This is a genomic window from Ralstonia sp. R-29 (assembly GCF_049913345.1).
Classification (GTDB): Bacteria; Pseudomonadota; Gammaproteobacteria; order Burkholderiales; family Burkholderiaceae; genus Ralstonia.
In genome coordinates this window covers 2,899,971-3,126,024 of the sequence record NZ_CP184377.1, presented here as the reverse complement: position 1 = coordinate 3,126,024, position 226,054 = coordinate 2,899,971, and the positions used below count along the sequence as shown (strand labels likewise).

The window sequence follows — 226,054 nt, the reverse complement described above, 5'->3', positions numbered from 1 at the left end:
GCCATCGTGTCGTACCGCAGCCGTGCGCCGGAAGCGTCCAAGCTGCCGATCACCGTGGAGCGCAAGCTGTACCGTCTGGAGCCGATCGATGACACGCCGGCCAAGCCGGACCCGAAGGCGCCCAAGCAAGCGGCTGCTGACACCAACAGCAGCGGCATTGCCTTCACGGCCAAGCTGGTCAAGCCGGGCTCCGCCCTGGATAGCAATGCGCTCTATGTTGACGAGGTGGTGCTGACGCCGCGCCAAGGCACGTACCGCTACGGCCTGGTCGAAGTGCCGCTGCCGCCAGGTGCCGAAGTGGAAGCCACCACCTGGGGTATCCAGATCGACGGCCTGAAGGGTGAGCCGAACGAAGGCAACGGCCCGCAGGCGTTCGAGCGCAAGGCTGCCTACGAGATGGGCCAGCTGTCGTACAACCAGCCGGTGCCCACGCTGGAGCGCCCGACCGTGCTGCGCCAACTGGTGCGCTTCTCGCTGCCGGGCCGCTTTGCGCTGCCGCCGGTGCGCTACTTCCGCATGTACCAGCCGGAAGCCAAGGCGTTCCAGGGCGACGGCAAGACAGCCAGCTATCCGTTCAAGGTGGAGTGACGCGGCCATGCGCTTCGGCCTGCTTGCCCGTAGTGTGCTGACCGGCCTGATCTGGGCTGGCGGTGCACTCATGCCGGGGGGGCAGGCCAACGCCGCGCCGGTTACCGAGCCGCTACGCTACGCCATCTTGCAAGGCGACGAAGCCAGGCTCTGGCAATTCAGTGCGGACTCAGCCGGCGGCACACCGCAAGCCATCGCACTGTCACGCGACACCGAAACACCGCTGGGCAGTGTCTGGAAACTCTTCGTCTACAGCTACCTCGTCTCGCGCCGCATCAACACGCCGGATTACACGTGCCACGGTAACGACGCCGAAGAGGTCTACTGCTGCACCGCCGGCAACAGCATCGACCGCGAACGCGCGCTCATCCAATCGTGCGGCCGCTATTTCGAGCCTGTACGTCTGGGGCTGGACCGCGCGGACTGGCGCCGCTTCTGGCAGCAGGCCGGCTCCCCCACCTGGCTGCGCGACCTGCGCGCGATGCAGCCGACACAGCGTGTTCCCGTCGCCGATCTGCTGACCGCTTTGCGCACCGTGCCCACTGAAGGACGCGAGACCGCTGCGCAAACGCTTATTTCCGTACTGACCGTTGGGCGCGGGGAGGGCACGGTCTCGAACTTTGGTGGTCTCCTGCGCGCCAAGACCTGGACCATGCCCGACCCACAGCGCCCCGGCGCGTCGATTGGCGGTGCGGCAGGGTGGCTGGCGGATGGCTCGCCCGTGTGGCTGGGCGGCGCTGGTTCGAGCAATCAGGTGCTGGCCGCCGCCGCGCCGCGCCTGACCCCGCTGATCGAGCAGACCCCCGTGCCCGACGATGATGCTTGCGTGGCGGTCGACTTTTTCGCGCGCTATCCCATCCGCGAGGTGCGCGACGCCAGCGGCAAGCCGGTCGCGCCGGGGCGTCTCGACGGCCGCTATACCGTGCGCTTCGTCAACGGCAACGCCCTGCCCATCGAGAGCAAAGGCGAATTGACGCTGGCCCGCACGAACAACGCCGCAGTCATCACCGGTCGGCTGGGCATGAACGACTACGTGGCCCGCGTGGTGGAGCGCGAAGGCGACCTCGCTGAACCGCAGGCGGCCCGCGCCCTGGCGGTGGCGGCACGCAGCTATCTTGTGCAGCACGCCTCGCGCGACAAGGGCTGCTACCGCATCGCCGACAGTTCGCGCACGCAGCGTGTGCTGCCGCGCCCACCGGCCGCTGCCGCACGCAACGCGGCCGAATTCACCGACACGCTGGTGCTGACCGGCGCGGCTGTGCAATACCACGGCACGATCAGCGCCAGCGGCCAGATGAGCTGGACGGCTGCGCGCGCCGCCGCCCAGCGCGGCCAGGGTTTTGACGCCATTCTTGCGCAGTGGTGGCCGCAGGCGACGCTCACGTCGTTCCAGAGTGCGGTCGCGGGCGATTGCTCGCCGGTGGCGGGCGCGCAGCAGTGGTTGCAGGCGCAAGCGCCGCGCTGGTCTGCGCGTTTGGGCGCCGAGCCCGGTTTTGAGAGTCCGCCGTTGCCGGCTGTGTGCGTCGTACACGAAGGCCGGCCGTACGCCGATGCGCGCCGCAACCGGCTCTACGTCCACCGCCTCGCCACCGAGGAAGACCGCATCGCGCTGACGCATGAATATCTGCATCTGGCCTTTGCGCGGCACCCGCGCGGGCAGGACGAACAGTTTGTCGAGGCGACGGCGCGTCGCTTGATCCGTGGGGAGGGGTTGCTGTGAAGAAAGGGATGACGCGCCTGGGGTTGGGCGCCACTGCGTTGCTGCTGGCCGCTTCGGCGCTGGCAGAGCCGGTGGCCGACCTGGAGGGCCCGATCGGCGGCTGGCGTAACAGCAAGCTGACCAACGAGCTCGAGCAGTACACCGCGGCGTACCCAAAGCCGCCGGTCGACCGCGGCGCGCAGAAGTACCGCACGCTCATCGCCGGACGCATTCGCGCAGCGGGCAAGCAGCGCCGCCCGCCGGTGCTGGTGGTGAACGGCAACGCCATGCCGCTCTATGGCGACAGCGAAGGCCGATTCGCGCGCCCATGGGCGTTCGGCCCCGGCTCGAACAGCGTCGAGATCGTCAGCCCCGATGGCCAGTCGCGCCAGCGCCTGCAGTTCTACGAGGCGGATACCACCAAGACGTCGGCCAAGCTGCGCGCCATCCTCACGTGGGACGACCCACGCGCCGAAGTCGACATGCACGTGATCTCGCCGATCGGCGATCACGCGTTCTGGGCGCAACCGCTGCTGTCTGACGGTGGCGGGCTCGATGTGGACAGCGTCGACGGCGCCGGGCCCGAGATCTTCTCCACCGCCGCCCCGCGCCCTGGTGTGTGGCTGTTCTACGTGAACTACTGGGGCAACTTCAACGCGGGCGGCTACAACTTCGACGAAAAGGCGCACGACCGCGATCTCATCACCGCGCAACTGACGCTGATCTATAACGAGAACACGCCCAACGAGCGGCGCGAATTCGTCACCGTGCCGCTGCGCAAGATCGGCGAGCTGGCGTTGATGAAATCGATCCGCTTCTGAACACCATGACGCACGCTTTCCACCGCCTCGCGCTTGCCATTCCCCTCGCTCTGGGCGCGGTGAGCGGCGCGCTGGCTCAAGCCGATTCCAGCAATATCGAGCTCACCACGCCCATCAACGGCTGGCGCAACTCCGCGGGCGATGATTCGCGCTACACGCAGGACGTGCACTATCCGGCCGTGTCGGTCTCGACGCCGCAAGGGCAGCGCACGACATCGATGATTGCCGGGCGCATCCGCAACACCCCCAAGGTGACGGCCCCCGCAGATGACAGCAAACCGCGCCGCCGCCGAGGGGCAGATGGCTCCTCGGTCGGCACGCTGGTCGTCAACGGGGTGGCGATGCCGCAGCGCATCGAAGCCGACGGCACGTTCTCGCGCCCCTACGCATTCGGCGCGGGCAGCAACAGCGTCGAAGTGCGCAGCGCGCGCGGTGATGCCAAGCGCGTGCAGTTCTATGACAGCTACACCGGCAAGCAGCGTCCGCGCCTGCGCGTCGTGCTCTCGTGGGACACCGACGGCACCGACCTCGACCTGCACGTGATCTCGCCCGACGGCCAGCACGCCTGGTTCGGCAACCGCGTGGCCCAGAACGGCGGCGCGCTCGACGTGGACGTCACCACCGGCTACGGCCCCGAGATCTACTCGAACCCTGCACCCGTGCCCGGCACGTACCTCGTCTATGTCAACTACTACGGCAGCGGTAGTGACAACAGCATCATCACTACCGCCACTGTCAGCATCATCACCGACGAGAACACGCCATCCGAGCGCCAGCAGACGTTTGTCGTGCCGATGCGCAAGGCTGGTGATCTGACGTTGCTGCGTAGTTTTACCGTGAAGTAGAGCGCAGGCGGATGCTTCATACGTTGGCCCGCGTGCTCATCGCGGCAACGACGTTGTTTGCAGGTTGCCATGCGCAGGCAAGCACATGGGTATGGGCCTGGGATCGCACCGAAGATTTGCGGTGGTTGCCGCCCGAGGTTGGGGTGGCATGGTTCGCAGCCCATATTGATGTACGCAACGACGCCTTGACCGTGGTCGGTCGACGCGCTGTCTTGCGCGTCCGGCCCGGTGCGCGACTACTGCCAGTCATACATATCGAAGCCTTTGATCCGCGCTATCCGGCGGTGTTGGATGGGCCTGCCGTTGCCCGCTGGGCCGATACATTGGCCGAGGTGATCCGCCGACTCAACGTGCGTCGCGTCCAACTGGATTTTGAGGCGCGCGCAGGCCAGCGCGATTTCTATCGCCGTGTGCTGATAGCGCTGCGCGCAAGGCTCTCCAGCGACATTACGCTTTCCATGACTGCGTTGGCCTCCTGGTGCGGGGATCCTGCATGGCTCGCCAGCTTGCCGGTGGACGAAATCGTGCCGATGTATTTCCGCATGGGGCCCACGGAGCGCACCCTGTGGCGCCGCCGCATGGCTGCGGCAGAGACGTTGCCCTCGGTGTGTCGGCATGCCGCCGGGATTTCGATCGATGAGTGGTCCGCCATGAAAGACGACGCCGGACCGAGATTTCATGAAGCGTTGACCAGTCGGCCGTTATATATGTTTGCGCCGCGTCCGTGGCGGCCGGCGATGCTGCACGATTTGCCCCTCATTCATGAAGCCCCTGATGCGCTTGCGTTCCTCCATGCAACTCTGCCGTGACCTTCGACGTGTGATGCTGACAGGCATCACGCTTGCCGCCACACTGACAGTGCTAACCGCCCATGCGTCTGGGGGTGAACCCGGAACGGCCCGGTTGGTCCCCACCTCGCATATTCAGCCCGAGCCGGAAGCGCTCCAGGGGTATCTGCACGGCAAGCTAGGCATCCTCTGGCCCGAATATGACAGGCCGTATCTGATGATGGCTTACCGCCAAGCGGAGGGCCTGCGCCCGCTGTCGGATGCCGATGCCCAGCGCGTGCTTGCCCCAAAGATCAACGGCGTTGCGGGCGGAAAGTTTTACTACGGGCCTTCCGGGAATGCCTTGGCTGCATGGGGAGCGGCGCGCAAGGCTTTGGGTTTGGCGGAACTGCCGTATCCGCTGTCAACCGGTTGGCGCTCCCTAGGGAGCTACGTCAGCGTCGACAACTGCCAGCCTGGCGCGTTTGCCATGGCTACACAAACGCTCGCCGACCGCATGCGAGAGCATGGCAACGATGTCGCGGCCGTGAAGCAATGGGTCGCATCCCAGGACAGCGTCTTCTCGTGGTGCGAAACCTCCGGCGACCAACGCGTTGCCATGCCAGAGTTGGGGCAAGACGCACCGGCTTGGCTGGTGAAAGACCGCGCTTATCAGTCGGCTGCGACGCTTCTGTATCAAGGGAAGTTGGACGAGGCGGCAAAGGCATTCGATGCGATTGCCGCCGATCAGGCGTCGCCCTGGCGTGAATGGGCTGCGTATCTGTCTGTGCGGGCCTGGTGGCGACGGCATTTCAATGACCCCGAGGGTTACCCGACTTTTACGACCGACACACCGGACTGGACCAAGCACCCGATCGCAAAACGCCTCAAGCAACTGGAAGCCTCTGCCAAGAACCCGCAGGTGGCGCGGGCAGCAGCGGGCCTCTACATGGCGGTGGCGGCACGCTATTCACCCAAGGCAACGTATGACGCGCTTTGGCGGCGCATGCGGAGTCAGGAGCCGGTGGATGACATGACCGATTGGGTGTCCGATATTCGGTGGATGTGGGCGCTGTTGCCCGCCCGTGATTACGCAGATGATTGGCTGTTTGCGACCCGGGCGCAGTTCTCATGGGGCGGCGCGAATCAGGACGGCGTGGCTCGCGTCATGGCGCTGACCAAAGCCCAGCGCAATCGACCCATCTGGCTGGCCAGCGCACTGATGACAGTCACGCCGCAGACGCCGGGGCTCAGTGAGCTGGTCGAGGCAACGCGCAAGACCAAGCCGGATACCCCGCTATATATGCACTTTGCCTAGCACCGTGCTCGCCTTGCGCTTGCGAGCCGCGACTATGCCGGTGCGCGCGCTGAGCTGGCCACGGTGCGGCCGTTGCTCAAGGACGAGGCACTGGGTACGCGTCAGGCATTTGACCAGCTTGAAATGATCGTTGCGCCATCGCTTGATGAGCTGTCGCGCCATCTGGTTCGCACTGCGGTCGGGCGGGACATGATTTCCTACGGCGACTTCAACTCCTTGGAGACCGTGCCGCCGGATCAGCGGGACAATCTGCTGGACACGGAAACGCGCAACTGGATGGTTGCGCAGCTGAACGGCAAGGAGTTGCTGGAGCTGGCTCGTGATCTGCGCTTGCCAGCCTTTGTGCGTCGGGATATTGCAGGCGAAGCGTGGCGCTGGGGCGCGTGGAGGCCCGACGCAGCCCTTGAGCGTGAGGCGGCAGCGACGTGGGCCGAGTTGGCGGGCAAGCGGGCAACTTCAGAGGCGATCGGCAGCGGCAAGCTTGAAGAGATGCGTTTTCAAATGGCGAGAGCGCTCCTGCTCGGCGAGGTGTCTCGCCTAAGGCAGCTTGACTACACGAGCATGCCCCGCGGCTATGCAAGCGCTGCTGTCACCGAGCCGAGCGTGACATCGCACTGGGATACCCCACCCGCGTTCCACAATGAAGCCCGTCAGAAACAGCAGGCAGCGGATCTGGCCGCGCTTGAGCCTGCCAACGAGACCAACTGGATGGGCAAGCAAATCTTGCCTTGGATGCGCGCCAATCCGAAATTCGCGGAAGGGCCGGCCATTCTCGAAAAGTTGGTTTATGCGTCGCGTTACGGCATGCCGGACACGGCTACGTCTCGCCAAGCGTTCCAGTTGCTCCATCAGCAATACCCGAAAAGTCCTGAGGCGCAGCGAACGCGATATTTCTATTAACAGCGTGACCGGCCGCGAGCGCTTGAGCTCATGGTCGGGCACCATCCGAGCCCGTCGACTGCCCACCGTCCGGCGGGGTTTGTCACAATAGCGGTTTCGCCCAGCCCCGCGTGACACCGCGCGCACCTGCCGTCCCGATGTACGACTCCCCCGCCATAGACCACGCGCTGCAGGCGCTGCCCGACGACACCGCTGCCGCCACGCGTGCCGTGCTGCACGACGTGTTCGGCTACAGCGCCTTCCGTGGCCCGCAGGCGGAGATCGTCACCCACGTGGCTGATGGCGGCGATTGCCTGGTGCTGATGCCCACGGGCGGGGGCAAATCCTTGTGCTATCAGATTCCCGCGTTGGTGCGCCATCGTCGCGGGCAGGGCGCGGGCATTGTCGTGTCACCGCTGATTGCGTTGATGCAGGATCAGGTCGCTGCGCTGGAAGAAGCCGGCGTGCGCGCCGCCTACCTGAACTCCGCGCTGACCGGTGCCGAGGCCGCACAGGTCGAGCGCGATCTGGCAGCAGGCCGCCTGGATCTCGTCTACGTCGCGCCCGAGCGGCTGATGACGCCGCGCTTCCTCGATTTGCTGGAGCGCTCGCGCATCGGCCTGTTCGCCATCGACGAGGCGCATTGCGTGTCGCAGTGGGGGCACGATTTCCGGCCCGAATACATCCAGCTCTCCGTGTTGCATGAGCGCTTTCCGGATGTGCCGCGCATCGCGCTCACCGCCACAGCCGACGCGGTCACGCGCGACGAGATCATCGAGCGACTCGCACTCACGGGCTCGCGCGTTTTCCTTTCCAGCTTCGACCGCCCGAACATCCGCTACACCATCGTTGAGAAGGACAGCGCGCGCAACCAGCTCCTGCGCTTTATCCGCGCTGAACACATGGACGGCGACGCGTGTGACGCGGGCATCGTCTACTGCCTCTCGCGCAAGAAGGTGGAGGAGACCGCGCAGTGGCTGGCGGAGCAGGGCATTCGTGCGCTGCCGTACCACGCCGGGATGGATTCCGAGGTCCGCGCCCGCCATCAGGCCATCTTCCGCAAGGAGGAGGGCGTGGTGATGGTCGCGACCATCGCGTTCGGCATGGGCATCGACAAGCCGGACGTGCGCTTCGTCGCGCATCTGGATTTGCCGAAGAGCCTGGAGGGCTACTACCAGGAAACCGGCCGCGCCGGCCGCGACGGCATGCCTGCGAACGCATGGATGGCCTACGGCCTGGCCGACGTCGTACAGCAGCGCCGCATGATCGACGAGTCCGAGGCGGACGACGTGCACAAGCGCGTCTCCACCGCCAAGCTCGAGGCGCTGCTTGGCCTGTGCGAAGCCGCAAGCTGCCGGCGCGTGGCGTTGCTCGCCTACTTTGGCGAGAGCAGCGAGCCGTGCGGCAACTGCGACACGTGCCTCACACCCCCGCAAACCTGGGACGCCACGCGCGAGGCGCAGATGGCGCTCTCCTGCGCCTACCGCGTGCAGCAGGCCAGCCGCGTGAGCTTTGGCGCCGGGCAACTGATCGACATCCTGCGCGGCAATGCCACCGAACGCGTCAAGCAGTGGCATCACGAAACGCTCTCGACCTTCGGCATCGGCAGCGAACTGTCGGAAACCGCATGGCGAAGCGTGTTTCGCCAGTTGGTCGCGCAGGGTTTGTTCGCCGTCGACCATGGCGGCCATGGGGCGCTGATCCTCACCGATGCGGCGCGCCCCGTGCTCAAGGGCGCGCAACCGGTGATCCTGCGTCGTCAGGCGGAGAAGGTGCGTGGCACCTCATCATCGTCGGGCAAGAAGGAGCGCCGTGCCGATCCAGCGGCGGATCTGTCGGTTGAGGCGCAGACGCGCTGGCAAGCACTGCGCGCTTGGCGTGCGCAGACGGCGAAGGAGCATAGCGTGCCCGCTTACGTGATCTTCCACGACAGCACGCTGGCGCGGATCGCCGAAACCGATCCGGACTCGCTCCACGTGTTGGGTGAGTTGCCGGGCATTGGGATGGCCAAGCTGGATCGCTATGGGCAGGCGCTGCTCGACGTCTTGGAGAAGTGCCGCGAGCAGGCGTAGGTCGGTTCAACTCGGCAGCGGCCCCATGACGCCGGTGCGCGCCAGATGGTCGCCGAGAAAATCGACAAACGCCCGTACCTTCGGCAGTAGATGCACGCGCTGCGTGAATACCGCGTGCAGCGGGACTTCGCGCGCGGTGTAGTCGGTCAGCACAGCCTGCAAGCGCCCCGCGGCAATATCGTCGCGCACCAGATACGCCGGCCCCAGCGATACCCCCAGGCCGGAGCGCGCCGCTTCGCGCAGCACGAGGCTATTGTTGGCCAGCATCGATCCATTCACGTGCGCGACGTGGCGCTGACCCGCGGTGTCCGTCAGCACCCAGTCATACGGCCCGTCGTAGTTGGCATAGACGAGGCAGTTGTGGCTTCGCAGGTCATCCGGCGTGCGTGGAATGCCGCGCGCGCGGAAATACGACGGCGCGCCGTAAATCGCATGCGCGCAATTCGCCAGCCGCCGCGCTACCAATGAGGAATCTTCCAGCACGCCGATGCGGATGGCCACATCGATGCGGCCGGCGACGAGATCGGCGTAGCGGTCATTCATGTCCAGATCGATCTGCACGGCGGGGTAGCGCGCCTGGAATGCGCCCAGCAGCGGCGCGAGCAACGTCACCGCAAACGACGCCGGTGCCGACACCCGCAGCGTGCCGCGCGCTTCGTCGCGCAGGGCCGTGACGGCTTGCTCGGCCGTGTCGATCAGCGCCAGGCCCTCGCGGCTTTTCTCGAAGAAGGCGGCGCCCGCTTCGGTCAGCGAGAGACGGCGCGTGGTCCGCTGCAGCAAGCGCGTGTCCAGCCGAGTCTCCAGCCGCGCCAGTGCCTTGCTGATCACGCCGCGCGAGACGCCCATGGCGTCGGATGCAGCCGACAGGCTGCCGCGCTCCACCACCTGCACGAAGATGACCACATCGGAGAGTCGGTTCATATTTGCGCGATTGCGGAAACAATATAGCGCCAAAGGCTACCTTAATCTGCGCGAATCGGCTGGCTAGGATGGGGCGTCACGTTCTAGCCCTGTCCACTGTCCATCATGACTACCGAAGCCCCCACTGTTGTGCTGTCTGCCTCCTCCGCCGACCGCTTGCCGCAAGGTGCCACGCCGCTGTTCGCTGCGGCGGTCGGGCTCATCGTCATCAACCTGTTCGGCATCCAGCCACTCGTCGCGGAGATCGCTGCCAGCATCGGCTGGACCACGGCCGCCACCGGCCTGCTGGTGACCGCCACACTCGTCGGTTACGGCATCGGCCTGTTGCTCTTGATGCCGCTGACGGACCTGCAGGACAACCGCCGCCTGGTCTCGCGCACGCTGTGGGGCGCGGTGGTGTCGCTGGCGCTGACCACCGTCGCGCGTAATGGCCAACTGCTGATGCTGGCCGCGTTCGCCATCGGCCTGACGTCGACCGTCATCCAGATGCTGATCGCGCTGGCCGGACGCTTGGCTGCCGACCACCGTCGCGGACGCGTGCTCGGCGACATCATGATCGGCCTGAACCTGGGCATCCTGCTGTCGCGCCCGGCCGCCAGCCTGATCGCGGCGCAGTGGGGGTGGCGTGCTTTCTACGGCGCTTCTGCGGTGGCGATCGGCGTGTTGGCGATAGTTCTGCCGCGCGTCATGCCGACCTTCGTGCCGCCGCGCGCGCTGTCGTATGCGGCGCTGCTGGCTTCGTGCGGCCGCTTGCTCCGTACGGAACCCCTGCTGCGCCGGCGTGCCGCCACACAGGCGTTGCTGATGGCCGCATTTACCCTGTTCTGGACGGCGGTTGCGCTGCGGCTGGCGGCGGCGCCGTTCCATCTGTCGCAAAGCGGCATCGGCATCTTTGCGCTGTGCGGCGCTGCGGGTGTGGTGGCAGCGCCGGTGGCCGGGCGCTTGGCAGATCGGGGCCTGGTGCGCCAGGGCACGCTGCTCGCGCACGGCAGCGCGGCAATTGGGCTGCTGCTGGCGCTGGCTTCCGCTTGGCTGCCCGGGCTGACGGTCCCCGTCATGCTGGCGATGCTGGTCGTGGCTGCGTTGCTGCTCGACTTCGGCGCGATCGGCGATCAGGCGCTGGGCCGTTACACGGTCAACACGCTGGCACCGGAAATACGCGGGCGTGTGAATGGCCTATACACCGGGGCGTTTTTCTTCGGTGCCGCAGTGGGAGGCGGCTTGGCTGGGGCAGTATGGTTCCGTGCCGGCTGGGTCGGCGTATCGGTCGTTGCGCTTGGGTTTGTTGTGGCCGCCGCACTCGTATTCCTGTGGCCAAGTGCCACCTCACGTGCCATCCGCGCCACACCGCGCCGCTGCTGACCTGCACCGCGCGTCGCCAGAGTGGCGGCGCGCTTGACGCTTGCCGGCCACCCCGCTATAGTGCCAGATTCGAGTTTTTGGCTTCTGGTTTCGCGCGTCCATACTCGGCCAAGCGCCGTGTGCGGCATCTGAACCAGACGGGCTCGCGCTCTTTGGTCTCGATCTGTTCCCGCAGATCTTCTCTTCAGAGCGTTCTGCTCGCCACTTCCATAAAACCCGATTGCGCCGATTGCCTCACTTGTGAGGCTGCCACGTCATGTGGTCCGGCGATTTTTCAAAAACCAAGCTGGATTGAACAATGCCAACTATCAATCAATTGGTTCGCAAGCCCCGCGTCTCGGAAAAGCTGAAAAGCAAGAGCCCGGCGCTTGAGAACTGCCCGCAGCGTCGCGGCGTGTGCACCCGTGTGTACACCACGACGCCGAAGAAGCCGAACTCGGCACTGCGTAAGGTCGCCAAGGTGCGCCTGACCAACGGTTTCGAAGTCATTTCGTACATCGGCGGTGAAGGCCACAACCTGCAAGAACACAGCGTCGTGCTGATCCGCGGCGGCCGTGTGAAGGACTTGCCGGGTGTGCGTTACCACATCGTGCGCGGCTCCCTTGACCTGCAAGGCGTCAAGGACCGTAAGCAAGCACGTTCGAAGTACGGCGCGAAGCGCCCGAAGAAGAGCTAAGTCGTCAGTGAGATCGGTCCGCGCGTGTTGTGCAAATGCGGGGTCACGGTCTTGTCATGAGCAGGCGGTACAACGGTGCGTTTTTTGACCGCACTGGCACCGTCGAGTAAGTGGTCACCCGGCTCAGATTGTTGAAAAGCAAGCTAGTTGGTGGCCGGAGAACCGAAGCGGTTCTCAACTGAACAGAGAAGGAAAGAAGATGCCACGTCGTCGTGAAGTCCCCAAGCGGGAAATTCTGCCGGACCCGAAGTTCGGCAATGTGGAAGTCGCCAAGTTCATGAACGTCCTGATGCTGGACGGCAAGAAGTCGGTGGCTGAGCGTATCGTCTACGGTGCGTTCGACCAGATCGAGAAGAAGGCAGGCAAGGCGCCCATCGAGGTGTTTTCGGTTGCCATCAACAACATCAAGCCGGTGGTGGAAGTGAAGAGCCGCCGCGTTGGTGGTGCTAACTATCAGGTGCCGGTCGAAGTCCGGCCGTCGCGTCGTCTGGCATTGGCGATGCGTTGGCTGCGGGAAGCTGCGAAGAAGCGCAGCGAGAAGTCGATGGCCCTGCGTCTGGCTGGTGAACTGCTCGAGGCCTCGGAAGGCCGCGGCGGCGCCATGAAGAAGCGCGACGAAGTGCACCGCATGGCTGAAGCCAACAAGGCGTTCTCGCACTTCCGCTTCTAAGCGACGCGACACGTTGTTGGTTGCTGGGCGGGCTGTGTGCGCACATCTCGCCCATTTGTATTAGGGGCGCTTGCCATTTGGCAGCGCCCCGTTGACGAATCAGAGGATTAACCGTGGCTCGTAAGACCCCCATTGAGCGCTACCGTAACATCGGTATTTCCGCTCACATCGACGCCGGCAAGACCACCACGACCGAGCGGATCCTGTTCTACACCGGTGTGAACCACAAGATCGGTGAAGTGCATGATGGCGCCGCCACCATGGACTGGATGGAGCAGGAGCAAGAGCGCGGCATCACCATCACGTCCGCTGCGACCACCGCCTTCTGGAAGGGCATGGGCGGCAACTACCCCGAGCACCGCTTCAACATCATCGACACCCCGGGCCACGTGGACTTCACCATTGAGGTGGAGCGTTCCATGCGTGTGCTGGATGGCGCGTGCATGGTGTACTGCGCAGTGGGTGGCGTGCAGCCGCAGTCGGAAACCGTCTGGCGCCAGGCCAACAAGTACAAGGTGCCGCGTCTGGCGTTCGTCAACAAGATGGACCGTACCGGCGCGAACTTCTTCAAGGTCTACGACCAGTTGAAGACCCGCCTGAAGGCCAACCCGGTGCCCGTCGTGGTGCCGATCGGCGCTGAAGACGGCTTCCAAGGCGTCGTCGATCTGCTGGAAATGAAGGCGATCATTTGGGACGAAGCCAGCCAGGGCGTGAAGTTCGAATACCAGGACATCCCGGCCAATCTGGTGGACGTTGCCAACGAATGGCGCGAGAAGATGGTCGAGTCGGCTGCTGAAGCCAGCGAAGCCCTGATGGAAAAGTACCTGGGTGGCGAAGAGCTGACCCGTGCTGAGATCGTCAAGGCGCTGCGCGACCGTACCATCGCCTGCGAAATCCAGCCGATGCTGTGCGGCACCGCGTTCAAGAACAAGGGCGTGCAGCGCATGCTCGACGCCGTGATCGACTTCCTGCCGTCGCCGGTCGACATTCCCCCGGTCCAGGGCACCGACGAAAGCGACAACGAGAAGAAGCTCGAGCGCAAGGCTGACGACAACGAAAAGTTCTCGGCACTGGCGTTCAAGATCATGACCGACCCGTTCGTTGGTCAGCTGATCTTCTTCCGCGTCTACTCGGGCAAGATCAATTCGGGCGACACCGTGTACAACCCGGTGAAGCAGAAGAAGGAGCGTCTGGGCCGTATTCTGCAGATGCACGCCAACCAGCGCGAAGAAATCAAGGAAGTGCTGGCCGGTGACATCGCCGCTGCAGTGGGCCTGAAGGACGCCACCACGGGCGACACGCTGTGCGATCCGGCTGCCCCGATCGTGCTCGAGCGCATGGTGTTCCCGGAGCCGGTGATCTCGCAGGCTGTCGAGCCGAAGACCAAGGCTGACCAGGAAAAGATGGGCATCGCCCTGAACCGCCTAGCCGCTGAAGATCCGTCGTTCCGCGTGCGGACCGATGAAGAATCGGGCCAGACCATCATTTCGGGCATGGGCGAGCTCCACCTCGAAATTCTGGTCGACCGCATGAAGCGCGAATTCGGCGTGGAAGCCAACATCGGCGCGCCGCAAGTTGCCTACCGCGAAACCATCCGCAAGAAGGTTGAAGACGTCGAAGGCAAGTTCGTCAAGCAGTCGGGCGGCCGCGGTCAGTACGGTCACGCTGTGATCACGCTGGAACCGGCAGACGACGAGGCGAAGAAGGCTGGCAAGAACTTCGAATTCGTCGACGCCATCAAGGGCGGTGTGATTCCTCGCGAATACATCCCGGCGGTCGAGAAGGGTATCGTCGACACGCTGCCGGCCGGTATTCTGGCGGGCTTCCCGGTGGTGGACGTGAAGGTCACGCTGACGTTCGGTTCGTACCACGATGTGGACTCGAACGAAAACGCGTTCCGCATGGCCGGCTCGATGGCTTTCAAGGAAGCCATGCGCAAAGCCACGCCGGTTCTGCTTGAGCCGATGATGGCTGTGGAAGTGGAAACGCCGGAAGACTACACGGGTACCGTGATGGGCGACTTGTCGTCCCGCCGCGGCATCGTGCAGGGCATGGACGACATGGTGGGCGGCGGCAAGATCATCAAGGCCGAAGTCCCGCTGTCGGAAATGTTCGGTTATTCGACGTCGCTGCGCTCGCAAACGCAAGGCCGCGCCACGTACACCATGGAATTCAAGCAATACGCTGAGGCACCGAAGAACATCGCCGAAGCTGTGATGGCCGCCAAGGGTACGAAGTAATCAACGTGTTTGGGCGACGCGCATGTGCGTGTCGCCCGCATCCAAATCTAGTAATTAGCCGATTCCGAATTGAGGAGCTGACATGGCAAAGGAAAAGTTCGAGCGGACCAAGCCGCACGTGAACGTTGGGACGATTGGTCACGTTGACCACGGCAAGACGACGCTGACCGCAGCGATCGCGACCGTGCTGTCCGCCAAGTTTGGTGGCGAAGCGAAGAAGTACGACGAAATCGACGCTGCACCGGAAGAAAAGGCACGCGGCATCACGATCAACACCGCGCACATCGAGTACGAAACGGCCAACCGCCACTACGCACACGTTGACTGCCCGGGCCACGCCGACTACGTCAAGAACATGATCACCGGTGCCGCCCAGATGGACGGCGCCATCCTGGTGTGCTCGGCCGCTGACGGCCCGATGCCGCAAACGCGTGAGCACATCCTGCTGGCCCGCCAGGTTGGCGTGCCGTACATCATCGTCTTCCTGAACAAGTGCGACATGGTGGACGACGCTGAGCTGCTGGAACTGGTCGAGATGGAAGTGCGCGAACTTCTGTCGAAGTACGACTTCCCGGGCGACGACACCCCGATCATCAAGGGTTCGGCCAAGCTGGCGCTGGAAGGCGACAAGGGCGAGCTGGGCGAAGTGGCCATCATGAACCTGGCCGACGCACTGGACACCTACATCCCGACGCCGGAGCGTGCTGTTGACGGCACGTTCCTGATGCCGGTGGAAGACGTGTTCTCGATCTCGGGTCGCGGCACCGTGGTGACCGGCCGTATCGAGCGTGGCGTGATCAAGGTCGGCGAAGAAATCGAAATCGTCGGTATCGCCATGGACGGCGACAAGCCGAAGATCGACAAGACCACCTGCACGGGCGTGGAAATGTTCCGCAAGCTGCTCGACCAAGGTCAAGCAGGCGACAACGTAGGTATTCTGCTGCGCGGCACCAAGCGTGAAGACGTTCAGCGTGGCCAAGTGCTGGCCAAGCCGGGCTCGATCAAGCCGCACACGGAATTCACGGGCGAGGTCTACATCCTGTCGAAGGACGAAGGCGGCCGTCACACCCCGTTCTTCAACAATTACCGCCCGCAGTTCTACTTCCGTACGACGGACGTGACTGGCTCGATCGCCCTGCCGGAAGGCAAGGAAATGGTCATGCCGGGTGACAACGTGTCGATCACCGTCAAGCTGATCGCCCCGATCGCCATGGAAGAAGGTCTGCGCTTCGCAATCCGCGAAGGCGGCCGTACCGTGGGCGCTGGCGTCGTTGCCAAGATCCTGAAGTAAAAGGCGGATCGATGCGCCGTTCCTCGTAAGGGGGTGGCGCATCGCCTGTTGCATCGCTCTTTCAATTTCCCGGCGGCCTGGCCGCCATGCTCTTTAAGGAAACATCATGCAGAACCAAAAGATCCGTATCCGCCTGAAGGCTTTCGACTATCGCCTGATCGACCAGTCGGCCGCTGAAATCGTCGAAACCGCCAAGCGCACCGGCGCGATCGTCAAGGGCCCGGTGCCCCTGCCAACCCGCATCCAGCGTTTCGACGTGCTGCGTTCGCCGCACGTCAACAAGACCAGCCGCGACCAGTTCGAAATCCGCACGCACCAGCGCCTGATGGACATCGTCGATCCGACGGACAAGACCGTCGACGCGCTGATGAAGCTGGACCTGCCGGCTGGCGTGGACGTCGAGATCAAGCTGCAGTAAGCAAGACAACGCTGCCGAATCACTTCGGCAACGGGCAAACGGCGAGCCAAGTGCTCGCCGTTTTGCTTTTTGACGACGGATGTTGTGCTGCACGCCACGCCCGGTCGCACATTCCACGGCGGTGCTTGCAGATTGTCCGCAACCGGGATATAGTGTAGGGCTACCCCTTTAGTCAAGGGGAGTGGGCTGGCCATTTTGGCCGCGCGCTGTCTCTTTAGGCGCAGTCCAGTTCAAGATTCGTAGTATCAATCAGCCCCGGCCAATCGCAGCTGGGAATGGAGCAAACCATGAGCCTTGGCCTTGTAGGTCGCAAGGTTGGCATGACCCGTATTTTCACGGACGACGGCGATTCGATTCCCGTCACCGTGCTCGAGGTCGGCGACAACCGCGTGACGCAAATCAAGACGGACGAGACCGACGGTTATACCGCGGTTCAAGTCACCTTCGGCACCCGACGCGCCAGCCGCGTCACCAAGCCGCTGGCGGGTCATCTCGCCAAAGCCGGCGTGGAAGCGGGCGAAGTCATCAAAGAATTCCGAGTGGATGCCGCTCGTGCCGCTGAATTCCAGCCGGGTGCGAACATCAGCGTCGACCTGTTCGAAGTTGGCCAGAAGGTCGACGTTCAGGGTGTGACGATTGGTAAGGGCTACGCCGGTACCATCAAGCGTTACAACTTCTCGTCGGGCCGTGCCACGCACGGTAACTCGCGCTCGCACAACGTGCCGGGCTCGATCGGTATGGCGCAGGATCCGGGCCGCGTGTTCCCGGGTAAGCGCATGACCGGCCACATGGGTGACGTCACCCGTACCGTTCAGAATCTGGAAATCGCCAAGATCGACGCAGAGCGCAAGCTGCTGCTGGTCAAGGGTGCGATCCCGGGCGCCAAGAACGGTCAAGTCATCGTCACGCCGGCCGTGAAGGCTCGCGCTAAGAAGGCATAAGGAGCAAACGCATGGAACTGAAGCTGCTCCAGGACAACGGTCAACTCGGCGCTGGCGTTGCTGCCTCGCCGGAAGTGTTCGGCCGTGACTACAACGAAGCCCTCGTTCACCAGATCGTCGTCGCTTACCAGGCCAACGCTCGTAGCGGTAACCGTAAGCAGAAGGATCGTGAAGAGGTCAAGCACACGACCAAGAAGCCGTGGCGCCAAAAGGGTACGGGCCGCGCCCGTGCAGGTATGAGCTCCTCCCCGCTGTGGCGCGGGGGTGGTCGTATCTTCCCGAACAGCCCGGAAGAAAACTTCTCGCAGAAGGTCAACAAGAAGATGTACCGCGCCGGCATGCGCTCGATTTACTCGCAGCTTGCCCGTGAAGGTCGCATCAACGTCGTTGACAGCCTGTCCGTCGAAGCCCCCAAGACCAAGCTGCTGGCTGACAAGCTCGGCGCCATGGGCCTGGATTCGGTGCTCGTGATTACCGATAACCTGGACGAAAACCTCTTCCTGGCATCGCGCAACCTGGCGCACGTGCTCGTGGTTGAGCCGCGTCACGCTGACCCCCTGTCGCTCGTGCACTACAAGAAGGTGCTCGTGACGAAGGGTGCCGTCGCGCAGATCGAGGAGTTGCTGAAATGACGCAAGTTGCCAAGAACGACCATCGCCTGATGCAGGTGCTGCTGGCGCCCGTGGTGTCTGAAAAGGCAACGCTGGTGGCCGAGAAGAACGAACAGGTCGTGTTCGAAGTGGCTCCCGACGCCAACAAGATCGAGGTGAAGGCTGCCGTTGAACTGCTGTTCAAGGTGGAAGTCGCTTCCGTCCAGATCCTGAACCGCAAGGGCAAGCAAAAGCGCTTCGGTCGCTTCATGGGTCGTCGTAACCACGTGAAGATGGCCTATGTCTCGCTGAAACCGGGCCAGGAAATCAATTTTGAAGCGGAGGCCAAGTAATCATGGCACTCGTCAAGACCAAGCCGACATCGCCGGGCCGCCGCTCGATGGTGAAGGTCGTCAACCCCGACCTTCACAAGGGCGCGCCGTTCGCTCCGCTGCTGGAAAAGCAATTCCAGAAGTCGGGTCGTAACAACAACGGCCACATCACCACTCGTCATAAGGGCGGTGGTCATAAGCATCACTATCGCGTCGTCGACTTCAAGCGTAACGATAAGGACGGTATCCCGGCCAAGATCGAACGCCTGGAATACGACCCGAACCGTAGCGCCAACATCGCGCTGGTGCTGTTCGCTGACGGCGAGCGCCGCTACATCATCGCCCCGAAGGGCGCTGTGGTTGGCCAAGCCATCGCCAACGGCTCGGAAGCGCCGATCAAGGCCGGTAACAACCTGCCGATCCGCAACATCCCGGTCGGTACGACGATCCACTGCGTGGAAATTCTGCCGGGCAAGGGTGCTCAAGTTGCCCGTTCGGCAGGTACGTCCGCCGTGCTGCTGGCTCGCGAAGGCATCTACGCTCAAGTGCGTCTGCGCTCGGGTGAAGTCCGCCGCGTGCACATCGAGTGCCGCGCGACCATCGGTGAAGTCGGCAACGAAGAACACAGCCTGCGCCAGATCGGCAAGGCCGGTGCAACCCGTTGGCGCGGTATTCGCCCGACCGTTCGCGGTGTGGTGATGAACCCGGTGGATCACCCGCACGGTGGTGGTGAAGGTAAGACCGCAGCTGGTCGTGATCCGGTGTCCCCGTGGGGCACGCCGACCAAGGGCTACCGCACCCGTCGTAACAAGCGCACGGACAGCATGATCGTCCAACGCCGTCACAAGCGTTAATCGGTAGGTAGGAGCTAAGAAATGACTCGTTCCGTAAAGAAAGGTCCGTTCATCGACGCCCACCTGCTGAAGAAGGTGGAAACGGCGGTGCAGACGAAGGACAAGAAGCCCATCAAGACTTGGTCGCGTCGTTCGACCATTCTGCCGGACTTCATCGGCCTGACAATCGCCGTTCACAACGGCCGTCAGCACGTCCCCGTGTACGTCACGGAAAACATGGTTGGCCACAAGCTCGGCGAATTTGCGCTCACGCGCACGTTCAAGGGCCACGCTGCCGACAAGAAAGCGAAGCGATAAGGGGCAATCATGGAAGTTAAAGCGATTCATCGCGGCGCCCGTATCTCTGCACAGAAGACGCGTCTGGTTGCTGACCAGATCCGCGGCCTGTCGATCGAGCGCGCACTCAACGTGCTGACGTTCAGCCCGAAGAAGGCGGCTGGCATCGTGAAGAAGGTGGTTGAGTCCGCCATCGCGAACGCCGAGCACAACGAAGGCGCCGACATCGACGAGCTGAAGGTCAAGTCGATCTACATCGACAAGGCAACCTCGCTCAAGCGCTTCACCGCGCGTGCGAAGGGCCGTGGCAACCGCATCGAGAAACAAACCTGTCACATCACTGTGACGCTGGGCAACTAAGGGGTCACGATGGGACAGAAGATTCATCCGACTGGCTTCCGTCTGGCTGTCAGCCGTAACTGGGCTTCGCGTTGGTACGCAAGCAACACCCAGTTTGCCGGCATGCTCAAGGAAGACATCGAAGTTCGCGAGTTTCTGAAGAAGAAGCTGAAGAACGCTTCGGTGGGCCGCGTGGTCATCGAGCGTCCGGCCAAGAATGCACGTATCACCATTTACAGCTCGCGTCCGGGCGTGGTGATCGGCAAGAAGGGCGAGGACATCGAACTGCTGAAGGCAGAACTGCAGCGTCGCATGGGCGTGCCCGTGCACGTGAACATCGAAGAAATCCGCAAGCCGGAAGTCGATGCTCAGCTGATCGCCGATTCGATCACGCAGCAGCTCGAGCGCCGCATCATGTTCCGTCGCGCAATGAAGCGCGCGATGCAGAACGCGATGCGTCTGGGCGCCCAAGGCATCAAGATCATGAGCTCGGGCCGTCTGAACGGTATCGAAATCGCCCGTACCGAGTGGTACCGCGAAGGCCGTGTGCCCCTGCACACGCTGCGCGCCGATATCGACTACGGCTTCTCCGAAGCGGAAACCACCTACGGCATCATCGGTGTCAAGGTGTGGGTGTACAAGGGTGACCACCTCGGTCGCAACGACGCACCCGTCGTGGAAGAGCCGAAGGAAGACGAGCGTCGCCGCCGCCCGGGTCGCCCGGAAGGCCGTCGCCGTGAAGGCGATCGCCCGGCCGGTCCGCGTCGCGGTGCTGGTGCAGGTGCCCGTCGTGGCGCCGACGCCAAGACTGGAGAATAAACATGCTGCAACCTAAGCGCAGGAAGTACCGCAAGGAGCAGAAGGGCCGTAACACCGGTATCGCCACGCGCGGTAACGCCGTGTCGTTCGGCGAATTCGGCCTGAAGGCGATGGGCCGCGGCCGTCTGACCGCACGTCAGATTGAGTCGGCCCGTCGTGCGATGACCCGTCACATCAAGCGTGGCGGCCGCATTTGGATCCGGATTTTCCCGGACAAGCCGATCTCGAAGAAGCCTGCCGAAGTCCGTATGGGTAACGGTAAGGGCAACCCGGAATACTACGTGGCTGAAATTCAGCCGGGCAAGATGCTGTACGAAATGGACGGCGTTGGCGAAGAACTGGCACGCGAGGCATTCCGCCTGGCCGCTGCCAAGCTGCCGATCGCGACCAGCTTCGTGGTGCGTCAGGTCGGAACGTAAGGAGCACACACCATGAAAGCATCCGAACTGCGCGACAAAGATGTCGCCGGGCTGAACCAGGAGCTCTCCGAGCTGCTGAAGGCTCAATTTGGCCTGCGCATGCAAAAAGCGACGCAACAGCTGCAGAACACCAGCCAGCTGAAGAAGGTGCGTCGTGACATCGCGCGCGTCCGCACCGTGCTGGGCCAGAAGGGGAACCAGAAATGACTGAAGCCGCAACGTCCCTGAAGCGCACGCTCGTCGGTCGCGTTGTCAGCAACAAGATGGACAAGACCGTCACGGTCCTGATCGAAAACCGCGTCAAGCATCCGCTGTACGGCAAGTACGTGGTGCGCTCGAAGAAGTACCACGCGCACGACGAAGCCAACCAGTACAACGAAGGCGACAAGGTTGAGATCACGGAATCGCGTCCGCTCTCCCGCACCAAGTCTTGGGTGGTGTCGCGTCTGCTTGAAGCTGCACGCGTGATCTAAAACAACAGCGGAGTAGTTTGCTGTTGCAAGACCGAGATTATGTGATATAGTCTCGGTCTTTCCCTTTGAGAGAGTTGCTGGCGGCTAAGCTGGTGGCGCTGTAAGGGGAAAGGCGAATGGGCCAGGCGGCAATCGCCGTCGGGCAGCTACCGACTTCAAGTTGATCAACCCAATCGCAGTTGGCGCAATGCCAGCAGCCGGCGGGACCAAGACTGATCGCCTCTGCGCATTGTGCGTTTGGCGAATTAAGTTGGGACGAGAACACCATGATTCAGACAGAAAGCCGGCTCGAAGTGGCCGATAACACGGGTGCGCGTGAAGTCATGTGCATCAAGGTGCTGGGCGGTTCGAAGCGCCGCTACGCCAGCGTCGGCGACATCATCAAGGTCAGCGTCAAGGATGCTGCCCCGCGTGGTCGCGTGAAGAAGGGCGATATCTACAACGCTGTGGTGGTGCGTACCGCCAAGGGTGTGCGCCGTCCTGACGGCTCGCTCATCAAGTTCGACGGCAATGCCGCCGTGCTGCTGAACACCAAGCTTGAGCCGATCGGCACCCGTATCTTCGGGCCGGTCACTCGCGAACTCCGTACCGAGCGCTTCATGAAGATCGTGTCGCTCGCGCCGGAAGTGCTGTAATCGGAGGCCGCATGAACAAGATTCGCAAGGGCGATCGCGTCATCGTCCGCACCGGTAAAGACAAGGGTAAGCAAGGTACCGTGCTGTCCGTGCTCGCTGAGCACGTGACGGTGGAAGGTGTGAACGTTGCCAAGAAGCACGTGCGCCCGAACCCGATGCTGGGTACCTCGGGTGGTGTGGTCGACAAGGTCATGCCCATCCATATTTCGAACGTTGCGCTCGTGGATGCCAATGGCAAGCCGTCGCGCGTCGGCATCAAGGTTGAAGGCGGCGTGAAGACGCGCGTGCTGAAGACCACCGGTGCTGCCGTCGGCGCTTGATTCTGGGCGATAGAGAGGAGTTGAGCATGACTGCACGTCTGCAAGAGTTTTACAAAGAGAAGGTTGTGCCGGAACTGATCAAGCAGTTCGGCTACAAGTCCGTGATGGAAGTGCCGCGCATCACCAAGATCACCCTGAATATGGGTCTTGGCGAAGCGATCAATGACAAGAAAGTCATCGAGCACGCCACCGGCGACCTGATCAAGATCGCTGGCCAGAAGCCCATCGTGACGAAGGCCCGCAAGGCTATCGCCGGCTTCAAGATTCGTCAGGGTTACCCGATCGGCACGATGGTCACGCTGCGTGGCCAACGCATGTACGAATTCCTGGACCGCTTCATCACCGTGTCGCTGCCGCGCGTGCGTGACTTCCGCGGTGTGTCGGGCAAGGCGTTCGACGGTCGTGGCAACTACAACATCGGTGTGAAAGAGCAGATCATTTTCCCCGAAATCGAGTACGACAAGATCGACGCACTCCGTGGTCTGAACATCAGCATCACGACGACTGCGAAGAACGACGAGGAAGCGAAGGCGCTCCTCAATGCGTTCAAGTTCCCGTTCCGTAATTAAGGGGTTACCGTGGCTAAATTGTCTCTGATCGAACGCGAGAAGAAGCGTGCCAAGCTCGTGGCCAAGTACGCTGAAAAGCGCGCCGCTCTCGAAGCCATCGTGGCAGACCAAAGCAAGTCGGAAGAAGAGCGTTACGAAGCGCGTCTGAAGTTGCAAGCATTGCCGCGCAACGCGAACCCGACTCGTCAGCGCAACCGCTGCTCGATCACCGGTCGTCCCCGCGGTACGTTCCGTAAGTTCGGCCTGGCGCGTAACAAGCTCCGTGAGATCGCCTTCAAGGGCGAAATCCCGGGTCTGACGAAAGCCAGCTGGTAATCACGCACAGGCTACAGGAGAAACAGTATGAGCATGAGCGATCCGATCGCCGATATGCTGACGCGTATCCGCAACGCGCAAGCGGTGGAAAAAGCGTCGGTGGTCATGCCGTCGTCGAAGCTGAAGGTGGCAATCGCCACCGTCCTGAAGGACGAAGGCTACATCGACGAATTCGCCGTGACCGAGCAGGGTGGCAAGTCCACGCTGACGATTGGTCTGAAGTACTACGCCGGCCGTCCGGTCATCGAGCGCCTGGAGCGCGTCTCGAAGCCTGGTCTGCGTGTGTACAAGGGCCGTAACGAAATCCCGCAAGTGATGAACGGCCTGGGTGTTGCCATCATCTCGACCCCGCAGGGTCTGATGACGGACCGCCGTGCCCGCGCAACCGGTGTCGGTGGCGAAGTCATTTGCTACGTTGCCTAAGGGAGGGGAACCATGTCTCGCGTAGGTAAGGCTCCCATCGCGCTGCCCAAGGGCGCCGAAGTCAATTTCGCTGGTGGTCTGCTGACCGTCAAGGGCCCGCTGGGCACGCTGACGCAGCCGATTCACCAACTGGTTAAGGTCAACACCGACAACGGCACGATTACGTTCGAGCCGGCAGACGAGTCGCGTGAAGCCAATGCGTTGCAAGGCACGATGCGCGCCCTGACGGCCAACATGGTCAAGGGTGTGACGACGGGCTTCGAGCGCAAACTGAACCTGGTCGGCGTGGGTTACCGTGCTTCGCTTCAAGGCTCCGCCCTGAAGCTGCAACTCGGTTTCTCGCACGACGTGATCCATGAGATGCCGGAAGGCGTGAAGGCGGAAACGCCGACGCAAACCGAAATCATCATCAAGGGTTCGGACAAGCAGAAAGTTGGTCAGGTCGCTGCTGAAGTGCGTGGCTATCGTCCGCCTGAGCCCTACAAGGGCAAGGGTGTGCGCTACGCAGATGAGCGTGTGATCCTGAAGGAAACCAAGAAGAAGTAAGGTGCACATCATGAACAAAAATGACTCGCGTCTGCGCCGTGCACGTCAGACCCGCCTGAAAATCGCGGAACTGAACGTCGCCCGTCTGGCTGTGCACCGTACCAACCTGCACATTTATGCGCAGGTCTTCTCGGAAGACGGCACCAAGGTCTTGGCTTCGGCCTCGACGGCGGAAGCCGAAGTCCGCAAGGAACTGAACGGCAACGGTGGCAACACCGCTGCTGCGACCCTGGTGGGTAAGCGCATCGCCGAGAAGGCGAAGGCTGCCGGCATCGAAGCTGTGGCGTTCGATCGCTCGGGTTTCCGTTATCACGGTCGCGTAAAGGCTCTGGCCGACGCGGCTCGCGAAGCTGGCCTGAAGTTCTAAGCCGGCATAGAGGATATCGTCATGGCAAAAATTCAACCTAAGGTCCAAGGGGACGAGCGCGACGACGGTCTTCGCGAGAAGATGATCGCGGTCAACCGCGTGACCAAGGTGGTCAAGGGCGGCCGGATTCTCGGTTTCGCCGCTCTGACCGTGGTCGGCGACGGCGACGGTCGTATCGGGATGGGCAAGGGCAAGGCGAAAGAAGTGCCCGTGGCCGTGCAGAAGGCAATGGACGAAGCCCGTCGCAAGATGGTCAAGGTCCCGCTGAAGAACGGTACGCTACAACACGAAGTGGTTGGCAAGCATGGCGCCGCTAAGGTGCAAATGATGCCCGCGAAGGACGGTACTGGCGTGATCGCCGGTGGCCCGATGCGCGCCATCTTCGAAGTGATGGGCGTGACGAACATCGTGACCAAGTCGCACGGTTCGACCAATCCTTACAACATGGTGCGCGCAACGCTGGACGGCCTGCGCAAGATGAGCACCCCGGCTGAGATTGCCGCCAAGCGTGGCAAGTCGGTCGAAGAGATCCTCGGCTAAGCCGAAGGGATAGGTGAACGATATGTCGCAGAAAACCGTGAAAGTCCAACTCGTGCGTAGCCTGATTGGTACGCGCGAAGACCACCGCGCTACGGTGCGTGGCCTGGGCCTGCGCCGCATGAACTCGGTGTCCGAATTGCAGGACACGCCGGCAGTGCGCGGCATGATCAACAAGGTGTCCTACTTGGTCAAGGTCATCGGCTAAGGCAAGACGGAGAAGAACATGCAACTGAATAACCTGAAGCCGGCAGCCGGCGCCAAGCACGCCAAGCGCCGCGTCGGTCGCGGTATTGGTTCGGGCCTTGGCAAGACGGCTGGTCGTGGTCACAAAGGTCAGAAGTCGCGTTCGGGTGGTTTCCACAAGGTCGGCTTTGAAGGCGGCCAGATGCCCCTGCATCGTCGTCTGCCCAAGCGTGGTTTCACCTCGCTGACCAAGGAATTCACCGCTGAAGTGCGTCTGGGCGACCTGGCGGGCCTGCCGATCGAAGAAATCGATCTGCTGTCCCTCAAGCAAGCCGGCTTGGTGGGCGAAATGGTCCGCAGCGCGAAGGTGATCCTGTCGGGTGAAATCGACAAGAAGGTGACCCTGAAGGGTATCGGCGCAACGGCTGGGGCGAAAGCCGCAATCGAAGCGGCTGGTGGCTCGCTGGCCTAATAGCCTGCTGTTTCACACTGACGGAGCATCCGTTTGGCCACGGCGAAACCTAATGTGATGTCCCAGGCCAAGAACACGGCCAAGTACGGCGATCTTCGCCGTCGGCTGGTGTTCCTGGTTCTGGCACTGCTGGTGTATCGGATCGGCGCGCACATTCCTGTGCCTGGCATCGATCCGGATCAACTGGCGCAGCTTTTCCAACGGCAGTCGGGCGGCATCCTCGGGATGTTCAACCTGTTCTCCGGTGGCGCGCTGTCGCGGTTCACGGTGTTTGCGCTGGGGATCATGCCGTATATCTCTGCGTCGATCATCATGCAATTGCTGACGATCGTGCTACCGCAGCTGGAATCGCTCAAGAAGGAAGGTCAAGCTGGCCAGCGCAAGATTACGCAGTACACGCGCTACGGCACGGTTGTCCTGGCGACGTTTCAAGCGCTTGGGATTGCAGTGGCACTCGAAGCACAGCCCGGTCTGGTTCTGGATCCGGGTCTGGTGTTCCGAGCCACCGCAGTGATCACGCTGGTGACGGGCACGATGTTCCTGATGTGGCTGGGTGAGCAGATTACCGAGCGCGGTCTGGGCAACGGGATCTCGATCATCATCTTTGGCGGGATTGCAGCGGGTCTGCCTAACGCCATCGGCGGGTTGTTTGAGCTGGTGCGTACGGGGTCGATGGGGATTTTCTCCGCGATCCTGGTGGTGGCCATCATTGGCGCGGTGACTTTCGTGGTGGTGTTCATTGAACGCGGCCAGCGCAAGATCCTCGTCAACTACGCCAAGCGGCAGGTTGGTAACAAGATTTATGGCGGTCAGTCGTCGCATCTGCCGCTGAAGTTGAACATGGCTGGGGTGATTCCGCCGATCTTCGCATCGTCGATCATTCTGTTCCCGGCCACGATCGCAGGCTGGTTTACGGCCGGTAACTCAACGAATCCAGTTACACGATTCGTCAAGGATCTGGCAGCAACGCTGTCGCCGGGTCAGCCGGTGTACATCCTGCTGTATGCGGCGGCGATCATCTTCTTCTGTTTCTTCTACACGGCGCTGGTCTATAACAGCCGCGAAGTAGCGGATAACCTGAAGAAGAGTGGGGCGTTCATTCCGGGCATCCGTCCGGGCGAGCAAACCACGCGGTATATCGACAAGATTCTGGTGCGTCTGACCCTGGCGGGTGCGATCTACATCACGCTTGTGTGTCTGTTGCCGGAGTTCTTGGTGCTGCGCTGGAATGTGCCGTTCTACTTCGGTGGGACGTCGCTGTTGATCATCGTGGTTGTCACGATGGACTTCATGGCGCAAGTGCAGTCCTACGTGATGTCTCAGCAGTACGAGTCTTTGATGAAGAAGGCGAATTTCAAGGGAAACCTGACGCTCCGTTAAAAGAGCGGTCGCACGAAGCTAAAAGACATGGCTAAAGACGACGTGATTCAGATGCAGGGCGAGGTGCTGGAAAACCTTCCCAATGCAACGTTTCGCGTCAAGCTAGAGAACGGCCACGTAGTGTTAGGCCATATTTCCGGCAAGATGCGCATGCATTACATCCGCATCTTGCCCGGGGACAAGGTGACGGTCGAATTGACCCCGTATGATCTGTCCCGCGCGCGCATCGTATTCCGGGCGAAGTGAGCGGACTGGAATTGAAGGAAGAGGAAAATCATGAAAGTGCTGGCTTCTGTTAAGCGCATTTGCCGCAACTGCAAAATCATCAAGCGCAAGGGCGTGGTGCGTGTGATCTGCTCGTCGGACCCGCGTCATAAGCAGCGCCAAGGCTAATTTCGCAAAGAGGATTGACGAATGGCACGTATCGCAGGGGTCAACATCCCCAACCACCAACATACCGTGATCGGCCTGACGGCTGTCTATGGTATTGGCCGCTCGCGCGCTCAGAAGATTTGCGAGGTGACCGGTGTCCCGACCGACAAGAAGGTCAAGGACCTGACGGACGCTGACCTGGAAAAGCTGCGTGACGAAGTCAACAAGTTCACCGTCGAAGGCGATCTGCGCCGTGAAACGACGATGAACATCAAGCGCCTGATGGATCTGGGCTGCTACCGCGGCGTGCGCCATCGCAAGGGCCTGCCGATGCGTGGTCAGCGTACCCGCACGAATGCCCGTACCCGTAAGGGTCCGCGCAAGGCCGGCGTCGCGCTCAAGAAGTAATCCGTCGGGTAAAGGATAGGAACTATGGCAAAAGCAGCGAATACCGCCGCCCAGCGCGCGCGTAAGAAGGTTCGCAAGAACGTCGCCGACGGCATCGCGCACGTTCACGCGTCGTTCAACAACACGATCATCACGATCACCGACCGTCAGGGCAACGCCCTGTCGTGGGCGACGTCCGGCGGCCAAGGCTTCAAGGGCTCGCGCAAGTCGACGCCGTTCGCGGCGCAGGTCGCTGCTGAGAGTGCTGGCCGCGTGGCGCAGGACCAAGGCATCAAGAACCTGGAAGTGCGCATCAAGGGCCCGGGCCCGGGTCGTGAATCGGCCGTGCGCGCACTGAACAACCTGGGTATCAAGATCGCCGTGATCGAAGACGTGACGCCGGTGCCGCACAACGGCTGCCGTCCGCCGAAGCGTCGTCGCATCTAAGTAATTCGACCGGCTGCGCCAGTTGCTGGCGAGGCTGGTCCGCGGGTGCTATACTTGCCCGCTTGCCTGTCTTCCGGGTTTTCCGGAAGGCGGGTTTCGTCTTTTCATAAGCCCACTGTTCGTCACGATTCCGTTGGGAATCCGGTGATGGACCATCCGCGGAGTTTGTGCTGCGGATGACTGACAACAAAGGAACGCAACGTGGCACGCTATACCGGCCCCAAGGCGAAACTGTCTCGCCGCGAAGGTACTGACCTTTTTCTGAAGAGCGCGCGTCGCTCGCTCGCCGACAAGTGCAAGCTGGACAGCAAGCCTGGTCAGCACGGCCGCACTTCCGGTGCCCGCACCTCCGACTACGGCAACCAGCTGCGTGAAAAGCAGAAGGTCAAGCGCATCTACGGCGTGCTGGAGCGTCAATTCCGCCGCTACTTCGCTGAAGCTGACCGCCGCAAGGGCAACACGGGTGAAACCCTGCTGCAACTGCTGGAATCGCGCCTGGACAACGTCGTCTACCGCATGGGCTTCGGCTCGACCCGGGCTGAAGCACGCCAGCTGGTGTCGCACAAGGCGATCCTGGTGAACGGTCAAGCGCTGAACGTGCCGTCGGCCCAGATCAAGTCGGGCGACGTGATCGCCATCCGCGAAAAGTCGAAGAAGCAAGTGCGTATTGCTGAATCGCTTACGCTGGCTGAGCAGACCGGCTTCCCGATCTGGGTTGCTGTGGATGCCAAGAAGATGGAAGGCACGTTCAAGCAAGTCCCGGATCGTGCAGATATCGCCGGCGACATCAACGAAAGCCTGATCGTCGAATTGTATTCGCGTTGATGACGAGGCCCGTACCGCAAGGTGCGGGCTCGTGCGCCTTTTGGGGACGCTCATCGTCTACGACATTGTGTTCGCGCGCTGGGCATCGCTGGGGCGTCGATCCAATCCGAATCGTTACGTGCCGCAACGCGATTGCGGCACGCGCGTCTTCCGTCATGCGTTTCGTGGCGGATTCTTTTTAGTCCCCGTCAGCCTTATCGGTGTAACGAGCCGAGGGTATTGAAATAGGACAACCTAATGCAAACAGCACTCCTGAAGCCCAAAATTATTGCGGTTGAGCCGCTTGGCGATCATCACGCGAAGGTCGTCATGGAACCGTTCGAGCGCGGCTATGGCCACACGCTCGGTAACGCGCTGCGCCGCGTGCTGCTGTCGTCGATGGTCGGCTACGCTCCGACCGAAGTCACGATCGCTGGGGTCGTCCACGAGTATTCCACCATCGATGGCGTGCAGGAAGACGTCGTCAACCTGCTGCTGAACCTGAAGGGCGTGGTGTTCAAGCTGCACAACCGTGATGAAGTCACGGTGTCGCTGCGCAAGGAAGGCGAGGGTGTGGTGACCGCTGCCGATATCGAGCTGCCGCACGATGTCGAGATCATCAACCCGGGTCACGTGATCGCCAACCTGTCGGCTGGTGGCAAGCTGGATCTGCAGCTGAAGGTCGAGCAAGGCCGCGGCTATGTGCCGGGTAACGTGCGCAAGTTCGGCGATGAGTCGAGCAAGGTGATCGGCCGCATCGTGCTGGACGCGTCGTTCGCGCCGGTGCGCCGCGTGTCGTACGCCGTTGAGTCCGCGCGTGTGGAACAGCGTACCGACCTCGATAAGCTGGTGATGAACATCGAAACCAACGGTGTGATCTCGCCGGAAGAAGCGATCCGCCAGTCGGCTCGCATCCTGGTGGATCAACTGTCGGTGTTCGCTGCCCTGGAAGGCACCGAAAGCGCCGCCGAAGCCGCCGCCGCCCGCGCACCGCAGATCGATCCGATTCTGCTGCGCCCGGTCGATGACCTGGAGCTGACGGTGCGTTCGGCCAACTGCCTGAAGGCCGAAAACATCTACTACATCGGCGACCTGATCCAGCGTACCGAGAACGAGTTGCTGAAGACCCCGAACCTGGGTCGCAAGTCGCTCAACGAGATCAAGGAAGTCCTCGCTTCGCGTGGCCTGACGCTCGGCATGAAGCTCGAGAACTGGCCGCCCGCAGGTCTCGAGAAGTAATTGCAAGTTGTCGGCCGGTGCGTGTGCATCGGCCGGTCTTCCCGCCGTTGCTGTCTGAGCGGCCTATTGTTAAAGCTACCGGCCCGCGCCTCGCAAGGGGTGATAGAAGAGCTGGTCAAACACTCTTAAGAAGGAATCATCATGCGTCACCGTCATGGTTTGCGGAAACTGAACCGCACCTCGTCGCACCGTCTCGCGATGCTGCGCAACATGTCCAACTCGCTGCTGCAGCACGAGCTGATCAAGACCACCCTGCCGAAGGCCAAGGAACTGCGCAAGGTTGTCGAGCCGCTGATCACGCTGGCCAAGAAGGACACCGTTGCCAACCGCCGTCTGGCATTCGCCCGCCTGCGCGACCGCGACATGGTCACCAAGCTGTTCACGGAACTGGGCCCGCGTTTCGCGACCCGTCCGGGCGGCTACACCCGTATCCTGAAGTTCGGCTTCCGCCAGGGCGACAATGCGCCGATGGCACTGGTCGAGCTGCTGGACCGTCCGGAAGTTGCTGAAGCGGTCGACGCCGAAGCTGCCGCCGAATAAGGTCAGCCTAGATTTCCTGGTGTGACACGACGTCGCGCCGGGTGAGCCGCCAAATGCGTGTTTTCATGCGCATTACAATGAAGCCAGGATTCGCATCCTGGCTTTTTTGTTATCTGCGTCGGGTCTTCTTTCAACCCCGGGCGCGCGTGTGGAGAAGGGATGTCTGACGGAACCGATGTGCTGCTCGTCTTGACCAACGTGCCTGATGCCGACAGCGCCGACCGGGTGACTAAATTCGTGTTGGAATCGCGGGTGGCGGCCTGTGTCAATCGCTTGCCGGAGTGCGCTTCGACGTACTGGTGGAACGGTGTGTTGGAGCGCGCAACCGAGATCCCCTTGCTGATCAAGACCACACGAGCCGCCTACCCAGCGCTGGAGGCCGCGGTGTGCCAGGCGCATCCGTATGAGGTGCCTGAAATCATCGCTGTGCCAGTGGTGGCAGGTTTGCCGGCCTATCTTGCGTGGGTGGCTGGCGAAACGCGCCCCGCTTCTGTTTGATGTCCGATTGCCGTTGATATGACTTCCTCTTCGTTTCCGTCGATGCGGCGCGTGCTGCAACTGCTGATGTTGCTGATGGCTGTGGCGATGCTGCGGTCGCCTGCCTACGCCGGAGATGAGTTCCTGCCGCCTGAGCAGGCTTTCCGCTTTTCCGCCACGCAGTTGGACGGACAAACCGTTGAGGTCAAGTTCGGCATCGCCGACGGCTACTACATGTATCGCGAGCGGCTGGCTGTCGCTGCGGATCCGGCAGGGGTCACCTTTGCGCCGCTCGAGCTCCCCGCGGGCAAGATCAAACACGACGAGAACTTCGGCAAAGAGGTGGAAACCTATCGCCACGAACTCGTCTTCTACGTGAAGGCGCAAAACGCCTCCATGCCGTTCACGCTGATCGTCACTTCGCAAGGCTGCGCGGATCAGGGGCTGTGCTATCCGCCGATGAAGAGCCGGTTCCAGGTCCGCCAGGCAGCTGCTTCGGCCGTGCCGGTGGCGCCGGCCGCCACGACGGCGGATGGCATCGAGCCTGAAGGCAAGCAAGGACGTATTGCCAGCACACTCGACAGCGGCAACCTCGGCGCGATCGCTGCGCTGTTCTTTGGTCTGGGCTTGCTGCTGACCTTTACGCCGTGTGTGCTGCCGATGTTGCCGATCGTGTCGGCCATCGTGGTGGGAGAGCACGCCACGCGCATGCGGGCGGCATTCGTGTCGGTGGCCTACGTGCTCGGCATGGCCATCGTTTATACAGCGCTTGGCGTGGCCGCCGGCCTGGCAGGCCAAGGACTGCAGGCGGCGCTGCAGAATGCCTGGGTGCTGGGCGCCTTTGCATTGCTGATTGCGCTGCTGTCGTTGTCGATGTTCGGCTTGTACGAGCTGCAGTTGCCGGCGGCTTGGCATCACCACTTGACGCAAGCGTCCAACAAGCTCAGTGGAGGTCAGGTGGTGGGGGCTGCCGTCATGGGTGCGCTATCTGCCTTGATTGTGTCGCCGTGCGTGACCGCACCGCTGGCTGGGGCGCTGGTCTATATCTCGCAGACGGGCAACGCCGCGGTGGGCGGCACGGCGCTGTTCGCGCTGTCCATGGGGATGGGCGTTCCGCTGATTCTCGTGGGCGTGGGCGCGGGCAATCTGCTGCCGCGTTCGGGGCATTGGCTGGTGGTGACCAAGGCGGTCTTTGGCTTCATCCTGCTGGCGGTGGCCTGGTACATCGTGCAGCCGGTGCTGCCCTCGTGGGTAGCAATGGTCGGCTGGGGTGCGTTGCTGATCGGCGCGGCCGTGTTTCTGCGAACGTTCGATTCGCTGCCCGATGGCGCAGGCAACGTGCAGCGCTTGGGTAAGGTGATCGGCGTGGTGCTGGCGCTGGCCGGCGCGGCCCAGTTGGTGGGCGTGGCCGCAGGCGGGCGCGATCCGCTGCAGCCGTTGGCGGGCGTGCTGCGCGCCTCAACGATGACGAGCGCATCCACGTTGACCTTCAAGCGCGTGAAGAGCGTGGCTGAGCTCGATGCTGAGGTGCGCAACGCCAGCGCAGCGGGCAAACCTGTGATGCTCGATTTCTACGCCGAATGGTGTGTGAGTTGCAAGGAGATGGAGCACCTGACGTTCGCCGATGCGCGGGTGCGCTCGGCGCTCGCCGATGTGGTGTTGCTGCAGGCCGACGTGACGGCCAACAACGCAGATGACCAGGCGCTGCTCAAGCGCTTCGGTCTGTTCGGCCCGCCTGGCACGATCTTCTTTGATACGCAGGGTCGCGAGGTTCAGGCCCGCGTGATCGGCTTTGAGCGTGCCGACACGTTCCTCGCCAGCCTGCGCCGCGCGCTAGGTGCAAGCGGCGCAGCACAGACGGCGAAGGCTTCCACCTGATCAGCCGCGCAGCAACCGGGCGGCGTCCAATGCGAAGTAAGTCAGGATGCCATTCGCGCCAGCGCGCTTGAACGCCAGCAGCGACTCCAGCACCACCTTGTCGTGATCCAGCCAGCCGTTCTGCGCGGCGGCTTTCAGCATCGCGTATTCACCACTCACCTGATAGACGTAGGTCGGGAAGCGGAACTCATCCTTCACGCGCCGCACGATGTCGAGGTACGGCATGCCGGGCTTGACCATCACCATGTCGGCGCCTTCGGCGATGTCGAGCGCCACTTCGCGCAGCGCTTCATCCGAATTGGCCGGGTCCATCTGGTAGGTCATCTTGTTGCCCTTGCCCAGGTTGGCTGCCGAGCCCACCGCATCACGGAACGGGCCGTAGAACGCTGAAGCGTACTTGGCCGCGTAGGCCATGATGCGCGTGTAGATGTGGTCGTCGTGCTCCAGCGCCAGGCGGATCGCGCCGATGCGGCCGTCCATCATGTCCGACGGCGCGACGATGTCCACACCTGCCGCGGCTTGCACCAGTGCCTGCTGCGTCAGGATCTCGACCGTCTCTTCGTTGAGCACATAGCCGTTGGCATCGAGCACGCCGTCCTGGCCGTGACTCGTGTACGGATCGAGCGCCACATCGGTCAGGATGCCCAGCTCGGGAAAGCGTGCCTTGAGCGCTTTCACCGCACGCGGGATCAGGCCGTCCGGGTTGGTAGCTTCAATGCCGTCCGGCGTCTTGATCGACGGCTCGATCACCGGGAACAGCGCCAGCACCGGAATGCCCAGTTGCACGCATTGCTCGGCCACGCTCAGCAACACGTCGACCGACACGCGTTCGACGCCGGGCATCGACGGCACGGCCTGGCGCACATTGGTGCCTTCGAGGATGAAGACCGGGTAGATCAGATCGTCGGCGGTGAGGCGCGATTCGCGCATCATGCGGCGGGAGAAATCGTCGCGGCGCATGCGGCGCGGACGATGATCGGGGAAGCTCGAGATCATTTCAGCAGACCCTAAGAACACACTGTGAACTTTGAAAACTTTCTTGGCGATTATCCCTCTTACGCTCGGACAATGCGCCAGCGACGCTGATGCAGCGTCCCCCGCGGCTCCTCCCTGACGCGGGTTCCCATCGATGGCTCGATGGGGTCGTTACCCCCGTTGCGCGTTTGGCGACGGGGTTTTTTTTGCCGGTTCGGCAGATGGTGTGGACTGCGGCGCCGGCTCCAGTGCCTCGGGCAGGCACAGCCAGCCTGCGACAATTCGCTGCGCCTCTTCGATGCCGCGACGCTTCAGGCTCGAGAACAACTGCACGGTGAGCGACACGTCGCCCTCGATCTGCGCGCGGTAATCGGCCAGCACCTTGCGTGCCGCCATCAGCGCGCGCGAGGCATCGTTGTTGGTCAGCTTGTCCGCCTTGGTGAGCAGCACGTGAATCGGCTTGCCCGTGGGCAGGAACCACTCGACCATCTGGCAATCGAGATCCGTGAAGGGGCGGCGCGCATCCATCATGATGACCAGGCCAGCGAGCTGCTGGCGCGCCTTGACGTAGTCGCCCAGCAGGTGGACCCAGTGCGACTTGGTCTCGCCCGGCGCTTCGGCATAGCCGTAACCTGGCAGGTCGACCAGGAAGCCGAGCGGGTCTTCCGCCTTGGCCGGCATCACCGAGAAGTAGTTGATGTGCTGCGTGCGACCAGGCGTCTTACTGGAGAACGCCAGCCGCTTCTGGTTGCACAGGATGTTGATCGCGGTGGATTTGCCTGCGTTGGAGCGGCCCGCAAACGCGACTTCCGGCACAGCGGTTGCCGGTAAATCACGCAAATGATTGACGGTGATGAAGAAACGGGCTTGATGCAGAAGCGACATGCGCGGCAGTACCTGTAGACTGCAGTTCAGAACTGCGTGGTTGCTGCGCCGCGAGGTCGCATTGCAGAGGCGTTATTGTACAATACGCCGGTTTACGGACGTCCCCACCAGATCCGTCGCAGGACCGCCCCGAGGCCCGGGCCGGTCCGTTTTCATGCACGGTTCCGGTACGAGGAGAAGGGGATGCCCGGCGCCGCAGGGTCCGGCATTAGGCGGCGCACGCAGCATTCGAAAACAATCTAACAAGGTGTGCGAATGAACCGCATCGCGAACGTTTTGGCTGTTGCAGCGCTGTCCCTGGCATCGGCTTTCTCCGTGGCCCATGCCGAAGAACAAAAAGTCGCCAAGGCGGATGCGGCGCGCGGCGAGACGATCTTCAACACCGGTGTTCCTGCCAACGGCGTGCCCGCGTGTACCAGCTGCCACGGTGCCGGCGGCAACAGCGCGATGAACGTCAACCCCAAGCTCGCGGGCCAGCACGCCGAGTACATCGAAAAGCAACTCAAGGATTTCAAGGCCAAGACCGAGCGCAACCAGCCGGTCATGTCGCTGTACGCCAGCGCGCTGTCCGATCAGGATATGAAGGACGTTGGCGCCTACCTGGGCAAGCAAGCCGCCTGGAAGCCGGGCTCGGCCAAGAACAAGGACACCATCGAGCTGGGCCAGAAGCTATATCGCGGCGGTGATGCCAAGCGTGGTATCGCAGCGTGCGCGGCCTGCCATGGTCCGACCGGTGCCGGCATCCCGGCACAGTATCCGCGTATCGCCGGCCAGTTTGCCGAATACACCGAGGCGCAATTGGTGGCGTTCCAGAACGGCACGCGCAAGAACAGTGTGCAAATGCATGATCTGGCAGGGCGCATGACGGCCGATCAGATCAAGGCCGTGGCGGACTACATCGCCGGTCTGCGCTAATCCGCCGCACCCGACCGTCGTTTGACGGTCGCACAATCAACAAGAAAACAGGGTGGCAATGCGCCTGGCATCGCCACCCTGTTTTCGTTTCTGAATAGCGTTGTCCCGCATGACTTCTGCCTCCACCTCCGGCGTTCAGATCCGCACCCGTCGCCGCGCGCTGCGCGAAACGGTCGAGCTGCTGTCGTCGATGCGCTTTGCGATCAGCCTGCTGACGGTGATCGCCATTGCCAGCGTGATCGGCACGGTGCTCAAGCAGAACGAGCCGTATCCGAACTACGTCAACCAGTTCGGGCCGTTCTGGGCCGATGTGTTCCGCTCGCTGACGCTGCCCACGGTCTACAGCGCGTGGTGGTTTCTGCTGATCCTGGCGTTCCTGGTGGTGTCGACCTCACTGTGCATCGTGCGCAACGCGCCGAAGATGCTGGCCGACATGCGTACCTGGCGCGAGAACGTGCGTGAGGGCAGCCTGCGAGCGTTCCACCACAAGGACGAATTCGACACGCAGGCCGATACTGCTACCGTGACGGCCCGTCTGGCGGCGCTTGCGCAGAATCGCGGTTTCCGCATCAAGGCGTTTGCCCGCGACGGCGGTGCGACACTGATTACGGCAAAAGCGGGCTCCGGCAACAAGATCGGCTACATCCTAGCGCACACGGCCATCGTCGTGATCTGCATTGGCGGGCTGTTGGATGGCGACATGATGATCCGCGCGCAGATGTGGTTTGGCGGCAAGTCGCCGATCAAGGGCAATGCGGTCATCAGCGAGATCGGGCCGGAGCATCGCCTGTCGACGTCCAATCCGGGCTTTCGTGGCAATGCCTTCGTGCCGGAAGGCTCCACCGTCAGCACGGCGATCCTGAACATTGGCGATGGCGCGCTGATCCAGGATCTGCCGTTCATGATCACGCTCAAGAAGTTCACGGTGGAGCATTATTCGACTGGCATGCCCAAGCTGTTCGCCAGCGACATCGTCGTGACGGACCGCCGCACCGGCAAGCAGACCGATGCACGTGTCGAGGTGAACAAGCCGTTTGTGGTTGACGGCGTGGCGATCTACCAGTCGAGTTTTGAAGATGGCGGCTCCAAGCTCAAGCTGATGGGCTTCCCGATGCAGGGTGCCGACGCGAAGACCTTCGCGCTGTCCGGCGCGGTGGGGCAAAACACCAAGCTGACCGGCCACGGCGCCGACTACACCGTTGAGTTCAGCGATTTCCGCCTCATGAACATCGAGACGGTGACGGACGCCTCCGGCAAGCCCGATGCGCGTGGCGTCGGCAAGAAGGGTAGTGCGGATAGCGGCCTCCGGGCTGAACTCGGCAACATCACCAAGATGACGCAGGATCGTGATCTGCGTAACGTCGGGCCGTCTGTGCAGTACAAGCTGCGCGATGCTAACGGCCAGGCGCGCGAGTTCAGCAACTACATGCTGCCGATCACGCTGGACGGGCAGTCGGTGTTCCTCGCCGGCGTGCGCACGCAGCCGGACGAGCCGTTCCGCTATCTGCGCATTCCCGCAGATACGCAAGGCACCGTGAACGAGTGGATGCGCCTGCGCGCCGCGCTGCAGAACCCGGCGCTGCGAGGCGAGGCGGCGCGCCGCTTTGCGTTGCTCTCCATGCCGGGCGACGACCGCGCCACGCTGCGCCAGCAATTGACAGAAAGCGCTCAGCGCGCGCTCGACCTGTTTGCCGGCGCTGTCGCCGAAAAGGGCGTCCCTGCCGATGCGCAAGGCGGCTTTGCTGCCATGGCGACCTTCCTGCAGAAGTCCGTGCCCGAAGGCGAGCGCGAGAAAGCGGCCGACGTGCTGATGAAGATCATCAACAGTTCGATGTGGGAGTTGTGGCAACTGGCGCGCGCGCAAGATGGCTTGCCTGCGCCTGCCGTCGACGCCGCCAGCAGCCAGTGGCTACAGAGCGCAATCAACTCGATCTCCGACAGTTTCTTCTACGGCGCGCCCGTGTATCTGCAGCTCACCGACTTCCAGCAGGTGCAGGCCAGCGTGTTCCAGCTCACCCGTGCGCCGGGTAAAAACATCGTGTATCTTGGGTCGTTGCTGCTGGTGCTGGGCGTGTTCTCGATGTTCTACGTGCGGGAGCGCCGCTGGTGGCTGTGGGTCCGCCCGCACTCCGGCGAGTCTGCTGACGCCACCCCCGGCGCCCATGTGCTGACCGCCATGTCGACCACACGCCGCACGCTCGATTTTGACCGCGAGTTCGAGCGCCTCAAGCACGATGTCCGCGCCGCCGCGGGCGCCACTGACACACGCAGCGACGCCTCCGCGGCAGACGCTGCCCCAAAATCAACGAAGTGAGCAGGTGATGGACGCGACCAATCCCCCCAAACTGTCTGCAGCGACCGTGGCGACCGCTGATCTGGGTGCGTTGGAGCGCCCGTCGTACTTCCGCCGCCTGGGCTGGTTCGACTGGCTCTTTGCGCTGTTGCTGGCGGCCGGCGCCGGCTACGCCTTCTCGCGCTACGGCGCCTATATGGATGGCTACGAGCGCGGCATTCTCGTTGCCGCCGTGCCGGCCTTTGCATGGCTGGGCTGGACGTGGAAGCCGGTGCGTATGCTGATGATCGGCATCGCCGTGCTGGCGTTGTTTGGCGTCTCGCAGTACAGCGGTGCCAATGGCCCGGAGCTTGCCCGCGCCGAACAAGCGTTCTTCCTCAAGTATTTCCTCGCCAGTCAGTCGGCCATCCTGTGGATGAGCGCGCTGATCTTCCTGTCCACGCTGTTCTTCTGGATGGGGCTGGTGCTGCGCTGGGAGGCGGGCAGCTCGATCGGCAGCTCGATGTGTTGGGCGGCGGTGGTGCTGGGCCTGACCGGCATGCTGGTGCGCTGGTACGAGTCGTACCTAGTGGGCGCGGACATCGGCCACATTCCCATCTCGAATCTGTATGAGGTGTTCATCCTCTTCACGCTGATCACCTCGTTGTTCTATCTGTACTACGAGCAGCGCTACAAGACGCGCGCGTTGGGGCCGTTCGTGATGCTGGTGGTGTCAGCGGCGGTGGGCTTTCTGCTGTGGTACACGGTGTCGCGCGGCGCGCAGGAGATCCGGCCGCTGGTGCCGGCGTTGCAAAGCTGGTGGATGAAGATCCACGTGCCGGCCAATTTCATCGGCTACGGCACGTTCGCGCTGGCGGCGATGGTGGGCGCGGCATACCTGCTCAAGGAACATGGGATGCTGGTCGACCGCCTGCCCTCGCTCGAAGTGCTGGACGATGTGATGTACAAGGCCATCGCCGTCGGCTTTGCGTTCTTTACCGTCGCGACGATCCTGGGTGCGCTCTGGGCGGCCGACGCTTGGGGCGGCTACTGGAGCTGGGACCCGAAGGAAACCTGGGCGCTGATCGTCTGGCTGAACTACGCGGCTTGGCTGCATATGCGGCTGATGAAGGGGCTGCGTGGGCGCATGGCGGCATGGTGGGCGCTGGTCGGGCTGCTGGTGACGACGTTCGCCTTCTTGGGCGTGAACATGTTCCTGTCGGGCCTGCACAGCTACGGCGAGCTGTAATTCGCCGATCACAAAATTTCCTCAGCGGACTGGAATAAAGACGCGCCCAGCGTGTTTACTGCTCTGTGAGGGCACCTCGTTTTCCCCTTACCGTGCCCTCCACCCCAAGGAGAACAAGATGAGCCAGTCCGCAGCTTCCATTCAGTCGTTCCGTCCACGCATGGCGTTGGCCGGTGCCGTGATGCTTGCCGCCCTCGGTTTGGCCGGCTGCAGCAGCATGGGCATGGGGATGTCCTCCACACCGTCGGCCGTCAAGGTCACCAACGGCACCCTGACTGACCAGCACGGCATGACGCTGTACACGTTCGATCGCGACGCCGCCGCCGGCAAGAGCGCATGTAACGGCAAGTGCTCCGACAACTGGCCGCCGCTGGCCGCCAATGACGCCGACCAACCTTCCGGCGACTACACCATCATCACCCGCGACGACGGCAAGAAGCAGTGGGCCTATCACGGCAAGCCGCTCTATCTGTGGAGCAAGGACAAGATGCCCGGCGACCAGACGGGTGATGGCTTCATGAACGTCTGGCACATCGCCAAGCCATAAGCGCTCCGTCCTCGCTCGCGCCGACATGTCCGATCTGGCGAGCCGGCTGATCGCGCTTACGCCGCGACTGCGCCGGCACGCGCGCGGTCTGGTGCACGATGCCAGCCGCGCCGACGACCTCGTCCAGGACACGCTGGAACGCGCCTGGCGCTACCGCTGGCACTTCCAGTTCCGGCCCCGGCTGGGCGGTATGGGCGAGGGGGACGGCCTGTTCGCGTGGTTGCTGACCATCATGCATCGCTTGCACCTCAATGCCGTGCGTCGGCCCGACCGGATCGAGTTGACCGACGCACCGCCCGACATCCCCTTCGAAGAGGACCCCGGCCTGCGGCGCGATCTGCTGCGCGCGCTGGCGACGCTGCCAGAAGACCAACGCGCTGTGCTGCTCCTCGTGGGTCTGGAGCAGTTCGCCTATCAGGAAGCCGCCGATGTGCTGGGCGTGCCGCTGGGCACGGTGATGTCGCGGCTGTCGCGCGCACGTGAGCGCATGCGGGTGGCACTCGACGGTGCGTCCGCGCCCCGTTCCTCCGGTGATAGCAGCCCAGCGCTGCACCGCGTGAAGTGAGGCCGACCATGTCTGCCATCCACATCGACGAACTCCACGCCTACGCCGATGGGCGCTTGCCCCCCGCGCGCCGTGCCGCGGTGGAGGCGTACTTGGCTGCGCACCCCGCTGCGGCGGCTGAGGTCGCCGCGTGGCGTCAGGCCGATATGCAGTTGCATCGCGCGCTGGATCCGCTGCTGAACGAGCCCGTGCCCCAGCGCCGCATTCCTGCGGCGATCCTCGCGGCTGCGCAGCGCCCGGCAAGAGCGGGGTTTGGCGCGATGCGGGGCTGGGGCATGGTGGCGGCCGGCGTCGCGTGCCTCGCCCTTGGCACTGGAGCAGGTTGGCTAGGTCGAGGCGCCCTGGAGCGCACGGTGCCGATGCAACGCTTTGCCAACGACGCACTCGTATCGCACGTTGTCTTCTCCCCTGAGTCGAAACACATGGTGGAGGTGCCGGCCAATGAAGAGGCACACCTCGTCACTTGGCTGTCGCGGCGCCTGGACGCGCAACTGCACATTCCTGACCTGACGCCGCTCAGCTACCGGCTGGTGGGTGGGCGCCAAACCGTATCGGCAGATATGCCCACGGCCATGCTGATGTACGAAGGGCCGGGCGGCACGCGCATCTCCGTGCAATTGCGTCGCATGCCGAACAACCGCGACACCGGTTTCCGGCTGGAGACCTTGGCACCGGACAACCGCGTGCTGCAGGCGATCCACCCGACTGCCGATCATCCGCCGCCGATGGCGTTCTACTGGGCCGATCGCGGCTTGGGGTTTGCGGTCTCGGGCCCGCTGTCGCGCGGGCAGTTGCTGGAGGTGGCGCAGGTGGTCTACCGGCAGTACGGCGAATTCACCGCGCCGGTGCCTAGGAAGGAATAGCGCCACTTTTTTTTTGCCCGCGCTGTCAGGTTGGCGGCGCGGGCACGACCAACGCACATGGGACAGCGTTCCCGCACAACGAGGACCACCGATCATGCTGATCAAGACCGACCGCTGGCTGCACGGCGAAGACATCCCCGCCAGCGAGATCACGCCCCAGCACATCTTTGAGCAGCGCCGCCGCTTCCTGGCCGCCGCCGCCATGGGGACCGCTGGTGCGGCACTCACGCCGTGGGCTTCGCGCGAGGCGTTTGCTGTCAGTGCGCCGCTGGCCAAGCTGGCCGCCAAGCCCAACCCCGCCTACACCACGGTCGAGAAGGCCACGCCCTACGACCAAGTCACCACGTACAACAACTTTTACGAGTTCGGCACCGACAAGTCCGACCCGGCGCGTTACGCCGGCACGCTGCGCCCGCATCCGTGGCAGGTCAGCGTGGAAGGTTTGGTGAAGACGCCCAAAACCTACGATTTGGACGACCTGATGAAGCTCGCGCCGATGGAGGAGCGCGTCTACCGCCTGCGCTGCGTGGAGGGGTGGTCGATGGTGATTCCGTGGGCCGGCTTTCCGCTGGCGGAGCTGATCAAGCGGGTGGAGCCGCAGGGCAGCGCCAAGTACATCCAGTTCATCTCGCTGGCTGACAAGCGCCAGATGCCCGGCATCAGCAGCCCGGTGCTGGAGTGGCCGTACAGCGAGGGCCTGCGCCTGGACGAGGCGATGCACCCACTGGCGTTGCTGACCTTCGGCCTCTACGGCCAGGTGCTGCCGAATCAGAACGGCGCGCCGGTGCGCGTGGTGGTGCCGTGGAAGTACGGCTTCAAGAGCGCCAAGTCGATCGTCAAGATCCGCTTTGTCGACAAGCAGCCGCCCACCAGCTGGAACATCGCCGCAGCCAACGAATACGGCTTCTACTCCAACGTGAACCCGACCGTGGATCACCCGCGCTGGAGCCAGGCCACCGAGCGCCGCATCGGCGAAGACAAGGGCGGCTTCGGCGGCCTGTTCGCGCCCAAGCGCAAGACGCTGATGTTCAATGGCTACGACCAGGTTGCGCCGCTGTACGCGGGCATGGACCTGCGCAAGAACTTCTGAGGACGACATGAAACTGCTGCCGCCCATGCTGTCGCCCAAGCAACTGCGCGTGGTGAAGATCGCCGTGTGGTTGGTGGCGCTCGTGCCGTTCCTGCGCATCGTGTTCCTGGGCGCGACCGATCAGTTCGGGCCGAACCCGCTGGAGTTCGTCACGCGCTCGACCGGCACGTGGACGCTGGTGCTGCTGTGCTGCACGCTGGCCATCACGCCGCTGCGCCGGCTCACGGGCATGAACTGGCTCATCCGCCTGCGCCGCATGTTGGGGCTCTACACGTTCTTCTACGGCACGATCCACTTCCTGATCTGGCTGCTGGTCGATCGCGGGCTCGATCCGGCGTCGATGCTGAAAGACATCGTCAAGCGGCCGTTCATTACCGTGGGCTTTGCGGCGTTCGTGCTGATGATCCCGCTCGCTGCCACGTCCACCAACGCGATGGTGCGGCGCCTCGGCGGCAAGCGCTGGCAGTGGCTGCATCGTCTCGTGTACGTGACGGGCGTGCTCGGCATCCTGCACTACTGGTGGCACAAGGCCGGCAAGCATGACTTTGCCGAGGTATCGATCTATGCGGCCGTGATGGCGGTGTTGCTGGGGCTGCGCGTGTGGTGGGCATGGCGTGGCGCACGGCAGGGTGCCATGGCGGGCGGTGCCATGCCGGCGCGCGATTGATCGATGCGGATCCCCAAAGAAAAAGCCTCGCGGTTGCGAGGCTTTTTTCTTGCGGTCAGGCCGGCTTATGCCGGGAACAGACGCTCACCGCGGATCAGGTCTTCAAAGCACTCGCGCTCGCGTGCCAGGTGGACCTTGTCGCCATCGACGATGACTTCCGCCGCGCGGTTGCGCGTGTTGTAGTTCGAGCTCATCGTGAAGCCGTACGCGCCGGCCGACAGAACGGCCAGCAGGTCGCCGGCTTGCACGGCCAGCGAGCGATCACGGCCGAGCCAGTCGCCCGATTCGCACACCGGGCCGACCACGTCGTAGACGACCGGCGCGCTTTCGCCTTCTCGCACTGCAACGATGTGGTGATACGCCTCATACATTGCGGGACGCGCCAGATCGTTCATGGCCGCATCGACAATGCAGAAGTTTTTGCTGGCACCTGGCTTGAGGTATTCGACACGCGTCAGTAGCAGACCAGCGTTACCCACCAGCGAGCGGCCCGGCTCGAACAGCACGGTGCGATCGCCAAAGCCGCGCTGCTCGACGCGATCCAGCAGCGTGCGTGCAAAGGCGGTGATATCCGGCGGCGTCTCATCCGTGTACGTGATACCCAGGCCGCCGCCCACGTCGATGTGCGACAGGCGGATGCCCTCGGCGTCGAGCTTGGTCACCACGTCGAGCACCTTGTCCAGCGCATCGAGGTACGGCGACACCTCGGTGATCTGCGAGCCGATATGGCAATCGATGCCGACCACGCGCAGGTTGGGCATTGCAGCGGCTGCGCGGTAGGTCGGCAGCACCTCGTCAAACGCCACGCCAAACTTGTTGCCCTTCAGGCCCGTCGAGATATACGGGTGGGTCTTCGCATCCACGTCGGGGTTGACGCGCAGCGATACCGGCGCGGTCTTGCCCATTGAGGCGGCTACGTCGTTCAGGCGGTGCAGCTCGGGGATCGACTCCACGTTGAAGCACGCCACGCCGACTTCCAGCGCGAAGCGCATTTCGTCCGCGCTTTTGCCCACGCCCGAGAACACGACCTTTGATGCCGGCGCGCCAGCCGCCAACACGCGCTTGAGCTCGCCGGCGGACACGATGTCGAAACCTGCGCCAAGCTGCGCGAACACTTGCAGCACGGCCAGGTTCGAGTTTGCTTTCACGGCGTACTGCACGTGCGCGTTGCGACCCTCGCACGCGGCGGCATAGGCACGATAGTTTGCTGTGAGCGCAGTGCGCGAATACACGTACGTGGGCGTGCCGAACTGCGCGGCAATCGCGTCGAGCGCGACGCCTTCGATCATCAGCGCGCCTTGCTGGCGGATCAGGGACTCGGACATGAGCGGGAGCATTCAAGGCGTCGCGCCAGATTTGGTGGGCGACGCCGGTTGGGCAAAAGAGGCGGGATCAGCGATTGGCGGGCACCGCGCTGGCGGCGTCCGCAGCCGGTTTGGCGCCCGGCACCGGGGGCTGCGGCACGGCGTTCGGGCCGGCGATGCCTGGGTCGGTTGTTTCGGGTGCGGTCGGTGCAGACGGCACCTTGGGCATGTACAGCGGCCCGCGAATCCCGCAGCCGGATAGGCCTGCAACCGTCAGGGTCAGGCCGACAATGGCTACAATGGCGGCGGTTCGTATCATCGGATGATGGTGCAGAAAGAGATGCCCAAGGATGTGTCCCTTGCGGCGATCGGAGTCATATGGGGCAAGGCGCCAACGGGTCAGAAACTGCCTGCGTGCCGCGCCCGCGCAAGATTTTGGAGTGTAGCATGCCCCCCCTGAGCGAATCGGAGTTCCTGGCCCTGGCCGATGCCGAACTCACCCGCATCGAAAGCATTGTTGAAATTGCTGCCGACGAGTCGGATGCCGACATCGAAGTCACCCGCACCGGCAACGTGCTGACGCTCGAGTTTGACGATGGCTCGAAGATCATCGTCAACAGCCAGGCACCCATGCAGGAACTGTGGGTGGCCGCGCGCGCCGGCGGTTTCCACTTCCGTCGCGGGGATGACGGCCGCTGGCTCGATACGCGTAGCCAGGAAGAGCTGTACGTCGCGCTGTCGCGCTATGTCAGCCAACAGTCCGACGTGGATGTGACGCTGGCCGCCAACTGAACGCAGCGTTCACGCCAAAAGAAAAGCCGCCCCGAAGGGCGGCTTTTTCGTGCGCAGCCGGTCTTAGTTGCCGCGGAACATGTCGAGAATCTTCTGTTTCTCCTGCTCCGGCGTCGGTGCCAGATTGATGCCCGGCTGCTGCGGTTGCTGGTCGCCGCCCGGCGCTTGCGCACCCGGCATTGCGTCACCCAAGCCCACCGACGCCACGCCCTGGCCATTGGCGTATTCCTCGTAGGCCCAGTCGCCGGCCATCTGCACCACGCCTTCCGGCGGCTGGCGATCGGTCTCGGGCTGGCCCTTGAGGGCGTAGCTCATGTAGTTGATCCAGACCGGCAAGGCCAGGCCGCCACCGGTTTCTCGATCACCCAGGCTGCGCGGGTTGTCGTAGCCCATCCAGGCAATCCCGACCAGCTTGGGCGTGTAGCCGCAGAACCAGGCGTCGAACGAGTCGTTGGTGGTGCCGGTCTTGCCGGCCATGTCGTTGCGGCCGAGCTTCTGCTTGGCGAGGTAGCCCGTGCCGTTTGCGACCACACTGCGCAGCAGCGAATCCATGATGAAGTCGTTGCGCGGGTCGATCACGCGCACGGCATCCTTGCCGGCTGTCATCGGGTGCGCTTGCTGGATGACGGTGCCGCGCGCGTCGACCACGCGGTCGATGATGTACGGGTTCACGCGGTAGCCACCGTTGGCGAATACTGAATACCCGCCCGCCATCTGCAGCATCGTCACCGAGCCGGCGCCCAGCGCCATTGGCAGGTAGGCCGGGTGCTTGTCTGCCTCGAAGCCGAAACGGGTGATGTACTGCTGCGCGTATTGCGTACCGATCGAGCGCAGGATGCGCACCGACACCAGGTTCTTCGATTTCTGCAGCGCGCGGCGCATCGTCATCGGGCCGTCGTAGCCGCCGCCGTAGTTCTTGGGCTCCCACACCTGGCCGCCGGTGTCGCCGGTCGGGATCGACAGCGGCGCATCGTTGATCACCGTGGACGGCGAGAAGCCCTTGTCCACCGCCGCCGAATAGATGAATGGCTTGAAGCTCGAACCCGGCTGGCGCCAAGCCTGCGTGACGTGATTGAACTTGCTGCGGTTGAAATCGAAGCCGCCGACCATCGAGTAGATCGCGCCCGTCTGCGGGTCCACCGAAATGAAGCCCGAGGCCACTTCCGGCAGCTGCGTGATCGACCACTTCTGCGTCTTGGTGTCCTGGATCACGCGGATCACGGCGCCCGGACGCAGCTTGATCTTCGGCTGCGCGTTCGCTGCCAGCGCCGCCTGGGCAAAGCGCAGGCCGTCCCCCGCCAGGTCGATCGTTTCACCGGAGAGCATGGTCGCGCGCACCAGCTTGGGCGCCACGCTCACCACCACGGCCGATTGCAAATCGTCGCTGCCCGGATGTTCGAGGAGCACGTCGTCAATCGCCTGTTCCCGCTCATCGGCATCGCTGGGGAGGTCGATGAACGCCTCGGGCCCGCGATAACCATGGCGGCGCTCGTAGTCGAGAATGCCGCGACGCACCGATTGATAGGCCACGTCCTGATCGCCCTTGCGCAGCGTGGTGTAGACGGTCAGGCCGCGCGTGTAGGTCTCTTCGTGGTACTGCGTGTACATGAGCTGGCGCACCATTTCGGCGACGTACTCGGCGTGCACGTCGAACTCGTGGCCTTCGCTGCGTACCGGCAGTTGCTCATGGATGGCCTGGTCGTACTGTTCCGGCGTGATGTAGTGCAGGTCGCGCATGCGCTGCAGGATGTACTCCTGGCGCACCTTGGCGCGCTTGGGGTTCACCACCGGGTTGTATGCGGAGGGCGCCTTGGGCAGGCCGGCCAGCATGGCCGCCTCAGCCAGGGTGATGTCCTTGATGTTCTTGCCGAAGTAGATCTGCTCGGCGCTGGCAAAGCCGTACGCGCGCTGGCCAAGGTAGATCTGGTTCATGTACAGCTCGAGGATCTGGTCCTTCGTGAGGCTCGCTTCGATCTTGTACGAGAGCAGCATCTCGTAGAGCTTGCGCGTGTACGTTTTCTCGCTCGACAGGAAGAAGTTGCGCGCCACCTGCATGGTGATGGTCGACGCGCCTTGCGACATGCTGCCGCGCAGGTTGGCCAGCCCGGCGCGCAGCACGCCAATGAAATCTACGCCGCCATGCTCATAGAAGCGATCGTCTTCGATAGCCAGCACGGCGCGCTTCATCACGTCGGGCATCTGCGTGATCGGCACGAAGCTGCGGCGCTCTTCGCCAAATTCGCCGATGAGGACGTTGTCGGCGGTGTACACGCGCAGCGGAATCTTCGGGCGGTAATCGGTGATGGCGTCCAGCGACGGCAGGTTGGGCGCGGCCACCAGCAGGGCATAGCCCACCAGCAGCGCCCCGACGACCCCCAGAGCAACGAGCAGGCCGAGCATCCAGAGAAGCAGGCGCGCCCACAACGGGCGTCGGGCTTTGGGCGGCTTGGGCGAAGCAGGGGTGGTTTGGGCAGTAGCCATTACAGGGGCACCGGGGGTGTCAGTCAGCGTGGCCGCGATTATATCGTCGGGACTCGCGCCCTCCCGGACGTGCGGGCGTAACAGCCCGTAACCGAGCGCGTAACCGCTGTCACGTCGGTGGCGCCACGGCCACTTATGCTGCGCATGCGGCACTCATGGCGGGCGCGGCGTGCGCTTGCGGCCCCAGGATTCAAGGTGGGCAAGAATCCGCCGTTAGAAGTAGACGAAGCGGAAAGCAAGTCAGACGAAAGGGGTATCCCCCGACCGTGGGGTTTTGACAACGCTTTACGAATCGGCGCCTGCGAAATGCTCTGCGGCCAGTCGGAGCGTTTGCCTGTTCTAAAGGATTTTGTGAGAATCCAGCAGCAAATCCATGCAGGCTAAGGCGCACGTTGGACGTAGATCGGGCGCCTGGGTTCAAAAATATATAAACGGTGGGGTGTCTCTGTGCGACGGGGTTTGTTGTCCGGCCTGCTGCGCCGCAATATCGTCGGGATAGATATCGGGTCTTCCAGCGTCAAGGTGGTGGAGTTGTCCGCCAACGGCAAGCAGGGGGATTTCCGACTCGAGAAATGCGCAAGCGAGCTCATTGAACGCAGTGCCGTCGCTGACGGCAATCTGGTCAATATCGATGCGGTGGGCAGCGCGCTCAAGCGTGCCATTGCCAAGGCCGGTATCCGCAGCAAGGATGCCGTGCTCGCCATTCCGTCCAGTCTGACGGAATCGCAGACCGTCAGCCTGCCCGACAACCTGACCGAAGACGAGCTCTTCGTGCAGGTCGAGAGCGAGGCCAACCGGCTGTTTCCGCCCTCGCAGAACGTCAATTTCGACTATGTCGTGATCGGCCCGTCCGAAACCGAAGGCGGGGTCGGCGTGCGCGTGACGGCCACTGTGGCCGAACGCGTGACGGAGCGCGTGACTGCTGCCGAGATGGCCGGCCTCAAGCCGATCGTCATGGATGTGGAAGAAAACGCCATCCAGCGCGCCATGACCCACATGCTGTCGGTCAAGTACGACGCCACTGAAACCGAAATGCGCGACATGCCTGTGGTGGCGATGTTCCACCTCGGCGGTGCACACTCGCATGCGCTGTTCTATCAAGGCTGGAAGGAACTGTACGAGCAGCCGCTCTCTGGCTCGGGCGACCAGCTCACGCAGAGCATCTCGCGCCTGTTCTCGCTCGACCTGCTCAAGGCCGAGGTGAAGAAGCGCAAGAACACCCTGCCGGACGAATACCGCAGCCAGTTGCTCAAGCCGTCGCTCGAAACCCTGGCGATGGAAATCAGCCAGGCGATCCAGAATTTCATGTCGACCTCGAGCGTCGGCCGGGTGGACGAGATTGTGCTGTCTGGCGGCCATGCATCGTTGCTGGGTGTGCAAACCGCCATTCAGCAGCAGACGCAGATCAATACGACGCTGGCCAATCCGTTCGCCAACATGGGCGCGGCCAAGAACGTCAATGCGCGCTATCTGCAGCGTGATCTGCCGGCGTACATCGTCAGCGCGGGCCTCGCCCTGCGCGGGCTGCAATAAGGAGGCCCCATGGCGAATGAAAGCGCGACTGCCGTGAATGCACTCCCCAGCGTCAACCTGTTGCCGTATCACGCCGAGCGGCGTGCGGGTAAGCGCAAGAAAGTCTTTATGAGCCTCGGTGCCGCGGCGGCCGCCGGTGCCGTGGTGGTGTTCCTGGGCGGCATGGTGATCGATCACCAGACCGAAGAGGCGCAGCGCATCAACACCATCCTCACGCAGAAGAACGCGGAGATGGATAAGCAGATCACCGAGGTCAACACCCTCAAGAAGGACATTGAAGATCTGCTGCAGCGTCAGCACGCTGTGGAGAGCCTGCAGAACCAGCGCAACCGCCCCGTGCAGCTCCTGGAAGAGTTGGTGCGCCAGGTGCCGGACGGCATTTATCTGACGTCGCTCAAGCAGGAAGGTGACCGTTACACCGTATCCGGTGTTGCTCAGTCCAACGAGCGCGTGTCGGATCTGCTGCGCAACCTCGGTGCGGTGCCCTGGCTGGACTCGGCGGAACTCGGCGAGTCGGTGGCCACCACCATGACGAACAACCTGAAGGAACAGCGTCGCCTGTTCAACTTCACCATCCGCTTCCAGTGGAAGGCCGAGGTGGAAACGCCGGCTAAGCCCGGTGCAGCCAGCGCAGTGGCGGGGAAATAACCATGGCTCTCTCGACCGAAATCTCGCTGGAAGACATGGTCAGCCAGTTCCGTGGCCTGAACCTGAACGAGCCGGAAACCTGGCCGACCGCACCGCGCATCCTGTTCATGATCCTGGCCGCCGTGCTGGTGATCGGCCTGGGCTGGCAACTGTATTGGAGCGGCAAGTTTGACGAGCGCGACGCCAAGCGCAGCGAGCAGGAAACGCTGAAAAGCGCCTACCAGACCAAGCTGGCCCAGGTGGTGAACCTCGAAGCGCTGCGCAAGCAGAAGGCCGAGGTGGAGCAGCGCGTGGCCAAGCTCGAACTGCAACTGCCGAACAAGACTGAAATGGACGCGCTGCTGGCCGACGTCAACCACGCCGGTATCGCACGTGGCCTGACGTTCGATCTGTTCCGCCCGGCCGCAGCCGTGATCAAGCCGTACTACGCGGAGATCCCGGTGGCGGTGAAGGTCAATGGCCGCTACCACGACATGGCGCTGTTTGCGGCCGACGTTGCCGCGCTGTCGCGGATCGTCACGCTGCAGAACATCGCCCTGACCGGCAACAAGGACGGCAGCATGGTGATGGAAGCCCGTGCCGAAGCCTATCGCGCGCTCGACGCCGATGAGCAAGCCGCCCAGCGCAAGGCCAATGCCGCCGGCAAGGGAGGCGCCAAATGAAGGGCCGCACCATGAGTCGCCGCCGGATGTCGCATCTCGTGCGCTTGTCACCGCTGTGCCTGGCTGCCGTGTTGACGGCGTGCGGCGCGAGCGAGGACGACGAGTTGCAGCAATGGATGCAGGAGGCCCGCCAGCACGTGAGCACGACCGTGCAGCCGCTGCCGCAGCCCAAGCCTTACGCGCCGCGTGAATACACGACCACCAAGCAGACTGACCCGTTCAGCGTGCAGAAGGTGGCCGAACTTTCGCGCGCCCAGAACGAATCGCCGGAGCCCAATCGCCGTCGCGAACCGCTGGAAGACTATCCGCTGGAAGCCTTCAAGCTGCTCGGGACGATGAAGCGCAACGGTGAGGCGGAAGCCGTCCTGTCTGTCGGGGACAAGACGCAGCATGTGCATGTGGGGCAGTACATCGGACAAAACTATGGTCGCATCGTCCGCATCGGAGACCAGGAACTCACCCTGCGTGAACTGGTGCGCGAAGGCACGGCCGAATGGAAAGAAAAAATGACGACCCTGAAAGTTCAGGAGAGCGCGCAATGACGATGCGTCTTGTGAAGGGCGGCCTGTCGCAGGCAACCCGAGTGGCCCGGGGGGGCGCAGCTGCATGGCTTTCGCTGTGCATGTTCATCATGGCCGGTCAGGCGATCGCGCAGCAGGCTGCGACAGCGCCTGTGGCAGCGTCCGGCAACGCGATCGAAAAGGTGGAGCAGGCCTCGGCCGGTGAATCCACCGTCGTGACGATCACGCTGAAGAGCGCACCCGCCCAGAAGCCGGTGGAGTTCAGCACGCAGCAGCCTGCCCGCATCGCCATCGACTTCTTCGGCGCCGGCTTTGCCCAGGGCCGCGCAAACTATCAATATGGCGGCAAGCTGCTGCGCTCGGCCAACGTGGTGCAGATCGGCGATCGCACCCGTGTCGTGCTCGATCTGGCGCGCCAGACGCAGTACAAGTCCGAAGTGCGCGGCAACCAGTATGTGCTGACACTGGAAGCGGCCCCGGTTGCCGCTGCCGTGGCAGCGCCGACCTTCTCCGCGCCCACGCCGGTGGCTGGCGCAGAGCGTCCGGCTGTGCGCAACGTTGATTTCCGCCGTGGCGATGATCTGGCCGGCCGTGTGGTAGTCGACCTGTCGACGGCCAACTCGGCCATCAACATCGCCCAACAAGGTCAGAACCTCGTGGTCGATTTCGTTGGCGCAACGCTGCCGCAGTCGCTGCGCCGCCGCTATGACGTGAGCGATTTCGGGACGCCCGTGCAGTCCATGCGCGCCACCGACAATGGCACTGGCGCACGCCTGATCATCGAGCCGCGCGGCAACTGGCAATACAGCTCGTACCAGACCGACACGCAGTTCGTGGTGGAAGTCCGCCCGACCAAGGAAGACCCGAACAAGCTGATCTCGGGCCCGGGTTACCGCGGCGAGCGCCTGTCGCTGAACTTCCAGAACATCGACGTGCGTTCGCTGCTGCAGGTCTTTGCCGACTTCACCAATCTGAACATCGTCACGAGCGATAGCGTGACGGGAACCCTGTCGCTACGTCTCAAGGATGTGCCGTGGGATCAGGCGCTGCAGATCGTGCTGGACTCGAAGGGTCTGGCATCGCGCCGTAACGGCAACGTGCTGTGGGTTGCGCCGCGCGGTGAGCTGGCCACGAAGGAAAAGGCCGAGCTGGAATCGCAGCAGCAAGTCACCGAGCTGGAGCCGCTGCGCAGCCAAGTGTTCCGCCTGAACTATCAACGTGCGGATGATGTGCGCAATATGCTGCTGGGTACCGGTGGCGCAGGTGGCGGCGCTGCGGCAGGTGGCACGGCATCGCGCGTTCTGTCCAAGCGTGGTTCGCTGACGTCGGACGCCCGGACCAACCAGCTGTTCGTGTCGGATATCCCCAGCAAGCTGGAAGAGGTGCAATCCTTTATCCAGAAGATCGACATCCCGGTTCGCCAGGTGATGATCGAGGCGCGTATCGTCGAGGCGGATGACACGTTCAGCCGTAATCTCGGCGCCAAGCTGGGCTTCGCGTCCAAGACCAACGGTGCTGGCTACGGTAATACGTACTCCAACGTGCTGTCGCCAGTGACGAAAGACGCAATCTGGGACAACAGCCCTGCACTCAGCTTCCCGGCCAACGGCATCAACGGCGTGAACGCTGCCAGCGTGGCGGTGAGCTTGTTCAATGCCGGTGCCGGCCGCTTCCTGGCGCTGGAACTGTCGGCGCTGGAAGCCGACGGTCGCGGCAAGATCGTCTCCAGCCCGCGTGTGGTGACTGCTGACAACGTCAAGGCACTGATCGAACAAGGTACGGAGATTCCGTATCAGCAGGCGACCTCTTCCGGCGCGACTTCGGTGTCGTTCAAGAAGGCCAACCTGAAGCTCGAAGTGACGCCCAAGATCACGCCGGATGGCAACATCTTCCTGGATGTGGACGTCAACAAGGACAGCGTCGGTATCCAGACTACGAATGGCTTTGCCATCAACACCAAGCATGTGCAGACACAGGTGCTGGTCGAGAATGGCGGTACGGTCGTCATCGGCGGTATCTACACGCAGAACGAACGGACCGACGTGAACAAGGTGCCGCTGCTGGGTGATATCCCGGTGCTGGGCAACCTGTTCAAGAGCACGAATAAGATCAACGACCGCACCGAGTTGCTGGTCTTCCTGACGCCGCGCGTGCTGTCCGATCAGCTCTCGCTGAAGTAATCAGCGTCCGGAATTTGTTCCGTCAAGCCCGGCCTCCTGTGTGGAGCGCCGGGCTTTTTTGTGTCCTGCGGTTCGGTTTGTGCGGGATGGTGTGCAAATGCCACTACAATCAGGCTCAAACTCCTGATTCCACGCGATTTTGTCTGTTCCCAACGTTTTTTTCGTCGGCCTGATGGGCGCCGGCAAGACCACGGTTGGCCGGGCCATTGCCCGCCGGCTCGATCTGCCGTTTTTCGACTCCGACCACGAGATCGAAGCGCGTTGCGGCGTTCGCATACCGGTCATCTTCGAGCACGAGGGCGAAAAGGGTTTCCGTGATCGGGAAACCCACATCATTGACGAGCTGACCGCGCGCAACGGCGCGGTCGTTGCGACCGGCGGCGGCGCCGTGCTGCGGCCCGAGAATCGCGCCTTCCTGCGCGAGCGGGGCACGGTCATCTATCTGCGTGCCAATCCGCATGACCTGTACCTGCGCACGCGCCACGACAAGAACCGACCGCTGTTGCAGACAGAAAACCCGCGTGCCCGGCTCGAAGAGTTGCACGCAATCCGTGATCCGCTGTACCGCGAGGTGGCGCACTTCGTCATCGAAACCGGCAAGCCCACCGTCGCCCAGCTTGTTAATATGGTGCTGATGCAACTCGAGATGGCCGGCATTGTGGCGCCATCCGCTGGTTCCTCCACCTCCTCGCAAGTCTCCCCCCAGTCATGATTACCGTTGATGTCGACCTTGGCGATCGCGCCTATCCGATCCATATCGGGTCGGGGTTGCTGACCCAGGCCGCGCTGTTTGCTCCCCATATTCGCGGTGCGCGTGCCGTGATCGTCACTAACGAGACGGTTGCGCCGTTGTATGCGGCCAAGGTTGAAGAAGCCATCCGTTCGCTGGGCAAGGCCGTCGACACGGTTGTGCTGCCCGATGGCGAATCGTTCAAGAAGTGGGACACGCTCAATCGCATTTTCGACGCGCTGCTGACGGCGGGTGCGGATCGCAAGACCACGCTCATCGCCCTGGGCGGCGGGGTGATTGGCGACATGACGGGTTTTGCCGCGGCTTGCTACATGCGTGGCGTGCCGTTCATCCAGGTGCCGACGACGCTGCTTTCGCAAGTCGATTCGTCGGTCGGCGGCAAGACGGGTATCAACCACCCGCTGGGCAAGAACATGATCGGTGCGTTTCACCAGCCGCAGGCCGTGCTGGCCGACATCGACACGCTGCGTACCTTGCCACCGCGCGAGCTGGCGGCTGGCATGGCAGAGGTGATTAAGCATGGCGCCATTGCCGATGCGGATTACTTCGCGTGGATCGAACAGAACGTCGCCGGCCTGAACAACTGCGATACCGATTTGATGGCCGAGGCCGTGCGCGGTTCGGTGCGTATCAAGGCGTCCGTCGTTGCCCAGGACGAACGTGAATCCGGCTTGCGTGCGATTCTGAATTTCGGCCACACCTTCGGCCACGCCATCGAGGCGGGCCTGGGCTACGGCGAGTGGCTGCACGGCGAAGCCGTCGGCTGCGGCATGGTGATGGCCGCCGATTTGTCGCATCGTCTGGGCTTTATCGACATCGATACGCGCAACCGCATTACCGCGCTCACGCGTGCGGCCAACCTGCCGACGGTGGCGCCGGATTTGGGCGTCGATCGCTTCATCGACCTGATGCGCGTGGACAAGAAAGCCGAAGCCGGTGAGATCAAGTTCGTGCTGCTGCGCAAGCTGGGTGAGGCCTTCGTGACCACGGTGCCCGACGCAGACTTGCGCGCCACCTTGCAGCACGCCGTGCTGCGTCCCCCCACCGAAGCCCCTGTCGCCTGACACCAGAAGAGATGGCCCGATGAACGATCGACTCGATATGCCGCCTGCACCGTTCGATCTTGAGGGCCATCTTGCGCCGTATGCGGCGCATGCGGCGCAGACGCGCGGCCGCGTGCATGCCGAGCCGCCGTCGACATCGCGCACCGAGTTCCAGCGCGACCGCGATCGCATCATCCACAGCACTGCGTTCCGCCGGCTCGAATACAAGACGCAGGTCTTCGTGAACCACGAGGGCGACCTGTTTCGCACGCGGCTCACGCACAGCCTGGAAGTCGCGCAGATCGCCCGTTCGATTGCGCGCAGCCTGCGCTTGAATGAGGACCTCGTCGAAGCGATTTCGCTCGCGCATGACCTCGGCCACACGCCGTTCGGCCACGCCGGGCAGGATGCGCTGAACGATTGCATGAAGCCCTACGGCGGTTTCGAGCACAACCTGCAGAGCCTGCTGGTGGTGGATCGGCTGGAAGAGCGCTACGGCGGTTTCGACGGTTTGAACCTCACGTTCGAGACGCGCGAGGGCATTCTCAAACATTGTTCGCGTAACAACGCCGCCACGCTTGGCGACCTGGGCCGGCGCTTTCTCGAAGGGCAGCAACCTTCGCTGGAAGCGCAACTCGCCAACCTCGCCGATGAGGTGGCCTACAACAACCACGATATCGACGACGGCCTGCGTTCCGGCCTGATCACGCTGGAGCAGTTGGAAGATGTGCCGCTGTGGGTGACCCATCGGCGCGACGCTGAAGCCGCCTTCCCGAATGTGGGTGGCCGACGCCTCATCAACGAAACCATCCGCCGCATCATCAATGCGCTGATCGTCGACTTGATTGCCACCACGCGCACCAACATCGGGGAGGTTGCGCCGCAGTGCGTCGATGACGTACGTGCGGCGCCCGCGCTCGTCGCCTTTTCCGAGTCGATGCGCGAAGAGGCGCGCGTGCTCAAGCGCTTCCTGTTCGACAACCTCTATCGGCATTACCTCGTGATGCGGATGTCTGCCAAGGCGCGACGCATCATCGACGATTTGTTCTGCGCGTTTCTTGATGATCCGCGCCTGTTGCCGCCGCAGTATCAAGCGAAGGCCAGCCCTGATGAGCAGCCGCGCTGGATCGCGCATTACATCGCCGGCATGACCGATCGCTATGCCATCAAGGAGCATCGCCGCATCTTTGCAGTCGATACAGTGTGAGTCGGATATCGGACCATTCTGAGTGACGCTGCCCCGGGGCGGAACCTACGATGGCGAGGTTCATTTTCCGGGGTCAATTGATGTCACGCCTTCTTTTCGCACTGCTGGCGGTTTCCGCGTTCAGCGTTCATGCCGCCAGTCCGGCGGATCATTTCGACTATCAGCACCAGGCCGAATGGCACGCGGTGCACGATGCCTTCCAGTCGCCCATCGACATCCGCACGGCCGACGCCGTGGCCGCCGATGAGGACGAGCCGGACGTCATTCAGCCGCGCTATGGCTCGGTCAAGGCCACCGCGGTCGACACGGGCCATGCGCTGCAGGTGAACGTGCCCGGCGGCGACGTCAAGATCCGCGGTCGGCACTTCACGCTGCGCCAATTCCATTTCCACGCGCATAGCGAGCACACCGTCAACGGCAAGTCGTACCCGGGGGAAGTGCACTTGGTGCACACCGCAAAGGACGGCCGCATGGCGGTGATCGGCGTGATGCTGGAACCGGGCGCAGCCAACCCCGCGCTCGAAGCCGTGCTGCAGGCCGCGCGCAAGGGCGAGGCGCATGATGTGGCGTCTGTTGCCGCCGGCGCACTGCTGCCAAAGAGCGATGCCTACTATCACTACCTTGGCTCGCTGACCACGCCGCCGCTGACCGAAAATGTCGAGTGGTACGTGCTCAAGCAGCCGATTACCGCATCACCCGAGCAATTGGATGCGCTGCGCAGCTTCTACGCGGACAACTTCCGCCAGCCCCAGCCGCTGGAAGGCCGCGTTGTCACGCAGTTCGATCCGGCCGCGCTCAAAAAGTAAGCGCCCAAAAAAAATGCCCGGCCGCCCCAACGCATGCCGGGCCGAACGTGCCAACCACCGTCGACGAGCGCCCCCGCCGTCGACGACCCCTGCGGCACGTCGGAAAGTCGATCAGAAGACGTTTGTTTTGCTGATCGTCTCCCTCAGAATCGATAGCCCAGGCCGATACCCAGCAGCCACGGATCGACCTTGACCTTGCTGATGGTCTGGCCGGCCAGCTTCACGTCAGCGCTGATCCAGGTCTTTTTCAGGTCGAGGTTGAAGTAAAGGTGTTCGGTCAGGCGATAGTCGAAGCCGGCCTGCAGTGCCGGGCCAAAGCTGTTCTTGCTCATTTCTAGCGGGCCGACACCCGGCACCTGCAAGTCGACATTCGAAATGCGCGTGTAGTTGATACCCGCGCCCACGTAAGGCTTGAAGCGCTTTTCTGGCGTGAAGTGGTATTGCAGCGTGAGCGTCGGCGGCAGGTGGCGGAAACTGCCAATCTTGGTCGGCCCGCCCAGCGCGCTTTGCGTGACGGTCACGTCGTGCTGCTGCGGGTACGTCAGGATCAGTTCCGTGGCGATGTTCGGCGTAAAGAAGTACGAGATATCCAGTTCAGGGAACGCCTTGTTGTTGATCTGGATGGCGTCGTCCGGGATGGCAAGCGCGGGCACTGCATCGGACTTGTTGGCGGCGGTCAGATTGACGGCGCGCAGGCGCACCATCCAGTTACCCGTTGGCGCCGGCAGATCGTTGCTCTGCGCAAAGGCGGTCGGGCTGACGGTGGCTGCCAGAAACCCGGCGGCTGCGGCTACGGCGGCTAGGCGAACAAAAGCCATGAAACGCTCCCTGTGTTGTTGTCTCGTGGATGTGATGGGAGCCAGTCTCGCGGGGAAGTCGCCCGGTCGATTTGCGCCGGATCAATTTCATGGTGATGCCGAACGACTCTGCGGCCGCCGATTTGACGGCACGCAAATCCGCCGGGGAACGCGGCCGATTCTCGTTGCGCCTCAGCGACAACTGCTTCGCAACCGTTTGCTGCTCAAATAAATGGGGACAGAAAAGACGCGGCCGCGATAGGATGAGCGCTTTCTGTCCCTCCTTTTGCCCATGGCTCGCTTGCCTCGCCTCAGTCCGGTCGACGTTCCTGTGCACGTGTTGCAGCGCGGCAACAATCGGCAGGCGGTTTTCCGCACCGATGAGGACTATGCGTTCTACCTGGACACGCTGCGCATGGCCGCGCGGGAACACGATTTCGCCATTCACGCGTTCGCGTTGATGCCGAACCACGTGCACCTGGTTGGCACGCCGAAGGTAGCGGACAGCCTGTCGCGCACGTTGCAGGCGGTAGGCCGGCGCTATACGCGCTACTTCAACGCGGCGGCTGACCGTAGTGGCACGCTGTGGGAAGGGCGCTTCCGCTCGACCGTGCTGGACCCTGCGGAATGGGTGTTGCCGATGCTGCTGTATGTGGAGTCCAACGCCGTTCGCGGCGGCGTGGTCGCCACTCCGGAAGAGGATCGGTGGAGTACGTATCGTCATCACGTCGGCATTCAGTCCATCCCGTGGGTGAGTGACCACTATTGCTATTGGCGGCTTGGAAACACGCCGTTCGAGCGCCAGTCCCGCTATCGAACGCTCTGGCATGAAGGCCTCGGGTCAGACCAGCTCGAGATCATTCGCCAGCATGTGCATAGCGGCTGGCCGCTCGGTAGTGAGGCTTTCTTGGCCACACTGGCGCGTGCGGGTGGTCGGCGAGTCGCGCCCCTCCCGAAAGGCCGGCCGCCGCGTAAAACCGCAGAAGTGGGGACGGAGGACGCGGCATCGGTGGAATAGGCGGGGGTCACGTCGGCTCACTGCAGGTGCGTCGATCCGCACCAAATTAATCTGTCCCCACTTATAAACCCGCACTACAAGCGTGCATTTATTAATTGAATCCGACCCCATTTAAAACCTTTTGCGTGTTACGGGACGCTCTTTTATATTCGTTTCACCCCGCATTCATGGTGCGGCGCGCCATTGGTCGTTTTGCCCGCATTCCGCACCACGCGAGGGGCTTTCTACGGCGCGCAGTACCGACAACATCGGAAGATCGCCGTGGAACAACACTCTTTCCCCACTCAGCCGTCGGCGCCGTCGGCCCAGGGTCTGTACGACCCGACCAATGAACACGACGCTTGCGGCGTCGGCTTCGTCGCCCACATCAAGGGCAAGAAGAGCCACGAGATCGTCCAGCAAGGCTTGCGCATCCTGCACAACCTCGACCACCGGGGCGCCGTCGGCGCCGACCCGCTGATGGGCGACGGCGCGGGCATCCTGCTGCAGATTCCCGATCAGTTCTTCCGTGAAGAGATGGCCAAGCAGGGCATCAACCTGCCGCCGGCCGGCGAATACGGCGTCGGCATGATCTTCCTGCCGAAGGAACACGCCTCGCGCCTGGCTTGCGAACAGGAACTGGAGCGCACCGTGCGCCTGGAAGGCCAGGTCGTGCTGGGCTGGCGTGACGTCCCGGTCGACAAGACCATGCCGATGTCGCCCACGGTGCAGAAGACCGAGCCAGTGATCCGCCAGATCTTCATCGGGCGCGGCCGCGACATCATGACCACCGACGCCCTGGAGCGGAAGCTGTATGTGATCCGCAAGACCGCCAGCCACGCGATTCAGGCGCTCAAGCTCAAGCACGGCAAGGAATACTTCGTGCCGTCGATGTCGGCGCGCACGATCGTCTACAAGGGCCTGCTGCTGTGCGAACAGGTGGGCCGCTACTACCAGGATCTGGCTGACCCGCGCACGGTGTCGGCACTGGCGCTGGTGCACCAGCGTTTCTCGACCAACACGTTCCCGGCCTGGGAACTGGCGCACCCGTACCGCATGGTCGCGCACAACGGCGAAATCAACACCGTTAAGGGCAACGTCAACTGGATCAACGCGCGTACGGGCGGCATCTCGTCGCCGGTGCTGGGTGCGGATCTGCCCAAGCTCTGGCCGCTGATCTATCCGGGCCAATCGGATACGGCATCGTTCGACAACTGCCTCGAACTGCTGACGATGGCCGGCTATCCGCTGGCACAGGCGATGATGATGATGATTCCGGAGGCGTGGGAACAGCACACGCTGATGGACGACAACCGCCGCGCTTTCTACGAATACCACGCCGCAATGATGGAGCCGTGGGACGGCCCCGCCGCCATCTGCTTCACCGACGGCCGCCAGATCGGCGCGACGCTCGACCGTAACGGCCTGCGCCCGGCGCGTTACTACGTGACCGACGACGATATGGTCGTGATGGCTTCGGAAGCCGGCGTGCTGCCGATTCCCGAGTCGCGCATCGTCAAGAAGTGGCGCCTGCAGCCGGGCAAGATGTTCCTGATCGACATGGAGCAGGGCCGCATCATCGACGACAAGGAGCTCAAGGACAACCTGGCCAACGCCAAGCCGTACAAGAGCTGGATCGACGCCGTGCGCATCAAGCTCGACGAGCTGGAAGCCAAGCCGGAAGACGTGGCCGCCGAAACCAAGCCGGCCGCCAAGCTGCTCGACCGTCAACAGTCGTTCGGCTACACGCAGGAAGACGTCAAGTTCCTGATGGCGCCGATGGCCGCCAACGGTGAAGAAGCCGCCGGCTCCATGGGCAACGACAGCCCATTGGCCGTGCTGTCGAGCAAGAACAAGACGCTGTACAACTACTTCAAGCAGCTGTTCGCGCAGGTCACGAACCCGCCGATCGACCCGATCCGCGAAAACGTGGTGATGTCGCTCGTCTCGTTCATTGGGCCGAAGCCGAACCTGCTCGAGCTGAACAACATCAACCCGCCGATGCGTCTTGAAGTGAGCCAGCCCGTGCTGGACTTCAAGGACATGGCGAAGATCCGCAACATCGAGCACTACACCGGCGGCAAGTTCATGGCTTACGAGCTGAACATCTGCTACCCGGTGGCCTGGGGCAAGGAGGGCATCGAAGCACGCCTGGCCTCGCTGTGCGCCGAGGCTGTCGATGCGGTCAAGTCGGGCTACAACATCCTGATCGTGTCGGACCGCGCGGTCGACGAAAAGCAAGCCGCCATTCCGGCACTGCTGGCCACGTCCGCTATCCACCATCACCTGGTGGATGCGGGCCTGCGCACGAGCACCGGTCTGGTGGTCGAAACGGGTTCGGCGCGTGAAGTGCACCATTTCGCGCTGCTGGCGGGCTACGGCGCGGAAGCCGTGCACCCGTACCTGGCGATGGAAACGCTGGCCGAGCTGGCTCCGAGCCTGGGCGTGACGGCAGACAAGGCCGTCTACAACTTCACCAAGGCGATCGGCAAGGGCCTGCACAAGGTGATGTCCAAGATGGGCATCTCGACGTACATGTCGTACACCGGCGCGCAGATTTTCGAAGCGATCGGCCTGTCGCGCGAGCTGGTGGACAAGTACTTCCACGGCACCGCATCGAACGTGGGCGGCATCGGCATCTTCGAAGTGGCAGAAGAAGCGCTGCGCCTGCACCGCGACGCCTTTGGCGATGCACCGGTGCTGGCCAACATGCTGGACGCTGGCGGTGAATACGCCTACCGCGTCCGCGGCGAAGAGCACATGTGGACCCCGGATTCGATCGCCAAGCTGCAGCACGCCACGCGCGCGAATTCGTACCAGACGTACAAGGAATACGCGAACCTGATCAACGACCAGAGCAAGCGCCACATGACGCTGCGCGGTCTGTTCGAATTCAAGGTGGACCCGGCACGCGCGATTCCGCTGGAAGAAGTGGAATCGGCCAAGGAGATCGTCAAGCGTTTTGCGACTGGCGCCATGTCGCTGGGCTCGATTTCGACCGAAGCGCATACCACGCTGGCTGTGGCGATGAACCGCATTGGCGGCAAGTCGAACACGGGCGAGGGCGGTGAAGACGAACGCCGCTATCGCAACGAACTGCGCGGCATTCCCATCAAGCAGGGCACCAAGCTGTCGGACGTGATCGGCCGCGAAGTGGTCGAGCGCGATCTGGAACTGCAAGAGGGCGATTCGCTGCGCTCGAAGATCAAGCAGGTGGCGTCGGGCCGCTTTGGCGTGACGGCTGAGTACCTGGCTTCAGCAGATCAGATCCAGATCAAAATGGCCCAGGGCGCCAAGCCTGGCGAAGGCGGTCAACTGCCTGGTCACAAGGTCACGGACTACATCGGCAAGCTGCGTTACGCGGTGCCGGGCGTGGGCCTGATCTCGCCGCCGCCGCACCACGACATCTACTCGATCGAAGATCTGGCGCAGCTGATCCACGACCTGAAGAACGTGAACCCGCGTTCGGACGTGTCGGTCAAGCTGGTGTCGGAAGTGGGCGTGGGCACGGTGGCCGCAGGTGTCGCCAAGGCCAAGGCCGATCACGTGGTGATCGCCGGTCATGACGGCGGCACGGGCGCTTCGCCGTGGTCGTCGATCAAGCATGCTGGTACGCCGTGGGAACTGGGCCTGGCTGAGACGCAGCAGACGCTGATGCTCAACGGCCTGCGCAACCGCATTCGCGTACAGGCTGACGGTCAGATGAAGACCGGCCGCGACGTCGTGATCGGCGCGCTGCTGGGCGCCGATGAATTCGGCTTTGCCACCGCACCGCTGGTGGTCGAGGGCTGCATCATGATGCGCAAGTGCCACCTGAACACCTGCCCGGTGGGCGTGGCGACGCAGGATCCGGTGCTGCGCAAGAAGTTCTCAGGCAAGCCCGAGCACGTGGTGAACTACTTCTTCTTCGTGGCCGAGGAAGTGCGCGAAATCATGGCGCAACTGGGTATCCGCTCGTTCAACGAGCTGATCGGCCGCGCGGATCTGCTGGACACCAAGGCCGGTATCGAACACTGGAAGGCACGCGGTCTGGACTTCGCGCGCATCTTCTATCAACCCGCCAAGAAGGAAGGCGAGCCGTGCTACCAGGTCGACGTGCAAGACCACGGCCTGGACCGCGCGCTGGATCACCAGCTGATCGAGAAGGCCAAGGCCGCGATCGAGAAGGGCGAACGCGTGTCGTTCATCCAGCCGGTGCGCAACGTCAACCGTACCGTGGGTGCGATGCTCTCGGGCGAAGTGGCCAAGCGCTACGGCCACGAAGGTCTGCCGGATGATTCGATCCACGTGCAGATGCAAGGTACGGCCGGTCAGTCGTTCGCGGCGTTCCTGGCGCACGGCGTGACGCTGGATCTGGTGGGCGACGGCAACGACTACGTGGGCAAGGGCCTGTCGGGCGGCCGCGTGATCGTGCGCCCGCCGCATGAGTTCCGCGGCGAGCCGACCAACAACATCATCGTTGGCAACACCGTGCTGTACGGCGCGCTGGCCGGTGAGGCGTTCTTCAACGGCGTGGCCGGCGAGCGCTTCGCGGTGCGTAACTCCGGCGCCACCACGGTGGTGGAAGGTACGGGCGACCACGGCTGCGAATACATGACCGGCGGCACCGTCGTCGTGCTGGGCGCCACCGGCCGTAACTTTGCGGCAGGTATGTCGGGCGGCGTGGCCTACGTCTATGACGAAGACGGCCTGTTCGACAAGCGCTGCAACACGGCGCAGGTCGCGCTGGAATCCGTGCTGTCGGCGGCAGACCAGGAGAAGGCGCATACGCAGGCGACCTGGCACAAGGTCGATGGCGAACGCGTGCTCGACGAGCAACTGCTCAAGGCGCTGGTGGAAAAGCACTTCCGCTACACCGGCTCCGAGCGCGCCAAGGAACTGCTGGCCGACTGGAGCAACGCACGCCGCCGCTTCGTCAAGGTCTTCCCGACCGAGTACAAGCGCGCGCTGACCGAGATGTACGAGCGCGAACAGGAAGCCGGCCGCGAACAAATCGCCGCCTGATTCCAAGCGACCTGGCGGGTGGTGATCTCACAAGACCCATCGCCCGCCATCACTGAACAAACGCAACCTCACAAGACAGGCTCGACCGCCTGAACAGCACGGCTGTGCCGGCAAGGTCGAGACAGGAAGGACACCATGGGCAAGGCGACCGGTTTTCTCGAATTTCCCCGCCAGAACGAGGGATACGAAGCGCCCGAAGCGCGCGTGAAGCATTACAAGGAGTTCGTGTTCGCACTGGCGGACAACGAAGCCAAGATCCAGGGCGCACGCTGCATGGACTGCGGCATTCCGTTCTGCAACAACGGCTGCCCCGTCAACAACATCATCCCGGACTTCAATGACCTGGTGTATCGCCAGGACTGGAAGACCGCGATCGAGGTGCTGCACTCGACCAACAACTTCCCCGAGTTCACGGGCCGCATCTGCCCGGCACCGTGCGAAGCGGCCTGCACGTTGGGCATCAATGAACTGCCGGTCGGCATCAAGTCGATCGAGCACGCCATCATCGACAAGGCCTGGGAAGAGGGCTGGGTCGCACCGCAAGTGCCGAAGCACAAGACCGGCAAGACCGTGGCCGTGGTTGGCTCGGGCCCCGCTGGCATGGCCGCTGCGCAGCAACTGGCACGCGCCGGTCACGATGTGACGCTGTTCGAAAAGAACGACCGTATCGGCGGCCTGCTGCGCTATGGCATCCCTGACTTCAAGCTGGAAAAGGCGCAGATCGACCGCCGCATGCAGCAGATGGAAGCCGAAGGCGTGACCTTCCGCACTGGCGTGATGGTGGGCGACAAGACCGTGCCGACCGGTATCGTCAACGACGCACGCGAAACCATCGCTGCCGACGACATCCTCAAGCAGTTCGACGCCGTCGTGCTGACGGGCGGTTCGGAAGTGCCGCGCGATCTGCCGGTGCCGGGCCGCGACTTGGACGGCGTGCACTACGCGCTCGAATTCCTGATCCCGCAGAACAAGGAAGTGGCCGGCGACGCGCCGAACCCGATCCGCGCAGACGGCAAGCATGTCATCGTGATCGGTGGCGGCGACACGGGTTCGGACTGCGTGGGCACGTCCAACCGCCATGGCGCAGCATCGGTCACGCAGTTCGAGTTGCTGCCGCGTCCGCCCGAAGAAGAGAACAAGCCGCTGGTGTGGCCGTACTGGCCGATCAAGCTACGCACGTCGTCGTCACATGACGAAGGCTGCGAGCGCGACTGGTCGGTTGCCACCAAGGAACTCATCGGCGAGAACGGCCGTGTGACGGGCCTCAAGGCTGTCCGCCTGGAATGGAAGGACGGCAAGATGAGCGAAGTCGAAGGCAGCGAGTTCACGCTCAAGGCCGATCTCGTGCTGCTGGCGATGGGCTTTACCAACCCGGTCGGTGGCGTGCTGGATGCCTTTGGCGTGACCAAGGATGCTCGCAACAACGCACGCGCCTCCACCGAGGGCGACAACGCCTACGCCACCAACGTGCCGAAGGTGTTTGCCGCCGGTGACGTGCGCCGGGGCCAGTCGCTGGTCGTGTGGGCCATCCGCGAAGGCCGCCAAGCTGCCCGCTCGGTGGACGCATTCCTCATGGGCCATACGGAACTGCCGCGCTGACCACGCGGTTGACTGTCTGACCCAGGGCTCGCTTCGGCGGGCCTTTTTCTTTGGGGCGGCCGTCGCTTCATGGTTTACATCGACATGGTTTACATGGGTGCAGGGCGGATGGGCAGATTTCTAGAATGAGATTTCCCTGAGACCCCCCACCCCCATGCAAGCCTGCGCCAGCAATGTGCCCGCAGATGTTCCCGGCGCGCCGGACATGCGCCGACGCCGCACCATAGGGTGGCTCGCAGCGTTGCCGGTCGCATTGGCGCTGCCGGCCCGCGCCGAGCTGCTGGGCTATGCGTCGCAACCGCTGCGCCTTGTCGTGCCGGCCGCAGAAGGCAGCGTATTTGATGCCCTGGCCCGGGCGCTAGCCGTGCAGCTGCAGCAGCAACTCGGCCGCCCAGCCAATGTCGAGGATCGCCCCGCCGCCAATGGCATGGCGGCCGGCGAATCGGTCGCGCGCGCCGCATCCGATGGTCACACCTGGTTGCTCCACCAAACCACGTTCGTCACACAGCCCGCGCTGGAGCCCGCGCCCTACGACCCGTTGCGCGACTTCCTGCCCGTCGCCATGGTGGCGACGCTGCCGCTTTTTCTGGCCGTCGACGCCCGCCTGCCGATTGGCTCCGTCACCGATCTGGTCGCCCTGGCGCGCGCGGAATCGGTCAGCGTCAATTGCGGTTCGGAGGCGTTGGGCTCGTGGTCGCACCTCGTCGCCGAGCAGTTCGTCCGCGACTACGCGATCCACGCGCCGCATGTTTCGCTCAAGGGCGAAGCCGGGGTCGTACAACAGGTGTTGGCCGGGCGCATGACGGCGTGCTTTGCCAGCTATCCGAGCTTGGCGATGGGCGTGGCGGGCGGGCAGTTGCGCTTGCTGGGCGTGACCGGCGCTGCGCGTTCTCCTTTCGCGCCGGATGTCCCCACCTTGCGCGAAGCCGGGCTGGTGGGGTTCGACCGCAGCGCTTGGGTGGGGGTGTTCATGCCGGCACGCACGCCGAAGGTCCTGTCGATCCGCGCGGCGAGCGAGTTGAGGCGCGCGTTAACCGCAAGCGATGTCCGCGCCACTTTGCGCGCCGGTGGCTTCGAGCCGGAGTGGGATGCCCCCGAGACCTTCGCCCAGGCCATCCGCCGAGATGCCAACCATTGGCAGACGCTGGTCCACCAGGCCGATCTGCGCCTGAGCCGCGGCGAATAGGTCGATATCGACCGCACTTGTGCAGGCTTTTCAGCGGTTCGCAAGGCGTGAACACCCGCTGCGCAGCGCTTCAGCCACACAAACTGTAGGTAAGCATGGCGTGACTGACGGGCTACGCGGGTTTCCACCTATAATGGCGGCCCGTACCAAATCGGTACGACTAGCGAACACAATAAGACGCGGCACGCATCCCGCCGTGAGATAACCGAGCTTCCCGTACCCAAACGCCACCGTGTCCACCCAGCCTTCCACTGCCGTTGTCGAGCTCGACCAGGTCGATTTCGCCTACCAGCCGGGTGAACGGCGGATTCTGTCCGGCCTGTGCATGCGCGTGCCCAAGGGCAGCGTGGTGGCCGTCATGGGCGGTTCGGGCTGCGGCAAGACGACGATCCTGCGCCTGATTGGCGGGCAGGTCGGTGCCGCCGCAGGTACGGTTCGCGTGCTGGGCCAGGATATCGGCGCCATGGACAAGCCCGCGTTGTACGCGGCGCGTCGCCAGATGGGCATGTTGTTCCAGTTCGGCGCGCTGTTCACCGACATGTCCGTGTTCGACAACGTCGCATTCCCGCTGCGTGAACATACCGAGCTGCCCGAGCCGCTGATCCGCGACTTGGTGCTGATGAAGCTCAACGCCGTCGGTTTGCGCGGTGCACGGGATCTCATGCCGTCGCAGATTTCCGGCGGCATGGCCCGGCGCGTGGCGCTGGCACGTGCCATTGCGCTGGACCCGTCGCTCATTCTCTACGACGAGCCGTTCGCCGGGCTCGACCCGATCTCGCTGGGCCTGACCGCCTCGCTTATCCGCAAACTGAACGACGCGCTGGGCGCGACCAGCATCATCGTCTCGCACGATGTGCAGGAAACGTTCCACATTGCGGATTACGTCTACTTCATCGCCAACGGTGGCATCGCCGCTGAGGGCGCACCGGCAGACCTGATGGCCTCCACCGACCCGTTCGTGCGCCAGTTCGTGCACGGCGAGGCGGACGGCCCCGTGCCCTTCCACTATCCGGGCGCATCGCTGACGGATGATTTCGGCTTGGGCAAGAACGGGGGCGCGCAATGATCTCGACGATCGGCTCCCTGGTGCGCTCGCTCATTGGCCGCCTTGGCTATGGCGCGCGCATGCTGGCCACGCTGTTTGCGGCCTCGGGCGATGTGCTGCGCCGTCCGCGCCTGGTGATTGAGCAACTGCGGTTCATCGGCAACGATTCGTTCATCATCATCGCGGTGTCGGGGCTGTTCGTTGGCTTCGTGCTGGGCCTGCAGGGCTACTACACGCTCAATCGCTATGGTTCGGAGCAGGCGCTGGGCCTGCTGGTAGCGCTGTCGCTGGTGCGTGAACTGGGGCCGGTGGTGACCGCGTTGCTGTTCGCCGGCCGAGCCGGCACGTCGCTCACGGCCGAGATTGGCCTAATGAAGGCCGGCGAACAATTGATCGCCATGGAAATGATGGCGGTCGACCCGCTGGCCCGCGTGCTGGCACCGCGTTTCTGGGCGGGCTTGATCGCCATGCCGTTGCTGGCCGCCATCTTCAGCGCCGTCGGTATTCTGGGCGGATACTTCGTCGGTGTTGGCCTGATCGGGGTGGACCCCGGCGCGTTCTGGTCGCAGATGCAGGCCGGCGTGGACGTGATGGACGACGTCGTCAACGGCGTCATCAAGAGTGTGGTGTTTGGCGTGGCCGTGACCTTCATCGCGCTGTTCCAGGGCTATGAGGCCAAGGCGACGCCCGAGGGCGTGTCGCGCGCCACCACGCGCACGGTGGTGATTGCGTCGCTGGCCGTGCTGGCGCTGGATTTTGTGCTGACGGCGTTGATGTTCAGCTAAACATCATCCCTCTGGCTGTCGTTCAAAGAGAAAAGATCATGCGTAAGAGCCTCCTCGATTTCTGGGTCGGACTGTTCGTGCTGGTGGGCATCGTGGCGTTGCTGTTCCTGGCGCTCAAGGCCGGCAACATGAGCGCGTTCTCGTTTGCCAAGAGCTACCAGGTGAAGGCCGCCTTCGACAACATCGGCGGCCTGAAGGTGCGTGCGCCGGTCAAGAGTGCCGGCGTGGTGGTGGGGCGCGTGTCGCAGATCCTGTTCGACGACAAGACCTACCAGGCGACCGTCGTGCTCGACATGGATCAGCGCTACCAGTTTCCGAAAGACAGCTCGGCCAAGATCCTGACCTCGGGTCTGCTGGGCGAGCAGTACGTTGGCCTGGAGCCGGGTGGCGATTCGGCCATGCTGGCCGGCGGCAGCAAGATCACCATGACGCAGTCGGCAGTGGTGCTGGAGAACCTGATCAGCCAGTTCCTCTACAGCAAGGCGGCCGATGCCGGCGCGGGCAGCAGCAATGGCGGCAGTGCCGGCGGCGCCAAGCCCGCTGGGGGCAGTGGGAGTCAATAAACCATGAAAACAACAACATCCATCCGAACGCTGCGCGGCTTAGCACTGGCCGTGGCTGCGGGCGCCTCGTTACTGGCAGGTTGCGCCGCGGGGCCGAATGCCAATCCGGCCGATCCGATCGAGCCGTTCAACCGCGAAGTTTTCCGCATCAATGAAGACCTCGACAAGGGCGTGCTGAAGCCGGTTGCGCAAACCTATGTTGACGTCGTGCCGTCGCCGGCGCGTACGGCCGTGTCGAACTTCTTCTCCAACGCGGGCGATGTCTATTCGGCCGTCAACAACCTGCTGCAACTGAAGGGCACCGCCGCGCTGGAAGACACCATGCGGGTGGCCATCAACACCGTGCTGGGCCTGGGTGGCCTGATCGACATCGCTTCAGACGCTGGCCTGCCCAAGCACAAGGAAGATTTCGGCCAGACGCTGGGCGTGTGGGGCGTGCCGGCTGGCCCGTACATCGTATGGCCGCTGCTGGGCCCGAGCACGGTGCGTGATACCGCGGGCTTCCTGGTCGACTGGCAGATGGATCCGCTCACGTATTTCAACGACAGCGCGATCACGTATTCGCTGGCCGCTCTGCGGGTGGTGGACGTGCGTGCGAACCTGCTCGGCGCCAGCAATGTGTTCGAGCAAGCCGCTGTCGATAAGTACACCTTCATGCGTGATGCTTATCTCCAGCGTCGCCGCTATCTGATCTATGACGGCAACCTGCCGGAAGACCAGGACGGTAAATCCTCCCAGGATACGGGTGACGCGACGGTCTCGCCGTACCACCGCTTTACGCCCAATTGGCCGGTGTTCCGCCGCTGATGGGCCATTCGTAACAACGTTGCCTCAACGGTGACAAGGCGTAAAACGGGGCCCTGATTCGCGAACTTGCGCGCGGATGCCCCGTTCTAACAGCCACCCAATCATCGCAGCGGCTCAGCCGTATGCGAACCAAGAACCACATAAGAAGGACGCGATATGTTGAAGAATGTTTTCCGTTCCGTGTTTGCTGGCCTGGCGCTGACTGCCGCTGTAGCGGCGGCTCCGGTCCAGGCCCAAGAGGCTGATGCGCAATCGACCGTGAAGGCGGCCGTGGACGATGTGCTCACCACCATCAAGGGTGATCCCGAACTGCGCGGCGGCAATATGACCAAGGTGTACCAACTGGTCGACCAGAAGATCGTGCCGCGTGCCGATTTCAAGCGCACCACGCAGATCGCCATGGGGCGCTTCTGGAGCCAAGCGACGCCCGAGCAGCAACAGCAGATTCAAGACGGTTTCAAGACGCTGTTGGTCCGCACCTACGCCGGCGCGCTGTCGAACGTGAAGAACCAGACCGTGTCGTACAAGCCGTTCCGTGCCGCAGCCGATGACACCGATGTGGTGGTGCGTTCGACCGTGAACAACAACGGCGAGCCGGTGGCGCTGGACTATCGCATGGAAAAGACGGGCAATGGCTGGAAGGTGTACGACATCAACATCAGCGGCCTGTGGCTGTCGGAAACGTACAAGAACCAGTTTGCTGACGTCATCAGCAAGCGTGGCGGCGTGGCCGGCTTGGTCAGCTTCCTGAACGAGCGCAACGCGCAGCTCGAGAAGGGTCCGGCAAAGTAAGCGGCCTTCCGGTAGAATCAAAACAGCGGTCGACTCTGGCCGCTGTTTCTTTTTCTGACGCATCGACTCTTCGCCATGTTGACCTTGTCCGGCCCGCTGACCCAGCTTGAAGCGCCGCGCGTGCTGCGCGAGGGCGAGGCGCAGCTCAGCCAAGCGCGTGGGGCGGGCGTTGCTACTCTGCGCGTTGATTGCGCGGGCTTGTCGCGGGTCGATTCCTCCGCGCTGGCGGTGCTGCTGTCCTGGCAGCGCACGGCGCAGACGGCCGGCATCGCGCTTGACATCGCAGGCGCCCCGCAGGCGCTGTCCAACCTTGCCACGCTTTACGGCGTGGAATCTCTGCTGGCGATTGCGCCGGCGTCTTCCGCAGCTCCCCATCACGCACGACATTGAGGCGGCGTCCGGTGCGGGGCGGTTTGCCCCACCATCGCGATGCCGCGCTCACAGTGGCGTTGGCACGGCGCCGCAAGCCGGTGCCGACGTCGGTTGGTGCAGTTCCCCTATAATTCTGGGTTTGTCGCTCTGCCGTCGCCACGTGCGACGTCTGCGTCCGTGAGGATCGTGTCGATCTACAGCCGCGGGATGCGCAGAGTAGTTCACTTTGTCGGCCATGAAAGCCATCGAAATCGCTGACGTCCGCAAGCGCTACAAGTCGTTGCAAGCGCTCAAGGGCGTGAGCCTGTCTGTTGAGCAGGGCGAGTTTTTCGGCCTGTTGGGCCCCAACGGCGCGGGCAAGACCACGCTGATCTCCATCCTCGCGGGCCTGAATCGTGCCGATTCCGGCAGCGTGCGCGTGCTCGGCCACGACGTCGTTTCCGACTACCGCACGGCGCGCCGCAAGCTCGGCGTGGTGCCGCAGGAACTGGTGTTTGATCCGTTCTTCACGGTGCGCGAAACGCTGCGCCTGCAGTCGGGTTATTTCGGCCTGACCAAGAACGACGACTGGATCGACGAGGTCATGGCCAACCTGGACCTGACAAACAAGGCTGACGCCAACATGCGCGCGCTGTCGGGCGGCATGAAGCGCCGCGTGCTCGTTGCGCAGGCGTTGGTACACCGCCCGCCGGTGATCGTGCTGGACGAGCCGACCGCCGGCGTGGACGTCGAACTGCGCCAGACGCTGTGGAAGTTCATCTCGCGCCTGAACCGCGAGGGCCACACCGTCGTGCTGACCACGCACTACCTGGAAGAAGCTGAATCCCTGTGCGACCGCATCGCCATGCTCAAGTTTGGCGAGGTGGTGGCGCTGGATCGCACAGCCAATCTGCTGTCGCAATTTGCGGGGCTGCAACTCGTGCTGAGCTTCTCGAACGGGACCTTGCCGGCGTCGCTGGAAGGTCTGCGCCAGCCGGGCAACCACGGTGAGCGCAGCGTGCGCCTGCGCCTGTCGGGCTACGGCGAGGTCGAACAGATTCTCTCCACTTGCCGTCAAGCCGGGTGCGAGATCGACGACATGGAAATCGCCAAGGCTGACTTGGAAGACGTGTTCGTGCAGATCATGCGCCGCGAGGGCGGTATCTCCGCTGTGCCGCAAACACCTGAGACCGCACTGGAGCCTGCAGCATGAGCGCCATTCCTGAGACGCTGCCCGGCCGCTGGGTCGGCTTCCGCACGCTGCTGTACAAGGAAGTGCTGCGCTTCTGGAAGGTCAGCTTCCAGACCGTGGCCGCGCCGGTGCTGACCGCGCTGCTGTATCTGCTGATCTTTGGCCACGTGCTGGAAGATCGCGTGAAGGTGTTCGATCAACTCAGCTACACCGCTTTTCTGGTGCCCGGCCTGGTGATGATGAGCGTGCTGCAGAACGCGTTTGCGAACAGTTCGTCGTCGCTCATCCAGTCGAAGATCACCGGCAATCTGGTGTTCATCATGCTGCCGCCGCTGTCGCACTGGGAGATGTTTGGCGCGTATGTGTGCGCCTCCGTCATCCGTGGCCTGGCCGTGGGCACGGGCGTGCTGATCGTGACGACGCTGTTTGCGCACCTGCACTTCGCGCAGCCGCTGTGGATCATCGTCTTTGCCGTGCTGGGCGCCGCTGTGCTCGGTACGCTTGGGCTGATCGCCGGCATCTGGGCCGAGAAGTTCGACCAGCTCGCGGCGTTCCAGAACTTTCTGATCGTGCCGGCCACCTTCCTGGCGGGCGTGTTCTATTCGATTCATTCACTGCCGCCGTTCTGGCAGGCGGTGTCCCACGCCAACCCGTTCTTCTACATGATCGACGGCTTCCGCTACGGCTTCTTCGGCGTGTCCGATGTGCCGGTAGCGACGAGCCTCGGCGTGATGCTGATCGCGCTGGTCGTGGTGGGGGGGATTGCCCTGCAGATGCTGCGCACGGGCTACAAGCTGCGCCATTGATGCGTCCATAAAACCAACACGACGCACCACCCTAACGTTTTTGGAGAAGGGACGGCCATGTTGCCCACACCCGAACAAGTCAAGCAGTACATCGAAACCGGCCTGCCGTGCGAGCACCTCGAAGTCGAGGGCGACGGCCAGCATTTTTTTGCCACCATCGTCAGCGCGCAGTTTGAAGGCAAGCGGTTGATCCAGCGTCACCAGCTCGTCTATGCCGCATTGGGTGATCGCATGCGCGCGGAGATCCACGCGCTGTCCATGAAGACGCTCACCCCGGCGGAGTGGCAATCCTGATGGCCGAGCTTGATCCCACTGTTGTTACCGCTGAACCCGATTCCGACCTGGCGCTCGCTGAGCGCCCCACCCAACGTGCTCGACGAGACGTCTCGCTCATGGACAAACTGCTGATCGAAGGCAACGGCCCGCTGTCGGGCGAAATCCGCGTGTCTGGCGCCAAGAACGCCGCGCTGCCCATCATGTGTGCTGCGCTGCTGACGGCCGAGCCGCTGGCGCTGAGCAACGTGCCGAACCTGCAGGACGTGCGCACGATGCTCAAGCTGCTGCGCCAGATGGGCGTGGAGGGCACGCAGAACGGCAACGACGTGACGCTTGATGCGGCCACCATCGACTCGCCGGAAGCGTCGTACGACCTGGTGAAGACCATGCGAGCGTCGATTCTGGTGCTGGGCCCGTTGCTGGCGCGCTTCGGCCACGCACGTGTGTCGCTGCCGGGCGGTTGCGGCATCGGCGCGCGTCCGGTCGATCAGCACATCAAGGGCCTGCAGCAGATGGGTGCTGAGATCGTCATTGAACACGGCTACATCGAAGCCAAGCTGCCTGAAGGCGCCAAGCGCCTGCGTGGCGCCCGCATCGTCACCGACATGGTGACCGTGACCGGCACCGAAAACCTGCTGATGGCCGCCGCGCTGGCCGACGGCGAGACCGTGCTGGAAAACGCCGCACGCGAGCCGGAAGTGACCGACCTCGCCAATCTGCTCGTGAAGATGGGCGCGCGTATCGAGGGCATTGGCACCGACCGCCTGGTGATCCAGGGTGTGGAAGCGTTGCATGGCGCCGAGCACACGGTGATTGCTGATCGCATCGAAGCCGGCACGTTCCTGTGCGCCGTGGCCGCGGCCGGCGGCGACGTGACGCTGCGCGACGTGCCGCCGGGCATTCTCGACGCGGTGCTCGACAAGCTGCGCGAAGCTGGCGTGACGCTCACCACGGGCGACGACTGGATTCGCGTACAGATGACGGGCCGCCCGAAGGCCGTGAGCTTCCGTACGTCGGAATACCCGGCGTTCCCAACCGATATGCAGGCGCAGTTCATGATGCTCAACGCCATCGCTGAAGGCTCTGCCACGGTGACGGAGACGATCTTCGAAAACCGCTTCATGCACGTGCAGGAACTCAACCGGCTGGGCGCCAATATCGTCATCGACGGCAAGACGGCGGTGGTGACGGGCGTCGAGCAACTGTCGGGCGCGACCGTCATGGCGACCGATCTGCGTGCCTCCGCCAGCCTCGTCATCGCCGGTCTGATCGCGCAGGGCGAAACGCTGGTTGACCGCATCTATCACCTCGACCGCGGCTACGACCGCATCGAAGACAAGCTCTCCGCTGTCGGCGCCAAGATCCGCCGCATCCAAGCGTAAGGTAAGGAACCTGCAGGCCATGAACGCATTCCAGTCCGCCTCCAACCAGCTCACGCTGGCGCTGTCCAAGGGCCGCATCTTTGAAGAGACGCTGCCGCTCCTGAAGGCCGCCGGCATCGAGGTGACCGAAGATCCGGAAACCTCGCGCAAGCTGATCCTGCCGACGTCGGACCCAGCGCTGCGCGTGATCATCGTGCGCGCTTCCGACGTGCCGACCTATGTGCAGTACGGCGCGGCGGACTTCGGCGTGGCCGGCCGCGACGTGCTGATGGAGCACGGCATGGCGGGCTTGTATGCGCCCATCGATCTGAACATCGCCCGCTGCCGCATGTCGGTGGCGGTGCCCAAGGGCTTCGACTACGCCAACGCGGTGCGCCAGGGCGCGCGCCTGTCGGTGGCGACGAAGTATCTGAATACCGCGCGCGAGCACTTCGCCAAGAAGGGCGTGCACGTCGACCTGATCAAGCTGTACGGCTCGATGGAGCTGGGCCCGCTGGTGGGCCTGGCTGACGCCATCGTCGACCTGGTCAGCACCGGCGGCACGCTGCGCGCGAACAACCTCGTCGAGGTGGAGGAGATCGTGCAGATCTCGTCCCGACTGGTCGTCAACCAGGCTGCGCTGAAGCTGAAGCGCGAGCGGCTGGCGCCCATCCTCGACGCTTTTGAGCGCGCCTCCGCCCAGAGCGAGCGCGTTGGGGAACCCGCATGAGCCTGACTCTCCGTAAGCTGGATTCGGCCGACGCCGGATTCGCGGCGCAACTGCGCCAAGTGCTCGCCTTCGAGGCGAGCGAAGACGAAGCCATCGACCGCGCCGCCGCGCAGATCCTGGCTGACGTGAAAGCCCGCGGCGATGCCGCCGTGCTGGAAGCTACGCAACGCTTTGACCGTATCGAAGCGGAAAGCGTGGCTGCGCTGGAACTGTCGCCGACCGTGATGCAAGCCGCGCTCGACGGCCTGGAGCCGAAGCGCCGCGCCGCCCTGGAAGCGGCCGCCGCCCGTGTGCGTGCGTACCACGAGAAGCAGAAGATCGAATGCGGCACGCACAGCTGGGAATACGCAGAAGCCGACGGCACCGTACTCGGCCAGAAGGTCACGCCGCTGGATCGCGTTGGTATCTATGTGCCGGGCGGTAAGGCAGCGTATCCGTCGTCCGTGCTGATGAACGCGATTCCGGCACGCGTGGCCGGCGTCAAGGAAATCATCATGGTGGTGCCCACGCCAGGCGGCGTGCGCAACGAACTGGTGCTGGCTGCGGCCTGCATCGCCGGGGTGGACCGTGTGTTCACCATCGGCGGCGCGCAGGCCGTGGGTGCGCTGGCCTATGGCACCGACACCGTCCCCGCCGTCGACAAGATCGTCGGCCCGGGCAATGCCTATGTGGCGGCTGCCAAGCGCCGTGTGTTCGGCACGGTTGGCATCGACATGATTGCGGGGCCGTCGGAAATCCTCGTCATCTGCGATGGCACGACCGATCCGGATTGGGTGGCGATGGACCTGTTCTCGCAAGCCGAGCACGACGAGCTGGCCCAATCGATCCTGCTGTGCCCGAACGCTGAGTTCATCGCGCAGGTGGAAGCCAGCATCAACCGCCAGCTTGAAGAGATGCCGCGCCGGAGCGTGATCGCCGAGTCGCTGTCGGGCCGTGGCGCGCTGGTCAAGGTGCGCGACATGGAAGAGGCGTGCGAGATCGCCAACGACATCGCGCCCGAGCACCTGGAGATTTCCGCCGAGAACCCGCGCCAATGGGCCGAGCGCATCCGCCACGCCGGCGCGATCTTCCTCGGCAAGTACACCAGCGAATCGCTGGGCGACTACTGCGCGGGCCCGAACCACGTGCTGCCGACCTCGCGCACGGCGCGTTTCTCGTCGCCGCTGGGCGTGTACGACTTCATCAAGCGTTCGAGCCTGATCGAGGTGAGCGAGGCCGGTGCGCAGATGTTGGGCGAGATCGCCGCCGAGCTGGCCTACGGCGAAGGCTTGCAAGCCCACGCCCGCAGCGCCGAATACCGCCTGACGCCCAAGTCCGCCAAGTCCGAATAACGCCTGCCGCATCACAATGACCGCCGCCCCAGCCCAGCCTTCGCTTGACGACCTGCTTGCCCGCATCGTGCGCGACGACGTTCGCGCCATGGGCGCGTATCACGTGCCCGACGCCACCGGCATGGTCAAGCTGGACGCGATGGAGAACCCGTACCCGCTGCCGGCCATGCTGCGCGACGCCCTCGGCAAGCGCTTGGCCGACGTGGCGCTCAACCGCTACCCGGTGCCGACCGCCGACGCACTCAAGGCGCAGCTCAAACGCGTGATGCACGTGCCGGCCGGTGCCGAAGTGCTGCTGGGCAACGGTTCGGACGAGATCATCAGCCTGATCGCCATCGCAGCCGCCAAGTCTGGCGCGACGGTGCTGGCGCCGGTGCCGGGCTTCGTGATGTACGCGATGTCGGCGCAGTTGCTGGGGCTGAAGTTCGTCGGCGTGCCGCTCAAGGCGGACCTGACGCTGGACCGCGAGGCGATGCTGGCTGCCATGGCCGAGCACCAGCCCGCCGTCATCTACCTGGCGTATCCGAACAACCCCACCGGCAACCTGTTCGACGCCGCCGACATGGATGCCATCATCCGTGCCGCACGGGGCGCGGTGTGCCAGAGCCTCGTGGTGGTCGACGAGGCCTACCAGCCGTTCGCGCAGCACAGCTGGATGCCGCGCCTGCCGGAGTTCGACCACCTGCTGGTGATGCGCACCGTCTCCAAGCTGGGCCTGGCCGGTATCCGCCTCGGCTACGTAGCCGGCCACCCCAAGTGGATCGCCGAGATCGACAAGGTGCGCCCGCCGTACAACATCAATGTGCTGACCGAGGCCACCGCCCAGTTCGTGCTCGATCACGTGGATGTACTCGATGCCCAGGCAGCGACTCTGCGTGCCGAGCGGACCAAGCTGATCGATGCGCTGGCTGCGCTGCCGGGTGTTGAAGTCTTCCCGAGCGCCGCCAACTTCATCCTAGTGCGCGTACCCGATGCAGCGGGAATGTTCGATCGCCTGCTAAAACGGCGGGTTCTCATCAAAAACGTCAGTAAAATGCACCCGTTGCTGGCCAACTGTCTGCGCGTGACGGTCAGCCATCCCGAAGAAAACGCGCAATTTATCGATGCCTTTGCCGCATCGCTGCAGGAAGCCCCATGAGCCGCCCCACTGGTCGCCGAGTTGAGGTCACTCGCAACACCTCCGAAACGCAGATCCGTGTCGCCCTTGATTTGGACGGCACGGGCAAGCAGACGCTGAACACCGGCGTCCCTTTCCTCGACCACATGCTCGACCAGATCGCCCGCCATGGCTTGATCGATCTGGACGTTTCGGCCACCGGCGACACCCATATCGACGATCACCACACCGTGGAAGACGTCGGCATCACGCTGGGCCAGGCCGTCGCCAAGGCAGTTGGCGACAAGAAGGGTATCGTGCGCTACGGCCATAGCTATGTGCCGCTGGACGAAGCCCTGTCGCGCGTGGTGATCGACTTCTCCGGCCGTCCGGGCCTGGAGTTCCACGTGCCGTTCACGCGGGCGCGCGTCGGCAGCTTTGACGTGGACCTGTCCATCGAATTCTTCCGCGGGTTCGTCAACCATGCCGGCGTGACGCTGCATATCGACAACCTGCGCGGCATCAACGCGCATCACCAGATCGAAACCGTGTTCAAGGCCTTTGGCCGCGCACTGCGCATGGCGGTTGAGCTGGACCCGCGTGCTGCCGGCACCATTCCGTCGACCAAGGGCGCGCTCTGATCCACCGCATCGGCCTGGCCGAGCGTTTCTGACTCTACGACCCGGCCACCGATCCCATGGATCTGACCAAGAGCTTTTTCTCGCTGCTCGCGCTGATCAACCCGATCGGCGCGATCCCGTTCTTCATCAGCCTGACCGAGAGCCAGACGAATGAAGAGAAGCGCCGCACCATCAAGGTCGCGTCGATTTCGGTGGCAATCGTGATTGGCCTGTCGGCGTTGCTGGGCGAGCAGATCATCGGCTTTTTCGGGTTCTCCGTCGGCTCGTTGCAGGTGGGTGGCGGGATCATCATGATTATGATCGCGCTGAACATGCTGAACGCGCAGACCAGTCGCATCAAGGCCACGCCGGAAGAAGAGGGCGAGGCCGGCGCTAAGGCGAGCATTGCTGTCGTGCCGCTGGCGATTCCGCTGCTGACGGGCCCGGGTTCGATCAGTACGGTGATCGTCTATGCGGGCAAGACCAAGCACTGGTGGGAGCTGCTGCTCCTGGCAGGCGTGGGTGTGGCGATTGCCGCCGTGGTATGGATCGTGCTCCGCGCCGCCGAGCCGATCGCCCGGGTCATTGGTCGCACCGGCATCAACGTCGGTACGCGGCTGATGGGGCTGATCCTGGCGGCGCTGGCCGTGGAATTCATTGTTGACGGGCTGAAAACCCTGTTGCCCGTCCTGCGGGCTTAATAAGTGAAGTCATGACTAAGATCGCAATCGTCGATTACGGCATGGGCAATCTGCGCTCGGTGGCGCAGGCCCTGATGGCCGTGGCCCCGGAGGCGGATGTGCGCATCAGTGCGCAAGCCGACGAAATTCGTGCCGCAGACCGCGTAGTACTGCCGGGCCAGGGCGCCATGCCCGACTGCATGGCCGCCTTCGACCAATCCGGCCTGCGCGAAGCCGTGTTGGAGGCCTCCCGCACCAAGCCGATGCTGGGCGTGTGCGTGGGCGAGCAGATGCTGCTGGAGCGCAGTACCGAGGCGCGTGTTGGCCAGCAATACACCCCCGGGCTCGGCCTGATCAAGGGCGAGGTCATCCGTTTTGACCTCGACGGCCAGTTGCAACCGGACGGTTCCCGGTACAAAGTGCCTCAGATGGGCTGGAACCGCGTGCACCAGAGCCGGGCTCACGCCCTCTGGGAAGGCGTGCCCGATCAGAGCTACTTTTATTTCGTGCACAGTTACTACGCACGCCCAGCCAATACCGAAGAATCGGTGGGCGAGACCGAATACGGCGTGCGGTTTACCTGCGCCATCGCCCGGGATAATATTTTTGCCACACAGTTTCACCCGGAAAAAAGTGCGCAGGCCGGCCTGCAGATCTACCGGAATTTCGTGCACTGGAACCCGTGAACTCGGCTTCACAGTCGCAACCGAATCCTTTTTTGCCCGCTTCTTTTCCCATTTAACCCCACCCCCTCAACTTTGTCGTTACGACTATGCTGCTCATCCCGGCCATCGACCTGAAGGACGGTCAGTGTGTGCGCCTCAAGCAAGGCGATATGGATCAAGCCACCGTGTTCTCGGAAGACCCCGCTGCCATGGCGCGGCATTGGGTCGAGCAGGGCGCGCGCCGCTTGCACCTCGTCGACCTGAATGGCGCTTTCGCGGGCAAGCCGCGTAACGAGGCGGCCGTCAAGGCGATCCTCGCCGAGGTGGGCGACGAGATCCCCGTGCAACTCGGCGGCGGCATCCGCGACCTGGGCACCATCGAGCGCTGGCTCGACGACGGCTTGTCGTACGTGATCATCGGCACGGCGGCGGTCAAGGACCCGGGCTTTCTGCGGGACGCATGCACGGCATTCGGCGGCCACATCATCGTCGGGCTTGATGCCAAGGACGGCAAGGTGGCGACCGACGGTTGGAGCAAGCTCTCCGGCCACGAAGTCGTGGACCTCGCCAAGAAGTACGAAGACTACGGCGTCGAAGGCATCATCTACACCGACATCGGCCGCGACGGCATGCTGCAGGGCATCAACATCGACGCCACCGTCAAGCTGGCACAGTCGGTGAAGATTCCGGTCATCGCCAGCGGCGGCCTGTCGAACCTGAAGGACATCGACCACCTCTGCGCGGTCGAAGAGCATGGCGTGGAAGGCGTGATCTGCGGCCGCGCCATCTATTCGGGCGACCTGAACTTCAAGGAAGCGCAAGCCCTCGCGGACAAACTCGGCGCGGCCTGATCGTTGATCCAGCCGTGCTCACCGGGTGCTGCGGCACCCGACTCATCATGCTAGCCAAACGAATCATCCCCTGCCTGGACGTGACCAACGGCCGGGTGGTCAAGGGCGTCAATTTCGTCGAATTGCGCGACGCGGGCGACCCCGTCGAAATCGCGCGCCGTTACGACGAGCAGGGCGCCGACGAAATCACCTTCCTCGACATTACTGCCACATCGGATGGCCGCGACCTGATGCTGGGCATCATCGAAGCGGTGGCTTCGCAGGTGTTCATTCCGCTGACGGTCGGTGGCGGTGTGCGCGCGCTGGAAGATGTGCGCCGCCTGCTCAATGCGGGCGCAGACAAGATCAGCATGAACTCGTCGGCGGTGTCGAATCCGCAGCTCGTGTCGGACGCCAGCGCCCGGCACGGTGCGCAGTGCATCGTCGTGGCCATCGACGCCAAGAAGGTGTCGGCCGAAGGCGAAGCGCCGCGCTGGGAAGTCTTCACGCACGGCGGCCGCAAGGGCACGGGCCTGGACGCCGTAGCCTGGGCGCGCGAGATGGCACAACGCGGTGCGGGCGAAATCCTGCTCACCAGCATGGATCGCGACGGCACGAAAGCCGGCTTCGACCTCGAACTCACGCGTGCCGTGTCCGATGCGGTGCCGATACCCGTGATTGCCTCGGGCGGTGTCGGCAACCTGCAGCACCTGGCAGACGGCATCAAGCTCGGCCACGCCGATGCGGTACTGGCCGCGAGCATCTTCCACTACGGCGAATACACCGTCGGCCAAGCCAAGCAATACATGGCTGAGCAAGGCATTCCAGTACGGATCGGACTATGAGTAAGAAGTGGCTGAACAAGGTCCACTGGGACGACAACGGTCTCGTGCCGGTGATCGTGCAGGAGCAGGGCAGCAACGACGTCTTGATGTTCGCCTTCATGAACCGCGAGGCGCTGCAGAAGACCGTGGAAACCGGCGAGGCCGTTTTCTGGTCGCGCTCGCGCAAGCGTCTGTGGCACAAGGGCGAAGAATCCGGCCACATCCAGAAGGTGCACGAAATCCGCCTGGACTGTGATGAAGACGTGGTCTTGCTCCGTGTCACCCAAGTTGGCGGCATCGCCTGTCATACTGGCCGCCACGCGTGCTTCTTCCAGAAGTTCGAGGGCAACGTGGAAGACGGCGATTGGCACACCGTTGAGCCCGTGCTCAAGAATCCTGACGACATCTACGCCGGCAAGCCCGGCCATAACCATGAGTGACACTCTGCGCCGCCTGGGCGAGGTGCTCGAATCCCGCAAGCTCGCCAACGGCGGCGACCCGGACAAGAGCTACATCGCCCGCCTGTTCCACAAGGGCGACGACGCCATCCTCAAGAAGATCGGCGAAGAGGCCACCGAGACGGTCATGGCCGCCAAGGATGCCCGCGCCGCCGGCATGACGGACGAAGCGCGCAGCAAGGTCGTCTACGAAGTGGCCGACCTGTGGTTCCACACCATGGTGCTGCTGTCGCACTTTGATCTGACGCCGGACGACGTCGTCAACGAACTCGCACGCCGCGAAGGGCTCTCGGGCCTGGAAGAGAAAGCGTTGCGTAAGTCGCAGGCACGCGATGCTGCGGGTGAGTAAAGCGGCAGGTGACTGACTACGGTGACGAATCGTCGCAGGGAGGCAGCGTGGACAAATACGGAGCGGCAGTGGTGATGACGGACGACGCAGAACGCCTGGCCGGACTGCGGCGCCTGACGCATATTCTGTATGCGCTGTACGCCATTTACTGGCTGACATTCGGCTGCACAGCTCTCGTCGCCATCATCATCAACTACGTGAAGCTCGATGATGTGCGCGGCACGCTGTATGAGTCGCACTTCCGCTGGCAGATCCGATCGTTCTGGTGGTCCGTATTATGGGGAGCCATCGGTCTTTTGCTGGCATTCTTCCTGATCGGCTTTGCCATCCTGTGGGTTCTGGGCATTTGGATGCTGTATCGTATTGTGAAAGGCTGGCTGTATCTGAACGATGGCAAGCCGATGTACGCGAACCAGTAACATCAACCAATGGCGCTGCCACCGCTGCGGCGCCGCTTGCTGTATTTCACGTGGGAGTAGGACATGGGTTCCTTTAGCATTTGGCACTGGCTGATCGTGCTGGTGATCGTCATGATGGTGTTCGGCACGAAGAAGCTGCGTAACATCGGTTCGGACCTCGGTGGTGCCGTGAAGGGCTTCAAGGACGGCATGAAGGAAGGCGCTGCGGACGACAAAACGGCCGCCCCGCAACAGACCGCCGGCCAGCCGCCGCGCGAGCTGCACGACTCGACGACGATCGACGTCGAAGCGCGCGACAAGTCCAAGCAAGGCTGAGCACCGGCGCACGCTGACCGATGATCGATCTCGGCATTTCCAAGCTGGCGCTGATTGGCATGGTGGCGCTCGTCGTCATCGGGCCGGAGCGCTTGCCCAAGGTGGCGCGCACCGCTGGCGCCTTGCTCGGCCGCGCGCAGCGCTACATCGCGGATGTGAAAGCTGAGGTGAGCCGCGAAATCGAACTCGAAGAACTGCGCAAGATGCGCACCGACTTCGAGCAGGCCGCGCGCAATGTCGAGCAGACCATCCATCAGGAGGTTAGCAAGCACACGACGGAACTCAACGAACGCCTGAACGAGGCGCTTGGCGATCCGTCGTTGCAGACGTCCACCTCCGCGCCCGACTGGCGCCCGGCACCGGGCAAGTCGCGCAACGGCCGCAACAGCTGGCGCAACAAGCAGTTCTCGATGCCCAAGTGGTACCGCCAGAAGCAGGGCGTGCGCATGTGGGCGCAATCGGGCGCGGCGCGCGTCAAACGTCATCGTCCGCCCATCGTTGCCGCGCAGTCGCGCGGGCGTTCCTTTTTCGAATGATTCTTCGAGCACCCACCGCTGGGTGCTCTGACCGCATCCCCTTCCAGCCGACATGAGTGCCGCTCCGCTCGATCCGCAATCGCCCGAGGACGGCGCGCAGGAAACCTTCATCTCGCATCTGGTTGAGTTGCGCGAGCGCATCGTCAAGGCTGGTGCGGGCGTACTGCTGATCTTTTTGGGTCTGGTCTACTGGGCGCCGGATATCTTTAACCTGTTTTCGCGGCCGCTCATTCAAGCGCTGCCCAAGAACGGCCACATGATCGTGACGGACGTCACCGGCTCGTTCTTCGTACCGATGAAGGTGACGCTGCTGGCCGCCTTCCTGATCGCACTGCCGTGGGTGCTGTACCAGGTCTGGCGCTTTGTGGCGCCGGGGCTGTATTCGCACGAGAAGCGGATGATCATGCCGCTGGTGGTGAGCAGCTATCTGCTGTTCCTGTGCGGCGTGGCGTTTGCGTATTTCCTCGTCTTCCCGACGGTGTTCAAGGTGATGGCGCACTACAACGCGCCGCTGGGGGCGGAGATGTCGACCGACATCGACAAGTACCTCAGCTTTGCGATGACCACCTTCCTGGCCTTCGGCATCACTTTTGAGGTGCCGGTGGTCGTGATGGTGCTGGTGCGCTTTGGCATCGTGAGTCTGGAGAAGCTGCGCCAGGCGCGGCCGTACGTGGTGGTCGGCGCATTCATCATTGCGGCCGTTGTGACGCCGCCGGACGTGATGTCGCAGTTGCTGCTGGCGGTGCCGCTGTGGCTGCTGTACGAGCTGGGGCTGATCCTGGCGGCGGTTTTCTTGCGCAAGACCGTGGCGCCGGAAGAAGACCCGGAGCATCTGCCGGTGGTGAAGGACTGATCCACCGTCGCTCAAAAGAAAAGGCAGCCGAGGCTGCCTTTTTTGTTGCCGTTGAAACCGCTTACGCGGCGTACAACCAGAACTGCTCGCGCGGGAAGGTCAGGGCGTACTGGCCGTCGGTGGGGGCGCTGCTGGCGTAGGCGCGCAGGCCCGTGCCGGTGGCGCCGCTTGCGCGGAACAGGCACTCCCAGCGGTCACCCAGATACATGCGCGTCGCCAGCGGCAGGTGGATCGTGTTGTCGGCGTTGTCCTGGCCGACGCGCACCTGTTCCAGGCGGATCACGCCGTGCGCAGCTGCGCCCGGTTTCAGGTCTCCACGCGCGACGCCCCAGAGCGACCAGCCGCCCGCCTCATCAACCAGCCGCGCCATACCGTCACGCACCTCGGCGATCTTGCCGTTGACGCGGTTGTTGCTGCCCATGAACTCGGCGGTGAAGAGCGTTTGCGGCGCGCCGTACATCTCTTCGGGCGTGCCCTGCTGCTCGATCACGCCGTTGTTCAGCAGCAGGATGCGATCAGACATGGCCATCGCTTCGCTCTGGTCGTGGGTGACCATCAGCGCCGACAGGCCCAGGCGCACGATCAGCTCGCGCAGGAAGGCGCGGGCTTCTTCACGCAGCTTGGCGTCGAGGTTGGAGAGCGGCTCGTCGAGCAGGATCACGGGCGGGTTGTAGACCAGCGCACGGGCAATCGCCACGCGCTGCTGCTGGCCGCCGGAGAGCTGGCTCGGGAAGCGCTCGCCCAGATGGCCAAGGCCCAGTTGCTGCAGCACGGCCTGCACGCGCTCCTTGATCTGCGCGGACGGCGTCTTGCGCAGCTTGAGCGGGTAGGCAACGTTCTCGGCCACGGTCTTGTGCGGCCACAGCGCGTACGACTGGAACACGAGACCCAGGTTGCGCCCCTCGGCCGGCACGTCGAGCTTCTTGGCGCCGTCGAACATGACGCGATCGCCGATCTGGACGGTGCCCTGGCTGGCCTGTTCGAGGCCAGCGACGGCGCGCAGCAGCGTGGTCTTGCCCGAACCGGACGGGCCCAGCAGCGAGACGACCTCGCCCTTCTGCAACTGCATCGAGACACCCTTGAGGACCGGGTTGTTGCCGTATTGCAGGTGCAGGTCGTTGACAGTGAGTTCAATCATGGAGCTTGACTCCGAAACGCAGTGCGATGCCGAGGCCGACGGCCACCAGCACGATATTGACGAAGGACAGCGCGGCGACGATATCGATGGCGCCGCCCGCCCACAGGGAAACCAGCATCGAGCCGATTGTCTCGGTGCCCGGCGAGAGCAGATACACACCGGTCGAGTATTCGCGCTCGAAGATCAGGAAGATCAGCAGCCACGCACCGAGCAGGCCGTAGCGCGTGAGCGGCACGGTTACGTCGCGCGTGGTGCGGGCGCGGGTGGCGCCGACCGAACGCGCGGCTTCTTCCAGTTCGGGGCCGACTTGCAGCAGCGCGGCCGAGATCAGGCGCAGGCCGTAAGCCATCCACACCACCGTATAGGCGATCCACACGCTGAAGATCGTGCTGCGCAGGTCGCGCAGGCTCGGCACGATGTGCTCGATGATCCAGTTGGCGAAGGGCAGGCTGCTGTCGGTGAGGGCGGCCTCGACCCAGTTCGGCACGAACAGGAACACCCACAGGAACGCCAGACCGGCCAGCAGACCCGGCACCGCACGCGGCACCAGCACGCTGTAGTCGAGGAAGCGCGTCCAGCCATCCGGCTTGCGGTGCATGGCCAGGCCGATGCAGGTGTAGCAAGCCACGGCGATCGCACCGCCGATCACGCCGATCAGCACCGTGTTGACCATCGCGCGCAGGAACTGCGGCTGTTCGAAGATCTGATGGAACGCTGTGAGTGACACGGCTTCCGTGAGCGACACACCTTCACCCCAGTTCGACACGAAAGCGCGCAGTGCAATGCCCGACAGCGGCACCACCACCGAGATGAAGAACCACAGCACCACAACGGCCCACGCCGGCCAGCGCCACGAACCCAGCGGCAGCGGACGGCTGCGCGTGACCTTGCCCTTGACCGTGACGAAGCGGTTGGCCGAGCGCAGCATGTAGCGTTGCAGCAGCACCAGCGGGAACGTCACCATCACCAGGCAGACTGCCACGGCCGCCATCAGGTGATAGGCCGGCGTGCCGAGCTTGTTGGTCAGCTTGTACAGGTACGTCGCCAGCACGAGGTGGCCTTCCGGATCGCCCAGCACCAGCACCAGGCCGAACACTTCGAAGCCCAGGAAGATCACCAGCACGGCTGCGTACAGCAGGGCGGGGCGCACCATCGGCAGGCTCACGTTGAGCATCACTGACAACGGCGAGGCGCCCGAGATGCGCGCGGCCTCTTCCACGTCCGAGCCCAGGCTGCGCAGCGCAGACGAGACATACAGATACACGTGCGGCACATGCGTCAGGCCCGCGATGATGATGATGCTGGTGAACGAATACACGTTCCAGGGCACGCCACCGAAGATGTGCTTGAACCAGATCGTGTAGAAGCCGACCGGGCCGGCCGACACCACGTAGCCAAAGGCCAGCACCATCGGCGAGACGAACACCGGGATCATCAGCAGCGGCTCGATGATGCGGCGGCCCGGCAGATCGGAGCGCACCATCAGGAACGCCAGGATGCCGCCCAGCGGCACCGAGATCACCGCCAGGCCGAGGGCCAGCGCGGCGGACTTTTCGAACGCGTGCCAGAAGTCCGGATCATCGAAGATGAAGCGGTAAGCATCGAGCCCCGCCAGTGCGTCCGGCATGAAGAACGGCGCAGACAGAAAGCTCTGGTAGAAGATCAGCGCCAGCGGCGTGAAAATCGCCAGCGCGGTAAGCAGGATGACCACGCCGCGCGGCAAAGCCTGTCCCACACGCGTCCAGGGCGAGCGCTTGGGGAGGGCTTGGGCAGCGGCGGCACGGTCTTGCGCTAGAGAACGCATGGTGCCTCCAAGAGTAGCCGGCGCCAGATGCGGGCGGCGCCGGCTGCATTTGTCTAAATGCGGGTCAGATGAGAGGAATCGTGATCAGCGAATCAGCAGATCAACGACCGGCGGCGGTGCGCCATTGCTTGATGAAGTCCAGGCGCTTCTTCGGCTCCAGGAAGGTCAGGATCGACTCATCCACCGGGATCGGCTTGATGGTGTTGCCCAGAATCTTCTTCAGGCCTGCAGCGGTGGCTTCGCCCGATACGTCTTCACGCAGCGAGTGCAAGTCCGACTTGTTAGCAAGGATGTCCTGGCCACGCTTGGACAGGATGTAGTCCAGCCACAGCTTGGCAGCGTTCGGGTTCTTCGCCTTCTTGGCAATCATCGCCACGCGCGAGACCACCAGCGTGTAATCCTTCGGATACACGATGCCGATCGACGGGTCTTTCTTGGCACGCGCCATCGCGTACGAGCCGAGGATGTTGTAGGCGATCAGGTTTTCACCCGAGGCCACGCGCTCCATCATTGTGCCGGTGGACGACTGCAGCACGAGGTTCGGGCCGACGGCCTTGATGAAGTCGAAGTATTGCGGCGAGTCCTGGTTGTCCTGCGCGGCCATCATGAAGCCCACGGCGGACTTCTCGATGTCGTACGTCGTGACCTTGTTCTTGAAGCGATCGCCCTGGCTGCCGACCAGCTTGGCGAGGTCCGCGTGGGTTTGCGGAACTTCGCTGTCCTTGATCAGGCGCTTGTTGTACAGGAACACGGCCGGCTCGTACGTCGTGCCGTAGGCCAGGCCCTTGTACACGGCCCACTTCGGCAGGTTCGGCACCTCGGGCGAGTCGTACTTCATGGCGTAGGTCTGCGCGAGCTTGAGCTGCGAGTCCATCGACGAGTTCCACATCATGTCAGCCGAGGCGCCGCCGGCAGCCTGCTCGCTGATGAAGCGGTTGTACAGCTCGCTGCTGTTCATGTCGTTGTACTCGACCTTCACGCCGGGGTAGAGCGACTCGAAATCCTTGATCAGCGGGTCCGCGGCCTTGGTGTCGGTCGTAGCGTAGACGACGACCTTGCCTTCCTTCTTGGCGGCGGCGATGGTGTCGGCGTAGTTGGCCGGGTAGCCGGCCGGAACTTGGGCGAACGCGGCGTTGCTGAGGGTCAGCGCGGCAGCGGCAATGGAAGCGAGGGCGGTCTGCGCGATGGGCGCAGGCAGAAAGCGGCCACGAAGCATGGGTTTGTCTCCTGTTTGCTTGTGATGGTGTGGGGCCGACTGCTTATGGTGTGCAGTTCAGACGGAGGGCCCCAGGTGCGGCGCAGTATAGAAGTCGCGCGCTTTCGTCACGCTTTCATTATGGCTGCTGCGTTGCAGCATGCTCAGGAACAGTAGTTAAGGCCGTCAGCGGCACGCGAATGCGCGCTGACAGGCCCACGCCGCCGTGGTCATTGGGCTCGCCATCGGCCAGTTCGATCTGCCCCCCGCTGCGTGCGGCATACGCGCGCGCGATGGCCAGGCCGAGGCCCGATCCCTCGGCGGCGTAGCGGCCATCCTTGGGGGCATTTTTCAACTTCGCCGGGCGATTTCCGCCCTCGTGCGCGCGGCGAAAGCGCTGGAATGCATGGGCGCGTTCGTCGGCGCTCATGCCTGGGCCAGTGTCGTCCACGCAGACGAGCGCGGCATTGCCATCGGCCGTTGCGCGCACGGTGATGCGCCCGCCGGCCGGCGTATAGCGGATCGCGTTATGCACGAGGTTGGAGAGCGCCTCGCGCAGAAAGGCCGGGTAGCCTGTGACGGGGAGATTCGCATCGTGGCCACCGTCATCCCAGCCGAGATCTTGCTGTTTCTCGCGCGCCAGGGGCAGCGCATCGAGCACCACATCGCGCGCCAGCTCGCTCAGGTCGAAGGTTTCGGGCGGCGCATCCTGCCCTGCGTGGCGCGCGCGGGCGAGCGCCAGCAATTGCGTGGTCAGCCGGTTGGTCGACTGCAGGCGCGCGATGATGGCCGACAGGCTTTCGCGCACGCGTACCGGGTCCGTCTCGCGCAGGGCGTATTCCGCCTGGGTCAGCAACACGGCCAGCGGCGTGCGTAACTGGTGCGAGGCATCGGCGAGGAACTGGCTCTGCGCCTCGGCAAGCTCCTCATAGCGAAGGATGTGATGGTTGATCGCTTCCACCAGCGGGCGAACCTCGGTGGGCACGTCGGTGGCATCGAGCGGGCGGAGGTCATCCGAGGCGCGCACGCCGATGCTGCGCGCCAGGCGATTGAGCGGCCGCAGCGCGACCGTTACGCCCAGCCACAGCAGCGCTGCACTCACGGCCACCAAGGCCGCATCGCGCAACAGCGTGCCGCGCCAGACCGCCTGTTGGAGCGCCCGCCGCGTTTCGATGGTCTCGGCCACTTGAATAACGATGCGCGCCGGCAGCCCCGGTTGGTACAGCGGCTTGGCCACGGCGGCAATGCGTACTGGCTCGCCGTGATACGTCGCGTCGTAGAAGAACTCGGTGTCGTTCTCCAGGCGTGTGGTGGGCAGCGGGAGGTCGTCGTAGCCGGTGAGCGCGGCTTCTGTGGGTTTACCCGGCGCGGGTTCGAAAGCGACGCGGTAGTAAACGCTGCTCTGCGCCGTCGATTCGAACATGGAGAGCGCCACGTACGGCACGTTGACCTGCACCTGTCCGCGTTCGATCGTCACGCCGTTCTCGATGGCGCGTACCGAACCGAGCAGGGCGCGGTCGTACGCCCGGTCTGTCGCACCGCGCAGCGCCTGGAAGGCGGAAACGATATCGATGGCCAGCACGCCAACCAGCCCCGGCAGCAGCAGCCACAGCAATGTCAGTTTCAGGCTGCGCGGCAGCCGGGCGAAGCGTCGCATCATGCGGGGGTGCTGTCGGCGGTGGCGCCGGCATCGCCCGCATCACTGGCGCCGGCTTCGAGCATGTAGCCCAGTCCACGCACGGTGATGATCTGCACACCGGTGCCCGCCAGCTTCTTGCGCAGCCGGTGCACGACCACCTCGACCGCGTCGGGGCTCGAATCGCTATCCAGATTGAAGACCTTGTCGAACAAGTGCACCTTGGCGATCGGCTGACCGGTCTTGTGCAGCAGCGCCGACAACGCGGCGTGTTCGCGCGGCGTGAGCGACAGCGGCTCGCCCGACAGCAGAAATGCCTTGCGTCCGGTGTCGAACTCCAGTGGCCCGCAACGCAAGCGCGGGAAGGCCCGGCCACGGCTGCGGCGGATCAGTGCCATCAGCCGCGCCTCCAACTCGGACAGCGCGAACGGCTTGGTGAGGAAATCGTCCGCGCCCGCGTTCAAGCCGCGCACACGCTCATCCAGCGCGCCCTGCGCGGTGAGGATCAGCACCGGCGTGCGATCGTCGCGCGCACGCATGTCGGCCAACACCGCAAAGCCATCCTTGCGCGGCAGGCGCAGGTCCAGCACCACTGCATCAAATTCTCCAGAGCCGAGAAATGCCTCGGCCAACACGCCATCGGCAGCGCGCTCCACCACGAAGCCGCTTTGCGCCAGCGCGCGCGCCAGCCACGCCGCCAAGTCTTCCTCGTCCTCCACCAGCAAAATCCGCATCGGGTGTCTCTCAATATCGTTCGATCCGCTTTTTCATGATAATGCGTGGCGCCCGCATCCCGATCCCCCTTCCTATTCGATGCGGCTGAGCTCCATGTCGTCCATTTCGAATTCCCGTCGCCGCTGGCTTGGTCAGACTGCCGCGTTGCTGGCCGCAAGCGGCGCCACGTCGTTTGGCGCGCGGCAGGCGAGCGCACAGTGGTTGGGTCGTCCGGCGCCCGAATTGCCTTCGTACTATCCACACGATTACGGCGCCATGGTCGACGCCGCGCGCAAGGAAGGCCGCGTCACCGTTTACTCGACGACCGATTTTTCCGCCGCGCACCCGCTCATCCGCGCGTTCGAGTCCCGCTACCCTGGCATCACCGTCGACTACCGCGAGCAGAACAGCGACGACATCTACCGCCGCTTCCTCGCCGAACTCGGCACCAAGTCGCCGGGCGCCGATGTGGTCTGGAGCTCGGCGATGCCCGAGCAATTCAAGCTGGTGAACGATGGACACGCGCTGCCGTATGCCTCTCCGGAGCGCCCCTATCTGCCCTCCTGGGCGATCTGGAAGAACGAGGCGTACGGCACGAGCTACGAGCCGATCGTCTTCGTGTACAACGCGCGCCAATTGCCGGCGGAGTTGATTCCGTCCACCCACGCCGACTTCGCCCGCATCCTCAACAGCCATCGCGACTTTCTGCGCGGCCGCGTGGCGTCGTACGACATTGAGCACTCCGGCTCCGCCTTCCTGTTCGCGGCCGAAGACGCGCGCACCACGCCCGTGTTCTGGGAGGTTGCCAAGGCACTGGGTGGCGTCAACGTCAACTTGTACATCACCACGGCCGCCATGCTCGAGCGCGTCGCCTCCGGCGAAAGCCTGCTCGCCTATGACGTGATCGGCTCCTACGCCGCCCGCTACGCCGATCGCAACCCCGCGCTCGCCGTTAAGATGCCGACCGACTACACCTTGGTCGCCACGCGTGTCGCCTTCATTGCCCGCAGAGCCGCCCGGCCAAACGCCGCGCGCCTCTGGCTGGACTTCATGCTCTCCCGCGACGGCCAGAGCGTGATGGCGGACCGGGCATTTCTGTTCTCCCTGCGCCAAGACGTCGAAACCGGCTTGACCGCCAAGCGCCTGCTCGCCGAACTTGGCAATACGCACCGCCCGATCCCCGTTGGACCGGGTTTACTCGCCCATCAAGATCAGCTGCGCCGTGCCGATTTCCTAAAGCGATGGCACGCGTCGCTCGGCCGCCTATAAAGAGTCTTATTAATCACTTTTAAACGGCGGCGTGGCCAGAAGGCGACAATTTGGAACTGTCACGAAACGCCAAATTTGTTGCGCGGGAGCGTCCTGCAATCGCCCGCCAATCCCCACGCCATCGCGCAAAAAGCCGGTCGGAACCCCCGTTCGAGGGGCCTTTTTGCGTGTTGCCCATGAGCAACAACTTGGCCGCAAATCGCGTCCCAGAGCCAAAAAGGGTTTCCAGAATCCGATATCGCTGGCCCATAATGCGGTCAGACGTGAGGTATCTGCGTCGTCCATAAGGACAGTCAAGATTTCCCAATCAGTTGACAAGGAAAGTGTCGATATGAAGATGAAACTGTTTGCAGCTGCTGTTGCAGCTCTGGCCGCCAGCGGCGCCTATGCACAATCCTCCGTGACCCTGTACGGCGTGGTCGACGCTGGTCTGACGTACGCAAACAAGGTGCCGAACACCACCGGTGGTGGCAGCTCGCGTTTCGGCCTGGATTCGGGCGGCCTGTCGGGCTCGCGTTGGGGCCTGCGTGGCGTTGAAGACCTGGGCGGTGGCCTGAAGGGTATCTTCAACCTGGAAAGCGGCTTCAACCTGGACACCGGCGCGTCGGGTCAAGGCGGTCGTCTGTTCGGCCGTAACGCTTACGTTGGTCTGCAAGGCCAGTGGGGTCAACTGACCCTGGGTCGTCAGCAAAACCTGCTGTACGACTTCTCGCTGATCTATGACCCGATGGCAATCGCCACGCGTTACTCGCTGGCTTCGCAAGACCAGTACTTCTCGGGTCGCGCTGACAATGCCGTTAAGTACGTTGGCACGTTCGGTGGCCTGGGCGTTTCGGCTCTGTACTCGTTCAACCGCGATGGCAACGAGCAAGCTGGCCTGAACAAGCTGGGTCGTGAGTGGAGCCTGGGCGCTAACTACGCTGGCGGCCCGTTCGGCGTGGGCGTTGTGTACGACCAGTCGAACAACACGACGGCAGCTCTGGTTGACAACAAGGAACAACGCGCCACGATCGCTGGCACGTACGCCTTCGGCCCGGCCAAGCTGTACGCTGGCTACCGTTGGTACAAGGCTAACTACGCACAAGCTGGCCAGTCCGGCAACCTGCGTTCGAACCTGTACTGGGCAGGCGTTGGCTACCAAGCTACCCCGGCTCTGTCGCTCACCGGCACGGCTTACTACCAACAGTTCAAGAACAGCGCAACGGGCAACCCGTGGCTGTTCGTGGTCGGCACCGACTACGCTCTGTCGAAGCGCACCGACGCCTACTTCAACGTGGCCTATGCTAAGAACAGCGGCGGCTCGGGTCTGGGCGTGATGGGCCTGAACGACGCTAGCTACGCTGGCACGACGCTGACGAACGGCAACCAAGTGTTCTCGAACAGCGCCAACAGCAACAACCAGATCGGCGCTACCGTCGGTCTGCGTCACAAGTTCTAATTTGACGCGTTCGTAAGAGCGCATCGAATTAAACGGTTAAACGCCGATCCCGAAAGGGGTCGGCGTTTTTCTTTGTGCGTGTTATTCGAGGCGTTTCTGCGGGGGAGGGGCGATCGGTGCTGCTGCGTCGCTGCTAAGTGTCCAGCGATCGCGTGGCCGCGGCGGTAATGCGGTGGTAGGGCGATGTAGCCTCGAGCGCTGCTTGCGGCTTCCCAAGCGCGCCGAGCAGAATCAGATGCGCTTTTGGCAGAGGGCGGAGGTTGCGCTGCGCTCAGAGGGCGCTGTGGCTGGCATCCGTTTGGCTGCGTTCCATGGTGGCTTTGTCGGCGGCATGGTCCCCGAAGGCGCCGGCGTGGTCCCGTCTGCGCACCAATAAAAAACGGCGGCTCATCTGGCCGCCGTTTGTGTGTTCCGAACCCTTCGCTTACTGTTCTTCCTCGTCCGGAGAAGGCATCGGTACGTTACGTCGCGTGGGCGGTGGGCGCTTGCCGACAAGGATCGTCAGTTCGACAGCCTTGCCCTTGCGCGACACCGTGACCTTCGCTTCTGCACCCGGCTTGAGCTGCGCAATACTGTTGAGCAGCGCCGTCGTATCGAGAATGGATTCACCGTTGACGCTGGTCAGGATGTCGCCCGGACGCAGGCCTGCGCGATCCGCTGGCCCGCCCTGGACCACTGCGGCGATCAGTGCGCCATCCTTGCGAGACAGCCCGAACGACTCCGCAATCTCCGGCGTCACGTCTTGCGGTTCGACGCCGATCCAGCCGCGCACCACGCTGCCCGTCGAGATAATCGATTCCATCACCTGCTTGGCCAGCGATACCGGAATCGCGAAGCCAATACCAAGCGAGCCACCCGAGCGCGAATAGATGGCCGTATTGATGCCCAGCAGGTTGCCGTCAGCGTCGACCAGCGCACCGCCTGAGTTACCAGGGTTGATGGCCGCATCGGTCTGGATGAAATTCTCGAAGGTGTTGATGCCCAGATGGCTGCGACCAAGCGCCGAGACAATGCCCATCGTCACGGTCTGGCCCACGCCGAACGGGTTGCCGATGGCGAGCACGACATCCCCGACGCGCACGTTTTCCAGGCGGCCCAGCGTGATGGCCGGCAGGTTCGGCAGGTTGATCTTCAGGACAGCAAGGTCGGTTTCGGGGTCGGAGCCGACCACCTTGGCGTTGGCCTTGCGGCCATCGGTCAGTGCCACCTCGATCTCATCCGCGCCGTCGACCACGTGGTGGTTCGTTAGAATGTAGCCTTCCGAGCTGACGATCACGCCGGAACCCAGGCTGGCCGTGGGTTCCTGGCGCTGTTCAGGCGCGCGATCGCCAAAAAAGAAGCGGAACCACGGATCTGCGCTGGCTTGTGGGTTGCTGCCGCGTTTAGGCGCATTCTTGCTGCTGAAGATGTTGACCACCGCCGGCATTGCCACCTTGGCGGCTTCCGCGTAGGAGTTGCTGGAGGTGCCCCCGTGGCCGATTGGCGCGACTTCCTTGAGTGCGACGATGGGCGAGCCGGACTGCACTGCCAGCTTGCCGCGCTGCAGCCACTCGGGCTTGAGGGTGGCGATCACAAACCACACGGCCAGCACGACCGTGACGGCTTGCGCGAAAAACAGCCAAAAGCGGCGCAACATAGGGCGAAATTGAGTCGAAATGGATCGAAAAGAACTTGAATTGTACTTGAACGACCTGTTGCAGGCGGCCCGTTTTCGGGACTACTGCCCCAATGGTCTGCAGGTGCAGGGGCGCGAAACCGTCGCCCATATCGTGACCGGAGTCACCGCCAGTCTCGCGTTGATCGAGGCTGCCATCGACGTGCACGCCGACGCCATCCTCGTGCATCACGGCTATTTCTGGAAGGGCGAGGACGGCCGCGTTGTGGGCCAGAAGCATGCGCGCCTGAAGCAGCTCCTGGCGCATGACCTGAACCTGTTTGCGTACCACTTGCCGCTGGACGCGCACCCCGAACTGGGCAACAACGCGCAGTTGGGCGCCTTGCTGGGCATCGAGCCGCAAGGCCGGTTTGGCGACGATGAGCTGGGCTGGATTGGCGTGCTGCCCGAGGCCACCACGTTGGGCGCGTTCGCAGAAACTGTGACAGCTCGGCTAGATCGGGTGCCGCTGGTGATTGGTGGGCTGGATCGCCCGGTGCGGACGGTGGGTTGGTGTACGGGCGGCGCGCAAGGCTGGTTTGATGCGGCGGTGGCCGCCGGCGTGGACGTCTACCTGAGTGGCGAGGCCTCCGAGCAGACCACGCATCTGGCGCGCGAATCGGGTGTCGCCTATATCGGGGCCGGTCACCATGCCACCGAGCGTGGCGGTGTCCGGGCGCTCGGCAACCACCTCGCCGAGCGCTTTGGGGTACGTCACACCTTCATCGACATTCCGAATCCGGTGTGACACCGCTTCCGGTTACTGCTTGTTCTTCAGGCTGTCGCGAATCTCGCGCAGCAGCACAATGTCTTCCGGCGTTGCTGGGGCGGCTTCGGGTGCCTTGTTGGATTCGGTCACGCGCGTGATGGCGCGCACCATCAGAAACACGATAAACGCCAGGATCAGGAAATTGACCGCCACGGTAATGAAGTTGCCGTAGGCGAAGACTGGCACGCCCGCCTTCTTCAGGTCTGCCAGCGTGTTCGCCACCCCCGGGGGCACGTCGGCTAGGGCGACGAACAGATTCGAGAAGTCCAGCTTGCCGATCACGCGCCCGATCAGCGGCATGATCAAATCGTTGACCAGTGAATCGACGATTTTGCCGAATGCCGCGCCGATGATCACACCCACCGCCAGGTCGATCACGTTGCCGCGCATCGCAAACTTCTTGAAGTCTTCTATCAGTGCCATCGGTTTTCTCCGGATTGTTTGATTCGAGACAAACGATCAAGCTAGCGATCGGTTGACCTGAATTGTTGAAAGCGGACTTGCAGGAGAGATGCCGAAGCCTTGTCAGGACTGGGCTGGCGGGTGATCGGCGTGTCTACTATATCTGCAAGAAGCGCTGCCGGCGACCGCTATCGTCGGCTTGGTACGCTCGGGTATAATTTTTGGTTGACGCGAATCTATCTTGGTTTCTTGATTTCTCACCCTGGGGTCTTGAATGAGTGACCAGCAAAACGTGGACAAGGGTCGCCGTAATCTATTGATTGCGACGTCCGTGGCTGGTGGTGTGGGAGGGGTTGCAGTTGCGGCCCCTTTCGTTTGCACATTCGCACCATCTGAAAAGGCCCGTGCAGCGGGCGCGCCCGTAGAGGCAGACGTGAGTGACCTGGCCCCCGGCCAGATGAAGGTGGTGGAATGGCGCGGCAAGCCGGTCTGGTTGCTCAAGCGCACGCCCGACATGCTGGAATCGCTCAAGAAGACCGATAACGAAGTCGCCGACCCCAAGTCCGACGTGCCCTTCACCATGAAGACGCCGGACTACTGCAAGAACGAAACCCGCTCCCGCGCCGAACACAAAGACCTGCTGGTCGTGGTCGGCATTTGCTCCCACCTCGGTTGCTCCCCGTCTGGCCCGTTTCCCGCAGGCGCCAACGTGCAGCTGGCTGGCGACCCCGGCTTCGTCTGCCCGTGCCACGGCTCCACGTTTGACCTGGCTGGTCGCGTGTTCAAGAACAAGCCCGCACCGCAGAACCTGGACGTTCCGCCGTACATGTTCCTGTCGGACACGAAGCTGGTGATCGGTAAAGACGAGAAAGGAGAGGCTTGATCATGGCCGAGAAGAAGGTGGAGACAACCGGGCTGCTGGGCTGGATCGACGCACGCTTCCCGGCATCCGAGCTGTGGAAGGCGCATCTGTCGGAGTACTACGCGCCCAAGAATTTCAACTTCTGGTATTTCTTTGGCTCGCTGGCACTGCTAGTGCTGGTGATCCAGATCCTCACCGGCATCTTCCTGGTGATGAACTACAAGCCGGACGGCACGCTCAACGCCGCCGGCATCCCCGTCGCCTACGCGAGCGTGGAGTTCATCATGCGCGAGGTGCCGTGGGGCTGGCTGGTGCGCTACATGCACTCGACCGGCGCGTCGGCGTTCTTCATCGTCGTGTATCTGCACATGTTCCGCGGCATGCTGTACGGCTCGTACCGTAAGCCGCGCGAGCTGGTCTGGATCTTCGGCTGCCTGATCTTCCTGTGCCTGATGGCCGAAGCCTTCATGGGCTATCTGCTGCCGTGGGGCCAGATGTCGTACTGGGGCGCGCAGGTGATCGTGAACCTGTTCTCCGCCATTCCGCTGATCGGCCCGGACCTGTCGCTGTGGATTCGCGGTGACTACGTGGTGTCGGACGCGACGCTGAACCGCTTCTTCTCATTCCACGTCATCGCGGTGCCGCTGGGGCTGCTGGGCCTAGTGGTGGCGCACGTCATCGCGCTGCATGAAGTGGGCTCGAACAACCCGGACGGCGTGGAGATCAAGGCCAAGAAGGACGCGCGCGGCATTCCGCTCGACGGCATTCCGTTCCACCCGTACTACTCGGTGCACGACATCGTGGGCGTGGCGGTGTTCCTGTTCATCTTCAGCGCGATCGTGTTCTTCGCGCCGGAAATGGGCGGCTACTTCCTCGAGGCCAATAACTTCATCCCGGCAGATTCGCTCAAGACGCCACCGCACATCGCGCCTGTGTGGTACTTCACGCCGTTCTACTCGATGCTGCGCGCGACCACGTCGGACTTCCTGCCGTGGCTGTGGGGCTTCATCGCCATCATGCTGGGCCTGCTGTTCGCCCGCACGAAGAACATGAACGTCAAGATCGTGGCCGTGGTCGTGGCCGTGATTCTGGCGCTGGGGTTCAAGTTCATTGACGCCAAGTTCTGGGGCGTGGTGGTGATGGGCGGCTCGGTGGTGATCTTCTTCTTCCTGCCGTGGCTGGATCAGTCGCCGGTCAAGTCGATCCGTTATCGTCCGGGCTTCCACAAGGTGCTGCTGATTCTGTTCGTGATCGCGTTCGCAGTGCTGGGCTACCTGGGTATCCAGCCGCCGAGCCCGATCGGTTCGATCATTTCGCAGATCGGCACCATTCTGTACTTCGCGTTCTTCCTCGCGATGCCGATCTGGAGCCAGATCGGGACGTTCAAGCCAGTGCCTGAGCGCGTCACGTTCACGCCGCACTGATAGAGCCCGCGCACAAGGACCCATGAAGGACACAAGAATGAAAAAGCTGCTTGCGATTTTCGCCTTGGCCGGTCTCGTGTTTGCCGCGCCTGTGATGGCCAACGAGGGCGGCGTGCCGCTCGATCCGGCACCCAACCAGTCCAGCGACACGTCCGCGTTGCAGCGCGGCGCCAAGCTGTTCGTCAATTACTGCCTCAACTGCCACGGCGCCAGCGCCATGCGCTACAACCGCCTGCGTGACATCGGCCTGACCGAAGAGCAGATCAAGCAGAACCTGCTGTTCACGTCGGACAAGGTCGGCGACACGATGCACATCGCCATGGATCGCGAAGACGCCAAGAAGTGGTTTGGCGTCGTTCCACCGGATCTATCAGTGATCGCGCGCGCGCGTGGCAGCGACTGGCTCTACACCTACCTGCGCACGTTCTACCGCGACGACACGCGTCCGACCGGCTGGAACAACCTGGTGTTCGACAAGGTGGGCATGCCGCATGTGCTGTGGGAGCTGCAGGGCGAGCGGGTGTTGAAGGCGGAGCCGGCAGCGAAGTCCGAACATGGCGAGGGCGAGCATAAGCCTGTATTGGAGCAGGTCAAACCGGGCAAGATGAGCAACGTCGAATACGACCAGGCGGTGGCAGATCTCGTCACGTATCTGGACTGGATGGCCGAGCCCGCCGGCAACCTGCGCAAGCGCCTGGGCGTGTGGGTACTGTTGTTCATTGGCGTGTTCTTCGTGCTCGCCTGGCGCCTGAATGCGGCCTATTGGAAGGACATCAAGTAAAATCCGTATTTTCCCGGGCAAGGGCTAGGCCGGTGCGGAACTGGTCCTAGCCCTTTGCCTTTTCGCTTTTTTGCCGTGGCGGCGCCATTTGCTGCCGCGGTTGTACCGTCATCGGGCCGCCCCCGGCCCATGCGCCAAGGAACTACAACCATGATGGTCTTGTACTCGGGCACGACTTGCCCGTTCTCGCAGCGTTGCCGCCTCGTCCTGTTCGAAAAGGGCATGGATTTCGAGATCCGCGACGTCGATCTCTTCAACAAGCCGGAAGACATCGCGGTGATGAACCCGTACGGCCAGGTGCCCATCCTGGTTGAGCGCGATCTGATCCTGTACGAGTCGAACATCATCAACGAGTACATCGACGAGCGCTTCCCGCACCCGCAGCTGATGCCGGCTGACCCGGTGCAGCGGGCCCGCGCCCGCCTGTTCCTGTTCAACTTCGAAAAGGAACTCTTCACGCACGTCTCCGTGCTGGAAAACGAAAAGGGCAAGGCCGCCGAGAAGAATCACGAGAAGGCACGCGCGGCCATCCGTGACCGCCTCACGCAACTGGCGCCGATCTTCCTGAAGAACAAGTACATGCTGGGCGAAGAGTTTTCGATGCTCGATGTGGCGATTGCGCCGCTGCTGTGGCGCCTGGACCACTACGGCATCGAAGTATCGAAGAACGCTGCCCCGCTAATGAAATACGCGGAGCGTATCTTCAGCCGTCCGGCGTATATTGAAGCGCTGACGCCGTCGGAAAAGGTCATGCGCCGCTGATTGCCGCCGGGTTGTGGGCCGCGCGCTTTGAATCCGTGAGCGGCCGCACCCGCGGTTACTGATTTCATCATGTCGGAAACCTCCACCAAGCCCTATCTGATCCGGGCCATTTACGAATGGTGCACGGACAACGGCTTCACGCCGTACATCGCTGTCTTCGTCGACAACAGCACCAACGTGCCGCGCGAGTTCGTCAAGAACGACGAGATCGTGCTGAACGTGAGCTTTGACGCGACCAGCCAGCTCGACATGGGCAACGAGTGGATTTCGTTCCACGCGCGCTTCTCGGGCGTGTCGCGCAAGATCGAGGTGCCTGTGGAAAACGTGCTCGCGGTGTATGCGCGCGAGAACGGGCAGGGCATGGCGTTCCCGGTCGAACGCAGCGTGCCGACCACGCAGGCCGCCACGGAGCGCGAGAACAACCCGCCGCCCAAGCTGGCTGCGGTGGATGCCGAATCGGCACCGACGCCCGTTGCCGCAGAAGCGGAAGGCGGCCCAGACGACGAGCCGACGCCACCGAATGTGCCACGAATTGGTGGCAAGCCCGCATTGAAGGTCGTCAAGTAACGCGTGTTAGGTTAGAATCGCGTTTCTTTGCCGGCTTAGCTCATCTGGTAGAGCAGTTGATTTGTAATCATCAGGTGGCGGGTTCGAGTCCTGCAGCCGGCACCAGCATCATGAAACGGCCTCCCTTGCGGAGGCCGTTTTCTTTTGGCCTTCGCAAGGCGCCTTCTGACGTCCACAACAACGTCGCCGCAAAGGCTCATCCAGCTTGTGTCGAGGCCATGGCGGCTCTCTACCCTGGTGTGGCCCTCTGACCGCCAAAGTTTTCTAGCTGCGTTTCCGCACTCTCTGCTAAGAGGCGCCAACGGCATTCGTCGCTGAACCGGCGCAAGGTCTCTCTTGCCTCTTCGACATGGCCACCATCGAATTGCGCGTGGGTTTTAAGTGGCACCTCCCCGAGATGCCTTGACCATGGTGCTGCTGTACTTCGCGATCGGCTGCGCTCGTGGCGCGAGGCATCACCCGCGCCACCAAACGACGCGATGCCGCGATCCTTCCTACGTTAGCCAGCGCGGCGGAACATCGCGCGCGGCCCGCGAGCTAACCGCTCTCGCGCCTACGCATGACGCCTCTTGCTCGAGGGGAGGTGCGGCGCTCCTACCCACGGCCTCGCGCGTACGCCAACGCCACAGCGGCCACGCCTGGCAGCTCCTCGGGGCCACAAGTCCACCACTTCTGGTAGTTACCGGACCCACAGTGCCCATTGTTCAATCTAGCCCTGCTTTTATCGACAGGGGAATGACTTGGACATCGTTTCGGGAACCGCGCGGGAACTTGGGCCGGGGCTGATGCAGCGTATCGGCCGCTACCGGCACGAGGTCTTTGTCGAGCAGCTTGGCTGGCGTCTGCCCGGCGGCACCGATGGCATGGAACTGGATCAGTTCGACCTGCCCGATACCCTCTACGTGGCGGCACAGGTGCGCGGCGAGATGGCTGGCATTGCCCGCTTGTTGCCCACGACACGTCCCTACCTGCTCAGCGAAATCTTTCCGCAGTTGCTCGATGGCGAAGCACCGCCGGCATCGGCACACGTGTGGGAGCTCTCCCGCTTCGCGGCCACGCCGCCGGATGGTGCGCGGGCTGGCCATGCGTTCGGTCACCTTTCCTCGCCCCTGGCTGTGCGCCTGCTTGCCGAGTCGCTCGCCGCCGCAGCCGGGCGCGGCGCCGCGCATGTGATCACGGTCTCGCCGCTTGGCGTCGAACGCCTGCTGCGCAAAGCCGGTTTCAGCGCACGGCGCGTCGGCGTGCCGGTGGTCTCGGGCAGCGACTGCCTGATCGCCTGCCAGATCGATGCCCACGCGCTGCCGACCACGTGGACTGGCCACGAAGCGCTGTCCGAGCACCTCGAACCGGCCTGACACCCGCTTGCACGGCACACGCCGCAGCGATCCCTACGACCCCTTGCGCTTTCGCCTTCCGCCCATGGACCGCATACCGACCGAATTTCTGACCACCGGCGCCGACGTCCGGTATCCGGAGCACTGGACCTTCGTCGATGCCCTCCGGCGCAACGCCGACGAACAGCCGGACGCGCTGGCCTATCACTTCCTGCACGCTGACGACGGCGACGAGGAGCTTGTCACCCACGGCGAACTCGCACGCTGCGTGGCCCGCTACGCGCAGGCGTTCCGCGCACTGGCGCCGCACGCCAACGGGCAGCAGAAGATCGTGATCGCGGTGCCGCAGGGCAAGGCGTTCGCGGCCGCGTTCTATGGCTGTCTCGCGGCCGGCGCGATTGCGGTGCCGACCTTCCCGCCCGCCAACACGCTGCAGGCCGACCGCATCCGCCTCATCCTGCAGGACCTGCGTGATTGCACGGTGCTGGCCGATCGCGAGTGCCTCGACACCGCGCTCGCCCCGCTGCGGCACGACAGCGCGCTCGCGCACGTGCGCTGGTGCGCGCTCTCCGATCTCGACACGGCGCCCGACGCGAGCCTTGATACGTGCACGCCCGATGCGTCCGATATCGCGATGCTGCAGTACACGTCCGGCTCCACCGGCCGGCCCAAGGGCGTGATGGTCAGCCACCGCAATCTCGTCGAGAACTCGACGCTGATCGCCGAGTGCTTCAACCACCGCCGTAGCGAGAGCCGCTCGGTGATCTGGCTGCCGCCCTATCACGACATGGGGCTCGTCGGCGGCGTGCTGCAGCCCACCCACGTCGGCTTTCCCGCGCTCCTGATGCCCACGAGCCTGCTCGTGCGCAATCCGTTCCGCTGGCTCGACGCCATCAGCCGCTTCCGCGGCACGAGCAGCGGCGGGCCGAACTTCGCGTTCCAGCTGTGCGTGAACTATGTGCGCGAGCGCGACCTGGCGAAGCTCGACCTGTCGAGCTGGAACATCGCGTTCTGCGGCGCGGAGCCGATCAGCCACCGCACGATGACCGAGTTCTCCACGCGCTTCGCCGCCGCGGGCTTCCGGCCAGAGGCGATCTATCCGTGCTACGGCATGGCGGAAACCACGCTGATGGTCTCGGGCAAGCCGCATGCCGAGGCGCCGCGCGCGATGCATGTCGATGCGCGCGCGCTGGCCCGCGGTCTCGTGCGCGAGCAGGATGCCGAGGCCAGCGGCACGCAATCGGTCGTCAGCTGCGGCAGGGTGCATCCGAGTCTGGACCTGCGCATCGTCGAACCCGAAGCGGGCCGCGAGCGCATGCCGCGCGAGATCGGCGAGATCTGGGTCAGCGGCCCGAGTGTCGCGCAGGGCTACCTGGGCGACCCCGACAGCACGCAGCAGACGTTCCACCGGATGCTCGCCGGCAGCGATCGCCACTACCTGCGCACGGGCGACCTCGGCTTCGTCGATGGGGGCGAACTCTACGTGACGGGCCGCGTGAAGGAACTGCTGATCATCCGTGGCGCCAACTACTACCCGCAGGACATCGAGCAGACCGCGGCGCTCGCGGCGCCGGAACTCGTCAACTGCCGTTTCGCCGCGTTTCCGCTGACGGTGGACGGCGCCGAGGTGGCCGCCATCGCGGTCGAATGCCCACGCACGCTCGCCAACCACAGCGAGGTGGCGCGCCGCATCAACGCCAGCCTCATCGACCGTTTCGGCATCAAGGCCGAGGTCATCCTGTTCGTGCCGCGCAAGACGATCCGCGTCACGTCCTCGGGCAAGCTCCAGCGCATGGCGATTCGCCGCGACTTCCTGGCCGGCGACCTGCCCGTCTGGCACCGCTGCGACGACCGGCGCGACATGAACGCGGCACCTGCGCCGGAGGCCGCCGCCGCCGGGCTTGGCGCGGGCGCCTGGACCGTTGCGGATGTGCGCGCGTGGCTTGTCTCCCAGATCAGCCGCATCACGCGAGCAGACCCCGCGCAGATCCGGCCCGACGACAGCTTCGCGGCGCTCGCGCTCGATTCGGTCGCCTCGCTCGAGATCCTGTCCGAACTCGACCAGACGCACGGCATCGGCGTGGCCCCCGATTCGCTCTACCTCCACAACACGCCAGAGCTGCTCGCACGCGAGATTCACCGGCTCTGGCACCTGAAGCAAACCTCGCAACACTCGCAAAACTCGCAGGGAGTCTGCCATGGCATTGCCTGACAACGTGTGCGCGGCGCTGATCGCGTTCATCAGCGACAGCTTTCTCGGCGACGGCACACGCATCGCTGCCGACACGCCGCTGCTGGAACTCAACATCCTGGACTCGGCCGCGCTGTTCGACGTGGTCGACTTCGTTCACCGCCAGTTCGATATCGCCATCCCGGTCACGGAGGTCCATCCGGACAACTTCACGAACGTCTCGATGCTCGCGCGCCTGGTCGGGCGCCTGCAGGCCGGCCTTCAACCTGTCGAGGTCATCCAATGATCCCAAACCAGTGGTACGCCATCCTGCGCAGCGAGGACGTGCGCAAGAAGCCCGTCGGCATCACCCGCTTCTCGAAGCGCCTGGTGGTCTATCGCGACACCAGCGGCAAGGCGGTCTGCCTGGACGACCGCTGCCCGCACAAGGGCATTCCGCTCTCCCATGGCAAGCAGCACGGCGATCTCATCGCCTGCCCCTACCACGGCTTCCAGTTCAACCAGCAGGGTAAGTGCGTGCACATGCCGGTGCTGGGCCGCAACGGCACGGTGCCCAAGGCGATGTGCGTGCGCTCCTACACGCTGCGCGAGCAGCACGGGCTGATCTGGTTCTGGACGGGCACCGCCGAGGACCCGCAGGCCTTGCCCGAGGTGCCGATGTTCGAGAACTTCAGCCAGTACAAGGGGTTCACGTCCCGCTACGGCTGGGAGGCGCCCGTGCACTACACGCGCTACGTGGAGAGCGTATGCGAGGTCTATCACGTGCCGTTCGTGCACAAGGGCTCGGCGCTCAACATCTGGGACCCGAAGGGTGGCCGCATCGACGACTTCCGCTGCGAGGTCAACGGCACGCTCATCAGCAGCAACTTCGTGCTGCGCGCGGACGACGAACGCACGGCGGAGGAGACGCTGCACGCGATGCTGCCGTGGAAGCGCGGCTGGCGCATCGGCGTGGACGTGCAGATGCCGAACATGGTGCAGATCCGCAACGACGTGTTCGACGTGTACCTGATCGCCACGCCCGTGGACGACGACAACTGCTGGGTCTGCGTCTGCTACCAGGAGCCCAAGCGCGACCTGCTGCTGCCGATGATCAAGCCGCTGCCGATTCCCGTGTGGCGCCGCGTGCGGCCCTGGCTCATGTGCCGCATGGAGCGGTACATCCAGCAGGCCAAGGACATGAAGGCGATCCGCGGTCAGGAACCCCGCATCTCGCACCTGCAGGCCAACAAGCTGATTCCGCTCGACAAGGTCAACGCCTACTACCTGAAGATGCGCGACAGCCTGACCCGCGATGCGATGCGCACGAATACCGGACATGCCGTCATCCGCCCCGTCGTCGAGACGGCCGTGCCGGACTCCGCCACCCCCGCCATCGTCGACTGACGTCACCACCGATCCGCGAAAGGCCCCATGAATAACGCCGAATTCCTTGATAGCGCCCGCAAAGCCGCCGTGGTGCGCGATGTGGTGCGCACGCACTCGCAGTATGCCGAGTCCGATCTCGATCCCGATGCGCTGCTGCAGGAGGAACTGGGCATCGACTCGATCATGCTGGCCGAGATCGTCGCCGACCTGAAGAAAGTGTTCCGCGGCGCTGGCCATGTCAGCGCGGACCAGTTCGACACGCTCGGTGCGCTGCTGAGCGGGTTCGCTGCGTTCGAGCTCGATGCGGCGGTGCCTGCCCCGCGCGAACCTAACGGCGCGCACGCCGATGCCGCGCACCCGCCGGCGTGCAACGGTCATGCACCCGAGGCGGCGAGCCTCACGATGCGCGACTTCATCGCCTCGGGCGAGTCCGACCTCTTTGCCAAGACACGGCGCTTCGGACGCTTCCTGCGCGAGCGCGAGACGGCTGGCGAATTCTGGTACGGCATGGCGTCGAGTGGCATCTGTACGAACCGCGCGCGCATCTTCGACCGCCTGATGGGCCGCGAACGCGAGTTCCTGCTGTTCGCCTCGAACAATTACCTGGGTCTCGCCAACGATCCGCGCGTGCTGGACGCGATGGCGCAAGCGGTGCGCGAATACGGCGCCACCAACACCGGCAGCCGGTTGATCGGCGGCACCACGGATCTGCACCTGCAACTCGAGCAGCGCCTCGCGCGCTTCAAGGGCCGCGAGGACTGCATCGTGTTCCCGTCCGGCTACTCGGCCAACCTTGGCACGATCTCCGCGCTGCTCGGCGCCAACGATGTCGCGATTACCGACGCGTACAACCACATGAGCATCCAGGACGGCTGCAAGCTGTCCGGCGCCGCGCGCAAGATCTACGCGCACAACGACATGGAGGCGCTCGAGGCTGTGCTGCAGCGCTGCGACGACCGCCCGGGCGGCCGGCTCATCGTGGCCGACGGCGTGTTCAGCATGCATGGCGACGTGGTCGACCTGCCCGGCATCGCGGCGCTTGCGCGCAAGTACGGCGCCAGGCTGCTGATCGACGACGCGCACTCGACCGGCGTGCTTGGCGCCACAGGGTCGGGCACGGCCGAGCATTTCGGCATGAAGGGCGCCGTCGATCTCGAGGTCGGCACGATGAGCAAGGCGCTCGGGGGGCAGGGCGGCTTTGTTGTTGGCGACAAGGAGGTGATCGACTACCTGCGCTTCTACGCCAACGCCTACGTCTTCGCGGCGACGATTCCCGCCGCCATCGCCGCGGGCCTGATCGCGGCACTGGATGTGCTCGAGGCCGAGCCGCAGCGGCTTACACGGCTGTGGGACAACGTCCGCTATCTCAAGGGGGCGCTGGACGCGCTCGGCTTCGATACCGAGCAGTCGGCGAGCGCGATCGTGCCGATCGTGATCGGCGACGAGCGCCGCGCGATGGCGATGGGCCGCTCCGTGCGCCGGCGCGGCATGTTCTGCCAGACCGTCGTGTTCCCGGGCGTGGCGGTTGGCGACGCGCGCCTGCGCATCAGCGTGCTCGAATCGCACACGCGCGCGGACCTCGATGAAGCGATCGGGATCCTCACGGAATCCGCACACGAGAACGGCCTGCTCCCGCAATGACTGCACTACGCATCGCGACGGCCATGACCGCGCCCGATCCCGACCGCTTCGTGCATCACGCGCTGCTGCGCCACGCCGACGAGCGCCCCGACGCGCCGTTCCTGCTCGGCGGCGCGGGCGTGCGCTATGGCGACGCCGCGCGCTGGGTCGCGCGGCTGGCTGCGAGCGGCCTGCTGCCGGCGCCAGGTGAGCCCGTGGCGATCTGGATGGACAAGGGCAACGGCTACGCGCTGGCGATCCTCGCTGCGCTCTTTGCCGGCAACCGCTACGTGCCGCTCGACGGCGCGCAGCCCGTGGAGCGCGCGGACACGATCGTCGGCGATGCGGGTGCCACGGTGCTGATTACCGACAGCACGCACGCGGCGCGCTGGCTCTCGCATGCCACAACGGCACCGCTCGCGCGCCTGCTTGTCGTCGACGATGCGCCGCTCGAGATCCCGCCGCACGCCATGAGTACCGCGCGCGGGGCCGTTCTGCAGCTTAGGGCGGACCTGGCGGATCTACGCGGCGAGGCGGATGACCTTGCGGCCATCGCCGCCCCGTGCGCGGACGACGACGTGGCGGCCATGCTGTACACGTCCGGCTCCACGGGCCTGCCCAAGGGTGTGCAACTCAGTCACCGCAACCTCGCGAACTTCGTTGGCTGGAGCGCGGACACGCTCGGCATCACGGCCGCCGACCGCCTGCTGAACTTCGCGAGCTTCAACTTCGACCTCAGCACGTTCGACCTCTTCGCGAGCCTGCGCGCGGGCGCGGCGCTCTACGTGACCAGCGAAGCGCAGACGCGCCAGGTGGCGCAGGTGGCCGGGCTGATCGCGCAGCACGGCATCACTACGATGTATAGCGTGCCGTCGATGCTTGCGCTGCTCAACCGGGCGGACGCGTGGCGCAGCATCGCGCCGTGCGCGCTACGCAATGTCGTGTTCGCGGGCGAGGTCATGCCCAAGCCGCAGCTGCGCGCGATGGCAGCGCAGCTGCCGGCCGACTGCGCGTTCTACAACTTCTACGGGCCGACCGAGACGAACGTCTGCCTGTACCACCGCGTCACGGAGGCCGACCTCCACAACGACGCGCCGCTGCCGATCGGCACGCCAATCAGCGCGACGGAGGTCTGGCTGCGTGACGACAACGGGCAGCCGGTGACCGCCCCCGGCGAGATCGGCGAGATCTGGGTGCGCGGTGCGTGCGTAACGCCCGGCTACTGGCGGCGCGACATCGATCCCAATACGGCCAATCACCGCGCGGGCATGCACGCGACCGGCGACCACGGCGAGATCGTCGATGGCGTGCTCGTCTACCGTGGCCGCAAGGACCGGATGCTCAAGCTCAACGGTTATCGCGTGGAGCTCGGCGAGATCGAAGCGGCGCTCGCGCGTCATGCGTCCGTACATGAGGTGGCGGTGCTTGCCCATGCGGATGAGCCGGGCGCGGCCGCGCGCCTCTTCGCGTGGTACGTGCCGCGCGGCACGGGCGAGGCCGAGATCCAGACCGTTGTGCCGCTCGCGCTACGGCGCTTCTGCGCGGACCTGCTGCCGGCCTACATGATTCCGCACCACATCGCGCGACGCGACGCGCTGCCGCGCACGCCCAACGGCAAGATCGACTACCGCGCGCTGCAGGGAGAACTGTCGCAGCGAGGCGGGCAATGACCGCCGCCACGCGTGCGGGCACCGCACTGGCGATGACCGGCATGGCCTGCCGCTATCCGCACGCGGACGGCATCGAGGCGCTGTGGCGGTGCATGCAGGGGCCGCAGGCGCCCATGGCCTCGCGCCGGCTCGGGCCATCGTCAGCCGATCCGGGTGCCTTCGGCATTCCGCCGATCTACCGCCATTCCATCAACGATGTGCAGCTTGATCTGCTGGCGCTGTCGCGCGACGCGCTGGCGCAGGCCGGGCTCGATGCCGATGCGATCGATCGCGAGCGCACCGACGTGATTTTCTGCCACGCGCTCGGCATGAACCGGCAGTACGAGAACTACGCGCGCATTGCTGCGGTCGCGTGGGCGGAGCCGGTCTGGGCCAATGCGGGTGACGGTGCCAATACCGAATGGGCGCGCGCGGCGTGGAAGCGCAAGCTCGACGCGCTGTTCCGTGCCACCAGCCACGACAAGGTTGGCGAGATGGCGAGCACCATGCCGGCGCGCGTGGCGTCGCACTTTCGGCTGCGTGGCCGGGCGCTCGCGCTCGAAGCGCAAGAGCGCAGTGCCATCGAAGGACTGCTCGCTGCCTGGGATGCGATCGCCACCGGCCGCGCGCAGACGGTGCTGCTGCTCGGCGCCCAGAGCCTGGCCTCGCCGTCGCTCGAAGCATTGCTGCGCGAGCGGCTGCCTGCGCCGCTTGCGGACGCATTGTGCGAAGGCGCCTGCGCGCTCGTGCTGCAGGATGCCCATCTCGCCGGCGCGCGCGCTATCGCGTGCATCGATGCGGTCGACGTCGATGGTCAGGTCAGTGGCGGGCCGCAAGCGCCGGTGCGGGTGCAGGTGCTCGACGGCGTGGACACCGTTGCCGTTACCGGTGAAGCGGCGCCAGACGCGGTCGTGCAGGCGCATCAGGCATGTGGCTACGGCTATGCGATGCAGCCGCTGACGGCGCTGCTGCAGGCGGCGTTGATCCAGCAGCGCGGCAGGGCATCCGGCACGCCGCCGGTCGCGCCGGACGGACTGAGCGTGACGGTGCAGGGTGCTGCAAAGGACGGCCACCCATACCGCATTGCCCTGCGCGCAGCACACGTGGCAAACGTGGCAAACGCGGCGCACGAGACGAAGCGTCCGTACGACGGCGCCATGCCGACACCCGTTGCACCTGCTGCACCCGTCGCGGTCGTCGCAATGGGCACGCGCTTCGGCGACGGCCGGGACATGGCGGACTACTGGGAGGCACTGCGCTCCCCCACGCACCGCTTCCGTCCGCTACCGGCGACGCGCCCGGGCCACGCGGCCTACTACAGCGCTGATCCCCAGGCGCCGCTCAGCTACTACATCGATCAGGCGAGCTACTGCGAGCCTGCCGGACCCTCGCGCGCGCAGGCGTTTGATCTCGCATGCGCGGCCGGCCGGGAGGCCATCGGCAGCCTGCCGCAAGGGCTGGCCGGCAAGGCGGGCCCGGTGCTCGTCGTCACCGCCTCGAACCTCACCCCGGCGCCGCTGCGCCACGTGGCGGTGCGCCATGAATTGCCGCGCATCGAGGCCGAGCTCGTGGTGCTGGCGCGCGAATTCGGCATGGACGAGGCCGCCGCCGTGGCAACACTGCGCGAGCAGGCGCACCGCGAGCAGCCGGCCACTGCCGCATGGGGTGCCTTGAGCGCCAGTGGCATCAGCCGCGCGTTGGCCGGCATGCTCCACGCGCCGGCGCGCTGCGTCGCCGTCGAGGCCGCGTGCGCGGGCTCGCTCGCGGCGCTAGACCTGGCCGTGAACAGCCTGCGCAGCGGACGCTGCCGGATCGCCGTGGTGGCGGGCGTGGAAACCCCGGTCAACACCGCCGATCTCGTGCTCTGCGCGTCGCAACGGATGCTTGCCACGGGCCTCATCGCGAGTTTCACCGAGGCTGCCACGGGCTTCACGCCCGGCGACGGCGCGGGCGTGCTCGTGCTGTGTGCCCGCGAAGACGCCGCGCGTTGGGGGCTGCCCGCACTGGCGCTGATCCGTGCCTCGGCGTCGTGCACGCAGAGCAAGTCGATGGTGGCGCCCAACGCGGACGGGCAGGTCAAGTCGATGCGGCGGGCATTCGAGCAGGTCGAATTCGGCCCCGATGCCGTGGACTTCGTCGAAACCCATGGCACCGGCACGCTGATCGGCGACGAGGTCGAGATCAGCTCGCTCGCGCAGGTCTACGGCCCGCGCACGCGGCCGCTTCGCCTGGGGGCGCTGAAGTCGCGCTTCGGTCATTGCTTCGCGGCCGCGGGCATCGCAGGGGTCATCAAGACGGTGCTCGCCCTGCGCGCCGAGTCGATGCCCGCCAACTATTTCGGCGCGCCGGTCAAGGCCGGCCTGCGGCTGGCCGAGCACGGCTTCGATCCGCTCGCGCAAGCCGCGGACTGGCCAGCCGGCCCGGCGACCCGGCGCGCCGCCGTCAATGCATTCGGCACGGGCGGCGTCAATTACCACGTATTGCTCGAAGAGAGCAGGACCTGAACTGAATCCATGGACTTTTCCACCAGTGCCCGACACCGGGACATCGCCGTGCGCATGGCCGCCCTCGGGCGCGACCTGCACGATTCCGGACTCGCCGCGCGCGACCGCGAGGGCCGCTTCTGCGCTGAGCGCTGGAAGATCCTGGCGGCGCAGCGCGTGCATGCGCTGACGGTACCGATCGCCCAGGGCGGCGCGGGCTACGGCGCGCTCGATCTCGTTTACGCGCTCGAGGCGCTCTCCGAGCATTGCGAGGACACGGGGCTGCTGTTCGCGCTCGCCGCGCACCTGTGCGCATGCGTGCATCCGCTGGTGGCGTTCGGCGACGCCGCGCTGCAAGCGCGCTGGCTGGCGGCCATCGTGGAAGAAGGCCAGATCGGCGCGCACGCGATCACCGAGGCGCAGGCCGGCTCCGATATCAGCGCGATGCAATGCACGGCCACGCGCGAAGGCGACGGCTACCGGCTGCACGGCGAGAAGCGCTACATCACCAACGCGCCCGTGTGCGATTTCATTGTCGTGCACGCGCGCACCGGCAACAGCGGTGGCTTTCTCGACTACAGCGCGTTCGTGCTCGACAGCCGCAGCGTCGGCGTGCAGATCAGCGCCAAGCCGCACGAGAAGGTCGGCCTGCGCACCACGGCGATGGGCGACATCCGCTTCGACGGTACGTGGGTGGCCGCCTCACAGCGGATCGGCGCGGAAGGCTCGGGCGGCCCGATCTTCCAGGCCAGCATGGAATGGGAGCGCAGCTGCCTGTTCGCGATCTATCTCGGCGCGATGCGGCGGCAGCTGCGCCGCACGTGGAAGCACGCGCGTACGCGCGAGCAGTTCGGCCAACCGCTCCTTGCCAACCAGGCGCTCGCGCACCGGATCGCGGACATGCACGTGCGGCTCGAAAGCGCGCGTCTCGCGTGCCTGCATGCGGCGTGGAAGCTGGACGAGAAACTGCCCGCGCAGGATACGGCCGCCATTGCCAAGCTGCTGGTGTCCGAGGCGAGCGTGAAGAACGGCCTGGACGCCCTGCATATCCATGGCGCGAGCGGCGTGATCGAGGGCGACATCGAGCGGCAGTTGCGCAACGCGCTGCCGTCGACGCTGTTCTCGGGCGGCAACGAAGTGCTCAAGGATCAACTGCTGCGGCAGCTCGGCCGCGTATTCCAATCATCGGCGGGACAAGCATCATGAAGACGCAAGCCAGCGTGGGACAAGCCGGGCTCGGCAAGGAAGACCTGCTCACCGCCGCGGGCGTGTACGTGGAGTACACACGCGCCGAGGGCGACTACCTCTACATGCGCGACGAAGACGGCGAGGAAGTGCCGGTGCTCGACATGGTCGGCGGGTTCGGCGCATCGCTGCTCGGCCACTATCACCCTGAGATCACGGAGGTGCAGCAGGACTGCATCGCGCACCGGCGGCCGTTCCTTGCGCAGGGCTCGTGCCGGCAGCGCTCGCTCGACCTCAAGGAAGCGCTGGGCGACTACCTGCACCGGCATACCGGCACGGACTACAGCGTCGCGCTCTATAGCACGGGCACCGAGGCCGTGGAGGCCGCGCTCAAGCACGCACGCTACGCATTCGGGCAGCGTGTGGGCGCGCTCGCCGATGCGTGCAACGCCAATGTGCGCGAGCTGCTGACGCGGCTCGAGCGCGGCGAAGTGCGCATCGACGAGGCGTTCCTGCACGATTGCGAGCGCCTACTTGGCCAGGAGCCACTGGAAGGACTCGACGATCTGCTGGGCGCCGTGGCGTCCGCCAACCAGCAGGCGTTCAATGCGCAACCCGTGATTGCCGCTTTTCCGCGCGCGTTCCACGGCAAGACCCTGGGCTCGCTCGCGCATACCTGGAACCGCGACGCGCGCCTGCCGTTCATCCGCAATCACGGCGCGGCGGTCTTCATCGAGTCGCCGCAGGACTTTCTGGAGGAGGTGGAGCGCCGCAGCCTCGCGTACTTCCGCTTCGAGTTTGCGCCGTTGAGGTTGGTCCGCTGCACAACGCCGACGCTTGCGGCCGTGATCTACGAACCGTTGCGCGGCGAGGGCGGCGTGCTTGAACTCGGGGCCGCGGACAAGACGCTGCTGCGTGAGCTGCGCGCGCTTCACCCGCAGGTGGCGCTGATTGCCGACGAGATCCAGTGCGGGCTCGGGCGGACCGGGAATGCGGTGGAGAGTCTCGCTTGCGAGCTGCCGGCCGACTACCTGACGTTTGCTAAGTCGCTCGGCGGCGGGCTGGCCAAGATCTCGGCGCTCGCCGTGCGCAAGGAGCTCTACTACGCCGAATTCAGCATGCTGCACAGTTCGACCTTCGCCGAGGACGATATGTCTTCGATGATCGCCAAGCGCAGCCTAGAAGTCATCGAGCGCGACAACCTGGCCGGCCGCAGCGCGCAGCTCGGCCAGACGCTGCTCGGCGAGCTGCGCGCGCTGCAACAGCGCTGGCCGCGCGTGATCGCCGACGTGCGCGGCCGCGGCTGCATGCTGGGGATCGAATTGCAGGACTATGCCGATCACCCGTCGGCCGTGCTCTCGAGCCTCGCGCAGCAGCAGATGCTCGGCATGCTCGCCGCGGGCTACCTGCTGCATCGCCATCGCGTGCGCGTGCTGCCGTCGCTGGGGCGCCGCCGCGTGCTGAGGCTGCAGCCGTCCGCGTATCTCGGCAGCGCCGAGGTTGGGCGCGTTTGCGAGGCGCTCGACCAGCTGTGCGCGGTGCTCGACGCGGGCGACGCCGCCACGTTGCTGCGCCACTTGTCGGGGCCGGGCGAGACCGAGGCCGACGCACCAGCCGCATGGGCCGACGCAGCCGCTTCGCAAGCCGATGCCGCGCCCGCCACGAACGCCTGCGAGCGTGTGGGCTTCATCGCACACCTGATCGATACGGAAAGCATGCGCGCGTGGGACCCCGCCGTGGCGGCGCTCTCCGACGACCAGCTCGGCGAGCTGCGCGGACACATGCAGCGCGCGCTCGAGCCGCAGCGCGTGGCCCGCCGCCGCGTGCGCTCGGCGCTCGGGCACGAGGTGGAGCTGCTGCTCTACGCGATCCTGATGGATGCCGAAGCCATTGAGCTCGACATGCGCTTCAACAAGTCCGGGCAGATCCGGGCGCAGGTCCACCATGCGTACCGGCAGGCGCGCGAGGACGGTTGCAGCCTCGTGGGATTCGGCGGCTATACGTCGATCGTCACCGCGAACTGCACGGACTTCGACCACGACCACCCGGCGGTGACCACGGGCAACGCGCTGACCGTGGCCACGAGCATGTCCGCGCTGCGCGACGCCGCGCGCGCGTCGAACATCCGGCTCGCATCCGCGCACGTGGCCGTGGTCGGCGCGGCCGGCAACATCGGGCAGACGCACGCGGCATTGCTCGCGCGCGAGTGCGGCAGCTTGCTGCTGCTTGGCCGCCCGGGCTCGCTCGGACGGCTGCGCGCCGCCGCCACGGCGGTGGCCGCCGAATTGCGCGAAGCGCTGCGCAGCCCGTGGGGCGCGGTGGATGCCGCAGACCACCAGGCCGGCGAAGGCGCGCTGATGGCCAGCGTGCGACGCGCATGGGACGGCGAGACGCCGCCCGACGCCGAGTCGCTCGCCGCATGGTTGCTGGGCGAAGAACTGATCCGCCTCGGCGAGGCCGTGGAGCTGTGCCGGCTGGCAGACATTGTCGTGAGCGCATCGAACAGCGCGCAGGCGGTGCTCGGTGCCACGTGCTTCGCTACCGACCGACCGGTGCTCGTCTGCGACGTGGCGGTACCCGGTGACGTCGACGCGGCGTCGCTCGCCGTGCATGAGAACGTGCGCGTGATCCGCGGCGGCATTGTCAACCTGCCGATGGTGCCGGACTTCGGCCTGCCCGGCATGCGGCTTGCGCCGGGCAAGGTCTATGCGTGTGCCGGCGAGACGCTGCTGCTGGGCCTCGCAGGCGTGCGGCGCGACTTCAGCAAGGCGGCCATCACGACCGCGCAGGTGCGCGAGATCGGCGCGCTCGCGCGTCTGCATGGCTTCGAGCTGGTGCAGAAACAATGAGCGACGCGCAGGCGCATACGCCGCATACGCGCACATCGCCCCCGCCGACATCGCTGGCCGATCTGCTGGCGCTCGCCGCGCTGGCGCCGTCGTCGCACAACTGCCAGCCGTGGCACGTGAGCCTGCTGGATGCCGAAGGACGCCCCGTGAGCGGGCCCGACGTGCCGCGCCGGCTCGTGATCAGCATCGACCGGCGCCGTGCGCTGGACGCGCTGCCCGCGCTGCGCACGGAGATGTCGATCAGCGCCGGCGGCTTTGCGGTGATTCTGCTGAACCTGTTGCGCCTCGCCGGCTGGCAGGCGGAAGCGGCGCTGTTGCCCGCGCCTTGCGATGTGCCGGACGGCAGCCTCTCGCCGCTCGTCCGCATCGAACTCGGCGGCTTCCACCCCGGGCGGGCATTGCCGTTGCTGGCGCGGCTGGCCGCGGCCCTGCGCCACCGCCGCACCGATCGTGGGGAATACGGCGGCACGTTCGATCTTTACGCGCTCGGACGTTGCAACTTGCTGCCGCACAGCCTCGGGGGCGTAGCGGACGGCCTGCGCTGGCGCGTCGTGCAACCGGGCGAACGCTACGAGCGCCTGTGCGCGTTCTACCGGCATCACGCGGCGCGCGACTTCGTGCATCGGGCCGCGTGGCGCGAGACGTACCGCCACCTTGTGTTTAGCGATGCGGAATCGGTGCCGGACGGCATCGGCATCAACATCCAGAGCCTGTTTGGCCCGATGCCCGCGTGGCGCCGCCAGCTGCATCGCGTGCTGCTGCATCCGGCGCTGCTCGCGGCGTTCGGTCCCGTGGGCGCGTCGGCGCGCATCGGCGTGCATCTCGAACGCCTGATTCGCGGCAGTCCGGCCGTGATGGTGCTGAGCGCGGCGGAGAGTTGCCCGCTCGCGAGCCGTGACGTGCTCGCGGGGGAGGCCATCGTTCGCCTGTGGCTCGCCGCCACCGCGCAAGGACTCAGCCTGCATCCGCTCTCGGTCGCGCTGCAGCACCCGGACCTGCGCGCGACGCTCGGCCGGCTGCTCGGCTGCGAAGAATCGTTGCTGTTCATCGCCCGCGTGGGCGCGCCGCTGCAGGCGAGCGGCCCGAGCCGCCGCTACCGGCGCGAGCCCGCACAGTTCTGTTCGCCGCCGCCGGCAGCGGACGCCCCTGTTTTTACGCAATGACCCGAATGCCCATGTCTCACACATCGATCCGAACCCTCGGCCTTGTGGCCGTGTGCCTCGCGTGCGCTGCGCCCGTCGTGGCCTCCGCCGCTCAGCCACCTTCGTCCTCGCAGGCAGCAGCGCCCGCGCGCGTCCAGCCTGATGCGCAGATGCTCGCGCAGTGGATCCACGGCGCCGAGCACATCCTGCGTGGTCAGACCTCGGCTGCCGTCATGAGCATGAAGATCAAGAAGACGAGCTTCGAGCGCGAGTACGACCTGATGGTGATGACGGACGACCGCAACCCCGCCTCGAAGGTGCTGCTGCGCATGCTGGGCCCCGCGCTGTGGCGCGACAACGCCACGCTCAAGGTCGGCGACAAGATCAGCTTCTACGATCCGCGCACGAACCGCATCACGGTGATGGGCAATTCGATGCTCGGCGACAACTGGATGGGCAGCCACTTCACCAACGATGACCTCATGCGGGAGACCGATCTCTCCCGCCATTACAGCTATGTGCTGGTGGCCGGCGCAGCGGGGAAGGACGCCGCGGGCCAGCCCGTGGATGACTACACGATCTCGCTCTCGCCGCTGCCGACTGCGCCGGTCTCGTGGGGCAAGGTGATCTACCGGCTCTATGTGGGTGGCGATGGTCAGGCCTATCCGCAGCGCGTGGAGTACTTCCGGCGCGCGGGCGACGACAAGCCCGTGCGTGCGCTCGTCTACGAGGAGGTGCGCGTGATGGACGGCAAGGCCGTGCCGACGCGCCTGACCATGAACGTGCTCGACCAGCCCGGCGAGTACACCCGCATCGACTACAAGCGCATTCGCTTCGGCCTCGACCTCAAGGCCGACGAGTTCACCGAGCGCGCGTTCCGCTGAAGACGCCCGATGACGAGCTCCACTTTCAAGATGGCGTGGCGGAACCTGCGCCGCAACCGCAAGCGCAGCATCGTCGCCGGTGCCGGCATCGCGCTGGCCATGTCGCTGTGCATGGCCACGCTTGGCATCATGGACGGCCTGAGCCTGGACCTGATCCGTGGCACCGTCGACGGTGAGGTCGGCCATATCCAGGTTCATCATCCTGACTACCTTGCCACGCGCCAGGTGCTCAAGACGGTACCGGCTGGCGCCGACGACCTCACGCGGCTGCGCGAGTCGCCGCAGGTCGAGCAGGCCGCCCGGCGGCTGTACGCGTGGGGCTACCTGAGCAACGGCCAACGCTCGAGCGGCGTGCAACTGATGGGCATCGACCCCGCCGCCGAGCGCGTGGTCACCACGATCCACCGCACGCTCGAGCGCGGCGCGTTCGTGCCCGAGCAGCCCACGCCGTGGAAAACCGCGAAGCCGCTGTCGGTCGCGCAGGCCGAGCAGGACCGGCGCCTGACCGAGGCCGCGGTAGATGACGCGTTTGCGCGCCTGGAGCATGGCAGCCGTCGGGCCGTGGATGCCAATGCCGCGCGCCGCGCGAACGCCTCAGCCGCGATTGCCGAACAGCTGGCGCCGCGCCCCGAGCGGCCACCCGGCGTGGTGCTCGGCAGCAAGCTCGCGAACAACCTCGGCGCGGAGCCCGGTGATCGTGTGAGCCTGCTCTACGAGAACACGCTCGGTGCGCAGTCGACGCTCGATCTCGAAGTCGTCGGCATCTCGCGATCGGGACTCGATGCCACAGACCGCTCGCGCGTGCTGATGCAGGCGGACGATCTGCAGAAGATGCTGCTGCTCGAAGCGCAGGCGCACGAAATCGCGATCCGCGTGCGCGATCCGCGCGATGCGGTTGACGTGGCCGCCACGCTCGGCCGCGCGCTGTCGGCATCGGGCGGTGCGCCGCAACACGTGCAGGCGTGGTCGCAGCTGCGGCCGGACATCATGGCGCTGATCGCATCCAACCGGGCGCTGATGGGTACGCTCGTGTTCATCGTGTTCCTCGTCGCCGGCATTGGCGTGCTCAACACGATGCTCGTCGGCGTGCTCGAGCGCCAGCACGAAATCAGTCTGCTCAAGGCGCTCGGCCAGGCGCCGCGCAACATCATGGGTCTCGTGATGCTGGAGACCTTCTGGCTCACGGCCCTTGCGTGCCTGGTCGGGCTTGGGCTCGGCTACGTCGCGCAGGGATGGCTGCATACGCACGGCCTGGACGTGTCGGCGTTCGGCGAGTTCTCGATGTCGGGTGTGAGCGTGGCGCCGGTGCTGCGCGCGAGCCTGTCGCCGGAGAGCGCGCTGATCCCGCTCGTGTGCCTGTTCTTCATCAACCTGCTGGCGGCGCTGGTACCGGCTGCGGTGGCTACGCGCATTCCCGCCGCGCAAGGACTGTCCGTCAAATGACCATGGAACACAGACTCGCGCTGCGCAACCTGCTGCGCAACCGCCGCCGCAGCGTGCTGACGGCCCTGATCGTCGTCGCCACCGTTGCGTTGATGACGATTTTCCAGGGGCTCTCGGAGGGCGGGCACAAAGCGATGATCGACGTTGGTGTGCGCATGGGCCTCGGCCATCTGCTTGTGTCCGAGCGCGGCTATGCCGACAACCCGGGCCTGGACCGGCTCGTCGCGAATGGCGAGGACCTGGCCGCGCACCTGCGCGCGAAGCTGCCGCAGGCGAGCCACGCGGTGCCGCGCCTGCGCCTGAACGCGATGGTGCAGTCGGGCGGCAATACGGTGGCCGTCACCGCGTCTGGCGTGGTGCCCGGGCTCGAGACGCAGGTGTCGGGCATCGCCGACCACAAGGCGATTGTGCAGGGCGTGCCGCTGGACGCGAGCGCGGCGCACACGCCCGCCGGCCAGCTGCCGCCTGTCGTGATCGGCTCGCGCCTCGCTCGCGCGCTCGGCGTGGGGCTCGACGACCGCGTGACGCTGACAGTCAAGCCCGCCACGGGCCAGGACTTCGCGCGCGCGGCGTTCCGTGTTGCCGGGATCTTCCACACGGGCATGGTCGAGCTTGATGCGTTCTGGGTCGAGCTGCCGCTTGCGCAAGCGCAGCGTCTTGCGCGCGCGGGCAACGGGGTCAGCGAGATCGCGCTCTACCTGCACGACCAGTCGGGGCTCGACGCGGCGCTCGATTCGGCCGCCGCCGCACTGCGCACGCTGCTGCCCGTTGAAGCGAAGGGACAGCTGCTGCAGGTGCGCCGCTGGAACGAGGCGGCGCCAGAGCTGTACTCGGCCGTGATGCTGGACGCCGCGGGCATGTACCTGCTGATGGTGATCGTCATGATCGTCGTCGCGGCCGGCATCCTGAACACGATCGTGATGTCCGTGATGAAGCGCGCACGCGAGTTCAGCGTGATGCTCGCGCTCGGGGCGAGTCCGTTGCTCGTCACGCGCGTGGTGCTGCGCGAGGCGCTGTATCTCGCGGCGCTCAGCGTCGTGCTCGGGCTCGCACTCGGTTATGCCGCGCATCTGCATTTCGCCACCGAGGGCCTGAACTTCCGCGAGATCTTCGGCACGAGCCTCGAAGCGGGCGGCGTGCTGCTGCCGGACCGCTTCTATTCGTACCTGCAGCCGCAAAAGCTGTTCGCCGGCGCGGGCTTCGTGTTTCTGCTGACCGTCGTCGTCACGGTCTACCCGGCCTACCGTGCCGGGCGGCTTTCTCCACTTCAATCGAGTCAACATGGCTGAGCAAGACGCCTTCGCGCCCATCGTGCAGCTTCGCGGCATCGGCAAGGTCTTTCGCCGCAAGCAACAGTCGGTCAGCGCGCTTTCCGACATCAACCTAGACATTCGCCATGGCGACTTCGCGGTGATCGCGGGGCCGTCCGGCTCCGGCAAGACGACGCTGCTGAACATCATCGGCCTGCTCGACACCGCCACGGCCGGCGAACTGACGTTCAACCAGCGACCGTTGTCGCAGGCGTCGATGACCGAGCTCGCGCGCATCCGGCGCGACGAGATCGGTTTCGTGTTCCAGGCGTACAACCTGATGCCCGTACTGACCGCGGCCGAGAACACCGAGATGGTCATGGAGTTCCAGGGCCGCCCGCCCGCAGAGCGCCGCCGCGTGTCGCGCGAGGTGCTGGGGCAGCTTGGCCTGGGCGAGCTCGCGGACCGCTTTCCCGACCAGCTCAGCGGCGGCCAGCAGCAGCGCGTGGCAGTTGCGCGCGCGATCGCCAGCCGCCCGCGGCTCGTGATCGCCGATGAGCCCACCGCCAACCTCGATTCGAAATCGGCCAAAAACCTGATGGACCTGATGGTGCGGCTGAACGAAGAGGAGGGCATCACGTTCGTGTTCAGCTCGCATGATCCGCAGGTCATTGAGCGGGGGCGGCGCGTGATCTCCCTGCGCGACGGCACGATCGTCAACGACAAGCAGACCCTGCAGCCCATGCCGCGGATCGATGCGCTGGCCTAGCCTCCTAGGCCGGCTCGCGCGCGGTGGCGCCGTGATGCTGCCGCTCATGCTCGGCGGCATGGGCTCCGCCGCCGCGCAACAGGATGCGGCGGTGCTCGACGCGCTCGGGCTTTCCGGCAACGGCGGGGCCGAGGGTGCCGACGCGAGCCGCCCAGAGGGTGCCGGTGCGGACCGCCCGGCCCGGCCCGAGATCGACTGGGGCGGCGTGCTCCAGTACCGCGCGGTCGCCAGCCGGCCGGGCGATGAGGACCACGCCGGCTACGCGAGCATGGCGACGCTGCGTCTCACGTCGGAGGCCACCTACGGTGCGCTGCGCGGGGTCGCGCATGTGAACGTGGAAGACTGGCGCACCTCGCGGCCATGGCTCATGCAGTCGCTCGTGGAGAACCAGGGCCAGGCCGACCGTATCCGCAGCCTCACGCTGCGCGAGCGCGACGGCAAGTCGCTGCAGTCGATGGGCATGGACTGGCTGTATGCGCAGGCGAGCTTCTCGCGTGCGCGGGTGACGGTCGGGCGTCAGCCGGTGAGCCTCACGCTCTCGCGGCTGTGGTCGCCGGCCGATACCTACGCGCCATTTCTCCCCGGCGATGTGGAGCGCCTCTACAAGGCTGGCGTGGACGCAGCGCGGCTCGACTATTACGTGACCGACCGTGTGAGCACGCAGAGCATCGTGAGCGCAAGCCAGGACAGCGGCGGCGCCACGCGCGCGAAGTGGCTGCAGCGGATCGAATATGGCGGCGAGACGAGCAAGTCGTTCTTCTCTGTCGGCCAGCGCCGCAACTGCGATCTCGCGGCGGCGGGTGCGCTCGTCACGGGCGTGGCCGACGTGGACTGGTATGGCGAGGGGCTGGCGTTCCGCGGCCGCGACAGCCGCGCGGACAGCTGCTCGCGAACCGGACAGGACAGCGGACAGGACAACGAGCGCGGTGGCTGGGGCCACCGCGTGGTGCTCGGGGCCAGCCGAAAACTCGCGCCCAACACGATCGGCACGCTTGAGTACCTTCACCAGACGCCGGTCAGCCGCCAAGCCGACCTGCCGTGGCTGGGCTCGGGCAGGCAATACCTCGGCGCCTCGATCTCTTACCAGGCGCATCCGCTCGTGCACGTGGACGGGCTGTGGTTCGCGAACCTGACCGACCACGGCCAGCAGCTCACGCTCGCGATGCGCTACACGCCGCAGCGCAACGTCGTGCTGCGTGCGAGCGTGGCCGGCCCGCTCACGGGGACCGGGCGGCGCAACGGCGTCGCGAGCGAGTACTGGCGCCAGGGGCGCGTCGCGCAGCTCGGTCTCGACTGGTACTTCTGATTGTTCCGCCTGACTCGCACGCCGATGCCCCCGGCTGACCCCATTCATCGACAGACAACGACACCATGAACCTGGCCACGCTGCGCAAGCTGATCTTCGAAAAAAACCTACCCGCCATGCTGCGCCTCGGCGGACAGGCCAATCATCTCTATCGCAGTGCGTTTGCCACGTCGGCAGGCGCGAACGGCGTGCTCGCGCTGCTGGCGCGCGAGCCGAGTGGCGTCGAGGCCATCGCGCGCCACATGGCGCTCGGTCCGGGCCAGCTGCCGGCCGTGGAAGCTTGGCTGGAGTGCGGCGTCAAGGCGGGCGAGATCGCGCGCCGCGATGGCCGCTACCGGCTCCGGGGGCGCTTGTCGCGGATGCTCGCGCAAAGCGGCAACGCCACACTCGGCGCGCTGTTCGAGGAGGTGAGCCGCTATCACTACGACGCGATCCTGCAGGCGCCGCAGCGGCTGCGCGAGTCGCGCCCCTATACGCTGGCCGACCAGGACGGCGACCTGATCGCGCGTGCCTCGCGCATCCTCGAGCCGCTCGTCGAAGAGGCGATCGACTGGGCGTTCGAGACGATGCCCGCCACGAACGCTTCGGTGCTGGAGATCGGTTGCGGCGCGGGCCACTACGTCGGCTACATGCTGTCGCGGCAACCCGCGCTGCGCGTGGTCGCGCTCGACTACCAGGCCGAGGTCGCCGACGCGGCCCGGCGCAACCTCACCGCGAGCGGATACCGTGGGGCGGACCTGCACATCGAGCATGCGGACATCCTCGGCTTCGAGACGTCCGAGCGTTTCGACCTCATCACGCTGCACAACAACATCTACTACTTCAGCGGCGAGCGCCGCGCGGCGCTGCTGCGCAAGGTGCGGGCGCTGCTGCGGCCGCAGGGGCGCCTGCTGTTGACCACGAGCTGCCGCGGTGGCAGCGCTGCGATTGCCGCGCTGCATCTGTGGTGGGCGCTCTCTGAAACCGAGGACGGCCTGCCGCAGCGCGAGACGCTCACCCGGCTGCTGCGCGAGCACGGCTTTGCCAACGTACAGGACAGGCGCGTGCTGCCCGGCGAGAGCTACTACGCCTTTCTCGCGAGCGTTGCGTGACGCGCCGCAACACCTTTTTGCCGAACCTTCTCCACCGGAGCGCCCCATGGATACGCTGACCCTCGAACCCTTGCCACGCCCCTGCAACGGCCCGGATGACCCGGCGCGCGAGGTGTTGCCCGCGCTTGATGCGCGTGATGCAGGTGAGGTGGCCGCTGCCGGCGGCACCTGGGCGCTCGGCTTCGACACGGCGCTGGCGCTCGGCGCGGACGCGCTGGGCGGCAAGGGATGGAGTCTGGCCCGTATGCACGCGGCCGGCCTGCCGGTGCCGGCCGGGTTCTGCATTCCCGCCGCCGCCTTCGGGCGATTTCTTGCCCACAACGACCTCGATCTGGCGCAGGCCTGGGCGCGCGGCGACGAAGCGGCGCTCGCCGATATCGCGCAGCGCATCCGCCGCGCCGCGTTTCCGCCGGGCGCAGCGGAACAGATCCTGCAGGCGCATGCCGCGCTGGGCGCCGCGCCGGTGGCCGTGCGCTCGTCGGCGCTTGGCGAGGATTCGGTGGCGCACTCGTTCGCGGGCCAGTACGCCACGTTCCTCTACGTGCGCGGCGCCGACAGCGTGCTGGATAGCGTGCGCGACTGCTGGGCGTCGCTGCTGAACGCCGGCGCACTGGCATACCGCCGCGAGCGCGGCGCGGCAGCGGCCGGCGAGGCGCTCGCGATGGCCGTTGTCGTGCAGACGATGGTACCGGCCGAGCGCGCGGGCGTCGCGTTTGCGCACGATCCGGTGAGCGGGCGCGATGATGCCTGGGTCGTCGAGGCCTGTTACGGGCTCGGCGAGGGACTGGTGTCGGGGCGCGTGAGCTCGGACCTCTACCGGATCGACGCCGCCGGGCTCGGCATCGTGGAGCGGGCGATCCGGCCCAAGCCATCGGCAGTGCAGTGGGATGCCGGCGCGGCGCGGGTGGTGGAGCAGGACGTACCGCCTGCGCTGCGCGAGGCACCGGTGCTGGACGCTGCGCGCGCCCGCGCGGTCGGCTTGCTGCTGCAGCGCTGCAACGTGCTCTTCGGCGGGCCGCAGGACATCGAATGGGCGCAGTACGGCGACACCACGTGGCTGCTGCAAAGTCGGCCGATCACGAGCGTGGCGGAGCCGGCCACGCCGCACCAGGGCCGGCCCGCGCCCGATGTGGCGCAACGCGCGCTGTGGTCGCGCATGGATATCGGTGAGATCTTCACGGGGCGCATGACGCCGCTCGGCATCTCGTTCGCGCGTCATTACCAGTACAAGGTGCACCGCGCGTGCGGCACGGGCATCGGGCTGCTGGACCTTGGCGATCCTGACGAGTACATGGGGTACTACAAGGGCCACGTCTACCTCAACGTGGCCTATACGGCGTACCTGCTTTCGCAGACGCCGGCGGGGCTCGACCAGCGGCCGTTCCTGGCCCGCTTCGCGAGCGAGGACGTGGATCTCACCGGCTACCGCAATCCGTACGGAGACCGCCATCGCGGCTCGCGGCTGCGCTCGTGCGCGTACTGGGTCTGGAAGACGCTCGGCGAGCTGGCGGGGGCGAAGGCACGCGCGGCGCGGATGGTCGCGTCGCGCTATCGCGAGTTCGATCGCGCGGCGGCGCAGGACCTGACGGCGATGGGCCTCGACCAGCTGCGCGAGGAACTGACGCACGCGCTCGACTACTTCCGCGCGATGCATATCGGCTACCTGCCGTTCTACATCAACGCGTTCGCCACGTATGGGCTGCTCGAGGAGCTCTGTCACGCGTGGCTGCCGGGCGTGGGCACGCATCTGCAGAATCGGCTCAAGGGCGATATGTCGAACCTGCGCACGATCCGCAGCGCGCGCGATATCTGGACGCTGCGCGAGTCGCTGGCGCGCTATCCGCGCGTCGAGGCGATGATCCGCGCGCTGCCGGCCGCCGAACTGCATGCGGCGCTGGGCCGCGACGCCGAGGGCGCCATCTTCCTGCGCGAGGAGCTTGCACCGTTCCTGCGCGAGAACGGCGTGCGCGCACGGCAAGAGATGGAGCTCTCCCACCCGCGCTGGATCGACGATCCGACCTACGTGTTCCAGGTCCTCAAGATCTACCTCGAGCGCGGCAACACCGTCGAAGATCGCCTGGCCGCCGCGACAGAGGCGGCCGATGGCGGTGAGGACACCGAGGCCCTGTTGCGTCGGCTCCCAGCGTGGAAGCGCGCCGTCGTGCGCCGTGTGATCCGACTCTATTGCGGCTGCAGCGAGCTGCGCGAGGAGACGCGCATGAGCATGATCACCTCGATCTGGCTCGTGCGCCGCGTGCTCGTCGAGCTGGCCCGCCGCCTTGGGGCGGAAGGCGTGCTGCACGACGCGCGCGAGTTCGCTTACCTCGACTTCGCTGACCTGTGCGCGTACGCGAACGGCGACGCGAGCGCGGCCGAGTGTTTCCCGCGCGCGCGCATCGATGCCGCACGCCGGCTGCACAAGGCGCGCGTGCGCGACGACGAACCGCCGCTCACGTTCTTCGGCCAGGCGAGTGCGCGGCCGCGTGGCGCGCAGGCAGACGGAGACGGCACCGTGCAAGGCGCGCTGCATGGCCTCGGCACGTCGCGCGGGCGCGTGCGCGCGAAGGCGCGCGTGATCCACGACGTCGACGCGCAGGCGGGCGAATTGCAGAAGGGCGAGATCATCGTGACGCGCTTCACCGATGCCTCTTGGACACCGCTCTTTGCGCTGGCCGGCGGCATCGTCACGGACGTGGGCTCGATGCTCTCGCACAGCTCGATCGTCGCCCGCGAGTTCGGCCTGCCATGCGTGGTCAACACGGGCAACGCCACCGCGCGCATCCGCACGGGCGACTGGGTGTCGATCGACGGCGAATCGGGCGCGGTCGAGATCGAGCCCGCCCGCGCGCAATCCGACACGCCATCCGATCTGCAATCCGATACCCGCCACTGAAACCCCATCATGCAAATCCTGATCGACCGCATCCGCCTGCTGGACCCGTCCCACCGCGAAGCATTCATTGCCTGGGTGAAGGACGTCGACTATGCCGCATGCCGCGACCTGCCGAGCGTGCTGCGCTTCCACGTGTACGAGGCGGCCGAGGGTGCGGACTGCGACTTCTTCGAGATCGTCCAGGTGAGCAGCCTGGCGGACTTCGAGCGCGACATGCAATTGCCGCTCTTTCGCAGCCTGCAGGCGCGCTTCGGGCGCATGGCGACCGTCGCGAGCCAGCTCGCGGGCGTGCTGGTGCCGCCGGGCTTTGAGCGCAATGCCTGAGCCGCCGGCGAGCCTCGGCACGGCGCCCGGCATGGCGCAGGGCAACGCGCTGTGCAGCTGGCGCATCGATCTCGAGGCGCTGTCGGCCGACTGCCCGGGCCCGGACTGCGAGCGCTGGCGCGCGAGCGCGTGGCTCGATGCGGGCGAGCTCGCGCGGCTGCAGAGTTTTGTGCTGCGCAAGCGCCGTATCGAATGGCTCGGTGGACGCCTGGCTGCCAAGCATGCGCTGCACCTGTTGCTCGCGCGCATGACACAGCGCGCGGTGCCGCCCGCGTCCACGTGGCCGATCGTCAACGACGAGGAAGGGCGCCCCGTGTTCCAGGGCCTGCCGCTCTATGTGTCGATCACCCATAGCCGGCGCCTGGCCATGGCGGCCGTCGGCGCGATGCCGGTCGGGGTCGACCTCGAGGGCTTCGAGGCGTTGCGCGCGCGCAGCCTCGAAGCGCTGTTGCGGCCCGCCGAGGTGCGCGTTGTCCAGCAGGCGCTGTCCGGTCCGCCGGAAGCGGCGCGCGCCTATCTCTGGTGCCTGAAGGAGGCGCTCTTCAAGGCGATGGGCGAGGGCAGCTTCGCGCGCTTCGCCGAGGCGCTGCACCTTGCGGGCTGGCAGGCACCCGATCGTCCGCTGTGGCGCGCGGGGCCGGACGGCGGCGCGCTGCCGGCGCAGGCGGCCGGCGCCAACCGCTGGCGCGCGCTGTGCGCGGCCGACGCCGGCACGGCCCACGTACTCGTCTTACCGGCATGAGCGCCCCCCCAACCCTGCCTTTCGACAAAGGCGTTCCCCTGATGCAAGGAGAGTTTTGATGGACCCCAAGGCAATACAGTCCGGCGAGGCGTTGGAGGCCGCGCTGGGCAGCCCGTTGCAGGCGCACGCGGCGATCTGCTTCGACAGCGCGCTCGCGCTCGACGAGCAGGAGGCGTTTCCGCAGCCGCATCTCGAGCGGCTCCACGCGCTGGGCTGCTTTGAGCAGCTGATCCCGGAGCCGTTCGGCGGTGCGCTGCGCGAGCTGGAAGAGGCGATGCTGATGTCGCGCCTCATCTCGCGGCGCGATCTCACCACGGCGATCGCGTTCGGGCAGGCGTTCCTCGGCAGCATTCCGGTCTGGCTTGCCGGCAGCGCTGAGCAGCGGCGCGGCGCGGCGGCGTTGCTGAGAGAGGGCCGGCTCGCGTGCCTGGCGCTGACCGAGAAGGAGCATGGCAGCGATATTCTGTCCACGGGCTTTCGGGTGCGCGCGCAGGGGCAGGGCTTCGTGGCCGACGGCACGAAATGGCTCATCAACAATGCCACGCGCGGCGCCAGCCTGACCGTGCTGTGCCGCGTCGAACGCGAGGACGGCGGCGCCGGGCTCGGCCTGCTGTGGCTGCGCCAGCCCGATGGTGCGGACGGCGCGGATGCGCCGGGGTGGCAGCCGCTCGACAAGATCCGCACGCTCGGCATTCGCGGTGCGGATATCAGCGGGCTGCGGCTGGAAGCGTATCCATGCGGCGCGGACGCGCTGCTGCCGTGCCCCGAAGGCGCGCTGCCGACCGTGCTCAAGACGCTGCAGATCTCGCGGGTGCTGTGCGCGGGCTTTTCGCTCGGCGCGGTCGATACGATGTTCCGCCTGACGTTCCGCTTCGCGAGTACGCGCGAGCTCTACGGCAAGCTTGCGATCGACATCCCGGCCGTGCGGGCGCGTCTCGCCCGCTGCTATGCGGGCATTCTCGTCGCCGACGTCGTGGCCCAGGTGGCCTGCCGCGCGATCACGGCCCGCCCCGCCGAGTTGAGTGTGCTGTCGGCCGTGGCGAAGTTCTACGTACCGAGCGAGACCGAGGCGATCGGCCGCGAACTGGCGCTCGTGCTCGGCGCGCGTCACTACGTGCGCAGCGAATATCCGTGGGGCGTGTTCCAGAAGCAGATGCGCGACAGCCAGGTCGTGAGCCTGTTCGACGGCAGCACGCAGGTCAACCTGAGCCTGATCGCTGGGCAACTGCGCGCGCTCTGTGCGAAGCTGCACGAACGGCTGGCCGAAGGGCCCGGCGCCGGCTGGCTCGACAAGGCGGCCGTGCTGCTGTGGCGCGACGGCAGTTGCAAGGGCTGGCCGGCGCAGTCTGACTTGCGTCTGGGCACCGGCGGGGAGGATTGCCTGCTGCCGGCGTTCTTTGCGATGCGCGAGGCCATGCGCAAAACGTCGCCCGGGATGCCGAGTGAGATGCCGCCGGCCGTGGCGCAGGCGCTGTCGGCGCTCGAGACCGCCGTGCGGACCTGGCTTGCCGACTGCGATGCCGCGATGGCGCAGTCTGCACTCGCGCCGGACACGGTGATGGCCATGCAGTTGAGCGAGCGCTATATCACGCTGCTGGCCTGCGCGTGCGCGGCGCTGGCATGGCATCTGCACAGCGGCGTGGTTCCGGACTACCGGCTCGACGACGCCGTGCTGCTGGAGTATCTGGCCGGCAAGCTGCCCGAGGCGGGCATCGCGGTGAGCGACGCGCACCGGCAGGCGCTTGTCGAGGCCGCGGGTGCGCTCGTCAGCGGGCAGCGGCTGCTGTCGGTGACCGACGTGCGCCTGGCCGACGCGGCGTGAGTTCAGGGATACAGCAGACCGAGCATGGCCGCGCGCACGACCGCGCCGGTCTTGTTCGGTGCGTTGAGCTTGCGCACGGCGTTCTTCGTGTGGAAGTTCACGGTGTCCACGGACAGGTGCAGGATGTCGGCGATGTCGATGGATGTTTTGCCGTCCGCCGCCCAGCGCAGAACCTCGGTCTCGCGGCGGGACAGCTTTTCTGGGGGGACGGCGGACGCGCTGGTGCCGAGCAGGCGCGAAAACACCATATGGTTCACGCTGACGAGCGTGCGCATCCTGAGCTCCAGGCCTTCAAGCTCGCTCGCCGAGACCTGCCCGGTGCTGCGCGCCAACGTGAGCATGCTGCCCACGCCGTCGGCGCCGAAGCAGGACTGACACCAGCCCACGCGCAAGCCGGCCGCCTGCGCTTCCTCCCAGAACTCGGGCGTGTTCGCGAACACGCTGTCGGACCACACGAGCGGCACCGTCGTGCGCCGTCCGTGCGCGACCGTGGGATCGATCTCGAGATAGTTGGCCTCCTGGTAGCGCGCCTGCCAGGCCGATGGGAAATTGCTGAGTATGGTGGTGCGCGGCCGCGACAGCGGCAGCGGCATGCGCACACCGTATGCGCACAGGTCGAAACCAAGCGCCTGCGCCGCGCGCTCCACGCGCCGGAACGCCTCGCGCGTGCACGATAGCGTGTTCATGTCCGCAAGCAGATCTTCCTGCCACCTGGTTGTGTCCATATTGTCACCATTATCGTTTGCGCCCGCGAAAAATCCGAATCGAATACCCGGCGCTAAATGACGATCCAGCCGAACACGCCTGGCAGGCAGGCGGTATCGCATGTGCAATTCGGCACACGTCATTCACCGCCCGCGAATGGGCCGGGGGCGCAAGTGTGAGGACGAGGATTTGAAAAGCCCCGAGGACGACCGGGATGCCCGTACTGGCGCCAGATGCCTGGCATGCCGGGGAATAGGCCGGTGCGGTTTCACCACGGAAAACCGGTCGCGGCTCAAGTCTGGCATGGCTCGATTTTTAATTCCATTGAAAGTTTTTTAATTCGTTTTATTTCGCCAAAGGTCGGCGCCGGATTAATGGAATAAAGATCAATCCACCATTTGGATAGGTAACCGATTACACCCTGCAAAAACAGGGGTGATGGACATAATTCTGTAAAAGTGATGGCGGCCACGGCGACATATCGGGTTTTCATTATTGGATAATGGGGAAGGTCCGGCTTGGACGGCCGTCGCTATCGTCGTTAAGACCTACGCATTTCATTCCTGCAGCCGGCACCAGCATCACCAAACGGCCTCCGTTGCGGAGGTTGTTTTCTTTTGGCACCGCGCTTGCGCCGCGCCCGTCGCGCCATCGCTTCGCGCCGCCAAAAAAGCGCTTGCCGATCTCAACAACGCTTTGTTACTCTGCGCCCCGTCATAGCTACGGAGATGTTCTCCATGGACAGTTGTTCTAGTCGATCTTCGATCGCACATTGAACGGCTAGACAGTCTCGGCGTGCCGCTTGCGCGCCTCACCACTGCCTAGCCGCATTGCACGGCGGGTAGTGGCACTTGCGTGGGTTCTCTGCGCAAGTCGCTTCCCACAATTCGATGGTTTTACCGACACGGCCATGAGGCTGCGTGCGCGTTTGCGTGCGTGGTTTCCTGGGAGGGCCGTGCGGCTCATGCCTACGTTCGTCATAGAAGCGGACGGGGGAGGTCTCATGCTGTTTCTCTCGATGCTGCAATACGTTTGGGTTTCGGTGCGCCCGCTGGTTCTGGTACGCGCTGCTGTGCTTGGTCGTCTGGCGTTGTCGGCTGTGATCACGCTGCTGTCGGTGTGTGCGCAGGCTGCCCGAGCGGAAGATGCCCCGGCTGCCGATGCGCCGCTGATCGCCGGTGGTGAGTTGGGCGATCGCTTCGGCTTCCATGGCCAATCCACCTGGGTCTGGCAAGCCAAGCCTGCGTTCAAATCGCCATACAGCGGCGACAACAGCCTGACACCGGGCCGCGCCACGAGCTATTCCTTCAGTACGACCCTGGACCTGGGCATGCGGCTGTGGAAGGGCGCGGAATTCCACTTCAACCCGGAAGTGGTGATGGGCAAGGCGTTTTCGGATCTGCATGGCCTCGGTGGCCCGACCAACGGCGAGTTGGCCAAGGTCACGGGCGGCGATCCGACGCTGTACCGCGCCCGCGTTTTCGTGCGCCAGATCTGGGGCCTGGGCGGTGACACAGAAAAGGTCGACGCCGACTTCAACCAGTTCGCCGATGTGGTCGACAAGCGCCGCGTGGTCCTGACGGTGGGCAACCTGCCGGTGCTGGACGTGTTCGATGCCGTGGAGTATGCGCATGATCCCCGCACGCAATTCCTGAACTGGTCGTTCATGACGCATCCATCGTTCGACTATGCAGCCGATGCGCGTGGCTACAGCTGGGGCGTTGCGCTGGAGTACATCGACAGCGAACTCGGCTGGGCCGTCCGCGCGGGCCGTTTCCTGCAGCCGGTGGAGTCCAACGGCTTGCCCCTCGACACGCGCTTTCTCAAGCATTACGGAGACATGCTGGAGCTTGAAAAGAGCTACACGCTGTTCGGCCAAGAGGGCAAGGTGCGCTTGCTGGGCTGGCGAAACTTCGCCCGCATGGGCCGCTTTGATGATGCGATTGCGCTCGGCCAGTCCACGGGTAGCACGCCCGATCTGAGCCCGGTGCGCCGGGAGCATGCCAAGGTGGGTGTGGGTTTGTCCTTCGAGCAAAAGGTGGGTGAAAACCTGGGCCTGTTCACCCGTTTGAACTGGTCGGACGACAAGACGGAGACCTATGCTTTTACGGAGGCCGGCCGCAATGTGTCGTTCGGTGGCCTGCTTAAGGGCGTGTCGTGGGGGCGGCCCAACGACGTGGTCGGCGCGGCCTTTTCGCTGAACATGCTGGGGCCGGATCACCGGGCGTACCTCGCGGCCGGCGGCAGCGGCGCATTCCTGGGCGATGGCGCGTTGAACTATGGCCACGAACGCATCATCGAAGTGTTTTACAGCTTTCAACCGGCCAAGGGCATCACGCTCAGCCCCGATTTTCAGTTGATCCAGAACCCCGGTTACAACCGGGACCGCGGGCCTGCCAAGTTCTTTGGCATACGTGCCCACGCGGAGTTCTAACGCCTACGGAGGACCCATATGGACAGTCCGAGTCGACCTTATCCGACACCTTCATCGGTATCCCACTAGGCGAGTCCGCCGCACGGTTTTCCCTGCTGCTGACTTGCCGCCCAGGCAAGGCAGCGGTGTCTGCATCGCTCCTTGATTGTTTGAATCTGCCGCCAGGGTAAGACGACCCCTGTGCGGCGATTGCCGCATGCCGCGCACGTGTCGCGCCCATGTGGCGAGGAGTTGCCATGCGCAAATTCAACATTCCCGCCCGCCGTTTCTCGGCCATCGCGCTGCCGTTCAGCTCGCCGTTCGTGCAGGCCCGCGCCGGTGCGCCCGAGCGTGCCAATGCTGTGCCGACCACGTCCAACCGCCGCGCCGGCGACGGCGGCCAAGCGCTCTCCAGCCACGGCTATGCCGCTGCCGCCATCCGGCTGTCGCGCACCTACTGGTAACCGGCAGGTCGTCCCACCACCCAATAACAAATCGGAGGTCGCTATGACCCAACTGACTTCGGGCATCGACGCACCACCCCGTCATGCCGCTCTTGATAGCGCCCACGTGGGCGACATCCGTGGCGCGCTTGGCACCATCGCGCACCACGACACCGGCGCACGCGATAGCTGGCGCGCGCGCCTGCGCACGCTGCTCGCCATCCTTGGCCCCGGCCTGATCGTCATGGTCGGCGACAACGATGCCGGCGCCTTCGGCACCTACACGCAAGCGGGCCAGAACTACGGCACTACGCTGCTGTGGACATTGCTGCTGCTGATTCCCGTGCTGTACGTGAACCAGGAGATGGTGCTGCGCCTGGGCGCCGTTACGCGCGTCGGCCATGCGCGTCTGATCTTTGCGCGCTTCGGCAAGTTCTGGGGCAGCTTCTCCGTCATCGACTTGTTTCTGGTGAATGCGCTGACGCTGGTGACAGAGTTCATCGGCATCAGCCTTGCGCTGGAGTATCTCGGCATCCCGCGTCATTGGGGCGTGTGTGCAGCGGCCGCGCTGGTGATGCTGGCGGCGTCCACCGGAGACTTCCGCCGCTTCGAGCGTTTCGCGCTGGCACTGGTGGCGGGCAGTCTCACGCTGATTCCCGTGTTTGTGATGGTGCATCCGCCAATGGGGCAGGTGGCGCGCGACTTTTTCGTGCCCGCGCTGCCGGCCGGCGCACCGCTGGCAGAGGTGATGCTGCTGATCATCGCCATCGTGGGGACAACGGTGGCGCCATGGCAGTTGTTCTTCCAGCAGAGCTACGTGATCGACAAGCGCATCACCGCGCGCTTCATCCGCTATGAGCGTGCGGATTTGTGGCTGGGCATCGTGCTCGTGATTGCCGGTGCGGTGGCGATGATCGCCTTCGCCGCGCAGGCCTTCCACGGCACGCCCGCGTTCGGCAACTACACCGATGCGCTCGGCACGGCGAAAGGGTTGGAGGCGCATTCGGGCCGCTGGGCCGGCGTGCTGTTTGCGATTGCGCTGCTGGACGCCAGCATCATCGGCGCATGCGCGGTGTCGCTGTCGACGGCGTATGCGATTGGCGATGTGTTTGCCGTGCGGCACTCGCTGCATCGCAAGCCGACCGAGGCCAAGGGCTTCTACGCGATCTACTTCGGGCTGACGTTGCTGGCCGCCGGCTTGGTACTCACGCCGGGTGTGCCGCTCGGTCTGCTGACCAACGCGGTGCAATCGCTGGCCGGCGTGCTGTTGCCGAGCGCCACGGTGTTCCTGCTGCTGTTGTGCAACGACAAGGCCGTACTTGGCCCCTGGACGAACGGCCGCGCGATGAACATCTTCACCGGCGGTGTGGTGGCGGTGCTGGTGATGCTCTCCGTCATCCTGACGGTGGCGGTGCTGTTTCCGGGCATCGGCGAGTTCGAAATCGGCGCGATCCTGATCGGCGGTTCGCTCATCGCCATCGTTATGTCGTCGGTGCTGTGGCGCATCGAACGAAAAACCCGCCGGCCGCAGCACCCGCAGCGCGTGAGCGTGCTGGACCGTGATCGCTGGACCATGCCGCCGCTGGAGCAGCTCACCCCGGCCCGCTGGACCCCGCTCAAGCGCACGTGGATGTTTGTGCTGCGGGGCTATCTCGTTGTGGCCGCCGGGCTGGTGCTGGTGCGCATTGCTGGGTTGCTAGCGCAGTAACGGACCGCAGGCGAAGATAAGAGTGGTTCTCATCTTCGCCTGCCGCAGCGCGCACATTTGGGGCCAACGTCGGGTGCGCACCACTGTGGCTGATTGTCGCAGTGCAACAACATGCACTTTCGATTTGCTTACCCGCAAAGCCGCGTAAACCCTAGCCGTGTAGGCCGGATAACACTTGTCAATCGGCGCGCAATTCTATTTGCCTGAGCAAATTCAACGATCCGAAGACGTGTCTGGCGGTAAGATCGCGCCCGCATTCCACTCCCAACCGCGCTCGCCCAACGGGCGCATGACGTAGTGCCTGCTCCGACTCCATCCGCGCCCCGATTGTCGTCCGCTGCCTTGTGCGGTGCGGCGGCCTTCACCTTTGTCCATGCCAGTCATGGTCGAAGCCCGCCTCGCAGGCAGGGCGCGCTGGGTTCAGCTTCTCCCTGACCGGCGCCAGATGTGATCGAAGATCCGCTGCTGCACCAGGCGTCTTACGGTGCGTCAGCACGGTCTTTCTCATTTCCCGCGTTTTTTGCCTGTGGTCTGTTGTTTGGGCTGCGTGGCTCCCGTGCAAGACATGAAGAACACACTCGTTCCACAACTGAAGCGGCTCCTGGCCGCAAGCCTCCCGCTCCTGCTTGCGGGCTGCAACCTGACGGTCCTCGACCCGAAGGGGATGATCGCGGCGGAGGAGAAGACGCTGATCCTGGTGGCAACCGGCTTGATGCTGCTGGTGGTCATTCCCGTGATCATCATGACGCTGGTGTTTGCGTGGAAGTACCGCTCCACCAACACCAAGGCTCGCTACGAGCCGGACTGGTCGCACTCCAACGCCATCGAGGCGGTGGTGTGGCTGATCCCATGCCTGATCATCGTCGTTCTGGGCTGGATCACCTACAAGTCCACGCATGCGCTGGATCCGTACAAGCCCATCCAATCCGACGTGAAGCCGATCACCGTCGAGGCCGTCTCGCTCGACTGGAAGTGGCTGTTCATCTATCCGGAACTGAAGATCGCGACGGTCAACCAGCTCGCGATTCCGGCCAACACGCCGATCAACTTCAAGATCACGTCCGACACGGTGATGAACGCGTTCTTCATCCCGCAACTGGGCAGCCAGGTCTACGCGATGGCCGGTATGCAGACCAAGCTGCATCTGATCGCCAACGAGGCCGGCGTGTTTGACGGCATGTCGTCGAACTACAGCGGCCAGGGTTTCACGGGCATGAAGTTCAAGGCCACGGCCATGACGAACGAAGAGTTCGACGCCTGGGTCAAGCAGGTCCGCGCCTCGTCGCAGAACCTGACCAAGGAAGGCTACGCAGAACTGGCCAAGCCGAGCGAGAAGGTGCCGCCGGCGGCGTACGCCAATGTGGACCCGACGCTGTATCACAGCATCCTGCACAAATACATGGGCGAGTCGGACAAGGTCCTGACGCTCGATGAGGCCATTGGCGGTGCCAACTGCACCGTTGAGACGGCCGATGCGATTGCCGCTCCGGCACCGGTGCAGTCGGCTCTGCCGGCCCCCACCGCTGCCACCGCAGTGCGCACGAATTCCTAGGAGTTGACGATGTTTGGCAAGTTGAATCTGGAGGCCATTCCGCTGCACGAGCCCATCGTGGTCGTGACGGTCTCGGCCATTCTGCTGGGTGGTGCGGGCGTGTTCGGCCTGATCACCTATCTGAAGAAGTGGTCGTACCTGTGGAATGAGTGGATCACCTCGGTCGATCACAAGAAGATCGGCGTGATGTACTGCATTCTGGCCATCGTGATGCTGCTGCGCGGCTTTGCCGACGCCATCATGATGCGCTCGCAACTGGCGGTCGCCTCGGGCGGCGGTGCTGGCTATCTACCGCCTGAGCACTACGACCAGATCTTTACCGCGCACGGCGTGATCATGATTTTCTTCATGGCCATGCCGTTGATGACGGGCCTGATCAACCTGATCGTGCCGCTGCAGATTGGCGCGCGCGACGTGGCGTTCCCGTTCCTGAACACGCTGTCGTTCTGGCTGGCTGCTGCCGGCGTGGTGCTGATCAACGTGTCGCTGGGCGTGGGTGAATTCGCGCGTACCGGCTGGCTGGCGTACCCGCCGCTGTCGGAGCTGGCGTACAGCCCGGGCGTGGGGGTCGACTACTACATCTGGGCCTTGCAGATATCCGGCCTGGGCACCTTGCTGACCGGCGTGAACTTCGTCGCGACCATCTTCAAGATGCGCGCGCCAGGCATGACCCTGATGCGCATGCCGATCTTCACCTGGACGTCGCTGTGCTCGATGATCCTGGTCGTCGCTGCCTTCCCGGTGCTGACCGTGGCGCTGGCCCTGCTGGGCGCTGACCGCTATCTGGACATGCACTTCTTCACGAACGAGTTGGGCGGCAACGCCATGCTGTACGTGAACCTGATCTGGATCTGGGGCCACCCCGAGGTGTACATCCTGATCCTGCCGGCGTTCGGCATGTTCTCGGAAATCGTCTCGACGTTCTCGCGCAAGAAGCTGTTCGGCTACACGTCGATGGTGTGGGCAACCGCCGGCATCACCGTGCTGTCGTTCCTGGTGTGGCTGCACCACTTCTTCACCATGGGTTCGGGCGCGAACGTCAACGCGTTCTTCGGTATCGCGACGATGATCATCTCGATCCCGACGGGCGTGAAGATCTTCAACTGGCTGTTCACGATGTACCGCGGCCGCGTCGAGCTGAACTCGATGATGCTGTGGACGATCGGCTTCATGATCACCTTCGTGATCGGCGGCATGACCGGCGTGCTGCTGGCCGTGCCGGGCGCTGACTTCCTGCTGCACAACAGCCTGTTCCTGATCGCTCACTTCCACAACACCATCATCGGTGGCGTGGTGTTCGGTTACCTGGCTGGTATCACGTACTGGTTCCCGAAGGCCTTCGGCTTCAAGCTGGACGAGAAGTGGGGCAAGCGCGCCTTCTGGTGCTGGTTCGTGGGCTTCTACACCGCCTTCATGCCGCTGTACGTGCTGGGCTTCATGGGCATGACGCGTCGTCTGAACCATACCGACAACCCGGCATGGCAGCCGTGGCTGATCGTCGCCGTGATCGGCGCTGCGATCATCGCCTGCGGTATTGCTTCGCAGCTGATCCAGATTTTCGTCAGCATCCGCAACCGTCATGCGCTGGCTGACCTGACGGGTGACCCGTGGGGTGGCCGTACGCTGGAGTGGGCGACGTCGTCGCCGCCGGCGCACTACAACTTCCCGGTACTGCCGGTAGTGCGTGACATCGACGCCTTCGCCGACATGAAGGCGCGCGGTGAAGTGCCGACGCAAGTGGCCGCCAGCTACGAGAAGATCCACATGCCGAAGAACACCGGCGCCGGCTTTTTCATCGGCATGTTCTCGATCGTGATGGGCTTTGCGCTGATCTGGCACATCTGGTGGATGGCCGTGCTGGGTCTGGTCGGCATGATCGGCAGCTTCATCCTCCGCAGCAACGACGACGACGTCGATTACTACGTGCCCGCTCACGAAGTGCACGAGACCGAGTCGGCCTACTTCCAACGTATCGGTTCGCAGGCTTAAACCATGGCTTCCAATGTTCTAGACGGTCACGCCGCGCACGGCCACGCTGCCGGCCACGACCACGCGCATGACCATGCGCACCACCACGACGTCGCAGACACCAAGGTCTTCGGCTTCTGGGTGTACCTGATGAGCGACTTGATCATCTTCGCGTCGCTGTTCGCTACGTTCTGCGTGCTGCGCGGCGCAACGGCGGGCGGCCCGACGGGCAAGGAGCTCTTCGACCTGTCGTACGTGGCGATCGAAACCGGCATCCTGCTGGTGTCGTCTATCACCTACGGCATGGTGATGATCAGCGTGCAGAACGGCCGCAAGGACCACGTGATGCTGTGGTTGGGCATCACGCTGCTGCTGGGTGCCGCGTTCGTCGGCATGGAAATCAACGAATTCCATCACCTGATCGCTGAAGGCGCCGGCCCGAACCGCAGCGCGTTCCTGTCGTCGTTCTTCCTGCTGGTCGGCACGCACGGCCTGCACGTGGCCAGCGGCATGCTGTGGATCATCGTCATGATGTGGCAGATCGGTGCCAAGGGCCTGACCCCGACCCAAACGACCCGCCTGTCGTGCCTGAGCCTGTTCTGGCACTTCTTGGACGTGGTGTGGATCGGCGTGTTTACCGTCGTGTATCTGCTGGGAGCGATGTAAATGGAACAGACCAACGTTGCGGCCCACGCCGCGCATGACGAGACTCATGGCCACGCTGCTGGCGGTGCCGGCCATGCCACCGTCAAGGGCTACCTGATCGGCTTCGTGCTGGCGGTGATCCTGACGGCCATCCCGTTCAAGATGGTGATGGACGGCGGCTACTCGCACGGCACCGTTCTGGTGACGGTGATGGCCTTGGCGGTCGTGCAGATCGTCGTGCACCTGATCTATTTCCTGCACTTGGACGGCTCGTCCGCCCAGCGCTGGAACGTGATGGCCTTCCTGTTCACGCTGTTGATTCTGGCGATCGTCGTTGTCGGTTCGCTGTGGGTCATGCACAACATGAACGCCAACATGATGACGATGTAACGAGGCTTGCCTCTTGCTACGTCGGAAGGGCGCCCCTGTGGGCGCCTTTTCTTTTGCCTGTGGGGCTCGGCGCCCTGGCTTTGCTACACTCCGCGGGTCCCCATATTTCAGCGTTTTCCCCCGCTTCTACGCCATGTCACAGTACGTTTTCACCATGAACCGCGTGGGCAAGATCGTTCCGCCCAAGCGCCAGATCCTCAAGGACATCTCGCTGTCGTTCTTCCCGGGCGCCAAGATCGGCGTGCTGGGTCTGAACGGTTCGGGCAAGTCGACCGTGCTCAAGATCATGGCCGGCCTCGACAAGGACATCGAAGGCGAAGCCACGCCGATGCCCAACCTGAACATCGGCTACCTGCCGCAGGAGCCGCAGCTCGACCCCGCCAAGACCGTGCGCGAAGAAGTCGAAAGCGGCCTGGGTGAGGTGATGGATGCACAGAAGCAGCTCGAAGCCGTCTACGTTGCCTACGCCGAGCCGGATGCCGACTTCGACAAGCTGGCCGAAGAGCAGGCCCGCCTGGAAGCCATCATCGCCGCCGGTGCGGGTGACAACGTCGAACTGCAGCTGGAAATCGCCGCCGACGCACTGCGCCTGCCGCCGTGGGACGCCAAGATCGAACACCTCTCGGGCGGTGAAAAGCGCCGCGTGGCGCTGTGCAAGCTACTGCTCTCGCGCCCCGACATGCTGCTGCTCGACGAACCGACCAACCACCTGGATGCGGAATCGGTGGACTGGCTCGAACAGTTCCTCACGCGCTTCCCGGGCACCGTGGTGGCCGTGACCCACGACCGCTACTTCCTCGACAACGCCGCCGAGTGGATTCTCGAACTCGACCGCGGCCATGGCATCCCCTGGAAGGGCAACTACAGCTCGTGGCTCGATCAGAAAGAGACGCGCCTGAAGCAGGAAGAGTCGAGCGAATCGGCGCGCCAGAAGGCGCTGAAGAAGGAACTGGAATGGGTGCGCCAGAACCCGAAGGGCCGTCAGGCCAAGTCGAAGGCGCGTCTGGCCCGCTTTGACGAGCTGAACAGTCAGGAATACCAGAAGCGCAATGAAACGCAGGAGATCTTCATCCCGGCCGGCGAGCGGCTGGGCAATGAAGTGATCGAGTTCACCAACGTCAGCAAGTCGTACGGTGACCGCCTGCTGATCGACGACCTGAGCTTCACCATTCCGCCGGGCGCCATCGTCGGCATCATCGGCCCGAACGGTGCAGGTAAGTCGACGCTGTTCCGCATGCTCACGGGCAAGGAGCAGCCGGACTCGGGCACCATCAAGATCGGCCCGACCGTCAAGCTGGCCTACGTGGACCAGAGTCGCGATGCGCTTTCTGCCGACAAGACGGTCTTCGAAGAAATCTCGAACGGTTCCGACATCCTGACGGTGGGCCGCTACGAAACCCCGTCGCGCGCCTATATCGGCCGCTTCAACTTCAAGGGTGGCGATCAGCAGAAGCACGTCGGCACGCTCTCGGGCGGCGAGCGCGGGCGTTTGCACCTGGCCAAGACGCTGATCTCGGGTGGCAACGTGCTGCTGCTGGATGAGCCGTCGAACGACCTCGACGTGGAAACGCTGCGTGCGCTCGAAGACGCGCTGCTCGAATTCGCGGGCTGCGTGATGGTGATCTCGCACGATCGCTGGTTCCTCGACCGGATCGCCACGCACATCATCGCGTTTGAGGGCGATTCGCACGTCGAGTTCTTCCCGGGCAACTACCAGGAATACGAAGCCGACAAGAAGAAGCGTCTGGGCGAAGAGGGCGCCAAGCCCAAGCGCATCCGCTACAAGCCGGTCACGCGTTAAGCGAGGACACGCGGGTCTTTCGGCCCGCGTTTTCGCCGCGTTTTCGTTTAGGGTGAGCGATCCGCCTCCACTGGCGGCGCAGGCGCGTCGAGGTTGCTGTCGAACTCGGCGCGCTTGTGCGAGCCGTCACAGAACGGCTTGTTCAACGAGTGCCCGCAGCGGCACAGCCATGCCTGGCCTTCCTCCACCGGCAACTCGCGCCCGTTCTGGGTGACGATCCGGAAGCTTCCCTTGATGTGATATGGCCCGTTGTTGCGGGCCGTAATGATGACCTCATCGACCTCAGCGGCCATGATGGCCTCCTTCGTGGCGCAGCTCAGAACAGGATGCCCTGCATCCGATAGGCGAAGTGGGCAGGCTTGGCGTCGCGCATCAGGGCCATGAATTGGTCCATGTCCATGTGGACGACGTTTTCGTGGTCGCCGGCTTCGAAGTAGACGTCGCGGTGGGTCATCAGGCTGCTGTCGATGTAGGTTGGCATGCCGTAGGCCATGCCCACGGGCGGTACGGCGCCCGCGTCGCAGTCTTTGAAGACTTCACGCAGTTCCGATTCATCGGCCAGGGTCAGGTCGTAGCGGCCGGATTCCTTTTGCAGTTCCGATAGGTGCAGGTGATAGGTCGATGGCAATACGGCCGCCACGTAGCCGAGCTTGTCTTCGAGCAACAGCGTCTTGGCCAGACGGTCGCCCGGGACATGCGCCGACTGCGCGGTTTCGGTGCTGGTGTTGGTATGCGGATGACGGATCACCTCGTACTGGCAACCTTTGTTGCGCAGGCAGCCGTCGAGTGTGCTGGCGATCGACATGGCGTCCTCCCGTATGGAGTGCGGCCGGCGGCGGGATTGCCGGACTGCATATGGCCGCTACGCTCCAGCATAGGTCGGTTTGCGGCGCATGCAGGCAGGGCGCCCACAAAAGCAACGGGCCGCTCATGTGAGCGGCCCGGGTGCGAGGAACTTGCGAGGTGGCGTGCGGATCAGCGATCCCAGCCACGGTGCCAGCCATGGTCGTGGCGCCATTCGCGCTCACGCCACTCGTGGCGGCGCCATTCACGTTCGCGCCAGTCGTCGCGATCGCGCCAGTAGCCGCCACCGTAATACACGGGTGCCGGCGCATACACCGGCGCCGGGCGGTACACCACCGGCGGCGGCGCATAGACCGGCGCAGGGGCCACGTAGACCGGCGCAGGCACGCCGATGGCCACGCCAACATCCACATGCGCCAGCGCTGCCGTCGAGGCGCACAGCGCGGCGCCACCCAGAACGAATGCGAGCAGTGTGCGTTTCATGATGCTTCTCCTTGGCAAGTTGCGAGGCCGTTGCGGGATGGTTGCGTGGGCTTCGTGCGTCAAATCGTTGAGGTCATTCTATGAACGCCAGGCCCAGTCAGGTGATACCTAATTCCTACCGATGTAACGGAAAGTAAAACGCCCCACCGGCAAGAAGCGGGTGGGGCGTCACGTTTGCAGCAGCGGTAGCGGCGATTCAGCTTTCCGCAGGTTGCCACGCGGCACGCCGTTCCGGTGACGACCACACCGCCAGGTGCAGCGCCGACAGCGAGAACGGATCCGACAGCAGCACGAGCTTCTGCTTGCCGGTCAGCTTGTCGGGGCCAACTTCCAGCGCGTGACGTACGGTCGCCTCACGCACGGCAATCAGACGTCGATCCTGCGGAAAGCGTGTTGTGCCGATCGCGCACATTAGCGCATTGGTGACGGGGTCCACCACGGCCTGGCGGAAATCCGGCATCGGCGGTGCGTTGCGCAGGTGCTTGCGTGTGGCGCGCAACTCGCGCGGCGGGCGCACTTCCTCGGGGATCATGAACAGGCGCAGGCGACGCATGCGGCGGCCCAGACTCACGCGGCTCGAGAGCACCGACAGCGGAATCGACACGATCAGCGCGCCGACCACCGGCGAGAGCCACCACAGGAAGCTCGGGTTCAGCCAATACACGATCGCCGCCCAGACGAGGCCGATCACGGTGTGCAGGCCATGGCGGCGCACGGCGTCGCCCCAATGCGTTTGTGCGTCTTCACGCGGGGGCGATTTCCAGTGCACCTTCCAGCCGAGGAACGCGGCCGTCACGAAGCGTGTGTGGAACAGCATGCGCACCGGCGCGGCCAGCACCGAGAACGCCGCCTCGATCGCCATCGACAGCGCCAGATGAATGGCCCCACCGAAGCGCTTCGGCCCCTGCGCCCATAGCACCAGCACACTCAGGATCTTCGGCAGGAACAGCACGGTGGCGGTGGCCGAGAACAGCGCGGCCGCCTTTTCCGGATGCCACTCTGGCCAGATCGGGAAGATCTGGTGCGGCTGGGTGAAGTACTCCGGCGCGATCAGCGTGTGCTTGGCCAGCAGCGCCGTCGACAGCAACAGAAACAGGAACCACAGCGGCGCTGACAGATACGCCATCACGCCCGTGATGAACACCGCGCGGTGCACGCGGTGGAAACCCGGCGCGCCGAACAGGCGGAAGTTCATCAGGTTGCCGTGGCACCAGCGGCGGTCGCGGCCCAGCTCGTCGAGCAGGTTGGGCGGCATCTCTTCGTAGCTGCCGTCCAGGTCGTAGGCGATCCACACGGCCCAGCCGGCGCGGCGCATGAGGGCCGCTTCGACAAAGTCGTGCGACATGATCTCGCCCGACAGCGAACCCTTGCCCGGAATCGGTGCCAGCGCGCAGTGCTTGATGAACGGGTCCAGCCGGATGATGGCGTTGTGGCCCCAATAGTGCGACTCACCCAGCTGCCAGTAGTGCAGGCCTGCGGTGAACAGCGGCCCGTACACGCGCGTGGCGAACTGCTGGATGCGCGCGTACAGTGTGTCGCGGCCAGCAGCGCGCGGCGCGGTCTGGATGATGCCTGCGGAAGGCGCACCCTCCATCAACTGCACCAGGCGCGTCAGGCAATCGCCGCTCATCACGCTGTCGGCGTCGAGCACGATCATGTAGCGGTACTTGCCGCCCCAACGTCGGCAGAAATCGTCGATGTTGCCGCTCTTGCGCTTCACGCGGTGGCGGCGCCAGCGGTAGTAGATGCGGCCGAAGCCATCGAGCGCCCGGCAGATGTGCAGCCACGCATCGGCTTCGGCGGTGCGGATATCCGGATCGCCGGAGTCCGACAGCACGAAGAAATCGAAGTGCTCCAGATGGCCGGTGCGCTGCAGCGATTCGTATGTCGCGCGCAGGCCTGCGAACACGCGCTGCACATCCTCGTTGCAGATCGGCATGACGATGGCGGTGCGTGCGTCGTCCGGAATCACCGCATCGGGCGAGGCGCGGCGCGAGATGACAAAGCGATCGCCATGGAAGGCCAGCAGCAGGAAGCCCGTGATGGCCGTCCAGAAGCCCGCCGACACCCAGCAGAACAGCACCGCGAACAGCACGATGATGATGGCTTCGAGCCAATCGGCGCCGTGGTACGGCAGCACCGTGCTCATCGCCCAGGTGGCGCCGATGGTCTGCGCGATCATCAGCGCGAGCAACGTCAGGCGACGGCGTGCACCGACAAAGCGCCAGATGCCCTTTGGGTCCGGCGAATCGGGTTTCTCGTAGGGCACGGGCGCCTTGCCGCCGCTGTTCCACCGCTCGATAGCCTTGCGTGCTCGCCAGATCGGCCCGAGCACCCACGGCCACGGCACCATGGAGCGACGGGCTGGCGTGGGGCCGGTATCCAGGTGGATGCGGCCTTCGCTGTCGTGTTCGAGTGGAGGAGCGGGTTCTGCCGCCGGTTCGGTAGACGCGGCATCCACGCGCGTAGCGCCATATGCGGCATCCAGGCGCGATCCGACGGACGCATAAGCGGGGTTGTCGGCTTCAAGTGAATGCGTTTGTGCCGGATCGAGCTTGGCGAGCGCCCGGTGCAGCTTGGCGAGCGTCGCGGCATCGTCGTCACCGGCGGCGATGCCCGCCGCGATACCCGCATCAAGCAGCAGCGCGGCACGTGCGTCGGCCGCCAGCGGCAGCGCTTCCAGGTAGTGATCGGCTACCGACTCGGGGGAGGGCGCCGCGGCGTGGCCGCCGGTCTGGGCTGTCATCGTGTTCAGCCCGGAGGTAACAGGTAGCTCCACGTCTCAGAAAGTCCGGTACCGCCGCTGCGCAGATAGCCGCGCAGTTCGACTGGTTTGTCGTCGTCGACCCGCTTGAGGCGCACCGTTACGCGCCAGCCGCCGGTCGCGGTGTTGGGTTGGCCGAAGATCGATTCGATCTTGCCGTTGGCATCTGCCGAGAACACCGGCTCCACCGGTGCATTGGGTGCCAGCTTGGCCAGCGCGGGGCCTTCAAAGTCGACCACGAAGGCGATCGTGTCGTCAGGTTTGCGCTCATCCGGGCGCTTGGTGGTCCAGCCGTGCGAGCGTCGCGTCTGCGTGACCCAGGCCAGCGCCGGTTTCTTGTCGCCGTCCTTCTGCCACAGCATGCGGTATTCGAGGTTGAACGGCTGCTGCGGCTTAGGCGGGTTCTCGGGCACCCAATAGGCGACCACGTTGTCGTTGGTTTCGTCCGGCGTCGGAATCTGCACGAGTTCCACGCGGCCTGCACCCCATTTGCCGACGGGTTCCACCCAGGCGCTGGGGCGCTGTTCATACCGATCGCCGATCTCTTCGTAGCTGGAGAACGCGCGATCACGCTGCATCAGGCCAAAGCCGCCCGGGTTGGTGGTCGAGAATGAGCTGACCAGCAGGCGTTTCGGGTTCGTCAGCGGGCGCCAGATCCACTCGCCTGTGCCGGACAGCAGCGACAGGCCGTCGGAATCGTGCACCTCGGGGCGGAAGTCCAGGTTGGCCGCCGGCTGGTTCTCGCCAAAGAAGAACATGCTGGTGAGCGGCGCGATCGCCAGCTTGCTGACGTTCTCGCGCATGAAGACCTGTGCCTTCACGTCGACCACGGTATCGGTCCCCGGCTTGATGACGAAGCGGTAGGCCCCCGTGGCACGGCGCGAATTCAGCAGCGCATAGATCGTCAGCTCCTTCGCGTTGGCGGCAGGGCGTTCGATCCAGAAATCGGAAAAGCGCGGGAATTCCTCGCCCGAGTTGAGTGCCGTGTCGATCGCCAGGCCGCGTGCGGACAAGCCATAGACCTGGTTCTTGCCGATCGCGCGGAAATACGACGCGCCCAGGAAGACGATCACTTCGTCTTTGTACTTGGGGGTGTTCATCGCGTAGTGCACGCGGAAGCCGGCAAAGCCCAGCTTCTGCAGCTGCTTCGGGTCGAGCTTGACGGGGCCGTAGTCGAACAGGCGCGGGTCGAAGCGGATTTCGCGCACGCCGGCCGGCGACACCTCGTTGATCTTCACCGGCTGGTCGTAGTACGAGCCTTCGTGGAAGAAGCCGAGCTCGAACGGCAGCTTGTCTTTGCGCCAGTAGGCCTGATCCGACTTGAAGCGGATCTCGCGGTACTGGTCGTAGCGCAGCTCACGCAACTGGCGCGGCAGGGTCTCGCTTGGCGCCTGGTACGGCTTGGCGGCCAGCTGCTTGGCGTGCACCGCCACATCGTTGAAACCGAAGGCCAATGCGGCCTGCGCGGACGCCAGGGCCAGCAGGCCCACAGCCAACCTCGCGAGGCCGGCCACCGACCGCGCACGAGGTGCCGGCTGGGTGGCGGGGGAATGGGGAGGAACAGCGTAGGGGATGTTCAAAATGAGATCGCATCTATGCGGCGCACCCGCGGAAGGTGATGCTGTTGGGCGCGCCGGTCATTCGTCTGTGCCGCGGAGATTCTACCCGCCTGACCTTTACGAGATCAAAACCGGCAACATTTTGATAATGTTTCCGGCCAGCATCCGTCCAGCAATCACGTCAATTGACGTGTAAACCTACGCGTTTTGGTGCATCCATCGTCCGGCGGAGGGGAACGTCGGCCCCGCAGCCGGGTCAGAACCGCTTCTTCGTGCCCGCGTGGCACACTCTCGGCTCTTGTCTTTCCTTGGAGTTCGCATGACTTGCTGGACGCGCCGCACCGTAGCGCTTGCTGTTTCCACCGTGCTACTCGCGCCCGCGGCGTTTGCCGCCACCGCAGCCAAAGAGGCACCCAAGGCTGCGGCCCCTGCCAAGGCAGAGCGTGACCCCGGCGATGTCTCCGTGCTGCTCGATGCCTTCCCCCTGGGCAAGCCGTTGCCCAAGCTGCCTTCGTGCGAGGACGTGCGCGCGAATGGCGGCAAGGATGTCGCCGAATACTGCTCCGATGCGCTGGAATCCCACGGCCGCACGCGCTCGCTGGGCGTGCCGCAGGCCAAGCGCCCCGCGTTGATGGATGGTCCGCAAGCGGTGCTGCTGATCGACCAGGGCAAGGTCGCCGGCTTGTTTGTGCCGACGCGCGGCGTGGACACCGAACAGCGCGTCTTCCAGACGCTGACCGACCGTTACGGCAAGCCCGCGCAAGAGGGCAAGGCGCCGCTCAAGTTGAAGTCGGGCAAGACAGTCGACTCGCTGCGTGCGCGCTGGGCGGGCCCCCAGACCATCGTGACGATGTACGCGATTCCCGAAGAGCCGCAAAACGGTACGGTGGAATTTCTCTGGGCGCCGCGCGCCGGGGCTGTGATGGACCAGATGCGCACAGAAGTGGATCCGAACGCGCCCAAGCCGGCTTCTGGTGTGGCAGCTTCTGCGCCTGCAGCCGCTGGAAAGGCCGCCTCAGGGAAGCCGGCGTCACAACAGTGAGCTTACGGACACCTGTCCGTAGCCTTCCGTTACATCCCTTACAGACGCATGACCCCGGCGTCGCCCAGCGGCGCTTATAACGTCCACATGGCTCCATTGGAGGGGCCGAAGGACGCGAATCATGAAAATCGTGGCTCTGGCCTCGCTGCTCGCACTGTCGGCCGCGACGCTTGGGGGTTGTGCGGTGTATCCGGCACCGGTGGCAGTTGCCCCTGCACCGGTCTATGCGGCACCGGCTTATCCGGCTTACTACGGCGGTTACTGGGGCGGACCGTCGGTGTACTTCAACTACCACCACCGTTAATGGCGTGAGCGCTTAGTCCGCTGAGCGCAGCCCCGGCCAGCCGGGGGCCAGCGTCTGCGGCAAGCCGAGTAAGTCGAGCACCCGCCCGACGGTGTGGTCGACTAGGTCGTCGATCGTCTTGGGACGTTGGTAGAAGCCCGGCACCGGCGGGAAGACGATGCCGCCCATCTCGGTCACGGCCGTCATATTGCGGAGATGCGCTAAATTCAACGGCGTTTCGCGCACCATCAGGATCAGGCGGCGACGCTCCTTGAGCGTCACATCCGCCGCGCGCGCGATGAGGTTGTCCGACAGACCATGCGCGACGGCCGCCAGCGTCTTCATCGAGCACGGCGCAATCACCATCGCTTCCGCCGCAAACGAGCCGCTGGCAATGGTCGCGCCGATGTCGCGGACGTTGTGCACCACGTGCGCCAGCGCTTCCACTTCTTCGCGCGCCATGTGCAGCTCGTGCTGCACGTTCATCAGCCCTGCGGGTGACATCAGCAGGTGCGATTCCACTCCCGCCGATTCGCGCAGGTCTTGTAGAACCTGCAGCAGTCGCACGCCATAGATGGCGCCCGACGCCCCCGTGATCGCCACGATGATGCGGCGCGCACGTTGCGCTTCGGATGGGGCGACAGAGGGGCCGGTCACGCTGAAACGAGGACGCGTTTGGCGATCAGGGATCGACGATCAGGCAGCCAGCAGCGGCTGCAGTTCGCCGCTCTGGTACATCTCCATCATGATGTCCGAGCCGCCGATGAATTCGCCCTTGATATAGAGCTGCGGAATGGTCGGCCAGTTGGCGTAGTCCTTGATGCCCTGGCGGATTTCATCGTCTTCCAGCACGTTGACGGTGTGCGGCTTGTCCACGCCGCAGGCCTTCAGGATCTGGATGGCGCGGCCCGAGAAGCCGCACATCGGAAATTGCGCCGTGCCCTTCATGAAGAGGACGACAGGGTGACCTTTGACGATCTGGTCGATCTTTTCGTGCGTGGTGCTCATGGGAGACTCGATTCGATTTGGGGTGCGATTGGGGTGCGGTTGGGGAGCAGCGGGCGCCGCATCCGCATTGGAAAACCTGTCTATTTTAGCGAGGAACGCTCGCCGGCGTTTTGATCGAGCCACTGGCCGCCGCTGCAGCGGTCATTGCCGCCGAGGTCCTGCGCGGTGAACACGCAGGCGAATCCCGCGCGTGCCAGCAGAGCGCGCACGGCTTCGCCCTGGTCGTAGCCGTGTTCGAGCAGCAGCCAGCCGCCTGCAGCCAGCCGCATCGGCGCGCCCGCAATGATGGTGCGCACATGCCGCAGGCCGTCGTCGTGGTCGGTGAGGGCGCTCGCTGGCTCGAAGCGCAAATCGCCTTGGCTCAGGTGTTCATCCGCGGCCGCGATATAGGGCGGGTTGCTGGCGATGAGGTCGAACACCGCCGGTGCATCGGCTTTGGCCAGGGCGCCGTACCAGTCGCCCAGCGCCGCATGCACATTGGTGGCGCCTAGCGTCTGGGCGTTGTCCGCCGCCACGGCCAGCGCGTCGGCGGAGGCGTCGGTCGCCCATACCCGCGCATCGGTGCGCGCCAGTGCAATCGTGACGGCGATGATGCCGCTGCCGGTGCCCATGTCCAGCACGGCCGGGGCGTCGCGGTCTTCGAGGCGGTCCAGCGCTTGTTCGACCAGCACTTCGGTATCCGGCCGCGGAATCAGCACGGCCGGCGTCACCTTGAACGTGCGCCCGAAGAATTCACGCTCGCCCAGCAGATACGCCATCGGCTCACCGGCCAGGCGGCGCGTGGCGAGGTCGCTGATCTGCGCGCGCGCGGCTTCGTCGATGACGTAGGTATCTTGCGTGATGAGCTGCACCCGTGACAGGCCCGTCACGTGCGAGACCAGCATGCGCGCCTCAAGGGCGGGCAGGCCGGCACGCGCGAGCGCCGCCAGCGCATCGGCCACGCGAGCCAGGGTTTCGGGCGAAATGACGGGGGCAGACGACACGGCGACAGCTCGGCAGCAAAGATCGGGCGCACAAAATAACACGGGCCCGGCCGATATGGCGCGGGCCCGCGAGCGGGTCGGTGCGAGGTTGGGGCGCTTACTGCTTCGTCGCGTCCTTGACCTTGTTGGCCGCGTCCTTGGTCGCAGCGGCAGTCTTGTCTGCGGCAACCTTGGCGGCGTCGGCCGTCTTGTCGGCGGCGTCCTTGGCAGCGTCCTTGGCCTGCGACAGTACGCCCGAAGCGGAGACCTGCGCATCCGATGCGGCTTGCGACAGTTCCACCTTGGCTGCGTCGGCGGCCTTGCTCACGGCGGTGCCGGCGTTGTCGAGCGCCTGCTTGGCAGCGTCTTTCGATTGCTCCATCGAGGTCTTCGCAGCCTGGTCGGCGGCTTCATCCTTCTTGCCGCAGGCGGCGAGGCCAAGGGCGAGGGTGGTAGCGACGGTGATGGCCAGCAGTTGGGTACGCATTGCGATTCTCCTAATCGTGATGTTGCCGCGCTTGGTGGTGAGTGCGTGCCGGATGCGACCGGCGATGCACTCGGCGTGATCGAAGTCGATTATAGGAACGAGAGGCCCGCTCGCCACCGCGCAAAGCTGTATCAAACGCAAGCGGATGTTACGGGGCGCGCGCTTTTTAACAATCCGGCGCGATCAGGCATCCTCGCCCAGCGCGGCGAGCTGTTCCGCTTGATGCTCAGCTGCCAATGCGCCCACGAGTTCATCCAGATCGCCGTCCATGATCGCGTCGATCTTGTACAGCGTCAGGTTGATGCGGTGATCAGTCACCCGGCCTTGCGGGAAGTTGTACGTGCGGATGCGGTCGGAGCGGTCGCCGGAACCGATCAGGCTCTTGCGCGCGCTGGCTTCCTTGGCCTGCGCCTCGCGCTCCTGGCGGTCTTTCAGGCGCGCGGCCAGGACCTGCATGGCGCGGTCCTTGTTGCGGTGCTGGCTGCGGTCGTCCTGGCACTCCACCACCAGACCGGTCGGCAGGTGGGTGATGCGCACGGCCGAATCCGTCTTGTTGATGTGCTGACCGCCCGCGCCGGATGCCCGGAACGTATCGATGCGCAGATCCGCCGGATTGATCTGGATGTCGGCCAGCGCATCGGCCTCGGGCATAATCGCCACGGTGCAGGCGGAGGTGTGGATGCGCCCCTGCGCCTCGGTGGCCGGCACGCGCTGCACGCGGTGGCCACCCGACTCGAACTTCAGCCGCGAATACGCGCCTTCGCCCACCAGCCGTGCGATCACCTCCTTGTAGCCGCCCAGGTCCGACGCCGACTCGCTCACGATCTCCACTTGCCAGCGCTGGCGTTCGGCAAAGCGTGTGTACATGCGCAGCAGGTCGCCCGCGAAGAGGGCGGATTCATCGCCACCCGTGCCGGCTCGGATTTCCACGAAGATGTTGCGGTGGTCGTTCGGGTCTTTCGGCAGCAGCAGGCGCTGCAGATCGCCTTCGAGCACTTCCATGCGCTCGCGCGCGGCGCGCAGTTCGTCCTCGGCAAACGCCTTCATGTCCGGATCGGCCGCCAGTTCCTGCGCGGTGGCGATGTCTTCCTCCGCCTGCTTCCACGCTGCGAATTGCGCGACCACGGGCTCCAGCTCGGCGTGCTCGCGTGTGAGCTTGCGGTATTGGTCGAGGTTGGCGGTGGCGTCTTCGCGTGCGAGCAGCGCGTTGATTTCGACGATGCGCTCGGCCAGTTGGTCGAGCTTGGACAGCATGCTGGGCTTCATTCGGGGGACCGCAGAAGAAAACGCTAGAGGGCGGGCGGCGCAGACGGTTGCGCCGGAATGTGCGCCACGGATGGGCGCATGCGGACAAGGCGCCGCTAGCGCTCGGAGTGGCTGGACTGGCGGAACAGCGCCGGCAGCAAGTCGATGAGCTGTTCGCGGCCTTCGCCCTGCGCGTGGTTGAGCGCATGGGTCGGGCCGTGGAGGAATTTCTTGGTGAGCGCCTGCGACAGCGCTTCGAGCACCAGCGCCGGGTCATCGCCGCGCGCGAGCATGCGCTGGGCGCGTTCCAGCTCGCCCTGGCGCAGGGTTTCGGCCTGCGCGTGCAGATCGCGGATGATGGGCACCACACTGCGCGCATCGATCCAGTGCATGAAATTCTGTACGCGCGTCTCGATGATGGCCTCGGCCTGGGCGACGGCGGCCTGCCGCAGTGCGTTGCCTTCGCGCACGATGGCGCCCAGGTCGTCCACGGTATAGAGGAACACGTCGGACAGGCGCGCGACTTCAGGTTCGATATCGCGCGGCACGGCCAGGTCGACCATGAACATCGGGCGATGGCGGCGCTGCTTGATGGCGCGCTCGACGGCACCCAGGCCGATGATGGGCAGCGTGCTGGCCGTGCAGGAGACGACGATGTCGAACTCGGCCAGCTTGGTCGGCAGTTCGGCCAGGCGCACGGCGCGGGCGTTCAGGCCCTGGTTCGACAGCGCTTCGGCGAGCTTTTCGCCGCGCTCGAGCGTGCGGTTGGCGATGACGACCTCGCGCGGCATCTGCGCGGCGAAGTGTGTGGCGCACAGCTCGATCATCTCGCCGGCGCCGATGAACAGCACGCGCTGCTCGGCAATCGATTCAAAGATGCGCTGCGCCAGGCGCACGGCGGCAGCGGCCATCGACACGGAATGCGCGCCGATTTCCGTCGTGCCGCGCACTTCCTTGGCGACCGCAAAGGTGCGCTGGAATAGCTGATTCAGGTACGTGCCCAGGGCGCCCGCTTCTGTGGCAGTGCGCACGGCGTCTTTCATCTGGCCGAGGATCTGCGTCTCGCCCAGCACCATCGAATCGAGCCCGCTGGCCACGCGAAACGCGTGACGCACGGCCAGCGATTGGCCCAGTGAATACACATGGGGCGCCAGTTCGCCCGGGTCGATGTTGTGGTGCTGTGCCAGCCAGCGGATCGCGTGCTCGTGCGCGGTCGCTTCGGGCAGGTTGCCGTCGGTGGCGCAGTAGATCTCGGTGCGGTTGCAGGTGGAGAGGATGGCCGCTTCGGCCGTGCTCTTTAGGTGCGGCAGATGCTGACGCAGCGTGCCCAGCGCGGGCCCCACCTGCTCGAGCGGAAACGCCACCTTCTCGCGCAGGGAAAGCGGCGCCGTGTGGTGGTTGATTCCGAGGGTCAGCAACTGCATGTGGGGCGGCCGGTTGGATGGGGACGGCACGAATTTTGAGCAGTGTGAATTATAACGCCGGCCCTCCACCTCGACAGGAGGCAGGTCAAACGCCGTGCGGGTGAATCGGCGAATGTAGGTTATGCGTCACGCGGCGCGGCGCCACCTTGCCGTGGCCTTCCGCGCCGCCTTGCGCTAAGGTACGCGTCCAATTGAACGGACACGGTACGACGGAGAACAGCAATGGGGTGGATCGGGCCGCTTTGGATCGGGCTGGCGGTGGGCGTGGCGGCACGTTGGCTACATCCGGCTGGCAAGCGCCTCGGGTGGCTTGCGGCCCTGCTGACGGGCGCGATTGGCGCGTTGGTTGGCTACTACGGCGGCCAGTTCGCCCACCTTTATGCCGATGGGCAGATCATGGCGTGGACTGCCGCCGTGGTGGGCGCCATGCTGGTGCCCGCGGCTTGGGGGTTGTTGCGTCGATAGGGGTCGTGGTTGCGGTGCGGCATTCTGGCGCGCCGCGTCAGCTGGCACTCGCCTGAGTTGCGCCGGCATCGCGGGCGGCCAGGTAGCCGACCAGCAGCCGTTCAAGCCGCTTGAAGTCCACCGGCTTGGTCAGGTGATCCGTGAAGCCCGCCTCCCGGCAGCGGGCGATGTCTTCTTCCATGCCGTAGCCCGTAATGGCGATCGACGGCGCCGCCTGCCGCTCGGCAAAGACGCGCACCACGTCCAGGCCGCTGCCGTCCGGCAGGCCGATATCGCTGATGAGCAAGTCGAAGGTGCCAGATTCGGCCGCTTGCATGGCGGTCTGTGCGCCATTGGCCACGGTGACGGTGTGGCCGAGCAGTTCCAGTACCTGCCCCATGGCTTCCGCGGTGTCGGCGTTGTCTTCCACCAGCAACACGTGTAGCCCGCGCGTGGCTTGGGTACGCGGCATGGGGGGCGCGGGCGGGGTTTCCGGCTGGGTCAGCTCGGCGGCCACGGGCAGCATGAGCGTGAAGGTCGCCCCCTGATGCCGGCCCGCGCTTTCGGCGGTGAGCGTGCCATCGTGTTTCTGCACCAGCGCATGGGCGATCGCCAGGCCCAAGCCCAGTCCGCCAAAGCGTTGCGTGATCGACGCATCGGCCTGTTCGAACGCCGAGAAAATGCGCGGCAGCGCTTCCGGTTCGATGCCGATGCCGGTGTCCTTAACGGCTACCGCCACAGTGGTGGGCCCGGGATTCCACACCCGCACTTCGATGGCGCCGCCAGCCGGTGTGAACTTCACCGCATTGCGCACCAGGTTCCAGATCACCTGCTGGATGCGCGCGCCATCGGCAAACAGCCGGCTACGCCGTGCTTCGAAACGCGTCTTGAGCGACAGGCGTTTGATCTGCATGTCGCTGCGAGACATCTCCAGCGTACTTTCCAGCAGCGGGTACAGATCGACCGGCGCAAAGCTCACGGCCAGCTTGCCGCGCGCAATGCCGGTGATGTCGAGCAGGTCGTCGATCAGGCGCGCCTCCAACTCTGCGTTGCGGCGGACGACTTCCAGTTGCCCCACCACCGTCGCCGGCAAATCCTTGCGCAGCTCGAGCAGGTGCACCGCAGTCAGGATGGGCGTGAGCGGCGTGCGCAGTTCGTGCGACAGCACGGCGAGGAAGTGGTCCTTGGCGTGGTTGGCCGTCTCGGCTTCTTCCTTGGCGCGGCGCAGGGCGTCGGCGGCCATGCGTTCTTCAGTGGCGTCGCGGATGATCTTGGAGAAGCCGATCAGTTGGCCCGTCTCGTTGTGGATGGCGGTGACCACGCTGGACGCAAAGAACGGCGTGCCGTCCTTGCGCAGCATCCAGCGGTCGTCGCTGATGCTGCCTTCCTGGCGCACGCGCTCGAGCTTGCGCCGGAAATCGCCCGCCTCGCGCGCGGCCTGCGGGTACAGGATCTCGGCCGAGTTCCCGAGGATGTCTTCGCGCGCATACCCCAGGATGCCGTGCGACGCTGCGTTCCAGGTGCGCACGATGCCTTGCGGGTCGAGCGACAGCACGGCGTGCTCCTTGAGCGCGTTGACTAGTAGGCGGAAGTGCGTTTCCGTTTCGCGCAGCGCGGCTTCGGCGGCAATGCGCTGGCGCCGTTCGGCGGCTTCGGCCAGGGCGCGCAGCAGCACCACCGGCAGGCGTTGCAGGCGCTGCTTGATCACGTAATCGGTGGCGCCGCGCTTGAGCATGTCGACGGCATGCTCCTCACCCAGGGCGCCCGACACGAAGATGAACGGCGTCTGTGGCGCCATGCGGCGTGCAATGTCCAGCGCTTCCGCGCCGGTGAACTGCGGCAGCATGTAGTCGGCCAGGATGGCGTCGAAGGTGCGCCCGCTGAGTTGGGCGATGAAGTCGGCTTCGTTGTCGACCAGGACCGTGTCGGCGGGCAGGTTGGCGGTTTCCAGCCGCGCGCGCGTGAGCTCCGCATCGAGCGGGTTGTCTTCGACCAGCAGCAATTGCAGGTTGGGCATGGCGGCGAGGGGCTCCAGAGGGGCAGGCTAGCCCGCGGCCTGCACGGCGCGGCGGGTGCGCGTGGACCCCGGCGGTGGTTCGTTGAGCACGGCCCAGAACACACCCAGGTCGGCAATGGCGTCCACAAACGCGCGGAATTCCACCGGTTTGACCACGTAGGCGTTGACGCCCAATTCGTAGCTGCGCAACAGGTCAGTCTCTTCGCGTGACGAGGTGAGCATAACCACCGGCAGGCTCTTGAGTGACGGCGTGGACCGGATGTTGGCCAGCACCTCCAGCCCGTCCACCTTGGGCAGCTTGAGGTCGAGCAGCACCACGGCGGGGTTGCCGGGGACGCGGCCCGCGTAGGTGGTGCGTGCATGCAGGTAGTCCAGCGCCTCGGCGCCGTCGCGGGTGACGACCACATCGTTGGCAAGCTGGCTGCGCTCCAGCGCCAGCAGGGTCAGCTCGAGGTCGTTTGGGTTGTCTTCAACGAGCAGGATGGGTTTGAGCATGATGGCTTTTGGCATGGAAAGAGCGATCAGGCGTCGCGGGTGACGGGGGTGCGGGCACCGGTGCTGGCAGCCCCTCGCTGCGCAGGCGGGGGGATACTACGTGGGAGGGCAAAGTAGAACGTGGCGCCACGGTCCAACTCGCCTTCGGCCCAGGTGCGGCCGCCATGGCGTTCGACAATGCGCCGCACGTTGGCCAGGCCGATGCCGGTGCCTTCGAATTCCTCCATGCGGTGCAGCCGCTGGAACACGCCGAACAGCTTGCCCACGTATTCCATCGAGAACCCCACGCCGTTGTCGGCAATGCGCACGATGGTTTCGCTGGGGCTTTGCTCGGCGTCGATGCGGATCTGCGCCGGGACACGGTCGCGCGTGTATTTGACAGCGTTCGAGAGCAGGTTGCGCACCGCCAGTTGCAGGAAGGCCGGGTCGGCCCGCACCACCGGCAGGGTGGCGATGTCCCATTCGATCTGGCGGTCTTGCGCCTCGACGGAAAGATCACGCGCGAGGCCGCGTACGAGTTGGGTGAGGTCCACGTCAGCCAGGCGCAGGGCCCCCCGGCCCATTTGCGAGAAGGTTAGGAGGTCGTCCACCAGCTTGCCGGCAAAGCGTGACGAGTCGGAAATCGTTTGCAGGAAGTGCCGCCCGCGGGCAGAGACGTGGTCCCCCTCCATCTCGCCGAGCAGTTCCGCATACCCGGCGATGTGGCGCAGCGGTGCGCGCAGATCGTGCGAGACGGAGTACGAGAAGGCCTCCAGCTCGCGATTAGCGCGGCGCAGTTCGCCAGCGAGTTCGGCGGCTTCCTCGGCGTGGCGCAGCACGATGTTGAGGACAGCGTAGCGGAATTCGGCGACCGTCTCCAGCTCGCTCGGCCGCCACGGGCGCGCGGTGTGCGCGATGTGCTCTTGCCAGTGATGCGTGCGGCCGGGCACCGGCGCGGCGTGATGATCGACGGCGGGCCCGGGTGTGCCGCCCGCCCAGCGCACGGTGTGCGGGGCTTCAGGGCGGAACCACAACACGTAATGCCGGTGCAGTTGCGACACCTGCACGGCCAGCACGCCTCCCGCCTGCGGTAACAGCGCTGCACCGTCCGGATACACGGTGGCCAGCCGGTCGGTGTGGAAGATCTCGCGCGGGTGTTCGCGTGCCAGCCATTCGGTCAGGCGGAGGATGCTGTCGGCGTCGGGTGTCGCGCCCACGCGTGTGCATTCGCCGCGCCGCACGATGGCCACGCCGCTGGCGGAGGCAAAACGCAGCAGATCGGCCGGATGTTCGAGCAGGCCGTCCTGAAAGTTGTCGCGATCCGCCATGGCTGCGAGCAGCCGCACCAGGATGCGCCGCAGCTCGAGCCGGTGGGCGATCTCCTCGCGGTCTTCCTTGGCCTCGATCTGCAGCGACAAAATCTGCGCCAGGTGCTCGCACGCCATGCGCACTTCGAACGACAGCGTGCGGGGGGTGGCGTGATGGCACGCGACCAAGCCCCACAGCCGGCCGCGCACGGTCAGCGCCAGGGTGAGCGAGGCCATGGCCCCCATGCGGCGCATGGTTTCGCGCTGGCTATCGGAGGCGGCGCGCAGGCCGGCATAGGACAGATCGGTGGCCTGCCCAGAAGTCGGCTCCCGGGCTGGGACGAGCCGCACCGGGGTATCGTCGATGTCGGCCACGAGGCGCAACGGGTTGCGGCCATGCATGTGGCGGAGTTCAGGCGTCAGGTCCGTGCCGGGCAAGTGCATGCCGAGCAACGAGTCGTACGTTGCGTCGCGGGCTTCGACCAGCACACGCACCGAGCCATCGGCATCAAAGCGATAGACCGCCACGCGGCCAAAGCCGGTCAGGCGGCGCACCTCGCGGGCGGCCAGTTCCGCCAGCGTGTCGACCCGGCTGACTGCCTGCAAGCTGCCGACAAAGGTCCGCACCAGCGGATACATCGAAGCAAAGGCGCCGTCCGCCGGCTGTGTGGCCGGCTCCAACTCGAGGATCAGCACGCCGCGATGCCGGTGGACGACGGCGTCGAGCGCTTGGCCTCGCGCGGTCTGCACCGTGCCGAAATACAAAGGGAGGTTGTCGATCCGGTGCCCGCCCAGGGCACGTGCCAGCACCTGCCGGCCAGCCGCGCCGATCACCTGTTCGACCGGCGCATGCAACGCCTGCGCGATCGGCGTGCCGAGCGCAGATTCCAGGTTTTCGCTGGCTTGGCGGATGCACAGGTCAGGCTCGGAGAGGCACAGCAGTACCCCGCGCGACTGGATGGCGGCATCGCGGTCGAGCTGCTCGGCGGAGGCATCGACGTCGGCGATCATGGGCGGCAACAGACTCATGGTGGAAGGCGGGAGGCGCCGAACTGGCGCGCTGCACCCATTGGGGCGGCACAGCGTATCTCCCGCCTGCGCAGCAAGCGGCGTGCCCGCCCCTTGTGACTGACCGAGCGGCGTATGCCGCAGGCCGCCCCTGCTGCCCTCGCCGACCGGCTTGGCGTGTAAAAAAGTGATGCTCTGTTGCTTCAACGTTGCAATGGCGGTCGGCGCGTGGGGCGTAGGTTCCCGCCCGGTTTGGCACCCGAGTCGGGGGCATGTTTCGACGGGCCAGAGGGAGCCGGCCGGCGCTTTTCCCAGGGGACTGGGGAGTATCATCAGCCTCTTTCTCACCATGCCCTGCCGGGACTGCCCATCATGCTGACAAAGCGCTTCGTCATGGCTGCCGCCGCTGTTCTGACCACCCTCGCCATGGCGCCGGGCGGCGCATCGGCCGAGCCCACCTACACCGTTGGCGCAGGCGGCACCTACCGCCCGTTCGAGTTCGAAACCCCCAAGAAGGAACTGACGGGCTTCGATATCGACCTCATCAAGGCCATCGGCAAGGCAGGCGGTTTCAACGTCAAGCTGGTCAATTCGCCGTTCGAGGGTATTTTTGCTGCGCTCAACCAAGGCGACCGCGACATCATCATTTCGGGCTTGACCATCACCGACCAGCGCAAGCAGATGGTCGACTTTTCGGCCCCGTACTTTCCCGCCGGGCAGGTGATCGTCACCGCGCCGAGCGCCAAGATTGCTGGGTTGGTCGATCTGAAGACGCGGAAAGTTGGCGTGGTGGCATCCAGCGCCGGTGACATCGCCGTGTCGGAAGAACTGGGCCGTACCAGCTCGGCCATCAAGCGGTTCGACAACACCCCGCTGATGCTGGAGGAGCTGTACCACGGTGGTGTCGATGCAGCGGTGGGCGATATCGGCGTGATCAAGTTCTACGTGAAGAGCCACCCGGAAAAGCCGTTCAGCCTCGTCACTGACGCCAAGTTCAAACCGCAGTACTTCGGCATCGCCGTCAAGAAGGGCAACAAGGTGGTGCTGGATCAGATCAACACCGGCCTGAAGAAGGTCATCGCCGACGGCACCTACGCCAAGATCTACAAGCAGTGGTTCGACGCGAACGTGCCGACGCTACCCCAACAATAAGCAGCAGTAAGCCCTCGCTTGCTGCACGTCGTTTCCGGAGCCGGCATTGCCGGCTCGTTTCATTCTGTCGTTCTATAAGAAAAGGTGGTCCCCATGGGTGGGTTCCAGTGGAACATCATCGGCGAATACCTGCCCCTCTTCGTCGAGGGCACGCTGATGACGCTCAAGTGCACGGTGATCAGCGTGATTGCCGGCACGTTGCTCGGGCTGGTGCTTGGCGTTGGCCGGCTGGCCGAGGCGCGTCATGGCTTCTATAAGTATTTCCTGCGCTACGCGGTGCAATATCCGGTGCGCTTTTACGTCAGCTTCTTCCGCGGCACGCCGCTGTTCGTGCAGATTCTGCTGATCCACTTTGCGCTGATGCCGGTGCTGATCAACCCGGCGGATGGCCTGCTGATCAGCGGCGATCTGGCGCGCGAAGTGCGGCAGCAGTACGGCGCGTTCACGTCGGCGGTGCTGGCCATCTCGCTCAATGCGGGGGCGTATGTGTCGGAGATCTTCCGCGCCGGCATCCAGTCGATCGATCGCGGCCAGACCGAGGCGTCACGCTCGCTGGGCATGACGTACATGCAGACGCTTCGCAAGGTCGTGCTGCCGCAGGCGTTTCGCCGCATGCTGCCGCCGCTGGGCAACAACGCCATCGCCATCGTCAAGGATTCGTCGCTGGCGTCAGCCATCGGCCTGGCGGAACTGGCCTACGCCGCGCGCACCGTGTCGGGTGCGTATGCGCGCTACTGGGAGCCGTATCTGACGATCTCGCTCATCTACTGGGCAATCACACTGGTCTTGTCGGCCGGGGTTCAACATCTGGAAGCGAGGTACGGCAAGAATGATCGTCGTTAACAACCTGCAGAAGCAGTACGGCAATACGAACGTGCTGCGCGGCATCACCTGCCGCATCGAAGAGCGTGAAGTTGTGTGCGTGATCGGCCCGTCGGGCTCGGGCAAGAGCACGTTCCTGCGCTGTCTGAACGGGCTGGAAACGGTGTCCGGTGGCGAGGTGCTGGTCAACGGTTTCCACGTGGAAGACCCGAAGACCGACCTGAACAAGATGCGCGCCAGCGTCGGCATGGTGTTCCAGCGCTTCAACCTGTTCGCGCACATGTCGGTGCTCGACAACCTCGTGCTCGCGCCGATGCAGGTGCGCGGCATGAAGCGCGACGAGGCCGTGACGGTGGCCGAGCAACTGCTGCGCAAGGTCGGCCTGCTCGACAAGATCGATGCGCACCCGGGCCAACTCTCGGGCGGCCAGCAGCAGCGCGTGGCGATAGCCCGGGCGCTGGCGATGTCACCAACGGTGATGCTGTTCGACGAACCTACGTCTGCGCTGGACCCGGAACTCGTGGGCGAAGTGCTGGAGGTGATGAAGTCGCTGGCCGAGGAGGGCATGACGATGGTGGTTGTCACGCACGAAATGGCCTTCGCGCGCGAGGTGTCGGACCGCGTGTTCTTCATCGATCAGGGCGTGATCATGGAAGAGGGCGTGCCGGAGCAGATTTTCTCGGCGCCCAAGCATGAGCGGACGCGGGAGTTTTTGCGGAAGGTGTTGTAGGGCCGGCGCCCATGAAAAAAGCCCCGCATTGCGGGGCTTTTTCGTTGCGCTGACCAACTTACACGTTGAACAAGAAATGCAGCACATCGCCATCCTTGACGATGTATTCCTTGCCTTCGGCGCGCATCTTGCCGGCTTCCTTGGCGCCTTGTTCGCCCTTGTACTGGATGAAGTCTTCGTACGAGATGGTCTGGGCGCGGATGAAGCCGCGTTCAAAGTCGGTGTGGATAGCCGCCGCAGCACGCGGAGCCGTGTCGCCGATATGGATCGTCCAGGCGCGCACTTCCTTCACGCCGGCGGTGAAGTAGGTTTGCAGGCCCAGCAGCTTGAACGCCGCGCGGATCACGCGGTTCAGGCCCGGCTCGTCCATGCCGATGTCGGCCAGGAATTCGGCCTTGTCAGCGTCGTCCAAGTCCGCAATTTCAGCTTCGATGGCGGCGCACACGGCCACCACCGGCGAATTCGTCTGCGCAGCGTAGGCGCGCACGGCGTCCAGGTGCGGGTTGTTCTCGAAGCCGTCTTCGCGCACGTTGGCGACGTACATGGTCGGCTTGGCGGTGATCAGGCACAGCGGCTTGATCGTCGCCCATTCCTCGTCGGTCAGGTTCAGGCCGCGCACGGGCTTGGCTTCATCCAGCACCTTCTGGGCCTTTTCCAGCACGGCGACCAGCTTGGCGGCTTCCTTGTCGTTACCGGATTTGGCGGCCTTGGTGTAGCGCTGCAGCGCTTTTTCGACCGTACCCAGGTCAGCGAGAGCCAACTCGGTGTTGATGACTTCGATGTCGGCGATCGGGTCGACCTTGCCGGCTACGTGGATCACGTTGTCATCTTCGAAACAACGTACGACGTGGGTGATGGCGTCTGTTTCACGGATGTTGGCGAGGAACTGGTTGCCCAGGCCTTCACCCTTGGATGCGCCCGCCACCAGGCCTGCAATGTCGACGAACTCAACGACCGCCGGCAGCACGCGCTCGGGCTTGACGATCTCGGCCAAGGCGGCCAAGCGCGCGTCCGGCACTTCCACCACGCCCACGTTGGGCTCGATCGTACAGAACGGGTAGTTCTCGGCAGCGATGCCGGCTTTGGTCAGGGCATTGAACAGGGTCGACTTGCCGACGTTCGGCAGACCGACGATGCCGCATTGGAGGCTCATGAAAAACCTATTTATATCAAAGGTTTGCGACTGCCGGATGTACTGCTTGATGCCGGTGAACGCCGGTCAGCGACAGTCGATAGTGAATTCGGAAAAGTGACGAACAAGCACAGATCGGGATGTTGACTCACGAATTTTGTGCGAGTTTTGTACACGAAAAATGGGAATTGTAACTCTATCGGACGCCTTGATTCGCAAGGGTTTGGGGAAGTCTGGAACCGTCTTGCGGGACCGGACGTTGTGCGGCCTTTGTCTGAGGATCGGGTCGCGAACCAGCACCTTTGTTGTTGCAACGAGCACCGCTGGAAGGCAGGTGAGGGTCACTCTGGGGCGGTGGCCGTTGATCACGGTGGACGAAGCCCGCGAATTGGCGCTGCCGATCCTTCGACAATGCCGGTCCGGTGAATACGTCGCTGTTCCGGTCAGGGTTCAACTGCCGACGCTGAGGGAAGCACTAAGTGAGTACGCGCAGGCCAAGAAGGTGAAGGCATCCAGCCTTTCCCGGTATGAGTCGCTATTGAGAACGCACTTCCCAGAATGGTTCGACAGGCCGGTATCGGTGCTGAAGGATTCCGCTTTCGGGGATCATTGCCATAGGTTCGCGCAGACGAAAGGGGCGGCGCTGGTCGATTTGGGCCGTGGCATTGTCGGGTCAATCCTTCGGTTCCTCAGTGCCGTGCATGGCGTAGAAGTGCCAAATCCCTTTGTCCGGCTAAGTGCTGCTGGTCTGATGCCGGACAGGCCACAGCCTCGCGCAAGAAAGCTGAGCGAAACTGATCTACCAGCTTGGGGCCATGCGGTGGATTCGCTGCCGGAAGCGCAGCGAGACTACCTGTGGTTGCTGTTGCTAACCGGACTTCGCAAGAACGAAGGAGGCGGTATCCGACGAAGGGACGTTGATCTGGTGACAAACGTACTGGTGATACCGGAGACGAAAGGCAAGAAACCACATACGTTGCCAATAACGGTGCCAATGCGGGAGATTCTTGAACGGCGCTGTGAAGGGTTAGACCCGGACCTAAGGCTGTTCGATGGCCTTTCAGCAGACCACGTGACAGAGATGGCACAGCGGGCCGGGGCACCAGACTTCACGCTGCACGACCTGAGAAAGCTGATTGCCAGCGTGGGTGCAAGATTGGGGGTCGCGGATGCGCTACTACGCAGGATTCTCGGTCATGCGCCGAAGAGGGGTGATGTCCTGCACAGACACTACGTCGAACTGAGGGCATTGGACGTGGCAGAAGCACTAACTGGCATCCAGCGGTCGATCACGGACCTTGTCGGCGGCGGATTGGCGCACGACCATTGAATGGGTCAATGGTAGCTGCGGCTGTCGCTGCTATGACCGATCACCGGCTTGATCTGCGAGATGGGCCGGTTCACATCCCCGTCATTGGAGGCCACCTATGACACGGACCGGTAGAAAACGGAGAAGCGACGAGCTTCTACACCGTTCAGGCGAAATCAAACAAGTCCGCACCAGCCTGAGTGTTCGTGCCGACAGACCACGGTCTTTGCCGCCAGAACGGAAAACCATGCTCACCATAGACATCGAAGGTGAGTTTACGGAACCGGTAGCGGGAATTTCGCAGTTTTCCATGATGGCCTTCGTCCATGCGAATCCCGTCATCGGGCAGTCGGAGGTGCCAGCGATTGGCGCGTTCACGGCCATCAAGCCGGTGCTACAGGGCGGTATCGACTTCTCACCAAGTGAATTTCAATCTTTACTCACGATGGCGTCTGCCGGAATGCTTCGATCTTGCTATTTGGTGTTCACCAAACCTCGTTACCGGTCGGCCTTAATTGTCAGCGCCAGCTTCAATTCGAGGACGGTGGACGAGCTTGGCGAATAGCCGATGTCCGTAGGTATCCGCCCTGATATTCGCAGGTGGGCACTAGGCCGGAAGGCATAATGGCACCCTCGCGGCCTTCAAGCCCCAACTTCCTGCGACAAAGCGCATATGACTGCCCTTGAACAGCTTCTCGACACCTTCCGTACCGCAGCAGTTACAGAGCGCGAGAAAGGAACATATTTCGAAGAGTTGATCGTCTGCTACCTGCGCAACGAAGCCACCTACCGCGACCTCTACAGCGACGTGTGGACCTATGCGGAATGGGCGGACTTGCAGGGTCTGGACAAGCGAGACGCCGGTATCGACCTCGTCGCGAAGACACAGGGTACTGGCGAGTACCACGCCATCCAATGCAAGCTGTTTGCACCAAGCCATAAGGTCCAGAAGAGTGACATCGACAGCTTCTTCACAGCATCAGGCAAGAAGCCGTTCACGCGCAGGATTATCGTCGCCACGACGAATCATTGGAGTGACCACGCCGAAGACGCTCTCTATGACCAGCAACCACCAGTCAGCAAAATCGACCTGACGGCCCTTGAAGAAAGTCAGATTGATTGGTCGAAGTACCAGCCGAAAGCTGCGCCGGTCATCAAGCCCAAGAAGCGGTTGCGGGACCACCAGAAGAATGCGTTGAACGCAGTTGTTCATGGTTTGGCGGATGCCGACCGGGGCAAGATGATCATGGCGTGCGGGACCGGGAAGACGTTCACCAGCCTAAAGATTGCCGAAGCCTTGGCTGGTGCCGGCAAGCGGGTCCTGTTCCTTGTTCCAAGCTTGTCCCTGCTATCGCAGACCTTGACCGAGTGGACGCAGGAAAGCGAGGTGCCACTTCACAGTTTCGCGGTCTGCTCTGACAGCGATGTGGGTAAGAAGCGCAAGAAAGAGGACGACATGGTTCAGACCTTCGTCCACGAACTGCGTTACCCGGCCACCACAAATTCGTCCCGGCTGGCGGCGGAGATGGCGAAGCGACACGACGTATCACACATGAGCGTCGTTTTCAGTACCTATCACTCCATTGATGTCATCAGTCGCGCCCAGAAGGAATTCGGGCTGGCCGATTTCGACCTAATCGTCTGCGATGAAGCCCACCGCACGACCGGCGCGACCTTCGGTGACGACGACGAAAGCGCATTCGTCCGGGTTCACGACGCCAACTACATCAACGCCGCCAAGCGCCTGTACATGACGGCGACGCCTCGTATCTATGGTGATTCGGCGAAGGCAACGGCGGAACGTGACAAGGTGGCTCTCTGTTCGATGGACGACAAGGCCCTGTACGGCGAAGAACTGTTCGTCATCACGTTCTCTGACTCGGTCAAACGTGGTCTGCTGGTCGATTACAAGGTGATCGTGCTGGCAGTCGAAGAGACACACGTCAACAGCCGTCTACAAGCTTTGTGGAAGGACGAGAACAACCAGTTGAAGGTGGACGATGCGGCGAAGATCATCGGTTGCTGGAAGGCGCTCTCGAAGCAAGGCTTGGCCGAAGGCTTGATTGGTGACGGCGATCCGATGAAGCGTGCCGTGGCCTTCTGTCAGGTCATCGAGGTTTCGAAGGGTGCCAAGACGCACAAGGTCAGTTCGAAGCAAATCGCCGGGATGTTCCAAGCGGTCGTTGAGGCTTATCAGGAAAGCGAAGAAACCGAGGAATTCGAACAGGTCACCCGCTTGACCTGCGAAGCTGAACACGTAGACGGCGGTATGAACGCCAGTGAGAAGGAAGCGAAGCTGGCATGGCTGAAGTCCGAGACACCGGAAAACACCTGCCGCATCCTCAGCAATGTTCGCTGCCTGTCCGAAGGCGTTGACGTTCCGGCGCTGGACGCCGTGCTGTTCCTGACGCCACGTAATTCACAGGTGGATGTGGTGCAGTCCGTGGGTCGCGTCATGCGCAATGCGCCGGGCAAGAAGCGTGGCTACGTGATTCTGCCAGTCGTGATCCCGGCTGGTGTAGAAGCGCATGAAGCACTGAACGACAACAAGACCTATGCCGTCGTCTGGCAGGTTTTGCAGGCATTGCGTTCGCACGATGACCGCTTCGATGCGATGGTGAATAAGCTGGACCTGATTGGCAAGGACACCAGCAAGATGGAAGTCATCGCCATCACCGACAAAATCCAGAAAAAGCAGGAAAGGAAGAAGGGCGCCAAGGACAAGGACGCAGCCAAGGGCGGCTTCACCATTGGCGAACCGGTCAAGCGCCCAACTCCGCAGGAACAGCATGAAATTCAGTTCGAGATTGGTGAGATTGAAAAGGCCATCTATGCGAAGCTAGTCCAGAAGGTTGGCAACCGGCACCATTGGGAAGATTGGGCCAACGACATCGCGAAGATTGCCCGCACCCACATCGACCGGATCACCGTAATTATCCAAAACCCAGCGAATGCCAAGGAGCGTGAAGCCTTCGAATCGTTTGCCGCTGAACTGCGTGATGACCTGAACGGAAGCATCACGGATGCGGAAATCATTGAGATGCTCGCGCAGCATCTCATCACGAAGCCCGTGTTCGATGCGCTGTTCGAAGACTATAGCTTCGCAAAGCACAACCCGATGTCACTGGCGATGCAGGGCGTGTTGGACGTGCTGCAAGAACATCGGCTGAGCAAGGAGGCCGACACGCTGGAAAGGTTCTATGACAGCGTGAAGCTTCGCGCCGAGGGCATCGACAATGCAGCTGGCAAGCAGAAAATTGTCGTGGAGTTGTACGACAAATTCTTCCGCAACGCCTTCCCCAAGATGACTGAGCGGTTGGGTATCGTCTATACGCCGGTCGAGGTGGTGGACTTCATCATCCACAGCGTTGGTCATGTGTTGCAGACCGAATTCGGCCAGACCCTTGGTAGCAATGGCGTTCACATCATCGATCCGTTCGTCGGTACAGGTACGTTCGTGACCCGGCTACTGCAAAGTGGATTGATCAAGCCGGAAGAACTGCCGCATAAGTACAAGCACGAAATTCACGCAAACGAGATCGTGCTGCTGGCTTACTACATAGCTGCCATCAATATAGAGGCCGTCTATCACGGAATTGTCGGTGGCGAGTACCAGCCGTTCGAAGGTATCTGTCTTACCGATACTTTTCAAATGTATGAGCAGGAAGACATGGTGGACGCACTGTTGGCGCAAAACAGCGCCCGACGCAAGCGCCAGAAAAAATTGGATATTCGCGTGATTATTGCCAATCCACCGTATTCTTCTGGTGATAAGAATGATAACAACAACAAAAATGTCGAATATCCATCACTGGACAGGCGAATATCCGATACATACGTGAATAAATCTTCAAAAACCATCGGAAAAAGCAAGATATATGATTCGTATATTCGCGCCATTCGCTGGGCGTCTGATCGCATAGGAGACTGTGGTGTCGTAGGCTTTGTCACTAACGCCGGCTTCCTTGATGCCAACACCACGGATGGTTTGCGCCATTGCTTGGCAGATGAATATTCTTCGATTTATGTATTCCATCTGCGTGGAAATCAGCGAACGTCTGGTGAGTTGTCGCGTATGGAAGGCGGTAAGATTTTTGGCGGCGGTAGCCGTGCCCCCATCGCGATTTCTATTTTGGTGAAGAATCCCAACTCTAATCGCCATGGTGAAATTTTCTTTCATGACATTGGTGATTATTTGAGTCGTGAAAGTAAGCTGGAAAAAATCCGGAACTTCGGCAGTATAGCAGGGATAACGCAGGCTGATTTGTGGCGCCGTATAACGCCAGACGAACATAATGACTGGCTTGGTCAGCGTGCCTCAGGTTTTGAGGATTTTACTGTAATAGCGCAAAAGCAAGCGACGGAGCAGGTGGCGATTTTCTCGACATACTCGATGGGGGTTAAATCGAATCGAGATGACTGGGTCTATAATTATTCGAGAAGCGGCCTCAAATCCAACGTGAAGAGAATGATCGAATTTTACAACGCTGAGGTTGATCGTTACTCTGGCCGTGCTGAGCGTGACGTCGATGTGGCGGAATTTGTATCGCGCGATAAGCGGGATATTAAGTGGACATCGGATATTTTGGCGGATTTGGTGCGAGGGCGATCTCATGAATTTGATGAGGGCGACTTGACTATATCTCAGTATCGACCCTTTTCCAAACAATGGATCTATTCGAATAAAACGTGGAATTGGAGTCGCCACTTAATGCCGCGATATTTTCCAAGTGGGGTAAATGGAAATCGGGTTATATGTGTCACCGGTCTTGGTGAATCGAAAGGTTTCTCTGTATTTGTTACTGATGTCCTACCTAATCTGCATCTTATTGCTGGTGCACAGTGTTTTCCGCTATATGTGTATAGCCAAGGCGAGGATGACACCAATGACGGATCGGCTTCCCAATTGCTGTTATTGGACGGGCTGCAAGAGCAGGGCGGTTCGAATGGCTACGCGCGACGTGACGCGATAACCGACGCCGGGCTTAGTCTGTTCCAGAGGGCTTACCCGGGCGAGAAGATCCTCAAGGAGGACATGTTCTACTACGTTTACGGCCTACTGCATTCACCGGATTATCGCGAACGATATGCCGACAATCTGAGCAAGGAGCTGCCACGGATCCCGTGTGTAAAGACCGCTGCCGACTTCTGGGCATTCTCCAAGGCTGGCCGGAAGCTGGCGGACTTGCACGTCAACTACGAGACGGCGGAGAAATACCCGTTGCAGGTCGAGGGCGGTGGACTGCTGCTGACCGATGCCGACTACCGCGTTGAAAAAATGAAGTATGGCAAGAACGGTAAGGACAGAGATCCAACCACGCTGCACTACAACCACAAGATCACCCTGACCGGCATCCCGTTGGAAGCCTATGAGTACGTGGTGAACGGCAAACCGGCGCTGGATTGGGTCGTGGAGCGCCAGCAGGTGAAGACAGACAACGATAGCGGCATCGTCAACGACGCCAACGATTGGGCCGTCGAAACAATGGGCAATCCGCGCTATCCGCTGGAACTATTCCAACGCGTGGTGACGGTCAGCCTTGAAACAATGAAGATTGTCCGGTCGCTACCGCATCTCGACATCCAGCAGCCGGGACCAACTGTAGGGCAGTTGTTGGAAGCGAAGGATGAACCGGATGCACTGACTGCGTGATCGGTCACTATGGTCGGGTCATCGCAGAGGATACTGACCATTGTTCGGTAGTAGCTAACAGTGCAGGCGACACCGTTCTGCTGTGGCCCACGCTTTCAGGTTGCACTACGGGATAGTAGGTAGTAGGCCGGGCCGAATCAGTGTCCCGCATGGTCCGGCATTGGTCAGTACAGTACCAATTGGATACCGGTTCCGTCGCCTGACACTGGTTCAATGGTGTCCGGGGCACCAATTGCGCGATTGGTGACACCAATTGCCGCTCCTCACTGACCGCATTGGTGTCCAAGCGGTGCCGATCGCTGGTGCCAGTGAGGTCTGGCAGTGGACCATGCATATCCCACTATCACGATAGCCCCCTCTATAGTCCGGGGAGGGTGGGTGAAGATGGTCCAGTCGTTCCACCTATGGCGTTCAGCAGTCGGGACCCACTGTGGGGCGATTGTGGGAACCAAAAAGTGTGCCGAACGCGTTGACTGTGTAACGGTACGCAATGGCCGATGTCAATGAAGAGATGCCGACCACTAGTTCGTGGTCGGTTGCATACATATTGCCTTCAATGGCGGATGTGTATCCCTGTTATGCCTTACGCGGGAACTGCAATATCGTTCCTGCCGGAGACGATGGCGCCCCATCTAGGGACTGTTTTTTCAATCGAACGGCGTCCAGTGACGACACACTCGACTGATGACTGAAAAATCCTTCAGGCAGTCCGCAAAGCCTTTCGCAATCAATTGCGCTGAACCCCACCGACGCAAGAAGTCCTTCCTTCGTTAGTCCACCTTCGGACAGAAGGAGATTGATAGTTCGGGGGAGAAGACGGACTGATTCGAAGCCAAGCCGATCATCAAGTGGTTCACCTTTTCGCCAGCCGCGTGCACTGTAGTTCTTCCATAGGCGAGTCGCATAGGCATCGTCAATGATTTCCAACTGGCGGCAGCGCATAATCATTGCAGCGACCGACACCTTCCAGCGCAACTTCAGTGCGAGAAAGGTATCAAGGCTAGGCCGGATCATTTCTGCTGCGAACGTTTCTGCTGGCAGTAGGAATGCGGCGGCGAACAGATGCGCTTGTCGTTCGATCTCGGGATACCGCTTCATGAACTCCACATCGTCGATGTCCCGATGTAGGACTAGGTGCCCGAGTTCGTGCGCGGCGTCGAATCTGCTGCGAACCCCGTTTGCTTTGTCCGCTGCTAGGAACACATACGGACGCCCATCCGTGTCGAACCACTGTGACGCGCCGTCCATCCGTGTGTAGCCAAGTTCTTCGCGGACACAGATGACACCTGCGTTCTCCAACACAAGCACCATGTCGGAGATCGGACCTAGACCGAGATTCCACTGCCGACGACATGCCTGCGCCGCCTGTTCGATGTCGGCGTCTGTAATCTTCAGGTGGTCATTCGCGCCGAGACGGGGAATGTTCACCGCAGGCCAATCTACCCAATCCTGAAGGACAAGACTGATCTCGTTCAGCCACTTCAGGCGAATATCAGCGATTGTCTGCGCTTCTTTAGTAACTGCTGCTGTGCTTCTGTAAAAGCAGACCTTGTCGCCATAGCTTGGCGGCGCAGTCAGGAACCACGAAGTCGGCATACCAAGATGATCGGACAAGCGCTGAAGCGCTTCCGACTCAGGAACTTGATCGCCTTTCTCCCACTTCGAGACGGTGCCCGATGACTTTCCCACCTTTGCGGCCAACGCTGTCTGCGTTAGTCCCCGGCAAAGGCGTGCTTGTACAAGACGTTCGGGCTGAAAACCCGCAACTCCAATTCGCATGGTTATGTTTCCGATGCACGCAAACGACGCTTGAGAGTAGCCCACGCCAAGTCGGGCACTTCCACGCGTTCTTCGGGATGATACGCGGCCATGATTTCAGAAACCGGCACGAACAGGTGCCACTCCTTGAGGCTGGTGTAGGGTATGCCAAGCATTACAGCGAAGGGCACGGACTGCGGTTCTCTGCGATGCGGCTTTACCGCGACGATCAGGCAGCCCAAGCCGTCCGGAAGCGGCTCACCATTCCCCGTGAACAGATCGAGGTTTGCCGGTTCCAGCCGCTCATTGACAGCAGCAATCATTTGCCGGTGCTTGGCCTGTCGCGGCGTCCTGTTGTTGAACGGGACGCAAATTTGTCCGAAGCGGATTTCACCACTCGCGACCAAACTAAAGCGTTCGCCTTTGGGTTCGGTATGCGGGGCCGCGACGACCATTCCGGCATCGGTTGCTGCTTTACGAAGGGCCTCGCTGGACCGGTAGTGCTGAAGCTGCGGGTGCACCCGGTTCCTTTCAGGATCGTCAAACGTCACCGCATGCTGGTGCGCGGCGGAGTGCCCAGCTTCGATTTCTTCTACGACCCGTTGAAAGAAGACTGCTGGCGTGCGGCGGGCGATGTACTGGATCAGATCGTCTTTCAGCGGGCGGCGGACAGCTTTCAGGCTCAAAGTAGGCTCCTATCAACCTGTGATGCGGATTAAGGCCAAGAAATTATTCGTTTTGAAGCTGGATGTATTGCCAGTATAGCGTTAACCGGATGTTGGTTGGAAAGCCCATCGTGCACCGCTCGCCGTATCGGAAATCGACCGTTTGCTAACAGGGATCAGAACTCCATCTGCTGAACTGTTGGAAATATAGGGTTGATAATTACTGGCACCAGATGTTAACCTGACAGCCATTTCCAACACTTTGCGAGGCGCGATGGCGATCTTCGGGTATGGCAGGGTCAGCACAAGGGAACAGACAACAGAGAACCAGCGTCTCGAAATCGAGAACGCCGGTTACAAGATCGATTACTGGTTCACCGACGAGGGGATCAGTGGCAAGACCCATGCAAGCCAGCGTCCGCAGTTCGTCGCCATGCTGGACAAGATTCGTGACGGTGAGACGCTGGTTGTTTCTCGTCTCGACCGGCTGGGCCGCGATGCCGAAGACGTGCTGCGTACAGTGCGGACACTGGCCGAACGGAAGATCGAGGTTGTCGTGCTTCAGCTTGGCAAGCTTGATCTGGGGTCGTCTGCCGGGAAGCTGATGCTGACGATGCTGGCAGCGGTGGCGACTATGGAAAGGGACTTGTTGGTGGAACGTACCCAATCAGGTTTGGCACGTGCGAAGGCGGAAGGACGCGTGCTTGGCCGACCACCCAAGACCACGACTGCGCAACGTGAAGAGATGAAGAGCAAGTACGCGGCGGGTGAGACGGTTAGCGCCTTGGCCCGGACCTACAACATCTCGCGTGCCAGCGTGCTGGCGGTGGTGAACCCGTAGGTAGTAGCAAGGCGAATGGAATACCTGATGGATGTACCCAAACGAGAGTTCCTTACATTTTTTGAACTGGCAACCCGATGGGGGTGTCCCGGCGCATACCTTCACGACCTTATTCGGACGGGCAGGGTTGTCCCTGCAATCGCTCTCACGGATCAAGAAAGATACGTTGGCGGCGAGTTCAGGGGGGGCTATCTAGTCGGGGATATTGAGAACGCGAAGCACGAAAGCTACGCTGAATACTACGTTGGGACCACTGTCGGCGACGACGATCATTACGAAAACCGTCCCCAGTGCAGCAGATGGATGTACTGCCACTGCCCGGCTGACGAAGCAGGCGGTGGCTATGCCTTCCAATTTCTCAGCGGCAGTCCTTCTCCCGGAGAGACCACCATCTGGTTCTATCTCGACCACGGTGCTCGGATCAGATGCACCGATGGCGAGCGACGTTTTCGGTTTGAATGGGGCGAAATCGACCGGTTTGAGGCCGAGGGTTCGACTGGCGGTGAGCAGTTACACGCTACATCAGTGGCGATTGCGCCATTGATTGGTGAGGCTGCAGATGCGCGACTGCCGACAGTGCCTGCGACCGTCCGGCACACGCTAAGGAACCGCGTACACGTACTCCATACGGAGATCGAGGAGGCCAAGAAGAACGCAGTGAATTCTACCGATCCCAACAACGTGTGGTCCGAACTTGTAAAGCTGGCCGAATCCGAGTTTGGTTGCTTCTTGGGGGTCGTGGGCGGACAACTGAAATACAGAAAACCGAATGGCGAAGCTGGTTACTTCAATCTAAAGGCGTTGCGAGGCCGAATACAACGCGGGGCGACACGCTAAGGCGCGTTAGGACACGCGTCTATCGGGGAAATCTATGTCGGGCATGAAAATGTGAACTCACTTAACCACATAAGGAGTTCGCATGAACGATCTGAATATTTCCGAACCTGTTTCAACCCATACACAACAAAAGCCTGAGGCCCTGACTGTCAATTTCGAAGGCATTCCCGCATCCCTGAAAGCACGCCCGCATTGGGTTCTGTGGCAATGGGCTGAGCGTGAAGACGGTAAATGGACGAAGCCACCGATTCAAGTCAATGGTCGGTACGCGAAGCCTAACGATCCGGCAACATGGACAACCTTTGACCAAGTGCGTGCCGCCTATGAAGGCGGTGGTTTCGACGGCATCGGCGTCATGATGCGCGATGGCATTTGTGGCATCGACCTCGACCACGTGCTGTCCCCTGATGGCAATCTTGAGGCATGGGCACAAGAGATCGTCGATCAGTACCCCGAAACGTACATTGAACGTTCGCCAAGCGGCGATGGCTTGCACATTCTCGCTACGGGCAAACTTCCCTTTTGCGGAAAAACAGGGCCGGGCAATCGCCTTGAACTCTATGACGAACGCAGCCCGCGCTACTTCACTGTGACGGGGCAAAGTTTCGGTGGTGCCGAAGAGATTACCGACCAGCAGGATGCAATTGACTGGCTGTCTGGTCATTATCCGAAGGAAGCCAAAGCAGATCAGAAGGTGCCATCGCAGACCGACAGCGGCGCTAGCAAGCTATTGGATGACGCAGACATTCTGACAAAGGCAAGGCAAGCTGCTGGTGACGAACGGTTCCGTAAACTATTTGACGGCGACTTTTCGGACTATCCAAGTCAGTCCGAAGCCGACCTTGCGCTGGCAAATATGCTGGCCCGCGTGACGCAGGACGCGGAAACCTTAGATCGGCTGTTTCGCGTTTCGGAACTATTTCGACCTGAGAAGTGGAACAAACCGCATTCTGACGACGGTCAGACCTACGGCCAAATGACCATCGCCAAGGCCCTGTCAGGTCGCAATGCGATGGCCGGTGCTCAGGCTGCACGCGAAGACTCGGCAGACGGTCCGCGCAAATATGAATTCGTCCATGCGTCCGACTTCATGGCCGAAACGATCACAACCGAGTGGTTGATCGATGGCATCTTGGAACAGAACACGACGTGCACCTTGTTCGGCGCATCGGGCAGCGGGAAAAGCTTTGTCGCTATGGATTGGGCCTGTTGCGTCGCGACTGGAACCGATTGGCATGGTCAAGAAGTGGAACCCGGTCCGGTCTTCTATATCGTTGGCGAAGGGCTTAATGGCTTCCGTCGCCGATTGAAGGTCTGGGCGAAGACCAACGGCGTCTCGTTAGAGGGTAAGCCGTTCCACCTGCTAAAACATCCAGTCCAGCTTTCCAGCAGTGAGAGCGTTGACTGTCTTTCGGAAACAATCGCTGGGTTGGTCTCGGCTGACAAGCCCTGCATGATTGTCATCGACACGTTGGCCCGCAGCTTCGGCGATGGGGACGAGAACAGTAACGCTGACGTGAACAAGCTGATGAGCAAGATTGATGCGAATCTGCGCATCCCGTTCAATGCGTCCGTCGTGCTGGTTCACCACTCCGGGAACAGCGATAAGGATCGAGCACGAGGTGCTTCGGCCTTGAAAGCTGCGATGGACCACGAATACCGTGTGGATAAGCGCGCCAGTGGTCTTCGTGTTCTGCAATGTACCAAAATGAAAGATGGTCCCGAAGACTTCGAATTTCACTTTCAGATCGAAGGCGTTTCTTTGAGTGACGGCGGGAGCGCCGGTGCTTTGGTTCCTCTTGATGTGCCGACGAACAAGAAGGCCGCAAGCGAGAAGCTGACAAAGCCAGCGATAACCTGCTATCAGGTGCTTGGGAAGATTACCGATCCCTTTGGCATTCCTCCAAGCCCTGAATTGGTGGCGGCAGAAGGCATGTTCGCCCCAGCACTTGTTGTTCACGAAGATCATTGGAAGCAAGCTGCAATCGACGCGGGCATCAGTACGGGTTTGGCTGATTCACAGCGCACGGCGTTTGCTCGTGCCATCAAGAAACTGGTCGATGCGAATCGTGTCGGCAAGCACGGCGACTACTACTGGGTGAAAAGCTAGGACTTCGCGGACAAACGGACAAACATAAATGACCAGTTTGTCCATTGGCGAAATTAGTGACCTATTTCGGACGGACATGGACACACCCCTATAGGGGTGTCCAGATGTCCAAAGGTGGGATGAAGAAAAAAGACCAGATAGTTACTGTTTTTTCTTTTTCTGTGGCTATTTGGCGAGGAGAGGATGCGCCGTGTCTGTCCGGTTCGCCGGTATCGGGTCATGTGCACGCGACGCGGCGCGACGAGTGGTTGCGATGCATGGTGTCCGTCCCTGACGTACGTCGGGCCGTGCTGCATCTGCGAAAATCCTGATGGGAGTGGGTGCGATCAACAATCAATCGAAGAACATGGATTGCAGAACGATCAAGCTGACCGATGTGGACATGCTTCACAAGGTCTTTCGTGGATTCAGAAGCCACGAAGGGATGGGGTGGCTGTTCAGAGGGCATGCTCAGGCCAGTTGGGATTTGTTGCCGAAGGCCGGTCGTGCTGAGTTCTATCTGCCGGATAACGATGACCTTGGTCGATTCCACCGCTGGGCTAAAAGCGCGGTTGCATACACGTCGTTGTCATCAAGCTACCTTGAACAACTTGCGCTGGCTCAACATCATGGCCTCGCGACGCGTCTTCTTGATTGGTCGATGAATCCATTGGTTGCGTGTTACTTCGCGTGTTCGGATCATGCTGACAAGGACGGCGCGGTCTGGATGTACGAGATGTGTGATGCGATCTTGACCGACGAGAATACCCGCGACACCTTGAACGAGAAGAAGGGTGTGTTCGGCTACCTTCCCAAGGCGATATTCCCCCGCGTCATTAACCAGCGAGGTGTCTTTACCGTTCACTGTGACGCAGCGCACCCGATTGATGTCATGGAGTCACGCGTAACGAAGGGATGGCCCAATCTGTTCCGACTGGACATTCCCGCTGCGTTGAAGGCGGACATCATGGCTCATTTGGGGGATTACGGCATCGACCGGTCGTATCTTTTCCCCGACCTTGATGGCCTTTCCGCGCATGTTAACGCCGCCACGTCTCAAATACGGAAGCGTCATGCAGAAAAGTAGGTGCTAGATCGGTATCGGGCGCCATACCGTCCAGTTCCCTCCAGCAAGCGGTCAAATCTCAATGAGGGGGCCAAGTCTTCCCTTGGAAAATAACCTCGTTCTCTCGTCAGTCGCAGGTTCGAATCCGCAGTAGTACCTAGAAACACCCATGCTACACGCGAGCGATTCAGTGCCAGCTGCAAGCTTCGTAGTCGCATCTTTCCTATCAGCCGCATCGATGTCGGCACTCTCGAATACAACAGTCACTTCGATCACCCCTGCGAAGCGCAGGACGCGCACCAGCGGATTACGAATTGGAATGCCGCCGACCGTGACAAGAGCAGTCCTTACGAAAAGGGACACCGGCGTCGTTTCCTTTGTGAGGAACTGCGTCAAATCTTGATCAGCTTGTTCAGGGGCAAGGCAGCCCAGTTCACTGTGAAAGATTTCGAGGATGGCTGCCCCCTGCCGCAGGTCACACACCAACTTATCAACGGCATGTTCAGGAACACCCTCGAAGACTAGTTCAATTAATCCGTCCATAATTAGTCCAAGAATCGCTTGAGCGTTCCATCCATATTAGTCCCGGTCCGTAAGGGAGCCGTTTCTCCGTGAGCTTGAGGCCGTGCTCGTTGGCCTTGAGTGCCATTCGGCTTCGGATCGAACGGGTATTCGGTGGCGATGGTCTGCGCTGCACCAGCGGGACCATCTTTGGATAGATACCGGCAAGCGGGGTCGATGATGTGTGCCAGATCGTTCGTCATTGCTTCCCCCTGCAACGGTTCACGAATCGGTAAGCCGTCAGCCACCATTCATCTAGGGGTTGTTGTTTTCAGAACTTCCCAGACACCACTGTGCCGCCAAACTTCTCAACCACCTGGTGGACGCTGGCTGTTGCGTTCTGCCGTGCTTCGGCATCGGGGAAATACTGACCGAAGACATCAACCTTGACCTTCGAAATCCCTTCAACGTCTGTTACCGTCAAGAACAACTTCGTGTCCGAAGGGTCCCGCTTGTACAGATAGAACAGCACGGGCCGCTTCATGAGGTCATCAAGTCCCGGCGCCGGAGGAAATTTCGTCAACCCGTGCTGCTGCATGGCTGCGTCCATTGCGCTGACGAACTCACCATACCGTTCCGGTTGCAGCTTCACGACCGCAACTTGCGTCGGCGGCCATTTCTCGCCGCACCCTGACAAGACCACACCAACCACCAGCATGGCAATTGAGATGCGGAGGATTCTGGCAAGGTTCATCGTGGCCTGCTTTGTGAGGTTGGTTGAACGCTACGCTCTACGCTGGTTTCCCAACCGTCATAGTCGCCGCCGAGTGCCTTTGTTTTGCGATTGATAATGATGGTGTGGTACGTGATGTCCTCAAGCTCCATCGTTGCTTCGTGCGTGAATCGCACTTCAACCTTATCGCCGGTCGGTGCGACAGAATCGACTTGGTAGGCATTCGTTCTGGCCCAATCGGCGAACTGCTGCGCTTCTTGTGGCGTCGGGAAGTAAGCCCAATGCGATACGGGCCGGGACACATTGCTGATGTCGCCCTTGTCTTTGAGAGCGTCCAGCACGCGTATGTCCCGGATCACCTGCCAGTCGTCTGCTGTCGGGTACAGATTTTTCCAATACCCGTCCTTCTCGGGGTCTTCTTGGTAAGCGTATGCAAGCTCATACGGTGTCTGGGCGGCGACTGAATCGAAAAGGTCCAGAACCTTCTCTTCCGGCAGGGCGACGTAAAAGTAGAAATGCCGATAGCCCTTCGCCGTGACACGCCCGACATGGATGCCACCTTCTGCAACAACACCGGTTGTCAGCAAATTCAAGACGTTTCTCAGTTCCGGAAACTCGTCTTCCGGTGGCATGCCTTCGGCGGTGGGGTGCTTGAATTCCAGCCGTACGCGAAACAGTGACGTTCGCGGGTCCGTGCGTGCGATCTCGGCATAGCTGCCATTGAAAGCGATGAATGCCCGGTGATCGCCCATTTGGGCCGGGAAGGTTTCCCAAGCGTCAGCCATGCGCACCTCTCATGTGCAGAGAAGATCATTATGCCGTTGTGCCGCTATTCGGATAGGGCGGTCAAAAATGGTCCCAGATGGGTATAGGTCAGGCGAACCAGTCCGGCATTGGTTCGATATGCGGCTTGACACAACCCAAATCGAACCGATATTATTCGAACCATCCTAAGCGAACTGATTGGGGTGGTTCATGTACGTCAGAGCGTACCTTCGTGCATCAACCAAGGAGCAGGATGCTGGTCGTGCCAAGTCGGACCTAATCGAGTTCGCAAAGGAGCGAGGGCTACAAATCGTTTCGTTCTACATGGAACACGAATCGGGCGCATCGCTTCAACGACCTGAACTGTTCCGACTGCTGGCCGATTGTCATGAAGGGGATTGTTTGCTGGTCGAGCAAGTGGATCGGTTGTCCCGATTGAACAACGAGGACTGGCAGCGCCTGAAGGCTGAACTCCAATCACGTCGCATACGGGTCGTGGCGCTCGATCTGCCGACATCATGGATGTTGACGACCAATACCGACGACATCACCGGTCGGATGATGGATGCGCTGAACGCGATGATGCTGGACATGCTGGCCGCCATCGCACGGAAAGACTATGACGACCGGCGTCGCCGTCAGGCGCAGGGGATCGAGAAACTGAAAGCGGAAGGTGGCTATAAAGGCCGCAAACCTGATGTGCAGCGGAACGCCGCCATCATGCAGATGCTGCAACGTGGTGATAGCTGGAACACGATTGTGGCCGCCACCGGATGCTCCCGGTCCACGTTGTCGCGGTTGGCACGGCAGGTCAAAGAAGAAGCTGCTGTCGAGGCTACCTCATAAGGCAGCGTCGTCTATCCCGCCACTTCGTCAATGAAGGTGATGACTTTGGCGCGTTGCTTCTTGTTCAGGTCGTGAAATTTCAGAAGCAGGTTGGCTTCGTCGTCATCGACTGAATGAAGATAGGCGACCGGTACGTCCAAGACAGCGGCGATCCGCTCCACCAGCGGTGCGTCGGGCGTACGTTTTCCTAACTCATAACGATTCATACGTGCGCTGGCGGACATCGGATCAAGTCCCGCCTCGATGCCGAGACGTTCCTGTGACAACCCCGAGCGCAGGCGCGCTGCCTTGAGCCGTTGAGCGAATACCGACATGCTTGCCTTCAAGTGGCTGAAGACAAGGATCGTCGGGTTTTCGCTCGCCCCAAATACTACCGATTTGGTAGTATTGCGAGCGCATTAATCCAGAAGAACACGTGACGCGGGAGGGAAACTGCATGCAAAACAGCCAGAAACCGAAGTGGAAGTGCTATGCGACGAAGTTGTGGGGGAAGCCAGTGTTGGCGGCGCTCGGGTTAGCAAGCCTGTTCGTCGCATACGGTGCCTGCGAAGCAGCCGAGAAGTCTGGTGGCCCGTTGTCGAACCTTACAGCCCCGCTTGGTGGCACTGGCAAGCTTGATTGCGCGTCGAAGGACGTGAAGCAAATCATCACCGACAACTATGCCGAACAAATGGCAGAGGCCGGTTCGCCCGACTTGGTCATGGCTATCGCTAAGGAGCGCATCAAGTTCCGTGTCGAGATGATCAGCGAGGTGGTGCGGAACAACCAATCCAAGAACGTCGCCTGTTCCGGCAAGCTGGTGATTGAATTCCCCAAGGAAGACCTGGCGCGTGCAGCACAGGTCAAAGAATCCAAGGTCGTTGAAGCGGCCATCCGTGGTTTCCGCATCCCCACCGATCCGGTGTTCAGCACGACGTTGTCCTATCTGGTGTCCTCCCCGGCAGATAAGACCGAGAAGCAAAATGGACCGCTGGTGAAGATGACCACCCGAGAGGGTGTCAAGGCGGGCGATGGCGATCTTGGTCCCTACATGGTGGCGTACACCATGCTGGCCTACGCCGCACCTGACATCACCGCGTCGTCCAAGAACACCAAACCATGGGACAAGGAGTGGAAGACCCTTGCCCTTCAAGGATGCACTGAACACCAAAGCCCCGAACTGTGCGCATGCAAGATGGCGCAATTCGAGAAGCTGGTGACGCAGGACGACATGCAGCGCATTGGATACACCATCCAGACCAATGCCCTCGTGGCAGGCAAGTACACCAACTTCATTGCCCTTTCTGACGCGCTGAATAGGCGGTGCCCGCTGCCAGAAGGCGTCGCCAGTGTTCTTGCACCGTCCGGGCAAGCTGTGTCGGCGCCGGTGCAGGAACCTGCGAAGCCAGTTGTTCAACCAGCGGCAGTGTCATCCCCGGCGCCGCAGGCGACCCAACCCGTACAAGGTGCCATCGTCGCGTCCTTTGACTGCTCCAAGGCATTGTCCAAGATCGAAAAATTGATCTGTTCCACCCCTGAGACTGGCGATGCCGACCGCCGCCTTGCTGCTGCGTATGCGTCTGCTAAGTCGAAGTCCTCAGACGCCAACGCACTCAAGGCAGATCAGTTGGCGTGGATGAAGCAGCAGCGCAATGCCTGCAATGACGCGGCCTGTCTTCTAAAGACGACCGAAGCTCGCATCCAAGCCTTATCGGCGATGTGACGCTATCCAAAGACTAGACCCGACCGCCGTTCATCGGCGGTTCTACATCATTCGACCACTGAAACCGGAGAAGTCTATGAAAGCACAATTGATTATTGGCCTGCTGCTGGCCGCTGCCGTGACCGCCGCGAACGCACACGTCGTCGGCACCATCAAGGATGGCAGTGAACGCATCACCCTGACGGACAAGCGTTCGTGCGACGGTTGCGAATTTGAAGCCAGCACGACCACGAAGGGTATGAACGCGACTTGGAACTACACGGACATTGACGGTGTGATCCGAGTCGATGAATCGGACGGCGCCAGCCCAGCGCAGTCGCGGGAGTACAACGTTGGCAAGGATGTGAAGTTGACCACGTTCGGGAAGAAATTCATGGGGCCGGCCAACGACTAAGTTAGCGATGGTGTCATGCCGGGACGACAGCACGCCGGATGTCGTCCTGGTGGTTCAATCATGACCAGCTGAATCTATGGCGGACCGCCTATTGAAGACCTTCACTGAATCCGAAATCACCATCGACACCCTTGAAGCCCACATCCGCGACAGCGGCTTGGTACCCCACGAAGTCCAATCAGGCGGCATCTGGATGCGTTCGCCGAAGGGTTTGGGGTTCCGCATCTCCATCATCGAAAACCAGAAATTCATCCGGTTCAGCACCTACCTGCCACTGAACCGGCAGGCCACCATCGACCAGAAGCACGAACTGACGCGGCGGCTGAACGAGAACGTGTTCTTGCCGGTGTTCACGCTGGATCAAGACGAGGACTTGAACGTGATGTACGTCTTGCCCTACGAGCATGGCCTGATCGCCGGAAACTTCGTGGCAGTGGTCAACCGGTTCGGTTCGATGCTGGAATATGTTGTCCAGACGTTCAACCCGGGCGAGATCATCGACTTTGGCGGTCCAACAACGCGGTCAGATATGCCCGGCTTGGAATCGGATCGGAAGGTCGTTCACTGAACGGCGCCGACTATGCGCAATCGTCAACTTCAGGTCGGTGCGAGATGGTGCCGACAGTTTGCTGGATAAAGCTTGGTGCATCTGGGCTGGCGCAGAAGCAGCCACTGTACTGGTCCAGTACAAATGAAACCGAGCGCCATCCAGTTGCCGCCAGTTCGGACGTGTTCGGGTAGGGCTGCTCCGCAAAAAACATCACCTCTTGCAAGTTGACATACAGAAGCAAGTCGGTTCGCTTCTTGAAGTCGTTCGAGTACTTGGTGAGTCTCACGGCTTCGTTGTGACAAAGCCGGTATATCTCACTGAGGTCAATGTCCTTCGGCGTAAATTCCTTCAGCAGGTCTTTGGCTTCGGTGATCTTGCGCACGCGTTCCAGTTCCTGCTTGTACTCATAATGGCGGTGCCGGTCAGGGTCCAGAATCTCTTTGATCTCAAATCGGGCATCCCGAAACTCCACGTCGGGCGGATCGTCTTTGACGCTGGCGATTTCACCTTTTTCTGGGATAAGTCCAAGGTTCCGGACGAACGCGTCTACCACCCAACGTTCACGCTCCTCCTTGTTTTGATGCCCGAAGAAGGCAACCGCGTCTTCAAGGTCTTTGATGCGTTGCTCGATGAATTTTCGTTCGTCCATACAGACGGTTCCCCATCATGGTGGCACGGCCCCGTCAGACCTAGTTCGGCGGCAGACGGAGTGAGAGTATTTCACCCCGTACTCGCTTCCAATAACCAGTCTGCGCCACATGGCGGTTCGTTTTGGGCATGCCACAACTACCCGAAGGGGTGTCCGGTCAAGATTTCACGTGCGGCTCGATGATCGGGACGCAGTCCGCAAAGTCCACGTGGAACTTGCGGACGGCGGGCATGTTCCTTTGCGGATCGCCAGTGAGAATGGCGGTCAACTGTGCCGCGATGCAGACAAGCGCATTGGAATTCCGCATTGCATCAATTGCAAGCTGGACAGGGAAGCCGGAGAGCGTCCTTGCCAGTGGGTGAAGCCCGCCATGTGTATAGCTACTCAGTGCTTTCCACGACACATCCTTGAATTGCCGAAGTTGGTCAACTATGTGTGCCGGGGCTTCACCGGCATCCAATTGCTTCAGCATTTCCGCCAACATCGGCCCTTCGTTTGCCCTGCGGGCACTCTCGACGGTCAGGGGTTCGCCAAGTTTGTCCACCCAATTGTCCGTGGCGGCATGAAGCAGCCAGATGCCACGAACAAGGGATTCGTACTGAGGGCGCAGCAGGGATAGGGCGGAAGTACCCAGACCGTTGCCAATCAGTACCAGTGCACCCCTTGCATGATCCAGTGATAGCAGCCCGGCCTGAAACGAGACGACGAAGCGTTTTTCTGGGAAGGGCGCAAGACGGTTCACATGGTCAGCTACTGCTTCATGGAACTGTGCGGTGCGGTTAAGCGCGGTAGATAGCAGTGCCTCAGTCATAGGATGGACCTGTTCGTGATAGCTCCAATTGGCCTTGGACGCTGCGGCAGAGTATCATCGAACACCACTCATCCGAGTGGAAGGTACGTCACGATTTTTGTGCGAGTTTTGTCACGCGAATTTCCGAAAAGCCTCTAAGTCTTTGATTCGAAAACTAACGTTGACCTTATCGTCACAACGGGTAGTTCTCGGCGGCGATGCCGGCTTTGGTCAGGGCATTGAACAGGGTCGACTTGCCGACGTTCGGCAGACCGACGATGCCGCATTGGAGGCTCATGGTAAAGGCTTTGGAATCAAGGAGTTGGCCCCGTCACGCACCATCGGGCAGGCAGGGCTGGAAACCCGTGATTGTAACCGCTCCGGGGTGCGCTTAGCCCTGGGATGCGGCCTCGGCGCGCTTGCGCTGCGTGCGGCTGGCCAGCACCAGGGCGATGCCGCCGAGGATTGCCGCCGATGCCGCCGCCAAGCGTGGCGTCAACGGCTCGCCCAGGAACAGCACAGCCCCGAACGCTGCAATGGGCGGCACTGACAACTGCACCGCCGCCGCGCGGATCGCCGTCAGCCCCTTGAGCGCCGCGTACCAGATCACGTAGCCGATGCCCGAGGTGACCGCGCCGGAGGCCAGCGCCAGCAGGATGCCGGCCGGGCTGGCATGGGCTTGGTTGTAGAGCACCACGCTCAAGGCGAGCGCCATGGGTGCGGCATGCAGGAAGTTGCCCGCTGTGGCGCCCAGCGGATTGTCGAGCCCCCGCCCGCGCAGCGAATACACGCCCCAGGCCACGCCGGCCACGGTCATTAGCGCGGCGCCCAGCGGTGTCGGCGCCGTCACGCCGGGCGACACCAGGTAGACAAGCCCACCCAGCGCCAGCGCAAAGCCCAGCCAGCCCAGCGGCTCGAACCGCTCGCCTGCAGCCAGGCCCGCGCCCAGCATGGTGAGCTGCACTGCGCCGAACAGGATCAACGCGCCCGTGGCCGCGCTCAAGGTGAGATACGCAAACGAGAAGAATGCGACGTAGGCGAACAGCATGGCAGCGGCAAGCCAGTCCACCCGTGCCTTCGGCGCTTTGGTCGAGCCGGCCCGCACGAGGATTGCCAGCATGACCGCGCCCGACACCAGCCGGATGCTGGAAAAGCTCGCCGCATCGATGGCCGCGTGCTGCAACGCCAGTCGGCACAGCAGCGAGTTGGAGGCAAACGCCACCATCGTGATGCTGGTGAGCAGCACTGTGCGCAGGGCGAGTCGGCTGTTGGGGGGCGGGTCCAAGGTGGTTTCAGGTGATGGGTGCGCTGCCCCAAAGATGGGTAGCGGCGAGCAAGGCTGCCCCGGCCAGCAAGGCCACACCGAGCGGCGCGGACACCTGTCTCCCCCATGAAACATTCTTCTCGATGGCCATGGCGGCCGCCAGCACCAGCATCCAGCCGAGGCTGCCCGCGCCCACCACGAACATCAGCAGCATCAAGGCCCAGCAGCACCCCACGCAGAAGAGGCCGTGGCGCAAGCCCAGCATGAACGCCTGCCGCTGCGGCGCGGGGCCGTGCCAATGGCTGATGACGAAGCTCAGCGGCGAACGGCACTGGTCCAGGCATCGATACTTCAGTGCGCTGAACTGAAACGCGCCCGCCCCCGCCAGCGTGGCCGCGCCGATCAGCCAGCCATGCCAGCCCAGCAGCGGCACCCGCGCCACCCCCGCGAGCAGCACTGCGTGTAGTCCGTGCGCCAGCAGACCGAACGCGCTCCAGGCAGCCAGATAGCCCACGCCCAGCCAGGTCAGCAGACGCTGGCGATCCGGCCGCCCCGCAACCACGCGGTCAAAGGCCTGGAACAGCGGCAACGTGGTCGGCAGCATCATCGCCAGGATCATCAGCGACCAGGCCAGCGCGGAGAGCGCCGCCGGCACCACGAGCGAACCCGCCGGCACGGCCCGGCACAGCCATGCCGCCGGGCCGGACGCTGTCCAGTCGCCATGATCGAGATAGCGGCCATAGGGGCTGCGCGCCCACAGCCACAACGTGAGCCAGGCCAGCGTCACCAGGCCGGCCAGCACCGGCAGGAAGACGTGTTGATGGCGGGATGCTGCGACGCGCATGGCCGCCGCCGCTCAGGCGTCGAACAAGAAGGTGCTCTGCAGCGCGTTGTGGTTCTGGATGTCGACGTTGATGCCGATATCTGCGTTCTTCGAACGGTAGACCGGCGCCTTGCCCACGAACACCGGCGCGCCGGGCACGGTGGAGAACACCGTATCCGACAGCGTGGTCTGCTGGCCGGTCGGGCCGACGTACGGTTCAAGTTCGGCGTAGTAGTCGGCCCCGATCTTGAGCGTGCCCTTGGCGCCGACGATGTCGAACGTGATGGGCGCGCGCTCGACCGAAACCACCTTGCCGATCAGCTTGGCGAGCTCCGCAATCGGGCCGCCAGCTTGGCCCGTATAGACCTTGAGCAGCGCCTTCTCCTGCTCGTCGGTTGCACTGTCGTTGAGGAAGATCGCCGCCGTCCAGTTGCCTTCCAGGATGTTGCCGGGCACGTGAGCGACAGCGGCGATGGTGCAGCCGGACACATCGATGCCGTCGATGGTGCCGCGGTCCATGTGCCACGCGACGATGGTGTCGCAGGTGCCGAAGTCCGGGTCTTCACCGATCCAGCACGGGCATAGGACGCGGCAGTTGCAGACTTCCAGCAGACGGCCTTCCAGGTGATAGCTCATCGTTGCCTCCAAGGGGTTGCAGTGGGCGAGGGCGCCACAGGGCTGTGCCCGGATGGAGGTACGGAAGATGTCAGCCGTATCGATGACAAGCGGACAGCCCACTTCTGCATGGCAGGAGCGGCGCTATGTCCTCATTCTAGAGAGCGTCTCCCGAGAGGCAAGGCAGTTGCGGCGTGTGTGCTCGAGGGCGTAACGGACGCGTTACGCGTTACGTTCCAGAAACGTAACAACTTCGTTCGCAGCGGCGGTTTTTCGGGTGGATAGCGGGGGGCTGACGGCATCGCTCCGTATCCTGCGAAGCCAAGCCGGGAAAGGCCTGGGCGCCGTTTTTGCGAGAACGTGAAGCGGCTGCGCACGGGCCGGGCATGCCTATTGCAGGGTTCTGGCAAACAACAAGATTCTGGAGCACAGCATGTCCTGGACCGCCGCCACCGCCGCCCGCCCGATCGATACGGTTTCCGACAACGCCGGCCTGTTCGCCTGCTACGAGGCGATCGCCAGCTTGTCGGAAGAGATGGTCGACGCCGCGGAGATGGGCGACTGGGATGGCGTGAGCGCGCTGGAACGCGAATGCGCTGCCTATATGGAGCGCCTGGGCCATGGCCAGCGTTCGGCCCTGTCGCCAGAGGAGTTGCAGCGCAAGCGCGATCTGATGATGCGCATCCTGGCCAACGACGCCCGTGTGCGCGCGCTGGTCTGCCCGCGCCAGGATGCGTTGACCCGCCTGGCGAGCGGCCCGCGCCGCTCCATTGGTGCGCGCCAGGCGTACGCGACCGTTTCCTACTACTGATCCGCCAATCCGCTGGTCAGGGACCGGACCCGATTCAGCGGTCGGCCCGCAACTCTCCCCACGACAGCAACACGCGCTGGATGCTGCGCGCATAGGCGTCGCGGTGCGCGGGCGTCTCGGAGTGGTACGCGCCGATGGCGCGCCACGTGTTGCCATGACGCACCATCTTTTGCTTGAGCAGCCACGCCGCCACGAACACGTTCACGCACGCGTCGGTCAGCGCGTGGCGGGGCACGCCGTAGCGCGCCAGCGTGCTGAAGTGGATGGAGTTGATCTGCGCCTGCCCGATGTCGACTGAGCCGTCGGCGTTGCGGTGCACTGCGCTGGCATTGCCCTTCGATTCAAACCACACGATCGCGCGTAGCACCGTCGGGTTGACGCCCTGATAGCTGCCGGCCCGTTCGAAGCAATCGCCGGCCGCATGCGCAGCCAAGCTGGAAAGCGCCAGCATCAGCGCCACGCCGAGTTGGCGCCAGTTGCGGTGGATGTGGGCGATGGGCATGGCGGTTCCGGCGAGCAGGTTGTGGGGGTTACTTCTGCATGGCCACTTCGAGCTGGCGCTCGATGCTGGCCAGATACGTGTGCGATGCCTCCGACACCACCATGCGCGGCACCGGCTCGGTCGCCTTGCGCCACTGGGTGGTCACGACCTTCCGTTTGCTGCCGCGTGCGTGGGCCGCAGGCGGGGCTTCGACTTCTGCACCGCCGCCTGGCGGCAGCATCGCCAGTGTGGGCAGGGGCGGATAGACCTTGTCGGGCGCAGCGGCTGTCGCCGGCATCAATGCGTCGGGTGGCGCGGCTAACGCCGAAGCAGCCGGTACCGCCAGCAGGCCGACGGTGAGCGGGAAGAGCAGATGGGTCATACGCATGACGTTCCTCTTAATCCTGCGTGCGGATCGTCACGCTGTAGGGCTGGCTGGCGCTGACGGTCAGGTTTTCCAGGCGGACGTAGTTGGCGCGCTGTGCGGGCACGCCATTCCACAGCGCCTGGTTCAGGTAGCGGAAATCCTGCGTCAGTGCAGCCACCTGGATCGTTGCCGGGCGCTTCTGCGCGGCGGCCAGCGCGCCGGCCTTGGTCAGCACGCTCGTCAGTTGCGGGTCATGCGCGCCCAGTGCGTCGGGCGGGATGGTGAAGCTCAGTACCTCGCCGGCGGGCGCGGTGCGGGCGGCGGTAGCCGGCGTCTGGGTCTGCAATTGCGCGCAGCCCGTCACAGCGAGCAGCGCAACCAGCGAGAGCGGGAGAGAGAGCAACGTGCCGGCACGTTCAGAAAAGGTCCACATGACGATGGAAAATGCGTGGATCGGAACCGCACTGTATCGGCGGGCCGCCCGGGTCAAAACGTCGAATTACCCCATTTTTATCGTCCATCCCGCGCGATGACTTGAGCGCTCCCCAAAACGTGAAAATGGCGTCACTTCGCGGGTTTGCGGCCAAGCGAAGGGGGTGGCACTTATGCGATGCAGCTTGCACATCGGGGGCCCGGATATGCGCTCGGCGCAGCAATGGGTTCGTGTGACGAATGCGTCCCGCGCGAGGGGTGGTCAGCGTAAACACCGAGCGGTCAATCGTGCCGTTACGTGTCTGTCGCGACACATTTGCGCCGACACAAAGCCGCAATACCCCCCGCCGCTATAATCGGCCCCACCATGAATACACCCGCGTTTTCCTCTTCCAAGGCAGGGCCGGCCTACCATTTGGCCGTGGTGGGCGGCGGTATCGTCGGGCGTGCCTGCGCCTTGCGCCTAGCGCAGCTCGGCTTGCGGGTCGCGCATATTGCGCCGCCCGCGCCAGTGTCGGCACCCGCCGGGCCGGACGCCTGGGATGCGCGTGTCTACGCGTTTTCGTCCAGCTCGCAGGCGCTGCTGGAGCAGTTGCGCATCTGGCCCGCGCTCGACATGACGCGCGTACAGCCCGTGCAGGACATGCGTATCTTCGGCGACGACGCAGCCGCCCGTGGCGAGCACGCGCACCCCGATCTGCATTTCTCCTCCTACGCCGCCGGCGCGCCGCAACTGGCGTGGATTGCCGAGTCGTCGCTGGTCGAACGCGCGCTGGAAACCGCGCTGCGCTTCGCCCACACCGTGCAGACCTTCCCGCACGCCGCCACCGGCTTCGAGATGGAAGCCGACGCGGTGCGCCTGACGCTGGCCGACGGGCAGGTGATCCGCGCCGAATGCGTGATCGGCGCCGACGGCAAGCACTCCTGGGTACGCGAGCAGGCCGGCATCCAGGCCGAGGCCAAGCCGTATCGCCAACTGGGCGTGGTCGCCAACTTCCAGGCCGAGCACTGGCACCAGGACACCGCGTGGCAGTGGTTTCTCGGCACCTCAGCCGCAGACGTGGCCGCCGCGGATGACAACACCCCGGCACGCGGCGAGATTCTCGCCATGCTGCCGCTGCCCGATCGTCGGGTCTCGATGGTGTGGTCCGCCAGTGAAGATCACGCGCGCGAATTGCTGGCCCTGTCCCCCGAAGCGCTGTGCCGCACAGTGGAAGCCGCGGCGGGTGGTGCAATCGCCGCCCGTTTTGGGCGGTTATCGAACATCACGCCCGCACAGGGTTTTCCGCTTGTGTTGCAGCACGCCAGCCGGGTGGTTGCGCCGCGCGTGGCGCTGGTGGGCGATGCGGCCCATGTGATCCATCCGCTCGCCGGACAGGGTATGAACCTCGGTCTTAGGGATGTGTCCGAAATCGGCAAGGTGATGGCGGAACGTGAAACCATGCGCGATCATGGCGATCTGAGATTGCTGCGCCGTTACGAGCGCGCCCGCCGCGAAGACCTGCTTTCGCTCACGGCCGCCACGGACGGTCTGCACAAGCTGTTCGCCCTGCCGGGCGCACTGCCCCGCACCGTACGCAACGCGGGCTTGGCGCTGGTGGGCATGACGCCATTTATCAAACGCTTACTCATTAAGCACGCGCTGGGCTGAGGCCGTTCTCGGGCATCATCAGCGCTTTTGGGGTTTCAGGAGTAGTTATGTCGTTTCGTATTCGGGTGGCGGCCATCGCCTCTGCGGTGGCTGTGGCTGCGATTGGCGCGGGTTATGTACTGAGCGCCGGTGCCGCCGAGCCCGCCCTGGAGAAGGTCAAGGCCAGCGTGCAGAAGGCCCTGGGCCCCAATGTCGACATCAAGGGCGTTGCCAAGTCCCCGCTGGCTGGCCTGTACGAGATCAACCTGGGCAGCCAGGTCGTCTACACCGATGCCACCGGCCGCTACGTGCTGAATGGCGACCTGCTCGACACGCAGACCGCCACCAACCTCACGCAAGAGCGCCTGGCCGAGATCAACCGCGTGAAGTGGGCCGACCTGCCGCTGGACCGCGCCGTGAAGTGGGTCAAGGGGAACGGCGCGCGCAAGATCGCCGTGTTCTCCGACCCGAACTGCCCGTACTGCCACAAGCTGGAGCAGATGCTCACGCAGGTCGACAACATCACCGTCTACACCTTCCTGTTCCCGATCCTGTCGGAAGACTCCAACACCAAGGCCAAGCAGATCTGGTGTTCCGCCGACCGTGCCAAGGCCTGGCGCGACTGGATGATCGCCAAGACCGCCCCGGGCGGCGCCGGCACCTGCGACACGCCGCTGGAAGCCAACCTGAAGCTCGGCCAGCAGCTCAACGTGACGGGCACGCCGGCCATCATCTTCCCGGATGGTTCCCGTGCGCCGGGGCTGATTGATGCGGCCACGCTGGAGCGCAAGTTCGCCGCGATGAAGAAGTCGTAACTCAGACGTCGTAAATCGCATGCATCAAGCGCCGGTTCATCCGGCGCTTTTTTCTTGGGGCGCTTGCTTGGAGCCATCGGCGGGCGGCCCGATTTGGCTGCGGCACCGTGCGACGGCAACGCTACAATGTCCGCCATGAAGCCGATCCGCTACACCATCGCCCCCGCCGCGCCCGAGGCGCATGTGTTCACCGTCACCGTTACGGTGGATGCGCCTGACAGCCAAGGCCAGCGTTTTTCGCTGCCGGCGTGGATTCCCGGCAGCTACATGATCCGCGAGTTCGCACGCAACATCGTGCGGATCGAGGCCGCATCCGCTGACCGGCCGGTGCGCCTGACCAAGGTCGACAAGCACACGTGGTGGGCCGCCCCATGCACCGGGCCGCTGACGGTTTCATACGACGTCTATGCGTGGGATTTGTCGGTGCGCGCCGCGCATCTAGACGCCACACACGGCTTCTTCAACGGCACGTCAGTGTTCCTGCGTGTGGAAGGCGCGGACGACCAACGTTGCCTGGTCGATATCCAGCCGCCTGCGGGCGACGCCTACCGAGGCTGGCGCGTCGCCACCGCGCTGCGCGAAGCCACCGGCCGCATCAACGGTAAGGCGGGCGCCAAGCGCTACGGCTTCGGCTGGTACGAAGCTGCCGACTACGACGAGTTGATCGACCACCCGGTCGAGATGGGTACGTTCGAGATGGTGTCGTTTGAGGCCTGCGGCGCAGAGCATGACGCCGTCTTCACCGGCCGTGTGCCGAACCTCGACCTGGAGCGCATCGCCCGCGACTTCAAGCGCATCTGTGAAGCACAGATCCGCCTGTTCGAGCCGCAGACGGCCACGGCACCGTTCCTCGACAGCAACCGCCGCTACGTCTTCATGACGATGGTGACGACCGACGGCTACGGCGGTCTGGAGCACCGCGCCAGCACGGCACTCATGTGCGCGCGCAATGACCTGCCCGTGACCGGTCGCGACGAAACTACCGAGGGCTATCGCACCTTCCTCGGCCTCGTCAGCCACGAGTATTTCCACACCTGGAACGTCAAGCGCATCAAGCCGGCCACCTTCGTGCCGTACGCGCTCGACCGCGAGGTGCATACGCCGCTGCTGTGGTTGTTCGAAGGTTTCACGAGCTACTACGACGACCTGATGCTGGTGCGCTCGGGTTTGATCTCCGAGGCGCAGTATCTGGAGATGCTCGCCAAGACCTGGAACGGCGTGCTGCGCGGCAGCGGCCGCCTGAAGCAGAGCGTGGCCGAAAGCTCGTTTGATGCGTGGACGAAGTACTACCGCCAGGACGAGAACGCCCCCAACGCTATCGTCAGCTACTACACCAAGGGCTCGCTCGTGGCGCTGGCGCTGGACCTGACGATCCGCACGCAGACCAACGGCGAGCGCTCGCTGGATGACGTGATGCGCGCGCTGTGGGCCACCTACGGCCGTGACTTCTACGCCGCTGGCCACACGCAGCGCGGCGTGACTGAAGCTGGCCTGATCACCCTGATGGAAGAGACCACGGGTGTGCGCCTACGCACGCTGGTGCGCCAGCTGACCGAAGGGCGGGATGATCTGCCGCTGCCGGCGCTCTTCAAGGCGATGGGCGTGAGCGCCACGCGCAAGGCTGCCGAGTCGGCGCTCGCGTTGGGCGTCAAAGCGGGCACGGAGAACGGCTTCGTCAAGCTGCAGCAGGTGTTCGACGGCAGCCCGGCGCAGCGCGGCGGCTTGTCTGCCGGCGACCTGATCGTCGCGGTGGACGGCCTGCGTGTGCCGGCTGGCCAGCTCGACAAGACGCTCACGCGCCATCGCGCCGGCGATACTGTGCCCGTGCACGTGTTCCGCCGCGACGAGCTGATGACGCTGAAGGTGACGCTCGCCACCGACACCACGCCGCAGTTCACGCTGGCGCTGGCCACGGAGCCGTCGCCGCTGCGCTCGGCGTGGCTCGGCAAGCGGGCGGCGGCGCGCAAGGTTGCGCGCGGCAAATCGGCCTGACCCGCACGCGTAGCCCATGGACTACGTTCACGATCCACGCACCTTCCTCTATAGCCACTACGTCTCGCGCGGTATCCGCACCGCCACCGGCGTGATCGGCCTGACACTGCTTGCGCTGCTGGTGATGGACCTGCAGGGCGCGATGGTGGTGTCGATCGGTGCGCTGTGTACCAGCCAAATGGACTTGCCCAGCCCGCCGCGGCACAAGTTCAACGAGATGCTGGCGTGCGTGCTGCTGACGACCGTCATCACCTTTATCGTGGCCGTGGTCACCCCGTACAACACGATCTTGCCGGTGGTGATCGTGCTGGTCACCTTCCTCGCTGGGTTGATGGTGGCGTATGGCAACAAGACGATGCCGCTGCAATTTGCAGCGTTGTTCGTCATGACGCTCACCTTTACCGAGGAATTCGCTTTCCTCGAGGCGGTTGAGCACACGCTGCAGTTCTTCCTGGGCGCCATCGGCTATATGGCGTTTGCGCTGGCGGTGGCCTGGGTGCAGCGCCGCCGCATCAAGGAGCAGGTGCTGGCCGAGTGCCTGTACGAACTGGCGGTGTACGTGGAGCGCAAGGCCGGCTTCTACGACGCCGCCAAGGATTTCGACGAGCAGTTCAACCTGCTCGTGCGCCAGCAGATTTCGGTGGCCGACAAGCAGCAGGTGGCGCGCGATTTCGTCTTCCGCGATAACCGCACCGCCAGCGACGGGCGCCTCGTGCAGATCCACATGCGGATGCTCGACATCTACGAGTACCTGCTGTCGTCCAACACCGATTACCCGCTGCTGCGCCAATACCTGGCTGACGCCGAGATCCTGCGCCTGCTGCATGGCGTGATCGAAAAGATGCGCATGGACATCGAAGCCGTCGCCTACGCCGTCGGGCGCGACCGGCCGTCGCCCACGCCGATGTCGTACGAGCAGGAACTGGCCGCCATCGATGCGGCACTGGACGAGCTGCAGCACGGGCACCACGCCGTTCCGCTGGAGGCCTTCGCGGCGCTGGAGGAATCGGTGGCCACCGTGCGTGGCGCGATCCGGCTGCTGGCGCAGTTGCATGCCGCCACGGCCACGCCAGTCGAACTGTCACAGGTGCTGCTGCGCCCCGACATGACGCCGTTCCTCACGCGCCAGAAGTACGAGCTGCGGCTGGTGCTGGAAGAGCTGACATGGCGCTCGCCCGTGCTGCGCTTTGCGCTGCGGATCTCGATGGCGGTGGCCGCCGGCTTATGGATTGCAGACCATCTGCCGTATGCATCGCACGGCTACTGGGTGTTGCTGACCATCGTCGTGATCCTCAAGCCGACGTTCAGCATGACGCGCCAGCGCAACTTCGACCGGGTGCTGGGCACGCTCATCGGCTGCGTGATCGCGGCGGTGATTCTGCGCTTCGTCCATTCCACGTGGATTCTGATGGGCGTGCTGTACCTGTCGACCGCGGCCAGCGCGGCGTTCGTCACGGTGCGCTACCGCTACACGGCCATCGCGGCGTGCGTGCAGGTGCTCATCCAGATCAACCTGCTGCTGCCGGGCAGTAAAGACGCCATCGGCGAGCGGCTGGTCGATACGCTGATCGGCGCGGCCATCGCCACCGCCTTCAGCTACGTGCTGCCGAGCTGGGAATACCGCAACCTGCCCAAGCTGGTGGACGACGTGCTGCGCACCAACCGGCGCTTTATCGAAGCCGCGCGCGAACTGCTGCTCGGCACGCTCAAGGATGACTTCGCCTACCGCGTGCAGCGCAAGCAGTACATGGAATCGCTGACCGGGCTGATCTCCGCCTTCACGCGCATGTTGGACGAGCCTAAGAGCCGCCACCGCGCTGTGGATAACCTGAACCGCTTCATCGTCCAGAACTACCTGGTGGCGGCGCACGTGGCTGCGGTGCGCATCCTGGTACGCCAGCGCGCGCAGGAACTGGACGAAGCCGACACCCGCGCCCTGGTCGAACAGACCGCCGAAGCCGCGCTCGAAAGCCTCACGCGCGCCAAGGAGCGTTTCGACCAGGCCGTGCACGAAGGCGGTTGGGGCGTGCGCCCGCGTGATACGCAGGAGCTGGGTGCCGCGGACTTTGCCGATCAGGCCGCACGCTCCCGCATGCTCGATGTCGCGACCGAGGCGGATTCGCTGTCCGCCATGCACCTGCTGGAGCGGCGTTTGCAGGCCCTACGGGCGGATACGGCGAAGATTGCGCTGCGGTGCGGGGCGTTGGGGCGGGCGCTGCGGGTGGTGCGGGATTAGGCCGGACCTTGAAGGTCCGCCGTCGGACGTCAAAGGTCCGCCGCTGCACGCGAAGACCTCCGTTGCCGGAGGTAAAAGGTCCGGTGCCGGACCTCAGAGGTCCAACGTTGGACCTCTGAGCTGCAACGACGGAGGTCGGAAGGTCCGGCTTTGCACCTCAAAGGTGCGTACGCGAGGGTTTAAGGTCCGATGTCGGAGGTTGGGAGGTCCGACATCGGACGTTGGACGCGCAAGTCCGCAGGTTTGAGGTCCGCCGCTGGAGGTTTGAGGTCCGTGCGCGAACTCAAGCGGCCTGCGGCTTCAACCAATCAATCGCCGGCTGATGTTGCGTCGCCAGCCAATCATTCGCCGTCTTGAAATGCCCGCACCCCAAGAACCCGCGATGCGCCGACAACGGCGACGGATGCGGCGCCTCCAGCACCAGATGCCCCTCCGGTAGCAGCGCGCGCTTGGCCTGCGCATGGCTGCCCCACAGCATGAACACGCGCTTGTGGCCGACGCGTGCGAGCTGCTCCAACAAGCAATCGGTGATGCGTTCCCAGCCGCGTTTGGCGTGGCTCGCGGCCTGGCCTTGCTCGACGGTCAGCACGGTGTTGAGCAACAGCACGCCTTGTTCGGCCCAGCCCTCCAGGTTGCCGGACGTGCCCGGCAGCTTGCAGCCGTACTCCGCTTCGATTTCCTTGTAGATATTGCGCAGGCTGGGCGGCACGCGCACGCCGTCGGGCACGGAAAACGCCAGCCCATGGGCTTGCGGAATCTCCCGGCCTCCGACGGTACCCGTACCGTGATACGGGTCCTGGCCCAGAATCACCACGCGCACGTCATCGACCGAGGTCAGATGCAGCGCATGGAACACCTCCAGCGGAAAGATCGGCTTGCCCGCTGCGCGCTCGCCATCGACGAACGCGCACAGCGCGGGCCAGTTGGTCTGCGCGATGCAGGGTGTCAGGAGGGCTTTCCAGTCTGCCGGCAGCGCATCGAATTGCTCGGCCAGCGGGGGGAAACCTTCGTTCGAAGCGTCGGCGACGGGCGTATCGAAGAGGGCGGCTTGGGCGGGATTCGTGCGGCGTGTCATGCCTGGCTTCCCGTGGCTTTCGCGCGCAACTGATAGCCGCGCTGCGCCTTGCTGATGTCGAGCGGTGCCAGGCCCGGCACTGCAGCGCGCAGCTTCGTGGTCCAGGCGTGCAGGCGTTCGGCAACCGCATCTTCGCTGAGCGTGCTGCCGGCGGCGGGTTTCCACTCCAGTTCCAGCTCGTCGATAGGCTCGCGGGCGTTTGTGCCGGGGATGAGGATGGCGCCGGCGTCCAGCGCGATCTCGATCTCTCCGCCATCGGCCACCACGTGCCACAGGCTGCGCGTGAAATCGGTGCGAAAGAGCGGGGCGAGCTCGGCCGCATGTGGGCGAACGTAGTCGGCGGCTTCGGCGGCGTGATGAGCGGCGAACGCGTCGACCGACAGCATGTCGTCATTCAGCGGCACTTCCCATTCGTGGCGTGCCGACAGGCCGCCTTTGGCGCCGGCTTCACCGGCAGTCTTCAAGGTTTGCAGCCACTGCTTGCCCTGTCGGCGCACGCGTAGCGCGGCGCGCTGGCGGGCGAGCGCCTGGTCCGGCGTGTCGTAGTAGACGTTCGCCAATTCCACAGAGCCGCCGGGCTGGGCGTTCGCATCCAGCCAGCCGACCAGCACATCGTGCGTGCCGGCGGATACGGCCAGCTTCAGTTCAATCTCACGGGCCATCGCTTAAGCAAACAAGCGGGCCAGTTCTGCGCCCGGGTCATCGGCACGCATGAAGGCTTCGCCGACGAGGAAGGCGTTGACGGCAGCGGCGCGCAGCTTGCGCACATCGTCCTGCGTGCGGATGCCAGATTCGGTGACGACGATGCGGTCGTCCGGCATGTGCTTGAGCAGGCCGATCGTGGTGTCGAGCGTGGTTTCGAACGTGCGCAGGTTGCGGTTGTTCACGCCCACCAGCGGCGTTTGCAGGCGCAGCGCGCGGTCGAGTTCGTGGCCGTCGTGCACTTCCACTAGCACGTCGAGGCCGAGTTCGATTGCGCAGGCTTCGAGTTCGACCATCAGCCCCTGGTCCAGCGCGGCGACGATCAGCAGGATGCAGTCGGCACCCCACGAGCGGGCTTCGTACACTTGGTACAGGTCGACCATGAAATCCTTGCGCAGCACCGGCAATGTGCAGGCGGCGCGGGCTTCGCGCAGGTAATCGGCATGGCCCTGGAAGAACTGCTCATCTGTCAGCACCGACAGGCACGCAGCGCCGTGCTCGGCATAGCTTTGGGCGATCTCGGCGGGCTTGAAGTTGGGGCGCAGCAGACCCTTGGAGGGCGAGGCCTTCTTCACCTCGGCGATGACGGCAGCGTGGCCGGCGGCGATCTTGTCGCGCATCGATTTGGCAAAGCCACGCGGGGCGAGGGTGCTGTCGGTGCGGTTGGCTTCGGCCTCGGCGCGCACGCTGGCCAAGTCACGATGCTTGCGCGCGGCAGCCACTTCTTCGGCCTTCACGGCCAGGATTTTGTTCAGGATGTCGGACATGAGTGAACAGGCTTAGGCTTTGAATTGGTTGGTGACGCGCACGAGTTCGTCGAGCTTGGCACGTGCCGCGCCACTGGCGATGGCTTCGCGCGCAAGCTTCATGCCGTCGCCGATGGAGCCCGCAATGTTGGCCGCGTACAGCGCCGCGCCCGCGTTGAGCGAGACGATCTCGCGCGGCGTGCCGGGCTTGTTGTCGAGCGCATCGATCAGCATGGCCTTGGATTCTTCCGCGTCGGCCACCTTCAGGCTGCGGTTGGAGACCATCTGCAGGCCGAAGTCTTCCGGATGGATTTCGTATTCGGTCACCACACCGTCTTTCAGTTCCCCGACCAGCGTGGCGGCGCCCAGTGACACCTCGTCCATACCGTCCTTGCCGTAGACCACCACGGCGTGTTTCGCGCCCAGGCGCTGCATCACGCGCACCTGAATGCCGACGAGGTCCGGGTGGAACACGCCCATCAGGATGTTCGGTGCGCCAGCCGGATTAGTGAGCGGGCCGAGGATGTTGAAGATCGTGCGCACGCCCAGCTCCTTGCGGATCGGCGCGACGTTCTTCATGGCGGGGTGGTGGTTGGGCGCGAACATGAAGCCGATGCCCGCCGTCTCGATCGATTCGGCCACCTGTTCGGGCGTGAGCATGATGTTCACGCCCAGTGCTTCGAGCACATCGGCGCTGCCCGACTTGGAGCTGACGCCGCGCCCGCCGTGCTTGGCGATACGCGCCCCGGCCGCCGCCGCTACGAACATCGACGCGGTGGAGATGTTGAATGTGTTGGCGCCGTCGCCGCCCGTGCCGACGATGTCGACAAAGTGGTCCGACACCGCAGCCGGCACCTCAACCTTGGTGGCGAACTCGCGCATGACGGTGGCAGCGGCGGCGATCTCGCCGATGGTCTCTTTTTTGACGCGCAGCCCCATCGTGAGGGCGGCGGCCATGACGGGCGACATCTCGCCGCGCATGATCAGCCGCATCAGGTGCAGCATTTCGTCGTGGAAAATTTCGCGGTGCTCGATGCAGCGGACGAGTGCTTCTTGCGGAGTGATGGGCATGGTCGTTCCGTTATTCAATTGGGTGCCGCCGGGGCTGGGGTTGTCGGCCCGGCTTCACGCAGGGCGCCGATGCGCTCGCGCAAGAGGTCGGCCTCGCACGCGCCTTCAGCCAGGTCGGCATCGGGCGTGTTGCGGGCCAGGCGGCGGCGCAGGTCACACTCGGCCTGCCGATAGAGTTGGTGTGCGCGCACGGTGCGGTCGAAGGCCATGGCGGCGCCCTTGTCCGTTCCCGCGTTGGCGGTGATGCGGGCACGCAGTGCGTTGCGGCGTGTTGATTCTGCCCAGGTTAGTTCAGCCTGCGCTGCCTTGCGTGCGGTCTGCACGCATTGGGCGACATTGCCGGCTTCGGGCTGGGCCGCGCGACAAGCTTCCAGCGTACCGGCCATGGCCGGCAAGCTCGCCATCATTGCTGTCATCGTCGCCAGCGCGACCGCACACGCGCGGCGCATCAGACGCGTTCCTTCAGGAAGTTGCCGAGCAGCGCGTGGCCGTGCTCCGACAGGATCGATTCCGGGTGGAACTGCACGCCTTCCACGGGCAGCGTCTTGTGACGCACGCCCATGATTTCGCCGTCGGCTGTCCACGCGGTCACTTCCAGGCAATCGGGCAACGTTTCGCGCTCGATGGCCAGCGAGTGATAGCGGGTCACCTTGAAGTGGCGCGGCAGGTTGGCAAACACGCCCACGCCGGTGTTTTCAATGGTGTCGACCTTGCCGTGCATCACCTTCTGTGCGCGGATCACGCGGCCGCCAAACGCATCGGCAATCGCCTGGTGCCCGAGGCACACGCCAAGGATGGGCACGCGCCCCGCAAAGTGCTTGAGCGCCGGCACCAGAATGCCCGCTTCCGTCGGCGTGCACGGCCCGGGCGACAGGCAGATGCGCTCGGGGTTGAGCTTCTCGATCTCTTCGATCGTGATCTCGTCGTTGCGCACCGTGTGCACGTCCTGACCCAGCTCGCCGAAGTACTGGACGATGTTGTAGGTGAAGGAGTCGTAGTTATCGAGCATCAAAAGCATGTTGGGCTCCTTAACCTTAGAAATCGGCGTCGAGGCCGTCTTGCACTTGCTCGGCGGCGCGCAGCACGGCGCGGGCCTTGTGTTCGGTTTCTCTCCATTCGGCATCCGGGTCCGAATCGGCGACGACCCCCGCCGCGGCCTGCACGTAGAGGTTGCCGTCCTTGATGATGCCGGTGCGGATGGCGATCGCCAGATCCATCTCACCCGAGAACGAGAGATAACCCACCGCGCCGCCGTAGATGCCGCGCTTGACGGGTTCCAGCTCGTCGATGATCTCCATCGCGCGCACCTTGGGCGCGCCAGACAGCGTGCCGGCCGGGAAGGTCGCGCGCAGCACGTCCATGTTGGTCATGCCGGGCTTCAGGCGCCCCTCGACCGAGCTGACGATGTGCTGCACGTGGGAGTATTTTTCGATGACCATCTGATCGGTCACCTTGACCGAGCCGATCTCGGCAATGCGGCCGATGTCGTTGCGCGCCAGGTCGATCAGCATGACGTGCTCGGCGATTTCCTTCGGGTCGTTGAGCAGTTCGGTGGCAAGCTCGGCGTCGCGCTCGGGCGTGTTGCCGCGCGGGCGGGTGCCGGCCAGCGGGCGGATCGTGACGATGCGGGCGGTTTCGTCCGCGCCATTGCCGTTGCTGCTTTCGCCAGTCGGCACGCGACGCTCTTCCTGGCGCACCAGGATTTCCGGCGACGCCCCGACGATCTGCATGTCACCGAAATTGTAGAAGTACATATACGGCGACGGGTTCAGCGAACGCAGCGCACGGTACAGCGACAGCGGCGCATCGCGGAACGGCTTGACGATGCGCTGGCCGATCTGCACCTGCATCATGTCGCCGGCAGCGATGTACTCCTTGGCCTTGAGCACGGCGGTGATGTAGTCGGCCTTGTCGAACTCGCGGATGCTGTCCGTGCGTACCGACGGCGACGTCACCGGCACATCTACCGGCTGATGCAGCTTGGTGCGCAGCGCACGCAGGCGCTGCTTGGCGCGCGAGTACGCCTCGGGCTTGGACGGATCGGCGTAGACGATCAGGTAGAGCTTGCCCGACAGGTTGTCGATCACGGCCAGCTCTTCGCACAGCATGAGCTGGATGTCGGGCAGTTGCAGGTCGTCCGGCGGGGTGGTCTCGGCCAGGCGCGGTTCGATGAAGCGCACGGCGTCGTAGCCGAAGTAGCCGGCCAGTCCGCCGCAGAAGCGCGGCAGGCCCGGGCGCAGCGCCACTTTCTGGCGGCGCTCGAACGCGGCGATGAAGTCCAGCGGATTGCCGTCGTGCGTCTCGACGACCTTGCCGTCGGTCACGACTTCAGTGTGGTTGCCCTTCACGCGCAGCAGCGTGTGCGCGTGCAGGCCGATGAAGGAGTAGCGCCCGAAGCGCTCGCCGCCCACCACCGATTCCAGCAGGAAGGTGTGCGTGCCGCGGTCGTGCGATTGCGCCAGCTTCAGATACAGCGAAAGCGGCGTCTCCAGGTCGGCCAGTGCCTCGGCAATCAGCGGGATGCGGTTGTAGCCCTGGTCGGCCAGCGATTTGAATTCGAGTTCGGTCATGAGCGGTCAGGTCGATTTGCCGGGCGGGCGGCATCAAGCCCACCGGCATGCGTTCGCTCCACGGCAAACGCAGTTGCGCCGTCGGAACGTTAGCAGAACATCAGGGATGGGAACGCGCGAAAGTCGTAAAAGCGACCGTGCGATCCCGCAAGGGTCGTCCGAAGGCGGATACCAACGGAAGACCGGCGGGCGGTCAGCGTTTGGGGCGGGAGATACAGCGGTGGTCTGGGCAGAATGCGCCAAAACCGAGGAAGAACGATCAGCAGCCGTGCAAACGCTTACGCCCGAGCGAGGGCGTGCCAGGGTCGCCAGGGCCAGGCCCCCCGGTCACCACGAGCGAAGATGCGTTTGCGATTCAGGAACATGGATCGTCAGTTGGAAGCGGCAGAGATTGCGTTGTGTGGCTCAGCGTAGGGCTGAATCAGCTGGGCTGCCGCAAAAAGTGTGTCGACTATAGCATCGGCTCCCGCGCTCTGTATAGGCTGGCCGTGGTTGTAGCCATACGGCACCGCCAGCACGCGCATGCCGGCGGCGCGGGCCGCGCGGGCGTCGTTTTCCGAGTCACCAATCGCTACAACGTCGGCCGGATTCACGCCAAACGCCTCGGCCACACGCAGCATGGGGTACGGATCCGGCTTGCGGTAGGGGAAGGCGTCGCCGGGGTAGACGAGGTCGAAATACGTATCCAGACCGAGCTGTGCCAGCAGCGGTTGGGTGAAATCGTGTGGCTTGTTCGTCACGCATGCAAGGGCGAGGCCCATGTCGCGCAATGCCGCCAGCCCTTGGCGCACGCCGTCATAGACGTTCACATAATGGCCGTTGATGGCGATATAGGCGCGCTGGTAGGCGTCCAGCGCTTCGGCGAAGCGGCTGTTGGCCTGGGCGGGCGGCAGGCGCGCATCGAGCACGCGCCGCACGAGGTTTTCGGAGCCCTTGCCGACATAGCCAACGATTTCTTCCGCCGACATGTCTGGCGTCGCGCCGAGCGTCTCCAGCATCTTATTGATGGCGGCGTGGAAGTCGCCCGCCGTGTCGACCATCGTCCCGTCCAGGTCGATGATGACGGCGCGGACCGGGCCCGCCGGCAGTGCGCCCGTCATCACGACAGGCTGGCCAGCGCCTGACGCAGCGCGCCCACGGTGCCACGATAGCCCCCATCCGCATCCGGCTTGCCGAACACGGCCGAACCGGCGACGAAGGTGTCCGCGCCTGCCTTGGCAATTTCAGCGATGTTGTCGGCCTTCACGCCGCCGTCGATCTCCAACAGGATCTTGCGGCCCGTCTTTTCTTGGTACGCATCCAGCTTCTGGCGCACGAGGCGCAGCTTGTTCAGCGCTTCCGGAATGAACGACTGGCCGCCAAAGCCCGGGTTGACCGACATGATCAGCACCATGTCCAGGCGATCCATCACGTGGTCGAGGTAGTGCAGCGGCGTGGCCGGGTTGAACACGAGGCCGGCCTGGCAGCCGTTGTCACGGATCAGGGCGAGCGATCGGTCGATGTGCTCCGACGCTTCCGGGTGGAAGGTGATCAGATCGGCGCCGGCCTTGGCAAAGTCGGGGATGATGCGATCGACCGGGCTCACCATCAGGTGCACGTCGATCGGCACAGGCTTGCCGTCCTTTTGCGCGTGCGGGCGGATGGCTTCGCACACCAGCGGGCCAACGGTCAGGTTCGGCACATAGTGGTTGTCCATCACATCGAAGTGGATCCAGTCGGCGCCCGATTCGAGCACGCGGCGCACTTCTTCGCCCAGGCGGGCAAAGTCGGCGGACAGGATGGACGGGGCAATGCGGAAACCGGACGGATCGATGGCTGCGGGCATGATGGGAGACAAAAAAGGCGCGGATGCGAGAAGAAGACCACTATTTTAGCCGGGATCAGCCTTCCGGCCGTGTCCCATCGTCCCTTGTGGCTGCCCCAGCCATGCCGCACAATGGGCGCCATTCTTATTGTGGATCGTCATGCCGAGCTACGAACTCACCGTCCAGGTCCGGGCGCGCTACCTGCCGGAGCAATCCGAGCCCGAGCAGGGCAGCTATGCCTTTGCCTACACCATCACCATCCGCAACACCGGCGATGTGCCGAGCCAGTTGATCTCGCGCCACTGGGTGATCACCGACGCCGAAGAGCAGGTGCAGGAAGTGAACGGCCTGGGCGTGGTCGGGCACCAGCCGCTGCTGCCGCCGGGCGAATCGTTTGAATACACGAGCTGGGCGACCATCAAGACGCCCGTGGGCACGATGCGCGGCGAATATTTCTGCGTGGCTGAGGATGGGCATCGCTTCGAGGCGCCGATCCCCGAATTTGCGCTGGTGATGCCGCGCATGCTGCACTGATTAGGGCGAAGCCTTCGGCGGCTGCGAATCTTTTGGCGCGGTTCCGGTCGATTCCGAAGGCTTTGCAGCGTCGCCCTGGCGCGAAGGATGGTCGGGTGGAGCGCGCAGTGGGCGCGGGTGCTTCTTGGCGCCCGACATCGTCCACACCACGATGAAGATCAGCAGGAACAGCGCCACGCCGGCCTCCAGGCCGAACAGCATCATCGGATGGTTTTCAAAGAATTGGCTCATGGTCGACGACGAGAGGCGCAGATAGCAGCGCGGATGCCGGGCATTGTAGCCAAGCCCGCCGCCTCTTCGGACAGGATGGAACAGGCATGACAGCAGCAACCTTGGACGCATTGACACACGCTCGTACCGCCAATTTCCGTCGATGGGCGGGGCTGGCGACGGCTCTGGTTGCCGCCCTCCTGGCCGCATGCACGAGCGGGCCGCCGCCGCGCCTCGAAACGTCGCAACCGCCGACGGCAACGCTGGGCGGGCACTTGGCCCCAGCCACCTGGGCGGATGTGACCGGCTGGACCGCCGACGATCTGGCCTCCGCGTGGCCCGCGCTGCAATCCAACTGCCAGGCCATGAAGCGCCGCACCGATTGGTCGCGCGTGTGCTCCGCCGGCCTGATGATCGATGCCGGTGACCCGATCGCCATGCGCGTCTTCTTTGAAGACAACTTCACGCCGTATCGCGTGGTCAAGGACGACGGCACCGACAGTGGCCTGATCACCGGCTACTACGAGCCGTTGCTGCGCGGCTCGCGCACCCGCCACGGCATCTATCAGACGCCGCTGTACCGTATGCCCGTCGCTTGGCGCGGCAAGACGCTGCCGGCACGCGCGCAGCTGATCCACAGCCCCGCACTGCAGGGGCAGGAAGTCGTGTGGGTGGATGACCCGGTGGAAGCGGCCTTCCTGCAGATCCAGGGTTCGGGCCAGGTCCAGCTGGAAGAGGGCGGCATCATGCGCCTGGGCGTGGGCGGCACCAACAACCAGCCGTTCCGCTCGTTTGCACGCTGGCTGCTCGACCAGGGCGAGATCACGCCCGTGCAGGCGACCATGCAGGGCATCAAGGCCTGGGCGCGCGCCAATCCCAGCCGTGTGGAAGAGATGCTCAACATCAACCCGCGCTACGTGTTCTTTGCCGAAACGCCCGGCAACACGGGTGGCCCGATCGGCAAGCTGGGGGTACCGCTCACCGATGAGCGTTCGATTGCCGTGGACCCGTCATACATTCCGCTCGGCTCGCCGGTATTCCTGTCGACCACGAAGCCGCTGTCGACGGAGCCGATCCAGAAGCTGGTGTTTGCGCAGGATGTGGGCTCGGCCATTCGTGGCGCCGTGCGCGCCGACTATTACTTCGGCCACGGTGACAACGCGGGCGATCTGGCTGGCCGCATGAAGCAGTCGGGCCGCCTGTGGGTGCTGGTGCCGAAGGGCGGCAGCATCGGCGTCGCCACCCGGTAGTCGCCAGGACTAAGCGCGCCGCAGATCCACCACGCGGCGCGCCTTGCCGACCGAGCGCTCGATGCCGCCGGTCGCCAGAATCTCGATTGCGGCCGTTACGCCAATCAACGACTTGATGTCGTGCGCCAGTTGGCCGCTCGCCGATTTGGCGATTTCCGCCGACGCACCCAACGCCGCTTCCACCCGCACCGTCAGCGTATCCAGCGGCCCTTCCTTGCCCAGCACGCATTGGTAATGCGGTGACAGCGCCGCATGCTGCAGGATCAATTCCTCAATCTGCGACGGGAACACGTTCACGCCGCGCACGATCATCATGTCGTCGCAGCGGCCGGTGATCTTCTCCATGCGGCGGAAACCGGGGCGTGCCGTGCCCGGCAGCAGGCGCGTCAGGTCGCGCGTGCGGTAGCGCACCACCGGCATCGCTTCCTTGGTCAACGACGTGAACACCAACTCGCCGAATTCGCCATCGGGCAGCACCTCGCCGGTGTTCGGGTCGATGATCTCGGGATAGAAATGGTCTTCCCAGATGGTCGGACCGTCCTTGGTTTCGGCGCATTCGCTGGCGACGCCGGGGCCCATCACTTCTGACAGGCCGTAGATATCCACAGCCGACAGCCCCATGCGCACCTCGATTGCATTGCGCATCTCTGGCGTCCACGGCTCCGCACCGAAGATGCCGATCTGCAGGCTTGATGCGGCCGGGTCCATGCCTTGTCGCTCGAATTCATCGGCAATTGCCAGCATGTAGCTGGGCGTGACCATGATGATCTGCGGCGCGAAATCGTGGATGAGCTGCACTTGGCGCTCGGTCTGGCCGCCGCCAAACGGGATCACCGTCAGCCCGGCGCGCTCGGCGCCATAGTGCGCGCCAAGGCCACCCGTGAAGAGGCCGTAGCCGTAGCTCACGTGGACCTTGTCCCCGCGTCGCGCCCCCGCCGCGCGAATCGACCGCGCCACCAGCCCGGCCCACGTATCGATATCCCCCAGCGTGTAGCCGACCACGGTGGGTTTGCCGGTCGTGCCTGACGATGCGTGGATGCGCGCAATCCGATTCTGCGGCACCGCAAACATGCCGAAAGGATAGTTGTCGCGCAGATCGCTCTTTGTCGTGAACGGAAACCTCGCCAGATCGGCCAGCGATTTCAGGTCCGACGGATGCACGCCCGCCGCATCAAACTTGGCCCGATACGCCGGCACGTTCTCATACGCATGGGCGAGGCTGTGCTTCAGGCGCTCAAGCTGCAGCGCCTGGATGGCGTCACGGCTGGCGGTCTCGATCGGATCGAGCGGCAGGTCGGTCGAGCGGGGGCGCATGCGGGTCTCCTCTTCGGGGCGCCGTCGTGCGGCGTCCTCTTGTGGCGCAATCGGGGCTCTATATAGAGGCGAACTAAGACGCTGGGCTGTTCGGATCAGGAATGACGTGACCGCGAATCTGCGCAGACTTGCCGCGGAACATGGCGACCACCTCGCCGGTTTGATTGGACACGCGCACGTCGTACACGCCATGCCGGCCGGACAGGACTTGCTCGGTCGCCTCGGCGACGAGCACATCGCCGCCATGCGCCGGGCGCAGAAATTCGACGCTGCAGCCGGCCGCGACGGTGTTGTGGTTGTGGCTGTTGCAGGCAAACGCAAAGGCCGAATCGGCCAGCGTGAAGATCAGCCCGCCATGACACGTGCGATGCCCGTTGAGGAATTCGGGCCGCACCGTCATCGCCAGGCGGGCGTAGCCGGGCGCGACCGCCTCCACGCGCATGCCGAGCCAGCGGGAGCAGGCATCGGCGTCAAACATGCTTTTGCAGGCGGCTTCGGCTAGAGCCTGGGCATCGTGGAGGACGGTCTCGGTCACGCTGGGCTTCCTTATTCGCCGGTGAAGTGCGCGGGGCGCTTATGGAGGAAAGCGTTCACACCCTCCGCGTAGTCATGCGAGTTGCCCAGCTCGCGCTGCAGGTCGCGCTCCAGATCGAGTTGGGCATCGAGCGACTGCGTCGGCGCCGCATGCATGGCCCGCTTGATCGCGGCCAGCGCGCGCGTCGGCTGCTTGGCCAGGTGATCGGCCATCGCCTGCACTTCGGTCATCAGAATCTTGGCGTCGTGATAGACGCCCCAGATCAGGCCCCAGGCCAGCGCCGTCTTGGCGTCCAGTCTTTCGCCCAGCATCGCCAGCCCCATCGCCCGTGCCACCCCGATGCGCTGGGGCAGGAACCACGTGCCGCCGGAATCGGGCAGCAGGCCGATCTTCACAAAGGCCTGGAGGAAGCAGGCGTTCTCGGCTGCCATGACGATGTCGCATGCCAGCGCGAGGTTGGCGCCCGCACCGGCCGCGACGCCGTTCACCGCAGCAATCACCGGCAGCGGCATGGCACGCAGGCGGCGCACCAGCGGGTTGAACTGCTCGTCGATGAGCTGGCCCAGGTCCGTCATCTGCCCGGGCGTGAAATTGAGTTCGGAGAGATCTTGCCCCGCACAGAAGCCGCGACCGGCACCGGTCAGGATCAGCGCGCGGGCCTTCTGGCGCTCCACCTTGTCCAGCGCATCACGCAGGTCCCGGTGCATGCCTGCTGTGAAACTGTTGAGCTGGTCGGGCCGGTTCAGCGTGATGGTGGCCACGTGGTCATGCCAGTCGAGCAGAATGCTGGAGCTTGTCATGATCTTGTCTCCTCCTCAGTCATCGGTTGATTGATTAACCGACCGGTTGGTCGGCTAATATTACATCCATTCCAACTGGAGCTTCCATGTCCTACGAAAACATTCTGGTCGAAACGCGCGGTCGTGTTGGTCTTGTTACGTTGAATCGTCCGAAGGCACTGAATGCCCTCAACGATGCGCTCATGGATGAACTCGGCGCTGCGCTGCTCGCCTTCGATGGCGACGCCAACATCGGCGCCATCGTCATCACCGGCAGCGAAAAGGCGTTTGCCGCCGGCGCGGACATCGGCGCCATGGCCGAGTACGACTTCGCCACCGTCTATAAGAACGAATACATCACCCGCAACTGGGAAACCATCCGCCGCATCCGCAAGCCGGTGATCGCCGCGGTGGCCGGCTACGCGCTGGGTGGCGGCTGCGAGCTCGCCATGATGTGCGACATCATCCTCGCTGCCGATACCGCCAAGTTCGGTCAGCCCGAAATCAAGCTCGGCACCATGCCCGGCGCCGGCGGCACACAGCGCTTGCCGCGTGCTGTCTCCAAGGCCAAAGCCATGGACCTCTGTCTGACCGCCCGCATGATGGGTGCCGAAGAAGCCGAGCGTGCCGGCCTGGTCTCGCGCGTGATCCCCGCCGACAAGCTGCTCGACGACGCCATCCAGGCTGCGGAAACCATCGCCGGCTTCTCCCTGCCTGCCGTCATGATGATCAAGGAGTCGATCAACGCCGCCTACGAGACCTCGCTGAACGAAGGCGTACATCTTGAGCGGCGCCTTTTCCACGCGACCTTCGCCACGGAAGATCAAAAAGAAGGCATGCGCGCCTTCCTGGAAAAGCGAGCGCCGACGTTCAAGCACCAGTAATCGCGGCGATTCCGAGTGATCTAAGGAATACCCGAGTAACTGCCTCGGGTATGCTCAGCGCTATTTCGAGGGCGATTTTTGCCTGTAATCCTAAGCCCAGCCTAGGTTGGCGCTCATTCTTCACGTGTTCGTCATCAACCCATCACGACAAAGGTGTTGCCAACCTCCAAGAACCCGCCTATAGTTCGCCCCTCGCTGCAAACGACAGCGCCGAAACGAAAGCGACGGCGGGGTGGTTAAGGCGGTGGAGAAGTAGAAGTGGTGCGGGTTTGCGGGTTGTTGAGTGGTTGGCGATGGCTCGAAGTTGCAGTGAAGTTAGCGACGCGTTGAACGATAAAAATTCTTCAGCAAGTTGTTGACAGCGGCGAAAAAGCTCTGCATAATCTCATTTCTCTGCTGCAGCAAACGCAGCGACGCGGTGAACAAAGTTGATCGCGCAGTTCTTTAACAAGCAAACAGCCGATAAGTGTGGGCGCTTAATACTGGGTGCGACGAGATTCGTCTCGTTAGCTAACAAGTAATGAAGTGCTCGCACAGAAGTAAGGTTTGAACGAAAGTTCAAGTCAGATTCTGAGAGTGAGCGACCGCTCGTAAAGAGCGAAAACAGCAGATTGAACTGAAGAGTTTGATCCTGGCTCAGATTGAACGCTGGCGGCATGCCTTACACATGCAAGTCGAACGGCAGCATGATCTAGCTTGCTAGATTGATGGCGAGTGGCGAACGGGTGAGTAATACATCGGAACGTGCCCTGTAGTGGGGGATAACTAGTCGAAAGATTAGCTAATACCGCATACGACCTGAGGGTGAAAGTGGGGGACCGCAAGGCCTCATGCTATAGGAGCGGCCGATGTCTGATTAGCTAGTTGGTGAGGTAAAGGCTCACCAAGGCGACGATCAGTAGCTGGTCTGAGAGGACGATCAGCCACACTGGGACTGAGACACGGCCCAGACTCCTACGGGAGGCAGCAGTGGGGAATTTTGGACAATGGGCGAAAGCCTGATCCAGCAATGCCGCGTGTGTGAAGAAGGCCTTCGGGTTGTAAAGCACTTTTGTCCGGAAAGAAATGGCTCTGGTTAATACCTGGGGTCGATGACGGTACCGGAAGAATAAGGACCGGCTAACTACGTGCCAGCAGCCGCGGTAATACGTAGGGTCCAAGCGTTAATCGGAATTACTGGGCGTAAAGCGTGCGCAGGCGGTTGTGCAAGACCGATGTGAAATCCCCGGGCTTAACCTGGGAATTGCATTGGTGACTGCACGGCTAGAGTGTGTCAGAGGGGGGTAGAATTCCACGTGTAGCAGTGAAATGCGTAGAGATGTGGAGGAATACCGATGGCGAAGGCAGCCCCCTGGGATAACACTGACGCTCATGCACGAAAGCGTGGGGAGCAAACAGGATTAGATACCCTGGTAGTCCACGCCCTAAACGATGTCAACTAGTTGTTGGGGATTCATTTCCTTAGTAACGTAGCTAACGCGTGAAGTTGACCGCCTGGGGAGTACGGTCGCAAGATTAAAACTCAAAGGAATTGACGGGGACCCGCACAAGCGGTGGATGATGTGGATTAATTCGATGCAACGCGAAAAACCTTACCTACCCTTGACATGCCACTAACGAAGCAGAGATGCATTAGGTGCTCGAAAGAGAAAGTGGACACAGGTGCTGCATGGCTGTCGTCAGCTCGTGTCGTGAGATGTTGGGTTAAGTCCCGCAACGAGCGCAACCCTTGTCTCTAGTTGCTACGAAAGGGCACTCTAGAGAGACTGCCGGTGACAAACCGGAGGAAGGTGGGGATGACGTCAAGTCCTCATGGCCCTTATGGGTAGGGCTTCACACGTCATACAATGGTGCATACAGAGGGTTGCCAAGCCACGAGGTGGAGCTAATCCCAGAAAATGCATCGTAGTCCGGATCGTAGTCTGCAACTCGACTACGTGAAGCTGGAATCGCTAGTAATCGCGGATCAGCATGCCGCGGTGAATACGTTCCCGGGTCTTGTACACACCGCCCGTCACACCATGGGAGTGGGCTTTACCAGAAGTAGTTAGCCTAACCGCAAGGAGGGCGATTACCACGGTAGGGTTCATGACTGGGGTGAAGTCGTAACAAGGTAGCCGTATCGGAAGGTGCGGCTGGATCACCTCCTTTAAGAGCGTGCATCCGACGTTAGGCGTCCACACTTATCGGTTTGTTTGATGTTACAGCCAAGGGTCTGTAGCTCAGGTGGTTAGAGCACCGTCTTGATAAGGCGGGGGTCGTAGGTTCAAGTCCTACCAGACCCACCAAGTTACGGACGGTGGAAGTATCTCTGCCGTGACTGGGGGATTAGCTCAGCTGGGAGAGCACCTGCTTTGCAAGCAGGGGGTCGTCGGTTCGATCCCGTCATCCTCCACCAATACCTTTTGGTTACCAAACGCAAGCATCGACGCGGTGTCGATGGTGTTTGCGTTTGGCCTAGCCAAGACGAGCGTAAAAGTTCGGCTGTTCTTTAACAATATGGAATGTAGTAAAGGTGTCGCGGTGCGTTGATGAGACGCACATTCAAACGCGACACTGGGTTGTGATTGTATCAACCAGTATTACCAGAGCAATCGAAAGATTGTCTTGGAATACGGCACAACGCGAGAACTCAGCCTATAGCGAGACATACTCGTTATAGGGTCAAGCGAATAAGTGCATGTGGTGGATGCCTTGGCGATTACAGGCGATGAAGGACGTAGTAGCCTGCGAAAAGCTGCGGGGAGCTGGCAAACAAGCTTTGATCCGCAGATGTCCGAATGGGGAAACCCGGCCCGCATGGGTCATCCCTGACTGAATACATAGGTCAGGGAAGCGAACGCAGTGAACTGAAACATCTAAGTAGCTGCAGGAACAGAAATCAACCGAGATTCCCAAAGTAGTGGCGAGCGAAATGGGATCAGCCTTGTACTCTTTAGCAGTATTGCTAGCAGAACGGAATGGAAAGTCCGGCCATAGTGGGTGATAGCCCCGTATGCGAAAGCAGTATTGTGGAACTAGGTGTACGACAAGTAGGGCGGGACACGTGAAATCCTGTCTGAAGATGGGGGGACCATCCTCCAAGGCTAAATACTCGTAATCGACCGATAGTGAACCAGTACCGTGAGGGAAAGGCGAAAAGAACCCCGGGAGGGGAGTGAAATAGATCCTGAAACCGCATGCATACAAACAGTCGGAGCCTGGAAACGGGTGACGGCGTACCTTTTGTATAATGGGTCAGCGACTTACATTCAGTGGCAAGCTTAACCGATTAGGGAAGGCGTAGCGAAAGCGAGTCCGAATAGGGCGTTCAGTCGCTGGGTGTAGACCCGAAACCAAGTGATCTATCCATGGCCAGGTTGAAGGTGCGGTAACACGTACTGGAGGACCGAACCCACTAACGTTGAAAAGTTAGGGGATGAGCTGTGGATAGGGGTGAAAGGCTAAACAAACTTGGAAATAGCTGGTTCTCTCCGAAAACTATTTAGGTAGTGCCTCGTGTCTCACCTTCGGGGGTAGAGCACTGTCATGGTTGGGGGGTCTATTGCTGATTACCCCGCCATAGCAAACTCCGAATACCGAAGAGTGCAATCACGGGAGACAGACATCGGGTGCTAACGTCCGGTGTCAAGAGGGAAACAACCCAGACCGCCAGCTAAGGTCCCTAAATATGGCTAAGTGGGAAACGAAGTGGGAAGGCTAAAACAGTCAGGAGGTTGGCTTAGAAGCAGCCACCCTTTAAAGAAAGCGTAATAGCTCACTGATCGAGTCGTCCTGCGCGGAAGATGTAACGGGGCTAAGCCATATACCGAAGCTGCGGATGCACGTAAGTGCATGGTAGGAGAGCGTTCTGTAAGCCTGTGAAGGTGTCTTGTAAAGGATGCTGGAGGTATCAGAAGTGCGAATGCTGACATGAGTAGCGATAAAGGGGGTGAAAGGCCCCCTCGCCGTAAGCCCAAGGTTTCCTACGCAACGTTCATCGGCGTAGGGTGAGTCGGCCCCTAAGGCGAGGCAGAGATGCGTAGCTGATGGGAAGCAGGTTAATATTCCTGCACCGTCGTATGATGCGATGGGGGGACGGATCGCGGAAGGTTGTCCGGGTGTTGGATGTCCCGGTCCCTGCATTGGAGATGGCACTTAGGCAAATCCGGGTGCGTGATTCAAGGGTGTGGGGCGAGCGACTTTAGGTCGCGAAGCAATTGGAAGTGGTTCCAAGAAAAGCCTCTAAGCTTCAGTCATACGAGACCGTACCGCAAACCGACACAGGTGGGCGAGATGAGTATTCTAAGGCGCTTGAGAGAACTCGGGAGAAGGAACTCGGCAAATTGGTACCGTAACTTCGGGATAAGGTACGCCCTTGTAGTTTGACTGGCTCGCGCCAGAAGGACGAAGGGGTTGCAATAAAATGGTGGCTGCGACTGTTTAATAAAAACACAGCACTCTGCAAACACGAAAGTGGACGTATAGGGTGTGACGCCTGCCCGGTGCCGGAAGATTAAATGATGGGGTGCAAGCTCTTGATTGAAGTCCCGGTAAACGGCGGCCGTAACTATAACGGTCCTAAGGTAGCGAAATTCCTTGTCGGGTAAGTTCCGACCTGCACGAATGGCGTAACGATGGCCACACTGTCTCCTCCCGAGACTCAGCGAAGTTGAAGTGTTTGTGATGATGCAATCTCCCCGCGGCTAGACGGAAAGACCCCATGAACCTTTACTGTAGCTTTGCATTGGACTTTGAACCGATCTGTGTAGGATAGGTGGGAGGCTTTGAAACCGGGACGCTAGTTTCGGTGGAGCCGACCTTGAAATACCACCCTGGTTTGTTTGAGGTTCTAACCTTGGCCCGTGAATCCGGGTCGGGGACAGTGCATGGTAGGCAGTTTGACTGGGGCGGTCTCCTCCCAAAGTGTAACGGAGGAGTTCGAAGGTACGCTTGGTACGGTCGGACATCGTACCTAAAGTGCAATGGCAAAAGCGTGCTTAACTGCGAGACCGACAAGTCGAGCAGGTGCGAAAGCAGGACATAGTGATCCGGTGGTTCTGTATGGAAGGGCCATCGCTCAACGGATAAAAGGTACTCTGGGGATAACAGGCTGATACCGCCCAAGAGTTCATATCGACGGCGGTGTTTGGCACCTCGATGTCGGCTCATCTCATCCTGGGGCTGTAGCCGGTCCCAAGGGTATGGCTGTTCGCCATTTAAAGAGGTACGTGAGCTGGGTTTAAAACGTCGTGAGACAGTTTGGTCCCTATCTGCCGTGGGCGTTGGAATCTTGACGGGGGCTGCTCCTAGTACGAGAGGACCGGAGTGGACGTACCGCTGGTGTACCTGTTGTCTCGCCAGAGGCATCGCAGGGTAGCTATGTACGGAAGAGATAACCGCTGAAAGCATCTAAGCGGGAAACTTGCCTGAAGATGAGGATTCCCTGGAGACTTGATCTCCCTGAAGGGTCGTTCGAGACCAGGACGTTGATAGGCTGGGTGTGGAAGCGCAGTAATGCGTTCAGCTAACCAGTACTAATTGCCCGTGCGGCTTGATCCTATAACCGGTATGTTTCCGGCTGGGTCTGCCTTGTGCCTGATACATAAGTCACAACCTAAACTACATTCCCATATTGGCGACGTTGCCCACAAACGCAACGACGCGACAAGTCATAGCCTGGTGACCATAGCGAGTCGGTACCACCCCTTCCCATCCCGAACAGGACCGTGAAACGACTCCGCGCCGATGATAGTGCGGATTCCCGTGTGAAAGTAGGTCATCGCCAGGCTCTCCCATAAAACACCCCAGCTCCACACCGAGCTGGGGTGTTTGCTTTTAGGCGGCTGCAAACACGAATCCCTCAAAGCTCCGCTCACTCCAAAACAAAAGCCACCGAACCCGGTGGCTTTTACGCTTCCTCAAGCGACACTACCCGGCTCAACTCCGTGCCAGGTACTTCTCCACCAGCCGTACCCAGTACGTCGCCCCCAATGGCAGCAACTCGTCGTTGAAGTCGTAACTCGGGTTGTGCAGCATGCACGGGCCTAAACCATGGCCTTGCTCCCGGTGGTCGCCATCACCGTTGCCGATGAACGCGAAGCACCCAGGCTTCTCGATCAGCATGAAAGAGAAATCCTCGGCGCCCATAGTCGGGTCGATGTTGGCGTCGACATTGTCTGCGCCGACGAGCTCGCGCATGACTCCTGCCGCGAACTGCGTTTCCGCTTCGGTGTTGACCGTGGGCGGATAGTTGCGATGGAAAGCGAAGTCGACCGTGCAGTCATATGCCGAGGCGATGCCCCTGGAGACTTCCTCCATGCGGCGCTCGATCAAGTCGAGGACTTCGGTGGAAAACGTACGTACCGTGCCGCCAATCCAGGCTTCATTCGGAATGATGTTCGTGGCATCGCCGGCATGGAACTGCGTGACAGAAAGCACGGCCGTGTCGATCGGGCGCTTGTTGCGCGTGATGATGCCCTGCAGCGCCGACACCACCTGCGCGCCAACGAATACCGGGTCATTTCCGTTATGCGGAAGCGCGGCGTGCGCGCCCTTACCTTTGATCGTGATGCGGAACTCGTTGCTCGACGCCATCAGCGCGCCGACGCGTGTACCGAATGAGCCGACCGGCACGCCGGGCCAGTTGTGCATGCCAAACACGGCATCGCACGGGAAGCGCTCAAACAGACCGTCCTTGATCATCTCGCGCGCACCGCCGCCGCCTTCTTCCGCTGGCTGGAAGATCAGGTGGACGGTGCCACTGAAGTTGCGGTGCTTGGCCAAGTAATGCGCGGCTCCGAGCAGCATTGCCGTATGGCCGTCGTGGCCGCACGCGTGCATCTTGCCGTCGTGCTGGGAGCGATGCTCGAACTCGTTGGCCTCGGCGAGCGGGAGGGCGTCCATGTCAGCGCGCAGGCCGATGCGCTTGCCTTCGCCGTTGCGGATAACGCCCACCAGCCCAGTCTTCCCTAGGCCACGATGCACTTCGATGCCCCATTCGGCGAGCTTGGCGGCGACTAGGTCGGAAGTGCGTTGTTCTTCGAAGCAGAGTTCGGGGTGAGCGTGGATGTCGCGTCGCAGCGCCTGGATCTCGGGCTGGGCTGCTTGGATTTCTGGAATCAGCTTCATGGGATGCGGTCGTGTTCTGACGGAAAGTTCGCAATCACGTCCGATGATACGCCGAAGGGCGATTCCGGGCCGGTCAAGAACCAATGCCGCTCGCATGCTCGCTGGTGCGGCATGCGCGTTCGATATGGAATGCTTCCTGCTTTTCACCCCCGCCCCCGTGGCGAGAGCGCTGTTTTTCGGCGCCGATCGTGCGGGTATGCACCAATTTGTGGCGTTGCGCATTGCCGGGCATAAAGAGGCGTCGCGACAGGGACGTCACCATCGTCGGCGTGAGCGTTCTTCAGAAGTGCCGCCGCGCTGACAGCGAAATCGATTCGCCGATTCCTATTTTGGGGAGAAGAGCCGTGACCATGATTCGGACTTTGCGGCGCGTGGCCGCAGTGATGTGCGTGGCAGGATGCGTGATGGTGGGTGCGAGCCCGCAGGCGCTGGCGGCAGATCTGAAGATCGGCATGAGTTCGCCGCCGACCTCGATGGACCCGCACTTCTACAACCTGTTCTCCAACATCAACGTGTCGGAGCACATGTTCGAATGCCTGGTGAAGATGGACGCCGACAGCCACATCATTCCGGGCTTGGCCGAGTCGTGGAAGATGGTCAACAACCTCACGTGGGAGTTCAAGCTGCGCCCGGGCGTGAAGTTCCATGACGGCAGTGAGTTGACCGCCGAAGATGTGGCCTGGTCGATCGACCGGCCGGCCACCATCGTCAACAGCCCGGGCAAGTTTGACACCTACACCAAGGCGATCATCAACAAGAAGATCGTCGACAAGTACACGATCCAATTCACCACGTCGCAGCCGTATCCGTTGATTCTGTCGGATCTGACGTCGGTGTTCATCGTGCAGAAGAAGGCGACGCAGGGGCTGTCGAGCGATGACTTTGCGCAAGGCAAGGGCATGGTTGGCACCGGGCCGTTCAAGTTCGTGAGCTATGCGCGCGATGACCGGGTCGAGCTGGTGCGCAACGACCAATATTGGGGCCCGAAGCCCGCATGGGACCACGTGACGCTGCGCTTCATCCCGAACGGTGCGACGCGCATTGCGGCGCTGCTCTCCGGCGACCTGCAGGCCATCGAGAACGTGCCGACGCCCGATCTGGCGCGCGTGCGCGGCGACGCGTCGCTGAACTTCTTCTCGAAGATTTCGCACCGCGTGATCTATCTGTACACCGACGACAAGCGCGACCCGACGCCCGAGGTGACGGGCAAGGACGGCAAGCCGCTCGAGAAGAACCCGCTGAAAGACCCGCGCGTGCGCCGTGCGATGAGCATGGCCATCAACCGCCAGGGTATCAAGGACCGCATCATGGAAGGCCTGTCGGAGCCGACCAACAATCTCGTGCCGCCGTCGCTGTTCGGTCATAACCCGAACCTGAAGACGCTCAAGTACGACCCGGACGGCGCGAAGAAGCTGCTGGCCGAGGCGGGCTACCCGGATGGCTTCGGTGTCACGCTGCACACGCCGAACAACCGCTACGTGAACGACGAGAAGATTGCGCAGACCATCGCGCAAAACCTCACGCGCGTGGGCATCGTGACGCGCGTGGAAGGTGCGCCGATGGCGACCCACTCCGCCAAGGGCGGCCATCACGAGTACTCATTCGGGCTGGTGGGCTGGGGCGCGCAGACGGGTGAAGTCAGCTCACCGCTGCGCGCGCTCGTGGCGTGCGAGGATTCCAAGAAAGGCTACGGTGCCGTCAACTGGGGGCAGTACTGCAACCCGAAGATGGACGCCGTGCTGGACAAGGCGCTGTACACCATGGACGACAAGGAACGCTCCAAGCTGCTGCAAGAGGCGACCGCGATTGTGGTGGAGGACGGCGGTATCATCCCCATCCATTTTCAGGTGACGACGTGGGCGTCGCGCAAGGGCATCAGCTACACGCCGCGCACGGATGAGCGCACGTACGCGCACGGCTTCAAGCCACAATAACGCCCTTCAACGAGTGAGCGAGTGAGCCCCAGATGCTGGTATTCCTGATCCGAAGGCTGCTGGAATCCGTTGCCGTGTTGCTGGTGATGTCGATCCTGGTGTTCCTGGGCGTGTACGCCATTGGCAACCCGGTCGACATACTCATCAACCCGCAGGCCGACCAGCAGGACATCGCGCGCACGATTGCTGCGCTGGGGCTCGACAAGCCATTGTGGGAGCAATACCTGTACTTCCTGAGCGGCGCGCTGCACGGCAACCTCGGCACGTCGTTCGCGCATGGCACGCCGGCGCTCAAGCTGATTTTTGAGCGCATGCCGGCCACGTTCGAGCTGGCGATCTTCGCCATCCTGCTGGCGATCGTGCTGGGCATTCCGCTCGGGCTGTGGGCCGGGTTGCGCCCGAATGGTGTGGCCAACCGCACCATCATGACGATCTCGATTCTCGGCTTTTCGCTGCCGACGTTCTGGGTCGGGCTGATGCTGATCATGGTGTTTGCGGTGCAGCTTGGGTGGCTGCCGTCGAACGGACGCGGCGAGACGCGCCTGCTCCTCGGCATTCCCGTGAGCTTCCTCACGCTCGATGGCATCCGTCACCTGATCCTGCCGGGGGTGACGCTGTCGCTACTGAACATTGCGATGGTCATCCGCCTCACGCGTGCCGGCACGCAAGAGGCGATGCTGCAGGACTACGTCAAGTTCGCGCGTGCCAAGGGGCTGTCGAACACGCGCATCGTCGGCGTGCATGTGCTCAAGAACATCCTGATTCCGATCGTGACGGTGGTGGGGCTGCAGTTCGGCTCGGTCATCGCGTTCTCGATCGTCACCGAGTCGATCTACGCGTGGCCGGGCATGGGCAAGCTGATCATCGATTCGATCCAGCTGCTCGATCGCCCGGTGATCGTCGCGTACCTGCTGGTGATCGTGGCGCTGTTCATCCTCATCAACCTGGTGGTCGATCTCGTCTATGGCGTGCTCGACCCGCGCGTGCGCCTGTCCGAGAGCCGGGGCTGACATGACGACTTCCACATCCACCGCCGCCAAACCGGCCGCCGAAGAAACCCCGCTGCGCCGCTTCGTGCGCCAGTTCTGCGCCAGCCGCATCGCCGTGATTGGCGTGATCGTGCTGGCCATCATCATCATCGTGGCGATCTTTGCCCCGTGGATTGCGCCGCAAAACCCGTACGACCTCGCCAAGCTGGACGTGCTCGATTCGCGCCTCGCGCCCGGGGAGAAATCCGGCGAGGGCATGACCTTCCTGCTCGGCTCCGATGACCAGGGCCGCGACATCCTTTCCGCCATCCTGTATGGCCTGCGCATCAGCGTGGGGGTGGGCGTGGTGAGTACGATGTTCGCACTGGTACTCGGTACGGTGCTCGGGCTGATCGCCGGTTTTGCGGGCGGCCGCATCGAGTCGCTCATCATGCGCGTGGCCGATCTGCAGCTGTCGTTTCCGCCGATCTTGCTGGCGTTGATCCTGCTCGCACTGCTCAAGCCGGGCATCACCAATATCGTGATCGCACTGGTGGCGGTGCAGTGGGCTTACTACGCGCGCACCACGCGCAGCGCCGCGCTGGTCGAGCGCCGGCGCGAGTACATCGAGGCGGCGCAGGTGCTGGGCCTGCCGCCGTCGCGCATCATGTTCCGCCACCTGCTGCCGAACTGCCTGCCGCCGCTGATCGTGATTGCCGCGCTGCAAGTCGCATCCGCCATCACGCTGGAGGCGACGCTGTCCTTCCTCGGCCTGGGTGTGCCGATTACGCAGCCGTCGCTTGGCCTGCTGATCGCCAACGGCTTTCAATACATGCTGTCGGGCAAGTACTGGATCAGCTTCTTCCCCGGGCTGGCGCTGCTGCTCACCATCGTGTCGATGAACCTGGTGTCGGACCAGCTTCGCGACGTGCTCAACCCACGCCTGCAAACGCTATGACGACGCCCGCTTCTAGCAAACCGACGCTCGTCGTCGAAGGCCTGAAAACCGAGTTCGTTACGCGCGGCGGCATTGCGCGTGCGGTGGACGACGTGTCGTTCACCGTTGGCCGCGGCGAAATCATGGGCCTGGTCGGTGAATCCGGCTCAGGCAAGTCGATGACGGGCTATTCGATCATGGGTCTTGTGGATGCACCGGGCCGCGTGGTCGGCGGACGGATCGAGCTGACCGGCCGCGATGGCAAGACGCACGATCTGCGCAAGCTCTCTGCCGGCCAGATGCGCGACATGCGCGGCAACCGCATCGCCATGATCTTTCAGGACCCGATGATGACGCTGAACCCGGTCCTGCGCGTCGACACGCAGATGATCGAGGCGGTGCTGGCCCACCAGCGCGTGAGCAAGGCGCAGGCGCGCGAGATGTCGCGCGAAGCGTTGGCGCGGGTCGGCATTCCGTCGCCGGACGAACGGCTGAACGCTTATCCGCACCAGTTCTCGGGCGGCATGCGTCAGCGGGTGGCGATTGCCATTGCGCTGCTCAACAAGCCCGATCTGATCATCGCCGACGAGCCGACCACAGCGCTGGACGTCACCATCCAGGGCCAGATCCTGGCTGAGGTGCAGACCCTGTGCCGCGAGAGCGGGACCGCGCTGATCTGGATCACGCACGACTTGTCGGTAGTCGCTGGTTTGGCCGACAGCGTGTGCGTGATGTACGCCGGCCGCATCGTGGAACAGGGCAGCGTGCAGCAGGTGCTGGAGGCGCCGCGCCATCCGTACACGTTCGGGCTGATCGCCTCGGCGCCGTCGCGCAACCCGCGTGGCGCACCGCTGCGGCAGATTCCCGGCATGACGCCGTCGCTGCTGGCGCTGCCCACGGGCTGTGCGTTCCGCGAGCGCTGCGCCTTCGCCACCGACATCTGCAAGCAGACGCCCTCACTCGATGTGCTCGACGATGGCCGCGCACTGCGCTGCTTCCACCCCGTAACCGTCCGCCCCGAGGAGACCACCGCATGAACGCCAAGCATCCCGAACACGATGCGGCTGCGCGCATGGGGACCAGCGAGGCGACGTCCACGGAACCGCTGGTGCCGATCCTCTCGCTGCAGGGTATGTCGAAGCGCTTCGTGAAGGGGCTCGACATTTCCGCACGCATCGCCAACTGGTTTGGCGCCGGCGTGCAGGAAGAGGTGGTGCACGCGGTCGACCATGTGGATCTCGATATCGCTGCGGGCGAAGTCGTTGGCCTGGTTGGCGAATCCGGCTGCGGCAAGTCCACACTCGGCCGCCTGGCCGTGGGCCTGCACAAGCCGACCGCCGGCACGCGCCTGTGGAAGGGCGTGGACCTTGACCGCCTGCCGCCCGAGCGCCGCCGCGAGAAGCAGCTCGCCATCCAGATGATCTTTCAGGACCCGTACGCGTCGCTCAACCCGCGCATGCGTGTGCAGGACATCGTCGGCGAGGCACCGGTCGTGCACGGTATGGTCGGTGCCGCTGCGCAGCGTGATTACGTGGCCGACATGCTCACGCGCGTCGGCCTGGACCCGAGCGTGATGCGCCGCTTTCCGCATCAGTTTTCGGGCGGGCAGCGGGCACGCATCGGCATTGCGCGGGCGCTGGCCGTCAAGCCCGAGTTCCTGGTCTGCGATGAATCGGTGGCGGCGCTGGATGTGTCGATCCAGGCCCAGGTGCTGAACCTGTTCATCCGCCTGCGCGAGCAGTTGAACCTCACGTACCTGTTCATCAGCCACGACCTGGGCGTGGTCAAGCACGTGAGCGATCGCGTGGTCATCATGTACCTCGGCCGGGTAGTGGAGTCGGCGCCCACGGAAGCGATCTTCGCGTCGCCCAACCACCCGTACACGCAGGCACTGCTGGCTGAAGCGCCTACACTCGAAGTCCGCAAGAAGACCTACGTGGCGATCTCGGGCGAGATTCCCTCGCCGCTGCATCCGCCCACCGGCTGCCATTTCCACCCGCGCTGCCCGCATGCCATGCCGCGCTGCAAGACCGAGCAACCGGTGCTCAAAGAGATCGCACCACTGCGGTTTTCAGCCTGCCATCTGAACGATCAAGCCTGAACGATCCAGCCCAAATCGCGCGCTCACCACCATGTCCATCGCCATCCAACAGCCGTCCGATGAGGTTCTGCAACTGATCCGTACGCTGGTGGCGTTTGACACCGTCAGCCGCAACTCCAACCTCGGCCTGATCGAATGGGTGCGCGACCGCCTGCGCGCCCAAGGTGCCGAGTGCCGCCTGACCTACGACGCGACCGGCGGCAAGGCCAACCTGTTCGCCACGCTCTCGCCTGGGCGCAAGCCGGGGCTGGTGCTCTCTGGCCATACCGACGTGGTCCCTGTCGACGGCCAGCCGTGGGACACCAACCCCTTCGACGCACAACTGCGCGATGGCCGCCTGTACGGGCGCGGCACTGCCGACATGAAGAGCTTCATTGCCGTTGCACTCGCGCACGTGCCCGACTTCATGGCGGCAGGGGAGCGAGGGGGTGACGCCAGCTTCCACCTCTCTCTGTCGTACGACGAAGAAATCGGCTGCGTCGGCGTGCGTGGCCTGCTGCGCGATCTGGAGGCCAACGGCATCCGGCCTGCCGGCTGCATCGTCGGCGAGCCCACCTCGATGCGCGCCATCGTCGCGCACAAAGGCAAACGCGAATACCGCTGCTGCGTGCGCGGCAAGGAGGCGCACTCGGCGCTGACGCCACAGGGCGTGAACGCCATCGAATTTGCCGCGCTGCTGATCGCGCATCTGCGCACCATTGCCGCGCGACTTGAAGCGGAGGAGGCGCGTGACGGTGCCTTTGTCGTTCCGCATACCACGCTCAATACCGGCACGATCCAAGGCGGCATCGCCACCAATGTGGTGCCGCGCGATTGCGAATTCACCTTCGACTTCCGCTACCTGCCCGGCACCGATCCGGACCGGCTGTTTAGCGAAGTCGAGCGCTACGCCCACGACACACTGCTGCCGCAAATGCGCCGCATCGCCAGCGACGCCGACATCAGCTTCGCCATCAAAGCCAACACACCGGGCCTATCGATCGCGCCGTCACATGAACTCGTCGCGCTGGCCCAAGCGTTGGCTGACAACCGCGGCACAGCAGGCAAGGTTGATTACGGCACCGAGGCCGGCCTGTTCTCCCGCGCGGGCATCCCCACGGTGGTCTGCGGCCCCGGCAATATCGAACAGGCCCACAAGCCCAACGAATACATCGAACTCACGCAGATCGCCCAATGCGAGGCGTTCATGCGGCGGCTGGCACAGCGGCAGCCGCAGTTGCAACCCGCATGAGGCGAGGGGCAACACACCACACCTACCGCTGCCAGCCGCCAAAGCGCCACGAGCACCTCACAGATGGTGTGGCCGTACCTGCCCTAGATGGCGCCTTGAATTTCTGTTGCAGAGAGGAAAAAGGAAGGGGAACTGTCTGAGCGAAGCGAGTTTTCCCCTTCCCCTCTCTGCGACAGAAATTCAAGGAGGCTTTCGCCATCTCGGGCGCGCCTCTCTTTGCTTACTTTCTCTGGCAAGACAGAGAAAGTGAGTCGCCCCCGGCAGGGGGCGAAAGGGAGATGGACCTCACTCCTCCGAACGCGAGCCCAAAACCGTCACTCACGACAGTCTGAGGCTCAACGATGAGGGTCAAACCGTCACTCACGACAGTCTGAGGCTCAACGATGAGGGTCAAACCGTCACGCACGACAGTCTGAGGCTCAACGATGAGGGTCAAACCGTCACTCACGACAGTCTGAGGCTCAACGATGAGGGTCAAACCGTCACGCACGACAGTCTGAGGCTCGGCGACGAGGGGTAAACCGTCACGCACGACAGTCTGAGGCTCAACGATGAGGGGTAAACCGTCACGCATGACAGTCTGAGCCTCACTCGCCAGTGTTGAACCGCCGCCTTTGAGCCATGCGGCGCGGCAGTCAGGGCTTGGACCGCCGTGCGCGGTTTCCAAGCCTCCAGGGTTCAGCGAATCACCTGCCCACTCGAATTGATGATCGTCATCTCGACAAACTTCGAGCCCACGTGGCTGCTCGGCGAGAAGTTGACGTTGAACCCGCCCACGTCGTAATTGCCCATCGACTCCAGCGCCCCGATGAACTTCTCGCGCGTGAGATCGCGCCCTGCGCGCTTGAGACCTTCCACAAACACGCGCGCGGCGACATAGCCCTCGATGCTGCCGTAGTCGAAATCGGTAATGCCTTCTGCCTTGAGCAGCTTCTGGTAATCGCGCACCAGCGGCGACGCACCGCTATATGGATACGGCATCACCTGCGAGATGATCACGCCGCCGCCGGCCTTGCCCAGCGCATTGGCCAGCGCCTTGGTGCCGACAAACGACACGTTGTAGAACTGGCCCCCGTAGCCCTGTTCCTGCGCACCCTTCACGAGCGCGGCCACGGTCTGGTAAGCGCTGATGACGACGATGGCATCCGGCTTTTGCGCCAGCACGGTGCTGATGGCTGCCTTCACGTCCGTGGTGTTGCGCACCACGCTGGCTTGCGCGACCAAGGCCACGCCCTGGCTGGCGGGCAGCTTCAGTGCACGTTGCACGCCCTCGATGCCGGCCTTGCCGTAGGCATCGTCGTTATAGACCACCGCAATGCGCTTGAGCCCCGTCGTGTGGATTTGCTGGACGATGGCGGCGGTCTCGTCGTTGTAGCTGGCACGCACGTGGAACACGTTGCGCGCGAACGGCTCACGCAGCGCCGACGCACCCGAGTACGGCGCAAAGAACGGCACGCCTGCCGGGTTCGCCACCTTGAGCGCGGCCAGGCTGGTGGGCGTGCCCACGTAGCCGAACAGGGCGAAGACCTTGGTGTCGTCGATCAGCGTCTTGGTATTGCGCGCGGCCGCGTCGGGCTCATAGAAGTCGTCGAGCACCTTCAGCTCGATCTTGCGGCCATTGACGCCGCCCGCCGCGTTGACGGCGTTGAAGTACAGCTTGGCGCCGCGGTTCATCTGCTGGCCGAGCTGGGCGGCCGGGCCGCTCATCGGCGCGGATTGGCCGACGACGATGGTGTCGTTGGTGACGCCGGTTTCTGCCTGTGCCGGACTTGCGGCTGCCATTGTTGTGATGCTGATGGCGCTGACTGCGAACGCCGCCAGCCGCCGCGTGATGCTGCGTGCCTGCATGGCTCTTCCCCCGAAGAAAGTTACATTTGTATTGCCGGCATCATAGCGAAACAGGCTGGGCTGGCAAACCACATGGGGGTGTTTACGGCAGTTTTGAGCGTTTTTGAGACACAAAAGCCGCGTGATGTGCGCGGCTCCTTTCAACAGCGGGGGCGACGTCGCGTCAGCTTGCCTCGGCAACGCGGCGCTTCATCACCGCCAGTAGCACCGCGGTGATGACGGTGCCCGCCACCAGGGCGATCACATAGCCGCCCAGGTGCGTGACGGCATTCGGAATCGGCAGCACGAAGGCGCCCCCGTGCGGTACGCGCAACTCCACCCCGAACAGCATCGACAGCGCACCCGTGCATGCCGAACCGATCACCAGGGCGGGAATCACCCGCAACGGGTCACGTGCCGCGTAGGGGATGGCGCCCTCGCTGATGAAGGCGAGGCCAAGCACGGCGGTGGCGCGGGCGGCTTGGCGCTCGTCGCTGGTAAAGCGCGAGGGGAACAGCCATGCCGCCAGTGCGATGCCCAGCGGCGGCGTCATGCCGGCGGCCATGGTGGCGGCCATCGGCGTGTAGACCTGGGCGCCGATCAAGCCCGTGCTGAACGCGTAGGCAGCCTTGTTGATGGGGCCGCCCATGTCGAAGGCCATCATGCCGCCCAGCAGGGCGCCCAGCGGTACGGCGTTTGCGCCCTGCATGCCGCGCAGCCATTGGGTGAGCGAGCCCAGCAATGCCGCCACCGGCGCACCCACCACGTACAGCATCACCAGCCCTGTGAGCAGGCAGCCCAGCACCGGCAGGATCAGCACGGGCTTGAGGCCTTCCAGATTGCGCGGCAGCTTCAGCCAGCGGTTGATCGCATCCGTGCCGTAGCCGGCCACGAAGCCCGCCACGATGCCGCCAATGAAACCCGCCCCCAGACTGGCCGCCAGCATGCCGCCGACCATGCCCGGTGCAATGCCGGGCCGGCTGGCGATCGAATACGCGATATACCCGGCCAGCGCCGGCACCATCAACGCAAAGGCCGACTTGGCGCCGATCTGGAACAGCGCGCCGCCCAGCGTGCCGCTTGCCGAAGCCTCGGTCACGTAGATGCCGCCGAGCGCAAAGGACAGCGCAATCAAGATGCCACCCGCCACCACGAAGGGCAGCATGAACGACACGCCGGTCATCAGGTGCTTGTACGGGCCGGTGCGCTGTCGTTCGACGGGGGCGGCGGCGTTGGCCGACCCGGTGGCAGAGGCTTCCGCCTTGGCCTCGTCCAGGGCGCGGCGGATCAGCGTCTGTCCGTCGTGGATGGCCGCCTTGGTGCCGGCCCGGAAGACGCGCTTGCCGCCAAAGCGCGACGCGTCGACTTGCGTGTCAGCGGCAATCAAGACGAGGTCGGCATTCGCAATGGCTTCGGCAGACAGCGTGTTTTGCGCGCCCACCGAGCCTTGCGTTTCCACGTGGATGGCGTGGCCCAGCGCGGCAGCGGCTTGCGTCAATGCTTCGGCCGCCATGAAGGTATGCGCGATCCCGGTCGGGCACGAGGTGATGGCGACGATGCGCTTCGGCGTTGCCTGGGCGGCGGGCGCCGGCGCGCCG

General features: G+C 63.5%; 218 protein-coding genes, 3 tRNA genes, 3 rRNA genes and 1 pseudogene (2 of these 225 only partly in view). 163 read left to right on the top strand and 62 right to left on the bottom strand.

Annotated elements, in window-relative coordinates; genetic code table 11:
• The 8 genes from ACN9M1_RS14765 to recQ form a co-directional block, all read left to right on the top strand.
• Positions 1-588 carry the 3' end of an alpha-2-macroglobulin family protein gene (locus ACN9M1_RS14765; protein WP_426398877.1) on the top strand. The gene continues 4,176 nt to the left of window position 1, outside the view, so the window shows 588 of its 4,764 coding nt (coding positions 4,177-4,764); the start codon falls outside the window, past its left edge; the stop codon is at positions 586-588.
• Positions 589-595: 7 nt separating this feature from the next.
• The gene (locus ACN9M1_RS14760) at positions 596-2,308 is read left to right on the top strand and encodes a DUF2300 domain-containing protein (protein WP_426395484.1); all 1,713 of its coding nucleotides are present in this window, start codon (positions 596-598) and stop codon (positions 2,306-2,308) included.
• A complete protein-coding gene (locus ACN9M1_RS14755; protein ID WP_426395482.1) occupies positions 2,305-3,108 on the top strand; it encodes a YfaP family protein in 804 nt (267 codons plus the stop codon). Before ACN9M1_RS14760 ends, ACN9M1_RS14755 begins: the two co-directional genes overlap by 4 nt.
• A 5-nt stretch (positions 3,109-3,113) precedes the next feature.
• A complete protein-coding gene (locus tag ACN9M1_RS14750) occupies positions 3,114-3,953 on the top strand; it encodes a YfaP family protein (RefSeq protein WP_426395481.1) in 840 nt (279 codons plus the stop codon).
• A 23-nt stretch (positions 3,954-3,976) separates the two neighbouring features.
• Positions 3,977-4,762 (top strand): hypothetical protein, encoded by a 786-nt coding sequence (locus tag ACN9M1_RS14745; RefSeq protein WP_426395479.1) that lies wholly within the window; start codon positions 3,977-3,979, stop codon positions 4,760-4,762.
• Positions 4,728-6,038, top strand: coding sequence for a hypothetical protein (locus ACN9M1_RS14740; protein WP_426395477.1), 1,311 nt, complete (start codon positions 4,728-4,730; stop codon positions 6,036-6,038). The genes ACN9M1_RS14745 and ACN9M1_RS14740 overlap by 35 nt, the downstream gene beginning before the upstream one ends.
• Positions 6,039-6,110: 72 nt before the next feature.
• Complete coding sequence (locus ACN9M1_RS14735; RefSeq protein ID WP_426395476.1) at positions 6,111-6,938, top strand: hypothetical protein; 828 nt, start codon at positions 6,111-6,113, stop codon at positions 6,936-6,938.
• A gap of 137 nt (positions 6,939-7,075) precedes the next feature.
• A complete protein-coding gene (recQ, locus tag ACN9M1_RS14730) occupies positions 7,076-8,989 on the top strand; it encodes a DNA helicase RecQ (RefSeq protein WP_426395474.1) in 1,914 nt (637 codons plus the stop codon).
• A gap of 6 nt (positions 8,990-8,995) precedes the next feature.
• Here recQ and ACN9M1_RS14725 read toward each other — a convergent pair whose 3' ends face one another.
• The gene (locus ACN9M1_RS14725) at positions 8,996-9,910 is read right to left on the bottom strand and encodes a LysR family transcriptional regulator (RefSeq protein WP_426395472.1); all 915 of its coding nucleotides are present in this window, start codon (positions 9,908-9,910) and stop codon (positions 8,996-8,998) included.
• Positions 9,911-10,015: 105 nt separating this feature from the next.
• Here ACN9M1_RS14725 and ACN9M1_RS14720 point away from each other — a divergent pair, with 105 nt between their 5' ends.
• The 36 genes from ACN9M1_RS14720 (at position 10,016) to dsbD (ending at position 33,504) form a co-directional block, all read left to right on the top strand.
• A complete protein-coding gene (locus tag ACN9M1_RS14720) occupies positions 10,016-11,272 on the top strand; it encodes an MFS transporter (RefSeq protein ID WP_426395470.1) in 1,257 nt (418 codons plus the stop codon).
• Between the two features lie 298 nt (positions 11,273-11,570).
• Positions 11,571-11,948 carry a 30S ribosomal protein S12 gene (rpsL, locus tag ACN9M1_RS14715; RefSeq protein WP_426395468.1) on the top strand — a complete coding sequence of 126 codons (378 nt, stop codon included), beginning with the start codon at positions 11,571-11,573 and terminating at the stop codon, positions 11,946-11,948.
• A gap of 199 nt (positions 11,949-12,147) precedes the next feature.
• Positions 12,148-12,618: a 30S ribosomal protein S7 gene (rpsG, locus tag ACN9M1_RS14710; protein WP_048935976.1), complete on the top strand. Its 471-nt coding sequence runs from the start codon at positions 12,148-12,150 to the stop codon at positions 12,616-12,618.
• Positions 12,619-12,731: 113 nt separating this feature from the next.
• On the top strand, positions 12,732-14,858 hold the full coding sequence (gene fusA, locus ACN9M1_RS14705; RefSeq protein ID WP_426395466.1) for an elongation factor G: 2,127 nt from the start codon (positions 12,732-12,734) through the stop codon (positions 14,856-14,858).
• A gap of 82 nt (positions 14,859-14,940) precedes the next feature.
• A complete protein-coding gene (gene tuf, locus ACN9M1_RS14700) occupies positions 14,941-16,149 on the top strand; it encodes an elongation factor Tu (RefSeq protein ID WP_104658052.1) in 1,209 nt (402 codons plus the stop codon).
• Between the two features lie 106 nt (positions 16,150-16,255).
• On the top strand, positions 16,256-16,567 hold the full coding sequence (gene rpsJ / locus ACN9M1_RS14695; RefSeq protein WP_004634473.1) for a 30S ribosomal protein S10: 312 nt from the start codon (positions 16,256-16,258) through the stop codon (positions 16,565-16,567).
• Positions 16,568-16,854: 287 nt separating this feature from the next.
• Complete coding sequence (gene rplC, locus ACN9M1_RS14690) at positions 16,855-17,508, top strand: 50S ribosomal protein L3 (protein ID WP_048935284.1); 654 nt, start codon at positions 16,855-16,857, stop codon at positions 17,506-17,508.
• A gap of 11 nt (positions 17,509-17,519) precedes the next feature.
• Complete coding sequence (gene rplD / locus ACN9M1_RS14685) at positions 17,520-18,140, top strand: 50S ribosomal protein L4 (RefSeq protein WP_021197584.1); 621 nt, start codon at positions 17,520-17,522, stop codon at positions 18,138-18,140.
• A complete protein-coding gene (rplW, locus tag ACN9M1_RS14680) occupies positions 18,137-18,451 on the top strand; it encodes a 50S ribosomal protein L23 (protein WP_039598701.1) in 315 nt (104 codons plus the stop codon). The genes rplD and rplW overlap by 4 nt, the downstream gene beginning before the upstream one ends.
• Before the next feature lie 2 nt (positions 18,452-18,453).
• Entirely contained in the window at positions 18,454-19,284 is an 831-nt protein-coding gene (rplB, locus tag ACN9M1_RS14675; protein WP_426395462.1) for a 50S ribosomal protein L2, read from the top strand.
• A gap of 21 nt (positions 19,285-19,305) precedes the next feature.
• On the top strand, positions 19,306-19,581 hold the full coding sequence (rpsS, locus tag ACN9M1_RS14670; RefSeq protein WP_048935285.1) for a 30S ribosomal protein S19: 276 nt from the start codon (positions 19,306-19,308) through the stop codon (positions 19,579-19,581).
• Positions 19,582-19,590: 9 nt separating this feature from the next.
• Entirely contained in the window at positions 19,591-19,920 is a 330-nt protein-coding gene (gene rplV / locus ACN9M1_RS14665; RefSeq protein ID WP_004634479.1) for a 50S ribosomal protein L22, read from the top strand.
• 9 nt (positions 19,921-19,929) lie between these two features.
• Entirely contained in the window at positions 19,930-20,718 is a 789-nt protein-coding gene (gene rpsC, locus ACN9M1_RS14660) for a 30S ribosomal protein S3 (RefSeq protein WP_316885390.1), read from the top strand.
• Between the two features lie 2 nt (positions 20,719-20,720).
• Positions 20,721-21,137 (top strand): 50S ribosomal protein L16, encoded by a 417-nt coding sequence (gene rplP / locus ACN9M1_RS14655; RefSeq protein ID WP_003264123.1) that lies wholly within the window; start codon positions 20,721-20,723, stop codon positions 21,135-21,137.
• A 12-nt stretch (positions 21,138-21,149) separates the two neighbouring features.
• Positions 21,150-21,344 (top strand): 50S ribosomal protein L29, encoded by a 195-nt coding sequence (rpmC, locus tag ACN9M1_RS14650; protein ID WP_004634481.1) that lies wholly within the window; start codon positions 21,150-21,152, stop codon positions 21,342-21,344.
• A complete protein-coding gene (gene rpsQ, locus ACN9M1_RS14645; RefSeq protein ID WP_004634482.1) occupies positions 21,341-21,610 on the top strand; it encodes a 30S ribosomal protein S17 in 270 nt (89 codons plus the stop codon). The genes rpmC and rpsQ overlap by 4 nt, the downstream gene beginning before the upstream one ends.
• Before the next feature lie 266 nt (positions 21,611-21,876).
• Entirely contained in the window at positions 21,877-22,245 is a 369-nt protein-coding gene (rplN, locus tag ACN9M1_RS14640) for a 50S ribosomal protein L14 (RefSeq protein ID WP_003264129.1), read from the top strand.
• Positions 22,246-22,256: 11 nt separating this feature from the next.
• Complete coding sequence (gene rplX / locus ACN9M1_RS14635) at positions 22,257-22,565, top strand: 50S ribosomal protein L24 (RefSeq protein ID WP_252684643.1); 309 nt, start codon at positions 22,257-22,259, stop codon at positions 22,563-22,565.
• A 26-nt stretch (positions 22,566-22,591) separates the two neighbouring features.
• Entirely contained in the window at positions 22,592-23,134 is a 543-nt protein-coding gene (rplE, locus tag ACN9M1_RS14630) for a 50S ribosomal protein L5 (protein ID WP_009241894.1), read from the top strand.
• A gap of 9 nt (positions 23,135-23,143) precedes the next feature.
• Positions 23,144-23,449: a 30S ribosomal protein S14 gene (gene rpsN, locus ACN9M1_RS14625; protein ID WP_004634486.1), complete on the top strand. Its 306-nt coding sequence runs from the start codon at positions 23,144-23,146 to the stop codon at positions 23,447-23,449.
• A 27-nt stretch (positions 23,450-23,476) separates the two neighbouring features.
• On the top strand, positions 23,477-23,872 hold the full coding sequence (gene rpsH, locus ACN9M1_RS14620; protein ID WP_426395456.1) for a 30S ribosomal protein S8: 396 nt from the start codon (positions 23,477-23,479) through the stop codon (positions 23,870-23,872).
• A 12-nt stretch (positions 23,873-23,884) separates the two neighbouring features.
• Positions 23,885-24,418: a 50S ribosomal protein L6 gene (rplF, locus tag ACN9M1_RS14615; protein WP_426395455.1), complete on the top strand. Its 534-nt coding sequence runs from the start codon at positions 23,885-23,887 to the stop codon at positions 24,416-24,418.
• Between the two features lie 10 nt (positions 24,419-24,428).
• Positions 24,429-24,785 (top strand): 50S ribosomal protein L18, encoded by a 357-nt coding sequence (gene rplR, locus ACN9M1_RS14610; protein ID WP_009241896.1) that lies wholly within the window; start codon positions 24,429-24,431, stop codon positions 24,783-24,785.
• A 21-nt stretch (positions 24,786-24,806) separates the two neighbouring features.
• Entirely contained in the window at positions 24,807-25,325 is a 519-nt protein-coding gene (gene rpsE / locus ACN9M1_RS14605) for a 30S ribosomal protein S5 (protein WP_013211230.1), read from the top strand.
• A 22-nt stretch (positions 25,326-25,347) separates the two neighbouring features.
• Positions 25,348-25,530, top strand: a complete 183-nt coding sequence (gene rpmD / locus ACN9M1_RS14600) for a 50S ribosomal protein L30 (protein WP_003264137.1) — start codon at positions 25,348-25,350, stop codon at positions 25,528-25,530.
• Between the two features lie 18 nt (positions 25,531-25,548).
• Entirely contained in the window at positions 25,549-25,980 is a 432-nt protein-coding gene (rplO, locus tag ACN9M1_RS14595; RefSeq protein WP_426395452.1) for a 50S ribosomal protein L15, read from the top strand.
• Positions 25,981-26,037: 57 nt separating this feature from the next.
• Positions 26,038-27,360, top strand: a complete 1,323-nt coding sequence (gene secY / locus ACN9M1_RS14590) for a preprotein translocase subunit SecY (protein WP_426395450.1) — start codon at positions 26,038-26,040, stop codon at positions 27,358-27,360.
• Positions 27,361-27,387: 27 nt separating this feature from the next.
• Entirely contained in the window at positions 27,388-27,606 is a 219-nt protein-coding gene (gene infA / locus ACN9M1_RS14585; RefSeq protein ID WP_003264140.1) for a translation initiation factor IF-1, read from the top strand.
• A 30-nt stretch (positions 27,607-27,636) separates the two neighbouring features.
• Entirely contained in the window at positions 27,637-27,753 is a 117-nt protein-coding gene (gene rpmJ / locus ACN9M1_RS14580) for a 50S ribosomal protein L36 (protein ID WP_003264141.1), read from the top strand.
• A gap of 21 nt (positions 27,754-27,774) precedes the next feature.
• Positions 27,775-28,140 carry a 30S ribosomal protein S13 gene (gene rpsM / locus ACN9M1_RS14575; RefSeq protein WP_045785041.1) on the top strand — a complete coding sequence of 122 codons (366 nt, stop codon included), beginning with the start codon at positions 27,775-27,777 and terminating at the stop codon, positions 28,138-28,140.
• Positions 28,141-28,164: 24 nt separating this feature from the next.
• Entirely contained in the window at positions 28,165-28,566 is a 402-nt protein-coding gene (gene rpsK / locus ACN9M1_RS14570) for a 30S ribosomal protein S11 (protein ID WP_021197571.1), read from the top strand.
• A 201-nt stretch (positions 28,567-28,767) separates the two neighbouring features.
• Positions 28,768-29,391 carry a 30S ribosomal protein S4 gene (gene rpsD, locus ACN9M1_RS14565; protein WP_426395446.1) on the top strand — a complete coding sequence of 208 codons (624 nt, stop codon included), beginning with the start codon at positions 28,768-28,770 and terminating at the stop codon, positions 29,389-29,391.
• Between the two features lie 237 nt (positions 29,392-29,628).
• On the top strand, positions 29,629-30,609 hold the full coding sequence (locus ACN9M1_RS14560) for a DNA-directed RNA polymerase subunit alpha (protein WP_004634508.1): 981 nt from the start codon (positions 29,629-29,631) through the stop codon (positions 30,607-30,609).
• Between the two features lie 141 nt (positions 30,610-30,750).
• The gene (gene rplQ, locus ACN9M1_RS14555) at positions 30,751-31,149 is read left to right on the top strand and encodes a 50S ribosomal protein L17 (RefSeq protein ID WP_252684657.1); all 399 of its coding nucleotides are present in this window, start codon (positions 30,751-30,753) and stop codon (positions 31,147-31,149) included.
• Positions 31,150-31,308: 159 nt separating this feature from the next.
• Positions 31,309-31,647: a divalent-cation tolerance protein CutA gene (gene cutA, locus ACN9M1_RS14550; protein ID WP_426395443.1), complete on the top strand. Its 339-nt coding sequence runs from the start codon at positions 31,309-31,311 to the stop codon at positions 31,645-31,647.
• An 18-nt stretch (positions 31,648-31,665) separates the two neighbouring features.
• Complete coding sequence (gene dsbD, locus ACN9M1_RS14545) at positions 31,666-33,504, top strand: protein-disulfide reductase DsbD (protein WP_426395441.1); 1,839 nt, start codon at positions 31,666-31,668, stop codon at positions 33,502-33,504.
• Here the strand turns inward: dsbD and hemB are convergent, their stop codons facing one another.
• A complete protein-coding gene (hemB, locus tag ACN9M1_RS14540) occupies positions 33,505-34,500 on the bottom strand; it encodes a porphobilinogen synthase (RefSeq protein ID WP_426395440.1) in 996 nt (331 codons plus the stop codon).
• A gap of 150 nt (positions 34,501-34,650) precedes the next feature.
• Positions 34,651-35,364, bottom strand: a complete 714-nt coding sequence (gene yihA / locus ACN9M1_RS14535; RefSeq protein ID WP_426395439.1) for a ribosome biogenesis GTP-binding protein YihA/YsxC — start codon at positions 35,362-35,364, stop codon at positions 34,651-34,653.
• A 255-nt stretch (positions 35,365-35,619) separates the two neighbouring features.
• On the opposite strand from yihA, the gene ACN9M1_RS14530 reads away from it, so the two are divergent.
• From ACN9M1_RS14530 to msrQ, 8 genes are all read left to right on the top strand, one after another.
• Entirely contained in the window at positions 35,620-36,279 is a 660-nt protein-coding gene (locus ACN9M1_RS14530) for a c-type cytochrome (protein WP_426395438.1), read from the top strand.
• Positions 36,280-36,388: 109 nt separating this feature from the next.
• Positions 36,389-38,593: a cytochrome c biogenesis protein ResB gene (locus tag ACN9M1_RS14525; protein WP_426395436.1), complete on the top strand. Its 2,205-nt coding sequence runs from the start codon at positions 36,389-36,391 to the stop codon at positions 38,591-38,593.
• A 7-nt stretch (positions 38,594-38,600) separates the two neighbouring features.
• Positions 38,601-39,800 (top strand): c-type cytochrome biogenesis protein CcsB, encoded by a 1,200-nt coding sequence (gene ccsB, locus ACN9M1_RS14520; RefSeq protein ID WP_426395434.1) that lies wholly within the window; start codon positions 38,601-38,603, stop codon positions 39,798-39,800.
• Positions 39,801-39,918: 118 nt separating this feature from the next.
• Positions 39,919-40,347, top strand: coding sequence for an ATP-binding protein (locus ACN9M1_RS14515; RefSeq protein ID WP_426395432.1), 429 nt, complete (start codon positions 39,919-39,921; stop codon positions 40,345-40,347).
• A 25-nt stretch (positions 40,348-40,372) separates the two neighbouring features.
• On the top strand, positions 40,373-40,912 hold the full coding sequence (locus ACN9M1_RS14510; protein ID WP_426395431.1) for an RNA polymerase sigma factor: 540 nt from the start codon (positions 40,373-40,375) through the stop codon (positions 40,910-40,912).
• A gap of 8 nt (positions 40,913-40,920) precedes the next feature.
• Positions 40,921-41,775, top strand: a complete 855-nt coding sequence (locus ACN9M1_RS14505) for an anti-sigma factor family protein (protein ID WP_426395430.1) — start codon at positions 40,921-40,923, stop codon at positions 41,773-41,775.
• Positions 41,776-41,869: 94 nt separating this feature from the next.
• Positions 41,870-42,865 (top strand): protein-methionine-sulfoxide reductase catalytic subunit MsrP, encoded by a 996-nt coding sequence (msrP, locus tag ACN9M1_RS14500; RefSeq protein ID WP_426395428.1) that lies wholly within the window; start codon positions 41,870-41,872, stop codon positions 42,863-42,865.
• 7 nt (positions 42,866-42,872) lie between these two features.
• A complete protein-coding gene (gene msrQ / locus ACN9M1_RS14495; protein ID WP_426395427.1) occupies positions 42,873-43,532 on the top strand; it encodes a protein-methionine-sulfoxide reductase heme-binding subunit MsrQ in 660 nt (219 codons plus the stop codon).
• 65 nt (positions 43,533-43,597) lie between these two features.
• Here the strand turns inward: msrQ and lysA are convergent, their stop codons facing one another.
• Complete coding sequence (gene lysA, locus ACN9M1_RS14490) at positions 43,598-44,857, bottom strand: diaminopimelate decarboxylase (protein WP_426395425.1); 1,260 nt, start codon at positions 44,855-44,857, stop codon at positions 43,598-43,600.
• A gap of 67 nt (positions 44,858-44,924) precedes the next feature.
• Positions 44,925-45,155 carry an LPS translocon maturation chaperone LptM gene (lptM, locus tag ACN9M1_RS14485; protein WP_426395423.1) on the bottom strand — a complete coding sequence of 77 codons (231 nt, stop codon included), beginning with the start codon at positions 45,153-45,155 and terminating at the stop codon, positions 44,925-44,927.
• Between the two features lie 128 nt (positions 45,156-45,283).
• Here lptM and cyaY point away from each other — a divergent pair, with 128 nt between their 5' ends.
• Positions 45,284-45,628: an iron donor protein CyaY gene (gene cyaY / locus ACN9M1_RS14480; protein ID WP_426395421.1), complete on the top strand. Its 345-nt coding sequence runs from the start codon at positions 45,284-45,286 to the stop codon at positions 45,626-45,628.
• Positions 45,629-45,691: 63 nt separating this feature from the next.
• On the opposite strand, the gene ACN9M1_RS14475 is transcribed toward cyaY, so the two are convergent.
• Entirely contained in the window at positions 45,692-48,109 is a 2,418-nt protein-coding gene (locus tag ACN9M1_RS14475; protein ID WP_426395419.1) for a penicillin-binding protein 1A, read from the bottom strand.
• A gap of 462 nt (positions 48,110-48,571) precedes the next feature.
• Between ACN9M1_RS14475 and pilM the strand changes: the two genes are divergently transcribed.
• The 9 genes from pilM to ACN9M1_RS14430 all read left to right on the top strand — a co-directional run bounded on the left by pilM (position 48,572) and on the right by ACN9M1_RS14430 (position 57,460).
• A complete protein-coding gene (gene pilM, locus ACN9M1_RS14470) occupies positions 48,572-49,642 on the top strand; it encodes a type IV pilus assembly protein PilM (protein ID WP_426398876.1) in 1,071 nt (356 codons plus the stop codon).
• A 9-nt stretch (positions 49,643-49,651) separates the two neighbouring features.
• A complete protein-coding gene (locus ACN9M1_RS14465; RefSeq protein ID WP_426395417.1) occupies positions 49,652-50,290 on the top strand; it encodes a PilN domain-containing protein in 639 nt (212 codons plus the stop codon).
• Between the two features lie 2 nt (positions 50,291-50,292).
• Positions 50,293-50,952, top strand: coding sequence for a type 4a pilus biogenesis protein PilO (locus ACN9M1_RS14460; RefSeq protein ID WP_426395415.1), 660 nt, complete (start codon positions 50,293-50,295; stop codon positions 50,950-50,952).
• On the top strand, positions 50,949-51,494 hold the full coding sequence (locus ACN9M1_RS14455; protein WP_426395413.1) for a pilus assembly protein PilP: 546 nt from the start codon (positions 50,949-50,951) through the stop codon (positions 51,492-51,494). The genes ACN9M1_RS14460 and ACN9M1_RS14455 overlap by 4 nt, the downstream gene beginning before the upstream one ends.
• A gap of 2 nt (positions 51,495-51,496) precedes the next feature.
• Positions 51,497-53,653, top strand: a complete 2,157-nt coding sequence (gene pilQ, locus ACN9M1_RS14450) for a temperature dependent type IV pilus secretin PilQ (protein ID WP_426398875.1) — start codon at positions 51,497-51,499, stop codon at positions 53,651-53,653.
• 139 nt (positions 53,654-53,792) lie between these two features.
• A complete protein-coding gene (locus ACN9M1_RS14445) occupies positions 53,793-54,365 on the top strand; it encodes a shikimate kinase (protein ID WP_426395411.1) in 573 nt (190 codons plus the stop codon).
• Complete coding sequence (gene aroB, locus ACN9M1_RS14440; protein ID WP_426395409.1) at positions 54,362-55,468, top strand: 3-dehydroquinate synthase; 1,107 nt, start codon at positions 54,362-54,364, stop codon at positions 55,466-55,468. The genes ACN9M1_RS14445 and aroB overlap by 4 nt, the downstream gene beginning before the upstream one ends.
• A gap of 19 nt (positions 55,469-55,487) precedes the next feature.
• The gene (locus ACN9M1_RS14435; RefSeq protein WP_426395407.1) at positions 55,488-56,654 is read left to right on the top strand and encodes a deoxyguanosinetriphosphate triphosphohydrolase; all 1,167 of its coding nucleotides are present in this window, start codon (positions 55,488-55,490) and stop codon (positions 56,652-56,654) included.
• Between the two features lie 80 nt (positions 56,655-56,734).
• Positions 56,735-57,460 carry a carbonic anhydrase gene (locus tag ACN9M1_RS14430; RefSeq protein ID WP_426395405.1) on the top strand — a complete coding sequence of 242 codons (726 nt, stop codon included), beginning with the start codon at positions 56,735-56,737 and terminating at the stop codon, positions 57,458-57,460.
• A 143-nt stretch (positions 57,461-57,603) separates the two neighbouring features.
• Here the strand turns inward: ACN9M1_RS14430 and ACN9M1_RS14425 are convergent, their stop codons facing one another.
• A complete protein-coding gene (locus ACN9M1_RS14425) occupies positions 57,604-58,278 on the bottom strand; it encodes an OmpW/AlkL family protein (protein WP_426395403.1) in 675 nt (224 codons plus the stop codon).
• Positions 58,279-58,549: 271 nt separating this feature from the next.
• Between ACN9M1_RS14425 and ACN9M1_RS14420 the strand changes: the two genes are divergently transcribed.
• The 28 genes from ACN9M1_RS14420 to tatC all read left to right on the top strand — a co-directional run bounded on the left by ACN9M1_RS14420 (position 58,550) and on the right by tatC (position 84,727).
• Positions 58,550-59,275 carry a transposase gene (locus ACN9M1_RS14420; RefSeq protein ID WP_426395401.1) on the top strand — a complete coding sequence of 242 codons (726 nt, stop codon included), beginning with the start codon at positions 58,550-58,552 and terminating at the stop codon, positions 59,273-59,275.
• A gap of 261 nt (positions 59,276-59,536) precedes the next feature.
• The gene (locus ACN9M1_RS14415; RefSeq protein ID WP_426395399.1) at positions 59,537-64,258 is read left to right on the top strand and encodes a glutamate synthase-related protein; all 4,722 of its coding nucleotides are present in this window, start codon (positions 59,537-59,539) and stop codon (positions 64,256-64,258) included.
• 135 nt (positions 64,259-64,393) lie between these two features.
• Complete coding sequence (locus tag ACN9M1_RS14410; RefSeq protein WP_426395397.1) at positions 64,394-65,857, top strand: glutamate synthase subunit beta; 1,464 nt, start codon at positions 64,394-64,396, stop codon at positions 65,855-65,857.
• Positions 65,858-66,062: 205 nt separating this feature from the next.
• Entirely contained in the window at positions 66,063-67,043 is a 981-nt protein-coding gene (locus ACN9M1_RS14405) for a tripartite tricarboxylate transporter substrate binding protein (protein WP_426395395.1), read from the top strand.
• Positions 67,044-67,275: 232 nt separating this feature from the next.
• Positions 67,276-68,109, top strand: a complete 834-nt coding sequence (locus ACN9M1_RS14400; protein ID WP_426395393.1) for an ABC transporter ATP-binding protein — start codon at positions 67,276-67,278, stop codon at positions 68,107-68,109.
• Complete coding sequence (gene mlaE / locus ACN9M1_RS14395) at positions 68,106-68,873, top strand: lipid asymmetry maintenance ABC transporter permease subunit MlaE (protein ID WP_366172784.1); 768 nt, start codon at positions 68,106-68,108, stop codon at positions 68,871-68,873. Before ACN9M1_RS14400 ends, mlaE begins: the two co-directional genes overlap by 4 nt.
• Positions 68,874-68,911: 38 nt before the next feature.
• Positions 68,912-69,436 (top strand): outer membrane lipid asymmetry maintenance protein MlaD, encoded by a 525-nt coding sequence (gene mlaD, locus ACN9M1_RS14390; RefSeq protein ID WP_426395392.1) that lies wholly within the window; start codon positions 68,912-68,914, stop codon positions 69,434-69,436.
• 3 nt (positions 69,437-69,439) lie between these two features.
• Entirely contained in the window at positions 69,440-70,243 is an 804-nt protein-coding gene (locus ACN9M1_RS14385) for an MlaA family lipoprotein (protein WP_426395390.1), read from the top strand.
• A 156-nt stretch (positions 70,244-70,399) separates the two neighbouring features.
• Positions 70,400-71,035, top strand: coding sequence for an MlaC/ttg2D family ABC transporter substrate-binding protein (locus tag ACN9M1_RS14380; protein ID WP_426395389.1), 636 nt, complete (start codon positions 70,400-70,402; stop codon positions 71,033-71,035).
• A 75-nt stretch (positions 71,036-71,110) separates the two neighbouring features.
• The gene (locus tag ACN9M1_RS14375; RefSeq protein WP_426395387.1) at positions 71,111-71,425 is read left to right on the top strand and encodes an STAS domain-containing protein; all 315 of its coding nucleotides are present in this window, start codon (positions 71,111-71,113) and stop codon (positions 71,423-71,425) included.
• A 217-nt stretch (positions 71,426-71,642) separates the two neighbouring features.
• Entirely contained in the window at positions 71,643-72,599 is a 957-nt protein-coding gene (locus ACN9M1_RS14370) for an ABC transporter ATP-binding protein (RefSeq protein ID WP_048935321.1), read from the top strand.
• Positions 72,596-73,384 carry an ABC transporter permease gene (locus tag ACN9M1_RS14365; protein WP_426395385.1) on the top strand — a complete coding sequence of 263 codons (789 nt, stop codon included), beginning with the start codon at positions 72,596-72,598 and terminating at the stop codon, positions 73,382-73,384. The genes ACN9M1_RS14370 and ACN9M1_RS14365 overlap by 4 nt, the downstream gene beginning before the upstream one ends.
• 57 nt (positions 73,385-73,441) lie before the next feature.
• Entirely contained in the window at positions 73,442-73,678 is a 237-nt protein-coding gene (locus tag ACN9M1_RS14360; protein ID WP_199030423.1) for a BolA family protein, read from the top strand.
• A 98-nt stretch (positions 73,679-73,776) separates the two neighbouring features.
• A complete protein-coding gene (gene murA / locus ACN9M1_RS14355; protein WP_426398874.1) occupies positions 73,777-75,042 on the top strand; it encodes a UDP-N-acetylglucosamine 1-carboxyvinyltransferase in 1,266 nt (421 codons plus the stop codon).
• A 19-nt stretch (positions 75,043-75,061) separates the two neighbouring features.
• Positions 75,062-75,751, top strand: coding sequence for an ATP phosphoribosyltransferase (hisG, locus tag ACN9M1_RS14350; RefSeq protein ID WP_316895411.1), 690 nt, complete (start codon positions 75,062-75,064; stop codon positions 75,749-75,751).
• Positions 75,748-77,082, top strand: coding sequence for a histidinol dehydrogenase (gene hisD, locus ACN9M1_RS14345; RefSeq protein WP_426395383.1), 1,335 nt, complete (start codon positions 75,748-75,750; stop codon positions 77,080-77,082). The genes hisG and hisD overlap by 4 nt, the downstream gene beginning before the upstream one ends.
• Positions 77,083-77,098: 16 nt before the next feature.
• Positions 77,099-78,220 (top strand): histidinol-phosphate transaminase, encoded by a 1,122-nt coding sequence (hisC, locus tag ACN9M1_RS14340; protein WP_426395381.1) that lies wholly within the window; start codon positions 77,099-77,101, stop codon positions 78,218-78,220.
• Positions 78,217-78,819 carry an imidazoleglycerol-phosphate dehydratase HisB gene (gene hisB / locus ACN9M1_RS14335; protein WP_426395379.1) on the top strand — a complete coding sequence of 201 codons (603 nt, stop codon included), beginning with the start codon at positions 78,217-78,219 and terminating at the stop codon, positions 78,817-78,819. Before hisC ends, hisB begins: the two co-directional genes overlap by 4 nt.
• 56 nt (positions 78,820-78,875) lie before the next feature.
• The gene (locus ACN9M1_RS14330) at positions 78,876-79,499 is read left to right on the top strand and encodes a MarC family protein (RefSeq protein WP_426395377.1); all 624 of its coding nucleotides are present in this window, start codon (positions 78,876-78,878) and stop codon (positions 79,497-79,499) included.
• Between the two features lie 11 nt (positions 79,500-79,510).
• Entirely contained in the window at positions 79,511-80,164 is a 654-nt protein-coding gene (gene hisH / locus ACN9M1_RS14325) for an imidazole glycerol phosphate synthase subunit HisH (protein WP_426395375.1), read from the top strand.
• An 86-nt stretch (positions 80,165-80,250) separates the two neighbouring features.
• Positions 80,251-80,994: a 1-(5-phosphoribosyl)-5-[(5-phosphoribosylamino)methylideneamino]imidazole-4-carboxamide isomerase gene (hisA, locus tag ACN9M1_RS14320; protein WP_004634607.1), complete on the top strand. Its 744-nt coding sequence runs from the start codon at positions 80,251-80,253 to the stop codon at positions 80,992-80,994.
• A 47-nt stretch (positions 80,995-81,041) separates the two neighbouring features.
• Positions 81,042-81,818 (top strand): imidazole glycerol phosphate synthase subunit HisF, encoded by a 777-nt coding sequence (gene hisF / locus ACN9M1_RS14315; RefSeq protein ID WP_426395373.1) that lies wholly within the window; start codon positions 81,042-81,044, stop codon positions 81,816-81,818.
• On the top strand, positions 81,815-82,237 hold the full coding sequence (gene hisI / locus ACN9M1_RS14310) for a phosphoribosyl-AMP cyclohydrolase (RefSeq protein ID WP_027680226.1): 423 nt from the start codon (positions 81,815-81,817) through the stop codon (positions 82,235-82,237). The genes hisF and hisI overlap by 4 nt, the downstream gene beginning before the upstream one ends.
• Complete coding sequence (locus ACN9M1_RS14305) at positions 82,230-82,604, top strand: phosphoribosyl-ATP diphosphatase (protein ID WP_426395371.1); 375 nt, start codon at positions 82,230-82,232, stop codon at positions 82,602-82,604. The genes hisI and ACN9M1_RS14305 overlap by 8 nt, the downstream gene beginning before the upstream one ends.
• Positions 82,605-82,651: 47 nt before the next feature.
• Positions 82,652-83,023, top strand: coding sequence for a DUF4870 family protein (locus ACN9M1_RS14300; protein ID WP_426395370.1), 372 nt, complete (start codon positions 82,652-82,654; stop codon positions 83,021-83,023).
• A gap of 63 nt (positions 83,024-83,086) precedes the next feature.
• Positions 83,087-83,338: a Sec-independent protein translocase subunit TatA gene (tatA, locus tag ACN9M1_RS14295; protein ID WP_426395368.1), complete on the top strand. Its 252-nt coding sequence runs from the start codon at positions 83,087-83,089 to the stop codon at positions 83,336-83,338.
• Between the two features lie 20 nt (positions 83,339-83,358).
• Positions 83,359-83,874, top strand: a complete 516-nt coding sequence (gene tatB, locus ACN9M1_RS14290) for a Sec-independent protein translocase protein TatB (RefSeq protein WP_426395366.1) — start codon at positions 83,359-83,361, stop codon at positions 83,872-83,874.
• 52 nt (positions 83,875-83,926) lie between these two features.
• Positions 83,927-84,727 (top strand): twin-arginine translocase subunit TatC, encoded by an 801-nt coding sequence (tatC, locus tag ACN9M1_RS14285; protein ID WP_426395364.1) that lies wholly within the window; start codon positions 83,927-83,929, stop codon positions 84,725-84,727.
• 61 nt (positions 84,728-84,788) lie between these two features.
• Here tatC and ACN9M1_RS14280 read toward each other — a convergent pair whose 3' ends face one another.
• The 5 genes from ACN9M1_RS14280 to ACN9M1_RS14260 form a co-directional block, all read right to left on the bottom strand.
• Positions 84,789-85,865, bottom strand: a complete 1,077-nt coding sequence (locus ACN9M1_RS14280; RefSeq protein WP_426395363.1) for an ABC transporter ATP-binding protein — start codon at positions 85,863-85,865, stop codon at positions 84,789-84,791.
• Positions 85,858-87,669, bottom strand: coding sequence for an ABC transporter permease (locus ACN9M1_RS14275; RefSeq protein WP_426395361.1), 1,812 nt, complete (start codon positions 87,667-87,669; stop codon positions 85,858-85,860). Before ACN9M1_RS14275 ends, ACN9M1_RS14280 begins: the two co-directional genes overlap by 8 nt.
• A gap of 100 nt (positions 87,670-87,769) precedes the next feature.
• Positions 87,770-88,885 (bottom strand): ABC transporter substrate-binding protein, encoded by a 1,116-nt coding sequence (locus tag ACN9M1_RS14270; RefSeq protein WP_426395359.1) that lies wholly within the window; start codon positions 88,883-88,885, stop codon positions 87,770-87,772.
• A 118-nt stretch (positions 88,886-89,003) separates the two neighbouring features.
• Complete coding sequence (locus ACN9M1_RS14265) at positions 89,004-90,524, bottom strand: sensor histidine kinase (protein ID WP_426395357.1); 1,521 nt, start codon at positions 90,522-90,524, stop codon at positions 89,004-89,006.
• Entirely contained in the window at positions 90,521-91,234 is a 714-nt protein-coding gene (locus tag ACN9M1_RS14260; RefSeq protein WP_426395355.1) for a response regulator, read from the bottom strand. Before ACN9M1_RS14260 ends, ACN9M1_RS14265 begins: the two co-directional genes overlap by 4 nt.
• Positions 91,235-91,328: 94 nt before the next feature.
• Here ACN9M1_RS14260 and ACN9M1_RS14255 point away from each other — a divergent pair, with 94 nt between their 5' ends.
• Positions 91,329-92,483, top strand: coding sequence for an ABC transporter substrate-binding protein (locus ACN9M1_RS14255; RefSeq protein ID WP_426395354.1), 1,155 nt, complete (start codon positions 91,329-91,331; stop codon positions 92,481-92,483).
• Positions 92,484-92,814: 331 nt separating this feature from the next.
• Positions 92,815-93,921, top strand: coding sequence for a porin (locus tag ACN9M1_RS14250; RefSeq protein ID WP_426395352.1), 1,107 nt, complete (start codon positions 92,815-92,817; stop codon positions 93,919-93,921).
• A gap of 424 nt (positions 93,922-94,345) precedes the next feature.
• Here the strand turns inward: ACN9M1_RS14250 and ACN9M1_RS14245 are convergent, their stop codons facing one another.
• A complete protein-coding gene (locus ACN9M1_RS14245) occupies positions 94,346-95,557 on the bottom strand; it encodes a Do family serine endopeptidase (RefSeq protein ID WP_426395350.1) in 1,212 nt (403 codons plus the stop codon).
• 19 nt (positions 95,558-95,576) lie between these two features.
• Here ACN9M1_RS14245 and ACN9M1_RS14240 point away from each other — a divergent pair, with 19 nt between their 5' ends.
• On the top strand, positions 95,577-96,323 hold the full coding sequence (locus ACN9M1_RS14240) for a Nif3-like dinuclear metal center hexameric protein (protein ID WP_426395349.1): 747 nt from the start codon (positions 95,577-95,579) through the stop codon (positions 96,321-96,323).
• A 12-nt stretch (positions 96,324-96,335) separates the two neighbouring features.
• Here the strand turns inward: ACN9M1_RS14240 and mscL are convergent, their stop codons facing one another.
• Positions 96,336-96,767 carry a large conductance mechanosensitive channel protein MscL gene (gene mscL, locus ACN9M1_RS14235; protein WP_426395348.1) on the bottom strand — a complete coding sequence of 144 codons (432 nt, stop codon included), beginning with the start codon at positions 96,765-96,767 and terminating at the stop codon, positions 96,336-96,338.
• Between the two features lie 253 nt (positions 96,768-97,020).
• Between mscL and petA the strand changes: the two genes are divergently transcribed.
• The 26 genes from petA to ACN9M1_RS14105 all read left to right on the top strand — a co-directional run bounded on the left by petA (position 97,021) and on the right by ACN9M1_RS14105 (position 129,487).
• The gene (petA, locus tag ACN9M1_RS14230) at positions 97,021-97,629 is read left to right on the top strand and encodes a ubiquinol-cytochrome c reductase iron-sulfur subunit (RefSeq protein WP_009241960.1); all 609 of its coding nucleotides are present in this window, start codon (positions 97,021-97,023) and stop codon (positions 97,627-97,629) included.
• On the top strand, positions 97,629-99,032 hold the full coding sequence (locus ACN9M1_RS14225) for a cytochrome b (protein WP_426398873.1): 1,404 nt from the start codon (positions 97,629-97,631) through the stop codon (positions 99,030-99,032). Before petA ends, ACN9M1_RS14225 begins: the two co-directional genes overlap by 1 nt.
• A gap of 37 nt (positions 99,033-99,069) precedes the next feature.
• Entirely contained in the window at positions 99,070-99,813 is a 744-nt protein-coding gene (locus tag ACN9M1_RS14220; protein ID WP_426395346.1) for a cytochrome c1, read from the top strand.
• A gap of 150 nt (positions 99,814-99,963) precedes the next feature.
• The gene (locus tag ACN9M1_RS14215) at positions 99,964-100,575 is read left to right on the top strand and encodes a glutathione S-transferase N-terminal domain-containing protein (protein WP_004634649.1); all 612 of its coding nucleotides are present in this window, start codon (positions 99,964-99,966) and stop codon (positions 100,573-100,575) included.
• A gap of 69 nt (positions 100,576-100,644) precedes the next feature.
• Complete coding sequence (locus tag ACN9M1_RS14210) at positions 100,645-101,142, top strand: ClpXP protease specificity-enhancing factor (protein WP_426395343.1); 498 nt, start codon at positions 100,645-100,647, stop codon at positions 101,140-101,142.
• A 29-nt stretch (positions 101,143-101,171) separates the two neighbouring features.
• Positions 101,172-101,247: transfer RNA gene (locus tag ACN9M1_RS14205), tRNA-Thr, on the top strand.
• A gap of 635 nt (positions 101,248-101,882) precedes the next feature.
• Positions 101,883-102,497 (top strand): acyl-homoserine-lactone synthase, encoded by a 615-nt coding sequence (locus ACN9M1_RS14200; protein ID WP_426395341.1) that lies wholly within the window; start codon positions 101,883-101,885, stop codon positions 102,495-102,497.
• A 64-nt stretch (positions 102,498-102,561) separates the two neighbouring features.
• On the top strand, positions 102,562-104,688 hold the full coding sequence (locus ACN9M1_RS14195; RefSeq protein WP_426395339.1) for an AMP-binding protein: 2,127 nt from the start codon (positions 102,562-102,564) through the stop codon (positions 104,686-104,688).
• Complete coding sequence (locus ACN9M1_RS14190) at positions 104,675-104,953, top strand: phosphopantetheine-binding protein (protein WP_426395337.1); 279 nt, start codon at positions 104,675-104,677, stop codon at positions 104,951-104,953. Before ACN9M1_RS14195 ends, ACN9M1_RS14190 begins: the two co-directional genes overlap by 14 nt.
• Entirely contained in the window at positions 104,950-106,053 is a 1,104-nt protein-coding gene (locus ACN9M1_RS14185; protein WP_426395336.1) for a Rieske 2Fe-2S domain-containing protein, read from the top strand. Before ACN9M1_RS14190 ends, ACN9M1_RS14185 begins: the two co-directional genes overlap by 4 nt.
• A 27-nt stretch (positions 106,054-106,080) precedes the next feature.
• Entirely contained in the window at positions 106,081-107,676 is a 1,596-nt protein-coding gene (locus ACN9M1_RS14180) for an aminotransferase class I/II-fold pyridoxal phosphate-dependent enzyme (RefSeq protein WP_426395335.1), read from the top strand.
• A gap of 23 nt (positions 107,677-107,699) precedes the next feature.
• Positions 107,700-109,325, top strand: coding sequence for an amino acid adenylation domain-containing protein (locus ACN9M1_RS14175; protein ID WP_426395334.1), 1,626 nt, complete (start codon positions 107,700-107,702; stop codon positions 109,323-109,325).
• Positions 109,322-111,808 carry a polyketide synthase gene (locus ACN9M1_RS14170; RefSeq protein ID WP_426395332.1) on the top strand — a complete coding sequence of 829 codons (2,487 nt, stop codon included), beginning with the start codon at positions 109,322-109,324 and terminating at the stop codon, positions 111,806-111,808. The genes ACN9M1_RS14175 and ACN9M1_RS14170 overlap by 4 nt, the downstream gene beginning before the upstream one ends.
• 9 nt (positions 111,809-111,817) lie before the next feature.
• The gene (locus ACN9M1_RS14165) at positions 111,818-112,993 is read left to right on the top strand and encodes an acyl-CoA dehydrogenase family protein (RefSeq protein ID WP_426395331.1); all 1,176 of its coding nucleotides are present in this window, start codon (positions 111,818-111,820) and stop codon (positions 112,991-112,993) included.
• On the top strand, positions 112,990-115,821 hold the full coding sequence (locus tag ACN9M1_RS14160; protein WP_426395329.1) for an aminotransferase class III-fold pyridoxal phosphate-dependent enzyme: 2,832 nt from the start codon (positions 112,990-112,992) through the stop codon (positions 115,819-115,821). The genes ACN9M1_RS14165 and ACN9M1_RS14160 overlap by 4 nt, the downstream gene beginning before the upstream one ends.
• Positions 115,818-116,984, top strand: a complete 1,167-nt coding sequence (locus ACN9M1_RS14155; RefSeq protein WP_426395327.1) for a hypothetical protein — start codon at positions 115,818-115,820, stop codon at positions 116,982-116,984. Before ACN9M1_RS14160 ends, ACN9M1_RS14155 begins: the two co-directional genes overlap by 4 nt.
• 11 nt (positions 116,985-116,995) lie before the next feature.
• Positions 116,996-117,847 carry an outer membrane lipoprotein-sorting protein gene (locus ACN9M1_RS14150; RefSeq protein ID WP_426395326.1) on the top strand — a complete coding sequence of 284 codons (852 nt, stop codon included), beginning with the start codon at positions 116,996-116,998 and terminating at the stop codon, positions 117,845-117,847.
• Between the two features lie 9 nt (positions 117,848-117,856).
• On the top strand, positions 117,857-119,290 hold the full coding sequence (locus ACN9M1_RS14145) for an ABC transporter permease (protein ID WP_426395324.1): 1,434 nt from the start codon (positions 117,857-117,859) through the stop codon (positions 119,288-119,290).
• Complete coding sequence (locus ACN9M1_RS14140; RefSeq protein ID WP_426395322.1) at positions 119,287-120,579, top strand: ABC transporter permease; 1,293 nt, start codon at positions 119,287-119,289, stop codon at positions 120,577-120,579. The genes ACN9M1_RS14145 and ACN9M1_RS14140 overlap by 4 nt, the downstream gene beginning before the upstream one ends.
• Entirely contained in the window at positions 120,572-121,309 is a 738-nt protein-coding gene (locus ACN9M1_RS14135) for an ABC transporter ATP-binding protein (protein ID WP_426395320.1), read from the top strand. Before ACN9M1_RS14140 ends, ACN9M1_RS14135 begins: the two co-directional genes overlap by 8 nt.
• 34 nt (positions 121,310-121,343) lie before the next feature.
• The gene (locus tag ACN9M1_RS14130) at positions 121,344-122,615 is read left to right on the top strand and encodes a hypothetical protein (protein ID WP_426395318.1); all 1,272 of its coding nucleotides are present in this window, start codon (positions 121,344-121,346) and stop codon (positions 122,613-122,615) included.
• A 65-nt stretch (positions 122,616-122,680) separates the two neighbouring features.
• On the top strand, positions 122,681-123,706 hold the full coding sequence (locus ACN9M1_RS14125; protein ID WP_426395316.1) for a class I SAM-dependent methyltransferase: 1,026 nt from the start codon (positions 122,681-122,683) through the stop codon (positions 123,704-123,706).
• Between the two features lie 46 nt (positions 123,707-123,752).
• On the top strand, positions 123,753-126,599 hold the full coding sequence (locus tag ACN9M1_RS14120) for a PEP/pyruvate-binding domain-containing protein (RefSeq protein ID WP_426395314.1): 2,847 nt from the start codon (positions 123,753-123,755) through the stop codon (positions 126,597-126,599).
• A gap of 9 nt (positions 126,600-126,608) precedes the next feature.
• On the top strand, positions 126,609-126,923 hold the full coding sequence (locus ACN9M1_RS14115; protein WP_426395312.1) for a hypothetical protein: 315 nt from the start codon (positions 126,609-126,611) through the stop codon (positions 126,921-126,923).
• Positions 126,924-126,954: 31 nt separating this feature from the next.
• Positions 126,955-127,665 (top strand): 4'-phosphopantetheinyl transferase family protein, encoded by a 711-nt coding sequence (locus ACN9M1_RS14110; protein ID WP_426395311.1) that lies wholly within the window; start codon positions 126,955-126,957, stop codon positions 127,663-127,665.
• Between the two features lie 58 nt (positions 127,666-127,723).
• The gene (locus tag ACN9M1_RS14105) at positions 127,724-129,487 is read left to right on the top strand and encodes an acyl-CoA dehydrogenase family protein (RefSeq protein WP_426395309.1); all 1,764 of its coding nucleotides are present in this window, start codon (positions 127,724-127,726) and stop codon (positions 129,485-129,487) included.
• A 2-nt stretch (positions 129,488-129,489) separates the two neighbouring features.
• Here the strand turns inward: ACN9M1_RS14105 and ACN9M1_RS14100 are convergent, their stop codons facing one another.
• Together ACN9M1_RS14100 and ACN9M1_RS14095 are read right to left on the bottom strand one after the other, a co-directional pair.
• A complete protein-coding gene (locus ACN9M1_RS14100) occupies positions 129,490-130,173 on the bottom strand; it encodes an autoinducer binding domain-containing protein (RefSeq protein ID WP_426395307.1) in 684 nt (227 codons plus the stop codon).
• Between the two features lie 311 nt (positions 130,174-130,484).
• Complete coding sequence (locus ACN9M1_RS14095) at positions 130,485-130,664, bottom strand: hypothetical protein (RefSeq protein WP_426395306.1); 180 nt, start codon at positions 130,662-130,664, stop codon at positions 130,485-130,487.
• Between the two features lie 531 nt (positions 130,665-131,195).
• Here ACN9M1_RS14095 and ACN9M1_RS14090 point away from each other — a divergent pair.
• The 8 genes from ACN9M1_RS14090 to ettA all read left to right on the top strand — a co-directional run bounded on the left by ACN9M1_RS14090 (position 131,196) and on the right by ettA (position 141,112).
• Complete coding sequence (locus ACN9M1_RS14090) at positions 131,196-132,626, top strand: carbohydrate porin (RefSeq protein ID WP_426395304.1); 1,431 nt, start codon at positions 131,196-131,198, stop codon at positions 132,624-132,626.
• A 236-nt stretch (positions 132,627-132,862) separates the two neighbouring features.
• Positions 132,863-133,069 (top strand): hypothetical protein, encoded by a 207-nt coding sequence (locus ACN9M1_RS14085; protein WP_426395302.1) that lies wholly within the window; start codon positions 132,863-132,865, stop codon positions 133,067-133,069.
• A 43-nt stretch (positions 133,070-133,112) separates the two neighbouring features.
• Complete coding sequence (locus ACN9M1_RS14080; RefSeq protein ID WP_426395300.1) at positions 133,113-134,756, top strand: Nramp family divalent metal transporter; 1,644 nt, start codon at positions 133,113-133,115, stop codon at positions 134,754-134,756.
• A 565-nt stretch (positions 134,757-135,321) separates the two neighbouring features.
• Positions 135,322-136,308, top strand: coding sequence for a ubiquinol oxidase subunit II (gene cyoA / locus ACN9M1_RS14075; RefSeq protein WP_426395298.1), 987 nt, complete (start codon positions 135,322-135,324; stop codon positions 136,306-136,308).
• Between the two features lie 9 nt (positions 136,309-136,317).
• A complete protein-coding gene (gene cyoB, locus ACN9M1_RS14070; RefSeq protein ID WP_426395297.1) occupies positions 136,318-138,297 on the top strand; it encodes a cytochrome o ubiquinol oxidase subunit I in 1,980 nt (659 codons plus the stop codon).
• 3 nt (positions 138,298-138,300) lie between these two features.
• Positions 138,301-138,942, top strand: a complete 642-nt coding sequence (gene cyoC / locus ACN9M1_RS14065) for a cytochrome o ubiquinol oxidase subunit III (RefSeq protein WP_426395295.1) — start codon at positions 138,301-138,303, stop codon at positions 138,940-138,942.
• The gene (locus tag ACN9M1_RS14060; RefSeq protein ID WP_426395293.1) at positions 138,943-139,311 is read left to right on the top strand and encodes a cytochrome o ubiquinol oxidase subunit IV; all 369 of its coding nucleotides are present in this window, start codon (positions 138,943-138,945) and stop codon (positions 139,309-139,311) included. It begins immediately after the preceding gene.
• Positions 139,312-139,444: 133 nt separating this feature from the next.
• Positions 139,445-141,112, top strand: coding sequence for an energy-dependent translational throttle protein EttA (gene ettA, locus ACN9M1_RS14055; RefSeq protein WP_426395291.1), 1,668 nt, complete (start codon positions 139,445-139,447; stop codon positions 141,110-141,112).
• Between the two features lie 47 nt (positions 141,113-141,159).
• Here the strand turns inward: ettA and ACN9M1_RS14050 are convergent, their stop codons facing one another.
• The 5 genes from ACN9M1_RS14050 to ACN9M1_RS14030 all read right to left on the bottom strand — a co-directional run bounded on the left by ACN9M1_RS14050 (position 141,160) and on the right by ACN9M1_RS14030 (position 146,677).
• Complete coding sequence (locus ACN9M1_RS14050; RefSeq protein WP_426395289.1) at positions 141,160-141,405, bottom strand: CDGSH iron-sulfur domain-containing protein; 246 nt, start codon at positions 141,403-141,405, stop codon at positions 141,160-141,162.
• Positions 141,406-141,428: 23 nt separating this feature from the next.
• Positions 141,429-141,917, bottom strand: a complete 489-nt coding sequence (locus ACN9M1_RS14045) for an aminoacyl-tRNA deacylase (RefSeq protein WP_426395287.1) — start codon at positions 141,915-141,917, stop codon at positions 141,429-141,431.
• 170 nt (positions 141,918-142,087) lie between these two features.
• On the bottom strand, positions 142,088-142,399 hold the full coding sequence (locus ACN9M1_RS14040) for a hypothetical protein (protein WP_426395285.1): 312 nt from the start codon (positions 142,397-142,399) through the stop codon (positions 142,088-142,090).
• A 196-nt stretch (positions 142,400-142,595) separates the two neighbouring features.
• Complete coding sequence (gene mdoH, locus ACN9M1_RS14035; protein ID WP_426395284.1) at positions 142,596-145,178, bottom strand: glucans biosynthesis glucosyltransferase MdoH; 2,583 nt, start codon at positions 145,176-145,178, stop codon at positions 142,596-142,598.
• Complete coding sequence (locus ACN9M1_RS14030; RefSeq protein WP_426395282.1) at positions 145,151-146,677, bottom strand: glucan biosynthesis protein G; 1,527 nt, start codon at positions 146,675-146,677, stop codon at positions 145,151-145,153. The genes mdoH and ACN9M1_RS14030 overlap by 28 nt, the downstream gene beginning before the upstream one ends.
• A 364-nt stretch (positions 146,678-147,041) precedes the next feature.
• Between ACN9M1_RS14030 and ACN9M1_RS14025 the strand changes: the two genes are divergently transcribed.
• Both ACN9M1_RS14025 and ACN9M1_RS14020 read left to right on the top strand, forming a co-directional pair.
• Positions 147,042-147,764 (top strand): hypothetical protein, encoded by a 723-nt coding sequence (locus ACN9M1_RS14025; RefSeq protein ID WP_426395280.1) that lies wholly within the window; start codon positions 147,042-147,044, stop codon positions 147,762-147,764.
• A gap of 121 nt (positions 147,765-147,885) precedes the next feature.
• Complete coding sequence (locus ACN9M1_RS14020) at positions 147,886-148,068, top strand: hypothetical protein (RefSeq protein ID WP_426395278.1); 183 nt, start codon at positions 147,886-147,888, stop codon at positions 148,066-148,068.
• Positions 148,069-148,080: 12 nt separating this feature from the next.
• On the opposite strand, the gene ACN9M1_RS14015 is transcribed toward ACN9M1_RS14020, so the two are convergent.
• The 6 genes from ACN9M1_RS14015 to hemA form a co-directional block, all read right to left on the bottom strand.
• A complete protein-coding gene (locus ACN9M1_RS14015; RefSeq protein ID WP_426395276.1) occupies positions 148,081-148,704 on the bottom strand; it encodes a UbiX family flavin prenyltransferase in 624 nt (207 codons plus the stop codon).
• 39 nt (positions 148,705-148,743) lie between these two features.
• Positions 148,744-149,055 (bottom strand): Grx4 family monothiol glutaredoxin, encoded by a 312-nt coding sequence (grxD, locus tag ACN9M1_RS14010; protein WP_426395275.1) that lies wholly within the window; start codon positions 149,053-149,055, stop codon positions 148,744-148,746.
• A gap of 80 nt (positions 149,056-149,135) precedes the next feature.
• Complete coding sequence (gene prmC, locus ACN9M1_RS14005; RefSeq protein WP_426395273.1) at positions 149,136-150,038, bottom strand: peptide chain release factor N(5)-glutamine methyltransferase; 903 nt, start codon at positions 150,036-150,038, stop codon at positions 149,136-149,138.
• A 97-nt stretch (positions 150,039-150,135) separates the two neighbouring features.
• Positions 150,136-150,504: a hypothetical protein gene (locus ACN9M1_RS14000; RefSeq protein ID WP_426395272.1), complete on the bottom strand. Its 369-nt coding sequence runs from the start codon at positions 150,502-150,504 to the stop codon at positions 150,136-150,138.
• A gap of 183 nt (positions 150,505-150,687) precedes the next feature.
• Positions 150,688-151,770, bottom strand: a complete 1,083-nt coding sequence (gene prfA / locus ACN9M1_RS13995) for a peptide chain release factor 1 (RefSeq protein ID WP_426395270.1) — start codon at positions 151,768-151,770, stop codon at positions 150,688-150,690.
• Positions 151,771-151,865: 95 nt separating this feature from the next.
• The gene (gene hemA / locus ACN9M1_RS13990) at positions 151,866-153,173 is read right to left on the bottom strand and encodes a glutamyl-tRNA reductase (RefSeq protein WP_426395268.1); all 1,308 of its coding nucleotides are present in this window, start codon (positions 153,171-153,173) and stop codon (positions 151,866-151,868) included.
• 222 nt (positions 153,174-153,395) lie between these two features.
• On the opposite strand from hemA, the gene ACN9M1_RS13985 reads away from it, so the two are divergent.
• Positions 153,396-153,638 (top strand): GlsB/YeaQ/YmgE family stress response membrane protein, encoded by a 243-nt coding sequence (locus tag ACN9M1_RS13985; protein ID WP_426395266.1) that lies wholly within the window; start codon positions 153,396-153,398, stop codon positions 153,636-153,638.
• A gap of 37 nt (positions 153,639-153,675) precedes the next feature.
• Here the strand turns inward: ACN9M1_RS13985 and ACN9M1_RS13980 are convergent, their stop codons facing one another.
• The 3 genes from ACN9M1_RS13980 to ACN9M1_RS13970 are packed head-to-tail and all read right to left on the bottom strand — an operon-like array spanning position 153,676 to position 158,444.
• The gene (locus tag ACN9M1_RS13980) at positions 153,676-155,634 is read right to left on the bottom strand and encodes a response regulator (protein ID WP_426395264.1); all 1,959 of its coding nucleotides are present in this window, start codon (positions 155,632-155,634) and stop codon (positions 153,676-153,678) included.
• Between the two features lie 27 nt (positions 155,635-155,661).
• Positions 155,662-156,129, bottom strand: coding sequence for a response regulator (locus ACN9M1_RS13975; protein WP_426398872.1), 468 nt, complete (start codon positions 156,127-156,129; stop codon positions 155,662-155,664).
• A gap of 26 nt (positions 156,130-156,155) precedes the next feature.
• Positions 156,156-158,444: an ATP-binding protein gene (locus ACN9M1_RS13970; protein ID WP_426395262.1), complete on the bottom strand. Its 2,289-nt coding sequence runs from the start codon at positions 158,442-158,444 to the stop codon at positions 156,156-156,158.
• Positions 158,445-158,795: 351 nt separating this feature from the next.
• On the opposite strand from ACN9M1_RS13970, the gene ACN9M1_RS13965 reads away from it, so the two are divergent.
• From ACN9M1_RS13965 to ACN9M1_RS13955, 3 genes are all read left to right on the top strand, one after another.
• A complete protein-coding gene (locus tag ACN9M1_RS13965; RefSeq protein WP_426395260.1) occupies positions 158,796-159,575 on the top strand; it encodes a basic amino acid ABC transporter substrate-binding protein in 780 nt (259 codons plus the stop codon).
• 93 nt (positions 159,576-159,668) lie between these two features.
• Positions 159,669-160,418 (top strand): amino acid ABC transporter permease, encoded by a 750-nt coding sequence (locus tag ACN9M1_RS13960; RefSeq protein WP_426395258.1) that lies wholly within the window; start codon positions 159,669-159,671, stop codon positions 160,416-160,418.
• On the top strand, positions 160,405-161,127 hold the full coding sequence (locus ACN9M1_RS13955) for an amino acid ABC transporter ATP-binding protein (protein ID WP_426395257.1): 723 nt from the start codon (positions 160,405-160,407) through the stop codon (positions 161,125-161,127). Before ACN9M1_RS13960 ends, ACN9M1_RS13955 begins: the two co-directional genes overlap by 14 nt.
• 58 nt (positions 161,128-161,185) lie before the next feature.
• On the opposite strand, the gene ychF is transcribed toward ACN9M1_RS13955, so the two are convergent.
• Positions 161,186-162,280: a redox-regulated ATPase YchF gene (gene ychF, locus ACN9M1_RS13950; protein ID WP_426395255.1), complete on the bottom strand. Its 1,095-nt coding sequence runs from the start codon at positions 162,278-162,280 to the stop codon at positions 161,186-161,188.
• A 160-nt stretch (positions 162,281-162,440) separates the two neighbouring features.
• On the opposite strand from ychF, the gene ACN9M1_RS13945 reads away from it, so the two are divergent.
• From ACN9M1_RS13945 to ACN9M1_RS13935, 3 genes are all read left to right on the top strand, one after another.
• Complete coding sequence (locus tag ACN9M1_RS13945; RefSeq protein ID WP_426395253.1) at positions 162,441-163,589, top strand: tyrosine-type recombinase/integrase; 1,149 nt, start codon at positions 162,441-162,443, stop codon at positions 163,587-163,589.
• A 226-nt stretch (positions 163,590-163,815) separates the two neighbouring features.
• Entirely contained in the window at positions 163,816-164,133 is a 318-nt protein-coding gene (locus ACN9M1_RS13940; RefSeq protein ID WP_426395251.1) for a hypothetical protein, read from the top strand.
• A 108-nt stretch (positions 164,134-164,241) separates the two neighbouring features.
• Positions 164,242-169,221: a DEAD/DEAH box helicase gene (locus ACN9M1_RS13935; RefSeq protein WP_426395249.1), complete on the top strand. Its 4,980-nt coding sequence runs from the start codon at positions 164,242-164,244 to the stop codon at positions 169,219-169,221.
• Between the two features lie 576 nt (positions 169,222-169,797).
• On the opposite strand, the gene ACN9M1_RS13930 is transcribed toward ACN9M1_RS13935, so the two are convergent.
• Positions 169,798-171,000 carry a helix-turn-helix domain-containing protein gene (locus ACN9M1_RS13930; RefSeq protein ID WP_426395247.1) on the bottom strand — a complete coding sequence of 401 codons (1,203 nt, stop codon included), beginning with the start codon at positions 170,998-171,000 and terminating at the stop codon, positions 169,798-169,800.
• A 2-nt stretch (positions 171,001-171,002) separates the two neighbouring features.
• A complete protein-coding gene (locus ACN9M1_RS13925) occupies positions 171,003-171,665 on the bottom strand; it encodes a hypothetical protein (protein ID WP_426395245.1) in 663 nt (220 codons plus the stop codon).
• A gap of 253 nt (positions 171,666-171,918) precedes the next feature.
• Between ACN9M1_RS13925 and ACN9M1_RS13920 the strand changes: the two genes are divergently transcribed.
• The 4 genes from ACN9M1_RS13920 (at position 171,919) to ACN9M1_RS13905 (ending at position 176,498) form a co-directional block, all read left to right on the top strand.
• Positions 171,919-172,485 (top strand): recombinase family protein, encoded by a 567-nt coding sequence (locus ACN9M1_RS13920; RefSeq protein ID WP_426395244.1) that lies wholly within the window; start codon positions 171,919-171,921, stop codon positions 172,483-172,485.
• A 15-nt stretch (positions 172,486-172,500) separates the two neighbouring features.
• Entirely contained in the window at positions 172,501-173,322 is an 822-nt protein-coding gene (locus ACN9M1_RS13915; RefSeq protein ID WP_426395242.1) for a hypothetical protein, read from the top strand.
• An 82-nt stretch (positions 173,323-173,404) separates the two neighbouring features.
• The gene (locus ACN9M1_RS13910) at positions 173,405-175,432 is read left to right on the top strand and encodes an AAA family ATPase (protein ID WP_426395240.1); all 2,028 of its coding nucleotides are present in this window, start codon (positions 173,405-173,407) and stop codon (positions 175,430-175,432) included.
• Positions 175,433-175,742: 310 nt separating this feature from the next.
• Positions 175,743-176,498, top strand: a complete 756-nt coding sequence (locus tag ACN9M1_RS13905) for an FRG domain-containing protein (protein ID WP_426395238.1) — start codon at positions 175,743-175,745, stop codon at positions 176,496-176,498.
• 51 nt (positions 176,499-176,549) lie between these two features.
• On the opposite strand, the gene ACN9M1_RS13900 is transcribed toward ACN9M1_RS13905, so the two are convergent.
• The 3 genes from ACN9M1_RS13900 to ACN9M1_RS13890 form a co-directional block, all read right to left on the bottom strand.
• The gene (locus ACN9M1_RS13900; RefSeq protein WP_426395237.1) at positions 176,550-177,020 is read right to left on the bottom strand and encodes a hypothetical protein; all 471 of its coding nucleotides are present in this window, start codon (positions 177,018-177,020) and stop codon (positions 176,550-176,552) included.
• Between the two features lie 289 nt (positions 177,021-177,309).
• Entirely contained in the window at positions 177,310-177,732 is a 423-nt protein-coding gene (locus tag ACN9M1_RS13895) for a hypothetical protein (protein ID WP_426395235.1), read from the bottom strand.
• Positions 177,729-178,496, bottom strand: a complete 768-nt coding sequence (locus ACN9M1_RS13890) for a DUF695 domain-containing protein (RefSeq protein WP_426395234.1) — start codon at positions 178,494-178,496, stop codon at positions 177,729-177,731. Before ACN9M1_RS13890 ends, ACN9M1_RS13895 begins: the two co-directional genes overlap by 4 nt.
• Positions 178,497-178,686: 190 nt before the next feature.
• Here ACN9M1_RS13890 and ACN9M1_RS13885 point away from each other — a divergent pair, with 190 nt between their 5' ends.
• Positions 178,687-179,322 (top strand): recombinase family protein, encoded by a 636-nt coding sequence (locus ACN9M1_RS13885; protein WP_426395232.1) that lies wholly within the window; start codon positions 178,687-178,689, stop codon positions 179,320-179,322.
• A gap of 11 nt (positions 179,323-179,333) precedes the next feature.
• Here the strand turns inward: ACN9M1_RS13885 and ACN9M1_RS13880 are convergent, their stop codons facing one another.
• Complete coding sequence (locus ACN9M1_RS13880; protein ID WP_426395231.1) at positions 179,334-179,636, bottom strand: helix-turn-helix domain-containing protein; 303 nt, start codon at positions 179,634-179,636, stop codon at positions 179,334-179,336.
• A gap of 122 nt (positions 179,637-179,758) precedes the next feature.
• On the opposite strand from ACN9M1_RS13880, the gene ACN9M1_RS13875 reads away from it, so the two are divergent.
• The 3 genes from ACN9M1_RS13875 (at position 179,759) to ACN9M1_RS13865 (ending at position 181,986) form a co-directional block, all read left to right on the top strand.
• Positions 179,759-181,024 carry a lysozyme inhibitor LprI family protein gene (locus ACN9M1_RS13875; RefSeq protein WP_426395229.1) on the top strand — a complete coding sequence of 422 codons (1,266 nt, stop codon included), beginning with the start codon at positions 179,759-179,761 and terminating at the stop codon, positions 181,022-181,024.
• Between the two features lie 76 nt (positions 181,025-181,100).
• Entirely contained in the window at positions 181,101-181,418 is a 318-nt protein-coding gene (locus ACN9M1_RS13870) for a hypothetical protein (protein ID WP_426395227.1), read from the top strand.
• 76 nt (positions 181,419-181,494) lie between these two features.
• Positions 181,495-181,986 carry a YbjN domain-containing protein gene (locus ACN9M1_RS13865; protein ID WP_426395225.1) on the top strand — a complete coding sequence of 164 codons (492 nt, stop codon included), beginning with the start codon at positions 181,495-181,497 and terminating at the stop codon, positions 181,984-181,986.
• Positions 181,987-181,996: 10 nt separating this feature from the next.
• Here the strand turns inward: ACN9M1_RS13865 and ACN9M1_RS13860 are convergent, their stop codons facing one another.
• The 6 genes and pseudogenes from ACN9M1_RS13860 to ACN9M1_RS13835 form a co-directional block, all read right to left on the bottom strand.
• Complete coding sequence (locus ACN9M1_RS13860) at positions 181,997-182,617, bottom strand: DUF1780 domain-containing protein (RefSeq protein ID WP_426395223.1); 621 nt, start codon at positions 182,615-182,617, stop codon at positions 181,997-181,999.
• A 157-nt stretch (positions 182,618-182,774) separates the two neighbouring features.
• Positions 182,775-183,428: a DUF6988 family protein gene (locus tag ACN9M1_RS13855; protein ID WP_426395222.1), complete on the bottom strand. Its 654-nt coding sequence runs from the start codon at positions 183,426-183,428 to the stop codon at positions 182,775-182,777.
• A gap of 178 nt (positions 183,429-183,606) precedes the next feature.
• Positions 183,607-183,705: pseudogene (locus ACN9M1_RS13850) on the bottom strand (GTPase); the annotation flags it as partial.
• A gap of 93 nt (positions 183,706-183,798) precedes the next feature.
• Positions 183,799-184,632 carry a DMT family transporter gene (locus ACN9M1_RS13845; protein WP_426398871.1) on the bottom strand — a complete coding sequence of 278 codons (834 nt, stop codon included), beginning with the start codon at positions 184,630-184,632 and terminating at the stop codon, positions 183,799-183,801.
• Positions 184,633-184,699: 67 nt separating this feature from the next.
• Positions 184,700-185,515 (bottom strand): DUF2182 domain-containing protein, encoded by an 816-nt coding sequence (locus tag ACN9M1_RS13840; RefSeq protein ID WP_426395220.1) that lies wholly within the window; start codon positions 185,513-185,515, stop codon positions 184,700-184,702.
• A gap of 12 nt (positions 185,516-185,527) precedes the next feature.
• Complete coding sequence (locus tag ACN9M1_RS13835; protein WP_426395218.1) at positions 185,528-186,130, bottom strand: DUF1326 domain-containing protein; 603 nt, start codon at positions 186,128-186,130, stop codon at positions 185,528-185,530.
• 412 nt (positions 186,131-186,542) lie between these two features.
• Between ACN9M1_RS13835 and ACN9M1_RS13830 the strand changes: the two genes are divergently transcribed.
• The gene (locus ACN9M1_RS13830) at positions 186,543-186,920 is read left to right on the top strand and encodes a flagellar protein FliT (protein WP_426395216.1); all 378 of its coding nucleotides are present in this window, start codon (positions 186,543-186,545) and stop codon (positions 186,918-186,920) included.
• A 34-nt stretch (positions 186,921-186,954) separates the two neighbouring features.
• Here ACN9M1_RS13830 and ACN9M1_RS13825 read toward each other — a convergent pair whose 3' ends face one another.
• The 3 genes from ACN9M1_RS13825 to ACN9M1_RS13815 are packed head-to-tail and all read right to left on the bottom strand — an operon-like array spanning position 186,955 to position 188,201.
• Complete coding sequence (locus tag ACN9M1_RS13825; protein WP_426395214.1) at positions 186,955-187,422, bottom strand: lytic transglycosylase domain-containing protein; 468 nt, start codon at positions 187,420-187,422, stop codon at positions 186,955-186,957.
• 28 nt (positions 187,423-187,450) lie between these two features.
• Positions 187,451-187,789, bottom strand: a complete 339-nt coding sequence (locus ACN9M1_RS13820) for a hypothetical protein (protein WP_426395213.1) — start codon at positions 187,787-187,789, stop codon at positions 187,451-187,453.
• A 10-nt stretch (positions 187,790-187,799) separates the two neighbouring features.
• Complete coding sequence (locus tag ACN9M1_RS13815) at positions 187,800-188,201, bottom strand: hypothetical protein (protein ID WP_426395212.1); 402 nt, start codon at positions 188,199-188,201, stop codon at positions 187,800-187,802.
• A 366-nt stretch (positions 188,202-188,567) separates the two neighbouring features.
• On the opposite strand from ACN9M1_RS13815, the gene ACN9M1_RS13810 reads away from it, so the two are divergent.
• The 4 genes from ACN9M1_RS13810 to ACN9M1_RS13795 all read left to right on the top strand — a co-directional run bounded on the left by ACN9M1_RS13810 (position 188,568) and on the right by ACN9M1_RS13795 (position 194,873).
• Positions 188,568-189,851, top strand: coding sequence for a UbiH/UbiF family hydroxylase (locus tag ACN9M1_RS13810; RefSeq protein WP_426395211.1), 1,284 nt, complete (start codon positions 188,568-188,570; stop codon positions 189,849-189,851).
• Between the two features lie 47 nt (positions 189,852-189,898).
• Positions 189,899-190,645 carry a DsbC family protein gene (locus ACN9M1_RS13805; RefSeq protein WP_426395209.1) on the top strand — a complete coding sequence of 249 codons (747 nt, stop codon included), beginning with the start codon at positions 189,899-189,901 and terminating at the stop codon, positions 190,643-190,645.
• 135 nt (positions 190,646-190,780) lie between these two features.
• A complete protein-coding gene (locus tag ACN9M1_RS13800; protein ID WP_426398870.1) occupies positions 190,781-192,637 on the top strand; it encodes a M61 family metallopeptidase in 1,857 nt (618 codons plus the stop codon).
• A 16-nt stretch (positions 192,638-192,653) separates the two neighbouring features.
• The gene (locus tag ACN9M1_RS13795; protein WP_426395208.1) at positions 192,654-194,873 is read left to right on the top strand and encodes an FUSC family protein; all 2,220 of its coding nucleotides are present in this window, start codon (positions 192,654-192,656) and stop codon (positions 194,871-194,873) included.
• Positions 194,874-195,156: 283 nt separating this feature from the next.
• Here ACN9M1_RS13795 and ACN9M1_RS13790 read toward each other — a convergent pair whose 3' ends face one another.
• From ACN9M1_RS13790 to rpe, 9 genes are all read right to left on the bottom strand, one after another.
• Positions 195,157-195,948 carry a uracil-DNA glycosylase gene (locus ACN9M1_RS13790; RefSeq protein ID WP_426395206.1) on the bottom strand — a complete coding sequence of 264 codons (792 nt, stop codon included), beginning with the start codon at positions 195,946-195,948 and terminating at the stop codon, positions 195,157-195,159.
• Positions 195,945-196,610, bottom strand: coding sequence for a CYTH domain-containing protein (locus ACN9M1_RS13785; RefSeq protein WP_426395204.1), 666 nt, complete (start codon positions 196,608-196,610; stop codon positions 195,945-195,947). Before ACN9M1_RS13785 ends, ACN9M1_RS13790 begins: the two co-directional genes overlap by 4 nt.
• A gap of 3 nt (positions 196,611-196,613) precedes the next feature.
• Entirely contained in the window at positions 196,614-197,417 is an 804-nt protein-coding gene (gene trpC / locus ACN9M1_RS13780) for an indole-3-glycerol phosphate synthase TrpC (protein WP_426395202.1), read from the bottom strand.
• 12 nt (positions 197,418-197,429) lie between these two features.
• Positions 197,430-198,467 (bottom strand): anthranilate phosphoribosyltransferase, encoded by a 1,038-nt coding sequence (trpD, locus tag ACN9M1_RS13775; protein WP_426395200.1) that lies wholly within the window; start codon positions 198,465-198,467, stop codon positions 197,430-197,432.
• A 14-nt stretch (positions 198,468-198,481) separates the two neighbouring features.
• Positions 198,482-198,916 carry a lysozyme inhibitor LprI family protein gene (locus ACN9M1_RS13770; RefSeq protein WP_426395199.1) on the bottom strand — a complete coding sequence of 145 codons (435 nt, stop codon included), beginning with the start codon at positions 198,914-198,916 and terminating at the stop codon, positions 198,482-198,484.
• The gene (locus tag ACN9M1_RS13765; RefSeq protein ID WP_426395198.1) at positions 198,916-199,485 is read right to left on the bottom strand and encodes an aminodeoxychorismate/anthranilate synthase component II; all 570 of its coding nucleotides are present in this window, start codon (positions 199,483-199,485) and stop codon (positions 198,916-198,918) included. The genes ACN9M1_RS13770 and ACN9M1_RS13765 overlap by 1 nt, the downstream gene beginning before the upstream one ends.
• Before the next feature lie 16 nt (positions 199,486-199,501).
• Positions 199,502-201,037: an anthranilate synthase component I gene (trpE, locus tag ACN9M1_RS13760; RefSeq protein WP_426395196.1), complete on the bottom strand. Its 1,536-nt coding sequence runs from the start codon at positions 201,035-201,037 to the stop codon at positions 199,502-199,504.
• A 371-nt stretch (positions 201,038-201,408) separates the two neighbouring features.
• On the bottom strand, positions 201,409-202,137 hold the full coding sequence (locus tag ACN9M1_RS13755; RefSeq protein WP_426395194.1) for a phosphoglycolate phosphatase: 729 nt from the start codon (positions 202,135-202,137) through the stop codon (positions 201,409-201,411).
• Positions 202,137-202,862 (bottom strand): ribulose-phosphate 3-epimerase, encoded by a 726-nt coding sequence (gene rpe, locus ACN9M1_RS13750; RefSeq protein WP_426395193.1) that lies wholly within the window; start codon positions 202,860-202,862, stop codon positions 202,137-202,139. The genes ACN9M1_RS13755 and rpe overlap by 1 nt, the downstream gene beginning before the upstream one ends.
• Before the next feature lie 139 nt (positions 202,863-203,001).
• Between rpe and apaG the strand changes: the two genes are divergently transcribed.
• The gene (apaG, locus tag ACN9M1_RS13745) at positions 203,002-203,376 is read left to right on the top strand and encodes a Co2+/Mg2+ efflux protein ApaG (RefSeq protein WP_102067498.1); all 375 of its coding nucleotides are present in this window, start codon (positions 203,002-203,004) and stop codon (positions 203,374-203,376) included.
• On the opposite strand, the gene ACN9M1_RS13740 is transcribed toward apaG, so the two are convergent.
• Positions 203,377-203,607 (bottom strand): hypothetical protein, encoded by a 231-nt coding sequence (locus ACN9M1_RS13740; protein ID WP_426395191.1) that lies wholly within the window; start codon positions 203,605-203,607, stop codon positions 203,377-203,379. It lies immediately after the preceding gene.
• Between the two features lie 86 nt (positions 203,608-203,693).
• Here ACN9M1_RS13740 and mltA point away from each other — a divergent pair, with 86 nt between their 5' ends.
• Positions 203,694-204,836, top strand: a complete 1,143-nt coding sequence (gene mltA, locus ACN9M1_RS13735; protein WP_426395189.1) for a murein transglycosylase A — start codon at positions 203,694-203,696, stop codon at positions 204,834-204,836.
• A gap of 9 nt (positions 204,837-204,845) precedes the next feature.
• Here the strand turns inward: mltA and paaK are convergent, their stop codons facing one another.
• The 3 genes from paaK to paaG form a co-directional block, all read right to left on the bottom strand.
• On the bottom strand, positions 204,846-206,150 hold the full coding sequence (gene paaK / locus ACN9M1_RS13730; RefSeq protein ID WP_426395188.1) for a phenylacetate--CoA ligase PaaK: 1,305 nt from the start codon (positions 206,148-206,150) through the stop codon (positions 204,846-204,848).
• Positions 206,151-206,223: 73 nt separating this feature from the next.
• Positions 206,224-206,628 (bottom strand): hydroxyphenylacetyl-CoA thioesterase PaaI, encoded by a 405-nt coding sequence (gene paaI / locus ACN9M1_RS13725; protein WP_426398869.1) that lies wholly within the window; start codon positions 206,626-206,628, stop codon positions 206,224-206,226.
• A 68-nt stretch (positions 206,629-206,696) separates the two neighbouring features.
• On the bottom strand, positions 206,697-207,485 hold the full coding sequence (gene paaG, locus ACN9M1_RS13720; protein WP_426395186.1) for a 2-(1,2-epoxy-1,2-dihydrophenyl)acetyl-CoA isomerase PaaG: 789 nt from the start codon (positions 207,483-207,485) through the stop codon (positions 206,697-206,699).
• Between the two features lie 86 nt (positions 207,486-207,571).
• Here paaG and ACN9M1_RS13715 point away from each other — a divergent pair, with 86 nt between their 5' ends.
• The 6 genes from ACN9M1_RS13715 (at position 207,572) to rrf (ending at position 214,118) form a co-directional block, all read left to right on the top strand.
• Positions 207,572-208,348, top strand: a complete 777-nt coding sequence (locus tag ACN9M1_RS13715; protein WP_426395184.1) for an enoyl-CoA hydratase — start codon at positions 207,572-207,574, stop codon at positions 208,346-208,348.
• Positions 208,349-208,961: 613 nt separating this feature from the next.
• Positions 208,962-210,499 (top strand): 16S ribosomal RNA (locus tag ACN9M1_RS13710).
• Between the two features lie 60 nt (positions 210,500-210,559).
• Positions 210,560-210,636: transfer RNA gene (locus ACN9M1_RS13705), tRNA-Ile, on the top strand.
• A 34-nt stretch (positions 210,637-210,670) separates the two neighbouring features.
• A tRNA-Ala gene (locus tag ACN9M1_RS13700) sits at positions 210,671-210,746 on the top strand.
• 264 nt (positions 210,747-211,010) lie between these two features.
• Positions 211,011-213,889: ribosomal RNA gene (locus tag ACN9M1_RS13695) — 23S ribosomal RNA — on the top strand.
• 116 nt (positions 213,890-214,005) lie between these two features.
• A 5S ribosomal RNA gene (gene rrf, locus ACN9M1_RS13690) occupies positions 214,006-214,118 on the top strand.
• Together the 16S, 23S and 5S rRNA genes with 2 tRNA genes alongside form the textbook arrangement of a ribosomal RNA operon.
• A 149-nt stretch (positions 214,119-214,267) precedes the next feature.
• On the opposite strand, the gene ACN9M1_RS13685 is transcribed toward rrf, so the two are convergent.
• Positions 214,268-215,458 carry a M20 aminoacylase family protein gene (locus tag ACN9M1_RS13685; protein ID WP_426395182.1) on the bottom strand — a complete coding sequence of 397 codons (1,191 nt, stop codon included), beginning with the start codon at positions 215,456-215,458 and terminating at the stop codon, positions 214,268-214,270.
• A gap of 383 nt (positions 215,459-215,841) precedes the next feature.
• Here ACN9M1_RS13685 and ACN9M1_RS13680 point away from each other — a divergent pair, with 383 nt between their 5' ends.
• From ACN9M1_RS13680 to argE, 6 genes are read left to right on the top strand one after another with little or no spacing between them, the layout of a single operon-like run.
• Complete coding sequence (locus ACN9M1_RS13680) at positions 215,842-217,392, top strand: ABC transporter substrate-binding protein (protein ID WP_426398868.1); 1,551 nt, start codon at positions 215,842-215,844, stop codon at positions 217,390-217,392.
• A 32-nt stretch (positions 217,393-217,424) separates the two neighbouring features.
• The gene (locus ACN9M1_RS13675) at positions 217,425-218,402 is read left to right on the top strand and encodes an ABC transporter permease (protein WP_426395180.1); all 978 of its coding nucleotides are present in this window, start codon (positions 217,425-217,427) and stop codon (positions 218,400-218,402) included.
• 1 nt (position 218,403) lies between these two features.
• A complete protein-coding gene (locus tag ACN9M1_RS13670) occupies positions 218,404-219,318 on the top strand; it encodes an ABC transporter permease (RefSeq protein ID WP_426395179.1) in 915 nt (304 codons plus the stop codon).
• Positions 219,315-220,334, top strand: a complete 1,020-nt coding sequence (locus ACN9M1_RS13665) for an ABC transporter ATP-binding protein (protein ID WP_426395178.1) — start codon at positions 219,315-219,317, stop codon at positions 220,332-220,334. Before ACN9M1_RS13670 ends, ACN9M1_RS13665 begins: the two co-directional genes overlap by 4 nt.
• Positions 220,331-221,398 carry an ABC transporter ATP-binding protein gene (locus ACN9M1_RS13660; protein ID WP_426395177.1) on the top strand — a complete coding sequence of 356 codons (1,068 nt, stop codon included), beginning with the start codon at positions 220,331-220,333 and terminating at the stop codon, positions 221,396-221,398. Before ACN9M1_RS13665 ends, ACN9M1_RS13660 begins: the two co-directional genes overlap by 4 nt.
• A 31-nt stretch (positions 221,399-221,429) precedes the next feature.
• Positions 221,430-222,629, top strand: a complete 1,200-nt coding sequence (gene argE, locus ACN9M1_RS13655) for an acetylornithine deacetylase (RefSeq protein ID WP_426395175.1) — start codon at positions 221,430-221,432, stop codon at positions 222,627-222,629.
• 678 nt (positions 222,630-223,307) lie between these two features.
• Here the strand turns inward: argE and ACN9M1_RS13650 are convergent.
• Positions 223,308-224,477 (bottom strand): ABC transporter substrate-binding protein, encoded by a 1,170-nt coding sequence (locus ACN9M1_RS13650; protein ID WP_426395174.1) that lies wholly within the window; start codon positions 224,475-224,477, stop codon positions 223,308-223,310.
• A 163-nt stretch (positions 224,478-224,640) separates the two neighbouring features.
• Positions 224,641-226,054, bottom strand: the 3' portion of a protein-coding gene (locus ACN9M1_RS13645; protein ID WP_426395172.1) for a PTS fructose transporter subunit IIC. It continues 293 nt past the right edge of the window; the window shows 1,414 of its 1,707 coding nt (coding positions 294-1,707); the start codon falls outside the window, past its right edge — the gene reads right to left on this strand; its stop codon occupies positions 224,641-224,643.

Excerpts from the sequence above, each read along its gene's own strand:
- ACN9M1_RS14760 (WP_426395484.1), top strand. The coding sequence starts at position 596 with ATGCGCTTCGGCCTGCTTGCCCGTAGTGTGCTGACCGGCCTGATCTGG.
- ACN9M1_RS14750 (WP_426395481.1), top strand. The coding sequence starts at position 3,114 with ATGACGCACGCTTTCCACCGCCTCGCGCTTGCCATTCCCCTCGCTCTG.
- ACN9M1_RS14740 (WP_426395477.1), top strand. The coding sequence starts at position 4,728 with ATGCGCTTGCGTTCCTCCATGCAACTCTGCCGTGACCTTCGACGTGTG.
- recQ (WP_426395474.1), top strand. The coding sequence starts at position 7,076 with ATGTACGACTCCCCCGCCATAGACCACGCGCTGCAGGCGCTGCCCGAC.
- ACN9M1_RS14725 (WP_426395472.1), bottom strand. The coding sequence starts at position 9,910 with ATGAACCGACTCTCCGATGTGGTCATCTTCGTGCAGGTGGTGGAGCGC.
- ACN9M1_RS14720 (WP_426395470.1), top strand. The coding sequence starts at position 10,016 with ATGACTACCGAAGCCCCCACTGTTGTGCTGTCTGCCTCCTCCGCCGAC.
- rpsL (WP_426395468.1), top strand. The coding sequence starts at position 11,571 with ATGCCAACTATCAATCAATTGGTTCGCAAGCCCCGCGTCTCGGAAAAG.
- rpsG (WP_048935976.1), top strand. The coding sequence starts at position 12,148 with ATGCCACGTCGTCGTGAAGTCCCCAAGCGGGAAATTCTGCCGGACCCG.
- tuf (WP_104658052.1), top strand. The coding sequence starts at position 14,941 with ATGGCAAAGGAAAAGTTCGAGCGGACCAAGCCGCACGTGAACGTTGGG.
- rpsJ (WP_004634473.1), top strand. The coding sequence starts at position 16,256 with ATGCAGAACCAAAAGATCCGTATCCGCCTGAAGGCTTTCGACTATCGC.
- rplC (WP_048935284.1), top strand. The coding sequence starts at position 16,855 with ATGAGCCTTGGCCTTGTAGGTCGCAAGGTTGGCATGACCCGTATTTTC.
- rplD (WP_021197584.1), top strand. The coding sequence starts at position 17,520 with ATGGAACTGAAGCTGCTCCAGGACAACGGTCAACTCGGCGCTGGCGTT.
- rplW (WP_039598701.1), top strand. The coding sequence starts at position 18,137 with ATGACGCAAGTTGCCAAGAACGACCATCGCCTGATGCAGGTGCTGCTG.
- rplB (WP_426395462.1), top strand. The coding sequence starts at position 18,454 with ATGGCACTCGTCAAGACCAAGCCGACATCGCCGGGCCGCCGCTCGATG.
- rpsS (WP_048935285.1), top strand. The coding sequence starts at position 19,306 with ATGACTCGTTCCGTAAAGAAAGGTCCGTTCATCGACGCCCACCTGCTG.
- rplV (WP_004634479.1), top strand. The coding sequence starts at position 19,591 with ATGGAAGTTAAAGCGATTCATCGCGGCGCCCGTATCTCTGCACAGAAG.
- rpsC (WP_316885390.1), top strand. The coding sequence starts at position 19,930 with ATGGGACAGAAGATTCATCCGACTGGCTTCCGTCTGGCTGTCAGCCGT.
- rplP (WP_003264123.1), top strand. The coding sequence starts at position 20,721 with ATGCTGCAACCTAAGCGCAGGAAGTACCGCAAGGAGCAGAAGGGCCGT.
- rpmC (WP_004634481.1), top strand. The coding sequence starts at position 21,150 with ATGAAAGCATCCGAACTGCGCGACAAAGATGTCGCCGGGCTGAACCAG.
- rpsQ (WP_004634482.1), top strand. The coding sequence starts at position 21,341 with ATGACTGAAGCCGCAACGTCCCTGAAGCGCACGCTCGTCGGTCGCGTT.
- rplN (WP_003264129.1), top strand. The coding sequence starts at position 21,877 with ATGATTCAGACAGAAAGCCGGCTCGAAGTGGCCGATAACACGGGTGCG.
- rplX (WP_252684643.1), top strand. The coding sequence starts at position 22,257 with ATGAACAAGATTCGCAAGGGCGATCGCGTCATCGTCCGCACCGGTAAA.
- rplE (WP_009241894.1), top strand. The coding sequence starts at position 22,592 with ATGACTGCACGTCTGCAAGAGTTTTACAAAGAGAAGGTTGTGCCGGAA.
- rpsH (WP_426395456.1), top strand. The coding sequence starts at position 23,477 with ATGAGCATGAGCGATCCGATCGCCGATATGCTGACGCGTATCCGCAAC.
- rplF (WP_426395455.1), top strand. The coding sequence starts at position 23,885 with ATGTCTCGCGTAGGTAAGGCTCCCATCGCGCTGCCCAAGGGCGCCGAA.
- rplR (WP_009241896.1), top strand. The coding sequence starts at position 24,429 with ATGAACAAAAATGACTCGCGTCTGCGCCGTGCACGTCAGACCCGCCTG.
- rpsE (WP_013211230.1), top strand. The coding sequence starts at position 24,807 with ATGGCAAAAATTCAACCTAAGGTCCAAGGGGACGAGCGCGACGACGGT.
- rpmD (WP_003264137.1), top strand. The coding sequence starts at position 25,348 with ATGTCGCAGAAAACCGTGAAAGTCCAACTCGTGCGTAGCCTGATTGGT.
- rplO (WP_426395452.1), top strand. The coding sequence starts at position 25,549 with ATGCAACTGAATAACCTGAAGCCGGCAGCCGGCGCCAAGCACGCCAAG.
- secY (WP_426395450.1), top strand. The coding sequence starts at position 26,038 with ATGTCCCAGGCCAAGAACACGGCCAAGTACGGCGATCTTCGCCGTCGG.
- infA (WP_003264140.1), top strand. The coding sequence starts at position 27,388 with ATGGCTAAAGACGACGTGATTCAGATGCAGGGCGAGGTGCTGGAAAAC.
- rpmJ (WP_003264141.1), top strand. The coding sequence starts at position 27,637 with ATGAAAGTGCTGGCTTCTGTTAAGCGCATTTGCCGCAACTGCAAAATC.
- rpsM (WP_045785041.1), top strand. The coding sequence starts at position 27,775 with ATGGCACGTATCGCAGGGGTCAACATCCCCAACCACCAACATACCGTG.
- rpsK (WP_021197571.1), top strand. The coding sequence starts at position 28,165 with ATGGCAAAAGCAGCGAATACCGCCGCCCAGCGCGCGCGTAAGAAGGTT.
- ACN9M1_RS14560 (WP_004634508.1), top strand. The coding sequence starts at position 29,629 with ATGCAAACAGCACTCCTGAAGCCCAAAATTATTGCGGTTGAGCCGCTT.
- rplQ (WP_252684657.1), top strand. The coding sequence starts at position 30,751 with ATGCGTCACCGTCATGGTTTGCGGAAACTGAACCGCACCTCGTCGCAC.
- cutA (WP_426395443.1), top strand. The coding sequence starts at position 31,309 with ATGTCTGACGGAACCGATGTGCTGCTCGTCTTGACCAACGTGCCTGAT.
- dsbD (WP_426395441.1), top strand. The coding sequence starts at position 31,666 with ATGACTTCCTCTTCGTTTCCGTCGATGCGGCGCGTGCTGCAACTGCTG.
- hemB (WP_426395440.1), bottom strand. The coding sequence starts at position 34,500 with ATGATCTCGAGCTTCCCCGATCATCGTCCGCGCCGCATGCGCCGCGAC.
- yihA (WP_426395439.1), bottom strand. The coding sequence starts at position 35,364 with ATGTCGCTTCTGCATCAAGCCCGTTTCTTCATCACCGTCAATCATTTG.
- ACN9M1_RS14530 (WP_426395438.1), top strand. The coding sequence starts at position 35,620 with ATGAACCGCATCGCGAACGTTTTGGCTGTTGCAGCGCTGTCCCTGGCA.
- ACN9M1_RS14525 (WP_426395436.1), top strand. The coding sequence starts at position 36,389 with ATGACTTCTGCCTCCACCTCCGGCGTTCAGATCCGCACCCGTCGCCGC.
- ccsB (WP_426395434.1), top strand. The coding sequence starts at position 38,601 with ATGGACGCGACCAATCCCCCCAAACTGTCTGCAGCGACCGTGGCGACC.
- ACN9M1_RS14515 (WP_426395432.1), top strand. The coding sequence starts at position 39,919 with ATGAGCCAGTCCGCAGCTTCCATTCAGTCGTTCCGTCCACGCATGGCG.
- ACN9M1_RS14510 (WP_426395431.1), top strand. The coding sequence starts at position 40,373 with ATGTCCGATCTGGCGAGCCGGCTGATCGCGCTTACGCCGCGACTGCGC.
- ACN9M1_RS14505 (WP_426395430.1), top strand. The coding sequence starts at position 40,921 with ATGTCTGCCATCCACATCGACGAACTCCACGCCTACGCCGATGGGCGC.
- msrP (WP_426395428.1), top strand. The coding sequence starts at position 41,870 with ATGCTGATCAAGACCGACCGCTGGCTGCACGGCGAAGACATCCCCGCC.
- msrQ (WP_426395427.1), top strand. The coding sequence starts at position 42,873 with ATGAAACTGCTGCCGCCCATGCTGTCGCCCAAGCAACTGCGCGTGGTG.
- lysA (WP_426395425.1), bottom strand. The coding sequence starts at position 44,857 with ATGTCCGAGTCCCTGATCCGCCAGCAAGGCGCGCTGATGATCGAAGGC.
- lptM (WP_426395423.1), bottom strand. The coding sequence starts at position 45,155 with ATGATACGAACCGCCGCCATTGTAGCCATTGTCGGCCTGACCCTGACG.
- cyaY (WP_426395421.1), top strand. The coding sequence starts at position 45,284 with ATGCCCCCCCTGAGCGAATCGGAGTTCCTGGCCCTGGCCGATGCCGAA.
- ACN9M1_RS14475 (WP_426395419.1), bottom strand. The coding sequence starts at position 48,109 with ATGGCTACTGCCCAAACCACCCCTGCTTCGCCCAAGCCGCCCAAAGCC.
- ACN9M1_RS14465 (WP_426395417.1), top strand. The coding sequence starts at position 49,652 with ATGGCGAATGAAAGCGCGACTGCCGTGAATGCACTCCCCAGCGTCAAC.
- ACN9M1_RS14460 (WP_426395415.1), top strand. The coding sequence starts at position 50,293 with ATGGCTCTCTCGACCGAAATCTCGCTGGAAGACATGGTCAGCCAGTTC.
- ACN9M1_RS14455 (WP_426395413.1), top strand. The coding sequence starts at position 50,949 with ATGAAGGGCCGCACCATGAGTCGCCGCCGGATGTCGCATCTCGTGCGC.
- pilQ (WP_426398875.1), top strand. The coding sequence starts at position 51,497 with ATGCGTCTTGTGAAGGGCGGCCTGTCGCAGGCAACCCGAGTGGCCCGG.
- aroB (WP_426395409.1), top strand. The coding sequence starts at position 54,362 with ATGATTACCGTTGATGTCGACCTTGGCGATCGCGCCTATCCGATCCAT.
- ACN9M1_RS14435 (WP_426395407.1), top strand. The coding sequence starts at position 55,488 with ATGAACGATCGACTCGATATGCCGCCTGCACCGTTCGATCTTGAGGGC.
- ACN9M1_RS14430 (WP_426395405.1), top strand. The coding sequence starts at position 56,735 with ATGTCACGCCTTCTTTTCGCACTGCTGGCGGTTTCCGCGTTCAGCGTT.
- ACN9M1_RS14425 (WP_426395403.1), bottom strand. The coding sequence starts at position 58,278 with ATGGCTTTTGTTCGCCTAGCCGCCGTAGCCGCAGCCGCCGGGTTTCTG.
- ACN9M1_RS14420 (WP_426395401.1), top strand. The coding sequence starts at position 58,550 with ATGGCTCGCTTGCCTCGCCTCAGTCCGGTCGACGTTCCTGTGCACGTG.
- ACN9M1_RS14410 (WP_426395397.1), top strand. The coding sequence starts at position 64,394 with ATGGGCAAGGCGACCGGTTTTCTCGAATTTCCCCGCCAGAACGAGGGA.
- ACN9M1_RS14405 (WP_426395395.1), top strand. The coding sequence starts at position 66,063 with ATGCGCCGACGCCGCACCATAGGGTGGCTCGCAGCGTTGCCGGTCGCA.
- mlaE (WP_366172784.1), top strand. The coding sequence starts at position 68,106 with ATGATCTCGACGATCGGCTCCCTGGTGCGCTCGCTCATTGGCCGCCTT.
- mlaD (WP_426395392.1), top strand. The coding sequence starts at position 68,912 with ATGCGTAAGAGCCTCCTCGATTTCTGGGTCGGACTGTTCGTGCTGGTG.
- ACN9M1_RS14385 (WP_426395390.1), top strand. The coding sequence starts at position 69,440 with ATGAAAACAACAACATCCATCCGAACGCTGCGCGGCTTAGCACTGGCC.
- ACN9M1_RS14380 (WP_426395389.1), top strand. The coding sequence starts at position 70,400 with ATGTTGAAGAATGTTTTCCGTTCCGTGTTTGCTGGCCTGGCGCTGACT.
- ACN9M1_RS14375 (WP_426395387.1), top strand. The coding sequence starts at position 71,111 with ATGTTGACCTTGTCCGGCCCGCTGACCCAGCTTGAAGCGCCGCGCGTG.
- ACN9M1_RS14370 (WP_048935321.1), top strand. The coding sequence starts at position 71,643 with ATGAAAGCCATCGAAATCGCTGACGTCCGCAAGCGCTACAAGTCGTTG.
- ACN9M1_RS14365 (WP_426395385.1), top strand. The coding sequence starts at position 72,596 with ATGAGCGCCATTCCTGAGACGCTGCCCGGCCGCTGGGTCGGCTTCCGC.
- ACN9M1_RS14360 (WP_199030423.1), top strand. The coding sequence starts at position 73,442 with ATGTTGCCCACACCCGAACAAGTCAAGCAGTACATCGAAACCGGCCTG.
- murA (WP_426398874.1), top strand. The coding sequence starts at position 73,777 with ATGGACAAACTGCTGATCGAAGGCAACGGCCCGCTGTCGGGCGAAATC.
- hisG (WP_316895411.1), top strand. The coding sequence starts at position 75,062 with ATGAACGCATTCCAGTCCGCCTCCAACCAGCTCACGCTGGCGCTGTCC.
- hisD (WP_426395383.1), top strand. The coding sequence starts at position 75,748 with ATGAGCCTGACTCTCCGTAAGCTGGATTCGGCCGACGCCGGATTCGCG.
- hisC (WP_426395381.1), top strand. The coding sequence starts at position 77,099 with ATGACCGCCGCCCCAGCCCAGCCTTCGCTTGACGACCTGCTTGCCCGC.
- hisB (WP_426395379.1), top strand. The coding sequence starts at position 78,217 with ATGAGCCGCCCCACTGGTCGCCGAGTTGAGGTCACTCGCAACACCTCC.
- ACN9M1_RS14330 (WP_426395377.1), top strand. The coding sequence starts at position 78,876 with ATGGATCTGACCAAGAGCTTTTTCTCGCTGCTCGCGCTGATCAACCCG.
- hisH (WP_426395375.1), top strand. The coding sequence starts at position 79,511 with ATGACTAAGATCGCAATCGTCGATTACGGCATGGGCAATCTGCGCTCG.
- hisA (WP_004634607.1), top strand. The coding sequence starts at position 80,251 with ATGCTGCTCATCCCGGCCATCGACCTGAAGGACGGTCAGTGTGTGCGC.
- hisF (WP_426395373.1), top strand. The coding sequence starts at position 81,042 with ATGCTAGCCAAACGAATCATCCCCTGCCTGGACGTGACCAACGGCCGG.
- hisI (WP_027680226.1), top strand. The coding sequence starts at position 81,815 with ATGAGTAAGAAGTGGCTGAACAAGGTCCACTGGGACGACAACGGTCTC.
- ACN9M1_RS14305 (WP_426395371.1), top strand. The coding sequence starts at position 82,230 with ATGAGTGACACTCTGCGCCGCCTGGGCGAGGTGCTCGAATCCCGCAAG.
- tatA (WP_426395368.1), top strand. The coding sequence starts at position 83,087 with ATGGGTTCCTTTAGCATTTGGCACTGGCTGATCGTGCTGGTGATCGTC.
- tatB (WP_426395366.1), top strand. The coding sequence starts at position 83,359 with ATGATCGATCTCGGCATTTCCAAGCTGGCGCTGATTGGCATGGTGGCG.
- tatC (WP_426395364.1), top strand. The coding sequence starts at position 83,927 with ATGAGTGCCGCTCCGCTCGATCCGCAATCGCCCGAGGACGGCGCGCAG.
- ACN9M1_RS14280 (WP_426395363.1), bottom strand. The coding sequence starts at position 85,865 with ATGATTGAACTCACTGTCAACGACCTGCACCTGCAATACGGCAACAAC.
- ACN9M1_RS14275 (WP_426395361.1), bottom strand. The coding sequence starts at position 87,669 with ATGCGTTCTCTAGCGCAAGACCGTGCCGCCGCTGCCCAAGCCCTCCCC.
- ACN9M1_RS14270 (WP_426395359.1), bottom strand. The coding sequence starts at position 88,885 with ATGCTTCGTGGCCGCTTTCTGCCTGCGCCCATCGCGCAGACCGCCCTC.
- ACN9M1_RS14265 (WP_426395357.1), bottom strand. The coding sequence starts at position 90,524 with ATGATGCGACGCTTCGCCCGGCTGCCGCGCAGCCTGAAACTGACATTG.
- ACN9M1_RS14260 (WP_426395355.1), bottom strand. The coding sequence starts at position 91,234 with ATGCGGATTTTGCTGGTGGAGGACGAGGAAGACTTGGCGGCGTGGCTG.
- ACN9M1_RS14255 (WP_426395354.1), top strand. The coding sequence starts at position 91,329 with ATGTCGTCCATTTCGAATTCCCGTCGCCGCTGGCTTGGTCAGACTGCC.
- ACN9M1_RS14250 (WP_426395352.1), top strand. The coding sequence starts at position 92,815 with ATGAAGATGAAACTGTTTGCAGCTGCTGTTGCAGCTCTGGCCGCCAGC.
- ACN9M1_RS14245 (WP_426395350.1), bottom strand. The coding sequence starts at position 95,557 with ATGTTGCGCCGCTTTTGGCTGTTTTTCGCGCAAGCCGTCACGGTCGTG.
- ACN9M1_RS14240 (WP_426395349.1), top strand. The coding sequence starts at position 95,577 with ATGGATCGAAAAGAACTTGAATTGTACTTGAACGACCTGTTGCAGGCG.
- mscL (WP_426395348.1), bottom strand. The coding sequence starts at position 96,767 with ATGGCACTGATAGAAGACTTCAAGAAGTTTGCGATGCGCGGCAACGTG.
- petA (WP_009241960.1), top strand. The coding sequence starts at position 97,021 with ATGAGTGACCAGCAAAACGTGGACAAGGGTCGCCGTAATCTATTGATT.
- ACN9M1_RS14220 (WP_426395346.1), top strand. The coding sequence starts at position 99,070 with ATGAAAAAGCTGCTTGCGATTTTCGCCTTGGCCGGTCTCGTGTTTGCC.
- ACN9M1_RS14215 (WP_004634649.1), top strand. The coding sequence starts at position 99,964 with ATGATGGTCTTGTACTCGGGCACGACTTGCCCGTTCTCGCAGCGTTGC.
- ACN9M1_RS14210 (WP_426395343.1), top strand. The coding sequence starts at position 100,645 with ATGTCGGAAACCTCCACCAAGCCCTATCTGATCCGGGCCATTTACGAA.
- ACN9M1_RS14195 (WP_426395339.1), top strand. The coding sequence starts at position 102,562 with ATGGACCGCATACCGACCGAATTTCTGACCACCGGCGCCGACGTCCGG.
- ACN9M1_RS14190 (WP_426395337.1), top strand. The coding sequence starts at position 104,675 with ATGGCATTGCCTGACAACGTGTGCGCGGCGCTGATCGCGTTCATCAGC.
- ACN9M1_RS14185 (WP_426395336.1), top strand. The coding sequence starts at position 104,950 with ATGATCCCAAACCAGTGGTACGCCATCCTGCGCAGCGAGGACGTGCGC.
- ACN9M1_RS14180 (WP_426395335.1), top strand. The coding sequence starts at position 106,081 with ATGAATAACGCCGAATTCCTTGATAGCGCCCGCAAAGCCGCCGTGGTG.
- ACN9M1_RS14175 (WP_426395334.1), top strand. The coding sequence starts at position 107,700 with ATGACCGCGCCCGATCCCGACCGCTTCGTGCATCACGCGCTGCTGCGC.
- ACN9M1_RS14170 (WP_426395332.1), top strand. The coding sequence starts at position 109,322 with ATGACCGCCGCCACGCGTGCGGGCACCGCACTGGCGATGACCGGCATG.
- ACN9M1_RS14165 (WP_426395331.1), top strand. The coding sequence starts at position 111,818 with ATGGACTTTTCCACCAGTGCCCGACACCGGGACATCGCCGTGCGCATG.
- ACN9M1_RS14160 (WP_426395329.1), top strand. The coding sequence starts at position 112,990 with ATGAAGACGCAAGCCAGCGTGGGACAAGCCGGGCTCGGCAAGGAAGAC.
- ACN9M1_RS14155 (WP_426395327.1), top strand. The coding sequence starts at position 115,818 with ATGAGCGACGCGCAGGCGCATACGCCGCATACGCGCACATCGCCCCCG.
- ACN9M1_RS14150 (WP_426395326.1), top strand. The coding sequence starts at position 116,996 with ATGTCTCACACATCGATCCGAACCCTCGGCCTTGTGGCCGTGTGCCTC.
- ACN9M1_RS14145 (WP_426395324.1), top strand. The coding sequence starts at position 117,857 with ATGACGAGCTCCACTTTCAAGATGGCGTGGCGGAACCTGCGCCGCAAC.
- ACN9M1_RS14140 (WP_426395322.1), top strand. The coding sequence starts at position 119,287 with ATGACCATGGAACACAGACTCGCGCTGCGCAACCTGCTGCGCAACCGC.
- ACN9M1_RS14135 (WP_426395320.1), top strand. The coding sequence starts at position 120,572 with ATGGCTGAGCAAGACGCCTTCGCGCCCATCGTGCAGCTTCGCGGCATC.
- ACN9M1_RS14130 (WP_426395318.1), top strand. The coding sequence starts at position 121,344 with ATGCTGCCGCTCATGCTCGGCGGCATGGGCTCCGCCGCCGCGCAACAG.
- ACN9M1_RS14125 (WP_426395316.1), top strand. The coding sequence starts at position 122,681 with ATGAACCTGGCCACGCTGCGCAAGCTGATCTTCGAAAAAAACCTACCC.
- ACN9M1_RS14120 (WP_426395314.1), top strand. The coding sequence starts at position 123,753 with ATGGATACGCTGACCCTCGAACCCTTGCCACGCCCCTGCAACGGCCCG.
- ACN9M1_RS14115 (WP_426395312.1), top strand. The coding sequence starts at position 126,609 with ATGCAAATCCTGATCGACCGCATCCGCCTGCTGGACCCGTCCCACCGC.
- ACN9M1_RS14110 (WP_426395311.1), top strand. The coding sequence starts at position 126,955 with ATGGCGCAGGGCAACGCGCTGTGCAGCTGGCGCATCGATCTCGAGGCG.
- ACN9M1_RS14105 (WP_426395309.1), top strand. The coding sequence starts at position 127,724 with ATGGACCCCAAGGCAATACAGTCCGGCGAGGCGTTGGAGGCCGCGCTG.
- ACN9M1_RS14100 (WP_426395307.1), bottom strand. The coding sequence starts at position 130,173 with ATGAACACGCTATCGTGCACGCGCGAGGCGTTCCGGCGCGTGGAGCGC.
- ACN9M1_RS14090 (WP_426395304.1), top strand. The coding sequence starts at position 131,196 with ATGCTGTTTCTCTCGATGCTGCAATACGTTTGGGTTTCGGTGCGCCCG.
- ACN9M1_RS14085 (WP_426395302.1), top strand. The coding sequence starts at position 132,863 with ATGCGCAAATTCAACATTCCCGCCCGCCGTTTCTCGGCCATCGCGCTG.
- ACN9M1_RS14080 (WP_426395300.1), top strand. The coding sequence starts at position 133,113 with ATGACCCAACTGACTTCGGGCATCGACGCACCACCCCGTCATGCCGCT.
- cyoA (WP_426395298.1), top strand. The coding sequence starts at position 135,322 with ATGAAGAACACACTCGTTCCACAACTGAAGCGGCTCCTGGCCGCAAGC.
- cyoB (WP_426395297.1), top strand. The coding sequence starts at position 136,318 with ATGTTTGGCAAGTTGAATCTGGAGGCCATTCCGCTGCACGAGCCCATC.
- cyoC (WP_426395295.1), top strand. The coding sequence starts at position 138,301 with ATGGCTTCCAATGTTCTAGACGGTCACGCCGCGCACGGCCACGCTGCC.
- ACN9M1_RS14060 (WP_426395293.1), top strand. The coding sequence starts at position 138,943 with ATGGAACAGACCAACGTTGCGGCCCACGCCGCGCATGACGAGACTCAT.
- ettA (WP_426395291.1), top strand. The coding sequence starts at position 139,445 with ATGTCACAGTACGTTTTCACCATGAACCGCGTGGGCAAGATCGTTCCG.
- ACN9M1_RS14050 (WP_426395289.1), bottom strand. The coding sequence starts at position 141,405 with ATGGCCGCTGAGGTCGATGAGGTCATCATTACGGCCCGCAACAACGGG.
- ACN9M1_RS14045 (WP_426395287.1), bottom strand. The coding sequence starts at position 141,917 with ATGTCGATCGCCAGCACACTCGACGGCTGCCTGCGCAACAAAGGTTGC.
- ACN9M1_RS14040 (WP_426395285.1), bottom strand. The coding sequence starts at position 142,399 with ATGAAACGCACACTGCTCGCATTCGTTCTGGGTGGCGCCGCGCTGTGC.
- ACN9M1_RS14025 (WP_426395280.1), top strand. The coding sequence starts at position 147,042 with ATGACTTGCTGGACGCGCCGCACCGTAGCGCTTGCTGTTTCCACCGTG.
- ACN9M1_RS14020 (WP_426395278.1), top strand. The coding sequence starts at position 147,886 with ATGAAAATCGTGGCTCTGGCCTCGCTGCTCGCACTGTCGGCCGCGACG.
- grxD (WP_426395275.1), bottom strand. The coding sequence starts at position 149,055 with ATGAGCACCACGCACGAAAAGATCGACCAGATCGTCAAAGGTCACCCT.
- ACN9M1_RS14000 (WP_426395272.1), bottom strand. The coding sequence starts at position 150,504 with ATGCGTACCCAACTGCTGGCCATCACCGTCGCTACCACCCTCGCCCTT.
- prfA (WP_426395270.1), bottom strand. The coding sequence starts at position 151,770 with ATGAAGCCCAGCATGCTGTCCAAGCTCGACCAACTGGCCGAGCGCATC.
- hemA (WP_426395268.1), bottom strand. The coding sequence starts at position 153,173 with ATGCAGTTGCTGACCCTCGGAATCAACCACCACACGGCGCCGCTTTCC.
- ACN9M1_RS13985 (WP_426395266.1), top strand. The coding sequence starts at position 153,396 with ATGGGGTGGATCGGGCCGCTTTGGATCGGGCTGGCGGTGGGCGTGGCG.
- ACN9M1_RS13980 (WP_426395264.1), bottom strand. The coding sequence starts at position 155,634 with ATGCCCAACCTGCAATTGCTGCTGGTCGAAGACAACCCGCTCGATGCG.
- ACN9M1_RS13975 (WP_426398872.1), bottom strand. The coding sequence starts at position 156,129 with ATGCTCAAACCCATCCTGCTCGTTGAAGACAACCCAAACGACCTCGAG.
- ACN9M1_RS13970 (WP_426395262.1), bottom strand. The coding sequence starts at position 158,444 with ATGAGTCTGTTGCCGCCCATGATCGCCGACGTCGATGCCTCCGCCGAG.
- ACN9M1_RS13965 (WP_426395260.1), top strand. The coding sequence starts at position 158,796 with ATGCTGACAAAGCGCTTCGTCATGGCTGCCGCCGCTGTTCTGACCACC.
- ACN9M1_RS13960 (WP_426395258.1), top strand. The coding sequence starts at position 159,669 with ATGGGTGGGTTCCAGTGGAACATCATCGGCGAATACCTGCCCCTCTTC.
- ACN9M1_RS13955 (WP_426395257.1), top strand. The coding sequence starts at position 160,405 with ATGATCGTCGTTAACAACCTGCAGAAGCAGTACGGCAATACGAACGTG.
- ychF (WP_426395255.1), bottom strand. The coding sequence starts at position 162,280 with ATGAGCCTCCAATGCGGCATCGTCGGTCTGCCGAACGTCGGCAAGTCG.
- ACN9M1_RS13945 (WP_426395253.1), top strand. The coding sequence starts at position 162,441 with ATGGGAATTGTAACTCTATCGGACGCCTTGATTCGCAAGGGTTTGGGG.
- ACN9M1_RS13940 (WP_426395251.1), top strand. The coding sequence starts at position 163,816 with ATGCTCACCATAGACATCGAAGGTGAGTTTACGGAACCGGTAGCGGGA.
- ACN9M1_RS13935 (WP_426395249.1), top strand. The coding sequence starts at position 164,242 with ATGACTGCCCTTGAACAGCTTCTCGACACCTTCCGTACCGCAGCAGTT.
- ACN9M1_RS13930 (WP_426395247.1), bottom strand. The coding sequence starts at position 171,000 with ATGCGAATTGGAGTTGCGGGTTTTCAGCCCGAACGTCTTGTACAAGCA.
- ACN9M1_RS13920 (WP_426395244.1), top strand. The coding sequence starts at position 171,919 with ATGGCGATCTTCGGGTATGGCAGGGTCAGCACAAGGGAACAGACAACA.
- ACN9M1_RS13915 (WP_426395242.1), top strand. The coding sequence starts at position 172,501 with ATGGAATACCTGATGGATGTACCCAAACGAGAGTTCCTTACATTTTTT.
- ACN9M1_RS13910 (WP_426395240.1), top strand. The coding sequence starts at position 173,405 with ATGAACGATCTGAATATTTCCGAACCTGTTTCAACCCATACACAACAA.
- ACN9M1_RS13905 (WP_426395238.1), top strand. The coding sequence starts at position 175,743 with ATGGGAGTGGGTGCGATCAACAATCAATCGAAGAACATGGATTGCAGA.
- ACN9M1_RS13900 (WP_426395237.1), bottom strand. The coding sequence starts at position 177,020 with ATGGACGGATTAATTGAACTAGTCTTCGAGGGTGTTCCTGAACATGCC.
- ACN9M1_RS13895 (WP_426395235.1), bottom strand. The coding sequence starts at position 177,732 with ATGAACCTTGCCAGAATCCTCCGCATCTCAATTGCCATGCTGGTGGTT.
- ACN9M1_RS13890 (WP_426395234.1), bottom strand. The coding sequence starts at position 178,496 with ATGGCTGACGCTTGGGAAACCTTCCCGGCCCAAATGGGCGATCACCGG.
- ACN9M1_RS13885 (WP_426395232.1), top strand. The coding sequence starts at position 178,687 with ATGTACGTCAGAGCGTACCTTCGTGCATCAACCAAGGAGCAGGATGCT.
- ACN9M1_RS13880 (WP_426395231.1), bottom strand. The coding sequence starts at position 179,636 with ATGTCGGTATTCGCTCAACGGCTCAAGGCAGCGCGCCTGCGCTCGGGG.
- ACN9M1_RS13875 (WP_426395229.1), top strand. The coding sequence starts at position 179,759 with ATGCAAAACAGCCAGAAACCGAAGTGGAAGTGCTATGCGACGAAGTTG.
- ACN9M1_RS13870 (WP_426395227.1), top strand. The coding sequence starts at position 181,101 with ATGAAAGCACAATTGATTATTGGCCTGCTGCTGGCCGCTGCCGTGACC.
- ACN9M1_RS13865 (WP_426395225.1), top strand. The coding sequence starts at position 181,495 with ATGGCGGACCGCCTATTGAAGACCTTCACTGAATCCGAAATCACCATC.
- ACN9M1_RS13860 (WP_426395223.1), bottom strand. The coding sequence starts at position 182,617 with ATGGACGAACGAAAATTCATCGAGCAACGCATCAAAGACCTTGAAGAC.
- ACN9M1_RS13855 (WP_426395222.1), bottom strand. The coding sequence starts at position 183,428 with ATGACTGAGGCACTGCTATCTACCGCGCTTAACCGCACCGCACAGTTC.
- ACN9M1_RS13845 (WP_426398871.1), bottom strand. The coding sequence starts at position 184,632 with ATGGTGGCGTTTGCCTCCAACTCGCTGCTGTGCCGACTGGCGTTGCAG.
- ACN9M1_RS13840 (WP_426395220.1), bottom strand. The coding sequence starts at position 185,515 with ATGCGCGTCGCAGCATCCCGCCATCAACACGTCTTCCTGCCGGTGCTG.
- ACN9M1_RS13835 (WP_426395218.1), bottom strand. The coding sequence starts at position 186,130 with ATGAGCTATCACCTGGAAGGCCGTCTGCTGGAAGTCTGCAACTGCCGC.
- ACN9M1_RS13830 (WP_426395216.1), top strand. The coding sequence starts at position 186,543 with ATGTCCTGGACCGCCGCCACCGCCGCCCGCCCGATCGATACGGTTTCC.
- ACN9M1_RS13825 (WP_426395214.1), bottom strand. The coding sequence starts at position 187,422 with ATGCCCATCGCCCACATCCACCGCAACTGGCGCCAACTCGGCGTGGCG.
- ACN9M1_RS13820 (WP_426395213.1), bottom strand. The coding sequence starts at position 187,789 with ATGCGTATGACCCATCTGCTCTTCCCGCTCACCGTCGGCCTGCTGGCG.
- ACN9M1_RS13815 (WP_426395212.1), bottom strand. The coding sequence starts at position 188,201 with ATGTGGACCTTTTCTGAACGTGCCGGCACGTTGCTCTCTCTCCCGCTC.
- ACN9M1_RS13810 (WP_426395211.1), top strand. The coding sequence starts at position 188,568 with ATGAATACACCCGCGTTTTCCTCTTCCAAGGCAGGGCCGGCCTACCAT.
- ACN9M1_RS13805 (WP_426395209.1), top strand. The coding sequence starts at position 189,899 with ATGTCGTTTCGTATTCGGGTGGCGGCCATCGCCTCTGCGGTGGCTGTG.
- ACN9M1_RS13800 (WP_426398870.1), top strand. The coding sequence starts at position 190,781 with ATGAAGCCGATCCGCTACACCATCGCCCCCGCCGCGCCCGAGGCGCAT.
- ACN9M1_RS13795 (WP_426395208.1), top strand. The coding sequence starts at position 192,654 with ATGGACTACGTTCACGATCCACGCACCTTCCTCTATAGCCACTACGTC.
- ACN9M1_RS13790 (WP_426395206.1), bottom strand. The coding sequence starts at position 195,948 with ATGACACGCCGCACGAATCCCGCCCAAGCCGCCCTCTTCGATACGCCC.
- ACN9M1_RS13785 (WP_426395204.1), bottom strand. The coding sequence starts at position 196,610 with ATGGCCCGTGAGATTGAACTGAAGCTGGCCGTATCCGCCGGCACGCAC.
- trpC (WP_426395202.1), bottom strand. The coding sequence starts at position 197,417 with ATGTCCGACATCCTGAACAAAATCCTGGCCGTGAAGGCCGAAGAAGTG.
- trpD (WP_426395200.1), bottom strand. The coding sequence starts at position 198,467 with ATGCCCATCACTCCGCAAGAAGCACTCGTCCGCTGCATCGAGCACCGC.
- ACN9M1_RS13770 (WP_426395199.1), bottom strand. The coding sequence starts at position 198,916 with ATGCGCCGCGCGTGTGCGGTCGCGCTGGCGACGATGACAGCAATGATG.
- ACN9M1_RS13765 (WP_426395198.1), bottom strand. The coding sequence starts at position 199,485 with ATGCTTTTGATGCTCGATAACTACGACTCCTTCACCTACAACATCGTC.
- trpE (WP_426395196.1), bottom strand. The coding sequence starts at position 201,037 with ATGACCGAACTCGAATTCAAATCGCTGGCCGACCAGGGCTACAACCGC.
- ACN9M1_RS13755 (WP_426395194.1), bottom strand. The coding sequence starts at position 202,137 with ATGACGGGCGCACTGCCGGCGGGCCCGGTCCGCGCCGTCATCATCGAC.
- rpe (WP_426395193.1), bottom strand. The coding sequence starts at position 202,862 with ATGCCCGCAGCCATCGATCCGTCCGGTTTCCGCATTGCCCCGTCCATC.
- apaG (WP_102067498.1), top strand. The coding sequence starts at position 203,002 with ATGCCGAGCTACGAACTCACCGTCCAGGTCCGGGCGCGCTACCTGCCG.
- ACN9M1_RS13740 (WP_426395191.1), bottom strand. The coding sequence starts at position 203,607 with ATGAGCCAATTCTTTGAAAACCATCCGATGATGCTGTTCGGCCTGGAG.
- mltA (WP_426395189.1), top strand. The coding sequence starts at position 203,694 with ATGACAGCAGCAACCTTGGACGCATTGACACACGCTCGTACCGCCAAT.
- paaK (WP_426395188.1), bottom strand. The coding sequence starts at position 206,150 with ATGCGCCCCCGCTCGACCGACCTGCCGCTCGATCCGATCGAGACCGCC.
- paaI (WP_426398869.1), bottom strand. The coding sequence starts at position 206,628 with ATGTTTGACGCCGATGCCTGCTCCCGCTGGCTCGGCATGCGCGTGGAG.
- paaG (WP_426395186.1), bottom strand. The coding sequence starts at position 207,485 with ATGACAAGCTCCAGCATTCTGCTCGACTGGCATGACCACGTGGCCACC.
- ACN9M1_RS13715 (WP_426395184.1), top strand. The coding sequence starts at position 207,572 with ATGTCCTACGAAAACATTCTGGTCGAAACGCGCGGTCGTGTTGGTCTT.
- ACN9M1_RS13685 (WP_426395182.1), bottom strand. The coding sequence starts at position 215,458 with ATGAAGCTGATTCCAGAAATCCAAGCAGCCCAGCCCGAGATCCAGGCG.
- ACN9M1_RS13680 (WP_426398868.1), top strand. The coding sequence starts at position 215,842 with ATGTGCGTGGCAGGATGCGTGATGGTGGGTGCGAGCCCGCAGGCGCTG.
- ACN9M1_RS13675 (WP_426395180.1), top strand. The coding sequence starts at position 217,425 with ATGCTGGTATTCCTGATCCGAAGGCTGCTGGAATCCGTTGCCGTGTTG.
- ACN9M1_RS13670 (WP_426395179.1), top strand. The coding sequence starts at position 218,404 with ATGACGACTTCCACATCCACCGCCGCCAAACCGGCCGCCGAAGAAACC.
- ACN9M1_RS13665 (WP_426395178.1), top strand. The coding sequence starts at position 219,315 with ATGACGACGCCCGCTTCTAGCAAACCGACGCTCGTCGTCGAAGGCCTG.
- ACN9M1_RS13660 (WP_426395177.1), top strand. The coding sequence starts at position 220,331 with ATGAACGCCAAGCATCCCGAACACGATGCGGCTGCGCGCATGGGGACC.
- argE (WP_426395175.1), top strand. The coding sequence starts at position 221,430 with ATGTCCATCGCCATCCAACAGCCGTCCGATGAGGTTCTGCAACTGATC.
- ACN9M1_RS13650 (WP_426395174.1), bottom strand. The coding sequence starts at position 224,477 with ATGCAGGCACGCAGCATCACGCGGCGGCTGGCGGCGTTCGCAGTCAGC.